The 230,686-nt window shown below is 49.1% G+C and carries 186 protein-coding genes, 1 pseudogene and 2 riboswitches (2 of these 189 cut by a window edge); of the genes and pseudogenes, 89 read left to right on the forward strand and 98 right to left on the reverse strand.

Annotation, left to right across the window (positions count from 1 at the left end):
• Window positions 1-195, reverse strand: the start of a protein-coding gene (locus CF168_RS03360) for a TonB-dependent receptor plug domain-containing protein (RefSeq protein WP_089066975.1). The gene continues 1,968 nt to the left of window position 1, outside the view; the window shows 195 of its 2,163 coding nt (coding positions 1-195); it begins with the start codon at window positions 193-195; the stop codon falls past the left edge of the window.
• Between the two features lie 144 nt (window positions 196-339).
• On the opposite strand from CF168_RS03360, the gene CF168_RS03365 reads away from it, so the two are divergent.
• On the forward strand, window positions 340-822 hold the full coding sequence (locus CF168_RS03365) for a cupin domain-containing protein (protein WP_089066976.1): 483 nt from the start codon (window positions 340-342) through the stop codon (window positions 820-822).
• Between the two features lie 82 nt (window positions 823-904).
• Here the strand turns inward: CF168_RS03365 and CF168_RS03370 are convergent, their stop codons facing one another.
• Window positions 905-1,819 carry an alpha/beta hydrolase gene (locus tag CF168_RS03370; RefSeq protein WP_089066977.1) on the reverse strand — a complete coding sequence of 305 codons (915 nt, stop codon included), beginning with the start codon at window positions 1,817-1,819 and terminating at the stop codon, window positions 905-907.
• A gap of 304 nt (window positions 1,820-2,123) precedes the next feature.
• Here CF168_RS03370 and CF168_RS03375 point away from each other — a divergent pair, with 304 nt between their 5' ends.
• Entirely contained in the window at window positions 2,124-3,494 is a 1,371-nt protein-coding gene (locus CF168_RS03375; RefSeq protein WP_089066978.1) for an MATE family efflux transporter, read from the forward strand.
• 41 nt (window positions 3,495-3,535) lie between these two features.
• On the opposite strand, the gene CF168_RS03380 is transcribed toward CF168_RS03375, so the two are convergent.
• Window positions 3,536-4,141 carry a DUF4274 domain-containing protein gene (locus CF168_RS03380; protein WP_089066979.1) on the reverse strand — a complete coding sequence of 202 codons (606 nt, stop codon included), beginning with the start codon at window positions 4,139-4,141 and terminating at the stop codon, window positions 3,536-3,538.
• Between the two features lie 83 nt (window positions 4,142-4,224).
• Window positions 4,225-4,650, reverse strand: a complete 426-nt coding sequence (locus CF168_RS03385; RefSeq protein WP_089066980.1) for a CBS domain-containing protein — start codon at window positions 4,648-4,650, stop codon at window positions 4,225-4,227.
• Between the two features lie 269 nt (window positions 4,651-4,919).
• Between CF168_RS03385 and CF168_RS03390 the strand changes: the two genes are divergently transcribed.
• Both CF168_RS03390 and CF168_RS03395 read left to right on the forward strand, forming a co-directional pair.
• Window positions 4,920-6,686, forward strand: coding sequence for an alkaline phosphatase D family protein (locus CF168_RS03390; RefSeq protein WP_089066981.1), 1,767 nt, complete (start codon window positions 4,920-4,922; stop codon window positions 6,684-6,686).
• A 333-nt stretch (window positions 6,687-7,019) separates the two neighbouring features.
• Window positions 7,020-7,586: a phosphoribosyltransferase gene (locus CF168_RS03395; RefSeq protein ID WP_011624046.1), complete on the forward strand. Its 567-nt coding sequence runs from the start codon at window positions 7,020-7,022 to the stop codon at window positions 7,584-7,586.
• An 85-nt stretch (window positions 7,587-7,671) separates the two neighbouring features.
• Here the strand turns inward: CF168_RS03395 and CF168_RS03400 are convergent, their stop codons facing one another.
• Window positions 7,672-8,940, reverse strand: a complete 1,269-nt coding sequence (locus tag CF168_RS03400; protein ID WP_089066982.1) for a glycerophosphodiester phosphodiesterase family protein — start codon at window positions 8,938-8,940, stop codon at window positions 7,672-7,674.
• A 352-nt stretch (window positions 8,941-9,292) separates the two neighbouring features.
• Here CF168_RS03400 and CF168_RS03405 point away from each other — a divergent pair, with 352 nt between their 5' ends.
• Window positions 9,293-9,598: a DUF3622 domain-containing protein gene (locus tag CF168_RS03405; protein WP_011625141.1), complete on the forward strand. Its 306-nt coding sequence runs from the start codon at window positions 9,293-9,295 to the stop codon at window positions 9,596-9,598.
• Window positions 9,599-9,746: 148 nt separating this feature from the next.
• Here the strand turns inward: CF168_RS03405 and azu are convergent, their stop codons facing one another.
• From azu to rihA, 3 genes are all read right to left on the reverse strand, one after another.
• Entirely contained in the window at window positions 9,747-10,223 is a 477-nt protein-coding gene (azu, locus tag CF168_RS03410; RefSeq protein ID WP_089066983.1) for an azurin, read from the reverse strand.
• Between the two features lie 171 nt (window positions 10,224-10,394).
• Complete coding sequence (gene rbsK, locus CF168_RS03415; RefSeq protein WP_089066984.1) at window positions 10,395-11,306, reverse strand: ribokinase; 912 nt, start codon at window positions 11,304-11,306, stop codon at window positions 10,395-10,397.
• 18 nt (window positions 11,307-11,324) lie between these two features.
• Window positions 11,325-12,281 (reverse strand): pyrimidine-specific ribonucleoside hydrolase RihA, encoded by a 957-nt coding sequence (gene rihA, locus CF168_RS03420; protein WP_089066985.1) that lies wholly within the window; start codon window positions 12,279-12,281, stop codon window positions 11,325-11,327.
• A 207-nt stretch (window positions 12,282-12,488) separates the two neighbouring features.
• Between rihA and CF168_RS03425 the strand changes: the two genes are divergently transcribed.
• The 5 genes from CF168_RS03425 (at window position 12,489) to CF168_RS03445 (ending at window position 19,651) form a co-directional block, all read left to right on the forward strand.
• Complete coding sequence (locus CF168_RS03425; protein WP_240520087.1) at window positions 12,489-13,850, forward strand: hypothetical protein; 1,362 nt, start codon at window positions 12,489-12,491, stop codon at window positions 13,848-13,850.
• Window positions 13,851-13,853: 3 nt separating this feature from the next.
• On the forward strand, window positions 13,854-15,290 hold the full coding sequence (locus CF168_RS03430) for a hypothetical protein (protein WP_089066987.1): 1,437 nt from the start codon (window positions 13,854-13,856) through the stop codon (window positions 15,288-15,290).
• A 246-nt stretch (window positions 15,291-15,536) separates the two neighbouring features.
• Window positions 15,537-16,205, forward strand: a complete 669-nt coding sequence (locus CF168_RS03435; RefSeq protein WP_089066988.1) for a hypothetical protein — start codon at window positions 15,537-15,539, stop codon at window positions 16,203-16,205.
• 123 nt (window positions 16,206-16,328) lie between these two features.
• Window positions 16,329-16,562: riboswitch (cobalamin riboswitch) on the forward strand.
• A gap of 109 nt (window positions 16,563-16,671) precedes the next feature.
• Window positions 16,672-18,642: a TonB-dependent receptor gene (locus tag CF168_RS03440; protein ID WP_089066989.1), complete on the forward strand. Its 1,971-nt coding sequence runs from the start codon at window positions 16,672-16,674 to the stop codon at window positions 18,640-18,642.
• Between the two features lie 280 nt (window positions 18,643-18,922).
• Window positions 18,923-19,651, forward strand: a complete 729-nt coding sequence (locus CF168_RS03445) for an HDOD domain-containing protein (RefSeq protein ID WP_011624036.1) — start codon at window positions 18,923-18,925, stop codon at window positions 19,649-19,651.
• A gap of 59 nt (window positions 19,652-19,710) precedes the next feature.
• On the opposite strand, the gene CF168_RS03450 is transcribed toward CF168_RS03445, so the two are convergent.
• Window positions 19,711-20,616, reverse strand: a complete 906-nt coding sequence (locus tag CF168_RS03450) for a LysR family transcriptional regulator (protein WP_011624035.1) — start codon at window positions 20,614-20,616, stop codon at window positions 19,711-19,713.
• Between the two features lie 200 nt (window positions 20,617-20,816).
• Here CF168_RS03450 and metE point away from each other — a divergent pair, with 200 nt between their 5' ends.
• Complete coding sequence (gene metE / locus CF168_RS03455) at window positions 20,817-23,099, forward strand: 5-methyltetrahydropteroyltriglutamate--homocysteine S-methyltransferase (protein ID WP_089066990.1); 2,283 nt, start codon at window positions 20,817-20,819, stop codon at window positions 23,097-23,099.
• A 137-nt stretch (window positions 23,100-23,236) separates the two neighbouring features.
• On the opposite strand, the gene CF168_RS03460 is transcribed toward metE, so the two are convergent.
• Together CF168_RS03460 and CF168_RS03465 are read right to left on the reverse strand one after the other, a co-directional pair.
• Complete coding sequence (locus CF168_RS03460; protein WP_089066991.1) at window positions 23,237-23,899, reverse strand: 3-oxoacid CoA-transferase subunit B; 663 nt, start codon at window positions 23,897-23,899, stop codon at window positions 23,237-23,239.
• Between the two features lie 9 nt (window positions 23,900-23,908).
• Complete coding sequence (locus CF168_RS03465; RefSeq protein ID WP_089066992.1) at window positions 23,909-24,616, reverse strand: CoA transferase subunit A; 708 nt, start codon at window positions 24,614-24,616, stop codon at window positions 23,909-23,911.
• A 140-nt stretch (window positions 24,617-24,756) separates the two neighbouring features.
• Here CF168_RS03465 and CF168_RS03470 point away from each other — a divergent pair, with 140 nt between their 5' ends.
• The 4 genes from CF168_RS03470 to CF168_RS03485 all read left to right on the forward strand — a co-directional run bounded on the left by CF168_RS03470 (window position 24,757) and on the right by CF168_RS03485 (window position 31,124).
• The gene (locus CF168_RS03470) at window positions 24,757-25,635 is read left to right on the forward strand and encodes a 3-hydroxybutyrate dehydrogenase (RefSeq protein WP_089066993.1); all 879 of its coding nucleotides are present in this window, start codon (window positions 24,757-24,759) and stop codon (window positions 25,633-25,635) included.
• A gap of 154 nt (window positions 25,636-25,789) precedes the next feature.
• Window positions 25,790-27,841, forward strand: a complete 2,052-nt coding sequence (locus CF168_RS03475) for an extracellular catalytic domain type 1 short-chain-length polyhydroxyalkanoate depolymerase (RefSeq protein WP_089066994.1) — start codon at window positions 25,790-25,792, stop codon at window positions 27,839-27,841.
• A gap of 386 nt (window positions 27,842-28,227) precedes the next feature.
• Window positions 28,228-29,340, forward strand: a complete 1,113-nt coding sequence (aguA, locus tag CF168_RS03480; protein ID WP_089066995.1) for an agmatine deiminase — start codon at window positions 28,228-28,230, stop codon at window positions 29,338-29,340.
• A gap of 77 nt (window positions 29,341-29,417) precedes the next feature.
• Window positions 29,418-31,124 carry an amidase gene (locus CF168_RS03485; RefSeq protein ID WP_086902839.1) on the forward strand — a complete coding sequence of 569 codons (1,707 nt, stop codon included), beginning with the start codon at window positions 29,418-29,420 and terminating at the stop codon, window positions 31,122-31,124.
• 177 nt (window positions 31,125-31,301) lie between these two features.
• Here the strand turns inward: CF168_RS03485 and CF168_RS03490 are convergent, their stop codons facing one another.
• A complete protein-coding gene (locus tag CF168_RS03490; RefSeq protein WP_089066996.1) occupies window positions 31,302-32,291 on the reverse strand; it encodes an alpha/beta hydrolase in 990 nt (329 codons plus the stop codon).
• A 2-nt stretch (window positions 32,292-32,293) separates the two neighbouring features.
• Window positions 32,294-33,469, reverse strand: a complete 1,176-nt coding sequence (locus CF168_RS03495; RefSeq protein WP_089066997.1) for a CynX/NimT family MFS transporter — start codon at window positions 33,467-33,469, stop codon at window positions 32,294-32,296.
• A gap of 157 nt (window positions 33,470-33,626) precedes the next feature.
• Here CF168_RS03495 and CF168_RS03500 point away from each other — a divergent pair, with 157 nt between their 5' ends.
• Entirely contained in the window at window positions 33,627-37,142 is a 3,516-nt protein-coding gene (locus tag CF168_RS03500) for a hybrid sensor histidine kinase/response regulator (protein WP_089066998.1), read from the forward strand.
• A gap of 101 nt (window positions 37,143-37,243) precedes the next feature.
• Here CF168_RS03500 and CF168_RS03505 read toward each other — a convergent pair whose 3' ends face one another.
• From CF168_RS03505 to CF168_RS03515, 3 genes are all read right to left on the reverse strand, one after another.
• Window positions 37,244-37,915: a response regulator transcription factor gene (locus tag CF168_RS03505; protein WP_011718251.1), complete on the reverse strand. Its 672-nt coding sequence runs from the start codon at window positions 37,913-37,915 to the stop codon at window positions 37,244-37,246.
• A 130-nt stretch (window positions 37,916-38,045) separates the two neighbouring features.
• Complete coding sequence (locus tag CF168_RS03510; protein WP_089066999.1) at window positions 38,046-40,322, reverse strand: TonB-dependent receptor; 2,277 nt, start codon at window positions 40,320-40,322, stop codon at window positions 38,046-38,048.
• A gap of 193 nt (window positions 40,323-40,515) precedes the next feature.
• Window positions 40,516-41,442, reverse strand: a complete 927-nt coding sequence (locus tag CF168_RS03515; RefSeq protein ID WP_089067000.1) for an extracellular catalytic domain type 1 short-chain-length polyhydroxyalkanoate depolymerase — start codon at window positions 41,440-41,442, stop codon at window positions 40,516-40,518.
• A 32-nt stretch (window positions 41,443-41,474) separates the two neighbouring features.
• Here CF168_RS03515 and CF168_RS22285 point away from each other — a divergent pair, with 32 nt between their 5' ends.
• The 4 genes from CF168_RS22285 to CF168_RS03530 are packed head-to-tail and all read left to right on the forward strand — an operon-like array spanning window position 41,475 to window position 46,416.
• Entirely contained in the window at window positions 41,475-41,816 is a 342-nt protein-coding gene (locus CF168_RS22285) for a hypothetical protein (protein ID WP_157705920.1), read from the forward strand.
• Complete coding sequence (locus tag CF168_RS03520; RefSeq protein ID WP_089068887.1) at window positions 41,794-43,005, forward strand: efflux RND transporter periplasmic adaptor subunit; 1,212 nt, start codon at window positions 41,794-41,796, stop codon at window positions 43,003-43,005. Before CF168_RS22285 ends, CF168_RS03520 begins: the two co-directional genes overlap by 23 nt.
• Before the next feature lie 2 nt (window positions 43,006-43,007).
• Window positions 43,008-44,978 carry a MacB family efflux pump subunit gene (locus CF168_RS03525; RefSeq protein WP_089067001.1) on the forward strand — a complete coding sequence of 657 codons (1,971 nt, stop codon included), beginning with the start codon at window positions 43,008-43,010 and terminating at the stop codon, window positions 44,976-44,978.
• Between the two features lie 4 nt (window positions 44,979-44,982).
• On the forward strand, window positions 44,983-46,416 hold the full coding sequence (locus CF168_RS03530; RefSeq protein ID WP_089067002.1) for an efflux transporter outer membrane subunit: 1,434 nt from the start codon (window positions 44,983-44,985) through the stop codon (window positions 46,414-46,416).
• Window positions 46,417-46,509: 93 nt separating this feature from the next.
• Here CF168_RS03530 and CF168_RS03535 read toward each other — a convergent pair whose 3' ends face one another.
• The 14 genes from CF168_RS03535 to CF168_RS03600 form a co-directional block, all read right to left on the reverse strand.
• Window positions 46,510-47,634, reverse strand: a complete 1,125-nt coding sequence (locus CF168_RS03535; RefSeq protein ID WP_086902809.1) for a site-2 protease family protein — start codon at window positions 47,632-47,634, stop codon at window positions 46,510-46,512.
• A gap of 189 nt (window positions 47,635-47,823) precedes the next feature.
• On the reverse strand, window positions 47,824-48,201 hold the full coding sequence (locus CF168_RS03540) for a DUF4144 domain-containing protein (protein WP_011718244.1): 378 nt from the start codon (window positions 48,199-48,201) through the stop codon (window positions 47,824-47,826).
• Between the two features lie 239 nt (window positions 48,202-48,440).
• Complete coding sequence (locus tag CF168_RS03545; protein WP_089067003.1) at window positions 48,441-50,132, reverse strand: DUF342 domain-containing protein; 1,692 nt, start codon at window positions 50,130-50,132, stop codon at window positions 48,441-48,443.
• A 587-nt stretch (window positions 50,133-50,719) separates the two neighbouring features.
• Complete coding sequence (locus tag CF168_RS03550; RefSeq protein ID WP_089067004.1) at window positions 50,720-51,175, reverse strand: hypothetical protein; 456 nt, start codon at window positions 51,173-51,175, stop codon at window positions 50,720-50,722.
• A 23-nt stretch (window positions 51,176-51,198) separates the two neighbouring features.
• Complete coding sequence (locus tag CF168_RS03555) at window positions 51,199-52,173, reverse strand: hypothetical protein (RefSeq protein ID WP_167373531.1); 975 nt, start codon at window positions 52,171-52,173, stop codon at window positions 51,199-51,201.
• A gap of 10 nt (window positions 52,174-52,183) precedes the next feature.
• Window positions 52,184-52,855 (reverse strand): TauD/TfdA family dioxygenase, encoded by a 672-nt coding sequence (locus CF168_RS03560; RefSeq protein ID WP_089067005.1) that lies wholly within the window; start codon window positions 52,853-52,855, stop codon window positions 52,184-52,186.
• A gap of 483 nt (window positions 52,856-53,338) precedes the next feature.
• Complete coding sequence (locus CF168_RS03565; protein ID WP_167373538.1) at window positions 53,339-55,006, reverse strand: sensor domain-containing diguanylate cyclase; 1,668 nt, start codon at window positions 55,004-55,006, stop codon at window positions 53,339-53,341.
• A gap of 194 nt (window positions 55,007-55,200) precedes the next feature.
• Window positions 55,201-56,229, reverse strand: coding sequence for a methyltransferase (locus CF168_RS03570; RefSeq protein ID WP_089068889.1), 1,029 nt, complete (start codon window positions 56,227-56,229; stop codon window positions 55,201-55,203).
• Between the two features lie 187 nt (window positions 56,230-56,416).
• On the reverse strand, window positions 56,417-57,823 hold the full coding sequence (locus tag CF168_RS03575; RefSeq protein WP_089067007.1) for an alkaline phosphatase: 1,407 nt from the start codon (window positions 57,821-57,823) through the stop codon (window positions 56,417-56,419).
• Window positions 57,824-57,896: 73 nt separating this feature from the next.
• Window positions 57,897-58,844 carry a glutathione synthase gene (gene gshB / locus CF168_RS03580; protein ID WP_089067008.1) on the reverse strand — a complete coding sequence of 316 codons (948 nt, stop codon included), beginning with the start codon at window positions 58,842-58,844 and terminating at the stop codon, window positions 57,897-57,899.
• A gap of 108 nt (window positions 58,845-58,952) precedes the next feature.
• Complete coding sequence (gene rsmE / locus CF168_RS03585; protein WP_011621487.1) at window positions 58,953-59,684, reverse strand: 16S rRNA (uracil(1498)-N(3))-methyltransferase; 732 nt, start codon at window positions 59,682-59,684, stop codon at window positions 58,953-58,955.
• Between the two features lie 8 nt (window positions 59,685-59,692).
• A complete protein-coding gene (gene endA / locus CF168_RS03590; RefSeq protein WP_089067009.1) occupies window positions 59,693-60,469 on the reverse strand; it encodes an endonuclease EndA in 777 nt (258 codons plus the stop codon).
• Window positions 60,470-60,595: 126 nt separating this feature from the next.
• On the reverse strand, window positions 60,596-61,201 hold the full coding sequence (locus tag CF168_RS03595; RefSeq protein WP_089067010.1) for a SprT family zinc-dependent metalloprotease: 606 nt from the start codon (window positions 61,199-61,201) through the stop codon (window positions 60,596-60,598).
• A gap of 169 nt (window positions 61,202-61,370) precedes the next feature.
• Complete coding sequence (locus tag CF168_RS03600) at window positions 61,371-62,528, reverse strand: hypothetical protein (RefSeq protein ID WP_089067011.1); 1,158 nt, start codon at window positions 62,526-62,528, stop codon at window positions 61,371-61,373.
• Between the two features lie 349 nt (window positions 62,529-62,877).
• Here CF168_RS03600 and CF168_RS03605 point away from each other — a divergent pair, with 349 nt between their 5' ends.
• Window positions 62,878-63,675, forward strand: a complete 798-nt coding sequence (locus CF168_RS03605) for an OXA-48 family class D beta-lactamase OXA-535 (protein ID WP_089067012.1) — start codon at window positions 62,878-62,880, stop codon at window positions 63,673-63,675.
• A 295-nt stretch (window positions 63,676-63,970) separates the two neighbouring features.
• On the opposite strand, the gene CF168_RS03610 is transcribed toward CF168_RS03605, so the two are convergent.
• Window positions 63,971-64,882 carry a LysR family transcriptional regulator gene (locus CF168_RS03610; RefSeq protein WP_011621492.1) on the reverse strand — a complete coding sequence of 304 codons (912 nt, stop codon included), beginning with the start codon at window positions 64,880-64,882 and terminating at the stop codon, window positions 63,971-63,973.
• A 122-nt stretch (window positions 64,883-65,004) separates the two neighbouring features.
• On the opposite strand from CF168_RS03610, the gene CF168_RS03615 reads away from it, so the two are divergent.
• The 3 genes from CF168_RS03615 (at window position 65,005) to fusA (ending at window position 74,052) form a co-directional block, all read left to right on the forward strand.
• Window positions 65,005-69,558 carry a biotin carboxylase N-terminal domain-containing protein gene (locus CF168_RS03615; RefSeq protein WP_089067013.1) on the forward strand — a complete coding sequence of 1,518 codons (4,554 nt, stop codon included), beginning with the start codon at window positions 65,005-65,007 and terminating at the stop codon, window positions 69,556-69,558.
• A gap of 458 nt (window positions 69,559-70,016) precedes the next feature.
• Complete coding sequence (locus CF168_RS03620) at window positions 70,017-71,468, forward strand: diguanylate cyclase (protein WP_089067014.1); 1,452 nt, start codon at window positions 70,017-70,019, stop codon at window positions 71,466-71,468.
• A gap of 490 nt (window positions 71,469-71,958) precedes the next feature.
• Window positions 71,959-74,052, forward strand: a complete 2,094-nt coding sequence (fusA, locus tag CF168_RS03625) for an elongation factor G (RefSeq protein WP_089067015.1) — start codon at window positions 71,959-71,961, stop codon at window positions 74,050-74,052.
• A 136-nt stretch (window positions 74,053-74,188) separates the two neighbouring features.
• Here the strand turns inward: fusA and CF168_RS03630 are convergent, their stop codons facing one another.
• Window positions 74,189-75,076, reverse strand: coding sequence for a LysR family transcriptional regulator (locus CF168_RS03630; RefSeq protein WP_089067016.1), 888 nt, complete (start codon window positions 75,074-75,076; stop codon window positions 74,189-74,191).
• Window positions 75,077-75,170: 94 nt separating this feature from the next.
• Here CF168_RS03630 and CF168_RS03635 point away from each other — a divergent pair, with 94 nt between their 5' ends.
• On the forward strand, window positions 75,171-75,323 hold the full coding sequence (locus CF168_RS03635) for a hypothetical protein (RefSeq protein WP_011627178.1): 153 nt from the start codon (window positions 75,171-75,173) through the stop codon (window positions 75,321-75,323).
• Window positions 75,324-75,567: 244 nt separating this feature from the next.
• On the opposite strand, the gene napB is transcribed toward CF168_RS03635, so the two are convergent.
• From napB to CF168_RS03700, 13 genes and pseudogenes are all read right to left on the reverse strand, one after another.
• Entirely contained in the window at window positions 75,568-75,999 is a 432-nt protein-coding gene (gene napB / locus CF168_RS03640) for a nitrate reductase cytochrome c-type subunit NapB (RefSeq protein WP_089067017.1), read from the reverse strand.
• A complete protein-coding gene (napH, locus tag CF168_RS03645; protein ID WP_089067018.1) occupies window positions 75,996-76,979 on the reverse strand; it encodes a quinol dehydrogenase ferredoxin subunit NapH in 984 nt (327 codons plus the stop codon). Before napH ends, napB begins: the two co-directional genes overlap by 4 nt.
• On the reverse strand, window positions 76,976-77,710 hold the full coding sequence (napG, locus tag CF168_RS03650) for a ferredoxin-type protein NapG (RefSeq protein ID WP_011718225.1): 735 nt from the start codon (window positions 77,708-77,710) through the stop codon (window positions 76,976-76,978). The genes napH and napG overlap by 4 nt, the downstream gene beginning before the upstream one ends.
• Window positions 77,711-77,762: 52 nt before the next feature.
• Window positions 77,763-80,243: a nitrate reductase catalytic subunit NapA gene (napA, locus tag CF168_RS03655; RefSeq protein WP_011718224.1), complete on the reverse strand. Its 2,481-nt coding sequence runs from the start codon at window positions 80,241-80,243 to the stop codon at window positions 77,763-77,765.
• Window positions 80,240-80,509 carry a chaperone NapD gene (locus CF168_RS03660; protein WP_011718223.1) on the reverse strand — a complete coding sequence of 90 codons (270 nt, stop codon included), beginning with the start codon at window positions 80,507-80,509 and terminating at the stop codon, window positions 80,240-80,242. The genes napA and CF168_RS03660 overlap by 4 nt, the downstream gene beginning before the upstream one ends.
• Window positions 80,510-80,750: 241 nt before the next feature.
• Window positions 80,751-82,376, reverse strand: coding sequence for a DUF7305 domain-containing protein (locus CF168_RS03665; RefSeq protein ID WP_089067019.1), 1,626 nt, complete (start codon window positions 82,374-82,376; stop codon window positions 80,751-80,753).
• 15 nt (window positions 82,377-82,391) lie between these two features.
• The gene (locus tag CF168_RS03670) at window positions 82,392-82,934 is read right to left on the reverse strand and encodes a PilW family protein (RefSeq protein ID WP_011718221.1); all 543 of its coding nucleotides are present in this window, start codon (window positions 82,932-82,934) and stop codon (window positions 82,392-82,394) included.
• Between the two features lie 2 nt (window positions 82,935-82,936).
• Window positions 82,937-83,335 carry a type IV pilus modification PilV family protein gene (locus CF168_RS03675; RefSeq protein ID WP_089068890.1) on the reverse strand — a complete coding sequence of 133 codons (399 nt, stop codon included), beginning with the start codon at window positions 83,333-83,335 and terminating at the stop codon, window positions 82,937-82,939.
• The gene (locus tag CF168_RS03680; RefSeq protein ID WP_011718219.1) at window positions 83,335-83,769 is read right to left on the reverse strand and encodes a GspH/FimT family pseudopilin; all 435 of its coding nucleotides are present in this window, start codon (window positions 83,767-83,769) and stop codon (window positions 83,335-83,337) included. The genes CF168_RS03675 and CF168_RS03680 overlap by 1 nt, the downstream gene beginning before the upstream one ends.
• A 1-nt stretch (window position 83,770) precedes the next feature.
• Window positions 83,771-84,142: a type IV pilin protein gene (locus tag CF168_RS03685; RefSeq protein ID WP_011718218.1), complete on the reverse strand. Its 372-nt coding sequence runs from the start codon at window positions 84,140-84,142 to the stop codon at window positions 83,771-83,773.
• Window positions 84,143-84,376: 234 nt separating this feature from the next.
• A complete protein-coding gene (locus CF168_RS03690; RefSeq protein ID WP_011718217.1) occupies window positions 84,377-85,627 on the reverse strand; it encodes a lipocalin-like domain-containing protein in 1,251 nt (416 codons plus the stop codon).
• On the reverse strand, window positions 85,624-88,287 hold the full coding sequence (locus tag CF168_RS03695; protein ID WP_011718216.1) for an ABC transporter permease: 2,664 nt from the start codon (window positions 88,285-88,287) through the stop codon (window positions 85,624-85,626). Before CF168_RS03695 ends, CF168_RS03690 begins: the two co-directional genes overlap by 4 nt.
• 154 nt (window positions 88,288-88,441) lie before the next feature.
• Window positions 88,442-88,963, reverse strand: a pseudogene (locus CF168_RS03700) (ABC transporter ATP-binding protein); the annotation flags it as partial.
• Between the two features lie 367 nt (window positions 88,964-89,330).
• Window positions 89,331-89,456: riboswitch (glycine riboswitch) on the forward strand.
• 151 nt (window positions 89,457-89,607) lie between these two features.
• Here CF168_RS03700 and CF168_RS03705 point away from each other — a divergent pair.
• The 3 genes from CF168_RS03705 to CF168_RS03715 all read left to right on the forward strand — a co-directional run bounded on the left by CF168_RS03705 (window position 89,608) and on the right by CF168_RS03715 (window position 97,500).
• Entirely contained in the window at window positions 89,608-90,966 is a 1,359-nt protein-coding gene (locus CF168_RS03705) for an alanine/glycine:cation symporter family protein (RefSeq protein WP_011718214.1), read from the forward strand.
• Window positions 90,967-91,117: 151 nt separating this feature from the next.
• The gene (locus CF168_RS03710; RefSeq protein ID WP_011718213.1) at window positions 91,118-96,421 is read left to right on the forward strand and encodes a PAS domain S-box protein; all 5,304 of its coding nucleotides are present in this window, start codon (window positions 91,118-91,120) and stop codon (window positions 96,419-96,421) included.
• A 62-nt stretch (window positions 96,422-96,483) separates the two neighbouring features.
• The gene (locus CF168_RS03715) at window positions 96,484-97,500 is read left to right on the forward strand and encodes a response regulator (protein WP_011718212.1); all 1,017 of its coding nucleotides are present in this window, start codon (window positions 96,484-96,486) and stop codon (window positions 97,498-97,500) included.
• 48 nt (window positions 97,501-97,548) lie between these two features.
• Here the strand turns inward: CF168_RS03715 and ygfZ are convergent, their stop codons facing one another.
• Together ygfZ and serA are read right to left on the reverse strand one after the other, a co-directional pair.
• The gene (gene ygfZ / locus CF168_RS03720) at window positions 97,549-98,505 is read right to left on the reverse strand and encodes a tRNA-modifying protein YgfZ (protein ID WP_011718211.1); all 957 of its coding nucleotides are present in this window, start codon (window positions 98,503-98,505) and stop codon (window positions 97,549-97,551) included.
• A 137-nt stretch (window positions 98,506-98,642) separates the two neighbouring features.
• Window positions 98,643-99,872: a phosphoglycerate dehydrogenase gene (serA, locus tag CF168_RS03725; RefSeq protein ID WP_011718210.1), complete on the reverse strand. Its 1,230-nt coding sequence runs from the start codon at window positions 99,870-99,872 to the stop codon at window positions 98,643-98,645.
• Between the two features lie 155 nt (window positions 99,873-100,027).
• Here serA and CF168_RS03730 point away from each other — a divergent pair, with 155 nt between their 5' ends.
• Window positions 100,028-100,636 (forward strand): DUF2238 domain-containing protein, encoded by a 609-nt coding sequence (locus tag CF168_RS03730; protein ID WP_011718209.1) that lies wholly within the window; start codon window positions 100,028-100,030, stop codon window positions 100,634-100,636.
• 365 nt (window positions 100,637-101,001) lie between these two features.
• Window positions 101,002-101,667 (forward strand): helix-turn-helix transcriptional regulator, encoded by a 666-nt coding sequence (locus CF168_RS03735; RefSeq protein ID WP_011718208.1) that lies wholly within the window; start codon window positions 101,002-101,004, stop codon window positions 101,665-101,667.
• Between the two features lie 195 nt (window positions 101,668-101,862).
• Here the strand turns inward: CF168_RS03735 and CF168_RS03740 are convergent, their stop codons facing one another.
• Entirely contained in the window at window positions 101,863-103,371 is a 1,509-nt protein-coding gene (locus CF168_RS03740; protein ID WP_089067020.1) for a curlin, read from the reverse strand.
• 14 nt (window positions 103,372-103,385) lie between these two features.
• A complete protein-coding gene (locus CF168_RS03745; RefSeq protein ID WP_011718206.1) occupies window positions 103,386-103,805 on the reverse strand; it encodes a curlin in 420 nt (139 codons plus the stop codon).
• Between the two features lie 401 nt (window positions 103,806-104,206).
• Between CF168_RS03745 and CF168_RS03750 the strand changes: the two genes are divergently transcribed.
• Window positions 104,207-106,714, forward strand: coding sequence for a S8 family serine peptidase (locus CF168_RS03750; RefSeq protein ID WP_011718205.1), 2,508 nt, complete (start codon window positions 104,207-104,209; stop codon window positions 106,712-106,714).
• Between the two features lie 61 nt (window positions 106,715-106,775).
• Here CF168_RS03750 and CF168_RS03755 read toward each other — a convergent pair whose 3' ends face one another.
• The 8 genes from CF168_RS03755 to sfsA all read right to left on the reverse strand — a co-directional run bounded on the left by CF168_RS03755 (window position 106,776) and on the right by sfsA (window position 113,786).
• Window positions 106,776-107,297: a DUF4124 domain-containing protein gene (locus CF168_RS03755; RefSeq protein ID WP_011718204.1), complete on the reverse strand. Its 522-nt coding sequence runs from the start codon at window positions 107,295-107,297 to the stop codon at window positions 106,776-106,778.
• A 292-nt stretch (window positions 107,298-107,589) separates the two neighbouring features.
• A complete protein-coding gene (panC, locus tag CF168_RS03760; RefSeq protein ID WP_089067021.1) occupies window positions 107,590-108,435 on the reverse strand; it encodes a pantoate--beta-alanine ligase in 846 nt (281 codons plus the stop codon).
• A 76-nt stretch (window positions 108,436-108,511) separates the two neighbouring features.
• Window positions 108,512-109,306 carry a 3-methyl-2-oxobutanoate hydroxymethyltransferase gene (panB, locus tag CF168_RS03765; RefSeq protein ID WP_011718202.1) on the reverse strand — a complete coding sequence of 265 codons (795 nt, stop codon included), beginning with the start codon at window positions 109,304-109,306 and terminating at the stop codon, window positions 108,512-108,514.
• A 56-nt stretch (window positions 109,307-109,362) separates the two neighbouring features.
• On the reverse strand, window positions 109,363-109,851 hold the full coding sequence (folK, locus tag CF168_RS03770) for a 2-amino-4-hydroxy-6-hydroxymethyldihydropteridine diphosphokinase (protein WP_089067022.1): 489 nt from the start codon (window positions 109,849-109,851) through the stop codon (window positions 109,363-109,365).
• Window positions 109,851-111,158 (reverse strand): polynucleotide adenylyltransferase PcnB, encoded by a 1,308-nt coding sequence (locus tag CF168_RS03775; protein ID WP_240520089.1) that lies wholly within the window; start codon window positions 111,156-111,158, stop codon window positions 109,851-109,853. Before CF168_RS03775 ends, folK begins: the two co-directional genes overlap by 1 nt.
• 281 nt (window positions 111,159-111,439) lie before the next feature.
• The gene (gluQRS, locus tag CF168_RS03780; RefSeq protein ID WP_089068891.1) at window positions 111,440-112,336 is read right to left on the reverse strand and encodes a tRNA glutamyl-Q(34) synthetase GluQRS; all 897 of its coding nucleotides are present in this window, start codon (window positions 112,334-112,336) and stop codon (window positions 111,440-111,442) included.
• A gap of 139 nt (window positions 112,337-112,475) precedes the next feature.
• Complete coding sequence (gene dksA, locus CF168_RS03785; RefSeq protein ID WP_011718198.1) at window positions 112,476-112,919, reverse strand: RNA polymerase-binding protein DksA; 444 nt, start codon at window positions 112,917-112,919, stop codon at window positions 112,476-112,478.
• Between the two features lie 162 nt (window positions 112,920-113,081).
• Window positions 113,082-113,786 carry a DNA/RNA nuclease SfsA gene (gene sfsA / locus CF168_RS03790; RefSeq protein ID WP_089067024.1) on the reverse strand — a complete coding sequence of 235 codons (705 nt, stop codon included), beginning with the start codon at window positions 113,784-113,786 and terminating at the stop codon, window positions 113,082-113,084.
• 231 nt (window positions 113,787-114,017) lie between these two features.
• Between sfsA and pepB the strand changes: the two genes are divergently transcribed.
• Window positions 114,018-115,310 (forward strand): aminopeptidase PepB, encoded by a 1,293-nt coding sequence (pepB, locus tag CF168_RS03795; protein ID WP_089067025.1) that lies wholly within the window; start codon window positions 114,018-114,020, stop codon window positions 115,308-115,310.
• Window positions 115,311-115,521: 211 nt separating this feature from the next.
• Window positions 115,522-116,034 carry a GNAT family N-acetyltransferase gene (locus tag CF168_RS03800; RefSeq protein WP_089068892.1) on the forward strand — a complete coding sequence of 171 codons (513 nt, stop codon included), beginning with the start codon at window positions 115,522-115,524 and terminating at the stop codon, window positions 116,032-116,034.
• A 664-nt stretch (window positions 116,035-116,698) separates the two neighbouring features.
• On the opposite strand, the gene CF168_RS03805 is transcribed toward CF168_RS03800, so the two are convergent.
• The 3 genes from CF168_RS03805 to CF168_RS03815 all read right to left on the reverse strand — a co-directional run bounded on the left by CF168_RS03805 (window position 116,699) and on the right by CF168_RS03815 (window position 118,913).
• On the reverse strand, window positions 116,699-117,586 hold the full coding sequence (locus CF168_RS03805) for a phosphoribulokinase (protein WP_011071167.1): 888 nt from the start codon (window positions 117,584-117,586) through the stop codon (window positions 116,699-116,701).
• A gap of 88 nt (window positions 117,587-117,674) precedes the next feature.
• On the reverse strand, window positions 117,675-117,920 hold the full coding sequence (locus tag CF168_RS03810; RefSeq protein WP_011621531.1) for a YheU family protein: 246 nt from the start codon (window positions 117,918-117,920) through the stop codon (window positions 117,675-117,677).
• Between the two features lie 9 nt (window positions 117,921-117,929).
• Window positions 117,930-118,913, reverse strand: a complete 984-nt coding sequence (locus CF168_RS03815; RefSeq protein WP_089067026.1) for a hydrolase — start codon at window positions 118,911-118,913, stop codon at window positions 117,930-117,932.
• A gap of 111 nt (window positions 118,914-119,024) precedes the next feature.
• Between CF168_RS03815 and CF168_RS03820 the strand changes: the two genes are divergently transcribed.
• The 3 genes from CF168_RS03820 to CF168_RS03830 are packed head-to-tail and all read left to right on the forward strand — an operon-like array spanning window position 119,025 to window position 121,602.
• Complete coding sequence (locus CF168_RS03820) at window positions 119,025-119,531, forward strand: TAT leader-containing periplasmic protein (RefSeq protein WP_089067027.1); 507 nt, start codon at window positions 119,025-119,027, stop codon at window positions 119,529-119,531.
• 46 nt (window positions 119,532-119,577) lie between these two features.
• Window positions 119,578-121,179 carry a GMC family oxidoreductase gene (locus tag CF168_RS03825; RefSeq protein WP_089067028.1) on the forward strand — a complete coding sequence of 534 codons (1,602 nt, stop codon included), beginning with the start codon at window positions 119,578-119,580 and terminating at the stop codon, window positions 121,177-121,179.
• A 12-nt stretch (window positions 121,180-121,191) separates the two neighbouring features.
• Window positions 121,192-121,602: a GFA family protein gene (locus CF168_RS03830; RefSeq protein WP_089067029.1), complete on the forward strand. Its 411-nt coding sequence runs from the start codon at window positions 121,192-121,194 to the stop codon at window positions 121,600-121,602.
• 16 nt (window positions 121,603-121,618) lie between these two features.
• Here CF168_RS03830 and CF168_RS03835 read toward each other — a convergent pair whose 3' ends face one another.
• Window positions 121,619-122,080 (reverse strand): TIGR02444 family protein, encoded by a 462-nt coding sequence (locus CF168_RS03835; RefSeq protein WP_089067030.1) that lies wholly within the window; start codon window positions 122,078-122,080, stop codon window positions 121,619-121,621.
• Window positions 122,081-122,115: 35 nt separating this feature from the next.
• A complete protein-coding gene (locus CF168_RS03840; protein ID WP_089067031.1) occupies window positions 122,116-124,029 on the reverse strand; it encodes an ABC transporter ATP-binding protein in 1,914 nt (637 codons plus the stop codon).
• 391 nt (window positions 124,030-124,420) lie between these two features.
• On the opposite strand from CF168_RS03840, the gene CF168_RS03845 reads away from it, so the two are divergent.
• The 5 genes from CF168_RS03845 (at window position 124,421) to dbpA (ending at window position 129,352) form a co-directional block, all read left to right on the forward strand.
• Window positions 124,421-124,621 (forward strand): YheV family putative zinc ribbon protein, encoded by a 201-nt coding sequence (locus CF168_RS03845; protein ID WP_011621538.1) that lies wholly within the window; start codon window positions 124,421-124,423, stop codon window positions 124,619-124,621.
• Window positions 124,622-125,238: 617 nt separating this feature from the next.
• Window positions 125,239-125,508: a hypothetical protein gene (locus CF168_RS03850; protein WP_089067032.1), complete on the forward strand. Its 270-nt coding sequence runs from the start codon at window positions 125,239-125,241 to the stop codon at window positions 125,506-125,508.
• Window positions 125,509-125,612: 104 nt separating this feature from the next.
• Window positions 125,613-126,023 (forward strand): hypothetical protein, encoded by a 411-nt coding sequence (locus CF168_RS03855; RefSeq protein WP_089067033.1) that lies wholly within the window; start codon window positions 125,613-125,615, stop codon window positions 126,021-126,023.
• Window positions 126,024-126,602: 579 nt separating this feature from the next.
• Entirely contained in the window at window positions 126,603-127,460 is an 858-nt protein-coding gene (locus tag CF168_RS03860) for a pirin family protein (RefSeq protein ID WP_089067034.1), read from the forward strand.
• Between the two features lie 515 nt (window positions 127,461-127,975).
• Window positions 127,976-129,352 carry an ATP-dependent RNA helicase DbpA gene (gene dbpA, locus CF168_RS03865; RefSeq protein ID WP_089067035.1) on the forward strand — a complete coding sequence of 459 codons (1,377 nt, stop codon included), beginning with the start codon at window positions 127,976-127,978 and terminating at the stop codon, window positions 129,350-129,352.
• Window positions 129,353-129,415: 63 nt separating this feature from the next.
• Here the strand turns inward: dbpA and CF168_RS03870 are convergent, their stop codons facing one another.
• The 5 genes from CF168_RS03870 to CF168_RS03890 all read right to left on the reverse strand — a co-directional run bounded on the left by CF168_RS03870 (window position 129,416) and on the right by CF168_RS03890 (window position 134,594).
• Window positions 129,416-131,692 carry a TonB-dependent receptor gene (locus tag CF168_RS03870; protein WP_089067036.1) on the reverse strand — a complete coding sequence of 759 codons (2,277 nt, stop codon included), beginning with the start codon at window positions 131,690-131,692 and terminating at the stop codon, window positions 129,416-129,418.
• Window positions 131,693-131,749: 57 nt separating this feature from the next.
• Window positions 131,750-131,998: a hypothetical protein gene (locus CF168_RS03875; protein ID WP_240520056.1), complete on the reverse strand. Its 249-nt coding sequence runs from the start codon at window positions 131,996-131,998 to the stop codon at window positions 131,750-131,752.
• Window positions 131,999-132,240: 242 nt separating this feature from the next.
• Window positions 132,241-132,768 (reverse strand): CbrC family protein, encoded by a 528-nt coding sequence (locus tag CF168_RS03880; protein ID WP_089067037.1) that lies wholly within the window; start codon window positions 132,766-132,768, stop codon window positions 132,241-132,243.
• Between the two features lie 174 nt (window positions 132,769-132,942).
• Window positions 132,943-133,365, reverse strand: a complete 423-nt coding sequence (locus CF168_RS03885) for a VOC family protein (RefSeq protein ID WP_089067038.1) — start codon at window positions 133,363-133,365, stop codon at window positions 132,943-132,945.
• A 188-nt stretch (window positions 133,366-133,553) separates the two neighbouring features.
• A complete protein-coding gene (locus tag CF168_RS03890; protein ID WP_089067039.1) occupies window positions 133,554-134,594 on the reverse strand; it encodes an NADP(H)-dependent aldo-keto reductase in 1,041 nt (346 codons plus the stop codon).
• 465 nt (window positions 134,595-135,059) lie between these two features.
• On the opposite strand from CF168_RS03890, the gene CF168_RS03895 reads away from it, so the two are divergent.
• Genes CF168_RS03895 through nqrF form a run of 6 tightly spaced genes read left to right on the forward strand, consistent with a single transcriptional unit; the run spans window position 135,060 to window position 140,950 of the window.
• Window positions 135,060-136,430, forward strand: a complete 1,371-nt coding sequence (locus CF168_RS03895) for a Na(+)-translocating NADH-quinone reductase subunit A (RefSeq protein ID WP_011621544.1) — start codon at window positions 135,060-135,062, stop codon at window positions 136,428-136,430.
• Window positions 136,430-137,662: an NADH:ubiquinone reductase (Na(+)-transporting) subunit B gene (locus CF168_RS03900; RefSeq protein WP_089067040.1), complete on the forward strand. Its 1,233-nt coding sequence runs from the start codon at window positions 136,430-136,432 to the stop codon at window positions 137,660-137,662. Before CF168_RS03895 ends, CF168_RS03900 begins: the two co-directional genes overlap by 1 nt.
• Entirely contained in the window at window positions 137,652-138,446 is a 795-nt protein-coding gene (locus CF168_RS03905) for a Na(+)-translocating NADH-quinone reductase subunit C (protein WP_011621546.1), read from the forward strand. Before CF168_RS03900 ends, CF168_RS03905 begins: the two co-directional genes overlap by 11 nt.
• Complete coding sequence (locus CF168_RS03910) at window positions 138,443-139,063, forward strand: NADH:ubiquinone reductase (Na(+)-transporting) subunit D (RefSeq protein ID WP_011071186.1); 621 nt, start codon at window positions 138,443-138,445, stop codon at window positions 139,061-139,063. The genes CF168_RS03905 and CF168_RS03910 overlap by 4 nt, the downstream gene beginning before the upstream one ends.
• Window positions 139,064-139,072: 9 nt before the next feature.
• The gene (nqrE, locus tag CF168_RS03915; RefSeq protein WP_011621548.1) at window positions 139,073-139,681 is read left to right on the forward strand and encodes an NADH:ubiquinone reductase (Na(+)-transporting) subunit E; all 609 of its coding nucleotides are present in this window, start codon (window positions 139,073-139,075) and stop codon (window positions 139,679-139,681) included.
• Window positions 139,682-139,732: 51 nt separating this feature from the next.
• Window positions 139,733-140,950 (forward strand): NADH:ubiquinone reductase (Na(+)-transporting) subunit F, encoded by a 1,218-nt coding sequence (nqrF, locus tag CF168_RS03920; protein WP_089067041.1) that lies wholly within the window; start codon window positions 139,733-139,735, stop codon window positions 140,948-140,950.
• Between the two features lie 97 nt (window positions 140,951-141,047).
• On the opposite strand, the gene CF168_RS03925 is transcribed toward nqrF, so the two are convergent.
• A complete protein-coding gene (locus CF168_RS03925) occupies window positions 141,048-141,188 on the reverse strand; it encodes a hypothetical protein (protein ID WP_240520057.1) in 141 nt (46 codons plus the stop codon).
• A 408-nt stretch (window positions 141,189-141,596) separates the two neighbouring features.
• Between CF168_RS03925 and CF168_RS03930 the strand changes: the two genes are divergently transcribed.
• The 4 genes from CF168_RS03930 (at window position 141,597) to CF168_RS03945 (ending at window position 146,155) form a co-directional block, all read left to right on the forward strand.
• Window positions 141,597-142,712: a DUF262 domain-containing protein gene (locus CF168_RS03930; RefSeq protein ID WP_089067042.1), complete on the forward strand. Its 1,116-nt coding sequence runs from the start codon at window positions 141,597-141,599 to the stop codon at window positions 142,710-142,712.
• Window positions 142,705-143,754 (forward strand): AAA family ATPase, encoded by a 1,050-nt coding sequence (locus tag CF168_RS03935; protein ID WP_089067043.1) that lies wholly within the window; start codon window positions 142,705-142,707, stop codon window positions 143,752-143,754. The genes CF168_RS03930 and CF168_RS03935 overlap by 8 nt, the downstream gene beginning before the upstream one ends.
• Window positions 143,755-143,757: 3 nt before the next feature.
• A complete protein-coding gene (locus tag CF168_RS03940; RefSeq protein WP_089067044.1) occupies window positions 143,758-144,513 on the forward strand; it encodes a hypothetical protein in 756 nt (251 codons plus the stop codon).
• Window positions 144,514-144,961: 448 nt separating this feature from the next.
• A complete protein-coding gene (locus CF168_RS03945) occupies window positions 144,962-146,155 on the forward strand; it encodes a serine hydrolase domain-containing protein (protein ID WP_089067045.1) in 1,194 nt (397 codons plus the stop codon).
• Window positions 146,156-146,373: 218 nt separating this feature from the next.
• Here CF168_RS03945 and CF168_RS03950 read toward each other — a convergent pair whose 3' ends face one another.
• Window positions 146,374-147,354, reverse strand: a complete 981-nt coding sequence (locus CF168_RS03950; RefSeq protein ID WP_240520058.1) for a bifunctional helix-turn-helix transcriptional regulator/GNAT family N-acetyltransferase — start codon at window positions 147,352-147,354, stop codon at window positions 146,374-146,376.
• Window positions 147,355-147,461: 107 nt separating this feature from the next.
• Entirely contained in the window at window positions 147,462-148,001 is a 540-nt protein-coding gene (yjjX, locus tag CF168_RS03955; protein ID WP_089067046.1) for an inosine/xanthosine triphosphatase, read from the reverse strand.
• Between the two features lie 255 nt (window positions 148,002-148,256).
• Between yjjX and CF168_RS03960 the strand changes: the two genes are divergently transcribed.
• Both CF168_RS03960 and CF168_RS03965 read left to right on the forward strand, forming a co-directional pair.
• Window positions 148,257-150,824 (forward strand): acylase, encoded by a 2,568-nt coding sequence (locus tag CF168_RS03960; protein WP_089067047.1) that lies wholly within the window; start codon window positions 148,257-148,259, stop codon window positions 150,822-150,824.
• Between the two features lie 443 nt (window positions 150,825-151,267).
• The gene (locus CF168_RS03965; RefSeq protein WP_086903754.1) at window positions 151,268-152,560 is read left to right on the forward strand and encodes a serine/threonine transporter; all 1,293 of its coding nucleotides are present in this window, start codon (window positions 151,268-151,270) and stop codon (window positions 152,558-152,560) included.
• Window positions 152,561-152,619: 59 nt separating this feature from the next.
• Here CF168_RS03965 and CF168_RS03970 read toward each other — a convergent pair whose 3' ends face one another.
• Window positions 152,620-153,063 (reverse strand): GNAT family N-acetyltransferase, encoded by a 444-nt coding sequence (locus CF168_RS03970; RefSeq protein ID WP_089067048.1) that lies wholly within the window; start codon window positions 153,061-153,063, stop codon window positions 152,620-152,622.
• Between the two features lie 220 nt (window positions 153,064-153,283).
• Here CF168_RS03970 and CF168_RS03975 point away from each other — a divergent pair, with 220 nt between their 5' ends.
• Together CF168_RS03975 and CF168_RS03980 are read left to right on the forward strand one after the other, a co-directional pair.
• On the forward strand, window positions 153,284-153,580 hold the full coding sequence (locus tag CF168_RS03975) for a DUF4234 domain-containing protein (protein WP_089067049.1): 297 nt from the start codon (window positions 153,284-153,286) through the stop codon (window positions 153,578-153,580).
• A gap of 161 nt (window positions 153,581-153,741) precedes the next feature.
• Complete coding sequence (locus CF168_RS03980) at window positions 153,742-155,064, forward strand: dicarboxylate/amino acid:cation symporter (RefSeq protein ID WP_089067050.1); 1,323 nt, start codon at window positions 153,742-153,744, stop codon at window positions 155,062-155,064.
• Between the two features lie 55 nt (window positions 155,065-155,119).
• Here CF168_RS03980 and CF168_RS03985 read toward each other — a convergent pair whose 3' ends face one another.
• Window positions 155,120-155,536, reverse strand: a complete 417-nt coding sequence (locus tag CF168_RS03985) for an META domain-containing protein (RefSeq protein WP_011621560.1) — start codon at window positions 155,534-155,536, stop codon at window positions 155,120-155,122.
• 70 nt (window positions 155,537-155,606) lie between these two features.
• Between CF168_RS03985 and CF168_RS03990 the strand changes: the two genes are divergently transcribed.
• Window positions 155,607-155,861 (forward strand): hypothetical protein, encoded by a 255-nt coding sequence (locus CF168_RS03990; RefSeq protein ID WP_089067051.1) that lies wholly within the window; start codon window positions 155,607-155,609, stop codon window positions 155,859-155,861.
• Window positions 155,862-155,876: 15 nt separating this feature from the next.
• Here the strand turns inward: CF168_RS03990 and CF168_RS03995 are convergent, their stop codons facing one another.
• Window positions 155,877-156,890: a GGDEF domain-containing protein gene (locus tag CF168_RS03995; RefSeq protein ID WP_089067052.1), complete on the reverse strand. Its 1,014-nt coding sequence runs from the start codon at window positions 156,888-156,890 to the stop codon at window positions 155,877-155,879.
• Window positions 156,891-157,063: 173 nt separating this feature from the next.
• Between CF168_RS03995 and CF168_RS04000 the strand changes: the two genes are divergently transcribed.
• From CF168_RS04000 to CF168_RS04010, 3 genes are all read left to right on the forward strand, one after another.
• Window positions 157,064-157,612, forward strand: coding sequence for a GNAT family N-acetyltransferase (locus CF168_RS04000; RefSeq protein WP_089067053.1), 549 nt, complete (start codon window positions 157,064-157,066; stop codon window positions 157,610-157,612).
• A gap of 117 nt (window positions 157,613-157,729) precedes the next feature.
• Window positions 157,730-159,745, forward strand: a complete 2,016-nt coding sequence (locus tag CF168_RS04005) for an EAL domain-containing protein (protein ID WP_089067054.1) — start codon at window positions 157,730-157,732, stop codon at window positions 159,743-159,745.
• Entirely contained in the window at window positions 159,738-160,079 is a 342-nt protein-coding gene (locus CF168_RS04010; RefSeq protein WP_089067055.1) for a hypothetical protein, read from the forward strand. Before CF168_RS04005 ends, CF168_RS04010 begins: the two co-directional genes overlap by 8 nt.
• Window positions 160,080-160,085: 6 nt before the next feature.
• Here CF168_RS04010 and CF168_RS04015 read toward each other — a convergent pair whose 3' ends face one another.
• Together CF168_RS04015 and metK are read right to left on the reverse strand one after the other, a co-directional pair.
• Window positions 160,086-160,535: a hypothetical protein gene (locus CF168_RS04015; protein ID WP_089067056.1), complete on the reverse strand. Its 450-nt coding sequence runs from the start codon at window positions 160,533-160,535 to the stop codon at window positions 160,086-160,088.
• Window positions 160,536-160,664: 129 nt separating this feature from the next.
• Window positions 160,665-161,816, reverse strand: a complete 1,152-nt coding sequence (gene metK / locus CF168_RS04020; protein ID WP_011621567.1) for a methionine adenosyltransferase — start codon at window positions 161,814-161,816, stop codon at window positions 160,665-160,667.
• 479 nt (window positions 161,817-162,295) lie between these two features.
• Between metK and tkt the strand changes: the two genes are divergently transcribed.
• The 8 genes from tkt (at window position 162,296) to CF168_RS04060 (ending at window position 172,054) form a co-directional block, all read left to right on the forward strand.
• A complete protein-coding gene (tkt, locus tag CF168_RS04025; RefSeq protein WP_089067057.1) occupies window positions 162,296-164,290 on the forward strand; it encodes a transketolase in 1,995 nt (664 codons plus the stop codon).
• Between the two features lie 128 nt (window positions 164,291-164,418).
• Window positions 164,419-165,435 carry an erythrose-4-phosphate dehydrogenase gene (epd, locus tag CF168_RS04030; RefSeq protein WP_089067058.1) on the forward strand — a complete coding sequence of 339 codons (1,017 nt, stop codon included), beginning with the start codon at window positions 164,419-164,421 and terminating at the stop codon, window positions 165,433-165,435.
• 132 nt (window positions 165,436-165,567) lie between these two features.
• Window positions 165,568-166,743 carry a phosphoglycerate kinase gene (locus CF168_RS04035; RefSeq protein ID WP_089067059.1) on the forward strand — a complete coding sequence of 392 codons (1,176 nt, stop codon included), beginning with the start codon at window positions 165,568-165,570 and terminating at the stop codon, window positions 166,741-166,743.
• 199 nt (window positions 166,744-166,942) lie between these two features.
• Window positions 166,943-168,010 (forward strand): class II fructose-bisphosphate aldolase, encoded by a 1,068-nt coding sequence (fba, locus tag CF168_RS04040; protein WP_011621571.1) that lies wholly within the window; start codon window positions 166,943-166,945, stop codon window positions 168,008-168,010.
• Between the two features lie 139 nt (window positions 168,011-168,149).
• Window positions 168,150-168,887 carry a DUF481 domain-containing protein gene (locus tag CF168_RS04045; RefSeq protein WP_086902641.1) on the forward strand — a complete coding sequence of 246 codons (738 nt, stop codon included), beginning with the start codon at window positions 168,150-168,152 and terminating at the stop codon, window positions 168,885-168,887.
• Between the two features lie 240 nt (window positions 168,888-169,127).
• On the forward strand, window positions 169,128-170,597 hold the full coding sequence (nhaD, locus tag CF168_RS04050; protein WP_089067060.1) for a sodium:proton antiporter NhaD: 1,470 nt from the start codon (window positions 169,128-169,130) through the stop codon (window positions 170,595-170,597).
• A 166-nt stretch (window positions 170,598-170,763) separates the two neighbouring features.
• Window positions 170,764-171,513, forward strand: coding sequence for a winged helix-turn-helix domain-containing protein (locus CF168_RS04055; protein WP_089067061.1), 750 nt, complete (start codon window positions 170,764-170,766; stop codon window positions 171,511-171,513).
• Window positions 171,506-172,054 carry a hypothetical protein gene (locus tag CF168_RS04060; RefSeq protein WP_089067062.1) on the forward strand — a complete coding sequence of 183 codons (549 nt, stop codon included), beginning with the start codon at window positions 171,506-171,508 and terminating at the stop codon, window positions 172,052-172,054. The genes CF168_RS04055 and CF168_RS04060 overlap by 8 nt, the downstream gene beginning before the upstream one ends.
• Window positions 172,055-172,114: 60 nt before the next feature.
• On the opposite strand, the gene CF168_RS04065 is transcribed toward CF168_RS04060, so the two are convergent.
• Together CF168_RS04065 and CF168_RS04070 are read right to left on the reverse strand one after the other, a co-directional pair.
• Window positions 172,115-172,639, reverse strand: a complete 525-nt coding sequence (locus CF168_RS04065) for a hypothetical protein (RefSeq protein ID WP_089067063.1) — start codon at window positions 172,637-172,639, stop codon at window positions 172,115-172,117.
• A 10-nt stretch (window positions 172,640-172,649) separates the two neighbouring features.
• Window positions 172,650-173,471: a cytochrome C gene (locus CF168_RS04070; protein ID WP_167373684.1), complete on the reverse strand. Its 822-nt coding sequence runs from the start codon at window positions 173,469-173,471 to the stop codon at window positions 172,650-172,652.
• A 444-nt stretch (window positions 173,472-173,915) separates the two neighbouring features.
• Between CF168_RS04070 and CF168_RS04075 the strand changes: the two genes are divergently transcribed.
• From CF168_RS04075 to CF168_RS04085, 3 genes are all read left to right on the forward strand, one after another.
• Entirely contained in the window at window positions 173,916-174,659 is a 744-nt protein-coding gene (locus tag CF168_RS04075) for a winged helix-turn-helix domain-containing protein (RefSeq protein WP_089067065.1), read from the forward strand.
• The gene (locus tag CF168_RS04080; protein WP_011627108.1) at window positions 174,652-175,182 is read left to right on the forward strand and encodes a hypothetical protein; all 531 of its coding nucleotides are present in this window, start codon (window positions 174,652-174,654) and stop codon (window positions 175,180-175,182) included. The genes CF168_RS04075 and CF168_RS04080 overlap by 8 nt, the downstream gene beginning before the upstream one ends.
• 84 nt (window positions 175,183-175,266) lie before the next feature.
• Window positions 175,267-176,664: a hypothetical protein gene (locus CF168_RS04085; RefSeq protein WP_055647408.1), complete on the forward strand. Its 1,398-nt coding sequence runs from the start codon at window positions 175,267-175,269 to the stop codon at window positions 176,662-176,664.
• On the opposite strand, the gene CF168_RS04090 is transcribed toward CF168_RS04085, so the two are convergent.
• From CF168_RS04090 to srmB, 5 genes are all read right to left on the reverse strand, one after another.
• Window positions 176,648-178,882, reverse strand: a complete 2,235-nt coding sequence (locus CF168_RS04090; RefSeq protein ID WP_089067066.1) for a PAS domain-containing protein — start codon at window positions 178,880-178,882, stop codon at window positions 176,648-176,650. The genes CF168_RS04085 and CF168_RS04090 overlap by 17 nt on opposite strands.
• A gap of 133 nt (window positions 178,883-179,015) precedes the next feature.
• Complete coding sequence (locus CF168_RS04095; RefSeq protein WP_089067067.1) at window positions 179,016-179,720, reverse strand: TatD family nuclease-associated radical SAM protein; 705 nt, start codon at window positions 179,718-179,720, stop codon at window positions 179,016-179,018.
• A gap of 187 nt (window positions 179,721-179,907) precedes the next feature.
• Window positions 179,908-183,111: an efflux RND transporter permease subunit gene (locus tag CF168_RS04100; RefSeq protein ID WP_089067068.1), complete on the reverse strand. Its 3,204-nt coding sequence runs from the start codon at window positions 183,109-183,111 to the stop codon at window positions 179,908-179,910.
• Window positions 183,111-184,328 (reverse strand): efflux RND transporter periplasmic adaptor subunit, encoded by a 1,218-nt coding sequence (locus CF168_RS04105; RefSeq protein WP_037430327.1) that lies wholly within the window; start codon window positions 184,326-184,328, stop codon window positions 183,111-183,113. Before CF168_RS04105 ends, CF168_RS04100 begins: the two co-directional genes overlap by 1 nt.
• Before the next feature lie 254 nt (window positions 184,329-184,582).
• A complete protein-coding gene (gene srmB, locus CF168_RS04110; protein WP_086902650.1) occupies window positions 184,583-185,845 on the reverse strand; it encodes an ATP-dependent RNA helicase SrmB in 1,263 nt (420 codons plus the stop codon).
• Window positions 185,846-186,245: 400 nt separating this feature from the next.
• On the opposite strand from srmB, the gene CF168_RS04115 reads away from it, so the two are divergent.
• Together CF168_RS04115 and CF168_RS04120 are read left to right on the forward strand one after the other, a co-directional pair.
• Window positions 186,246-189,608 carry an MHYT domain-containing protein gene (locus CF168_RS04115; RefSeq protein WP_089067069.1) on the forward strand — a complete coding sequence of 1,121 codons (3,363 nt, stop codon included), beginning with the start codon at window positions 186,246-186,248 and terminating at the stop codon, window positions 189,606-189,608.
• A gap of 2 nt (window positions 189,609-189,610) precedes the next feature.
• Window positions 189,611-190,606 carry a response regulator gene (locus tag CF168_RS04120; RefSeq protein ID WP_089067070.1) on the forward strand — a complete coding sequence of 332 codons (996 nt, stop codon included), beginning with the start codon at window positions 189,611-189,613 and terminating at the stop codon, window positions 190,604-190,606.
• A gap of 56 nt (window positions 190,607-190,662) precedes the next feature.
• Here the strand turns inward: CF168_RS04120 and CF168_RS04125 are convergent, their stop codons facing one another.
• Window positions 190,663-191,388 (reverse strand): tRNA1(Val) (adenine(37)-N6)-methyltransferase, encoded by a 726-nt coding sequence (locus CF168_RS04125; protein ID WP_089067071.1) that lies wholly within the window; start codon window positions 191,386-191,388, stop codon window positions 190,663-190,665.
• 526 nt (window positions 191,389-191,914) lie between these two features.
• Between CF168_RS04125 and brnQ the strand changes: the two genes are divergently transcribed.
• The 6 genes from brnQ (at window position 191,915) to CF168_RS04155 (ending at window position 197,807) form a co-directional block, all read left to right on the forward strand.
• A complete protein-coding gene (gene brnQ / locus CF168_RS04130) occupies window positions 191,915-193,330 on the forward strand; it encodes a branched-chain amino acid transport system II carrier protein (RefSeq protein ID WP_167373550.1) in 1,416 nt (471 codons plus the stop codon).
• Between the two features lie 81 nt (window positions 193,331-193,411).
• Window positions 193,412-194,314 carry a site-specific tyrosine recombinase XerD gene (xerD, locus tag CF168_RS04135; RefSeq protein WP_089067073.1) on the forward strand — a complete coding sequence of 301 codons (903 nt, stop codon included), beginning with the start codon at window positions 193,412-193,414 and terminating at the stop codon, window positions 194,312-194,314.
• 149 nt (window positions 194,315-194,463) lie between these two features.
• Window positions 194,464-195,189, forward strand: a complete 726-nt coding sequence (dsbC, locus tag CF168_RS04140) for a bifunctional protein-disulfide isomerase/oxidoreductase DsbC (protein ID WP_011621591.1) — start codon at window positions 194,464-194,466, stop codon at window positions 195,187-195,189.
• A gap of 92 nt (window positions 195,190-195,281) precedes the next feature.
• Window positions 195,282-197,006 (forward strand): single-stranded-DNA-specific exonuclease RecJ, encoded by a 1,725-nt coding sequence (recJ, locus tag CF168_RS04145; protein WP_089067074.1) that lies wholly within the window; start codon window positions 195,282-195,284, stop codon window positions 197,004-197,006.
• 38 nt (window positions 197,007-197,044) lie between these two features.
• On the forward strand, window positions 197,045-197,374 hold the full coding sequence (locus tag CF168_RS04150; protein WP_011718131.1) for a hypothetical protein: 330 nt from the start codon (window positions 197,045-197,047) through the stop codon (window positions 197,372-197,374).
• Between the two features lie 13 nt (window positions 197,375-197,387).
• Entirely contained in the window at window positions 197,388-197,807 is a 420-nt protein-coding gene (locus tag CF168_RS04155) for a GNAT family N-acetyltransferase (protein WP_089067075.1), read from the forward strand.
• Between the two features lie 73 nt (window positions 197,808-197,880).
• Here CF168_RS04155 and ahpF read toward each other — a convergent pair whose 3' ends face one another.
• From ahpF to CF168_RS04175, 4 genes are all read right to left on the reverse strand, one after another.
• Window positions 197,881-199,458: an alkyl hydroperoxide reductase subunit F gene (gene ahpF, locus CF168_RS04160; RefSeq protein ID WP_089067076.1), complete on the reverse strand. Its 1,578-nt coding sequence runs from the start codon at window positions 199,456-199,458 to the stop codon at window positions 197,881-197,883.
• 238 nt (window positions 199,459-199,696) lie between these two features.
• The gene (ahpC, locus tag CF168_RS04165) at window positions 199,697-200,266 is read right to left on the reverse strand and encodes an alkyl hydroperoxide reductase subunit C (protein ID WP_011621596.1); all 570 of its coding nucleotides are present in this window, start codon (window positions 200,264-200,266) and stop codon (window positions 199,697-199,699) included.
• A 341-nt stretch (window positions 200,267-200,607) separates the two neighbouring features.
• Window positions 200,608-202,143, reverse strand: coding sequence for a leucyl aminopeptidase (locus CF168_RS04170; protein ID WP_011621597.1), 1,536 nt, complete (start codon window positions 202,141-202,143; stop codon window positions 200,608-200,610).
• Window positions 202,144-202,232: 89 nt separating this feature from the next.
• Complete coding sequence (locus tag CF168_RS04175) at window positions 202,233-202,976, reverse strand: spermidine synthase (RefSeq protein ID WP_089067077.1); 744 nt, start codon at window positions 202,974-202,976, stop codon at window positions 202,233-202,235.
• Window positions 202,977-203,076: 100 nt separating this feature from the next.
• On the opposite strand from CF168_RS04175, the gene CF168_RS04180 reads away from it, so the two are divergent.
• Both CF168_RS04180 and CF168_RS04185 read left to right on the forward strand, forming a co-directional pair.
• Window positions 203,077-203,622, forward strand: a complete 546-nt coding sequence (locus CF168_RS04180) for a mechanosensitive ion channel family protein (RefSeq protein ID WP_011621599.1) — start codon at window positions 203,077-203,079, stop codon at window positions 203,620-203,622.
• Window positions 203,623-203,870: 248 nt separating this feature from the next.
• Complete coding sequence (locus CF168_RS04185; protein WP_089067078.1) at window positions 203,871-204,416, forward strand: DUF3332 domain-containing protein; 546 nt, start codon at window positions 203,871-203,873, stop codon at window positions 204,414-204,416.
• A 96-nt stretch (window positions 204,417-204,512) separates the two neighbouring features.
• On the opposite strand, the gene CF168_RS04190 is transcribed toward CF168_RS04185, so the two are convergent.
• The 3 genes from CF168_RS04190 to fccA all read right to left on the reverse strand — a co-directional run bounded on the left by CF168_RS04190 (window position 204,513) and on the right by fccA (window position 208,343).
• Complete coding sequence (locus tag CF168_RS04190) at window positions 204,513-205,250, reverse strand: dienelactone hydrolase family protein (RefSeq protein WP_011621601.1); 738 nt, start codon at window positions 205,248-205,250, stop codon at window positions 204,513-204,515.
• Window positions 205,251-205,317: 67 nt separating this feature from the next.
• Window positions 205,318-206,307: a lactate dehydrogenase LdhA gene (gene ldhA / locus CF168_RS04195; RefSeq protein WP_011621602.1), complete on the reverse strand. Its 990-nt coding sequence runs from the start codon at window positions 206,305-206,307 to the stop codon at window positions 205,318-205,320.
• Between the two features lie 245 nt (window positions 206,308-206,552).
• Window positions 206,553-208,343 carry a fumarate reductase flavoprotein subunit FccA gene (gene fccA, locus CF168_RS04200; RefSeq protein WP_089067079.1) on the reverse strand — a complete coding sequence of 597 codons (1,791 nt, stop codon included), beginning with the start codon at window positions 208,341-208,343 and terminating at the stop codon, window positions 206,553-206,555.
• 504 nt (window positions 208,344-208,847) lie between these two features.
• Here fccA and CF168_RS04205 point away from each other — a divergent pair.
• From CF168_RS04205 to CF168_RS04215, 3 genes are all read left to right on the forward strand, one after another.
• A complete protein-coding gene (locus tag CF168_RS04205) occupies window positions 208,848-209,258 on the forward strand; it encodes a hypothetical protein (RefSeq protein WP_089067080.1) in 411 nt (136 codons plus the stop codon).
• Complete coding sequence (locus CF168_RS04210; RefSeq protein ID WP_089067081.1) at window positions 209,255-209,779, forward strand: class I SAM-dependent methyltransferase; 525 nt, start codon at window positions 209,255-209,257, stop codon at window positions 209,777-209,779. Before CF168_RS04205 ends, CF168_RS04210 begins: the two co-directional genes overlap by 4 nt.
• Window positions 209,780-209,840: 61 nt before the next feature.
• Window positions 209,841-210,131, forward strand: coding sequence for a hypothetical protein (locus CF168_RS04215; protein WP_011621606.1), 291 nt, complete (start codon window positions 209,841-209,843; stop codon window positions 210,129-210,131).
• Window positions 210,132-210,250: 119 nt separating this feature from the next.
• Here CF168_RS04215 and CF168_RS04220 read toward each other — a convergent pair whose 3' ends face one another.
• The 3 genes from CF168_RS04220 to CF168_RS04230 form a co-directional block, all read right to left on the reverse strand.
• Entirely contained in the window at window positions 210,251-210,436 is a 186-nt protein-coding gene (locus CF168_RS04220; RefSeq protein WP_011071249.1) for a hypothetical protein, read from the reverse strand.
• Window positions 210,437-210,534: 98 nt separating this feature from the next.
• Entirely contained in the window at window positions 210,535-211,959 is a 1,425-nt protein-coding gene (locus CF168_RS04225) for a cytochrome C biosynthesis protein (protein ID WP_089067082.1), read from the reverse strand.
• Between the two features lie 226 nt (window positions 211,960-212,185).
• Window positions 212,186-212,611, reverse strand: coding sequence for an organic hydroperoxide resistance protein (locus CF168_RS04230; RefSeq protein ID WP_089067083.1), 426 nt, complete (start codon window positions 212,609-212,611; stop codon window positions 212,186-212,188).
• 128 nt (window positions 212,612-212,739) lie between these two features.
• Here CF168_RS04230 and ohrR point away from each other — a divergent pair, with 128 nt between their 5' ends.
• The 3 genes from ohrR to rlmC all read left to right on the forward strand — a co-directional run bounded on the left by ohrR (window position 212,740) and on the right by rlmC (window position 215,827).
• Window positions 212,740-213,237, forward strand: a complete 498-nt coding sequence (ohrR, locus tag CF168_RS04235) for a hydroperoxide resistance transcriptional regulator OhrR (protein WP_089067084.1) — start codon at window positions 212,740-212,742, stop codon at window positions 213,235-213,237.
• A gap of 80 nt (window positions 213,238-213,317) precedes the next feature.
• The gene (locus CF168_RS04240; protein ID WP_089068894.1) at window positions 213,318-214,493 is read left to right on the forward strand and encodes a glycerol-3-phosphate dehydrogenase/oxidase; all 1,176 of its coding nucleotides are present in this window, start codon (window positions 213,318-213,320) and stop codon (window positions 214,491-214,493) included.
• A gap of 179 nt (window positions 214,494-214,672) precedes the next feature.
• Window positions 214,673-215,827, forward strand: a complete 1,155-nt coding sequence (rlmC, locus tag CF168_RS04245; protein WP_089067085.1) for a 23S rRNA (uracil(747)-C(5))-methyltransferase RlmC — start codon at window positions 214,673-214,675, stop codon at window positions 215,825-215,827.
• 14 nt (window positions 215,828-215,841) lie between these two features.
• On the opposite strand, the gene CF168_RS04250 is transcribed toward rlmC, so the two are convergent.
• The 4 genes from CF168_RS04250 to CF168_RS04265 are packed head-to-tail and all read right to left on the reverse strand — an operon-like array spanning window position 215,842 to window position 219,047.
• Complete coding sequence (locus tag CF168_RS04250; RefSeq protein WP_089067086.1) at window positions 215,842-217,071, reverse strand: ATP-binding protein; 1,230 nt, start codon at window positions 217,069-217,071, stop codon at window positions 215,842-215,844.
• A gap of 11 nt (window positions 217,072-217,082) precedes the next feature.
• Entirely contained in the window at window positions 217,083-217,799 is a 717-nt protein-coding gene (locus tag CF168_RS04255; RefSeq protein WP_089067087.1) for a response regulator transcription factor, read from the reverse strand.
• Window positions 217,796-218,215 carry a DUF3019 domain-containing protein gene (locus CF168_RS04260; protein WP_089067088.1) on the reverse strand — a complete coding sequence of 140 codons (420 nt, stop codon included), beginning with the start codon at window positions 218,213-218,215 and terminating at the stop codon, window positions 217,796-217,798. Before CF168_RS04260 ends, CF168_RS04255 begins: the two co-directional genes overlap by 4 nt.
• Window positions 218,205-219,047 (reverse strand): MipA/OmpV family protein, encoded by an 843-nt coding sequence (locus CF168_RS04265; RefSeq protein WP_089067089.1) that lies wholly within the window; start codon window positions 219,045-219,047, stop codon window positions 218,205-218,207. The genes CF168_RS04260 and CF168_RS04265 overlap by 11 nt, the downstream gene beginning before the upstream one ends.
• Window positions 219,048-219,339: 292 nt before the next feature.
• On the opposite strand from CF168_RS04265, the gene CF168_RS04270 reads away from it, so the two are divergent.
• The 3 genes from CF168_RS04270 (at window position 219,340) to CF168_RS04280 (ending at window position 227,595) form a co-directional block, all read left to right on the forward strand.
• Complete coding sequence (locus CF168_RS04270; protein WP_089068895.1) at window positions 219,340-224,460, forward strand: S8 family serine peptidase; 5,121 nt, start codon at window positions 219,340-219,342, stop codon at window positions 224,458-224,460.
• A gap of 183 nt (window positions 224,461-224,643) precedes the next feature.
• On the forward strand, window positions 224,644-225,795 hold the full coding sequence (gene chrA / locus CF168_RS04275) for a chromate efflux transporter (RefSeq protein WP_089067090.1): 1,152 nt from the start codon (window positions 224,644-224,646) through the stop codon (window positions 225,793-225,795).
• Window positions 225,796-225,930: 135 nt separating this feature from the next.
• Window positions 225,931-227,595 (forward strand): methyl-accepting chemotaxis protein, encoded by a 1,665-nt coding sequence (locus CF168_RS04280; RefSeq protein ID WP_086902671.1) that lies wholly within the window; start codon window positions 225,931-225,933, stop codon window positions 227,593-227,595.
• A 119-nt stretch (window positions 227,596-227,714) separates the two neighbouring features.
• On the opposite strand, the gene fdhF is transcribed toward CF168_RS04280, so the two are convergent.
• Window positions 227,715-230,686: the 3' portion of a formate dehydrogenase subunit alpha gene (gene fdhF, locus CF168_RS04285; protein ID WP_089067091.1), read on the reverse strand. Its footprint extends 1,354 nt past the window's final position; only the last 2,972 of its 4,326 coding nucleotides appear in the window; its start codon lies beyond the right edge, outside the window; the stop codon is at window positions 227,715-227,717.

Below are 230,686 nucleotides of genomic sequence, written 5' to 3' on the forward strand. Positions count from 1 at the left end.
AATCACGCTGGCGTCGATGACTTCGGTTTTCATGATAGTGTTAGCCAAGGTTCCGGCTTGCTCTAATCGTTGTCTTACGCCGACAACACTCACGCGCTCGATTTTTTCCAGCTCAGGTTGGTTCACTTCGTCTGCGCTGGCCAAGGGGGGATGTAGTAGGGCTGCTAACAGGATGGCAAGGTAAGTAGGCTTCACTCTCATTTCTCCGTAAAATTACAAGTGGCAGCATTATATGTAAATGAGAATAATTATTATTTGATTTTAATCATGGTTCTAACATCTTCTTAAAAAAGGTATTAGCCAAGATACAGGTGCGAAAAAATGAATGGAGTAGTAAAGGTGCAGAATGCAGATGATTTTATTCAGTATTTAGAACTTGAGCAGCATGTCGAAGGTGGATATTACCGTTCTTCCTATCGCTCAGAATCGGCTTTTGATCCGAGTCGTCAGCTGTGGAGCAGCATTTATTTCTTACTGCGAACCGGCGAAGTGTCGCATTTTCATCGACTCACGGCCGATGAAATGTGGTATTTCCATGCGGGTCAGTCCCTGACGATTTATATGATTTCCCCCGAGGGCGAGCTGACCACGGCGCAATTGGGGCTGGATTTAGCCGCGGGCGAAAGGCCACAGTTTTTAGTGCCTAAGGGCTGTATTTTTGGCTCGGCCATGAATCAACCGGGGTTTTCGCTGGTGGGCTGTATGGTGTCACCGGGTTTTACCTTCGATGACTTTGAGTTGTTTAGCCAAGAAGCTTTGCTGGCCATGTATCCACAGCATCAAGACGTGATCCACAAACTGAGTCGGCCAGAGGCGAAATAGCGTCGTTTGATCATTGCGTTATCATGCAATGAGTTGTTCGTTGAGCCGCATGCCACGCATTAAGGCATGCGGCTTAAGCAGGTTAAGCGCGAATAATATGGGTTACCTGCACCATGGCATCCCGCGCCGATTGACTGACGCCAGCGAGTTGGAAGAAGCCGTGGATCACCCCTAAATAGCGGCGGCAATGGGCATTTACGCCCGCATCCAACAAGTTACGGAATAGCTGTTCGCCCTCATCTAACAGGGGATCGAACTCGGCGGTAATAATATGGGTTTCGGGTAAACCCGCTAGGTCGTGGCTGCGAAGTGGGCTGGCTTCGACATCGGTTCTGGGGTGCCAATCGAGGTACAAATCAAAGCCTGTGAGCAGGGTGTCGCGGGTGATGATGTACTTATCGCCATTATCGATATAGCTCTGACTTTTGGCGGTTGCATCCAACATAGGATAGATAAGCACTTGTTTTTTAGGTAACCATTGCCCTTGTGCTTTTAACCGCAGGCAAGTGACTAGGGCTAAATGGCCGCCGGCACTGTCGCCCATCAGAGTGATATTAGTATTGTCACCGCCCCATTGCTGGCAATATTGCTGCACGAGATTGGCTGCATTGAAGGCATCGTCATGGGCGGCGGGGTACACATGCTCAGGGGCGAGGCGATAGCTGACCGCCACCACTAACGCGCCGGAATCATTGGCGATTTTACGCAGTTGTTGATTGTGGGTGGCGATGCCGCCACTGACAAAACAGCCGCCGTGATAGTAAATGACCACGGGTAAGTTGTTGTCCGCCGAGGGCTTAAATAGGGTTAATTCTATGCCCTCAAGGGATAAGGTTTTGACCTCAAACACCGCTTCCGGCTCGCCAGCCAATACCGTGCTGGCGATGTACCCTTGACGACGTTCCTCAAGGCTTTGCTCGCGCACCGAAGGGCAACCTGCGGCGATAAACTCGCTCACCAATTGTTTAATTCCGTCTTCTAAATAGAGTTGGCTCATGTGCAGTTTCCCTGAATATATTCGGTGAGCGTTGATCGCCCCTTGTGGTCGGCAAAGTGTATCGGCTCAATATTGAAAAGGGTAGTGTGTAATGGCTGATTTGCTATTAATTCCATCTATTTCAGTTGATTAGCACTTGTTGGTAAAACTTGTTGATGGAGGCGTCACGAATGAATACGGTTGCAGCGGTCGGTTTGGTTGTAATGAAAGATTGAGCACAATCTAAAAATGTAAGAAAATTACCGTTCGCCAACCTTGGCGTGTTATTGCTATTTCACTTGTCTTCCAGCGGTAAGGATAGAACGTGGCCAAATCAGCTAAAACCCTGCAACAACGCATGGGCATTGTCGCCCTCACTTGGCCGATTTTTATCGAAACCTTGCTGCAATCCTTACTCGGGATCAGCGATATTTTTATGCTGAGCCATTATTCCGATAATGCCGTCGCCGCCGTGGGGCTCACTACTCAATTGATGTTTTTTATGATGGTGATGTCCATGATGGTCAGCACGGGCGCCAGCATTCTGATCAGCCAAAATAATGGTGCGGGGCAGACGCAGCAAGCAACCGATATTGGTGTCGCCAGTGTGGCCTTAAGCTTAGGCTTAGCCGTGATTATGGGCGCATCGATGTTTTTCGGTGCCCACGGCATTATCGGTTTGTTTGCGCTTGAGCCTGAGGTTGCAGGCTATGGTTATGACTATCTGCTGATCTGCGGCAGTTTAAGTATTGGGCTGGTGATGAACATCGCCTTTGCCGCCATCTTACGTAGCTACGGTTTTACCCGCTCGGCCATGTTAGTCACCTCCAGCACGGGATTGATGAATGTGCTGGGTAACTATATTGCCCTCTATTCTCCCTTTGGTTTGCCGGTTTATGGAGTGACTGGGGTGGCGATTTCGACTGTAACCAGCCAGATTATCGGTGCCTTGATTATGCTGGCGGTGATCCACCGTAAAGGTATCCCGCTGCCGATGCCAAGGTTGAAGTTATTGCCGCGCAGCACCTATTGGAGTGTGATGCGCATAGGTTTGCTCAATGCGGGCGAAATGCTGTCCTACAACGTGGCACAGATGACCATCATCTATTTTATCAGCCAGATGGGCACACTCTCGCTGACTGCCTATACCTATGGTTTGAATATCAGCCGCTTTATTTACTGTTTTGCGGTGGCGCTCGGGCAGGCATCGCAAATTCAAACCGGCTACTACGTCGGTAAACAATGGTTCGATGAGATTACTGTGCGGGTGCAAAAATATTGCCTGGTGGGATTTATTGCTTCCCTCTCCATAGTGTTAGCCTTTTATTGGCAGCGCTTTACCATAGTGGGCTGGCTGAGTGAAAACCCTGAGGTCATTCAACTTACCGCACTCCTGCTATTGGGTTCCATCGCGCTCGAAACCGGCCGAGTCTTTAATCTGGTAATTATTTCTGCATTAAAAGGCGCGGGGGATGTGGCGTTTCCGGTACGCGTTGGCCTGTTTAGCATGTGGGGAATTGGCGTGCTATTGGCTTGGTTCTTTGGGCTGCATTTAGGTTATGGCGTGCTGGCCGCTTGGCTTGCTGTTGCGGCCGATGAATGGGTGCGAGGCTTGATTATGGTGCACCGTTGGCGCTCGGGTCGCTGGCAGCGTTTTACCCGTATTCCGCCAGCAACGCCTGTTTCATCACGTTAATCGCTTGGTTTTAAGCGCTCTATTTAAAGACAGAACGGGGCTTATTGCTGGCCCCATTTACCCGATTTCAGCTGCTCATTTTTAAATTGTAGATACCTTGAATGTCCTGCATCGGTTTCGATTTCCATGGTGCTGTAGGGGGCAAAAATGGCCCCTGGAATTTGGCATCCATTCGTGAGGACGTCCTCTAATGAGGGCATAAAACATTCTTTAAACGGATCAAAATGGATTCTATAACTGGCATAGTCGCGCGTAACAAAGCGTTCGGTGATGGTTTTGAATAGCTGTCCAAAAGGCGTGTCGAGCCTCTGTGGCGTGGAGTAATAAAAGCCTTGTCCGTACCAGTAGAGCAATAAAGCGGTACCCGCATCGCAGAGCGGATGTTCGATAATCGCCCTCACCATATCGGGATCATGGTCATCCCAATTCAAGTTGCCCGCGACAAAATGCAATTCCTCCATACTTTGTAAGTCACTGATACAGACGATTTGTGTCGCCGCTTTGCCAAAGTAGGCGCTGTATTCATGTAAAGCGTCATAATCGGGATCGGCGAGCAATTGGGCGAGGCGATCATGGTTGGTGATACAGCCTAATTCGGCGCATTCATAGGCGCGGATAAATTGTTCTTGGGTTAATAACTTGGCCACGGGCGTCCTTGGAGTTTTTAGATAATGACTCTCGCCAGCCCTGATAACCGAGGGCCAGCGAGAAAGAGTGAGGATGTTAGGCGTTAAGCTTGCCGTTGCAGCAGGGTACGACAGAGCTTAATAAAGTCGGAAGAGGTGACAATCCCTAATACTTTCTTATCGTTATCTACTACGGGTAAGCAGCCGAGTTTGTTGTCGATAAAGTATTCCACTACCACGCTTAAGGGCTCATCGGCGGTTAAGTGCTGGCAGTCTTTGTCCATCACAGTCGCTATGGGAGTGTAGCGTTCCTTGCGATCCAATGCGCCTTGACCGTATTTGTTCAACATAGACAATACGCTGGCGATCATCTTCTTATGGGTGAGTACACCGACTAAGGTGCCGTCGGTTTCAGATATCACAGGTAAATGGCGCACGCCGCGGGTTTGCATTAAATGGTGGGCATCTTTCAGGCTAGCACCATCGCTGATGCAGATGACCTCAGTGCTCATAATATCGCTGACTTTCATCCTATAAATTCCTTTTTTACAAGGCTCAGGTTTGACGTTCGACGAGCCACAATCTGAGCGATTTGCCACTGATCCGATGTTAGCAGCTTACTCATAGCTTGTGCCAGTGCTGTACAAATAAAGTACGCTATCCAGTATAAGCTTATGAATTAAAAGAAATCATAAAAGGCTGACAAAGATGTCACAAATGTGTAACAGTGATGTCTCACAATCGGGGCCTCATTAGACCTCATACCAGTGAAACCTCATCTTATAAGGGAATAATAATAATGAAACGAACCGTGACTCGTCGTGATTTTTTAGCCATGTCGGCCAAAGGCATTGGTGCAGCAGTGATCTCCTACGGCCTAATGGGGTGTAGTGACAGTGATGATGATAAATCTGTTCCTGCGCAGTTTTTACATGGGGTAGCCAGTGGTGACCCTGCGCATGACGCGGTGATCCTCTGGACCCGTGTGACGCCAGATTCTGCTGGGGATGTTAAAGTCAGCTGGCAAGTGGCCAGTGATGCGGCATTCTCACAATTAGTGACCACAGGGGAGATGGTCACCAATGCTAACCGTGATTACACGGTTAAAATCGATGCCCGTGGTTTACGTGCGGGACAAACCTATTTTTACCGCTTTATGACGGGCGGAAAAACCTCTGAGGTGGGCAAGACCCGCACTCTACCCGAGGGTGATGTGAGTTCGGTAAAACTTGCCGTCATGTCATGCGCTAACTTTCCTGCCGGCTATTTTAACGTGTATGAATTGGCTGCGGCGCAGGATGACCTCGATGCCGTGGTGCATCTGGGTGACTATATCTACGAATATGCTCGCGGCGGCTATGCCAGCGAACATGCGGCAGAACTTGGCCGTGAAGTGTTACCCGCCAACGAACTGCTGACCCTCAGCGACTACCGTACCCGTTACGCCCAATATCATACCGATGCCAGCCTGCAAAAATTGCACGCGAAAGTGCCATTTATTACGGTATGGGACGACCACGAAGTAGCAAACGATACTTGGCGTGATGGCGCCGAGAACCACAACGAAGGCGAAGGGGATTTTGCGGTTCGTAAAGAAGCCGCGCTGCAGGCTTACTTCGAGTGGCTGCCAATCCGCCCATGGCGCGAGGGTAACCATGAGGAGATTTATCGCAGCTTCAGTTACGGCAACCTAGTTGACTTACATATGCTGGATACGCGCGTCTTGGCCCGCGATAAGCAGCTCGATTATGCCGATTATATGGATGCCAGTACGGGCGCCTTCGATGGCGAGCGTTTCCGCGCCGATGTGACATCGACCTCGCGCACTATGTTAGGTCTGACTCAGTTACTCTGGCTACAGGGCACCTTATTGCAAGCCACCGGCACTTGGCAGGTATTAGGACAACAGATCCTCATGGGCAAAATGTCTCTACCTGCGGCGATTGCTACCCAGCAAATGAGCATTCCACAGTATGCCATGCTTGGGGCGCTGGCGAAGTTAGCCGCCCGCGCTGCGGCAAATGATCCAACCCTAACGGCGGCAGAATTACAGTACTTGCAGGCTAATCAAGCCCTGTTAACGCCAGAGGTGATTGCCCTGCTGCAACTGCCATCTATTCCCTATAACTTGGATGCATGGGATGGTTATGCCTATGAAAGGGAAGTGATTTTAGGCACGGCTAAATCGAAAAATCACAACCTAGTGGTGATTGCCGGTGACACCCATAATGCCTGGGCGAATGAGCTTAAAGATGTCAACGGCGATACCGTTGGGGTCGAGTTTGCCACAAGCTCAGTGTCATCACCTGGTTTGGAATATTACTTAAATCTACCAGCGGAACAGATCCCCGCGACCGAGGCGGCGATCGTCGACTTGGTGCCAGATCTTAAATACACCAACCTTAAAGACCGTGGCTTTATGACATTAACCTTCACCAAGGAAGCGGTGCGTAGCGATTGGCATTATGTCAGCACGATTCTGGCGAAGGAGTTTGAAGAGTCGAGTAGCCGCAGCTACAGCGCCATGACTAAGGTCGGTGAACATATCATCAACCCTGTGAGCTAACTTAAGCGTCAAACTTAAGCGCCACACTTTGCTTTGAGCCTGTGCTCGTTCCTTGTTGGCCACCTTTGGGTGGCCTTTTTTGTACGCTTTTTGTTAGTTCCGTCCTAAAAATGCAAAATAAACGGCCGTTCACCTGCAACTTATGACTATAACTGCAGCACGGCGGTTTTTTTTGGTATAAAATTCGCTCCCAAAATTCGGCGGCTGCCTACACTTGCTAGGACTCTTATGAAGAGAATGCTGTTCTCGTGTTTTGGACGCCGAACAGACCTTACAGGGTAAAAGCTCGCGCTTTAACACCTAAAATCAATAATTAAGATGGGGATCGGTGTCATGTCTGAAAAATATTTCGTTACCGCACAACAACTGCTCGAAGATTCATTTCTATTAGCTTCACAGGTTTATGAGAGTGGATTCCGTCCGCAGTTTATCGTGGGTATTTGGCGTGGCGGTGCTCCAATCGGGATCGCGGTACAAGAGTTTTTCGACTTTAAGAAGGTTGAAACCGACCATATCGCTGTGCGTACCTCGTCTTACTACGGTATTGGTACCGATAAGCAAAGCAAAGAAATCAAAGTCCATGGTCTGCATTACATTGTTGAAAATGCGAATGCTAGCGACAGCTTACTGATTGTTGACGATGTGTTCGACTCTGGCCGCAGCATCCACGCGCTGAAGGAAAAGTTAAGCCAACTGATGCGCTTAAACATGCCGCAGGATATTCGTATCGCTTGCCCTTATTACAAGCCAAAGAATACCGCTGTGCCTTTAAAGCCTGATTACTATATCCATGCCTCTGAAGACTGGTTAGTGTTCCCACACGAAGTGACAGGCTTAACGCCGGAAGAAATTGCCGAAGGTAAGGGCGATTTAAAAAATATTCAGCATCTTTTTAAGTAAAAAGAATCTGTTAATAAAAAGCGTTAGCAGTTTTTGCTAACGCTTTTTTGTTTCTCGGTTTTGAAATAGAGCCTATTTGTTTGGCCTATAAATCCATGCAGTTGGCATAGTAAGTGACAGTCGCTGGCCAGTCCGAAAACACGCCAATCACGCCGACATCTTTGGCGAGCACATCGAGCAGCTCATAGGTATCGCCTTCATTATCAATGGCATCTGTGATGCTTTGATAATACCAACCGCCGCCATCTTTCAATAATCCTGAGCGTTCTAAGCTCCAAGTGATGATCTTAAGTCCCGCTGCTTTCGCGGCTTTGGCATATTCCGATGGAATGATTTTCTTATCCGCATCTAAGGTCACCAGCACCCAGAGTGGCGGCGCGATAATCTCTACGCCTTGGGCTTTAAGTTCTGCCATTGAGGGCGACCAGCTGGAGGAGTCCTGTGGGTCAAAGCCTGTGTGAATATCATATCTATCATCAAGATATACCGCTTGTTTGCCAAACTCGGGGGCGTTAGCAATCCAGTATTTTATATCTTCTAAATTAAAGGATTGGGGGAAGACCTGCGAGGCATCGACACCCGCTGCGGTATATTCATCGAGCATCTTCTGGGCGTACTCCTGCTGAGTAAAACCATCGAAGGGCATAGCGACACTGGCTGCTTTTAGCTCGGGCGTCATTTTAACGCCTGCCTTTTTAAACATCTCAATACTTTCTGCATGGGTCATCAGGGTACCGTTGCCCGCATAGAGATCGGTGCGCCACTTAGGCGTGGCATTGATAAATTCCTCGACATTGGTCGCCTTGGGATTCTCACCCTCCATCTTACCCTTTAACATTTTAAATTCGGCGAGGGTGATATCGCTGGTGCAGCAAGTTGCAGTGGCGACGACGCCATTGGCCGCATCGGCGGGGGTAAAGGGGACTGAGCATTTGTTGGCAAGTTCGGGTATGGCCAAAATATTGGTCGTGCTGGCGAGATCGCACTGGGAGTGGCGACAGACTAAGGCTTTATCGGCGGTAAAAGTCACATCACACTCGACAATACCCGCACCAGAGTCGATGGCGGCTTGGTAGGATTCTTTGGTGTGTTCAGGGAATTGCATCGCCGCGCCGCGGTGACCAATGGAAAAATCACTACGGTAGAAATGATCGGTTTCGCACTGGGCTAAGCGGGTCTTTAAGTTGCTGTCCTGCATTTGGCGCACTAAAAACAGTGGTCGCTCACCAACTTGGGCGGGCACCATTTTCGCTGGTGGTTGTGTAGTCTCGCTATCTTTGTTATCGCTGTTACAGCCTGCTAGCAGGGCCGTGCTTGCCAACAGTATGCAGAGTGTTACTGAGGAGGTATTCATCATCTTTCCTAAATTACGAATGACTTATTAATAGGGTCCCTCACACTCTAAAATTGCTATATGACTAAATTTACTTATTTTTATGACCAAAACAAGAAAAGATACCGTCCGCCAGCCGCTTTTGCGCTAGCTTGATACTGAGCTTAGGACTAAGATTAGGGCGAAAAATCATCTGGCAGGCGGGGTTATATTGGGATGCCTCGACTCACTGAGCCAGCTGAGCATGAAAATTTTCTCGTAAGCGATCTTTCTTTGCCGAAATCAAGTAAACTGCGCTCCTTTTGTTTTATGATGGCGTTTGTATCGCTTGATAAGACAAACGTGGCAAGCATCATTTAGGAAATAGAGCAGAATGAGCAAGGGTAAAAAATACGATTTTCGCGTCACTCAAGCTGAAAATGGTTGGAAGACGGAAATCACCCGTCGTATGACGTCGACTAAGACGGTAGTGTCGAAAAGCCATGACGGTTTTGCGACCGAGGCCGAGGCACAAGCTTGGGGTCAAGCCGAGCTGCAAGTGTTTTTAGGCACGCTGGCTGAGCGCAACAAGCGTCGTTCAGAGAAACAGGCTAAGGCCAAATTAGCGGCGGCTTTAGCGGCTGAAGCGGCAACCGATGCCGATGATTTTGATGATGAAGACGAGTTCGGCGAAGAATAACTCGCTCGAAGAAGACATCTCGAAACAAAATCCTCGAAGGCAAACTGGCTTGTGAGCCAATCAGCATTCAACAAAAAAGCGGACCCGAGGTCCGCTTTTTTGTTGTCTCACTTAAGGGAATACCTAAAGTGAGCATTAGGCAATGGAATTAGCCTTGGATCTTAAAGCTACCTTGCATAATCGCCCAGTGGCCTGGGAAGCTGCAGAAGAACTGGTAAGCTTCAGTCGCGCTCATGCCCGCAGTGCTAAATTTTACAGAAGTTGATTCACCGCCACCCACTAATGCAGTGTGAGCGATAACACGGGTATCACCGGCTTTAACGTAAGCAGCATCGGCGCCAGCGCCCATACCATCGGTCGCAACGGCAGACATATCAGCGGCTTTTGTTAACACCCAGTTGTGGCCCATCGCCGCTTTTGGCAGTGTGCCAGTGTGCGTTAGCGTCAGGGTCACTTCTTTACAAGTAGCGGGAACAGACAGCTCTTTAGTGTCAAATTGCATAGCGTCAGTCGCAGCAATTTTGAGTTCACATTCGTTAGCACTCGCTTGGCTGGCGACTAATAATCCTAGGCCAAGTAAGCTAGCGCTAGTCATATTACGGAAAGTGGTGCTTTTCGCTTTCATCTGGTACTTCCTTATTCTGAACAAGGTGGATCGAGCCGATGTGACTCGAGTATTCGCTTGCCAGCATAGGCTTAATTCATTAAATGGGAATGAATTCGATATGTAAATTATGTATATACAACTTTAGGGTGAAATAGGCTGAGTGCGACAATTTGCCGCACTCATGGGGAATTAACGCGGCAGTTCGTGGCGGTAGGGAATGGCACGCTGAGCGCCGTCGCGGGTCACTGTGATCGCGGATGCGGCATTGGCAAAGCCGACGGCAGCGGCAATCGACATGCCCTCACTTAAGCCCACGACTAGGGCGCCATTGAAGGTATCACCAGCGGCAACCGTATCTATGGCTTGTACTTCAAGTGCCGGAATTAACCCGGTAAAGCCTGCGCTACTGATAAACGCACCTTTACTGCCTAAGGTAATTACCACAGTCGTCACCCCTTGTTGATGCAGCAGTTGGGCGGCTAAGTTGGCATCTTCTTCACTATTGACCTCAATACCCGTTAACGCTTCGGCCTCGGTTTCATTCGGGGTAATAATGTCGACCCACTTAAGGTAATCTAGTTGTGAACTCACGGCGGGCGCGGGATTCAGCACTGTGGTAATGCCTAGGCGTTTGGCAGTTTGTAACGCATGGCTCACCGTATCCATGGGCGTTTCGAGCTGGATAAGCATAAATTGGGCATTGGCAAACAGGGCATAATGTTTGTCTAGCTCCAAAGGCGTGAGATGGGCATTGGCGCCAGCGGCAATGCCGATGGAGTTTTCGCCATTATCAGCGACAAAAATCATCGCCGTGCCCGTACTCATATTGGCGACTTGCGTAATGCCATCGGCTTTTATCCCATCCTTGAGCCAATTGGTGCGCATCTCGTTTCCAGCGCTGTCTTGACCTAAGTGACAAATAAAATCCACTCGCGAATCGGCCTGACATAAGCGGGCGCAGGCCACCGCCTGATTCGCTCCCTTACCACCATGCTCTAGTCGGTAGCTGCGACTCATTAAGGTCTGCCCCGGTGCGGGCAAATACTCAAAATTCATAACATGATCGGCGTTGGCACTGCCTATAACGAGTATGTGACTCATGGAAGCGTTACCTTAAGTTCATCTGCGATTGAGATAGGTTGGTGTGTAGACCGCTAAACTGTCAACTAACAAGTCAACAAAGCCCTGTCTATCAATACCAAATAGCACAGTGGCATTCGCAGCTTTACCCGTAAGTTGATAGCGATCGACGACTGTCATTCCCAGTGTGAGTGCGCTTTGGGTTTCAATGCCGACCCAGCAGTCTTGGGCATCAAACAATGCGGGGTTGAGCAACCAAGCGATAGTGCAAGGGTCGTGCAGCGGCGCGCCGACAAATCCCCACTTGGGATCTCTATGGTAAATCATAAAGAAATCTAGCAACTCGGCGACACACTTAGCTACAGGGTTGGGAATGGCGCGAATGCGCTCGATATCTTCATCCATAATTTGTGCCTGATGGGTAACATCGAGGCCGCACATGGTAATGGGAATGTCAGATTTAAAGACGATATCGGCCGCCTCGGGGTCGACAAAAATATTAAACTCGGCGGCGGGCGTCCAGTTACCCACACCCGCAGCGCCGCCCATCAACACAATGCGTTCAATCTTGGCGTGCAATTCGCCGTGGCTGGCGAGTAGCAGCGCGATATTGGTCAGCGGCCCCGTTGGCACCAAGGTTACTGGCTTATCGCTTTGGCGGATTTTCTCGGCCATCAACTCGACCGCATTTACGGCTTGAGGTTGAAAACTCGGTGCAGGCAGAGCTGGACCATCGAGTCCCGTTTCGCCGTGAACGTTATCGGCAATCATCAACTCACGGCTTAAAGGTTTAACCGCGCCGCCCGCGACTGGAATATCGCTGCGATTGAGCAGGGTTAAAATCCGCAAGGCATTATTGAGGGTTTTATCCGGGGTTTGGTTACCGGCGCTGGTGGTCACGGCTAGTGGGTTTAGCTCGGGATGGGCGAGGGCTAAAATGAGTGCGATGGCATCGTCATGGCCGGGATCGCAATCCAAAATAATTGGGCGACTCATACTGTTACTCCTTTAAACAGCGGGAATGGAGGCTAAGAATAGCACGCCCACGTTTGCAGGCTAGGATGTGGCCGAGTCTTTAAGGCAAACTGTGAGCTTTTTCTGATTTCTATCAATAAGCTGCTACAATAGCGCCCCGCTTTAGGCAGAATCAAGTTCTCTTATGCCTTACCGATCATGGAATGATAAGGAAGTTCTGGCGTGTTGATGAATCGCAGTCAATTAACCTCGAGTGCACCCGCGCGTTTTTGGGGTTGGTTAGAAATACTCTTGACCTGTGTCCCTCTCTTTTTGGCTGGTGTTGCCGCGCTGTTTCTCTGGGAAGGGGCGCAAAAGTGGTTTCTGGTCAATCAGTTGCTAGAGCGTGGCGATGTGGCCATGGGTCGAGTGGTTGAGACGGCCTATCGCAGTGAGCGCAGTTCGACGGGCGTATATAACCAAAGATTGATTTGTTTGGTTGAGTATCGCACCGCAGAGGGCAACCTCGTTCGCCAATGGGAACTCGATGGCGTGAATTGCCAAGCGACCTATCAATTACGGCCGCCGCAGGGCGACACTCCTGGCGCATTAGTGCCCAACTACGGGCAAAGTTTTGTGCATTATCTTCCCGAGGCGCCAACACGGGCGAGTGCCGATCTTGAGTTAACCCGCGATCGCGCCAAACTGGACTTCGGCTTTGGCATCGCAGGCATATTAGGCTGTATGCTTGTCGGTTATTTCTGTTTGACGCTATTAAGGATCCGCTGGGCCGAGTTCCGTTATGTGCCAATACTTAAGCGTTTAGGGCAGCAACAGGATTACACTGGGATTATCCGTTTGCTTGAAACCTATCGGCAGCATCCCGCCGCGAATATTTTGGTTTGGGAGGCGGCAGAGCATTTAGGTCGCAGCCCTGAGCACTATCCGCGTTTGGTCGATTTATTCGAGCAAATGCAAACTTCACCGAGCAAAAAAAAGCTGGAATCGGTAGATGAATCTATTGTGATGATAAGCTTTTATCGTTTGAGTTCATTAGGATTTCACGACTTAGCGTTGGCGATGCTCGCCCGTAGTAAACAGGCATTGTCGGCTAAAACCTTAGCCAGCTTTGTGTTGATGACGTGCACTAAGCAGTTGCCCTTTGCATTGGAATTAACCGCAGAAAAGTTAGCGGCATTGAAGGCACTGTGTGAGGCCAAAGTACTAAGGTTCGGCTTGGCGGATGAAAAGCAATGCCCCGTCGATTTTGCGGTGCAACTCGATTATTTACTCTGCTTGGTGACATTGGTACTCGATAATACCGCACTGAACCGCCAAGCGGGGCTGGTTATCGGCCCAGTTCAACGACTGATCTTAACAGCCTTAACGCAGGCGAAGGCGTTCGACACCCTAAGCCAAAACAGTGCGCAGGCGCTGGATAAACAAATTCAAGTTCTCCTAACCCGTATCGATTCGCGTCTGGGCTTTGAATACCAACTCAAGCCGCTACTCGAGTCGATATTAGCCAAATTAGCACAACCCAATCAGCAACCCACGTTGTCAGTAACCAAAGTTTCAGCAACCAAAGTTTCAGCAAATACAGGGAAATAAGTAATGCAGTCTTATCCTATCTCACGCCCCATGGCACTGGTGGCCGCCTTAGTGGCGTTACAATTAACCGCCTGTAGCCAACCTAAACCCGTAGCCGTAGTCGAAAATGAAAAGGAATCCTTGCTGCAATTTGATAACGGCAAGCTTATCCAGTTTCAGGAAAAGGCGAATCCGAACTATCGCCATATTCCCTGCGATTTACCCGCAGTTGAGACTGTGGTGACCAACAGCACAGCCTTCGCCGCATTAACTCAGTCGGGTGAGGTGATCACTTGGGGTGACAGTCTTGCTGGTGGCGATAGCCGTGAAGTGACAGAACAACTTAAGCAAGTGAAGCAAATTGTCCCGGTTAAAGACGGGTTTGCCGCGCTGCGACAAGATGGCACTGTGGTCTATTGGGGCAATGCGGGAAAATTAAGTCTGGACAAGGCATTGCAAGCGCGCATGACCAATATCACTAAGCTATTTGCCAACCGAGAGGCCCTAGCCGCGCTCGATGCCAATGGTAAGGTGCATACTTGGGGCTATGGGCCTTACGGCGGCAATAGTTTGCAGGTGCAGGATGAGTTAGTCGATGTGGTCGATATCTTTGCTAAAGGGCGTAGTTTTATTGCCCTGAAAAAAGACGCCAGTGCCGTAGTTTGGGGTGAGGTTGAAAGTTCGACCAATATGAAGAAGTTGCAGTCGCAGCTGACGGATATTAAACATATCGAATATTTTCAAAATACCTATGCCGCTTTGAAAAAAGATGGCTCAGTGGTGAGTTGGGGCTGGCGCAGTGATGCTTATCCGATCCGCAGCGCTCTTAAGGATGTGGCGAGTCTCACTGCAAACAGTTGCGCCTTTGCGGTGTTAAGTCCAACGGGGGATGCCCATTTCTGGGGCGATGGCATTAACTGTGGCGTCGATTGGATCAAGAAAACCGATATCACAGGCGTGAAGGAGATTATCAGCGTTGGCCCGGGATTCTTGCTACTGCGTGACAACGCTACGCCGCAAATTCTCGCCGACGATACGGATTACGCCTATCTGTTTGGCTTTCATCATGCTCAAGCGATCCTCGACAAATATTGGCAGCAAGGCAGCAAAATTACCCTAGGTAAGTCCTCCTTTGCCTTTACGCGCCCCGACGGCAAAGTGGTACCCGTCGGTTATCGGGCAGACCTTAAAAATGTCGAGCAACTGATTGAACGCATTCCCCGCCTCACTTGGCTAGCGCCGGCAAATGATGGTTTTGTGGGGTTCAGTGAAAAGGGAGAATGGGTCTCTTGGTCGATGAATCTCGGAATGTTTGATAAACCGCCGGTACAACCTGCCGATTCCTTGGTGGTGAAGCCGCTGGAATTTACCCCCGCTGCCCAATGTGAAACCCCAGAGCAACGGCAGGCGATTTTGAGTCAGGCAAGGCCGCAGCGGAAAATCAATTGGTCATTTGACTAACTCATTGTTGGGCGTGTAGGGCATTTCTCAGCTGGTGAAAGTTCATTCACCAGCTTTTTAAATCCATCATCGACCCTATCTTTGGCTGCTATTTGCTGTTTTACAGTTGTTGTGACTGTATAAGTATCATTTTGTTTAGCTTTTTAACTGTTATCTTATTTACATCTTCGCTAGAATGCTGGATGTTTTCTATGCAATTTCATATGTCGTATTAACCCATAACAATGCGATACAAGGATGATAATAATGAAATGTATACCCCATATGCAGGTGAGGTTATGGCAGGGCGCGAGCGTATTAATGCTGTGCAGCCTAATCGGCTCTGAATCCGTCGAGGCGAAATTGGATATGCCTCGCAGCGAAAGTGGTGCGTCGCATACCCATGTGTTGCCTGTCTTTAGTCAGCAATTAGGATTTAACCTGCCAGCGGGTTGGCGTCAAGCCTACCATGAGGAACGTGCGGGCATGTTTATGGCGGAATTTGTGCCGGAGCAGGAAGCGCTCAATCAATGGAGTGCACTGTTTTGTGTGCAAGGCTTTAAGGACATGGCCGAAAGCGTGAGCCCCGAGCAGTTTTTAGATGCGATGGCTGAAACTTACCAAGCCGCCTGTGACGGTGAAGTGGTGTATCAAAAGCTAGGGGATACCCAAGTAGACGGTCACGAAGGTTTTCAAGCTATTCTCGGTTGCACCACAATGCCGAATGTCCATAGCGCGACTCAGTTTAACCCCAGTGCTTTTACCTCTCATCCCCAGGGCGAAATTGGTTACTATACTGTGGTAAGTGGTAACAAAGACTTGTATTTACTGCATAAATCGATGCGTGGCGACGTGTTTTCTGCCGACAAACCTCCCTTACAGGCGGCCAACAGTGCCGACTTTATTTCAGGCTTAGCACCCTATTCATTAAAGTAGTTGTCAGTCGAGAGACGGATGAGCATGGACTTTCATCCGTATAGACGTCTATAATGCGCGCGCTCAGGCTTGATGCCACGAGCCTTATTGGGCGTTAACTGGTTTTTCGCCCTCTGAACCTATTTTTAGTCAACCTTCTGTGGTGCTTGCGATGCATTCGTCGCGAGATAATCGGGAAGCCAGTGAAATTCTGGCACTGCCCCCGCAACGGTAAAAGGTGAGAGACGACCGCATTCGCTAGGTAGCTCAAGGTGAGCCAGAGAATCGAGTGTGCAAAGGTCAGTTTCGCGTTAGTCCTTCTATTACTTGGATTAACATAGCCTAAGTCCGGAGACCGGCCCTAAAGGTGTTTTTGAGATTTCGGTGGGCAGATCTCAAAATGCGATAGTGACTGTCAGTATTTGTTACTGAATCAACGGTATCGTGGCGCCAATGCCCCGTTTTCCTTGTAGGAGTTAAAGGTAAAATGGGAACACATCCAACTAAAATCGCGCTGCTGATCGGCAGCCTTTGCAGCTTTTCTGTTATCGCACCCGCCGTGGCGGCCGATGATGCCAGCGTCGCCAAAGTCGCCAAAGTCGATGAGCATATCGTCGTGATTGGCCGTTCAGACAAGACCCCCTTAAATATTGCCGCCAATGTGAATGTGATTGATGCCGCAGCGATTGAGCAGAGTGGCGCAACCAGCTTGACCGAAGTGTTACGCGGTCAAAGTGGTATTCAGCTGTCCGACAATAACATTGGTACTAGCTTTGCGATGCGCGGCTTTAGCGCCAGCACCGCCGTTAACAACACGCTGATTTTGCTCGATGGTCGTCGCTTAAATAACATCGATATCGCCGCACCTAGCCTGAATGCAATTCCACTCAATTTAATTGAGCGTGTCGAAATTTTATCGGGCAGTGCGGGCGTGCTCTATGGTGACCAAGCGGTCGGCGGGGTGATCAACATTGTGACTAAGTCGCCTGAGAATACGGGTGGCAGCGTGCAATTATCCGGCGGCAGCTTTAATACCTACGAAGGTCGCGGCGATGTGTCGGGCGCCATCAATAAAGATTGGCATTATTTCCTGACCGGTAGCTACAACCAAGGCGATAACTATCGCAAGCACAATGCCAATGAAACGGGTTCTATCCTTGGGCGTATTCAATATAAAACCGCCACAGATTCTTTCTTTGTTGAAACCAGCTATTACGATGATGACCGCGAAAATCCTGGCTCGTTGACGGTAGAACAGTTCAAAGAAAATCCACGCCAGTCTTCTAATAGCAGCGAATATGTTCATGAGATGACCACAGCGGCACGCAGTGGTTATCAGCATCAGCTTAACCAAAACTGGGCCTTAGCGGCGGATCTGGATTACAGCGATACCTTAGTGACCTCATTAAACTGGGGCGCGGGTAGCCAAAATACTCGCTCGCTACTTATGTTTAGCCCTAAAGCGCTCGCCAATTACAGCACCCGTCAAGGTGAGCTAAACCTAGTGACTGGTTTGGATATCAGCCGCGGTAAGGCCGAGTTTGACTCTATGGCGCGCAGCAATGTGCAGGAAATGCAAAGTGCTTACCTGCAAGCCACTGTGCCATTAAGCCACACCTTAAGCTATGTGGTGGGCGGCCGTTATGCGCGGGTGACCGACGATCTGGTCGATGGCAATGTGTATCCAAATGGCATCGATTTAGATGAAGATGCGACCGCATTCGAGTTCGGTTTAAATTACCGTCCGAGCGCCGAGCACAGGTTCTATCTACGTGGCGATGAAAACTTCCGCTTTGCTAAGGTTGATGAGCAAGCTTACACCCCGAAAGATGTCTATGGCTTAAAGCCACAGACAGGCCGTTCCTATGAGGCGGGTTGGGATTGGACTGTGGCTAACCAAAGCCTACGCGTTAGCCTATATCGCCTCGATTTAGAAGATGAAATTGTCTTCGACCCGAGTGCTGAAAAACCTGTTGGCGGCAGCTTCCAAGGTGCCAACGTCAATGCTGATGCTTCACGCCGCTATGGCGCGAGTGCCGATTGGGATTGGCAGGTCACTCAAGCCCTCACCTTAGGCTTGGAATATAACTATATTGATGCCGAATTTACCGATGGGGTGAATGATGGTAAGCAATTGTCTTGGGTGGCTGAGCATACGGGACGCGGTTATGTCAGCATGGATTTTTCCGAGCATTTCCAAGTGTTTGCCGAGGCGCTTTACACGGGCGATCGTTTTATCGAAGGCGATAACGGCAACGAAGGCGATAAATTATCTAGCTATGTTTTAGGTAATCTAGCCCTTAACTATACCCGTGATGCTTGGTTAGCGAGCCTGCGTATCGATAACCTGTTTGATAAAGAGTATGTTAGCTCGGGTTACTACGGTGGCATTTGGGGTGATAGCTATTACTCAGGCCGAGGCCGTGATATTCGCTTGACTGTGGGTTACCGCTTCTAAGCTTGAAATAAATGCTTAACCGAATAAAGCCAGGCTCAGTCTGGCTTTATTATTTCTGTTGTTTGGCCATGTGCAGAGAAAAATCCATTTTCTCGGTGTATTCTTTATAAGTTCAGCCTATTTTGAGATAGCCTAAGTCGTTGCTTGTGCTATAGATCACTTCATCTAAAGCATAGTCACAATTATTCTGCGACTTAGGGCTGAAATTCTCAGTAGTTTGGGTATGATGTGAGCGGTATTCGAATCATCTTATAGCTAATTAACAGGTGTAAAGTGTCTTATGACAGATCTTGAGCAACAGGTTTTTACTCAAGTGAGAGCCATCATAGCGAATGAAGAGCAAGTGATCGGTCGCCGTGGGATCTTAATTCCACTCAAAAAAGCGATCCTTGCCGAAGGCGACATTCGTAATGTGATCGATATTATTTCGAGCGATCCCGCATTAGCTGCCCACATGTTGATGCGCAGTAATTCGGCGCAGGCTTCAGGTGTAGTAAATCCTAAATCTCGCTCCTTAAAAGACGCCCTAATCCGTTTAGGTCAGGTCAATATTTATCGTTATGCCTTCACCTTCTATTTGAAAGAACGCCTCGATGAATTACCCCAACCCTATAAGAAGTTGGTACAAGGTTATTGGAAACTCACGGAAAATATCGCTACCGATGCGGTCGACAGCCTAGTCGATATGCCGGATGTCGATGTCGACCCCGATGAAGTACAAACCTTGGCGCTGTTTAGCGTATTCGGGCAAATCATTGCCTTAACGGCCTTTGCTTACTTAAATGCCAGCTCTGAGCAATCTTTCCCGTTAAGCGTGATTAAGTCATTGATTGATAATCAGCAGCAGACCTTAACCATCGAAGCCTTTGAGGCCTTAGATCTCGATCAGGATCTGCGCCAAGAGTTTATGATCGCCCATAACCTGCGCCAGACCCGTAATCAAAATTCTCCAGGGTTGATTCTGCGCCGTGTGCTCTCGATGCGCGGCATGTTACTCAACCCGCTCTAAGCACTGCTCATAAAAACAAAGCCTGCAATTGCAGGCTTTTTTATGCTGTTTTTACGGCATTAATTGGATTTTTGCTGACGCGCTAAGCCTTCGCTTGCCACCAGTTGCAGCCAGTTTTGCACTAAGGCTGAGTTCGCGCTGTGGCGGCGATAGGCCCCAAATAGTGGGCGTTTTAAGCCTTCTTGGCCGAGTTTGACTGAAGCTAAACTCAAGCCATGTCCTTCATTGATTGACCAGTTGGGTAGGGCGGCGATACCGTCCTTACAGGCGATGCGTTGCAATAACATCATGGTCAAATCGCAGGTCTTTTGCTCGCCGGCTTCAACGCCTGCGGGTTCTAAAAAGTGGCGATAAATATCTAAACGCGCCAGTGGCACTGGGTAGCTGATAATGGGTAAGCGGGCCAATTGCTTAGGCGTAACATAGGCTTCTTTCGCTAAGGGATGATCCTTGGCAACCACTAACTTCACTTCAAAATCAAACAAATGCTGATAGGCGAGCGAGTGTCCCGGTACGGGATCTGAGGTCAGCACTATATCGAGTTCGCCCATCTCCAAGGCATTGAGCGAATCGAATAGATGACGGCTCGACAGATCTAACTCGGCCTGCGGATGATCTTGCCTAAATTGCTCCATCACTGGCATTAACCAGCGAAAACAGCTGTGGCATTCAATCCCCACTCTGAGTTGATTGGTTTCTGTCTCTAGGCCATTTTTCAGATCCGTTTCCGTTTCTAACACCTTAGGCAGGATCTCTTCGGCGAGGTGCAATAGCCGTGCGCCTTCCTGAGTAAAGGACAGGGGTTTGCTTTTACGCACAAAAATGGGCGAATTAATTCGTTGCTCTAACTCCTTAATTTGATGGGAGAGAGCCGATTGAGTGACAAAACGTTTTTTGGCTGCGCCCGCCAAGCTGCCACTTTCCTTCAGTGCCATTAAGGTTCGCAGATGTCTTAGTTCGATCATGATCACTCCAAGTGAATTTCGCTCATGTTGTGCTTGAAATCAATTCGGTTGCTGGCATAGAGACTATCACAATAAACTTCTAGACGTCCAGACGCCCATTGTGATTTATCAAGGCTTAAATGCGAAAAATTGCCAAGAAAACACCATCAGCTGGGTGCAAGTGCCGAATATGGCTTATCTCAAATAAAGGAAGATATGGTATGCAATTAAACAGTCTTGGTTTTCCCCGTATCGGGCGTCGTCGTGAACTGAAATTTGCCCTCGAAAAATACTGGCGTGGTGAGAGCACTCAAGCTGAGCTGCATGAGGTAGCCAAGGAGTTACGCCGCACCCATTGGCAATGGCAAGTAGCCGCTGGGATTGAGCAAGTGCCCGTGGGTGATTTTGCCTTTTACGATCAAGTGTTAACCCTGAGTGCGACCCTAAACGCTATCCCAGATCGTCACCGTGGTGAGGGCGCTATCGATCTTGATACCTTATTCCGTGTTGCCCGTGGCCGTGCGCCAACTGGCACCGATGCGCCAGCCTCGGAAATGACTAAGTATTTCAACACTAACTATCACTACTTAGTGCCAGAGCTTAAGCAAGACCAAGTGTTCTCTATCGCCTATGAACAGTTTTTTGATGAAGTCGCCGAGGCGCAGGCGCTGGGTTATCAAGCCAAGCCCGTGCTGTTAGGCCCTGTGAGTTACTTGTATCTGGCAAAAACCGTGGGTCAGGATTTCGATAAACTCAGCCTATTGCCCAATCTGTTAAAGGCCTATGCCGACATTCTGGCGCGTTTTGCCGCACAGGGCGTGACTTGGGTACAACTTGAGGAGCCGATTCTGGCACTCGAATTAGCCGCCGATTGGCAAGCAGCGATTAGCGAAGCTTATCAAGCGCTTAAAACGGCTCAAGTGAAGATTTTACTCACCAGCTACTATGGCAGCATCAGTCATCATCAGGCGCTGGTTTCTGCGCTGCCGGTGGCGGGTCTGCACCTCGATTTAGTAACAGCCCCTGAACAATTGGCCTTGTTTGCCAATGCCTTAAGACCAGATCAAATTCTGTCGGCTGGTGTAGTTAATGGCCGTAACGTGTGGGCAGCAGAGGTTGACCTGATTGTCGAGCGTATCGGCAGTGTCGCCCGAGACTTATGCTCACAAGACGGTGCGCGCCTATGGATTGGTACCTCCTGTTCACTGCTTCACAGCCCTGTAGATTTAGAGGTGGAGACGACGCTCACGCCGACGCTACGTCAGCAGCTCGCGTTTGCTAAGCAAAAGCTGTTAGAACTGGCGAATGTGCGCCAATTGCTACTGGCCCCCGAGTCCGTCGCGGCCAAAGAGATAGTTAACACTTGTTTGGCACGCCGTGAGGCTAAGGCACAGGCGGCGGATGCTAAAGTGATAGCCCGTGTCGCTGCGCTGACTCAAGCCAACTATGAACGTGTGAGCGAATTTACTGAGCGCCAAGCGGTGCAGCAGCGCAAGTATCGTTTGCCATTACTGCCAACGACCACGATTGGCTCATTCCCACAAACGCCAGCTATCCGTGGCTTACGTAGCCGCTGGCGCAAAGGGGAGCTAAGCGATGCTCAATATACCGAGCAGTTACAGCAAGTGACCCGCGATACCATAGACCGTCAGCTCAAACTCGGTATCGATGTGCTAGTTCATGGTGAGGCCGAGCGTAATGACATGGTGGAATACTTCGGCGAGCAGCTCGAAGGCGTGGGCTTTACCAAAAATGGTTGGGTGCAGAGTTATGGTTCTCGCTGTGTTAAGCCGCCGTTGATTTATGGTGATGTGAGTCGCCCTAAGGCCATGACGGTTGAGTGGGCCGAATTCGCCCAAAGCCTGACAGACAAACCCGTCAAAGGCATGCTAACGGGTCCTGTGACGATTCTACATTGGTCGTTTGCCCGTGAAGATATCAGCCGCGATACCATTGCCACCCAATTGGCGCTAGCGATTCGTGATGAAGTGGTGGATTTACAAAATGCAGGCATTGGCATTATTCAAATTGATGAGCCAGCCTTCCGCGAAGGTCTGCCATTAAAGCAAAGCGAGTGGCAAGCTTACTTAGATTGGGCGGTGAATGCTTTTAAACTGAGTGCGGCGGGTGTTGTGGATGAAACCCAAATTCACACCCATATGTGCTACAGCGAGTTTAACGATACGATTGCGGCCATTGCCGCCATGGATGCGGACGTCATCACCATTGAGACCTCGCGTTCACGCATGGAACTGCTCAACGCCTTTGAGGATTTTGAATATCCAAATGAAATTGGCCCAGGCGTTTACGATATCCACTCGCCAAATACGCCAAGTGTTGAGGCCATGGTGCACCTTATCGAAAAAGCGGCGCAAAAAGTGCCTGTGCGTCAACTGTGGGTTAACCCAGATTGCGGCCTTAAGACCCGCACTTGGGATGAGGTAGAACCCGCACTGAAGAACATGGTGGATGCGACCCGCGAACTGCGTCGCCGCTTCGGCTAAGCGCTGTACTATCTGCAATGAATGCCTCTTTGGCATAGCGTAAAAAAACAGGGATACCTTAGGTATCCCTGTTTTTATTGGCGATTTAAAAGGCATAGTTGAATGCGTGCTTGAACCTGTTATTCACTGAATTGGGCTTATTCGTTAAACATCATTTCGGGGACATGCTCTGGCACTACAAGTTCACCAGCAGTGAGCTTAATAATATCCTCGACACTCACACTGGGGGCGCGTTCGAGCAGATGAAACTTGCCTTCTTTTATTTCGATAAAAGCTAGATCTGTCAGTACCTTTTTGATGCAGCCCTTACCCGTTAGTGGCAGGGTACACTCGGTTAATAGCTTAGACTCACCGTGCTTTGAGGCGTGGGTCATGGTCACAATAATATTGTCGGCGCCGGCGACAAGATCCATGGCGCCGCCCATGCCCTTAATTAATTTGCCCGGGATCATATAGGAGGCGATATTACCCTGAGTATCGACCTCAAAGGCGCCTAATACGGTGAGATCCACATGGCCGCCGCGGATCATCGCAAAGGACTCGGCCGAGTCGAAGATGGCGGCGCCCCTTGCCATAGTTACTGTTTGCTTGCCGGCATTGATTAAGTCGGCATCGACCTCTTCCATCGTCGGAAAAGGCCCCATCCCTAACAGACCGTTTTCGGATTGCAGCATCACTTCAATGCCTTCGGGAATATAGTTGGCCACCAGTGTGGGGATACCAATGCCAAGATTCACGTAATAGCCATCTTTGAGTTCTTGGGCGACGCGCTGGGCGAGTTGTTCTCTTGAAAGTGCCATAACCAAATCCTATTTGCTGGAGGGGCGGGTAGTCAGTTGCTCGATACGTTTCTCGAAGCTGCCTTGGATAAGCCTATCGACATAGATGCCGGGCGTATGGATTTCATTGGGATCTAATTGACCCGGTTCGACAATTTCCTCCACCTCCACCACGGTTATCTTGCCCGCGGTGGCGGCAAGGGGATTGAAGTTACGGGCGGTTTTGCGAAAGACTAAATTGCCGAAGGTGTCGGCCTTCCAGGCTTTGACTATGGCAAAGTCGCCTGTAATAGATTCTTCAAGAATGTAATGGCGACCATTGAATTCTTTGACTTCTTTACCTATTGCCACGTCAGTGCCATAGCCAGTCGCGGTATAAAAAGCCGGAATGCCCGCGCCCGCCGCACGCATTTTTTCCGCCAGCGTACCCTGCGGCGTGAGTTCGACTTCCAGTTCGCCAGACATCATCTGCGCTTCAAAGTTGGCATTTTCGCCCACATAGGAGGCGATCATTTTTTTGATCTGTTTATCGAGCAATAAGATCCCAAGTCCGTATTCCGTAGTGCCGCAGTTATTGGAGACGACGGTCAGGTTTTTGGTGCCCTTGTGTTTGATTTCTTTGATTAGATTTTCAGGAATACCGCAAAGGCCAAAGCCGCCCGCAATCACCGTCATCCCATCTTCGAGTCCCGCTAACGCATCGCTGTAGCTGGTAACCACCTTATTCAATCCAGACATGGAGTGCTCTCTTACGCTTGCTGAAAGTGTGGCGCTTACTATTACCCAATTTTTCGAACGCTCCTATGGTACTAAGGTGCCAAATAAAACCGCGGCCAATTGCCATATTCTAATGGCATTGAGTCTGGGGCATTGGGAATGTGCGCCCCGCCATGCCTGTGTTCAAGGCATGGATAAAGGACTGTGACTGGATTTTAAAGTATCGGGAGACAAGCAATATGGCGGTTGAACACTCAAGCTTAAAGGGTAAGGTAGGGCTGATCACCGGTTCCACCAGTGGAATTGGTTTAGCAACGGCCCATGTGCTGGCGGAGCAAGGTTGCCATCTTATCCTGCACGGCTTAATGCCCGAAGCCGAGGGGCAGCGCCTGGCGGCGGAGTTTGCCGAGCAATATCACATTCGCACTTTCTTCAGTAACGCCGATCTGCGGGATCCCGAGAGCATTCATGCCTTTATGGACGCGGGTGTTAAGGCTCTGGGCAGTATTGATATTTTGGTGAATAACGCCGGTATTCAACATACTGAAAATGTTGTTCATTTCCCGATTGATAAATGGAACGACATTATCGCCATTAACCTGTCCTCGGCCTTTCATACCATTCAACAAGTTGTGCCTGCGATGGCCGAAAAGCGTTGGGGTCGCATTATCAATATCGCCTCGGTGCATGGTTTAGTAGCCTCGGTCAACAAGGTGGCCTACTGTGCGGCTAAACACGGGATTGTTGGCTTAACCAAAGTCGTGGCTATCGAGTGCGCCGAGCAGGGGATTACCGTCAATGCTATTTGCCCTGGCTGGGTGGATACGCCGCTGATCAACAAGCAGATTGAGGCCATCGCTAGCAATAAGGGCTTAAGTTACGACGAGGCTAAGTATCAACTCGTTACGGCAAAACAACCCCTACCAGAGATGCTCGACCCGCGTCAGATTGGTGAATTTGTATTGTTTTTATGTAGCAGTGCGGCGCGGGGTATTACCGGCGCATCGCTGGCCATGGACGGCGCCTGGACCGCGCAATAGGTTTGCATCAAAGGCTGGCACAATCGTTTTTAGCTCAACAGGTTAGTATTACTTTAGCATCTACTTCTAAAGACCCATATCCGTTTTAAGGCGATTCACCTAGGTTTAGTTTGATGTCTATTTTCAAACAAAAATAACCTTAAAGGTGATAACAATGAAATGGAATAAATCGTGTCTCGTCGCCCAATTTCTACTCCTTGTAATTGGGCTTTTTTCATCTCTGACGTACGCCGGAAGTTGGCAACAGAATGTGGCCATTGGTGGTTTTAACAAAGTACATATTTACACTCCGGATACTGACGCTAAGGTGGGCGACGGTAAGGCATTGATGTTAGTGCTGCATGGCTGCGTGCAACCCATCAACAACTATCTTACGGCCAACCTTGAACAGGCTGCAGAGGCTCACGGCATGGTCATTGCCGTACCCGATGCGATGAATAAGGCGGGCTACAGCTGTTGGTCCTATTGGCAGGGCAGCATTAATCGGACATCGGGGGATTATAAAAATCTGATTAATTTGGCCAATGCCCTGTCGGGTGATGTAAACCGTCATATCGACCCGACTCAGGTGTATATTGCAGGACTCTCCTCGGGCGCGGCGATGGCAATGCAAACTGCTTGCGTGGCACCCGATGTGTTTGCAGGGGTGGCCTCAAGCGCGGGGCCAAGCATAGGGACGAGTTCGAATGGGGCGATCTCTACCTGTGAAACCGTATCGACATCTACCTTTAAATCACGCTGCGAATCCTACGCGGGTAGCTATAAGAGTTATTTGGGGACTCAGTTAGCCGTGATTGGTCATGGTAAGGCCGACACTACGGTCAACACTTGCTATAACCAGCAGAATGCCGATGGTTTTGCTACGGTTTATGGCGTGACTAAGTTAAGCGGAACCAATGCGTTATCTGAGGGCGCTGGACATACGGCATCTGAAACCCTGTGGAGCAACAAACGGGTGGCAATGTTGTGGTTCGATGGCTTAGACCATTCATGGTCTGGTGGGGCGGGCGCATCGGGGGATTATGTGGCCGACGACAGCATTAACTTTGCCACCTATTTAGGAAAATTTTTTGCCGACAATAACCAAAGGGTAAACCGTAATGCCTTGCCTACCCTTGCCAATGTCACAGGTGCGGATAACGCGGGCGTGCTGACTGTTTCTGGCATGGCTAATGATAGCGATGGGTATGTCGCGCAGGTAACTATGGGCATTTATTTGCTCGACGGTGCGGGCCAAAGCCTGATCGGCAATGTGAGTACCACAAGCCTTGGTAGCGACGGCAGTTTTCAGCTATCTAGCCAGAGCTTAAGTGATGGTCTGTACAAGCTGGTGGTACAAGCAAGTGATGATGTGTCTGCGCTTAGCGCGCCAGTGGAGTTAACCGTACGTGTTGGGCCTGAGCCTGCGAATGCTGCGCCAGTACTGAGTAATATTCAGGTGAGTGTTTCAGGACAATGCGCATCGGTGACGGGCTCGGTTGTTGATGCAAACCAAAATTTAGCCTCGGTGACCGTTGGTTTTAGTTCTGGTCAGCAAGTCAGCGCGAGCATTAATGGCACTCAATATAGCGCTCAAGGCTGTAATTTACCGGGCGGTGCGAATCTTGCGACCGTGATTGCGATGGATAGCACGCAACTCTCTAGCCAAGACGGCATTAACTTTACTATCGATGCCGGCGTGACGGGGGATTACAACACCCATATTAATCTTGGTCATATCACTTGGGGTGTAGGTTATTCCGCCTGTTATCTTGCCTTCGGCACTGGGCAATTTACCATGCGCGAATACGCGGTGGGCAGCTCGCAATGTCAGTGGGTTGCCGATGGCAATACTAGCTGCGCGGGGCCTCAGCAGGCATGTACAGGTAGCACAGGTGGCACCACTGAGCCTACAGATAGCGACAACGATGGTATTAGTGACAGCATAGATAACTGCCCTAATGTCGCTAATGCGGATCAGGCGGATAACGATGGTGATGGAATCGGCAATGCCTGTGATACCACGCCCAATGGCGATACTTATCAATGTACTCAAGTCACGGCGAGCAACTATGCCCATGTTACGGCGGGGCGCGCGACCAGCAGTGGCGGTTATGCCTACGCTAAGGGTTCGGGTCAATTAATGGGGCTTTATAACACCTTCTATAGCAGTACTTTGGCCAATACTGCTACCAATTACTATGTGGTTGGTAGCTGTCCTAACTAAGTAAAAAGGTTGATTAGGGGAAGGCCCTGACTGGGTTATGTAGGCTTGATAACAAAGGCGAACTTTATGGTTCGCCTTTTTGCATTGGCTTGGGTGGATGGCGGGGGCGGCTACTGACAGCAAATAGCGCATTATCCTGTAAATTCTCACCAATGCCCTGCATAGCACTATTCAGCGAAAGCCGTCTTAAATGATAAGATAGGCGCCAGAATTTTTATGAGGTGAAAACTCACCTAGTGAAGACGTGGCAATTTTGACCTAACGCGCCGCGTGATGAATGCGGTTATTCGATTTATTTATTTGATTATGTTAGGTGTATTTCTATTCTGTCGTCCTTAATGGGGCGTACACCCTTATAGATTTGAGCATTACTGGAGACAAAACTCATGACAAACGCGAATGTGGATGCCACGCAGTTAACGACTAAGCCATCACAAGATGGTTTTTATATGCCCGCCGAATGGGCGGCGCAGCAAGCCGTATGGATGATTTGGCCATATCGTCCTGATAACTGGCGCTCTGCAGGTGCTTATGCTCAAGCAACCTTTGCTAAGGTGGCCGATGCCATTGGTGGTGCAACTCCCGTTTATATGGGTGTACCTCAGGCCTTTTTAGCCGAAGCGCAAAAAGTGATGCCTTCCCACGTGACTCTGGTCGAAATCGACAGCAACGACTGCTGGGCTCGCGACACTGGACCTACTGTGGTGGTTAATGCCAAGGGCGAATGCCGTGGCGTGGATTGGGGCTTTAATGCTTGGGGTGGTCACAACGGTGGTCTGTATTTCCCATGGGATAAGGACGAACAGGTTGCCGCACAAATGCTCAAGCAACATGGTTTTGCCCGTTATAGTGCACCGTTGATCCTCGAAGGTGGTTCTATCCATGTCGATGGTGAAGGCACCTGTATGACTACGGCCGAATGTTTACTGAACGCCAACCGTAACCCTGACCTGACGAAAGATCAGATCGAAGCCTTACTGCGTGACTATTTGAATGTTAAGCAGTTTATCTGGTTGGAAGAGGGCGTTTATATGGACGAAACCGACGGCCATATCGACAACATGTGCTGTTTTGCGCGTCCAGGTGAAGTGATCCTGCACTGGACTGACGATGAAACCGATCCACAATACCCACGGTCGAAAGCCGCGCTGGACGTGTTGCAAAACACCGTTGACGCCCAAGGTCGCAAGTTAAAAATTCACCTTCTGCCACAACCGGGTCCTCTGTATTGCACCGAAGAAGAATCAAAAGGCGTAACAGAAGGCACTGGCGTACCGCGCACTGCGGGCGAGCGCTTAGCAGGCTCTTATGTGAACTTTTTAATCACTAACGACCGCATCGTATTCCCACTGCTTGACCCAGCAACTGACGATATCGCTGCGCAAAAACTGCAGGACATTTTCCCTGAGCACAAGATTGTGGGTGTGCCTGCACGGGAGATTTTATTAGGTGGCGGCAATATCCACTGTATTACCCAGCAGATCCCTTCTGGCAAGTAAGTACACCAAGGAGAACAGTATGACGCTTGATGTCACTGTTATTGCACCACAATTGGTTTTCTGCGGGAGGGCGTAAGATGTTTGAAGTGACTGAAGTTTCCATTGCCGAGCTGCGTGAAGCACTCGAATCCGGCCGCACGACTGCGGTTGAGTTGGTGAAATCCTATTTGGCTAGAGTGGCGGCTTACGATGGCCCTGCCACTGAGACTAAGTTGAATGCGTTAGTGGTGCACAATCCCGATGCGCTCAAAGAAGCCGAGGCTTCCGATGCGCGCCGTGCCCGTGGCGAAACCTTAAGTCCACTCGATGGTATCCCTTACACTGCTAAGGACAGCTATTTAGTGAAGGGACTGACGGCGGCATCAGGCAGCCCAGCATTTAAAGATTTAGTGGCCCAGTACGATGCCTTCGCCGTCGAGCGCCTACGCGCTGCGGGTGCTATTTGCTTAGGCAAAACCAATATGCCACCCATGGCGAATGGCGGCATGCAGCGTGGTCACTATGGCCGCGCCGAAAGCCCCTACAATGCGAACTATCTGACGGCGCCATTTGCTTCGGGTTCTTCCAACGGTGCGGGCACTGGAACGGCGGCAAGCTACTCGGCGTTCGGTCTTGCCGAAGAGACATGGTCGAGTGGCCGTGGCCCTGCGTCCAACAACGGTTTGTGTGCCTATACGCCGTCTCGCGGGGTGATTTCGGTGCGCGGCAACTGGCCATTAACCCCAACCATGGATGTGGTCGTGCCTTATACCCGCACTATGGCAGATATGCTCGAAGTGCTGGATGTGATTGTGGCCGATGACCCCATCACCCGTGGCGACCTCTGGCGCCTACAACCTTGGGTTCAAATCCCTAAAGCTTCTAGCGTTCGCCCAGAATCCTATCTGGCGCTTGCCGCCAGCGCCGACACCCTTAAGGGTAAACGTTTTGGCGTACCACGCATGTACATCAACAAAGATGAACTTGCAGGAACCAGCGAAAACCCAGGTATCGGTGGACCAACGGGACAACGTATCCATACTCGCCAATCGGTTATCGATTTGTGGGAAGCGGCGCGTAAAGCCCTAGAAGCTGCAGGTGCGGAAGTGATTGAAGTCGATTTTCCGCTGGTGTCTAACTGTGAAGGCGACCGCCCTGGCGCGCCGACCGTGTTTAACCGTGGCATAGTCACGCCACAATTCCTCCATGATGAATTATGGGAATTGTCGGGTTGGGCGTTCGATGAGTTCCTGCGGGCGAACAACGACCCTAAACTCAACAAGCTTGAAGATGTGGTGGGACATTTGATATTCCCCCATGACCTCGGCACCTTGCCAAACCGTGAGGGTGATTTAGCGGCTGGCATGGAAGAGTATGTCAACATGGCCAAACGCGGCCTGAAATCCTATGACCAGATCGACAGTATTCCCGATGGTCTGCGTGGTTTAGAGAAGACCCGTAAGCTGGATCTCGAAGACTGGATGGACGGACTTAAGCTTGATGCCGTGCTGTTCCCTACCGTGGCCGATGTCGGCCCCGCCGATGCCCATGTGAATCCGGCCTCAGCCGATATCGCTTGGAGCAACGGGGTTTGGGTGGCAAACGGTAACCTCGCGATTCGCCATTTAGGCGTGCCGACTGTGACTGTGCCTATGGGCGTAATGGCCGATATTGGTATGCCAGTGGGATTAACCTTCGCGGGCCGTGCCTACGATGATAACAATCTGCTGAAGTTTGCCGGCGCGTTCGAGTCGACGGGTAATAAGCGTATGATTCCGCCGCGTACACCGCCGCTGAGTCAATAAGCTTAAGGCGTAAGACTGAGAAATATAAAACGGGATGGGTATTGTTACCCATCCCGTTTTTTATTGTGTGACTCCATTATTTTAAATCGCTTCTTTCGTCATTACCGACTTAAAAAATAAGCACCTACAAGCATATCTTGGGTGTAGGTGCTTTGAGGGAGAGTTTGAATAGGCCAACTAGCGAGTGGCTGAGGTTACGGGCTCTGCTAAAAACGCGGCAATCATGCGGTAGGTCGCAAGGCATTCTTGCGAAACCAAATCCTGCAGCAGCATATAGGCGTGGATCATGTCTTCAAATTGATGGTGCTGTACCTGCACGCCAGCCGCCGTTAAGGCGTTGGCATAGGCAATGCCTTCATCCCGCAGAGGGTCGCAGCCCGCGGTAAATATCAAGGTGCTAGGCAGTTTGACGTTGAATTCGCCATGTAAGGGGGAAGCTTGTTTGACCCGCTCGGCATCCTTAGCCATCTCTTGAAAATATTGCTCGAAGTACCATTGCACCCTCGGGGTTTCGAGCAAGAAACCCGCACCATTACTCTGATAGGAAGCGCTCGCCATAGTGTAATCCACGCTGGGATACACCAAGATCTGTTTGCTGATGTTAAGTGTGCTGTCGCTGAGGCTGCGTTGGCTAAGACTAGTGCATAGCGCGCCACCGGCACTGTCGCCCATAATGCTGACACCTTGTTGGTATGGCACCTCAGTCAGCACGCTTTGATAGTGGCGCAGGGCATATTCGCAGTCTTCAAGTCCCGCCGGATAGGGATATTCGGGCGCGAGGCGATACTCAACACTGATCACCACACATTGAGCGATACTGGCCAGGTGACGACAGATAGGGTCGTACAGCTCCACACTGCCGCACATATGGCCGCCGCCGTGAAAATGTAATACCACGGGCAGTGCTGTGCTGGGCTCGGGGCTGTAAACACGGCAACCAATTTCCCTGTCGCCATGCTGCGCATCCTTAACTTGCCATGCCTTATCGGCGATATAACTCACCTCAGGCTTAGCACTCATCAGGGCCGCGAGTTTGTTCAAGTTTTCCCGCAGCAGTTGTGGGCTGTATTGAATGTTTTGCTGTTTCGCGAGGGCGATATTCTGGTTCGCTAACTCAAGAAAATCCGTCAGCTTTGCTGAAGCGGTACCGCGTGGGGAAACTTGCATGCTTACTCCTTAGCTTGTCCGGTTTCGGGGAGAAAATAGCTGCCAACAAACACAGTGGCGCTTAACAGGGTGATCAGCACAAACGAGGCGAAGTAACTGCCTTGGTTGATATCCACAAGCTTGCCAAACAGCCACAGCACTAAGGTCGAAATCAGATAGCTGATGGACCAAAACAGGCTAAAAATCACGGTGATTTTTTGGCTGGTCATCTTAGGTAGCTCGTGGGGAATCGAGACTAAAGCGGTGACGGGTAAAAAGATGCAAAAGCCTAAGACGATGGCACACAGGGTTTGCAGCCAAGGCGCCGAGCCAAAGGAGAGCCCTAACACGGTCAAGAAAATAAGCAGGCCGCTGAGGCGAATAATTGGCAGGCGCAGGGGCTGTTTACGGCTGTAGAGTATCCCCGCTATGGTGCCGACAATCCCAAAACCAATCACCCACTTACTCTGGCTGATGCCCGCCTGCGGATAAAAGGTGAATAGGCAAATATAAAAGGATAATAATCCTGAGTAGGTGAGGGCATAGGCCCAGTTAAAGCCGTCTTTTAAGCCATCGAGATAGGAGTATGAGTGAGTGTCGTCTTGTTGTGCATGGGCTTGATGGCTAGGGGCTTGTTCGAACTTCACCAATAACCACAGTAGCGCCAGTACCAGACTGGCAATGGAAAACACCAACAGGCTGTGTTGCCAACCGCCGCTGATGGCGTTGATGCTCGGCATACCCCAAAGCACGATAGCCGTGCCCACATTAAAGGCCACCGCGTTTAATCCATTGATCACTGGGCGTTCTTCTGGGGCGAACCAGTGCATCACAATCGGGTTGAAATAGACAATCATAAAGGCGCCGCCCAGTCCCATTAAAAAGCGGCTCACCAGCAGTAACTCATAGTTTGGGGCGTAGGGTGTCATGATGCCCGTAACTATCAATAACGCCGCGACTAAAAACGCATACTTCACCCCAAATTTGAGGGTGAGATAGGCCGCAGCAAAGGTGCCGACAATTTTTGCTAAGGTGACTGCACCGCTCAGTAAACTGGCGGAGGCATAACTCTCGATATGCATCGAGGCCATGATGTTATTCATACTCGCGGTGCCACCAACCCATGCCATTGCAAATAAGACGTAACTGGTAAAAACCAAGCCTTCTACGAGATATTTATGGGTAATTTTTATCGGCATAGTTGTTTAAAACCTCGAGTCAATATTGGCCGTAGGTTAGCCGATGGGGGGGGATAAATAAGTACTACCTTAGTGCACCGTGCTGTTATCAAGTGTTTAACAATTTGTTTGTCTAGTGTAGTTTGGCTGGGTGTATACAGGTTGATTGGGGAATATCTTGCTGGCGTGGTTGTCTGTTGATACTTGGTGGATCAGCGTTATATCGATTGCCTATTTGGCTGTGCTGTTTATTGTCGCCCAATGGGGGCAAAATCAGGCAATAGATCAATGGCGTAAACGGCCTTGGGTGTACAGTTTGTCCTTGGGGGTGTGTTGTACTTCGTGGGCGTTTTACGGCACGGTTGGGCAAGCGGCGACCACGGGCGCTTGGTTAGCGCCCATCTACATAGGTTCGATAATCTGCCTAGTATTGGCGTGGCCTATGTTGATGCGCACATTGCAGATCATCAAAAGCCAAAACCTGACCTCGATTGCCGACTTTATCGCCTGCCGCTTCGACCGCTCGCCTAAAATTGCCGCCAGCGTTGCCATGGTGTCCCTCTTTGGCACTATTCCCTATATCGCGCTGCAACTGAGGGCGATAAGCACCAGCTTCGACCTCTTAACTGGTACTTTTCAATCTGGGATCAGCACGGCGTTTATCGTTACTATCGTGTTGATTATCTTTAGTATCTTATTCGGTACTCGGCAGCTTTCGGCCAGTAAACAAAATCAAGGCTTGGTACTGGCGATTGCCTTTAGCTCAATTGTAAAGCTGTTTGCGCTCACCACGGTTGGGTTGTTCGCGACTTTCTATGTGTTTGATGGTTTTAGTGATTTGCTCGCTCGGGGTCAGCATTTACCGCCGAGCTCTGAGGGGAATTCACTCTATTTTGTGCTGTCACAAATTCTGCTGGGCGCCATTACTATCTATGCGCTGCCACAGGAATTCCACATGATGATGATTGAAAATCATCATGCCAAAGAGTTAAAAGCCGCCCGTTGGATGGTGCCACTGTATCTGCTGCTGATTAATGCCTTTGTATTGCCTATCGCGCTTGCGGGACAGATTAGCTTTCCCGGTGGCAGTGTTGATGCCGACACCTACGTGCTGACCTTACCACTCTTCTATCAGCAGGCTTGGCTTGGGGTCTTGGTGTATATTGGCGGCCTTGCGGCGGCAACGGCCATGGTCATTGTGGCGGCGATTGTACTCAGCACCATGATTTCGACCGAGATCTTGACTCCGCTGCTGCTGAGATTGCCGAAATTTAGCTCGCAACAGACGCCGCAGCTCGCGGGGATATTGCTCAATTTACGGCGGATATCGATAGCGGCGATTCTGCTATCGGCCTTTGCCTTCGAACGTTATATCGATCAGCAGAATCACTTGGCTAGCATCGGTTTATTATCCTTTGTGCTGTTGTCGCAGTTTTTCCCCGCCGCAGTGGGCGCGCTCTATTGGCGCCGCGCCACCACCCAAGGTGCCTTTTGGGGCATGTTGATGGGCAGTTTAGTCTGGCTCTATACCTTGCTGCTGCCTGCGACCTTTCCCGATGCAGTTTGGGTCAGCCAAGGGCTTTTTAACATAGCGTGGTTAACTCCGACCGCGCTATTTGGCCTGACGGGGCTGGATAATATCAGCCACGGCCTACTGTATAGTTTGCTCGCGAACGTCGGTTGTTTTGTGCTGATTTCGTTGCTGAAAGAGCAGAGTGTGGGGGAGGTGCTCCAAGCCGATGTGTTTGTTAACCGCAAACAGGTGGCGCTGGAAAGGCACCTCTCGGTTGAGGATCTGGCGAGCCTACTACACCGCTTTATCAATAAGGAAGAAGCCGATGCCCTGCAGGCTAGGGCGAAAGTACTTGGTTCGGAATTGCAATTAGCCACACGGCGCGAGGAGCTGGTGGATTACACCCGCCTTAAGCTGTCGGGAGTGCTAGGGTCTGCCTCGACGCGGATGGTGATGAATGCCGCCTCACGCTCGCAGCAAGTGCCGCTGGAGGATGTGGTCAGCATAGTCGATGAGGCCAACCAGATCTTCGAGTTTAACCGCGAGCTGCTGCAATCAGGGGTCGAAAACATCGAGCAGGGGATCAGCGTAGTCGATGCCGATATGCGCCTAGTTGCATGGAACAAACGCTATATTGAATTGCTTGATTATCCTAAAGATTACGTCAAAGCAGGCATACCGATAGAGACGCTGCTGAGGTTTAATATCGAGCGCGGCATTATTGTGGGCGATGAGGCCCATGAGCTGGTTGAAAAACGCCTCGCCCATATGCGTAGCGGCAGCCCACACCATTTCCAGCGCACTATGCTCGATGGCAAGGTACTGGAGATCCGTGGTCAAGCCATGCCGGGTGGCGGCTTTGTCAGTACCTTTACCGACATTACCGCCCATATTCAGGCCGAAAAAGCCCTGCAACTGGCTAACGAAACCCTCGAAAAGCGGGTCGAAAGCCGCACAAGGGAACTCGCGAAAGCCAAGGCCGAAGCCGAGGCGGCCAATAGCAGTAAGACACGTTTTTTAGCGGCGGCGAGCCACGATTTAATGCAGCCCTTTAACGCGCTCACCCTGTTTACCGAGATGCTCAAACAGCGGGTGACGTCGACCGAACTCAAGGATCTTGCCACCCATATTGAAGCCTCCTTAAATGTGGTGGAGAGCCTGTTATCCGATCTGGTGGAAATCTCCCGCCTCGATAGCAGCAGCCTTAAAACCGAGCAGAGCCAGTTTGCGCTCAATGATTTACTCTCAACCTTAGTGAATGAGTTTAAAGTGCTTTCTGCCGAGCAGGGCATCGATTTTTCCTATCAGCTTTCCTCCTGTCTAGTGCAAAGCGACCAACGTTTGCTGCGACGGATTATTCAAAACTTCCTCTCCAATGCGTTCCATTATTCCCCGGCTGGCGCGGTGAATCGGCAAACGCCGCTGTCGCTCAATGCCAGCGCGGCTCTGCCTAAGCTATCACAAGCCGATTTTGTGCCTAAGGTGTTGCTGGGTGTGAGGCGACTCGAACACAGCCTGCTCATTCAAGTGTGGGACAATGGCCCGGGCATTCCTCAAGATAAACAGCAGGCGATTTTCGGCGAGTTTGAGCGCCTCGAACAAACGCGGGAGATCCCAGGGCTTGGGCTGGGACTGGCGATTTGCGATCGCATCGCTAAGTTACTCGGGCTTAAGATTGCGTTGCACTCAGAGGTGGGTAAGGGCACCTGTTTTAGCGTTGAAGTGCCGCGCGTATTCGCCCAGGCTAAACCCAGTAATCCCAGTAATGTGGTTAAGCTACGCAGCGAAGAGGAAGGCGCAAACGATAGCTTTAATATCAGCGTGTTAGTCATAGATAACGATGAGTTAATGCTAAAGGCCATCTCCTCATTACTGTTAGGCTGGGGCTGCCATGTACTCACTGCACGGGATAAAGCCAGTGCCGAGCAGCAACTGACGCAGCAGGTGTTGCCGAAGCTTATCATTGCCGATTACCACTTGGATGATGACCAAAACGGTGTCGATCTGGTGCAAAGCTTGCTCACCCATCCTGTGTTTAGCAGTCAGCGTCCGACCTGCATTATCTGCTCGGCAGATCCGTCTGAATCCGTGCGACAACATACCAGCAGTGCACAGTTCAGTTTTGTGCGTAAACCCGTTAAAGCCACCGCCTTAAAACGATTGATTAAGCAATTGTCTTAACTCGGCACTCTCGTGCTTTCGGATTGGTAAATGCTGATAAAAAAAACAGTGGCTTAGTTCCACTGTTTTTCTTTAGGTTTGAATTCTGGAGCCTAGGTTAGTTAGGCGCTGATCGGCGGTTTATCGTTGCTGGTTATCATCAATTGTTGAAAGACTAAGCCCGCTTGAGTGCGGTTGTAGACTTCGAGTTTAACCAGTATCGCCGATACGTGTTTTTTTACCGTGGTCTCTTTAATATCAAGATCATAGGCGATCTGCTTGTTTAAGCGTCCATTGGCAATGCTGGCCAGCACTGTGTACTGCTGCGGGGTTAATTGTGCCAGTTGCTTCGCTAAACGTTGATGCTCGGCAGCGGTTTGCTGATCGACATTGATATCCGTGTGTTCCGGTAGCCAGACTTCCCCTTCGAGCACTGTGGCAATCGCGGTGGAGATCTGGGTTAAGCTGGCGGATTTGGGGATAAACGCACTGGCGCCAAAGTTAATGGCCTTACGGATAATCTCGGGCTGATCATCGGAGGACACCATGATCACCGCGATATCGGGAAAATGATTCTGTAGTAGGGTTAAGCCGGTAAAGCCCTCATTGCCGGGCATATGTAAATCGAGAAAGATAAGTTCAATATCAGGATTATTCTCAACGAGCGTAATTAATTCTTGAAAGTTTTCCGCTTCCAATACTTCCGCCGTATTCACATTCTTGAGAACAGCTTGTGTTAAGGCTGTACGAAATAATGGATGATCATCAGCAATGGCGACTTTTATCTGAGACATAATCCGTTCCCTTTATTTTTTAACCCAGTTTAATCCTATTGGAAATTAATGCTAGATAATATTTAAAGCCGTTAAATTAATAACCGACTCATGGGAGTCGGTTATTATTATTTGTCAATAACATTATATTCTAGAAATTATAGCCAACGGTGAGAGAGATAGTCTCTGGATCGCCATAATAACCAATTAATGTATTGTCACCGCCTAAACCTGGAATATATCCGCCATTACCATCTGGGGTGACGAAGGCGTAGTTACCGACCAGATATTCTTCGTTAGTGACGTTTTTCCAATGCAGACCCGCTTGCCAGTGACCGTCGTTGCTATACCAGTTCAAGCCGAGGTTTAGCAGGCCATAACCGTCTTGGCTCAGCAGGTTATTTACTACGGCTAAGTCGTAGTCGCTGCGATAGTAGTAGTTACCGTTGGCCACAAAGCTGCCGATATCCGTGTCGATATTGTAGCTAAATCCAACGTTTGCCGTGGTATCTGGGGTGTTGGTGATAGTGTAAGTGTCGCTGATATCGATGCGGTTTCCATCGCTATCGTAGGAGATCACTTCCTCGAAGCTAGCATCGATTAAGCCCAGAGTCGCGAACAGATTCAATGACTCAGTCGCGGCGTATTCCACTTCGAGTTCTAGACCCGTGGCCGTCGATTTACCAATGTTGCCTAGACGTTGGTTAAGATCGGACGCGTTTTCACCGGGTAATACGGTCACGAACTGTCTGTCTTTATGGTCTAAGTAGAAGGCGGTTGCGTTAACTCGCAGCCTGTCAAACCATTCACTCTTCATACCCAGCTCATAGGAATCAACGACTTCTGGGTCTACTGCGGGTTCTGGACCTGTTGCCCTTGGGTTAAAGGTGCCCGACTTGAAGCCCTGTGAATAGCTGGTAAAGAGCATCATATCGTCGCTGAGTTGGTACTCTAAACCTAAGCGTGGATTGAGTTTCGACCAGGTTTCTTCATCATCTAACACCTTAGGAATACTGGCGTTGATGGCATCTTCATCGCGAACATATCCTGGGATCCAGCCTGTTTCGGGATAAAGCGTTGTAAACATGATGCCGTTATAGACAGTGGCATCCTTCGTTTCGCGGGTATAACGCAAACCTGCGGTCATCGACAATTTATCAGTGATGTCGTAAGAGCCCTGAGCGTAGGCGGCATAGCTTTCACTGTTGTTGCAACCACGAACTTCACGAGTGAGACCACCGTAAGCTTTGTAATATTCATACAGGATGGAATCGAACATCCCGCAGGAATCGCCTTTAAAGTAATAAAGGCCTGAGACGAGTTTCAAATTATCGCCGTCGTAGTTAGCTTGAAATTCCTGACTAAATTGCTCGTCATCGTAGATGGCTGGAACGTCCAAAATACGCAGGCTGGTGTTGTCAAAGTCGATGTTGGTGGGCGAATAGCTCTCACGGGATGAGGTCACGGATTTCAGTGTCCAATCATCGTTCAAGCCGTATTCAATGGTCAGCCCCCAACCTTCGGTTTCTACTTTGTTCCAGGTTGGCATACTGGTGTAGGAATCGTATTTGCTGTCTGGTACTGGGGCATCGGTCAGGACACTGGGGAGCATACGGTAGCCCCCCTTTGAATTCGACTCATCTGTGGTTTTGTCGTAGTTGAGGCGCATAAACAGATCGTCGGTTGGCGTGTATTCTAAGCTCACACGGCCCGCCATAACATCTTTGTTATAGTTTTCAGTATCTTGGTCTGGTAATGCTGAGGTAATGAAGTCACCATAACCATCGCGATTTAAGCTTGCGAAGGCGCCGCCAATATACAGCTTGTTATCAATTAAAGGTAATTGACCTGCTATCTTGTAGTCTTGCTGGTTGTAGCTGCCGATGGTGGCATTGAGGTTTAACTCAGCGTCACCGCTCATCTTCTTGGTCACGTATTTGACCGCGCCGCCGATGGTATTTTTACCATAGAGGGTGCCCTGTGGACCACGCAGTACTTCGATACGTTGCACATCGAGGATATCGAGTACCGCGCCCTGTGGGCGGGCGATATACACATCGTCGATATAGATACCGACGCCGGGCTCATAGCCCCAGAGCGGATCTTCCTGGCCGACACCGCGAATAAAGGCCGTGAGGGTAGAGTTAGTGCCGCGACTGGATTGCAGTGTGGTGTTGGGTGAAAATTGCTGGATTTCAGTCATCACGCTGATGCCATTTTCCGCCAAATCGTCAGCACTGACCGAGGTCACTGCAACTGGTACGTTTTGCAGGCTCTCAATGGACTTACGAGCGGTGACTTCAATGCGTTCTAAGGTGGCTTGCTTCTCCCCGGCGCTATTTTCATCCTCAGCGACAGCATATTGTGCTGCCAATGCAGATGAGATAGCTAAAGCAATGCAACTCATTTTGATAGTATTCTGTTTCATACAGATTTCCCGTTGTAGTATTTATTTTTTAAAGGTTGGTACTTACTACTATTTTTCTGATTCACATTGACTCTATAGTAATTATTTAAAATTTAAATCGGTACTATAGTAGTATGTGTTTTTAACTCATTGTTTTTATTTTTTATACCGATACGTCGAATATCGATACTCAGGGTTTATTTATTATTAAACCCTACATTCCCCAAAGATTGATTATTTCTAGCATGCTGCTGATAGGTGCTTTTAGTAAAAAGTCTCCCGTGTTGCCGCCGTTTTTAATATCTGGATTAACGGCAATGCCATGGCCCATATTATTTATTTCGACTAACGAAATAAGGTTATTGCCACTCGTATCGGACCAAGTGCTAACACTATAGTCGGCATATTGTTCGACTCTTGGTGTTTTATTCGCTTGGGTCAGTGCGACCCACTGGGCCGAGAGCTGTTTGGCATTTTCAGGATTCACCACCACATCATTTTGCCCTGTCCACACGGTTAAGGCGGGCCAGTGTTGTTGGTTCGGATGCACCTGTTTGGCAAAACTCACCAGTTCTTCAACAGACTCTGCTGGGCCCTTTTTCATGCAGGAAATGGCTTTGGTCAGGTTATCGGCGCAGGGGTAAGGCAGGCCTGCGATCACCGCGCCTGCGGTGAATAAATCGGGATAGTTAACCAGTGCGGCGCTGGCCATGGCGCCACCGGCGGACAGGCCAATCACATAAACTCGTTTTGCGCCGGATTGGGATTGGGCTTTGGCTATCATGTTTTTCAGCGATAGCATCTCGCCGCTATCCACCTGAGTATCCTGGGCTGAAAACCAGTTATAACAACGCTTTACATTGTTCTCAAAACTCTGCTGTGGCACCAGTAAGCTAAAATTTTTCTCTTGGGCGAGGGCGGTTAAACCGCTATTGTTGGCCAGTTCCACGCCATCCTGCACACAGCCGTGCAGTAGCACTACGAGCGCATCTTGGCCTGGGCCTTCGGGCGATAAATAGGAGGCGGTTAACTCACCGGGATTGGCGCCAAATTCGCTAAATGCCTGATACTCACTTTGGGCATAGGCGGGGGTGAATAACAGTGCGCTGAGGCAAGTGGCAATGAGTGTCAATTTGCGCATAGGAGTGCTTCCAAGTTCATGATAGTGAGAACTTGCTGAATTTTGCGGCGCCTGACAATGGCACTTTAGTTCCAGTACCGGATGATGCCCTTCGCTGGTTGGCGCGTTGTGGCGGATGCCAAGAAAGTTGGGAGCAATACCCATCGCAAACGAATCAGGACTCGTTTGTGGGAATTGTTACGGCCGTGATCTCTGTTTCAAACTTCTACACAGATATTTGCAAATCTTTACCCGATATCGACATTTCCTTCGTCTACTGCGCTGAGCTAACTCTATATACTGACTGCACTATTTTTCCTCCCGCAAGATACAAGCTTGCGCCCATTGGCATTGATGGACACCCAGATTCAGATGAAAAAATCCTCAAAGCGTAAACTGATATTGATCTTAAGCGGCTTAGTCCTCCTCGGGGGCGGTGCTTATTTTCTGCTGCATAAACCCGAGGCGGCCCCAAGCTATGTGACTGAACCCGTTAAGCGCGGCGACATTGAAAACTCGGTGCTCGCCAATGGCATGTTGCAGGCCTCTAAGTTGGTGAGTGTAGGCGCGCAAGTCTCGGGGCAAATCCAGAGTCTGCCAGTGGATCTTGGCCAAGAGGTGAAAAAGGGCGACCTTATCGCGCAAATCGACAGCCTTGCGCAGCAAAACAACCTACAAAATGCGCTGGCTTCCCTTAAAAGTATCAATGCCCAGTACCGCGCTAAACAGGCACAAATTCGTCAGGCAAAACTGGAATACACCCGTCAGCAGGAAATGCTCGCCGATAAGGCCAGCTCCCGGGCAGACTTTGAAGCCGCCGAAGCCACGCTGACGGTTTATCAAGCCGAGCTTGAGCAGTTACAGGCGCAAAAACAACAGGCTGAGATTAATGTCGACAGTGCCAGAATCGATTTAGGTTATACCAAGATCACCGCGCCCATGGATGGCACGGTCGTTTATTCTGCGGTTGAGGTGGGCCAAACCGTTAACGCCAATCAAACTACGCCAACGATAGTTGAGATGGCGCAGCTCGATACCATGACGGTCAAGGCGCAGATCTCCGAGGCGGATATCGTTAATGTGCATCCGGGGCAGGCGGTGTACTTTACGATTCTCGGTCGCCCCAACCATCCATATCTCGGCACCCTAAGGGCGATTGAACCCGGTCCCACCTCCATGGATGGTGACGATAGCAATATGAGTTCCAGCGATTCGGACGCCATCTACTACCACGGCTTATTCGATGTCGAAAACCCCGACCGTACCCTGCGCATTGGCATGACGGCGCAGATCTCGATTGTGCTCGCCAAAGCCGATGATGCGTTGTTAGTACCATCACAGGTGCTGCGAGCTAAACCGCGGGACAAAGCGGCATCGGCAAGCGATCGCAAATCCCGTGGGCCGAAATATCAAGTGCCTGTGCTGGTGAATAACCAAGTGCAATATGTGGATGTGACTGTTGGTATTAATAACAAAATCAATGCCGAAATCCTGTCTGGCCTGAACGAAGGCGACCAAGTGGTGCTCGGAATGCCCGCCGACGGTTCGACCATGAAGTTTCGTGGCCCACCAATGAGGTTTTAAGCGTGAGTAAGCCATTACTGGAAGTCTCAGCTTGCTACCGCAGTTTTCAGGCGGGTGAGCAACAACTGACTGTACTTAAAGATATTAATCTTTCCATCGCCCGTGGTGAGATGGTGGCGATTGTCGGTGCCTCGGGTTCGGGTAAGTCGACCCTGATGAATATCTTGGGCTGTTTAGATAAACCCTCAAAGGGCTCGTACTTTATCGATGGCCAAGATACCTCGCAGATGGATGTGGATGAACTGGCAAAGCTGAGGCGCGAGCATTTTGGCTTTATTTTCCAGCGATATCATTTGCTTGGCGATCTTAATGCCGTGGGTAACGTTGAAGTGCCCGCCGTGTATGCGGGGAAAGATCGTCTCGAGCGTCGGGAGCGGGCGGAAAGCTTGTTATCGCGTTTGGGTTTAGGTGAGCGCCTAGACCATAAGCCGAATCAGCTCAGCGGCGGCCAGCAGCAAAGGGTGAGTGTGGCGCGGGCGTTGATGAATGGCGGCGATGTGATCCTCGCCGACGAACCGACGGGCGCCTTAGATAGTCATAGCGGCGAAGAAATGATGCGGCTGTTGCAGGAGCTGCACCGCGAGGGTCAGACCATCATTATCGTGACCCACGATATGCATGTGGCCCAGCATGCCGACCGCATTATTGAGATTAAGGACGGGGTGATTATCAGCGATGAGCCTAATCCCGCCTCAAATATTGCTGCTGCGCCTAAGACCGAAGTGATCCCCGCCAAGACTAAGGCACGCGCCCGCGTGGCGGCATGGGACAGGTATGCCGAAGCCCTGAAAATGGCGCTGCTGGCGATGTCGACCCATAGATTGCGCACCTTTTTAACTATGCTCGGGATTATTATCGGTATCGCCTCCGTGGTGTCTGTGGTGGCGCTGGGTGAAGGCTCGCAGCGGGAAATTTTAAAGAGCATTAGTTCGATGGGCACCAATACCATAGACATTCGCCCTGGCTCAGGCTTTGGTGATAGGCGCTCGGCAAGAGTACGGACTTTGACCGCAAGCGATGCTAATGCACTGAAAAATTTACCCTATGTCGATAGTGTTACCCCGAGCATTGGCTCGAGTGCGACTGTGCGTTATGGCAATAAGGCGGTCACGGCGACTGTGAATGGCGTAGGGCCAGAGTTCTTCCGCGTTCGAGGCTATGAGCTTGCCCAAGGACAGTTTTGGGACGATGACAGTGTTAATGCGTTAGCCCAAGATGCGGTGATCGACGAGAACACCCGTAAACAGCTGTTCCCTAATAGTAGCGGTGCCATGGGCTCTGCCATCGGGGAAGTTATCTTCCTCGGAGATTTGCCGGTGCGGATTATTGGTGTGACTCAGCCTAAGGAAAGCGCCTTTGGCAATAGTGATGCCCTCAATGTGTGGGTGCCATACACGACGGTTTCTGGCCGTATGGTAGGCAAAAAATACTTAGATGGCATTACCGTGCGGCTCGATGAGTCGGTGCCGAGCAATGCGGCGGAGCAGGGCATTATTAGCCTGCTGAAGATGCGCCACGGCACCCAGGATTTCTTCACCATTAACACGGATACCATTCGCCAGAATATCGAGAAAACCACCGCGACCATGACGCTATTAATCTCGGCGATTGCGGTGATTTCCCTCGTCGTGGGCGGTATTGGGGTGATGAATATCATGCTAGTGTCTGTGACCGAGCGCACCCGCGAGATTGGTGTTCGCATGGCGGTCGGGGCGCGCCAGAGCGATATTCTGCGGCAGTTTTTAATTGAGGCCGTGTTGGTTTGTCTGTGCGGCGGCGCGCTTGGGGTGGCCTTGGCCTATTTGATTGGCGTGGTGTTTGCCCAAGCGGGAGGCAGTTTCCAGATGATTTATTCGACGACTTCTATTGTTGCCGCCTTTGCCTGCTCTACCTTAATCGGGGTGCTGTTTGGCTTCCTGCCTGCTCGCAACGCGGCGCGTTTAGACCCTGTTGATGCCCTAGCGAGAGAGTAACTGAATGAATAATCGAGTTTTAACGCATCAAAACGAATTAAGCCGCCGTGTCGGTTCAACGCTCAAGTTCAGCGTGATTGCCATCAGCATTGCGCTGCTGTCAGGTTGTGGCGCGCTGATGCGCTCCGACTTTGAGCCGCCTGCTTTACAGGTGCCAGAGCAGTGGCAGCACACCCAAGTGAATGGTCAAGTGAGCCTAGACCCTTGGTGGCAGAAGTTTAATCAACCCGAATTGGATCAGCTGATTAGCCAAGTGCTCAGCAGTAATAATGACCTGACGCTCGCCACCTTAACCTTGCAAAAGGCGCGTTTACAGGCGGGGTTAGCGCGGGATGATTTGTATCCACAGCTCAGCTCCAATAATACGGCCTCGGTGAATAAACCGCTGGATGGCGGCAGTTCGAGCAGGGCATTTCAGGCGAATCTGTCGGTAAGCTATGAGGTGGATTTGTGGGGCAAAGTGTCGGCCAATATCGACCAAGCCCAATGGACGGCGCTGGCAAGTATCGAAGATCGAGAGAGCACTGCGCAGAGTCTCGTCGCGACGACGGCGTCGATCTATTGGCAAATTGGCTATTTGCATCAACGGATTGAACTGAGCAATAAGAGTATTGAGCACAGTCGGCAAACGCTGGCGTTAACCCAGCGCCAATATGCTTCGGGCGCCGTGACAGAGCTTAATGTGCTCGAATCCCAACGCAGTTTAGCGGGGCAAGAGGCCTCCCACAGCCAACTGTTGCAACAGTTAGTTGAAGCCGAAAATGCTCTGGCAATCTTACTCAATCGCGCCCCGGGGCAAGTGGCGGTAGAGATCAAGCAATTGCCGGACAGTGCGGTACCTGAGGTTGGCGTCGGCATTCCCGCCGACTTGGTCGGCCGTCGTCCCGATGTGAAGGCGGCCCTGTATCAATTGCGCTCTGCGCTGGCCAGTAAAGATGCGACCTATGCCAGTTACTTCCCAAGCTTGAGTTTGACTGGCAGTGTAGGGGAGTCGACCTCAGAGCTAAAAGAGTTATTGCGTAATCCCGTGGGGAGTTTAGGCGCTGGCTTAGTGCTGCCTTTTTTACAATGGAATCAAATGCAAATCAACAATGATATTGCCGATATCGACTATCAATCGGCCATCGTCAGCTATCGTAAAACCCTTTACAGCGCCTTCGAGGATGTGGATAACGCCATCTCGGCCAAGCAGCAATATGCCTACCAAGGTGAGAAGCTTGAACTGCAATTTAGCGCCGCCGCCCAGGCCGAAGCCATTTATGAGAGCCAATACCGCCATGGTGCTATCGGCATTCAAAATTGGATCGATGCGCAGGAGAATCGCCGTAGCGCCGAAGCCGCATTGTTGGAGAATCGCTATAACCAATTAACGGCTCAAGCGACACTCTACCAAGCCTTAGGTGGAAGCGATATAGCGCCGCCATTAGTGGATAACTAATTGAGCTAATTGAATAGTTAATAAATAAAAACCGCGATACCTAAGGCTATCGCGGTTTTTCATTATCTCGCTTTTATCTTAATGCGAGTCTGATTAGCTGCGCAGAATATGCAGTGGCAGGCTTAACATATCATCGCCCGTGCCCGCTAAGTGCCAGATAATGCCGACTAGGGCGGCAACGGTGACCAGATACCAAATGGTTGAGAAAATCTGCCCATATCTGTCTAGCGGCAACAGGTGGCTTTGATGGCGAGTGCGCCACTCGAACACTATCTCTAAGCTGCCGATAAGCAATAGAAAACCGAGCAGGGCAAGGCCCAAGGTATAACTGATATAGACCCCAAAGGCGGCGCCAATCACACAGGCGATTAAGCCCATGATGCTGTTCATCGAGAAGCTAATGCTCTTTAAAATATGGCCGCCATCGAGGGGTAAAATCGGCAATAAATTAAACAGGTTAAGTAGCGCGTTAAAGGCTGCTAGCCCCGCAAAGAAGACATTGTCCGTCATGTGGTAAGCGATAAGTGAACCTACCGACATCAACAGGCCGAAGGTCGGCCCCATAATCGAGATGACCACATCCTGCCAGCGGGTGTTAATCTTTTCGTCGCTCAGCGCGAGTCCGCCCATAAAGGGGATGAGATAAATCCCTTTGGTTTTCATCCCAAAATACTTCATCGCGCGGATATGGCCGTATTCGTGGAAGACCAAACAGGCGATAAGCGCCAAGGCAAATTGGAAGGAAAACAGCCAAGAATAAGCCGCCACACTCGCGCCCGCGAGCACCACTTTAATTACTTTGGCACTCTTGAGCAGCTTAAAGCCGAGGGAGGCTAAGCCGACAAAACTGATTTTTTGTGGATTAGTCACGGGGACTTCTGGGGTTTGACGCTCGATATCTTTCTCGGTGCGAGTGCCTTGGGCAATCACTTCTTCATCGACCAACAGGCGGTAATCGAATCGAAACGGCTGCCAAACCACGTCGGTCTCGAGGCGTACTTGGATTTTGTGTTCTAAAACCTGTGTTTCGCCGGTATCGCTGGCCAATTGGCTCTGGTGCTGGGTGAGTTCAAATTCATGGACTTTGAGGCCGCCATTTTCGACCGATGCGGCTTTTTGTGAGACTAAGGTATTGTCCCAAAAGAGTTGTTGCCAACCTGCGAGTGAGCCTTCCAAACGCAGCGATTTGCCTAAGCAGTCAATCTTAAGTAGTTCCAATTTAGGGTCCGTTTGTATGTGTATCCGAATGATGCCCAGCGATAATTTGGCATATAAATATCAATCGCTTTGGGCAAAACGGCCTGCGCCGTGTATGACAAATTATGCCTGTGAAATGTGACTGAGGATATTAGCTTTTAGGATCATCTTAATTTTTATTGTGATCGCTCGCGATTTCTTTGAGCTGGGTTAGTCATCTAAGCTGCGAACGATTTCCATCCCTTGGGCCAAGGTGGTGAAGGCTAACTTAGCAACGCAGCACTGGCCTATGGCATTGGCGTGCTTTTGTACCCATTTGATAAAGTCGGTAAGCGGCAATTTTTGCTCTTGTTTGAGGAGCTTAGGTAGCTCGCCTATGGGATCTTCATGAATGGTGCTTGGAGTGGCGCGGATCAGATATTGATTACCGAGACTGTCGAGTAACAGATCCGTGTCGACAAATTGATGCTGATACAGGCAGGCAAGTTCTAACCAATCCCGTTGATGGGCGAGGTAGAGTAGTTCGTCATTTTGAGTGAGTTTGACTACCGCAGGCCATTCAATGTCTGCCATTTTCACTTGAGTCATGCGCAATCCCGTAGGCTTTTTATGTGCTTAGCCTTTTAGCCGACAGAGTCTGTGCTAAAGGGCTGTATTGAGGTCAGTATGCCACCGACCTAGGCGAAGATGAAAGGCGTTGGGGGATTTTCTCTGGCAAGTCGCCTAAATGGGGGAGCATGGCGGGCAGCAAAGCATTCAGGCTAAGCATTCGCGCTAAGAGTTCACTCAATGGAATGAACCCTTAGCGGGTGTTGATGATTGCCCTGTTAATGGCTTGCCGCTTGCGCCTTAGGTTTAGCGTTGTAATCGAAGTTAATCTCTTGATTCAGATTGGTGATTGAGCAGGTACCGTGTTCGCGGGTGGTTCTGTGATTGGCTTGACCAATATGGAACTTGGCATTGAGGAATACGTGCTTAATCACATCGATACGATACTTGTCGTAATAGGTTTCGACTTCTTGCTTGAGGCTATCGAACTCTAATTCTTCGCGGGAACGTTCGCCTAAGATGCGATTCTTCTCATCGAGCATCATCTTGATCTGTTCGATCATGATAGGGTCGCTCTGCCATTCGGATTTCGGCGGCAGTTTTTTCAGGCGAGCCTCGATATCCAGCGTCGCGACCACCATTGCATGCACGCTCTCCTCAAGCTGCTTGAGATTCTGTTTGAGTTCGCCCTGTTCCATGGCGCAATACACTTCGGTTTTGGTGCCCGCAGTTGCGCCTATCACGACGGCGGTGAGGCCCTTTTCGGCATGCACGACACCACCCACTAAGTCACCACGGCGGCCGCTCTGATCGCTTACTGTGAGCGTGCCTGCGGTTTTGGTATTACTGTGGAGTAATTGCTTAGTGATCAGAATATTCCCCTTGGCCGTTAACTGGGAATATTGCACGAACTGGGCGCTGATCTGCCCCTGAGCGCTGATATTGGTGGAGAACTCATTCACTCTGACTTGGCGACCAATCACGCCCTTGCTCACCGTAATATCGCCCTCGGCCTCGAGAGTTGCCGAATCGACAAAGCCCATCACGGTAATATCGCCTGAGCTTTTAACCATCATGCCTTCGTGCACATCGCCTGTGATTAAAATACTGCCTTTAAAGTTGATATGGCCGGTACTGATATCTACATCTTTAAGCTGCAACACATCGTCGACATTCATACCAGTACGGGTTTCAACGGGTTGGCCTGCCACTGTGGCGATGAGTTTATTGGGATCTTTCGGGTGGAAGTCGGTACCAGTACCGGGTTGTAATACCAGATCTTTCCCCGGTTTTTGCTTAAGGACTTCGCCTTTAATGTTGTAGCCGGGAGACCCTTCGGTCGCGGGATGCTTAATCATTAGTAGATCGTTGGGTTTGACCATGATCATCGCCCCGAGATTACGCATATCCACAGTGCCGTCTTCCCGCTCCTGCGGTTGCAATAGGCGTTCACGGGCGAGGGAAACCTTACGCTCCAGCACCGCATTTTGACCATTAATCGCGGCCTTACCTTGAGCGATTTCACTCTGGCAGCTTTCACCCGGTTTTAACTTGGTCATTTTTTGCAGCAAGGTTTGGATTTTAAGCTTACTCAAGCCCATACAAACATTGTCTTTTTTAAGCTGCGTGAGGATTTCGGGTAAATCGACGGCTTTACCTCCCCAAGGGGCGGTTAAGATCATGGTGGCTTGCATTTTATCTTGGCTGAGCTCGATTTTTACGCTGCCATCGCGGCGCTCTGCCAATACGGCAAATAGCTCGTATTTACCATCTTCTTGATGGCATAGGGAATTGGTTTGCGCGATAACTTTATCTATCGCAGGCTCGAGGGGGAATAGGGTGGCGAACTCTGGCACGGACAATAAACGCATAACATCATCACGGGTAATGGGACCGTGTTCATTCGGAATTAAGCGTAATTCCGCCTTGGTTTTATCGCTGCTTAGCTCAAGAAGTTCAGGGGCCAACATAGAGCACTTCCTATCCATTTGTTTTATTTTTGTTTTAGTAGCTAACCTGAGTATAACAGTAGAAACTTTGCTCAAAGAAGCCTTTTCGACACGAAAAGGTGTAAATGTTGGCGTTTTGTTGCTTATAGTCTATGCGTTGATTTTTAAATAGATTTTTATCAGAGCTATAGGCGGTAACTTAGTGTTATCTTTGGTTTTTTGCCTGTGCGCCAGCATGAGCCTAAAACTGCGCAATGTTTGCATGTAACAAAAAATTAAACTTTACAACGCTGCCCCGTATGTTAGGGACAACACCACTGGGGTAAAACCCTCGATAATTTAGCGCTTACTGCATTTGATAGCGTTCACAAAACCATAAAAATCTTATCTAGATAGCCGCAAGTGCTCGGCTTGGGAGCTCGACTTTATTGAGGTGTGCTTAAGGGGGGAAGGTTTCTATCCAGATGGGGGCGGCGCGTTAAAATCTTCGAGTAATCTAACTTAGGGGGAAAAGTGAGCTAGGTGCTTTGCTTCCATTCGTGGGGTTAGGATTAAATCGCAGGGTTAGGATTCAACATTCTATGGTTTAACATTTGATTACCTCTTTTCTATTCTTGTGTTACACCCCCATGAGTCAGTTCAAATAGGGGGACTTTATTGCTTGGCCATGTCGGTTTTTCTATGGGGGACTCAAAAGTCGTCAGCCAAACTTCAAGCTCACCGGAGCCTGCCAAACATCCCATATAGGAGAAACACATACCGCTATCTATCATGTTATTGGCAAATTGAATTGCCTCTTCAAGAGAGCCTGCTTCCTTGTTATGGGTGAAGGTTTCATCGTCCCACACCCAGTTAATAGCTGCCCCATTTTCATCACAAGCAAGGTAACTTACATTCTTATAACCATCGCTTGCTGCTGTTAAAGAATCCCAAAAGGTTTCTCTGATTTCTGAGAATTTCTTTTTAAATTCTTCAATCCCGATATTTTTACTAATAATGTGCTTCATACTCGCCTTAGAGGTTAACGCCGCAAACACCTGTGGCAAAAGCGAAGCTTTTGACATCCGAGTGCTTTCCTTGTTAGGGCTTAATATTCGTTAAAATCAGGCTCATATGTATAAGATGCTTCAACCTCATCTTTTGCTTGCTGCAACTCGTCCTCGGTATATAAGCCAAAGTATTCAGCAGGGGTATATATCGTCTTTGCTAAAAAAGTATCTCCAAGTCCGCATGCCGATAGCTTGGAATAACCAGAAATCTTAAGACCGCATGCAATGCATTCGAAACTAGATGGCAACATAGACTGTCTTTGTACTACTTCATCATCCCCATCATGAATTTCAGTTGATACAGCGCCTACAGGTGAGCCATGTATTAACGCAACAGAATTACATGACGGGCATTCAACTCTGTGACCAGATTGTCTTGTTGCCCAGGCTGTTGCCTGAAGTACCAAGGCTTGTTTCTCGTCATCTGATTTATTTGACCAAACCTTAGAGTAGGCTGATATATCTTGCTTAACACTTTTTGATGCGTCGTCAGTTAGTGACTTAATTAACGATTTTGCATTGTTAGCATCAGATACGAAATCCTCTAACGCTTTCCCCATTGACTTAAGCAATATATCGCAAGACTGGTAAAAGCGAGGAAGCCAACGCGACGTTCCATTTTGACCAAAGATAACCTCTCCTGAATGCAGTTCAGCATTCCGATCATCAGTATGTTTAGAACAAAAGCCAGCCATTTCTTCAGTAAACTCTGGCAGTAATTCTGTTAACCTAGCTAAAACTTCTTTAGTTGAGATCGATATTGGATTAAACATTTTTGCTGTTGGTGCATTACCTAAAGCAAAATTAATGTTTCGCCAGTTCTTCGAATCTGCAAGCAGTACTGGCGATATATTTGATAACGCTGCTCTCGCTAATAATTCAAGACTTAATGAGGACCACAAACCATATTGCCAATCGTCTGCGATGCTTGCTTCCATTTGTTGTAGATAAGTTAATGATTTGGCAAAAAGTGATTCAGAACTCCAAGGATTAACTATTGTTTTATTTGTCATGTGTATAACTCTAATTAAAATAAATCCGTTCTATTTTTCGTTCAGTGAAATTGGATGGAATATTCGATCGACCATGAAGAATTGCGTGATTATTAAGGATTAGAGTATCACCAAAATTCACCAAGTACACATCTATCGCTAGCTCCCAAACTTCTCTAGTCAACATCAATTTACGTATTACTCTAGCATTTTCATTAATTGGCTCTAAAAAATAAGAGTCCCAACGAATAAAACATTCCCCATTCACGTTGAACAGCAGCGGAAATAAACAACCATTTCTACCTCTCGACTTGACAACAGACCTACGTATTCCGTGTTGTTCCAACATATCCTTAATAATGTCAAGAGGAAGAATTTTAGTTGCCACTCTCTCATCTCCCTTAATACACCTTAACATTAGATAATTAGGAGGCTGACTCCAGTGAGCAAGGTCTGTGTGTAACGGAAAAGCATCTAAACCAAACTCACCACTATATTGATTCTTTAATGCATTATCCTTATCTTTTGGACTTATTAGTTGAGCGTCTGAAATCATCGAATGATTTAAGTAATCTGAAATCTTAACAATGCTACCAAGATTACCTGCCAGCTCATTAATTGTTTGATTTACATTCCATTTTGGAATAAATACAAATCCCTTTCTTGATAACTCTTTTTTAACGTCCATATACACCTGAGCCAATTGGGATCCCTAACATTTTATTCATGCGCATGCGCGTTTACTTCGTTAGACCAGTGAAAACGCGCGCAGCTAACTATCTGTATGAAAAGAACTTATCAGCTTTCTGCCGCTTTTCATATAAGTAATCCATCTGGAAAAACGCGCATGCGCGTTTTCCAAACCTATTAACTAAAAGTCAGCTACTATAGTCAATTGATTTTATAGCGTTTTATTTGTTACAAATGGAGTTGATGCGCACTGATATTGTCTTAAAATCATTCAAAAATACCTAAATTTAAATATGACTGTATCCCCATACATTGTTAGTCGATTTATCTCAGGGCCAAACATAGGCAAATAGATGAGAATTTGTATCGCAACAGGAGTGAGAATTTTCGATTGAGCTAACGAGCCGAAACACGAAATATGGCCGCGTTTTTATATCCATATATAAACGCGGCATTCTAATCAATAAGCTTTTACCTTCTGCTTTAGCAGCGTTGATTAAGTACAAACCTTATTTCTGCCAGTGGTTTTGGCTAGGTAAAGGGCGCTATCGGCGCGTCTGACGACGTCATAGGCGCTTTGGTCTGTTTGTTCGACGCAGGATACGCCAATACTGGCCGTGACATGTTTAACCATGGTCAGTTCGGTCATCTCGATTGTGGCTCTGATTTTTTCGGCCATCACTAGGGCGTCTGCACTTTCTGTGCCTGTCAGTATGATTAAAAACTCTTCGCCACCGTATCTGGCGACTAAATCGGCTTTGCGAACGGCTTGGCTTAATATTCTGGCGACCTCGACCAACACCATATCGCCCGTTTCGTGGCCGTAGGTGTCGTTCACTTTTTTGAAATGATCGATATCCACCATCATGATTGCATAGCTTAAACCAAAGTGTTTTAAGCGGGTAAACTCGTTGTCGATATGCTCTGCTACGGAGCGGCGATTATGGAGATCGGTTAATGGATCCCGTCGACTTAATCGTTCCAGTTCTTGATTGACGGACTCGAGCTCTTTGGTTCGTTCTTGCACCTTATGTTCTAGGGTTTGATTCATTTCCACTAGGCTCTTCTCGTGGCTTAAGAGTGAGAAGGTCATCTTTTGAATGGCATCAATCAAAAAGGAAATCTCAATCAATCCATTCGATTTGGGAAATTTAACCCGCTGGTCGCCCGCTTGAATCGCTCTGGTGACTGCAATGAGACGTTCCAGTGGCAAGCTCATTGAAATGGACATGCGGTAGACAAACCACAGACACAATAAGACTGCAATCACGCTGACCCATAGGAGCTGGCGCTGCAATTGCGCGATTTCTTGGAGTGCAATGTTCTTTGGGATGCGAACGACAATGCGCCAACCTAACGGATCCATTAAGGTAGATTTTAGGGGGGTGACGCCCGTCAGATACTCGTGACCATCTGGCCATAGGATCAATTGGCTGCTGTTATCTTTGGGGAGCAAATCCTGAGGAATGGACTGATTGGCCGATACTTGCGGATATAAAATCCCATTGTCACGACTTAGGATCTGCACATCTATTCCTGTTTGCTGCTCGCTCCTTGCTAGCGCCGATTCAATAACACTGTTAACCCATTTCCAGTTTGAATGGGTGGCAACAACGCCAAGCAAGTTGTTATCGGTATCAAACACTGGTGCGGCAAAATCAATTAAACGCAGCGGGTCATTTTTATCGATGTTTAATACCTTGGCGAGCAATACGGCGTCGTGAACATCGCCAATAAACACACCCGTCTTACCGCTAATAAACCATGGGCGTTTGGAAACGTCGTGGCCTTCGAGTGTGCCGTCGGCAGCGTATTGGACGATGCCGTTTATATCGGCAAAGCCGAGCCAAGAGTAGTATTCGTAGGATGCTTTGATGTGGTCTAAGTTTTGGCGGATCCGTGGGTAATCGGCACGCGTGCCTGAAAATAGCGTGCGTTTGCTTAAAAGTGAAATCTCACGGGCGCGCTCATCAATATTATTCGAGATACTTGTTTCGATTGAACTGCCAATCATGGTTAATTGATTGGCATAAGCATTGAGTAGTTTATCTGAGGTGATGGAGGATAAATAACTGGTAAAACCGAGGCAGAAAATAAGGCTGATCCCACCGAAAAAGAAGGTGAGTCGGTATCGTAGTGAGTTAAACCAGCTAAATCTGCTCAAACCTTTTAACCTCATATTCATACAGATATTCGCGCTTCATCATATAGATGCCGATCCAAAAATCCAAATAATATGATTGTGTTAGAGGCGTGCGCGCAAGGGCAAACCAAGAGGGTGTTAAAACCTAGCCGCAGAGGCAATGGGCACTGAATTTCGGCAAGGATGCCCCACTCACAATTGAGTGGGGCGAAAGATTAGGCCTGTTGGAAGGAATAGAGTTTGTACTTGTTGTTCTCTGCTGGCACGGTTAATTGGCCGAACTCGGCGGCGATGGTGTCCGAATAGGGTAGGTGGCGGTTAGCGACGATTTGCCAAATCCCTTTAGATTGTAATTGCTTGGCGCTATCGGCGACAAAACTTTGGGCAATGCTGGTCGTGCTGGCAAGGCCATCGTGGAACGGGGGATTGGAGATAATACCGTCGAATTTTCCACTGGTTTGCGCCAGTCCATCGGACGGATAGACCTTGGCCGTCATGCCGTTTGCCGCTAGCGTAAGTTCGCAGGAGGCCAGCGCCATGGCATTGATATCAATACATTCTAGCGACAGTGTCGGTTGTGCCTTTAACAGCGCAGCGGCAATCACACCGGCGCCGCAACCAAAATCCAGTACTCGGCCTGAAAGCGTTGGCAGATGCGACAGCAATAGCTCTGTGCCTTGGTCTAAATGCTTCTCGCTGAACACACCGACTAAGTTGCAGATGGTGATATTGCCCTGCGGGGTGGCGAGTTGATACTGGCTAGTCCAATCGCTGAGTTTAATCGCGGGCGCAGTATCGATTAGGCTGCTGCCAAAGAGCAGGCAATGGCGCGCGTTATCGAGTTTGATGCCAGTGGCAAAGTATTTCGGCAGCAGTTTGACTAAGGATTTTACCCCGCCTTTGTTCTCACCCACGACTAAGAGTTGACCACCTGCCACTAAATGCTGAGCGGCCAGATTAAACAAGTAGGGCGCTAACGGCTTAGCCTTAGGAAAGTAAACAATCACAGTGTCGTACTTATCCTGGTGGGGCAGTTGATGGCCAAAATAGCAGCGCAGTTTGGCATTAGCCTGCGGCGCTAAATGCAGGTAATGGTGATAATCCAAGGCGAGAGCATCGACGGACTGGGCGACATCGAGCAGTGCTTTGGGCAGAGAGTCTGCCTCATGGTTTAGCACTAAAACTTTATGTTGGCTCAGGGTTTCCTGATTGCGGATAATGACTTGCGATGGATTCGTTAACACTGCATGGCTACCGTAAAAAATAAGTGCGGGCATTATACCCCTTATTCGGCTACGAGCCAGCCTGCAAGCCGCAGACTTAAGGGATGCAGCAAAACAGCGCTCACTCGAACGGTGCGGAATGAAAGCCAATAAAAAAGGCAACTGTGTTAACACTGTTGCCTTTCATCTATTAGCTAATCGCAGCAAATTAGCCCTGAGACTGCACTGGTGCTAGTTCTGGTGCTGGTGCAGGCGCTGTAGCTGGAGTCGATACCTGTGCGGTGGCTTTTGGCTTTTTAGGCTTAGGTAACAGGCTAAAAATCTTATTGGCGATATCTGTGTTATCTTGATGACCGTTAAACAACTCAGAGGCTGGGCCTGCGGCAAAAACTTGCACATCAGTCCCCGTGTGGCCGCCGGTAGTCCAACCCGTATCGGTACGTTTATCAATCACATGGCGAATCGCAACGGCCATGGTTTCTAAGCCCTGCATTCTGGCAACATTTAACTTAGTCACTTCTTCTTCGGTCAATTCAAAGCCTAGCCCGCGGGATAGGTCTGCTTGCCAAGTGTCACCGCCAAGGGCGGCTTGGGCTAAGGTATCTGAGCTTGCCGAGATATTACGTAGGATCTCGGGATTCCAGTTGTAGTTACCATCGGCACCAATCGATAATCCGCCAGTATTATGGTCGGCGGTGATCACCATTAAGGTATCGGGGTTTTGGCGTACGAATTGCTCGACGACTTCAATCGCATTGGCAAACTCATCCATTTCGCCCATGGCGGCGGCGATATCATTGTTGTGTCCCGCCCAGTCGATAAGGCTACCTTCGACCAGTAGCACAAAGCCTTGCTCATTTTGCGACAGTAAACTGAGGGCTTTTTGAGTTAAGGTGCTGAGTTTTTTAGCATCTTTTTCATCAATCGCCCAAGGCAGTTGCACTTCGGCAAACAAACCTAAGACTTTAGGCTGGGTAATGCTGGCCAGATCGTCAAAGCGGGTAATGTGTTGATAACCCTTGGCGGTGAACTGGGCTAACAGCTCTGGAGGAAAGTACTTTTGCCCGCCACCTAAAAACACATCGGCGTTGGTTTCGAGATAACTTAATGCCAGTGCGTCGTAGTTTTTACGGCTCTCGTTATGGGATAAAAAGGCCGCTGGCGTGGCATGGTTGATTTGCGACGTGACCGCCACACCCGTGCTCAAGCCTAAGGTTTTGGCCTTTTCAAAAATGGTAGGCAGTGGCTGTTTTTGGGTATCGACCGAAATGGCGCCGTTATAGGATTTGACTCCTGTCGCGAGGGCAGTCGCGGCGGCGGCCGAGTCGGTGACATAACCACTGACGCTGGCGGGATAAGTGCTCGCCATGCCAACCAATAAACGGTCGAAGACGGTTTGTTCGACTTCTTCGGTATCTGGATTGTCCTTGTAATAACGATAGGCACTGGTATAGGAAGGCCCCATGCCGTCGCCAATCATGATCACAATATTTTTCGGGCGTGAGGGGGCTTTTACTGGGCCAGTCTCATTCGTTCCCGCTTCGACTGCCAGTGCGGAGGTGGAGAGCCATAAACTCATACCAAGCAATAACAGTGGCGCTTTGGTGAAACTCATATCAGATCCCTAGAAGTCGTAGGCGCTCTGTGGGCGCCTTCAATGAATAATATTATCTTGTAGGTGTACAAGCTTACTGGGCAAGACGGGCTTCGATGGCATCGAACAGCATGCCAGTAATGTCCACATCGAATGCCGCTTGGATTTCACGGATACAGGTGGGGCTGGTGACGTTAATCTCGGTCAGCTTGTCACCAATCACATCCAGACCCACAAAAATCAGGCCGCGTTTTTTCAGCTCAGGGCCAATGGCGCGGGCGATTTTCCAATCAGAGTCCGATAACGGCTGAGCAACACCGCTGCCGCCTGCGGCCAAGTTACCGCGGGTTTCGCCTTTTTTCGGAATACGCGCTAAAGCGTAGGGCACGGGCTCACCGTCCACCACCAGAATACGCTTGTCGCCCTTGGTTATTTCAGGAATAAAAGCCTGCGCCATGGCGTATTGGTTGCCGTATTGGGTCAAGGTTTCGATGATCACCCCAAGGTTAGGGTCGTCCTGCTTCACGCGGAAAATCGAGGTGCCACCCATGCCGTCTAATGGCTTGAGGATAATGTCGCCCTTGGCTTGGTGGAACGCGCGGATGCGATTGGCATCGCGGGTCACTATGGTTTCTGGCGTAAATTCGCTAAACCATGCGGTGAATAGCTTCTCGTTGGCATCGCGCAAGCTTTGCGGTTTATTCACAATCAGTACGCCTTGCTCTTCGGCGCGCTCTAGCATGTAAGTGGCGTAGATAAATTCGGTATCGAACGGCGGGTCTTTACGCATTAACACCACGTTCAGCTCGCTCAGCGGCGTGTCTTGAGCCTCGCCCAGTTCGAACCATTTATTGGCATCGTTGATAACCTTTAATGAACGCATGTTGCCCATGGCAACACCGTTGACCATGGCGAGGTCGGCCATTTCCATATAAAACAGTTGGTAACCCCTTTCCTGCGCCGCCATTAGCATGGCAAAACTGGAGTCTTTCTTAATGTTGATCTCACTGATGGGGTCCATCACTATGCCGAGTTTTATCATTAATCTGTTCCTTATTGATTGCCGTTGCAGGCAAAAAGCATTTATGGATTAGCCAGTAATCGATTCGCCAGCCAGTGTGTTACCCGCTGGCGTTTAACCATTTTAGATTTAACCTAAGTCACCGAATCTAAGTTGCAGCGCGGTAATCGCCGTGAGTGAGGCGGTTTCGGTGCGCAGCACTCGGGGGCCGAGTAACACATCGGTAAACTGGTAGGTTTCCGTCATGGCGATTTCTTCCGCCGATAATCCCCCTTCGGGGCCGATCAGCAGGCGTACACGGGTATGGGATAAGTCTAAGCCATTGATACCGTGGGCCGCCCTTGGGTGCAAGTTGAGTTTGAGTGCGCTGGTCGGTTCGCTGCACCATTCCTGTAATTCCATGGCGGGGCGAACGATGGGCACTTGGCTACGGCCAGATTGCTCACAGGCGCTGATCACAATCTTTTGCCATTGCTGGATTTTCTTTTCGAGACGCTCACCAGTGAGCTTGACGCCGCAGCGGTCAGAAAACAGTGGCGTAATGGTATTCACCCCTAGCTCAACGGATTTTTGAATGGTGAACTCCATCCGATCGCCACGGGAAATCACTTGGCCTAAATGCAGGTTGAGGGGCGATTCCGATGGATTGGCCTCACAGGAGAGCACTTTTACCGTGACCGATTTTTTACCCGCATCGACAATTTCGGCAAGATAATCATTACCATCGCCATTAAACAGGCTAATGTGTTCGCCACTGCCCATACGCAACACTTTGCCAATATGGGCTGCGCCATCCTCATCTAAATTCAGCTGTTGATTTACGGCTAATGGTTGAGGTTGATAAATTCTTGGAACTCTCATTGTCGACCTTATTCGGCTAATTGTTGGCGCAGTGGCGGCGCATTGCAGGCATTCTGCACAAAGGGATTATGATTACCTTGGATTTGCGCTATGGCGTTATCGCGTTTGCATTCAATAGTATCAACTGGATAGCTTTTATCCCATGCTTTGAACAATTTTAATTGCTGCGAGGCGATTTTAAGGCCGTAGGTTTGCTGCATATACAGGTAAGTACGAGCAATCTTGCCTCGGGCATTGACGGGCGGCTGTGCTTGGCGATTCTTAAAGTCGATGACCATAGCGCATTGACCATATTGGTCGGCCTTACCGTTCCATTGGCTAAAACGGAAGTTGCTGCGATCGCCGTTCACTTCACCAATCGCGGGCACCAGATTGTGCATGTCCGCTTCCATTTTATTGAATTCTTGGCTGCTATCGGCGCAGTTTTTACGGCCGCCCTTTTGCCAGCATTGTAATTGATGACCAAATTCCCATGCAGGGACTATATGTTCCCATTCGATGCGGTTGGCGCGGGTTTCTTGTTTACGCACTTGATAGCCGCAGCTGTTGAGATCTGGCTTCCAGGATTTGCCCTTTATTTGGATATCACAGCCACAATAAAAACTGACCGCGGGCAAGGTGCCCTGACGGCTGCCTTTGTATAAAGATTGGGACAAGACCTTGGCTTGACTAAAACTATTGGGGTGTGAAGGAGAGGCGTGGACTGAGGCCGAAACCGCCAGCCAACTGAATAGGCACAGCAAGGCTTGCCGAGACCTTAAGGCTATCTTGGTGTTGTTCAATATTTATCCCAAAAAGTAATCTGTACTACGCGAGCCTGTGGCTCGTCTCTTATGCCTGAATGGTAAGGGAAATACCGCGCCTTATGCAAATCGCTCGTACTTTTAGCGGAGGATTTGGTGTATTGCGGATTATTCGGCGGCTTCGATAAAGGTGAGGTGGGTATGGCAGCGTTTGCATAGATAACGGGTTTCACCACGTAACACTTTATTATGGCGACGGATGCTCAGCTTAACCGGACCGCAGGCACAGCGGTACTCAAAGTCTTTCCCTTTAACCGATTGAGTATCGAAACTGTGGGTGGTATTGGGGCTCACCTTAAACAGCTTGAGCATGATGGATTGCCACTCGCGGCCATGGGGCTTGGTTTTGCCAAAGAGTTGGAAACAGAGCAAATGGCTTATTTCGTGGGGCACTACTTCGGCTAAAAAGGCTTCGCTGTTTTCCCTGAGTAATACGGGATTAAAGCGCAGGCGATTCTGTTGCAAATGGGCTGTGCCCGCACTCCGGCCCCGCAGAGTAAATTGGGTCAGCGGCCGCGCAAATGGACGCTTGAAGTAGATTTCCGCCTGCTGATAACAGTCTTCGATGCGTACTAGGATTTGTTGCTGCAGAGGTGTCAGCGGCTTTGGCTGGCGTTGTGGCGTGGCCGAGTTAGCCGCCGTTGCTGTGGTGATACTCGCGGATGAGATGGCTTTACGGCGCAGGCTATTGAGTAGGGATCTCGGGTTAAACATAGACTTAGGCGTTAACTCTTATTTTGCAAAGCATCAATTAAACAACTCGCAAGACATCTATTACGATTCGCTGAGTTCAAAACTCACATGCTCAGAGCCCTCATTCAAGGCGACTTGCAAGCGTTCGCATCATAACGAACGCTTGCTGACAATGCCAGTATTGCGGCCGTTACAGGCTTGCCGCAGCTTGCATCACCATAGTGCGCACTTGCTCGACGATGGCTTGTTCGGTGGCATTGTCGTAGCCCTTCACCCTTGGAGTGTGGATATGGCCGACCTTGGCAGGGCTGTTGAACTTTTGCTGTAACACAATGGCGCGATAAGAAATCTCGTTTGAGAGATAGCCACCGCCAGAACCTTCGACCGAGGTTTCATTTTGCAGCTTGCTTAGGGAGCTGGCATTAAATTCGCCGCGAGCTAGTGTGGTCACTGTATGGTTGTCGTTGACTTTCCATTGGCCGTCTTTGACCTGCATGGCCGCGACGGGCAGTGAAAACTCAACAAACTCTGGGCCGATAAAGTCTTTACCATTGAGTTTGGGGGCGACAGGCGCGGTTTTGCTTCCGCCTGTGTATAGATTTTGGTTATCCGGCGCGGCGGCGCTACGGTTACGGCCGGGGAAGCGTTCAATATCAAAGTCACTGCGGCCCATGCTGACGGTAAAGACAAACTGGGTTTTAGGATCGCGGTAAATCGGGCTGAGTAAGGATTCGATAATGCCTTGGTCAAAATCCTCGAAGCGCACTGGGATCATTGCGGTTTCGATTTGGGCCTTTTTGCCGTTGATATCAAACCTAAAACCATCGAGGGCGAGGGCGACCAAGCCCGAGGGATTGCTCTGGCTGATGTCTTTATCGAGGAAGAAAGGGTCGAATCCCGTTAGGAAGATTTTTATCTGCACATCGTCGCCGTATTGGATATCGCTAAAACCGCGAGATGCCTTCTCGACGGCGCTGGCTAAAATATTCTGTTGCCAATCGGCCATTTTGAAATTGGCGCTATTGCTCTTGATGCTATTTAACATTGAGAGCCGAGCCCAGTAGAGGGATCTGTCGTCAAAGTGCCCTGACTGCACATCACGCACCGCTTGTTGCCACAGTCTGTGGCCTTGGCGAGCGGCAAGTTGAGTTGCATCGCGTTCATTCTTCTGTGCGGAAAGCTGAGTCGCCAAGCCTTCGTCCAAGGCTTGATAGCGGTTGACCACTTCTGCCATGGTTTTTTCTGCAGTGGGAATGCGGGAAACTTCCACATCTCCTAGGAGTTGTACGGCAGCTGCGGTTTGCGCCACTGTGCTGGCGAGGATAAAAACGAGGCTGGGCTTTAACATTGGCGTTTCCTTTTTATTTTAATCACTTATTTTGCTGGAAAAGGGCGATGTTCCTAAGGCGTTTGGGTTTGCTTCATCCTAGAGAGGATGTAACTTATGCCAAAAAGTCACAATGATTGTTTTGAGTATAAGAGTTTACCTAGAGTGATTCGAGGATCTTATTCCTGTTTTGCATATTGAGGTCGGAGCGCGGGCGCTAATCAGTGTTAAGTGGGTAGAAACGCGGGCATAGGTGCCTGCCTTATTTTTGCCACAATTGGTCAGCAGTTTGCTAGGGAAAGCCCGCCAAGACGGTGCTACTCTTAGCGCCTTATTTTTATGGATTTATTGCATTAGGCAAGGGGACATTATGCGTGCGTTAGCCTTATCGGCTGTGTTGATGGTGACAACGATGATTGGCATGCCTGCGGTAGCGAAGGAGTGGCAAGAGAACAAGAGCTGGAATGCTCACTTTAGCGAACATAAAACCCAAGGCGTGGTTGTGCTCTGGAACGAGAATACACAGCAGGGTTTTACTAACGATCTTAAACGGGCAAACCAAGCATTTTTACCAGCATCGACCTTTAAGATCCCAAACAGTTTAATTGCCTTGGACTTAGGCGTGGTTAAGGATGAACATCAAGTCTTTAAATGGGATGGACAGACGCGTGATATCGCCGCGTGGAATCGTGACCATGATTTAATCACCGCGATGAAGTATTCGGTTGTGCCTGTTTATCAAGGATTTGCCCGCCAAATTGGCGAGGCACGTATGAGTAAAATGCTGCATGCCTTCGATTATGGCAATGAGGATATCTCGGGCAATTTAGACAGCTTTTGGCTCGATGGTGGTATTCGCATTTCGGCTACCCAGCAAATCGCTTTTTTACGCAAGCTCTACCACAACAAGCTGCACGTTTCTGAGCGTAGTCAGCGCATTGTCAAACAAGCCATGCTGACCGAGGCAAATGCTGACTATATCATCCGGGCGAAAACTGGCTATTCGGTCAGAATTGAACCGAAAATTGGTTGGTGGGTTGGCTGGGTCGAACTCGATGACAATGTGTGGTTCTTCGCGACTAATATGGATATGCCCACCGCTGAGGGCTTAGGGTTGCGTCAAAGCATTACGAAAGCAGTGCTGAAACAGGAAAAAATTATTCCTTAGAAATGGTTAGCGGCGCATTTGTGTGAAATAGCAGTCATATAAGGTGTAAAGATATATGGACAAAATGCTGATGCGCTCATAGCTAATGGCTCATACTTAATTCGCTCAGACACAATAGACTTATACTCAGCGTGTTACCCGTTAGTCTGAGCATTTGCACCTCATTCCTAAACGCAAAAAGCCTAGTCAATTCGCTAGGCTTTTTTGTTATCTCAATGGCATGGTCACTCAACATAGGGATGTGAATCAAGGAGTGGCGATATAGGCAAAGGAGAAGACCTCTGCGATAAAGTGCTTAGCCCATCAAGGATTGCAGGCTTTCTTGGCTACTAAAGCGTTTGACGAAAAAGTCCAAGAAGGCACTGATATTAGTGGCTAATTGGCGACGGCTCGAATACACCCCATAGACCTTAAAGGGTTCGATTGGCCATTCTTGCAGTATGGGAACCAGTTGACCATTCGCTAATTCCGTCTTGCAGGCGGAGTTGGACAGCATGGCAATGCCAAAGTCATCGAGGGCTAATTGCTTGACCATAATAGGGCTATTAACCCTAACCTTACGTTGAAAATTCACCATGGTCTTACGCGCGCCTTTACCGAGGGGCCAAATGGGCGCTGAGCGTGATGTCCCGAGTAAGATGCCACTGTGTTCACTTAATTCCTTTGGCGTAGCAGGCGTGCCTCGGGCTTTTAGATAAGCCGGGCTTGCGACGAGAATGGGTTGGCGTTCGAACAGTAATCTTGCAACAAGATCAGAGGATTGCAGTGGCCCATATTTGATAGCTATGTCATATCCTTCACCCACTAAACCGATATCGTTGTCGGTAAACTGGACATCTAATTCCACATTGGGATATAAACGCATGAATCCGCTACAGAGGTTAGCGATTAATTCTTGGCTAAAAGAGACTGGAATAGCTATCCGTAATGATCCTGACACATCATCATGGGTACTCTCGATAACAGCCTTGGCCGCTTCCACCTCATTGCGAATGGAATCACAGTGTTGATAAAAGAGGGCCCCGACTTGAGTAAGGCTTAAGTTGCGGGTGTCGCGTTGTAATAATCGCACGCCAAGTTCTTCTTCGAGCTGCGCGATTTTGCGACTTATGGTGGATTTAGGGTGGCCGGTTTCACGTGCAGCTTGGGAGAATCCCTTCGCTCTAACTACGGCTGCAAATAGCATCATACCGTTTAAATCTGGCATGTTTTTCCCACTGTCTCATATTTGGAACATAGCGTCTTATGCAGTTTAATGGCATTTGGCGGGATAACAAAGTTATATTTATTGGCTAAAAATTTTCAGAGGCTAAAGCAGAGGATCTTTTGATGACCAGCAATAATCAGCCCACACACATGACTCAAGCCCAAACGCCCGATCCGCTTTTTTTACAAGCCGAGCATTTGGCAAAAGATTTTTCTCTGTTTCCTAAACACAGTAAACAGAGCTTATCAGATGAAATTAAAGGTCTTTTAAACGATGACGCCATTCAGGCAAATTTAAAAGACTTGGCATCTTTAGATGTCGATGGTTACGTCGCAAAAGTGATCCAGCCGACCCAAGATAAAGGTCGTCCTGGTGCAAAACGTATCATTGCTGACCTAAAAGGTCGCTTGATTACCGAAACTCACTTGGGTTCTTTCTACAGCGCTGAGGTCGAGCTGAATTTCGGTTCACGCACTCGTCGTATCGGTTTTATTGCCCAAGAGCGTACCACGGCTAACGGCGCGTGGATGCCTGAACATCACTATGCGGCCTGTAAAGCGATTCGTCATTTCGCCGAATTGTCTATGCCTATCGTTTACCTCATCGATACCCCTGGGGCCGATGCGGGCGAAGTGGCTAACAGCCAAAACCAAGCACATTCTATTTCTAAGGCGATTGCTGAGAGTGCCAACGTTGACGTGCCAACAGTCGGTATCGTTATCGGTGCGGGTTACTCGGGCGGCGCGATTCCATTAGCGGCGGCTAACATCCTGTTATCGCTGCGCGATGGTATTTTCAACACGATTCAGCCACAAGGTCTGCAGAGTATTGCACGTAAGTACAACCTGTCATGGCAGGAATGTGCTAAGTCTGTGGGCGTGTCTCCAGAAGAGCTATACACCGCGGGTTGTATCGATGGCATCATCGATTTCTCTCCAGGTGACCGTGACGAGCGTCAGCACAACTTACGCCGCGCTATTATCAGCAGTATCGAAGCTGTTGAACGTGCAGCCATCAACTTTGTGCGTGAATCTAAAGATTTACGTGAGCACTATGATCGCAGTTTAGCGCGTTTCCTTAACCCATCTAAAAACCTGATGGCGTTAGAATTAAACGCAGAGCTGGCCGTGGCAACTAGCCCAACTAACCATCACAATTTGTTTGGTAGTGCTTACCGTTACCTGCGTTATTTAACGCTGCGTAGCCGCATTCATTCAATCTCTCAGGAACAATACGGACGTCTGTCACGTGTTAGCGTGCCTGAAGGTGACTTGTTAGCACGTATCCAGCAAGAGCAAGACCGTGTATTCCAAGCTTGGTTATCAAGCCCTGATAAGCTGGTTTACGATGAAGATCTAAACAAGCTGTGGGCGAACTTTATTGCTAAGCGCGATGAAGTGTCTACCGAGCGTAACATGCTGACTCGTTTGATTTTGGGTGAACCAAAAGAGAACTACAAAAAAGCACGCAAGGCGCTGTTATTTAACATCGGTTGGTCTTTATATCATCGCTGGAAGAGCAACGCGGCAAACAACTTCAAGGGCTTAATCCAGCACCTTGAAAATCTGCCAAAGTCAGTGACTCAAGCCAAGTGGCCTGAACTGAATCAACTGACTGTGCTCGATGTGGTTGTGAACGACGAACTGCGTGAAGACTTCATTTGGCAATGTCATAACATCCTGATCTTTAACTCACTGTACGACAACGTTGTGGGCAGCTTAGCGTCTATCGCGAAAGAAGCCATGATGTCTAAGAGCCTGTCTCGCAACTCAGTGAACAACCTGCTGCACAAGTCAATTGACCATGCGCTGTCGACTCAGGATACCGCTAACGACAAGGCGAAATTCTACAAGTGGCTTAAGTACTTTATGGGCCAATCTAACCGTGCCGATCTCTTGGTGCGTGTAGAGCAGTGGAAGAGTGTGGGCTTCCCACAACTTAACGACAGTTTATTCGTTATCCTGACTTACTTCTTCGAGCGTTTACTGCCTGAATACTTCGACAGTGAAAGTGATAACAGCAAGTACACTGGCGCGATTAACCCTGTGCGTATCGGTCGTCGTAAGGACTTCTGGAACCGCTTGACCATGGGTTATCAGGACTTACTGATCCAAAAAGTATTACGTGACGAAAAACGTACCGGCAAGATGACATGGGAAAATGTGATTAAGCAATTTTTCACTCATTTTGAAGAGATCAATGGCGACAAGATGTCGGCCAACTTGCTTAACTTCCCTGGTTTCCGTCTCTCAATCGAAGATGCGTTAGACAAAGGCATTCGTCCTTGCGGTCTGATCACAGGTATTGCTGACTTTAAAGAAAAAGGTCAAAAAGTCCGTGTGGGTGTGGCTGTGTCTAACACCGCATTCCAAGCGGGTGCCTTCGACATGGCGAGTGCTGAGAAATTCTCTGCGCTGCTGATCGAGTGTGCTAAGCGTAAGCTACCTGTTGTTTGCTTTATCAGCTCAGGCGGTATGCAAACTAAAGAAGGTGCTGCAGCACTGTTCTCTATGGCTGTTGTGAACGACCGTATCACTCGTTTCATCCGTGATAACGAATTGCCAGTACTGATGTTCGGTTTTGGTGACTGTACCGGTGGTGCGCAGGCGAGTTTCGTGACTCACCCATTAGTGCAAACCTATTACCTGTCTGGTACTAACATGCCATTCGCGGGTCAAATGGTGGTTCCAGCTTACTTGCCTTCGACTTCGACACTGTCTAACTACTTGTCGAAAGTACCAGGTGCAATGGCGGGCTTAGTCCACAACCCATTCAGCGAAACCTTAGATAACCAATTGGCGAGCATTGATCCTCTGATGCCAATGCCAACGGCGAAGATCAATGACGTGATCATCAACGCCCTATCAACACTGGTTGTTGAAGCGCCTGTTGAAGAAGAAGTGATTGTTCAAAACGATCCACGTAAGTTAATGAAACCAATTAACAAAGTATTGGTTCATGCCCGTGGTTGTACCGCTGTTAAGTTGATCCGTAAGGCTCACGATAACGATATCAACGTGGTATTAGTGGCGTCAGATCCTGACATGACCGCAGTACCTGCGGATATGCTGAAAGACTCAGACAAGTTAGTCTGCTTAGGTGGTAACACCTCTGACGAAAGTTACCTGAACGCTTACTCTGTGCTCAAAGTTGCCGAATACGAACAAGTTGATGCACTGCACCCAGGTATCGGCTTCCTGTCTGAAAGCCCACAATTTGCGGCGTTGTGTGTGAACAATGGGGTTAACTTCGTTGGTCCTAGCGTACATTCAATGACGACTATGGGTAACAAGTCGAACGCGATTAAGACGTCACAAAGCCAAAACGTGCCAGTAGTACCAGGTTCGCACGGTATTCTGACGAACGCTGAGCAAGCGGTGAACGTGGCCAACGAAATTGGTTACCCAGTACTGCTCAAAGCGGTACAAGGTGGTGGCGGTAAAGGTATCCAGGTCGTTAAACGTCCTGAGGATATGATTGGTTTATTCCAAAAGACCTCTACCGAAGCGGCTGCGGCTTTTGGTAACGGCGACTTGTACTTAGAGAAATATGTAACCTCACTACGTCATATCGAAGTGCAGTTACTGCGTGACAAGTTTGGTAACGCTAAGGTTCTGGGTTTACGTGACTGTTCTGTACAACGTAACAACCAGAAAGTGGTCGAAGAGTCTGGCTCAACCATGCTGCCAGAAGAACTGAAGAAACAAGTGCTGGATTACACCCGTGCTTTAGGTGATGCGACCGATTACATGGGCGCAGGTACAGTTGAGTTCATCTATAACTTAGATGCCAACGAAGTGTACTTCATGGAAATGAACACCCGTCTGCAGGTAGAACATCCAGTTACTGAAGCGACTTCAGGTATCGATATCGTGAGCGCGCAGTTTGATATCGCTGCGGGTCGTTCAATCGAAAACCTCGAGCCAAAAGAAATCGGTTATGCAATGGAAGTGCGTGTGACTGCCGAAAAAGCAGCACTGGACAGCCATGGTGTACTGCAACTGATCCCAAATCCTGGCAAGATCACCGAATGTGTATTCCCTGATCATCCAGATGTGGAAATCATCTCGATTGCCGCAGCGGGTAAAGAAGTATCACCATACTACGACAGCTTAATCGCTCAGGTAATTATGCGCGGTGAAAACCGTGAAGACGTTATCGCGAAACTGCACGCTTACTTAGACAGCGTAGTGCTTAAAGGTATCGCGACTAACATTCCATTGCTGAAACTGATCCTAAGCGATGGCACCTTCAAAGAAGGCGTATACGACACTAACTACCTGCCACGTTTCATGGCTGAGCTCGACATTCCAGCACTGATCGCTGAAATGGAAGCCGCTGCCGAAACCGTGGGTGTAGACACTGAGTCACTGCGTGTGGGTGAAAGTAACGAACTGAAAGTATTAGCCCAAGGCGCAGGTATCTTCTATACCTCTCCAGCCCCAGGCGAACCTGACTTCGTGAAAGAAGGCGATGTTGTTACTGCAGATCAGACGCTTGCGTTAACTGAAGCGATGAAGATGTTCTCTCAGGTCAACTTAGCCGGCTTCAACCGTCAAGGCGCGGTGTTGTACCCTGAAGATAAGAAGTACCGCATCGAGCGTATTCTGAACAGCAATGGTCAGCAAGTATCGCAAGGTGACTTACTCTTCGTTGTGTCGCCAGTTGAAGATTAATCTTGCTTAAGCGATGACTGAATCGAAATACCCGCCAATCGGCGGGTATTTTTTTATCTGAGTAATACCAATCACATTAAATATCTAATCAATTCAGAGTCTCACCGGCATCTCAATTCAAGCCGCATTGATGCAGAAATGGTTATTCTCTTTTAAGTCAATGTAACGAGGGGATCGGATACCTGTGCGGCTCCCAAAGGGCGGGTTTCAACGCGCTTTATACTGCGTTTAAGGCTTTCGACAGAGCACCACTATGCCTTCAAGCCTTCGCCTTGTCTAAAGCGCGTTGAACTCCCGCTGAATGAACAGATATTTAATACAATTGGTATAACAGTCGCTGGATACATCCCAGCGTGTATTTCCATAATCAATTTAGGGTTTATTGGTATTATCTTAATATCGCGTATACACTTTTTTTACCTTGTAAGACGAATTGCTGAGTGTATTAGAGAAGCGACATGGGTTGCAGATTCTGGGTTTTACTCCTTTGTTTATGCTCACCTTTATGTGTCAATGCCGAGCGCTTGGCCTCATACCTTAATGCTGCAGACGATGAATTTGCCAATGCCACCCAGTTGGTGCGTTACTGCGTCGACCCTGATTGGTTACCCTATGAAGCGATTCGTGACGGTCAACATGTGGGGATTTCGTCGGATTATATTCGTTATATCGAAGCCCATTCGTCGTTAAAGTTTAGTCTTGTGCCCACCACCTCTTGGACACAAACCTTAGATTTTCTACAAACGGGGCGCTGTGATTTAACCCCACTCCTCAATAAGACGGCGACTCGGGAGCCGTTTTTACATTTCAGCCATGTGTATTTTCGTTCCCCCAATGTATTAGTGTCTCTCAAGGACGAACCCTTTTTGCAAGGGTTTGAAAACATCGGTCCGCGCACCTTGGCGGTGCCTGATGGCTATCGTCTCGCCGAATATATTCAGCATTACTATCCCAAGGTTCGCACCATTAAAGTGGCGAGCGAGCCTGCGGGGCTTGAAGCCGTGCTCGAGAAAAAGGTCGACCTCTTTGTGGGATCGATGTTTTCCGTTAATGCCTATATTCAGCAGACAGGATTCAATCACCTTAAAATTGCCGGTTGGGGTGGCCCGGAGGATGAACTGCGGGTGGGGGTGAGTTCTGGGCATGAGGCGCTGCTGCCATTAATCAATCAAGTGCTAGACAATGTGGATGAGCTGGAGCGGATCAGGATTTACCAGAAATGGAACAACATTACCATTATCGATGAAACCAACTACTTACTTATCTATCAAGTGATTGCGGCGACACTGTTAGTCGTGTGCCTACTGGTAACGCGCACTTATATGATCAGTCGTTACAATCGCCGGCTAACCGATAAAAACCAGCAGCTTGAGGAATTGCGCTTGCAATTAGAGCAAAGCAATACCGAGCTTGAGTTTTTATCCACCCACGATCCGCTCACTAAACTCTACAATCGGCATTACTTTAATCGACAATTTGTCCATGAACACCGCGCCGCCGCTTCCACGCAAGGGGCTATTTGCTTGGTGATGTTAGATATCGATTTCTTTAAAGAGATCAATGACACCTTAGGCCATTCCGTTGGGGATACTATTTTGAGGGAGTTGTCCTCGGTATTGCAGCACTGTGTGCGTGAAAGTGATGTGGTTGCACGCTGGGGCGGGGAAGAGTTTGTGATCCTTTGCCATAACACCTTACTCGAGGCCGTGAAGTCGCTGTGTCAGCGGATCACAACCGCCATCAGTGAGTACCATTTTAGTGGCGATGTTCAGCTCACTTGTAGTTTCGGGATTGCCAAACTCGCGGCCAATGAGCCGATGCAATCATGTTTTGAGCGGGCTGATAAGGCGCTATATCAGGCAAAAGCGCTGGGGCGGGATCAGATTTGTGTCGATGACACTCATCTGTAGCTGCCTTGCTTGGTAAGATTTAAGTCCATTCCTAAGCTCGTAGCGGTTTTTATCCAGAAATCCGCTATTTATCCTAGAAAACCTTCCCAGTTCGCACGATTTTTACTGAGTTGCGCACACAGTGAGTCAACTCAAGGTTGTTGATTGACTGGCTCAAGGCTATTTGTTGACAGGCTTAGAGCGGGTTTATGGCTGTTTGTTAACAGCTAAAGCATGGAAAAACATCAGTCTCGATGAAAATCGGCTTATTTTTAGGGTTTTTACTAATTGATTGAATATTGAGCTAAATTTTTTTATTTAATTGTTTTCACATATTTTTCTTATTTTTTTTTAATTTTTTCCGCGACTTTATCGTGAAAAATTGCAAGAGCCATTTGCGCATAGCGGGGTTCCAATTTACAATATGCGCCTAAAATAATCTGATGTGCGGTGTGTCGGTGGTTTGTCGCATACTCCGTCTACTTCTTAAACTAATCATTAAAGTTGAATCATGACCGAATTATCCAAATACAGAAACATTGGTATCTTCGCTCACGTTGACGCGGGTAAAACCACGACCACCGAGCGTATTCTTAAGCTAACTGGTAGAATTCACAAAGCTGGTGAAACCCACGACGGTGAATCTACAACAGACTTCATGGTTCAGGAAGCTGAGCGCGGTATTACTATTCAATCAGCAGCAGTAAGCTGTTTCTGGAAAGACCACCGTTTCAACGTTATTGACACCCCTGGACACGTTGACTTCACAGTTGAAGTTTACCGTTCTCTTAAGGTTCTTGACGGCGGTATCGCTGTATTCTGTGGTTCTGGTGGTGTTGAGCCTCAATCAGAAACTAACTGGCGCTATGCTAACGAATCTGAAGTTGCTCGTATCATCTTCGTAAACAAGTTAGACCGTATGGGTGCTGACTTCTTACGCGTTGTTAAGCAGACTAAAGACGTTCTAGCTGCTACACCATTGGTTATGGTTCTACCAATCGGTATTGAAGATGAATTCAAAGGTGTTGTTGACCTGTTAACTCGCCAAGCTTACGTGTGGGATGAAACTGGTTTACCAGAAAACTACTCTATCCAAGAGATCCCTGCTGACATGGTTGACTTAGTTGAAGAATACCGTGAACAGCTGATCGAAACGGCTGTTGAGCAAGATGACGACCTGTTAGAAGCTTACATGGAAGGCGAAGAGCCATCTATTGAAGACCTGAAGCGTTGTATCCGTAAGGGTACTCGTACTATGGCATTCTTCCCAACATTCTGTGGTTCTGCGTTCAAGAACAAAGGTATGCAACTGGTTCTAGACGCTGTTGTTGACTACCTGCCAGCACCAAACGAAGTTGATCCACAACCTTTAACTGACGAAGAAGGCAACGAAACTGGCGAATACGCAATCGTTTCTGCTGATGAGTCATTAAAAGCATTAGCATTCAAGATCATGGACGACCGTTTCGGCGCCCTGACCTTCGTACGTATTTACTCTGGACGCCTGAAGAAAGGTGATACCATTCTTAACAGTGCAACTGGTAAGACTGAGCGTATCGGCCGTATGTGCGAAATGCTTGCAAACGATCGTATCGAAATTGAATCAGCTGAAGCTGGTGACATTATCGCTATCGTGGGTATGAAGAACGTACAAACTGGTCACACTCTGTGTGATGTTAAGTACCCATGTACTCTGGAAGCGATGGTGTTCCCAGAGCCAGTTATCTCTATCGCAGTAGCGCCAAAAGACAAAGGCGGCAGCGAGAAGATGGCTATCGCTATCGGTAAGATGATCGCAGAAGATCCATCATTCCGCGTAGAAACTGATGAAGATTCAGGTGAAACCATCCTTAAAGGTATGGGTGAACTGCACTTAGACATTAAAGTGGACATCCTGAAGCGTACTTACGGTGTTGAGCTGATCGTGGGTGAACCACAAGTAGCATACCGTGAAACCATTACTCAAATGGTTGAAGACCAATACACCCACAAGAAACAATCTGGTGGTTCTGGTCAATTCGGTAAGATCGAATACATCATCCGCCCAGGTGAGCCAAACTCTGGCTTCGTGTTCAAGTCTTCAGTTGTTGGTGGTAACGTTCCTAAGGAATACTGGCCAGCAGTTGAGAAAGGCTTCGCGAGCATGATGAACACTGGTACTATCGCTGGCTTCCCAGTGTTAGACGTTGAGTTCGAACTGACTGACGGTGCTTACCACGCAGTTGACTCTTCAGCAATCGCGTTCGAAATCGCTGCTAAAGCGGCATTCCGTCAGTCTATTGCTAAAGCTAAACCACAACTGCTTGAGCCAATCATGAAAGTTGACGTGTTCAGCCCAGAAGACAACGTAGGTGACGTAATCGGTGACTTAAACCGTCGTCGCGGCATGATCAAAGACCAAGTTGCTGGTGTAACTGGTGTTCGCGTTAAGGCTGACGTTCCGTTATCAGAAATGTTCGGTTACATCGGTACTCTGCGTACAATGACTTCAGGCCGTGGTCAGTTCTCTATGGAGTTCTCACACTACAGCCCATGTCCAAACAGCGTTGCGGACAAAGTTGTTGAGCAAGTTAAAGAGCGTAAAGCTGCTGAAGCTAAGAAGTAATTCTTAACTTCCTCTAAATAGAAACCGCTGCTAAGCCAAGGCTTGCAGCGGTTTTTTTATGGGTGAAATTTAAGGTAAAACAGCATGAGTGGTGAAGCTTAAGGCTTAGTCCAATCCTAAGCCTTGAAGGAGCTGTTTAACGCAGTGCTTTCTGTTTACTCAGTTCCAGTAGCGCATTGGCCGCAGGGGTTAAAGGTAGATTTTGCCGCCAAATGAGCGCTAAATCCCAGGTCATAGCCGGTTGCATAGGTCTAAACACTAGCTTGCTGGTGCTGAGTTTTTGGCAAATAGGTTCGGGTAAAATCGCTAGGCCCATATCGGCCTCGACCATGGCGGCGAGAAAATCCCATTGGCCGCTTCGAAACGCGATATTGAGTTGCACTCCCGCCTTACGACTTAGCCGATTGATTAACTTAGCGAGGGAGAAATCCTCGTTATAGAGAATAAAGGGATAGGGCTCAAAATCCTGCCAGCTGAGGTGGGATTGACTGGCGAGCGGATGCCCATCGGGCAAACAAGCGAGCAGGGGATACTTAGTGAGCGGTTGATTCACCAGCTCTGTCTCATGGGTGGTTGGCAGTGCAGTAAAGGCGATGTCTAAGCTGTTATTCAGCAGCGCTTGCTCACAACCAAACCCGCCGTATTCATACATTTGTAGTTCAACGCCGGGATAGCGTTTCCGGTAACTGGTAAGCAGCCCGATAATTAAACTGCTCATCATAGGGCAGACGCCTAATCTTAATCGTCCCGACTTAAGTCCGCTTAAGTTGCTCATGTCCTCCTGCAATCTATGCCATTGCCCGAGAATTTCCCGTGCGCTGTGCTCAAACAGTTGTCCCGCTTGGGTCAGCTCGACCTTTTGATTGTTACGTATTAGCAGCGTCTCTCCTAAGCTCTCTTCGAGCCTTTGGATGATCTTGCTGAGCGTCGGCTGGGTGATAAAGCATTTTTCCGCGGCTCGAGTGAAGTTTTCTGTTTCGACTAAGGTCAGAAAACATTGCAAGGTCTTGATTGGGATATTCATGCTTAAATGGAATCCATGGTATGGCGTTAATTCATTTTACTGATGATGGCCTAAGTATTACTTTGAGCTCGTTAACAGAACAGGGGAATAACCAATGAAATCCACATCAAGTTTATGGGTCGGTGCTTTGTGGCAGGCAGCTATGCCTGAAGCAAAGAATGTGCAAACAGCTAAAGCGGTGCAAACCAGATTAACGGCTCCAGCGGGTGATTTGCATAAAGCAAAACAACAAGTAAACCCAGCCTAGGCTGGGTTTTTACTTTTTAATCGTTTCGTGTTCGCGTTCTGTTCCCACCCGTTTTCTTTCCCTGCTCTCCTATCTCATTGCATGCTTGTTTAACGCTCTGTATTTCATTCTCTGCGTTTTAATCTTCAGTCTTAGCTGCGCTCCTAACACAGTACTTTGAACACAATGCGGGCAAAGCTTAGCGCTGCGGAAAATAAAAAGCCACTGGGTTAGCAGTGGCTTTTGTGGGCAGGGAAGTGCTGTGTTATTGATTTGAGAACTTGTTCTCGACTAAAGGCGCCTTGTTTTCTGCCTGTGCAACGTGGCACTGGGTGCAGAAATAGTTATGGCCATTGAGCGTGCCTTTATCGTCGATTACGTGGGACTTCGCCACTGGTGTGGCCTTCATCCGCGGGGCTTTATCCCAGCTGTGACAAGTTAAACAGCCATTCTTATCCAAGGTGATTTTGTAATCATCCTTATGGGGAATGAGTGGCGGTTGGTCGGTAAAGCTGCGCTCTAGCGCCTTGCCACGGCTTGGATAGACGGGCATGGCATCGGCTGGGCGAATATCCGTTACCGCGCTATCGCCGGCGAGGGATTTGATGTTTACGGGTGTGGCTTGAGAGTCTGCCTGTTGGCCTGAGCAGCCGCCGATGGCTAATACAATCGCAGCTAAGGTGAGTATTTTTTTCATTGGTCATTCTCCGCCTTGGGGGCAATGTGTTGACGAATTGGTGAAGTGGTTGATGGCGACTGACAATCGGTCGAGTCGCCTTTACTAAGTTGAGCCTGAGTGGCCGTAAAGCGTGTTTGATAGCGAAATACGCGTTGTGCGCAGACGTCGATACAGCGGCCGCATTGGGTGCAGTCTGGGCTAGTGATCACCGGGTTTTGCCCTTTTAACGCTGGCTTTAATACTTGGCGTTCAGGGCAAACGGCAAAGCAATCCATGCAGTTATCACAGGCACTGGCTTTGCTGGCGACGATTTTGATGGGGCTCCATTTGCCGATTAAGCCAAATAGGGCGCCTGTTGGACACAGGTGGCCACACCAAGCGCGTTCGGCGATAAACAGATCCAGCAGAAATATCGCCGCTAAGATCCATAAACCACTGAGACTGCCAAATAGCACGGCGCGATAGACTAAGGGAACTGGGTTAACCCATTCCCAAATCAAGTTGCCTGTGAGCAGTGGCAATAACAGCACGAGTGCCAGCAGGTAATAACGTAAATTGCGTGGTAACTCGCTGGTGCGAGGAAGGTTCAATTTACGTCTGAGCCAGCTTGCGGCATCGGTAACCAGATTGACTGGACACACCCAACTGCAAAACACCCGGCCACCGGCGAGGGCATAAAATAGTATGATCAAAGCTGCGCCTACCAGTAGACTAAGCTCGGGAATATGCCCGCTAATGAGCATTTGTAAGCTCACGAGTGGATCGGCCAAGGGAATGGTATCGAGCAGTAAACTGGCCGATAAATTACCCTTAAATAGCCAAATTCCCAGTAATGGCCCAAGTGCAAATAAGCCTAATAAGCCGAATTGCACCGCGCGGCGTAGTAGCAAATATTTGTGTGCGCCAAACCAACCGAGTTCTGCAATGGCTGCGGCATGCTCGCCTTGCATGCGGGCTTTTGAGTTCATGGTCTGGTTATTCATGGACTTGTTACTCATAGCGTTAGCCCCTTATTCAACATCTCTAAGGTGGTTTCCTCGGTGTTGATATAAGTGTCATGCGCCGCCGCTTTACCGAGCGCCAGAGTGGTCGGTAACACCTTAATCGCGGCCGTGTCGAGCACGCAGGCATGCTCGCATTTACCGCAACCCGTGCAGGTATCGCTGTTGACTGTGGGTAAAAACATGGCGTGGTGATCGCTATGTTGATTGCGTTGGCGTTCTAAGGTGATGGCATTGTCGATTAACGGACAAACCCGATAACAGACGTCACAACGTAATCCCTTAAAGTTTAGGCAGTTTTTCTCATCTATCAGTACCGCAACACCCATCTTAGCATCGCTAATTTGCTCAAGTTGAGGATCAAGCGCGCCCGAAGGGCAGGCTTTGATGCAGGGAATATCCTCACACATTTCGCAGGGAATGCGTCTTGCGGTAAAGAATGGCGTGCCAGTGGCGGCGCCATCAAACCAGCGTGCCAGCGATAGGGTATCGTAGGGACAAGCCTCGACACACAAACCGCAACGCACACAGGCGGAGAGAAAATCGCTTTCTTCAAGGGCGCCCGGCGGTCTGCAAGCTTGGGGGGCGAGCTGGCCTTGGCTTTTTGCCGTGGCCGTCAAGCCTAATCCCACGAGCCCCATCACGCAGCCAGCCTTAGCCGTCGTTGCCAAAAACTGGCGACGGTTGACTTGCTTGACTGTGAATGGACTCTTCACTTGCTGACTCACCTTAGCACTCCTTAATCGCTTTCAAATACGCTTATCGCTATCAAATGAGGGCTTAGGCCTTCATCACTTTTACGGGACACTTCTTAAAGTCAGTTTCTTTTGACAGTGGATCGGTCGCATCCAGAATCAACTTGTTAACTAACTGACGCGCATCGAAGAAGGGCATAAACACCACGCCGCGTGGCGGTTTGTTACGGCCTTTGGTTTCGACACGGGTTTTGACCTCACCACGGGGAGATGCGACTAGCACTTCATCACCACGTTGCAGACCACGGGCTTTAGCGTCTTCAGGATGCATAAAGATTTGTGCATCGGGGTAAGCGCGGTACAGCTCAGGTACACGGGCGGTCATCGAACCTGTATGCCAGTGTTCGAGTACACGGCCGGTAGACATCCACAGATCGTATTCTTCATTTGGCTCTTCTGCTGCAGGTTCGTAGGGCAGGGCGAAAATCACCGCTTTGCCATCGGGTTTACCGTAGAACTTGTAGCCTTCTCCTGCCTTCACATAAGGATCGCTACCTTCAACGAAGCGGCGCAGGGTTTCTTTGCCCTCAACCACAGGCCAGCGTAGGCCACGGGTTTCGTGGTAACGGTCAAAGTCGGCTAAGTCATGGCCATGGCCGCGACCAAAGGCGGCATATTCTTCGAAAATGCCTTTTTGCAGATAGAAGCCAAAGTGCGCACTTTCATCGTTTAAGTCGCCCTTACAATCTGTGGTTGGGAACTTGTTGATGACGCCGTTGGCAAACAGCACTTCATAAAGCGTTTTGTCAGCATATTCTGGCTGTTTAGCGATAAGCTCAGCCGGCCACACTTCAGACACTTTAAAGCGTTTTGAGAACTCGACTAATTGCCACAGATCCGACTTGGCCCCTTCTGGCGCTTTGACCTGTTGATGCCACATATGGGTGCGGCGCTCGGCGTTACCGTAGGCACCTTCTTTCTCAACCCACATGGCGGTGGGCAGAATTAAGTCAGCGGCCATGGCGGTGACGGTTGGGTATGGATCGGATACCACGATAAAGTTTTCTGGGTTACGGAAACCGGGGTAGATTTCATCGTTGATATTCGGACCCGCCTGCATATTGTTGGTACACATGGTCCAATAGCAGTTGAGCTTACCGTCTTTGAGCATGCGGCTTTGCAGCACGGCATGGAAGCCGGGTTTTGGCGGAATGGTGCCTTCTGGTAGCTGCCACACTTTTTCTGTGATGGCGCGGTGTTTATCGTTGGCCACTTCCATATCCGCAGGTAAGCGGTGGGCGAAGGTGCCGACTTCACGGGCAGTACCACAGGCCGAAGGTTGACCCGTTAATGAGAATGGGCTGTTACCTGGGGTAGCGATTTTACCTGTGAGTAAGTGGATGTTGTAGAGCATGTTGTTTGCCCACACACCACGTACGTGCTGGTTGATCCCCATGGTCCACAGACTCATGACTTTGACCTTAGGATCGGCGTAGGCCTTAGCTAAGGTTTCTAATTTTTCAGGCTCTACACCACTCATTTTCGCCGCATATTCCAGCGTATAAGTGCTGACGAACTTAGCGTATTCTTCGAAGCTGATAGGGCTAGACTTACCATTGCCTGGGTTTTTGGCTTTCTTCTCTAACGGATGATCTGGACGTAGACCATAACCGATATCATCCACACCGAGAGCAAACTTAGTATGTTTAGTCACAAAGTCGGTATTCACGGCTTTGTGTTGGATGATGTAGTTAGCGATAAAGTTGAGGATCACTAAGTCTGACTGTGGACGGAACACCATAGGATTGTCCGCTAAGTCGAAACTGCGGTTCTCGAAGGTGGATAGCACATGTACGCGGCAGTCTTTGTGGCTTAAACGACGGTCGGATAAGCGTGCCCACAGGATCGGGTGCATCTCTGCCATGTTAGCGCCCCAGAGCACAAATTGGTCGGCGGCTTCTAAGTCATCGTAACACCCCATAGGCTCGTCGATACCGAAGGTACGCATAAAGCCACCTACGGCCGATGCCATGCAGTGGCGGGCGTTAGGGTCGATATTGTTGGTTAAGAATCCGGCCTTATGTAATTTAGAGGCGGCATAACCTTCCCAAATGGTCCACTGGCCCGAGCCGAACATACCGACTGAGGTAGGGCCCTTAGTGGCGATGCTGTTTTTCCACTTAGCGGCCATAGTATCGAAGGCAACATCCCAGCTTACTGGGGTAAACTCGCCTTCTTTGTGGTATTTGCCGTCTTTCATCCGCAGCAGCGGCGTGGTTAATCTGTCCTTGCCGTACATGATTTTCGACAGGAAGTAACCCTTAATACAGTTCAAACCACGGTTAACTGGGCTTTCGGGATCGCCCTTAGTCGCGACGACTTTACCGGCTTTGGTACCGACTAATACGCTACAACCCACACCGCAAAAACGGCAGGGGGCTTTATCCCACTTAATGTTATCTGACTCGGCGGCTTCGACCATTTTCACGGGAAGCGTGACGCCAACGGCCGTGGCAGCGGCAACCGCTGCGTTAGCCTTGAGAAACTCGCGGCGGCTAATGCTCATAGTGTTTCCTCACTCTCTTGTTCTAAGGGTTCTACTTGGTGGTAAATCAAACTGGCGGATAACACGCCGGACAGGGCATTGATGGCTTCAACATTGTCGAGAATGGCTTTTTGGCTATTGCCTTCGAGGGTAATAACGAACTTGCCCTCGGGGGAAATGGCGTGGATATCGCAGCCCTTTAATGCAGCAATATCGGCCTCAACCTGTTGTAAGGCATAAGGGGCGGCATGTACCACAAGACTGGTGACATGGTATTCCTGACTCATAGCGGTACCTTTATCTTGAGATTCATTCAGTTGTTTTCGATAAACATCGCGACAACTCAATGTGGATAACTGTGAGTCTAGACCTGATAAAAAATGTGGGTATACCTCGCAAGAGGTATTGGCGGGGATAGTCGATCGGGATCAAAGTTTTGCGCGTGATCTAACTCTCAGTTTGAAATTTACACAATCCCTATCCCTTTGGAGAGGGAGCCAGCGAGTGAGTTAAACGTGGGCATTAGCTCTACAAATATTGCCATTGCTTGAGCAGGATGACCGCGGGATTAGCATTACCTTCGCCTAAGTCGGCAGCGCCTAAGGCATTGTCATAATGGATTTTTCCATTTCCGGTGGCTGTGATGGATTTGCCCCTCACCGAGCCGAAAATCTCTGGGCCGCCGGGAAGATTAACCTTAGATTTGGGGGCGTAGAGCGCGGCATAAATCGGCACATTACCGCTGACGGTGACATCCTTATCCGAGCCAGAAAAAATAGACAGTGGCGGCTTGTTGCTGTCGGTTAGGGTTTGTCCCTTAATGTTGTTACCGTTGTTTGTTCCCGCCGTAAAGGCGACTTCACCGCCCACAAACAGCGTAAGGCTCGAGCCCGGGGCAATATTTAGCTGATTCGAGCCACTCATCTTAAAGTCACCATTGACTATCAGGGTGACATCGCCGCCACTGATATTGAGCACGCCATCGGCGCTCATGACTAAGCTGTCGAGGTTAAATACTGGGGTGTCACTACCGAAGATGTTTTCTGACGTGGGGGTAAGGCTCGGGAAATAATCACCTTTCCAGCCGAGTTCGGTCTTACTCGACCCCGATGGCGTGATAGTGACATTGGCGTTTGAATCAATCCTGCGCGCGCCGTTATTTGGCATCTTAAAGCCGCCCATCACAGCGCCAATATCTAATGGGTCACAGGATTTTGTCGGCACGGGCGGCACATTAGGGCGTGCGTTGACTAAGTTGCCAATCTGGCTGTCCTGATGAAAGTTACCGTCGCCGCCATATTGCAGTGTGCCATTCACTTGGGCTTTGGGCGCCGTGGCGGCATTATTATTGGCTTTGACCGAACCTGCCACCGTGCCGCTATTGGCCAAGTTAAAGTTATTGCCCGCCGCGACATTCCCGCCTATGGTCCCTGTGCCTAGGGTGACATCATTATTGGCTTGAATGCTGCCGTGGATATCCGACGAGCCGGTGAGGGTGACGCTGCCCGTGGCGCTAACATCGCCGTAAATTGGTGCGTTGCCCGTGAGCGTAATATTGGCATTGGGCTCAATGGTCGTGACATTGCCTTTGCCGTGTTGATTAAGCTCACTGCCACCTTGGCCATTACTGATGCTATCGCCATAGGCCCCTTTACGGGAATCGTAGCCATCGATGCTACTGCTGCCGGTAAGGTTTAAGCTTTCGCAGGACACTATCGCATCATTGAAAATCGTATTTCCGTGACTGCCCTGCAGTGTGAACTGGGCGTTGAGTTTGGCCTCGCCCTCTAGATGATTACCACGACTGTCGAGGCTAAGATCGGCCCCAGCGATTTGGCCGTTTTCGAGGGCATAACTGCTGCCTTCGAGGCTGCCATCGGCTTCGGCGGGGAGTTGCTCATAAAGGGTTTGCAGGCCTTGATTGGGCGCGCGCTGCAGCTGAGTCTTGAGTTGGTTGTAACTCTCATGCATCCCCTGTTCGGCGAGTAGCTGCGCATTGACTTGCTTTTGAAAGTTACCGCTCAGTCGCTCTTGCACTAGGTTATCCCTGAGGGACGTGACCACCAGCAAACTCGCTAATAGACTGAATACTAAGACGATAAGCAGTACCGCGCCGTGTTCCTTATTGCCTAGAGCTGGTCTTAGATTGTCCATTATGGCTTCCTTGCTTTATGGGTTCTGTTGGCTGTTGAGGGCTTGTTGCCATAGGGGTTTACGCAGGGCGATATCGAGCTGGATCCCTTGGCCATATTGCGCGGGGAGTTTTTCGGGCTTGAGTACTACAGTCACCAGTTCGCCATTCAGTGCAAAACGGGTCGATTCTAGCCCTGTGAGTAACACCTGAGCGCCATCGCCGTCGTCGCAGCTCAGATTGGGGGCGTCAAAACGGTAGGTTTCGTTGTAATCGCTGGTTTTGCTGGTTCCTAGGCAAGTTAAACTCGGTTGGGCAGGGGATGCTGCAACTGCGAGCACTAACTCATTCGCGCTGAGGGATACAATATTTGATGCACGTTTGACGCTCTTGCTGAGGCTGAGGGTGGCGTATCTCAGCGCATCGGCAGCGTTTTCGAGGCGTTTACTTTCTTCAACAGTGGCCTTGAGCGGGGCGAAAAAGTTGACCACGGCCAGCATAATAATCAGCCCAAGCACCATAGCGATCATCAGTTCTGATAAGCTAAATCCCGCTTGCTGTTTTTTCGCGCTTAAGGACATAGCTACACCTGACATAAGTGCGGAAAGCTGGCGTTGAGGCTCACACTGTTATTGTCCTCAATGCGGCCGTCCTGCCAAGTCACAGTGATGGGCATAGTGTCTTGATAAGTGTTCGGTAGCACTAAGGTGTAACCGCTGGGCATATCTTGGCTGAGGCTGGCCCTAAAATTGATATCTTCAAAGCGTGCGGGTTGGCGCTGAATATCGCAGATCCTCGGCCAGATCCTTTCAATGGCATTCTGTGCTTGAATGGTGGCGACCGTATACTGGAAGCTATTGGTCGCATGCTGCAATGAAGATAGCTGAGCTTTGCCGAGCGCCAGTAGCGAAGTGACCGAAACCACTAACGAAATCAGCACTTCGGTCATGGTAAAGCCTTGTTGTTTCTCACCCAGCACCATTATGCGCATGCCGCCTCCTGTAAATAACTTTGCCCGCTTGGCAATATGCACAGATTGAGCGTTTCGCCTTGGGTGTTTTCGAGGCTCATCTGGGTTTTAGTGGTGTTGCCTGTCGCATTGATATTGAGGGTGTTAAAGCCATCGATGCTGACGCCGCGGTTAGATGGGCTAAAGACCTTGAGTTGTTCCTGATTGCTGATGACCAGCCAGCGCCCATCTTCTGTCGCTTCCAGTGTCACCGCCTGATTGCGCTTGATGGCTTCGCCACGGGCGAATTTATAACTGGAGATCAGTTCATTCGCCGTGCTGGTGAGGCTTTCTCTGGCGATCAAATCCCGATAGGAAGGCAGGGCGATGCTCGCCAAGATACCTATGATGGCGATAGCGACCAGTAATTCGACTAAGGTGAACCCCGCTTTAGTGCGCTTTGCCATCTTAGTGGGTCCAGCAATGGGTTGCAGGGGCGCGTACACCTTTATGGTCGAGGCTTAAGGTGCCGCAGGAATCCGACTGACGACTGGTGGGGACGGCCTTGAGGCTAAAACCTAATTTATCCGTGGTGGGGGTGTAGCTAAAACTGTAGTAGGCATTGTTGGTTAAACTCTGCGAAGCGGGATACAGGCCGTTGCGGGAATAATGGCGCTCTAGCGCTTGGGCGCTACTGACGAGATATTGCTGCGCATCGAAGCGTCGACCCTGTTTTAAGTACTCATTAAACGAAGGAATCGCAATGGCGGCAAGAATGCCAATAATGGCGACGGCGATCATCAGTTCAATCAGGGTAAACCCTTTACGTAAAGCGCTCATTCACCCCTCCCTGTGTTATTGAACTGAATAGAATCGTCCGTGATTACGATGGCTATCTTGTTGTTTTGATTGTTTTGACAACGTTGTCATAATAATTTATTGGGATTTTCATCGAAATGCAATCACTGATTGAAAATCCAACAGTATTTGCAATCGATAGTATGAGAGTAATGCGTGTTAAGTCGCTGTTTTTGATATGGAGATCACATTAGAGCTAAGTCAGACGTATGGAGATTAATAGCCCGTCAGCTCCATATAACCTGTGCCGCTATGGCTGCCTTTAAGCTCAATCGGGCCTTCCCAATAGGAGGTGGATAACGCCATGGCGCTATTGGGATTTAAGGGGGAAATGCGGATGTCGATTTGCTCACTTGGGATTTGCACTTGCCAGCGGATCGGGTATTTACCCGTGCTGGTGGTTTGCCACTCGAGTGGGGTCATTTTAATCTCATCGGGGTTATCGCGGGAATTAATGTTGCGTCCGGTACCATCTGCAAACATTCGTCTGGCGCTGTAAAAGGCCGATTGTGCTTTATCGGAGGATTGTTCCCTGAGCTGAAATAGCATCAACGCCGAACCATCATCTAACCTAAGGGCAAACCAATCCCAGCCCTGCTGGCTCTTATTTAAAAACTGCGAGCTCCATTCTCTATCTAACCAGCCTTGGCCTGTGACTTTCTCGACGCGGTTTTCCACTTGGCCATCGATCTTGATATGGCGGGTGATTTCACCGTGAATCGTGATAAAGGGTTGGCTGTAGTAGTAAGAGGCGACTTTGCCGTCGCGACTCTTAATGCTGTAACCCTTATCCCCTTGATATTGCAGTGGCGCTTGGCTGTTAAGCTCGAGTTGATAACTAAAGTCATCGGTTGCAACGCTCAAGGTTGCAGGGAATAACTCATTTGACTGACTGCGCCATTGCCAGTTATCGAGGCGAATTTGGTAGGGATCTGCGCTTACCCCTGCAAGTGATGGATGCGCCCGCGACCATTTTTCATGGGCGAGGTGAGAAGTGCTGGAGGTGAGTGCGCTATGGGCAAAATAAAGCTGCTCCGTCGCCCAAGTTGTCTTAGGCGTCGCTCCCTCGTTTTGCGGTTCTGTGTGCTTAGGTTTGAGCGCTACCCTAAATTGCGTCCATTGGGCACCAAGTTGCTCACCATTCTCAGTGGTTAAATTAGCGGTGAGATACCACCATTCCTGACGAAAATCCTGATGGGCGAGGTGATCTTGAGGAAATTGAAAGTGGTTTCCTGGCGTGACCTTGGCAAAGCTTTGGCTATCTGCGCTTGCTTGCCCCAGTATAGTCCCCATGGATTGAGGCTCGGTCGTTGAAGGCGCGTTATCGCAGCCGCTTATTGTCGCAAGCAGTAAGCCTCCTATGGCACTCTTCAAAATAAAGCCTGCGCTTGTGCCGATCTTAAATCGCGTTGCACACGCTAATGGATTAAGGTGCCAAGCCTTGGTTTGAGGTACGCGTGCGCTCATAGGGTTTCCTGCTGCAAACTGGCGATTAAGGGCCTGCGGGTTTGCCAGTAAAGCGGTAAGAGTACGGCTAAGGTGCAGGTCACTAAGGCAATGAGGATGGCTTTTCCATAAGCAAACCAATCCCATATCATCTTGATTGTCCAGCCGAAAGCCTGCAGGGTGATTTTATCAATCAATAAATAGCCGAGCAGTGCACCTGTGGGCATGGCCATCAGGCAAGTGATGACCACGACTAGCAGCATTTGGCTGAACACCATAGTCCGCAATTTGTTACGACTCACCCCGAGGGAATACAGCCTCGCCAATGGCGCTTGCCTGGATTGAGTTAACATCAAGCAGGCGCTAAATAGCCCAATGGCCGCCACCAATAAAGTTAAGCTATTGAGCACTAAGGTGATTGAGAAGGTGCGCTTAAACATGGCAATGGCCTGAGCCTTGATCTTGGCTTGGCTGTAAATTTGTGCCTGTGCTAAGCCCAATGTAACGGCCAATTGCCCTTGTAGTTCATCTAGCTCAGCCTCACTGAGTTTGCGCTGAGTCGCAGTGGTTTGCTCTTCTGGCTCGACAGAGTGGAAACTGGCCGCAAGGCTAATGGGTAACACGGGTAGCTGCGCCCGTTGCCATAGCTCATGGCTGATGATGAGCTCATTACGGGTATTACCATGGTCGTAATAAATCCCGGCGATCACCACGGGATTATTGGCGGTTTTGTCTAGCACATTTAACGCCAAACTATCGCCGAGTTGCAGCTGATACTTAATGGCCATGGGTTCGCTGACTAACACGTAACGCCCTTCAAAGTAAGTTTGCCAGAGATCCGGCAAGCTTTGTTTGAGTGTGCTGGTGTGTTGAATCGATGCATCATCGCGGCTAATTAGGTTGACGGGAATCGTTTGCGCCGCCCCTTGGGGTGATACTTCGGCCTCCACTTGCCATTGCTGATACAGGCCACTCAGGCGAGGATCTTGGCTCAATTTATCGCGCACTTCGGCCATATGGTTGGCGCTGGGGCGCAGGTATAAATCGGCATGCAAGCGGGTTTCTAACCAGCTTCTTAAGGTTTGCTCGAAGCTACCGACCAAGGTATTCATCGACACATTGGCGCTCAGTGCCAGCAGTATCGCCATCATGGCGAGGGACAATGGCGCGATAAGCTCGCGGGTTTCGGCGAGGAGATAGTGCTTAAGTCCGGGGCGAGTCAATGGCAGCAGCAAGCTAACGCCCCAATGCAATACTTGTGGTAATAACAATGGAATCGCAACGGCAACCATGCCCAACAATACCAAACTGGTGTTATAGCTTTGGCTGAAGGGCATGAGTATTGCGGCGAGCGTGAGCAGGCAGCAGGCTAAGATAAACTGCCTGCCATGGGTTTTGTTGTGGGCCTGCGTTTGTTGATAACGATTAGCGCCTTGGGCGAGGGATTGGCGGGTTAAGTCAAAATACAAGGGTAAACAGGCGGCTAGGGCGGCGACTAAGGTGAGGGTTATCGCTTCGGCCAACCAACGCCATTGCCAAATCCCCGGCAACAAGTGGGCGCCGTAGAGCTGCTCTAAGGTCATAGCGACCATAGGTTGCAACCAGTGACTCAGCTGTAATCCTAGGATAAATCCCATTAGCGAGCCCAACACCACCAACAGCAGCAACTCGCCAAGCAGGGCTAGCATGACTTCACGCCGTGCTAAGCCCTGTTGCAGCAATTGGATTAATAGACGTTGGCGTTTCATCAGGCTGTAACGCACACCGTTATAGGCAATAAACAGTCCGACCACAAAGGCTAACATGCTCATCGCATTGAGGTTTAAATGAAAGCTGCGGGTAAGCGCCATCAAGGCTTGGCCTTGATCTTGTTGACTGTAACTGGCGCGAAGCGGCGTAATACCTAAGGTTTCGAGCCGCTGCTTTAAGGTGGGGAGCTTATCCCTGTCACTGAATAGGGCGATATAGCTGAGTTTGCCTTGCATCCCGAGCAACGTTTGGGCGAGGGAAATATCGGTCAGAATCGCACTGCCCAGCCCCCAGCTATCATCGATACTGATGACCTTAAGCTTGTCTGGTGCAAAAGACGCGGGCGCGAGGTCGAGTTGGCCATTGGGTGCGATTTTATTGGCAAGGCTCTGACTGATAACCACTATCGGCTCACCACTCATTAACTCGGCGAGCGGCAGCGCTCCCATCGACATTTTAGGATTGGCTGCTTGCTTTGTGCTGGCGTTGTGCTTTTGTTCCTCTTTTGAGCTTAGGCTCGCCGTCAGTGCTGCGACGATATCGCTGCCTTCAATTTGCCAGAACTGGCCGTTCAGGCCCGCCACTCTACCGCTGACAACCGCAAGGCTTTGGCTTATGCCCGCTTGGCGCAGGCTGAAATACACTGATTCGTCGAGGGTTTCTTGGCCAATGGGCGCGCTTAAGAACACATCGGCTCGCTGGCTCAAGAGTTCTGTGGCCTCACTGTAGCTGCGAATAGCATTATCATTGGTGGCTTTAACCCCGATAAGCAAAGTCACGGCGAGGGCAAGGCCAAGCAAAATCGCGCCCGCTTGCAGCGGCGCGTGGCGATAGTGGGCGAGAAAGACCTTTAATACCCAGTAGATCCGCAGCCATGGGCGGTTTCTGGTTTGGCTGTGATTGGCCTTAGGGGTTAATGCAGGACTCATCATCTAGTTAACCGGAGATAGACACAGCGGCGTGGGAAAGATGCCAGCGCTTGTGCATAAAAGCGGCGCATTCTTCACTGTGGGTGACCATGAGTATGCTGGTTTGGCTTTCTTTGGCCAGTTCGCATAGCAGCGACATCACCTGTTTTCCCGATTCATCATCGAGGTTGCCCGTGGGTTCGTCGGCCAGCAGTAAACTCGGGTTGTGGGCTAAGGCTCTGGCGATAGCGACCCTTTGCTGTTGCCCGCCTGAAAGCGCTTCGACCTGCCGATTGAGCAGCGAAGCCAGCCCCAATTTGTCGACGAGATAATCGCACCAAGGATTCCAACTGGCGCCGTTGAGATTGAGTGAAAAACCTATGTTGTTTCTCACATTGAGCGGAGTCAGCAGATTAAATTGTTGAAACACCACGCCCAAATGGTTGTGCCTGAACTCGCTCCAGTGTTTGTCTTGCCAATCTTGGGTGGATTGATTATTCAACACTATCTGGCCGCTGTCTGGCGTTTCAAAGCCTGCGATCAAATTTAGCAGTGTGCTTTTACCGCTGCCGCTGGGGCCCGTGAGTGCGATGGTTTCGCCGCGATGCAAGGTTAAATCGACGGCTTGCAGTACTGTATGGCGCTGCTCGCCGTCGCGAAAACTTTTACTCACTTGGATAAGTTTGGCTACTTCTGACATTTATCCTTCCACTCTGGCAACATTTAGCCCGACTAAAGATAAAACATTTTATCTTCTGATAGATACTGCTATTTGGTCCTTAAGGTTCACTTTGTTTGGATTCAGACTTAGGTTTTATGCTGTTTAAATTATCATCAATTGTGGTTTTGGAACCCCATTCTGTGAGCAAATGGGCTTGAGCTATTTTTGTGTTTGTTGCATGCTGTGCGCCCTGTTAAATCGATAGCGGACTATCGATTTAACAATCCGTTCGGATGAAGGTAGCAGGAGAGTGGGGAATTAACCCCACACCGACGAGGCAACTTTGTTTGGGATCTTTCCCGAACCAAAGCACTCTTTCAGGTGCCGCAAGGCGTGGACTGTTACTGGACGAGCCTCTGGAGAGACTACCGATTGCGTTGAGTCGCGATAATAGGTGGCGCCGAAGGCGAAAGTAGGTGCGTCGATGGATGCATTCTGCGAAACGCTCAGGCAAAAGGACAGAGGAGAGGATGACTGCACGGTCCCTGTCGTTTGTCTTTTGGACTCTTTCCTTGCCTTTATTGGCTGGGTGATAGTCTTTCTTTAGGCTGGCAGCGGTGTGTCACAGCCATTTCTTTTCCTCCTCCTTTATTAATTAAGTTGTTTAATAATTGAGGAATATCATGAGTTTTCAAGCTTTACTCAGCAGCCTGAACGGTATCGTTTGGGGACCCGTTACCCTGTGTTTACTCGTAGGTACGGGCATCTATCTCACCTTGCGTTTGCGGCTTATCCAAGTATTTCGTCTGCCAATGGCCCTCGGTTTATTGTTTAAACCCGCCAAAGGGCATGGGGATCTTTCTTCCTTCGCCGCCCTGTGCACGGCACTCTCCGCCACCATTGGTACGGGCAATATTGTCGGGGTGGCAACCGCGATTAAGATGGGCGGCCCAGGGGCATTATTTTGGATGTGGCTGGCGGCCTTCTTCGGCATGGCGACCAAGTATGCCGAATGTATGTTGGCGGTAAAATATCGCACCACCGATGCGCGCGGGCAAATTGCAGGCGGCCCCATGTACTACATCGAGCGGGGGCTGGGCCTACATTGGATGGCGAAGTTGTTTGCCCTGTTTGGCGTGGGGGTGGCGTTCTTCGGGATTGGTACTTTTGCCCAAGTGAATGCGATTAGCGATGCCCTGACCATTGCCTTTGAGGTGCCCACTTGGGCGACGGCACTGGTGCTCACCCTGTTAGTCGCGGCGGTAACCTTAGGTGGGGTGAAGCGGATTTCCAACGTGGCGCAAAAGTTAGTACCAGCGATGTCGATTGGTTATGTACTGGCTTGTGTATGGATTTTAGTGAGTTTTGCCGAATCGATTTTACCCGCATTGCAGTTAGTGGTGGAGTCGGCCTTTACGCCTGTTTCGGCGGCGGGCGGATTCTTAGGCGCGACCGTGGCGCAGGCGATTCAAATGGGGATTGCCCGCGGGGTGTTTTCGAACGAGTCTGGCCTCGGTAGCGCCCCAATTGCCGCCGCGGCGGCGAAAACCAATGAGCCGGTCGAGCAGGGTTTAGTCAGTATGACGGGCACCTTTTTCGATACCATTATCATCTGTACTATCACGGGACTGGTACTGATTATTACGGGTGTCTGGAGCGGCGATACCGCCGGCGCAGCCATGACCAGCGCGGCCTTTAGCTTAGGCGGTTCGGCGGCTATCGGTCAGTATTTAGTGACCATCGCCTTAGTCTGTTTTGCATTCACCACCATTTTAGGTTGGCACTACTATGGCGAGCGCTGCTGGTATTACTTAGTGGGCGAACGTGGGCTGCGTGCCTATCAAATGCTGTTTTTAGGCCTGATTGCGGTCGGCGCCTTTATCAAGCTGGATGTGATCTGGTTATTGGCCGATACGGTAAATGGTTTAATGGCGATCCCTAACTTGATTGCCATTATTGGATTAAGGCACGTCATTATTGCCGAAACCCAAAGCTATTTTGTTCGGACACTCTCAAACCGTACATTAGACCCAATTTATTAATGTTGTGAAAACAATATATTAGTTCACATTATTTTAACTTTAAGATTGTCGCCACAAGGTTCTTCGTTTACTTTATAAGGGGTTCTTCGTTTACTTTATAAGGGTTACCCAAAAATGGGTGGATTAAAAACGGGGGCTTTGAGGCGACGCCATGGATAAAAGTAAACTTCGTACCTTCCGCAGCAAAATTCTATCCCATATTGCGCTGCCTTTAATTCTTATCATGACGGCCGTTTACGGCATTAATGCTTGGTTTAATTATCTTTCTGCCGAGCGAAAGCTATACGATTCCTTAGCCCAGGAGTCGAATCATTCCGCCTATCGCCTACAGTTGCTAATCGAACATGCGCAGGCCAATACGCAAGGTGTTGCCGATTTTATTGGGTTTATCTCCAATAAGGAGGGCATTAATGATAGTGAGAAAATCAAACGGGTACTCACTAATCGCATCGAACGCAATCCCGATTTTTATGGCTCAGCCGTTGCGTTTAAACCTTATACCTTCCCCGATAAAAAACTCTTTTCCCCCTATGTTTACCGCGATGGCAACAACTTCCATTATCTAGATATTGGCGCCGAGGGTTATGACTATACCGATGGCTCCTGGGATTGGTGGTCAAAGGCCATTAATCAACCCGGAGGCTATTGGTCTAAGGCTTATTTTGATGAGGGCGCGGGAAACACTTTGATGGTGACTTATTCGGTGCCTTTTGGCCCTGAAAATGATTACTTTGGGGTGGCGACCGTCGATTTGGCGCTCGATAAATTGCCTGAACAACTTGGTGTGCAGCCAAGCCAATTAGTGGTACTCGATGATCAAGGGCGGCTGATCTTCCACAGCGATAAAGAGAAAGTGCTCGCCGTGACCTCCGCCGAATGGCTCGATAGAAATACCCGTCGAAACAGTGACTTTTGGACATTATTAGATAAGGGGTTAAACGGACAGGCGCGCTTTATCGATGATAAGAGCACTGTGTATCTCGCCAGTGTTGCCTCAGTCGCTAAGCTCAAATGGCGCGTCATTGTCATGGTGCCCGAACATCAGCTGTTTGCAACGCTGCTGGATGATGTGGCGTCCGTGGTGCTTAACCTTAGTTTATTAACTCTATTGTTATTACTCACTTGCTACATCGCCGCTAAACGTTTGACTCGGCCGCTTGAGGCGCTGGAGTCGGGCATTTTGGCCTTCGGTCAGGGTAAAGCCCAGCAATTAGCGATCCCCAAAGGTGCGGTGAGTGAGATAGTCACCTTAAGCAGCACCTTTAACCAGATGGCGGAACTCCTCGGCGAGCGTGAACAGGCGATTTTAGACTCCCGCGGTAACCGTTTCGCGCGGCTGATCGATGGCATGAGTGATAAGTCCTTCTATTGCTCGCTCGACCCTTCAGGGCAGCTGGCGCAGGTGAGTGAGGGCGTCACTAAGGTCTTGGGCATGTCACCTGAGCTACTCAAACGTAAGTATCAAAGACTGTTTACCGCCAATCCATTAAATGAAAAAAACTGGGAATACACGGATTTAGCCCTGAAGGGGGAGAACGTTCCTTCCCATCAAGTCGAGCTGCTCGACGCGAGTGGCCACCCACGTATGCTCGACCTCTTTATGCTGCCCTTGGTTTCGGATACGGGCGAGCTGATGTCGGTGGAGATGTTATTCACCGATGTGACCGAACAGTTCTCCGCTGCCACTTGGTCTAATGCCGTACTCGAAGCGGCGCCAGAGGCGATGCTGATCGTCGAGCAGATGGGCTCAATTGTATTCACTAATACCCGCTGCCAAATTCTCTTTGGTTACGATGCCAACAGCATGTTAGGGCTACAGGTGGAGTCACTCTTGCCTGAAGCCATGCGCAGCAACCATGCCCGCGACCGCCTGCAATTTTTGCGTGAAGGCCGCGATCGCCCCATGGCCAATGCGCGCCATGTGCGGGCGCTTAAAGCCGATGGCGGGGAGTTTGTCGCCGAAATCGCCTTGAGTATTTTACCTGCCGATCATGAAGGTCGCAGACAAGTGGCGGCATCGATTCGGGATATGACCCAGAAATTAGCCGTAGAGCAAAAAATCCGTGACAGTGAACTAAGGTTCCGCGGCCTAGTGACCAATATTCCTGGCGCCGTCTATCGTACGCGCATCGGCGATGTCTGGGTGATGGAATATGTCAGTGACAACATTGCCGATATTACGGGGTTTGCGGCGAGCCAGTTTATTGAAAACCGTCAACGCACCTTTGCCTCGCTGATCTTGGAAGAAGATCGTGAGCTATGCCATCAACATATCGATAGGGCGCTGGCGCAGCAGGAAACCTTTGAGGTGGAATACCGTATTCGCCACCGTGACGGCAGCATTCGCTGGGTGCATGAAAAGGGCAAGGCGAGTTATACCGAAGAAGGATTCCCACTGTGGTTTGACGGCAGTATTGACGATATCACCGAGAGCAAACTGGCCATGGTTGAGCTTGAGGCGTCGCGCCTGCAACTCACCAATATTACCGAATCTATCCCTTGTACTGTGTATCAGTTGCGCTGGGTTTCTCCTGCGGATCATACCTTTACTTTCCTCTCCGGCGCGGCATTCCATATGCTGGGCTTACACCGCGAAGATTTACTGAAAGACTTTAATATCATTGCCGAGCGGATTTTTGATGAGGAACGCCCCGAGGTGGTGCGTGCCTTAGCGGGTAAGAGTGAGGACAAGTTGCAATGGGTGCGTGAGTTCCGTTATCGCCATCCTAACGGCAGTATTCGCTGGATGGAGGCGGGAGCGAGCGGTCACTACAACGATGATGGCGCCATTATTTGGAATGGCTACGTGATGGATATTACCGAGCGTAAAGCCATTGAAGAAGAGTTGGCAGTTAGCGAGGCGCACTTTAAGGCGCTATTTGATGGCTCGACCATTGGCATTGTGAACGTCGATGCCAAAGGCGTGATCCTCGACTGTAACGACCAATATTGCGAAGACATGGGCCAGACCCGTGAGTCACTCTGCGGTGTGCCAATTTTCGATGTCTTGAGCCTGCAGGATAAAGAAACCGCTAAGGCTCAGTTTAGAGAATTGGCCGAAGGTAAAGTCGACCACTATCGCGGTGAACGTAGCTTTATTCGCCCCAATGGTGAGCCACTGTGGATGACGGTCAATGTGTCGGCACTGTTTGATAGCCAGAAGCAGTTCGAATCGGCCGTGGTCAGTATGGTCGATATGACAGAGCTGAAACTCTTATCTGACGAACTGTTAGTGGCGAAAGAGGAGGCGGATGCGGCGAGTAAGGCTAAGGGCGATTTCCTCGCGAATATGTCCCATGAAATCCGCACGCCGATGAATGCCATTATCGGTATGTCGCAACTTTGTTTGCAGACAGCGCTGGATAAGAAGCAGAAGAACTATGTGGAGAAAATTGAGCGCGCCTCAAAATCCTTACTCTCCATCATTAACGACATCCTCGACTTCTCTAAAATTGAAGCCGGCAAGTTAGATATCGAATCTGTGCCCTTCCAGCTCGATACTATGCTCGAAGATCTCAGCGATATGTTCTCCGAGAAGGCGGCCCATAAACAGCTTGAACTGCTGTTTGCGGTGGCGCCCAATGTGCCTAGGCACTTATTTGGTGACTCGCTGCGTTTAGGGCAAGTGCTGATCAACTTGATGAACAACGCGATTAAGTTTACCGAGCGCGGTGAAGTCTTGTTATCGCTCAACTTGGTTGAGCAGCAAAATGACGATGTGGTGCTGCGCTTTAGTGTGCGCGACAGCGGTATTGGTTTAACCGCAGATCAGCAGGCCAAACTGTTTAAATCCTTCAGTCAGGCCGATACCTCTACAACACGCAAGTACGGCGGTACGGGCTTAGGGTTGGCGATTTGTAAACAGCTCGTCGAACTGATGGGCGGCACCATTGGGGTTGAAAGTCAGTTCGGCCACGGCAGTACCTTCTATTTTACCGTTAAGTTGCAGATTTCCAGCGGTCAAAAGCTAACGGTCGCCCAAGAGCTTGAAGGCATGCCGATTCTGGTTGCCGATGACAATGCCACCGCCCGCGACATTATGCGCACCACCTTAGAAAGCATGGGCTTTAGGGTGGATACTGTGCGCTCCGGCGAAGAGGCTGTGACCCGCTGTATTCAGCAGGAATATGCCGTTGCCTTAATCGACTGGAAGATGCCGAACCTCGATGGCATAGAAACGGCTAAACAAATCAAGCAACAGGCGAAGAAGGCACCGCGGATCTTGATGGTGTCGGCCCATGCAAACCAAGACTTCTTAAGCCAAATTGAAGAACTTGGCTTGGCCGGATATATCAGTAAACCCATTAGTGCATCTAGGTTGCTCGACGGCATTATAAATTCCCTCGGTCGGGCGGGAGTTCTCCCCGTGAGACGCCAGAGCGAGAGCATCGATCCTAAACTGTTATTGCCGCTTAAGGGTAAGCGCATCCTCTTGGTTGAAGACAATGAGATGAACCTTGAGGTGGCCACCGAGTTTTTAGAGCAGGTGGGGATTATCTTATCCATTGCCACTAACGGCCAGATAGCGCTCGATAAGCTGGAGCAGCAGAGCTTCGATCTGGTGTTGATGGACTGCCAAATGCCAGTGATGGACGGTTATCAGGCCACGCAGGCTCTTAGAAAGCGGCCCGAACTCACCGAGCTGCCCGTGGTCGCGATGACAGCAAATGCGATGGCTGGCGATAAGGAAATGTGTTTAAGAGCGGGGATGAACGACCATATCGCTAAGCCGATTGAGGTCAACCTACTGTATCAAACCCTGTTGAAATACTTAGGTGGCAGCGCGTCGCTGGTCGATAACACAGAACCGAGTCAACTGGTTGATATTCCAGTTAAACCGATCAACTTAGATTCTGAATCTGTGGTGAAATGGCCCGAGCATCCTGAGCTGGATATCGATAGGGGCTTACAATTAGTTCAAAACTCTACCCGTTTGTATCAAAGGAGCTTCGATCGTTTCGTTACCAGTCAGCGTAATGTGGTGGATCTCATCAATAAAGCGCTCGCCAATGACAAACGTGACGATGCCGTGCGGATGGCGCATACCTTGAAGGGGCTCGCGGGTAACTTAAGCTCTAGCAAGCTGGTGGAATTAGCCCGCCAACTAGAGTTGCACTTAAGTGAGAAGAGCGAATACCAAACTGAGTTAGACCAAATCCAAGCGCTAGTGGCGTCGATTTGTGATGCCATTGAGCGGGTCAAGCCGCAGTTTGAGGAGTCGACTACATCGACGAGCGAACAACTCTCGCCAGAGGCGCTAGTCACCGCCTTAAAACAGCTGCGACAAAGCCTAGAGGATGCTGACTCAGATGCGGTGGCGCAAATCGATGCGTTAAAACCTCAGGTGAGTAGCAAGTTATGGCTGCAGCTCAGCCCAGCCCTGACTATGATTAATCAGTATCAGTTTGATGAAGCAGTGGATTTGATTGATGAAGTGCTTGCGGAATTAACCTAAAAACCGGTCAAGAGAGTGCGGTATTGGCCATTGATAAGCCACAGGATAAGGTGAAAGTGTTGATGGATAAGGCAACAATATTGGTCGTCGATGATACACCGGAAAATATCGATATTTTAGTGGGCATACTCGGTGAGGATTATAAGGTCAAGGTGGCGATTGATGGACCAAGAGCGCTCGCCCTTGTCGCCAAAACCCTGCCGGATTTGATTTTACTCGACGTAATGATGCCTGGCATGAACGGCTATGAAGTCTGTAAGCTGCTTAAGCAGGAGCCTTTAACTTGCCATATTCCGGTGATTTTTGTGACCGCCTTGTCTGAGGTGGCCGACGAGACTCAAGGGTTTGAACTCGGCGCCGTCGATTACATCACTAAGCCTGTGAGTGCTCCCGTGGTAAAAGCACGGGTGCGAACCCATCTGGCGCTATACGATCAAAAACGCCTGCTAGAACAACAAGTCAAAGAACGCACCCAAGAGCTAGAAGAAACTCGCTTCGAAATTATCCGCCGCTTAGGTCGCGCCGCCGAATACAAAGACAACGAAACGGGCCTGCACGTTGTGCGTATGAGCCACTATGCACGGATGCTGGCCGTTAAACTGGGCTTGCCTAGCACCTTCTGCGAGCTGTTGTATAACGCGGCGCCCATGCATGACATAGGGAAAATCGGCACGCCCGATGCGGTGCTGAAAAAGCCCGGTAAGCTTGATGCCGATGAGTGGGAAATCATGCAACAACATGCTGCCATTGGTGCAGAGATCATTGGCGAACATGGCGATCCACTGCTGCAAATGGCGCGGCGCATCGCCTTGACCCACCATGAGAAATGGGACGGTTCTGGTTATCCTAATGGTTTGTCAGGGGAAAATATTCCGATTGAAGGCCGGATTGTGGCGATTGCGGATGTCTTCGACGCCCTGACTTCGCGCCGTCCTTATAAGGAGCCTTGGACAATCGAAGCCACGGTCGAGTTACTCGAAAGCCAAGCGGGCAAACACTTTGACCCTAAGCTGGTGGAGGAATTTAAGCAAATTCTGCCCGAGGTGGTGGCGATTCGAGATACTTATATCGAGCATTAAAAGCAAAAGGCGCCTAGGGCGCCTTTTTCAATACGACTCGTTTAGAAGCTAGGCTTCTTCGAGCGAGTAGGGTAATGCTTTAATGTGTAAGCTGGATTGCTCATCGTCGGCAAAGCGCAGCTTGGCATCGTTCGCGGTATCGTTTGCCAGCACAGCGGTGAGCAGTACTTGATTACCACGCTGTACGAACTCAATAATTTGCCCGCCCTTGCGATAGCCATCTTCCAATTCGATCTCGAGAGCACTTTCCAAATTGATGTCTGAGGAAGTCGTGCCGTGGAGAATATAGAGCGCGCGCTTGTTACCGCCACGGTATTTCATCCGAGCCACAGTTTCTTGGCCCATGTAGCAGCCTTTGTTAAAACTGATGCCGTTGATAGCCTGTAGGTTACACATCTGCGGCACATATTGATTAGCATGGCTTGGCGCTAGGTTAGGGTAGCCTGCTGTAATTTCTAAGGCTTGCCAAGCGCTGGCATCAAACACTGTGTGCTCGCCCACTAAGGTAGTTGCCGCCTCTGGCTGCAGAACCAGAATAAAACGATCCGCATCCTTTAAAATGGCGCCATGTTCGACCAGCGTCAGTTCTTCAGTGATTTCCCCAAAGTGTTGGGTCACAAATTGTGTTGCTTGTTCGCCTGCTACGCCGAGTAAAGTCCACTCTGCCGTCGCATTGGTCAGGGTTGCCTTGCTAAACACCGCATATTTTTGCAGTTGCGGCAGATCGACCTCGATAGTCTCCCTTGGCAGCAGCATCAACAGCGCCTCTTGGATAGCAAAGGTGCGGAAGCTGGCGATCATCTTACCCTTAGGATCGCAATGTGCGCCCCAGCGCCATTGGTTGGCTTCGAGTGAGCTAATGTCCGTAGTCACTTGGCCATGGATAAAACTGCGCCCCTGTTCACCGACTACTTTGATGAGGCCGAGGTGGGATAGGTTGGCGAGCACAAGTGGATGCATGGAGGCGTCCAGATCCCAAGTGGGTGTCGAAACTGCAATAGTCATAGCGGAGATCCTGAAAATGAAGACGATGCAAGAGGCTAGATTGTAGCGGAATTAAGCGGCGCTCAAAAGCATAAGGCGCACATATCTTGAATGAAATGTGCGCCTTATAAATTCACTCAAGCTGAGTGCTTAAAGCATTAGAACAATACGCGGGTGCGCAGTGTGCCTTCAATGGCCTTAAGTTCAACCAGTGCCTCTTCGGCTTGGTGAGTATCGACTTCCATCACCACATAACCGATTTCTGCAGTGGTTTGCAGGTACTGAGCGGCAATGTTGATGCCTTTTTCAGAGAAGGCTTTGTTGATTTTGATTAGCACGCCAGGACGGTTTTGGTGAATGTGCAGTAAGCGCGAAATGCCTTTGTGCATTGGCAGCGACACTTCAGGGAAGTTAACCGCAGATACGGTCGAACCGTTGTCAGAGTATTTAGCTAACTTACCGGCAACTTCGATACCGATGTTTTCTTGGGCTTCGGCAGTACTGCCACCCACGTGCGGAGTCAGCAGTACGTTATCTAAACCACGTAATGGGCTGATAAATTCATCATCATTCGATTGTGGCTCGACGGGGAATACGTCGATGGCCGCGCCCGCAAGGTGACGCTCTTTAAGGGCAACCGTTAGGGCATCGATATCGACCACAGTGCCGCGTGAGGCGTTGATAAAGATGCTGCCTTTACGCATGGCGGCAAATTCGGCGGTGCTGATCATATCTTTGGTTTGCGCCGTCTCAGGGACGTGCAAACTGATCACATCGGACTGTGCCAGTAATTGTTCCATCGAATGGATTTGCTGGGCATTGCCTAATGGCAGTTTGTCTTCGATATCGAAAAACACCACGCGCATGCCTAAGGTTTCAGCTAGGATCCCGAGCTGTGTACCGATATGACCATAACCTATCACACCTAAGGTTTTGCCACGGACTTCGTAACTGCCGGCGGCCGTCTTCATCCAGCCACCACGGTGGGCGATAGCATTACGTTCAGGAATGCCGCGCATCAGCATGATGATTTCGCCTAATACCAGTTCAGCCACGCTGCGGGTATTAGAGAATGGTGCGTTAAATACTGGGATACCGAGTAATTCGGCGGTCGCCAGATCCACTTGGTTAGTACCGATACAGAAACAACCAATCGCAATCAGTTTTTCGGCACGCTTCAATACCTCAGCCGTTAATTGGGTACGGGAACGAATACCAACAAAGTGAGCATCTTTGATGGACTCGAGCAGGGCTTCATCACCTAAGGAGGCTTTGTGATACTCGATATTGGTGTATCCAGCACGTTCAAATACATCGACCGCAGATTGGTGGACGCCTTCCAACAACAGGATCTTGATCTTATCCTTGTCCAGCGAATGTTTCGCCATGATATGGGTACCCTCTAATTAATTGAAATAGTTCTGTGTGATATGCTGACAACCTTGGCCTTCCAAAGTAGCACTTTTTTTGCTCACTGTGGAGGGCTAGATGGCTAAAGTTAATATTCTAGAATTAGAACAATATCGCATAAGAGGAAGGAACATTGAATAACAAAATCATTTGGTGCGGTATTTACCTCTCAGTTTTAATATGGTCGGCGATAAAACCCGCAGATCCATTCACTTGGTGGCTCGAAGCCCTGCCAGCATTAGTGGCCGTGCCCTTGCTCTTTTTTACCCGCAAGCGTTTTCCGCTGACGCCCTTAGTGTATTTTTTGGTGCTAGTGCATTGCTGTGTGTTGTTTGTTGGCGCGCACTATACCTATGCCGAAGTGCCACTGTTCGACACGATTGCCCAGTGGATGGGGACCGAGCGTAACAACTACGACAAGGTCGGGCATTTTGCCCAAGGTTTTATTCCGGCCATGTTAGCCCGTGAGATTATGTTACGTAATCAAGCCGTTAAACCTGGAGCCTGGTGTGCCTTTCTCGTCACTTGCTTTGTGTTGGCCTTCAGCGCCTTCTACGAACTGATTGAATGGTGGGTGGCCGCCGCGACGGGCGAAGGTGCTGAGGCCTTCTTAGGCACTCAAGGTTATGTGTGGGATACCCAATCGGATATGTTTTTGGCCTTGATTGGGGCCATTGTCGCACTAATCAGTTTGTCCCGTGTGCAGGATAAGCAAATCGCAAAACTTATCGGTCAGGCTTAGGCTCAAACACTTACCAAAAATCCCCTCTAAGGCTTCCTTAGAGGGGATTTTTATTCCTCAAATTGTCATCTTTTTCTGTTAATTTTTTGTTTAAACTTTCGATTGAGAGCTTTATAGACTAAGGTGTAACCTGATTGTTCCGTCGTTAAGCCTCAGGATTAATCACTGTTTAGTGATAAAGCCTTGGTCTGTTAGTCGAACTTACTATAAAAAAAGAGTGATTATTTAGTACATTCGGGTGATGGCATTCATGCGGTAACTAGTCAAAATGGGCTATGTTAATTAATTGTATTTTTGTGCATTTGCACGCTTAAGTTCAATATTAGACTAATAAAGACGAAATACTTTTCAGGGAGAAGAGTAAATTGAGTACTATCAATGAGTTAGTTTTTCTGCATCAAGTGGCAGCGCCTTGCCATTTGGCGATACTGGCAGAATCTATCGGGTTAAAAACACGGATTGTTAAACAGGCTTCTGAGTTAAATTTAGATAAAGGACAGCGCAGTTTCTGTTTAATCGCCCAAAAGGGCGCGGCCTTAGACAATAAAGGGATCCCACTCTTAGCGTCACGTCTTGTGCCACATGTTCCCGTCGCTTTGTATCAAGTCGAGCGTAATTCCTTAGACCAAGAGTCAGCCATGCTGCTGGGGATCCGCGGTCTGTTATTTGCAGATCAGCGGATGGATTTGATGCTAACGGGGCTGCGTAAGATGGTGGCCGACGAGCTTTGGTACGATAGAACCTTGCTCAGTAAGATGTTTCGCCGTGTGGTGCAAAAGTTGGATGGGCAAAATGAGATGCCCGCCGATACCGTCGCCATGTTGCAAGCGCTTACCTCCAGAGAGAGGACCATTATTCAGTTCGTCTCAAGTGGGGCGCGCAATAAGGAGATTGCCCATAGACTCTGCATCAGTGAGCATACGGTGAAGGCGCATATTTCCTCTATTTTCCGTAAGACCCAGTCTCGCAATCGCGTTGAACTATTACGTTGGGCGCAAACTTATCAAACCCATTTTGAGTTTTGCAGTTAAGCCTTAAGCTTACTAAGGTGAGGTGAGGTGAGGTGAGGTGAGGTGAGGTGTGAGTGAGCGGGGATGGTGATTTACATCGGCAAGATTCGACAAGCGCTAACTCACTTTTGCACTTTATACGCAAATAAAAACGGGAACATGATTCATGTTCCCGTTTTTATTGAGCCGTCTACAGCAGACGGCTATCGATAAAGATCAGTACTGAACAACAGTTGCAACGTTCATATCACCGCTTTGATTAACGCTGATGCTGTTGCTATTGCCAGCTTGTGAACCGACAACTAAGTTGTCATTGCCTGTTTGGGTAATCATTAGGCTGTTGTTGTCACCACGCACGCCAAATGAGCTTGAAGCGAATGAAGTGCCGCTATCGCCACCTACCCAGTTACCGTTACCCGCTTGAGTGATTTGAGCTGAGTTTTCATCACCTTCGATGATTAAATCGATAAGGTTCAAATCACCACGGTGTTGCAGTGCAGTCACATCGGCGTTGTTGTTACCCGTTACACTGATGATAGTCTCGTTTTGATCACCATCTTGCTCAACATCTACTTCGTTGTCGTTACCCACGGCATCCACATAAGCGAAGTTTGTATCACCTTCTTGGCTGATTTCGATGCTGTTGTCTTCACCTGTTGCGAAGGCAACCAGTTCGTTGTTATCACCCTTAGAAGATAAGTCGAAATCGTTGTCAGTACCGTAAGCACCAAAGGTTGCGAAGTTAGCATCACCACGTTGTTTTAAGTCAACGTCGTTGCTATCGCCCCATACTTGGAACTCTGCACCGTTGCTGTCGCCACGTTGTTTGATAGTGATATCGTTGTCGTTACCTTGGATGTCGGCAACTAAAGTATCGCCTACAGTGTTACGGTTGCCGTCTTGAGCGATATCGATGCTGTTGTCATCACCCGTGGTCATTGACAGGTAAGCTGTGTTGCTGCTGCCTTCTTGTTTCATGGTGATGTCGTTCTCGCTACCCGCTAAGGCGTAAACGAAGCCAGTATGGCTTTCACCCTTTTGATAGATATCGACGCTGTTGTCGTTACCCGCGATGCCTTTAGCCGCACCAAAGTTGTTGTTACCAATCTGTTCAACCGATACATCGTTGTTATTGCCCACGTTAGCGGTCAGGTCGAGTGCGATTAAACCCGCTTGGTTGTTGCTACCGTATTGCTTGATGTCGCCATCGTTGTTATCGCCTTGAACGCGGAATACTGCGAGGTTAGCATCACCTTCTTGTTCTACGAAGGCGCTGTTTTCGTTGCCAGTGATTTCAACGTAGCTTTCGTTCACTTCACCTAATTGGTTCACAGAAACCAGGTTGTCGTTACCAGTGATGTCGTTGCTGCTTTGGTTGAAGAAACCATCCTGCGCTACTTCAGCTTCGTTGTTATTGCCAGTGACGTTAACTGATGCAACATGCCAATCCGTTTGTTGAGTCACAGTGACATGGTTGGCATCACCCGTTGAGTTAACTTGCGCTTCATGCCACACACCGTCTTGTAATACGGTGGCAACTTGGTCGTTACCCGTTTGAGTAACTGCTGCAGCGTTAATTAACCCAGTTTGCGCCACTAAGGTGTCTTGACCTTGGCCAGTTTGTTCAACGCTGATGTCGTTAATGAGACTGGCTGCAAATGCCTGGCCACTTAAGCCAGTCGCAATAGCTAGCGCAATGAGTGATTTTTTCGCTTGTGATTTCATGTGACTCTCCCTGTTTAATACTGAGTTATTGAGATTGCAGCACCATCTGCAATCTGCTGGATCGAAAAATTGCCGCTTCCTAGTTGGTTCAATTGCACCAAATTGTCATTGCCAATCTGGGTGATTGAAGCCGTGTTTTGAGTGCCGACTTGCAGTAGTTGGACTTCATTGTTGGAACCAATCTGTGTCACAAGCGAAACGTTGTCGTTACCTGCTTGCGTCGCATAGGCGCTGTTATCGCTGCCCGACTGGATCACTATCGCTTGGTTTGCCGTACCTTGCTGCACTAGGTCGATAAGGTTATCGCGCCCAGAACGCTCAATGAGCGCCTGCAGGGTAATGGGCAGTTCACTGACATCTGCCGCTTGGCTGGGTGTCAGACAACTACATAACAAGATGAGCAGTACCAAAAAGCGTGTTAATAGACTTGGCACAAGTGACTCCTTGTATGTATAGGTGTTTTGGCGGGCTGAAAAACACACCGACCAATTCAGGCATCAAGGTACGAGTCATAGGGCCGAGAGACAATTGGCCGAAAGGGTATTTATTTGTTGGGGAACAATAGCCTGCTAGGTTGGATTAACTTTTGTTAATCCTATGATAAATCAGTCTATTGTCTATTTATGAACCGTACGTCTTCCCTTTTAACCTACCAAGTCGGTCTAGTAGTTAAGTTGTATTTCATTGTGGGCGGCTTTTTTAAGTTGAAACATTATGGCAACAATTTACCGGCAAACATGCTGGATGTTCGTCGCTATTATCCAATCAATTTTGAGCGGAGGCTGCGTAATTGCGGTTCCAGAATTTCAACGTAAAGGACTATAGGAAGCTCAATATGTCGATAAAACTCTCACCACTGGCGTTAGCAATTGCAGGAGCGATGACACTGTCAGCCGTGCCCGCTATGGCAAAAGATGCCCCTGTCTATGAAAAAGATGCCATTCTCGTGGTGTATAAAGACAATGCGACGAAGGCGGAGCGCTCGGCGGCTCAGCGTTTAATTCGTGGCACCTTAACCGATGCCAATGCGGATGGTGTCGATGATAAGTTCCAGCATTTACTCAATGGCAAACTGGCACGTTTAGCCCTGCGTAAGGGCACCAATATTGAAGATGCGATTAAGGTGATTAGCCGTCATCCGGCGGTAAAATATGCCGAACCTAACTATATTCTCAAGGCTATTGGTACACCTGATGATCCAAGCTTTGCTAGCCTGTGGGGCATGAATAACACGGGACAAAACGGTGGCACCGTCGATGCGGATATCGATGCTCCAGAAGCGTGGGAAATCACTACCGGCAGTTCGGATGTGGTGATTGGGGTGATTGACACAGGGGTGGATTACAATCATCCCGATCTACAGGCCAACATGTGGGTGAATGGTGGCGAGATCCCAGGTAACGGCATCGACGATGACGGCAACGGCGTGATCGACGATGTTCACGGTTACAGCGCGGTCAACAATAACGGTAACCCAATGGACGGCAACGGCCATGGTACCCATGTGTCTGGCACTATTGGCGCTAAAGGTAATAACGGCGTGGGTGTTGTTGGGGTGAACTGGGACGTTAAAATCGCCGCCTGTCAGTTCCTCGATGCCGATGGTTATGGTTCTACCGCAGGCGCGATTGCCTGTCTGGACTACTTTACCGATCTTAAGGTTAATCATGGGGTTGATATCAAAGCTACCAACAACTCTTGGGGCGGCGGCAGCTTTAGCCAAGCCTTAAAAGATGCGATTGAAGCGGGTGGTGAAGCAGGCATTTTATTCGTTGCAGCAGCGGGTAATGACGCGGTGGACAATGATGCCAGCCCACATTATCCCTCAAGCTATGACTCGGATGTGGTGTTGTCTATTGCCAGTACCGACCGTAATGACCGTATGTCAGATTTCTCACAGTGGGGCTTAACCAGTGTTGATATGGGCGCGCCTGGCACGGCGATTCTGTCAACCATCCCAGGCGGTGGCTATGCCACTTACTCTGGTACCTCAATGGCGACGCCCCATGTAACAGGTGCGGCAGCACTAGTGTGGTCGTTAAATCCCGATCTCTCACCAGTAGAAATGAAAACCTTACTGATGGCATCGGGTGATGCGAATGCGGACCTCACCGGTAAAACCGTAGCAGGGACTCGCCTCAATGTGGCAAATGCCTTAGAGCAGGCAAACCCATCCCCTAGCTATAAGTTTACCGTATCGCCAGCATCGCAATCGGTCGAAGCGGGTAACACGGCTAGTTATAACTTTACTGTCGGTAGTGTGGCAGGGTGGGAAGGTGATGTGGCGCTTAGCGTAGCCGTGTCTCCAGCGCTTGAAGGCGTATCCTTATCAGCCTCAACAGTTACAGCTGGTGGTTCATTTACCTTAGATGTAGCGACAACGGCGCAAACAGCTTGGGGTGATTACAGCATTACAGTAACAGGTACCGATGGCACCATTGAAAAGTCTAAAGTCGTTGCACTGAATGTGTTCCCACAGGGATTAAATGACTTTAGCTATGGCAATGAAAACGCTGTTGCTATCCCTGATAACAACACTAATGGCGTGGTAAGCACTATCGACGTTGCCGACGATGTGCAGATTTTTGGTGTGACCGCCGATGTGAATATCAGCCACACTTGGATTGGTGATTTACGTGTTGTGTTAACCTCTCCAGCGGGCACCGAAGTGGTTCTGCATAACCGTGAGGGCGGCAGCGCCGACAACATCGTTAAGAGCTGGGACTTAAGCGCGTTTGACGGTGAAAATGCCCGTGGTACTTGGTCATTATCTGTTGACGACAATGCGGGCGCGGATACGGGCACCCTGAATAACTGGGGCTTAGTGATCAGCGGCTTAGGTGAAGCCTCTCCCGCGGCACCTGTAGCAGGTTTCGAGTATGCGGTTGAAGGCTTAAGCGTTGCCTTTACTAACACCAGTACCGATGCAAACGATGATATCGTGAGCTATAGCTGGGACTTTGGTGATGACACTAACTCTAGCGAAATGAACCCAAGCCATGTGTTTGCTGCCGCTGGCACCTACAGAGTGTCGCTTACCGTGACTGACGCCATGGAGCATAGCAACACTGTGACTATGGAAGTGCAAGTGTATGAACATAGTATCAGTGCCACTGTCACTCGTGCGCTAGTCTCACGCCGTGGCAGTGCTATGGTTGATCTCACATGGGATAGCGCCTTAGGTGAAAGCGTGGCCCTGTACCGTGATGGCGAGTTAGTGGCTACGACTGAAAACGATGGTAACTACCGCGATCGCTTTACAACGACGGCATCGAGTGTGACGTACCAAGTGTGTGAAACCTCGGGCTCACTCTGTTCTGCGGCGGTTGTCGCGCAGTTCTAATGAAGTCATAAAATAACAAGGCGACCCTAGGGTCGCCTTTTTTGTTATCTAAACTCGAAAGCTAAGGTTTTTCTTTCACTTCCTCAGGCTCGGTTTCGGCGGAAATTTGTGTTTTCCGGTCGGATAACTGCTGTATCGCCTGAGTGTTATTCGAGGTTAAGTCATTAAAATGATCGTTAATTTTATTGAGCTGACTGATGTATTCAGGGTCATCTTTTTCTTTATGTTGCCAGTAACGTTGGCGTTCTAATTTTTGCAACTCGCTGGTTCTAAGGATTTCGAAATAGCTGTTTTCCTGCTTTAGGCGGTACAGCTCGGCATCGAGCAATTGCAGCAGTTTTTCCTTAGAAATCGTTTGGCTATTGAGCAAGGCTTGCAGCGGGTCGACAGGCGTCTCTCGTTTGTCTGAATCGGTTTCTGTGGTGATGCCAAGCTGATACTCAATCTTATGTTGGCTATAATCCTGCGGGCAGGCGGTTTGGCTAAAGACGACCTTATCGTCCTTGCGACATTTATAGACGGTATTTGCAAGTGCTGTTGTAGGAAGTAGCACGCAAATAAGAGTCACTATGAGTCTTGCCATTCGACGACAGATCCTTTGTGTACGCAATAATGAATAACGTTACTGTATTGGTGCAATGCCAGATTGTGATTGGCGCTTGCGTCCTTGTTAAACTCTAGCAGTTATCAGATTAAGAGGCTGGAATACTTGTTACTCATAGTTAACAACCGTGAATACTATGGCGTAACTTGAAGAATAAAACCAGTTTTTTGACGATGGAATTTTTTTGACGCTCAATGGATTGAGGCGAGTCTGTACAGAGCTGCGCAAACAAAAAAGGAGCCTAAGCTCCTTTTTCTTGCGTTAAAAACGCTTAGCGGTCGAAGCGCAGGTTATCGATAAGACGCGCCTTACCTAAGTAAGCGGCGGCCAAAATCACCAGTGCTTGGTCCGTAGTTTCCGCATTGGCCAGCGTAGTGGCATGGCGAACTTCTAAATAATCTGGGGTAAAGCCTGCGGCGATAAGGCTCGTTTTAGCTTCAGCGGTGACTTGTTCGATGCTCAGGCCTTGCTTGATGCCTTGTGCCATGGCATCGATAGCCTTTTTCAGCGCCGGCGCCGCGGCTTTTTCTTCCGCCGTCAGGTAGCCATTGCGAGAGCTCATGGCTAAGCCTGAGGCTTCACGAATGGTATCCACACCGATAATTTCAATCGGCAGTGACAAGTCTTCAACCATAGTGCGGATCACTAACAGTTGCTGATAATCCTTGTTGCCAAAGAATGCGACATCGGGCTGCACTATGTTGAACAGTTTGCAGACTACAGTCGCAACGCCACGGAAATGACCGGGACGACTGGCACCGCAGAGTACATCGGAAATTCCTGGTACTTCAACATAGGTTTGCTGCGCCAAGCCTTTAGGATAAATAATCGCAGGTGTTGGGGTAAACAGCAGCTCGGCGCCCGCGGCCGTCAGCGCTTGGCTGTCGGCCTCTAAGGTGCGCGGGTAGGCGTCGAGATCTTCGTTCTGCCCGAACTGCATGGGATTAACGAAGATTGATACGACCACATGGTCGGATTTCTTCGCAGCTTCTTTCACTAAGGTGATGTGTCCCTGATGGAGATTGCCCATGGTAGGCACAAAGGCGACAGTCTCGCCCTTGGCACGCCATGCTCGCACTTGAGTACGAATATCATCGATATGGGCGCTAGTGATCATTAACTCTTACCTTGCTAAAACTTGAAATAGTCGTCTGTGTGCTTAGCACTATTTAGCTCAATGAGTGCTAGCACGCTTAGTTGAACGTGTGATCAGCACTTGGGAAGCTGCCATTGGCCACTTCTTCAATATAAGCGCGTACCGCCGAGCGGATTTCACCCGTTTGCTTAAGGTAGTTCTTTGAAAAACGTGGGATATAACCACTCGAAATACCGAGCACGTCGTGCATTACTAGGATCTGGCCATCTGTCGTGGCGCCAGCGCCAATGCCGATCACTGGGATAGTTAATGCTTGAGTGATAGCGGTGGCGAGTGATGCCGGAATACATTCGACCACTAACAGCTGCGCACCAGCGGCTTCTAAGGCCTTGGCTTCATCGAGAATGCGCTGGGCATTTTCAGCATCGCGGCCTTGTACTTTAAAACCACCAAAAACGTGTACCGATTGCGGAGTGAGGCCCAAGTGGGCGCAGACAGGAATACCGCGCTCGGTCAGTTTAGTCACGGTTTCGAGTAACCAGTGACCGCCTTCCAGCTTGACCATATTGGCACCCGCCTGCATCAGTGCAGTGGCGTTTTCCATGGCTTGTTCTGGTGTGGCGTAACTCATAAATGGCATGTCGGCGATCAGCAGTGAGCGCTCGATACCGCGACGCACACAACGAGTGTGATAGGCGATTTCGGCTGTCGTGACGGGCAGCGTATCATCGTGGCCTTGCAGAACCATTCCCAAAGAATCGCCGACCAGTAGCACATCGATGCCTTCGCCGTCGAACGCACTGGCAAAGCTGGCATCATAGGCTGTCAGAGCGGTGAATTTTCTACCTTCCTGTTTGTATTTCAACAGGGTTGAGCTAGTAACTTTAGACATATGGGTGATCTTCAAACCAAATAGAAGTGGTGTTATAAGCTAACTGGGGGCTGACTTCAATGATCATTGCCCAGTAGTTGTAACTCGGCCAAGAATTTTTCACTGATAAGGCTGCGTAGCGGCGTTTTACAAGGTAACACCAGATCCGGTGCTATGGCCGCCAAGGGCACTAGCACAAAACTACGCTCCTTCATGCCATAGTGCGGCACTTTGAGTCTGGGCTCATCGATAATGGCATCGCCATATAAGAGTAAGTCGAGATCTAAGGTTCTGGGGCCCCAACGTTCTTTACGGACGCGGCCCTGAGTGTTTTCAATCTCTTGCAGTGCATCTAACAGGGCGATGGGCGCCAGAGAGGTCTCAAAGCTGGCAACGGCATTGATATAGTCGGGTTGCACTACGTCCCCCATGGGGGCGGAGCCGTAATAGGGCGATACCTTGAGGCTTTGATTTTCAGCTAAGGCGGACAAGGCCGCAACGGCATTGTCCAGCTGAGCTTTAGGATCTTCAAGATTAGCCCCGAGGGCGACAAAAACCTGAGTCATTATTCGGCGGCTTTGGCTTTCGTGGCACTCGGGCGACGGCGACGGCGCTGTGGTGAATTGCGGTTACGGTTACCCGCCGCTTTGTTACCACTGCGGGCGATATTCAAACGCTCGGCTTCGTCCGCTTCAACAAACTGTTGCCACCATGCTGCACTCTTGGCGACATTGCCACCTTCGACTTCACCGCGCAGTAACAGCAAGTCGTAGGCCGCTCTAAATTTAGGGTGCTCTAGCAGTTTAAAGGCGCGAGTGCCTTGGCTGCGATCGAAGCGTAATTGCAATTGCCAAATGTCTTTGGCAGGCGTGCTAAACCGACGCGGAATGCTGATGGTTTGGCATTGCTGCTCAATCACATCACCCATGGCGGCAAAAAACGCATCGTATAAGGTCAGGCCGCTTTCAACGGCGATATCTTCGGCGCGTTGGCGCAGTGGATACCAGAGGATCGCCGCATAGAAGAAGGACGGAGTGACAGGTTTATCTTCGTTCACGCGTGCATCCGTGCTCTTCATGATGGCTTGCACCATCTTCATCGCAGGGCCCTTAGGCGCATCTTTTAATTGGGCATCGACTTGCGGGAAGAGCGGCGCGAACAGCTTATATTCCTGCATCATCTCAAAGTTGGCCATGGCTTTGCCGGCGAAGAAGAGTTTGAGCACTTCTTCATACATGCGGGCGGCCGGAATGTCCTTGAGCAGTGGCGCTAACTGTTTGATAGGTTTAGCGGTCACTTCTTCAATCGCCATGCTGAGCTTAGTGGCAAAACGCACAGCCCTGAGCATACGCACTGGATCTTCACGGTAACGGGTTTCGGGATCGCCAATCAGCCTTAAGGTGCCTGCCTTAAGATCTTCCATACCGCCGCCATAGCTACGGATAGAGTAGTCGCTGATATCGTAGTAAAGGGCGTTGACGGTAAAATCGCGGCGCTCTGCGTCTTCATCGATTTCGCCATACACGTTATCCCTGAGCAAACGCCCTTCGGCATTGGCTTTAGAAATCTTTTCATTGCTGTCGCCGTGGTGGCCACGGAAGGTGGCAACTTCAATCACATCGCGGCCAAACACAATATGGGCGAGGCGGAAGCGGCGTCCGACTACGCGGCAATTGCGAAACAGCTTTTTAATTTCTTCTGGCGTCGCATTGGTCACAACGTCGAAGTCTTTCGGTTCGAGTCCGAGGAGTAAATCCCGTACGCCCCCACCGACTAAATAGGCCTGAAAACCTGATTTATTCAATCGGTATAATACTTTAAGTGCGTTTTCGCTGATCTGCTTGCGGGAAATCGAATGCGCATCCCGAGGCACGAGCGACAAGCTTAAGCCGCCTGAAGTGAGTTCTGGCGTTTGGGGTTCAATCTGAGCTGGAGTCGGAGCGGTCGTTTTAGGCGCGTCTTCAAATAGCTGCTTGCAGAATTGGCTGATACGGCGAAAAATGGGACACCTCGGAATGTATCTGTTATGTGATTAAAAATCTGGCGGCTATGATATACCAATTGCGCACCGATGGGTATATCGCGATTTTTGAGCTATGCCACGACTTAGCACAGCTAACATGATGCTTTTTGGCCGCAACTCGACCCACGGGGTTAAGGTGCTATCAAGATTTCCCGCTGCTTCGGAATGGCCGACAGTTGAAACTGCGCCACCGCTTGGGCCAGCATTTGCGGCGCCGTTGTCGGCTCCACTGGCGCTTGGCCTAAAAAGGCGAGGGCTGCATTAAGGCTCGCCTGTGGATGCTGTTTATCGATAGCCTGCGCATGGTTTTGTTTCGACAGTTTAAATCCCGGCGTCAAACAGGCTAAGGGTAAATGCAACCACTGCGGCGCGCTTAGGCCAAAGGTTTGATACAGGCTTAATTGGCGACAACTGGCTTCGATTAAATCATAGCCCCGTACCACTTCGGTAATGCCTTGATAGGCATCATCCAGCACCACAGCCAGTTGATAGGCGTACAGGCCATCGCTGCGTTTGATAATAAAATCTTCCGCGGCAAAGGCATGGTCCACGACGACTTTTCCCATCAGGTTATCGCTAAATTCGGCGACTTGTTGTCGATTGACAATGCGGATCGCACCCGATTGATGCGGCGTGGTTAACTGATGGCAGCGACCATCGTAAATCCCGCCCATGGCTTGGATCTGTTTACGACTACACTGGCAAAAGTAGGCATTATCTTCGGCGAGTAACTCATCGAGTTTGGCTTGATAGGCCTCGGTGCGCGCACTCTGGTACAGCACAGTGTCATCCCATTCGAAACCGTATGCCTCTAAGGTACGTAAAATATCATCGGCTGCGCCCGCAACTTCCCGAGGTGGATCAATATCTTCAACCCGAATTAACCACTTTCCCCCTAATGAGCGTGCCCGCAGATAACTGCCAAGGGCGGCGATCAGTGAGCCAAAATGCAGTGCGCCCGAGGGCGAAGGGGCAAAACGGCCAACATAGGGTTGCAAAGTAGAAGTGTTGGAAGAGTGAGTCGCCATCATAGAAATTTGCAGGAATAACCAGTCAAAGTGGCTGTATTTTAGGGGGATACGAACAAAAAAGCGAAGTGAAACGAGAGGATGTTAATGCAAGACGCACAAACAAGTAGGCGGGGAAATCCCCGCCCGAGATGGCCGATTAACCCGCCATTTGCTTCTCTTTGATCTCTGCAAGCGTTTTACAGTCGATACATTGATCGGCCGTTGGACGCGCTTCGAGACGGCGAATACCGATTTCGATACCGCAGGTTTCACAGAAGCCAAAATCGTCTTCTTCGATTTTTTGCAGGGTTTTCTCGATCTTCTTGATCAGTTTACGTTCTCTGTCACGGGCACGCAGTTCGAGACTGAACTCTTCTTCTTGCGCTGCACGGTCTACAGGATCAGGAAAGTTTGCTGCTTCGTCCTGCATGTGACTCAGAGTACGGTCGACTTCCTCACGCAACTGATTGCGCCAAGCTTCAAGAATGATCTTGAAGTGACCCAGTTGCTTAGCGTTCATATACTCCTCACCCGGCTTTTCCTGGTAGGGACTTACACCTGCGATAGCGAGTACGCCAAGTTTTTTGGTGCCTTCAGGCATAACGCATCTCCTGTCATCATTTGCGTTGTAGGGCGTCCTTAAGAACGGCCGCTATCTATATCAGAATCTTCACATTGAGGCAAATTTTTCATTTCACCTTGGCAGAATTTTTTGATTGCCTTCGCTAATTGAAATGAAAATGCATTTTACTGAATCTTAACATCATACTCGGACTGGACAAGCGTGGGCTAGATGTATCTCACTCGCAGAAATCTCACAGCGATAAGCTAAGACTTCTACTCCCGATAAAACAGCCTTTTTCAACAGGTTAGCATATTCTGGGTCGATATGTGCCGCGGGGGCCACGCTGTGGATGTCTGTGTGCTGCACCACAAATAGCAAGACGGCTCTATGCCCAAGGCTGGCCATGTGCATTAATTCCCGCAGATGTTTTTGGCCGCGAAGACTCACCGCATCGGGGAAATAGCCTTGGCCATCCTCGAGCAAAGTACAACTTTTGACTTCAATATAACAGGCGGGTTTTTGAGCAGCCTGAAGCAAGATATCGATGCGGCTGTTTTCATCGCCGTACTTCACTTCGCGGCTTAAGCTGTCGTAGCCTGTAAGTTCGGTGATGACACCTTTATTAAGCGCTTCCTCGACTAGGGCGTTGGCATTGCCCGAATGGATGCCGATAAGGCCACCCGTTGGCGTGGTCATTAACTCCCATGTATGGGCATATTTACGTTTAGGATTATTAGAAGTCGAAAACCACACGGTTTCACCGGGGAACAGGCAATTACGCATTGAACCAGTATTGGGGCAATGCAGGGTGATTTCAGTGCCGTCTTCGAGTTGAACATCGGCGAGAAAACGTTTGTAGCGCTGGAGCAACTTTCCCGATTTCAGTGCTGGACTAAAGTGCATGCTATAACCTGTAGCGAGGTGATTTGGGCGCCCAAGACTAACAAATTTCGCAAATGTTTACAGATTTTACCTCGGTAACTTAGGCCGATGGCTTTCAGTCCTTGCCTGCTAGCAGTAAACTGCCGCCAACCCCGTTGTACTTTGTATACCCCAAAAGCCTGAGGATGCAGGAGCTCTCACCTCAAGTAGCATGGGTATAAGCGCAAGAACAAATTAAAATAAGGACCCCTCATGAGTGAACTTAAAGTGACTGAAGTGATGAGAGTTGAGTTAACCAAAGATACCCCTGCCGCCCATTGGGGCAAAGCCGATGTGACCTTCAATGCCGAAGGCGCATTAGTCCACTTAGGTGGTGGCGATGAGCTGCGTCAAATTCAAATGGCGGCGCGTAAGTTACGCAATCAAGGGATCAGCACTGTTGCCTTAGCGGGCGCTCTTTGGGATCTGAATAGCCAATGGGTCTTCGCCCAAGGTTTTGCCACAGCCAAGCCCGGTTACAAGATCCAATGGTGCGGCGATGAAGCTGTGCAAGCCGAGTTACAACGTCGCTTAGAAGTGGCGACATTTGCCCGTCAACTGATCAACGATACTCCTGAAAATCTGTCTCCGGTGAAACTGGCGCAGCAAGCAGCCAAATGGTTAGCCGATATCGGTGGCGCTAAGGTGAGCTACCGTATTATTGAAGGCGAAGCATTATTAGAAGAGCAGTGGATTGGGATCCATGCCGTAGGCCGTGGCAGTGAGCGTCCACCAGCGATGTTAGAGCTAGACTTTAACCCGTTGTCAGCCGATGCCCCAGTATCTGTTGCCTTAGTGGGTAAAGGGATTACCTTCGACTCTGGCGGTTACAGCATTAAAGCCTCTGAAGGCATGCTGGGGATGAAGTGCGATATGGGCGGCGCCGCCACTGTGACGGCCGCTTTAGGTTTAGCGATTAAATCGGGTCTGAACAAACGCGTTAAGTTATTCCTCTGCTGTGCTGAAAACCTGATTAGCGGCCGTGCCTATAAGCTGGGTGATATCCTCACCTACAAAAATGGCGTGACAGTTGAAGTGGTTAACACCGATGCTGAAGGGCGCTTAGTGCTGGCCGATGGTCTGCAAGCGGCTTCTGCGACGGGTGCTCCTTTTATTATCGACGCGGCAACCTTAACTGGCGCAGCTGTGATGGCGGTTGGCTCTAACTACAACGCGATTTTCTCGCCACAGACCGAAGTGTTACAACTGGCGCAGCAAAAAGCCTCGACAGTGGCCGAGCGTGTATGGCCATTGCCACTGGACCCTTGGCACAAAGACATGTGTCCATCGGCCTATGCTGACACCGCAAACAGTCGCCCTGTGAAAGGTGGTGGTGCTGGCGGCGCTTCTAATGCGGCGGGCTTCCTGTGGCGTTTCGTTTCGCCAGAAGCCAAGTGGTTACACGTGGATTTAGCGGCTGCCTTCGAAGATTCGGCTTCTGCACTCTGGGGCGCTGGCGCGACCACCCACGGCGTGCTGACCATCAGCGAGCTGATTAAAGGCTAAGTTTGCCTTTGCGACTGCAGCTTGCCTTTGCGGCTTAGCTTACGAGTAGCGCTTCTTATTGTATTAAAACCGCCTTCGGGCGGTTTTTTATTGCATAAAATTAAAGGGTGGGCAGTATGAGTCTTTATATGTTTATTTTATGATTCAGCGTATTAGCGGTTGGCTATGGTTATGGCCATAGCTAGGGCTAGGGCAATTTATCGGGATGACTATGCTAAGGATACGTAAGGCGACGCAATTAGATGCCAAGGCCTGCTGGGATATCCGCAATGCGGCGATTAATAAAGGCTGCGCCGGATTTTATTCTCAAGATGACTTACAGATTTGGACTCAGGGTGAATTGACTGAATCTTTTCGTCGTATGGTGGGCGCACATTTTTATGTGGCTGAAATCCTTAATGAAACAACCCAAGAACCGGCTGTGGTGGGCACCATCATGTTGGATGAACCCTATGCTCAAGTTGAGGCGCTGTTTGTCTCTCCCGAGGCGATGGGCTTAGGTGTTGGTAAGTCGTTACTGCAATTTATTGAAACAAAAGCGTTTAATCTCGGCCTTGCCCAATTGCGATTAGAGTCGACCTTAAATGCGGTCGAATTTTATCGCCGCTGTGGTTTTGGTGGTGAAGGCCTAGAGGAAGACGCCGTCTATTGCTCACCCCGCGGTATCGCCTTGGATTGTCGAGTGATGTACAAAAACTTAGGGCGCTTAACAGCTCGCAGTTAACTGGGCACAGATTGAAAATCTGGGGTGATAAAGCTTCGAAGGATTATTGAAGTTGAATGAACTGCTTAGACTTAATGCAAGATGGGTTGCTGGCACACCCAAGGGAATCAATAGATCAAGCATGGATGTGGAATTAACTACTACGACTAAAAGCTTTGATGGGGTTGCTGACATACTTGAGGGAATCAACAGATCAAGCATTTAGGTGGAATTAACTGCTAAGACTTAACGCAATATGGGGTTGCTGACATACTCAAGGGAATCAACAGATCAAGCGTGGATGTGGAATTAACAGCTAAGACTTAACGCAAGATGGGGTTGTTGGCACACCCAAGGGAATCAACAGATCAAGATAGATCAAGCGTGGATGTGGAATTAACTTCTAATACTTGTTTTGAAGGGTTGTTGGCACACCCAAGGGAATCAACAGATCAAGCATGGATGTGGAATTCACTTCTAATACTTGTTTTGAAGGGTTGTTGGCACACCCAAGGGAATCAACAGATCAAGATGGGGGAATTAACTCCCAAGAGTATGCCAACTATCGTTCTTTCGCCTGAAATCCCGATGCCAACAAGATTAACTTCAATGGCTTAAATCAAGCTTAATCTATTGCTCAAAAAGGCTTTATTTCATTAGCCTTTAGTCAAACGTTAACTCTATCTCAGTTCGCCTGCGGGCTATTAAGCTGCTGGCGTTTTTCCATTAAATCTTTAATCAAGGGTGTGAGGATCAGCTCCATTGCGAGGGACATTTTGCCGCCCGGCACCACTAAAGTGTTGACCCGTGACATAAAGGAGCCTTGGATCATGCTCAAATAATAGGGGAAGTCGACGTTGTTGATGCCGCGAAAACGGATCACCACAAAGCTTTCATCTAGGCTTGGAATATCTTTGGCGCTAAAAGGGTTAGAGGTATCTACCGTCGGCACCCGTTGGAAGTTGATATGGGTACGGGAAAACTGTGGCGTCATATGCTTAATATAATCGTCCATGCTGCGCACGATTGAGCCCATGACTTTTTCGCGGCTATGACCTCGCTCCGAGGTGTCACGAATGATCTTTTGGATCCACTCTAAGTTAACGATAGGCACCATGCCGATCAGTAAATCCACATGCTGGGCCACGTTGGCATCGCCCGTGACTACGCCACCATGTAAGCCTTCGTAATACAACATATCGGTGTTTTCAGGCAGTGGACGCCATTGAGTGAAGGTGCCCGGCATTTGGTTAAAAGGCACAGCCTCATCGAAGGTATGTAAATAGCTGCGGGTTTCGCCTTGGCCCGTGGCGCCGTAATCGCGAAAGCATTGCTCTAGGCGGGCAAAGTTATTGGCCTCGGGGCCAAAGTAACTCAGATTGCGATTCTCAGCCTGGGATTTACGGATCATCACTTCCATCTCTGCGCGGGTATAGTGATGAAAACTATCGCCTTCAACAAAGGCGGCATTAATCCCTAGCTGGCGAAAGATATGGCTAAAGGCGGTTGTAGTTGTGGTGGTTCCTGCGCCGGATGAGCCTGTAACTGCAATAATCGGATGTTTTGCTGACATTTTTTCTACCTAGCTAGGAACCTAAAGAGCCGCTCATTGGGAGCGATAAACCGTATAAGCTATTTATACGGCACAGGGATACTGGTGGTCAATCTTGCCGTTTTGCCACTTGGTCGGCGTGGCGAATGGCAAAGGATTCATCGTCCTCGCTGTATTCCAAGACGAGTTTGCCTTGTTTAAGTGCTTGTTGGCATTGCACTATTGCGGCTGATAGTTCTTGCTCATCTAGGCTAGTAAAACTACCATCCTCCACTTGGCCTAACAGATATTCGCGGATCAAATTGGCTAACGTCTCTTTGGGAAGCTGGAGTAAAGCATCGTAGGGGATAAGCATTAGGGTTCCTTAAGGTGCCGATGAAGCATCATTGGCGAGTAAAAAGTCTAAAATGCGCCGCTCTAGATAATAGAGCGGCTTCCAAGGTGTACCGCCCTCAATAAAACCGACATGGCCGCCATGGGCGTGTAACTCATATTCCACATGCTCGGAAAGCTGGTTGGGATGTGGGATAACAGCATCCGTCATAAAGGGATCGTCCTTGGCGTGTAATATCAGCGTTGGCTTAGTGATGCACTTGATAAAGGGGAGACCACTGGCGCGGGCGTAGTAATCTTCAACGCCCAAAAATCCATGGAGTGGTGCGGTGACTTTATCGTCAAAGTCATAAAAAGTATTGAGATTAGCAACTTGCATAGGGCTCAATGCCATCACGCCTGCAAGATCGGGGTCAGCAAGCTTTTGATTGACCTTATGTTGTAACTGTTTGATTAAATGGCTTTGATAAACCTTGGAAAAACCATTTTCTAAGCGTTTGGCACAGGCCGATAATTGCAGCGGCGCCGACACAACCACGGCGCGACTCAACAGGCTATGCTCTTGATATTCGCCTTGATATTTGGTCAGCACATTGCCGCCTAAGCTGTAACCCACTGCTAATAAAGGTGATTGCGGGTACGTTTGTTGTAGCTGGCTTAGGCTAAACTGCAGGTCGTCGGTATCGCCACTGTGGTAGCTACGGGCGAGGCGATTGGTTTCCCCTGAGCAGCTTCTGTGGTGGTGAACCACAGCCGCTAATCCTTGCTCTTTACAGGCTTGCAGAATGCGTCTGGCATAATGGGACTGGGCACTGCCCTCTAACCCATGAATGATGACCACAATGGGTTTGCCGACTTGGGGCTTTGCTTGCCAATCTAAATCGATAAAATCGCCGTCGGGAAGCTCGAGTCGTTGTCGCTCAAGCACAGGTTTGGCCACTTTAGTGAAAACGGGCAGAATAGTTTGTACATGGGGACTTTTGGCCCACCAAGGCGGATTAAAAACGTTTGGCATGGGATCTTATCTTGATATCAACTATTGCTGAAAATTAAAACGTGTGTTTAATTTAGATTCGCGGTCATTGTAGCACAATAATTTAACACTTAGCGTCTTGGGGAGACATAGATGAATAGACGTACCTTTTTACTGGGCGCGTTTGCCGGTACGGCGGCGATTGCCTTGGGGGTAAATCTCTACTCTCCCGAATTCAGCCTCCCCGATGAAGGCGAAGGAAAAGACTATCGTTTGTTATTCGGAGTGTTGCTACCTGTGATGCTCGATGGGGCCTTGCCCGATGTGGCAACCCATAAGTTGGCGGCGCAGAATCGTACCTTAGATGCCATTAAGCATTCGATTGATGTCTTGCCCGACGAGCAGCAGGCAGAGCTGTTCGAACTGCTGGATATGCTGGAAAATCGTCTCGGTTTACTGCTTCTTACCTCAAGTATGACGCCACTCTTGATGCGTTCACCCAGCGACTTAACGCAAATGTTGGAAACTTGGCGCCACAGCTACTTTGCGTTATTGCAAACGGCTTATTTAGGCCTGCGGGAATTAGTGATGGCCAGTTATTACGCCTGTCCCGAGCATTGGAGCCGACTTCACTACGCCAAGCCTGAATTGTTCAAATAGGCTGAATTTATAATAATAACAATAATGTAAGAATGGAGTATTCCAAGTGGCAATCATAGATCCCATAGTGACAGGCTTAAATTCCGGATGGTTACATACCGACGCCAGTCAACTGCAAGAGAACCAGCAATTTGAAGCCGATGTGGTGATTGTGGGCACGGGCGCAGGCGGCGGTGTGGCGGCGGAGATCCTCAGCCAAGCTGGACTCAGTGTGATCATGATTGAAGCGGGGCCGCTTAAATCCTCCAGCGACTTTAATATGGAGGAGCGGGTCGCTTACCCTAATTTGTATCAACAGGCGGCCGCGATGAAAACCGCCGATAAGGCGATTGGTATTTTTCAAGGTCGTGCCGTGGGCGGCTCGACCACCATCAATTGGACCACCTCGATTCGTACCCCGAAGGAAGCCTTAGCCTTTTGGGCGCAGCATAAATCCGTTGCGGGTCTCGACCCCGACGCTCTGGCCCCTTGGTTCGAGCAGATGGAGCAGCGGCTCAATATTCACGAATGGAATTATGAACCTAACCGCAATAATGGCGCGCTTAAGCAAGGCTGCATCAACTTAGGTTGGGATTACACCGTCATTAAGCGTAACGTGGCGGGCTGCTGGAATACTGGTTATTGCGGCATGGGTTGCCCAGTTAATGCCAAGCAGTCGATGTTAGTGACTACGATTCCGACTGCATTAGAGAAGGGCGCGCAGCTTTTTAGCCGTGCCAAAGTCGTTAAGATTGAACATCATAATGGCCAAGTGTTTGCCCTCAAGGCGCAGGCGCTCGATGTTAATTTACGGCCGACGTCGGTCGAGCTGTTATTCAAAGCCAAACACTATATTTTAAGCGCAGGCGCTATCCACACGCCGACCTTAATGATGCGCTCCGAGGTGCCCGATCCCTATCAGCTGTTGGGCAAGCGTACCTTTTTACATCCTACAGTGCTCTCGGGGGGCATCTTTGCCGATGCGATTAATGCCCACAGCGGTGCACCACAATCTATCTATTCCGATGAATTTGTTTGGAAAAACGGTGCCGATGGCGAGTTAGGCTACAAGCTTGAGGTGCCGCCTGTGCATCCGATTTTGATCGCCTCTAAAACCTTAGGTTACGGCGCCAGCCACGCCGAATTGATGGCGCAATTTAATCAGCTACAGGTCACTATCGCCTTGATCCGCGATGGCTATCATCCCGATAGCCAAGGTGGGCAAGTGCATCTCACCTCGATGGGCTTTGCCTTGGATTATCCGCTCACCGAGGCCTTTTGGCGTGCGGCGCGGCGGGCGTATGCCAGCATGGCCGAATTGCAATTCTCGGCGGGAGCATTAAAAGTACTGCCCATCAGTGATGGCATGCCGTATCTGTCATCATGGAAGGAGGCTAAAGAGAGCATTGCGCAAATGGATTTAGCGCCGCTGCGGACAATCGTCGCCTCGGCGCACGTGATGGGCGGTTGCCCCTTTGGTGAGGATGAAAAGCTCTCTATGGTGAATAGCTATGGTCAGTCACATTATCTGGATAATCTGTCGGTGATGGACGGTTCTATCTTCCCGACCAGCCTCGGGGCCAATCCGCAGCTGTCGATTTATGGCATTACCGCGCGCAATGCCACCGCATTGGCGCAAAAGCTGACCGATGGCCGAGAGCCGCAATAGCGTGGAGCCTGTATGCAATCTATAGCATCCTTGGAGGGCGGCTGTTTATGTGGGGCGATTCGTTATCGGATTGAGGGCAAGCCCTTCGATGCCGATTATTGCCATTGTCGCATGTGCCAAAAAAGCATTGGTGCCGTGTTTGGCGCCTGGATGGATTTTAAGCTGCATCAGGTGACTTGGGTTAAGGGGCGAGTGACAGAGTTTGCTTCATCAGAATACGTGAGACGCGGTTTTTGTGCCCATTGCGGCTGCTCGCTGACCTACAGGCACACTGAGTATCCCGACTATCTCACCCTGACAATTGCAAGCTTAGATGATCCTGAACTGGTGCAGCCTAATTACCATATTTATACCGATGAGCAACCAAGTTGGCTCAATATTGAGGATTACTGCCAGCGTTATCCTCAGGCTCGGACTAAGTAAGATAAGGTTTGGTCTATTAAGGCGCGATAAAATTCAGCGAATTTACATCGGCTGCGGATAGGCCAAACAGGGTCAGGTAACTCACCAGATTGGTTTGTGCGCCAGTTGGCGATAACCCATTGACGGCATTTAGAATCGTGCGCTGCGCCTTACGTTCCATCATCAGCTCAACATCGAGCATCTGCTGATACTCTTCCTCATTCAGGCTTGCCTTGGCGAGGCGGCGCAGACGGCGATAGGGCGTGAGAAACTTTTCATCCCAATCCCAAACCGCATTCACTAGCTGCTGCCACTGCTCGGCCGAATATTCCCGTGGGCCCGCCACATCACTGGTGAGATCTAAATACTGCGCCAGCAGTAAGAGATTCACATTCACTTGGCAGTTATCCTGTAGCTCGAGGCAAAGCTGCTTATTTTGCCCGTAGCTCATATCACACCAATGCCAAATTTGACTGTCTAACGGGGTTGCATCCGACATACTGTTTCCTTGTACGTTAGGCGATTAAGAGCCAATTACTGGCCCATCAGCTCAAGTTCCATTGAATCAATTTCTTCTTGCAGCTCAAGCCATTGCATTTCACTTTCTTCCAGCGTTTGTGTCAAGCTGGTGCGCTCACTGAGTACCGACGTGAGTTTGGCTTTATTGTCCTGATCGTAAAGCTCGCTATCGGCCAGTAGATGCTCCAACTCGGCGAGGCGTTCACTGAGCTTTTGCTGATCGGTTTCAAGCTTCGCCTGCTTACGTTTAAGTGGCGACACCTTTTGGCGTAGCTCTGCCTCTAACCGCTTTTGCTGTTTCTTATCGACGGCGGGTTTTGCATCGTCACCGTTAACGGTGGAATTCGCACTGGCGGCCTTAGCGGCATCGAGTAACCATTGGTGGTAATCCTCTAAATCACCATCGAAGGCCTGCACTTGGCCTTGGTCAACCAGATAGTAATCGCTACAGGTTAAGCGCAGTAAGTGACGGTCGTGCGATACGATAACCATTGCGCCTTCAAAGGTTTGCAATGCCATAGTAAGCGCATGGCGCATCTCTAGATCTAAGTGGTTGGTTGGTTCGTCGAGCAGTAATAGGTTAGGGCGCTGCCACACTAATAAGGCCAATACTAAACGCGCTTTCTCGCCACCCGAGAACGGGCGCACCGGCGAGAGCGCCATATCGCCATGGAAGCCAAAACCACCGAGGAAGTTACGTAATTCCTGCTCACGGGCATTTGGCGCGAGGCGCACCAGATGTTGCAGCGGCGTATCGTCTAAGCGTAAAAATTCGATTTGATGCTGGGCAAAGTAACCGATATTCAGGCCGGGATTGGGCTCATACAATCCGGTCATCGGTGACAGTTGTCCCGATAACAGTTTGATTAATGTCGATTTACCCGCGCCGTTGCGGCCTAAGAGGCCAATACGGGCGCCGGGGACTAAGTTCAAATGCACTTTGCTGAGGATTTGCTTATCGCCATAACCTACCGCCACTTGCTCCATTTTAATCAATGGATTGGGTAGGGCTTCTGGCGAGCGAAACTCCATATAAAACGGGCTATCGGCCTGGGATGGCAACAGCTCAGTCATCCGCTCCAGCGCCTTTAAGCGGCTCTGCGCTTGCTTGGCTTTACTGGCCTTGTAGCGGAAGCGGTCAACGAAGGACTGCATGTGCGCCCGTTCTTTTTGCTGGCGCTCATAGGCGACCTGTTGCTGCGCCATACGTTCGGCACGGATGCGCTCAAAGGCACTGTAGTTGCCTTTGTAATAATTGAGTTTTTGATTCTCGACATGGACGATTTCATCGACAATCTCGTCGATAAAATCCCTATCGTGGCTGATTAAAATCAGCGTGCCTTGATAGGACTTAATCCACCCTTCGAGCCAGTACATGGTATCTAAGTCTAAGTGGTTGGTCGGTTCGTCGAGCAGCAGTAAGTCGGAGCGGCACAGCAGTGCTTGGGCAAGGTTGAGGCGCATCCGCCAACCACCCGAAAAGCTTTTCACAGGGTTATTTTGCTCGGCTTCGCTAAAGCCTAAACCTGCCAGCAAGGCTCCTGCGCGGGCGCGAATGGCGTAGCCGCCAATGGCGTCGATTTTACCGTGCAAGGTGGCAATGGCGTGGCCATCATTGTGTTCTTGCGCGATATGCAAGTCGGCCTCAAGCTGGCGATATTCTTTATCACCATCAAGCACATACTCAAGTGCAGAGACTTCCAGCGCGGGCGTTTCTTGAGCTACGGTGGCGATTTGCCAACCCGAAGGCATACTAAACTCGCCTTTGTCTAAGCTCAGGTGACCCATAATTAATGCCAGCAGTGAGGACTTACCCGTGCCATTGGCGCCGACTAGGCCGACCTTATGGCCGGGATAGATGGTCAAAGAGGCTTCGTCGAGCAGGGTTTTGCTGCCACGGATTAATTGCGCTTGGTTGATGCTGATCATTAACTACAACTTGGTCATATCATGAATGAGTAAGGGCTGTGATGATAACGTACAAGCTGATGGCAAACCACAACTTAGGCCGAGTTGCTGAGGATTTCTTACACTTTTTACAGCATCTTTTTGGCGAATGTTGCGGCGGCTTTTAGGGCGTTCTTAGGATGAGAGGCAAAGCGAGTGCACGGCCGATTTGGCAAATCCTTCTTGAGTGAATCCCGCAAGATGCTAACGCCTGCTCATATCTTATGGCATCACAACTTGGTTTAAAGGCTGGCAATAGCTGGGCACTGTGGCAAAATAGCGGCCAATTTCAGGCTCACGCTTTGGGTTTCTCAAGCGAAGCGGAGTCATCTTCTGATCCAACTGAGCTGGTCTGTGCATTAAAGGTATTAGCATGACAACCAAAATCAAAAAGCGCTTCGTAGCTGGCGCAAAATGCCCAAAATGTGGCGCCAAGGACAGCATTCTACTGTTTAAAGAAAACGGTATCGAAACCGTAGAATGCACCGACTGTGATTACCGCGAACAACAAACCGATGTCAAAGTCACCGAAAAAGCCACAGGTGCCGTGATTGGGGTGTTTAAGCCTGACTAGGCTTGGTTTTGCTTTGCTTGTTAGTTTTAAAGCTAGAGTCTAAAAAATTCATCAGTGTGCAGTGTCGATTGGCAATATTACTCCAGTGACACGCCATAAACTCATCCTTGAGGGCTCGACGGTGGCATCCATGTCACCGACGGTCACTTCCGTAAAAATTGCCAATGCTAACTAGCCTTCTCGCTGCTCGTTCTACTAAAAGCTATTTGCCCAAAACTTGCTATCACTAGTTTATTCATTTGGGATTTTACGAACGAGTTGACCTACAAAATCTCATCTATTAGCCCCCATTTTTCTCGCTTCGCATCAACAGCCCAAATCTGGATAGGTATAAAGTCATATCCTAAAACGTTTGTTATTAAGTGTGTTTAAAACAATATCCGTGCGCGCCATAACAATATACATAATTTAAAGTTATTAAAAAATCAGATAGATATATGACGCAACACTTATGTCATAGATTTGGGAAACACGCAGGTGCGTTTTTCTAGATGGTGAATTCGGCAGAAAGCTGATAACTTCTTTGCATACAGATAGTTAACTGTGCGCGTTTTTACTGGTCCAACGAGGAAAACACGCATGCGCACGAATAAAATGTTGTGCCTTAAGGAGATCCCATGGAATTCAGTTATGAAGTAACAGGCCATATTGACAAAGAATTAATCGTAGAGCTTGAAGAAGTGCTCGTGAGCCATATAGGCACTGATAACTTTCAAGAGGTAAGCCCCTGTCACTCTGGATCCGTCTTAGTTAATTTGAATGTCGATGGCCCTTTCCTGAACCAGCTAGCTGGAAATGCGAAATGTTCATGTGGAAGGCCGTTGGTTTCCATTACTGGTACTTCTGATATGAAATCGCTAAATATCCACATTGTGGAAAAGGCATAACAAACAAATTTTATCGCCAGCAAAATACGCTGGCTGTGACGTCAACCCGCTGCGCGGCTTTCCGCGCTAAATTTGGGCGTTAGGTGCTTATGGGATAAATGAGAATGAAGAAAGAAATCTTGCCTTTATTTGAGTTTGGCGTATGGAATCGGTTGGAGACCGTTCGGGAGCAAGAGCTCATTCTTCTTAAAGGGCATTTGATTCTAGATGTAGCCTTAACTGAATTATATGGTGATAAGTTAAGCTTCTATGGAAAAGCCAACAAGTTATCTCAGAACGAAGAGTGTCAAATTTGCTCACAGATGTTGCTCGAAATAAACTCGATTCGAAACAAATTGGCGCATGAGTTCTTTTTTGATGCTATCGAGTCTGGTTTATTAGAATGGGCTGAAGGTGTGCTTGCAAAGATAGAGTTCACTAAATATTCAAAAATGAACAATAGAACCAAAATAATTCATGCTTTTTCTGCATTAGCTAGGGAAACTTTATCATTTAAGTTCAATATGCCCAATTAGAACGCACCTAACAAACGCCTCAAGAGGGACTGTCAACGCGTGGCGTTTCCAGTCCCATTGAGCCGCGGTGGTTTCGGTTGTTGTGTTTGAGTTTAGTTGTATGCGTTGCCAGCACCTTAGGCAGCGTTAAATTTACAAGTTACGCTAATGTCAAAGGTGAGCCATGGTAATTAGCGAGACGACCGTCCGCCCCATGGCCACTTTTTTGCATCCATGCCATCGCGGCATTCGTGAATCCATTCACATCAGACTGGGCGGCCCTGCATTCACGGTCTGACTTGAACAACCTCCTTGCTTAAAGGCCAGTTCGCCATCCATAGCTCTCGTTCATAGGTTCAGCAACCCTAGGTTTCCATTCACCGTGTCGGTGAGTGAACATCATGGCAAGCCTGCATGAGTGGTTATCAGCAAGCTACCGTTCCATTTTTTCGAATGTTTAGACCGTGATTTCGCGTTATTCTTTTGCAAATTTCCTTGTTATTCTGCCTCCATCAGCATTGCCACTGTTTCACGCAGTCACTTCTAACATCAAGTGATCGTGAGTGCACGGGCTAATGCCTTACGAGTTAGGAGCATAAAATGAAAGTCTTAGGTCAGTTTTCTGCTAAACCTGCGATGGATGGCGACGGGGTGAATATTCGTCGTGTGGCGGACTTTATCACGACCCATTTTGATCCGTTTTTGATGATGGATGAGATTAAATCCGATGATAAACAGGATTTTATTGGTGGCTTTCCGCCGCATCCGCACCGTGGAATGGAGACCTTTACCTACATCCGTAAGGGTGGCTTTGAGCATCGCGATCAGATGGGTAACGTCAAAGCGATTCGTGCTGGCGATGTGCAGTGGATGAGCACGGGTTACGGTGTGGTGCATTCCGAAATGCCGCTGGCCGATGCGCTTAATGGTCTGCATGGCTTCCAAATTTGGGTCAATATGCCTGCTAAGGACAAACTGCGCCCCGCGACGTATCAGGATACGGCTTCAACCCCTAGCGTTGAAACCAAGAACGACACGGGCGCCACCCTTAAAGCCTTGGCGGGGGATTGGGCTTTTGCGGGTAAGAGCGCGATCAGTGCCACCATTCAAGGATTAGCGGGCGAGGCGGCGATTGCCGACTTGATGATTAACGCCAATGGTGAGGCGCAGCTCGATTTATCTAAGCATGAGTTTGCCGCCCTCTATCTTTACCAAGGTGGCTTGAGTAAGGGCGAAGGCTCACAGTGGTCATTCAATGAAGGCCAGTTTTTAGTGCTCGATAGCCAAACGCCATTGCAGCTCAAGGCCGATGAACGCGGTGCGGGCATGCTAGTGTTTGTGGGTAAACCGATCCGCGAAAAAATCGTCCAAATGGGGCCGTTTGTGATGAACACCCAAGCGGAAATTCAGCAGGCGATTCGCGATTATCAAGAGGGCCGCTTTGGCAGTATCGCCTAAGTCTCGATTGGGTTAAATCTTGACTCCTGACTTGAAAACACCGCTATTACAAAGCTTGTTTTTCCGTAAGTCACATCCACTAAGCCCTGCCAACGCAGGGCTTTTTGTTAGCGCGCTTCTTATCTATCAGAGACTTCAACGCAGGCAATTAAGCTTACTTGGGTAGTTAAGCGAAAGACATCAGGAAAAGAGCGCGCTTTATTGCTACAATAGCCGAGCTTTGGATGGTGCGGATAAAACTGAGCACGGCAAGTTGCCGACTTAGCCTTATAGCGTGACTGGCATGGCCTATTTAAAGGGCTAGTTTAAAGGGCTAGTTTAAAGGGCTAAGTTAAAGACTTTAGCTAAGGTTAACCGCCAGAAATAAAGGCCTAGCAAATGGCTAAACGCCCCAAAGCGATAAGCGTATTTAATCAGTAACACAATGCAATTTCAGTGACTTGCCTGAGTTTAAGCCAGCGCGGGTTACCCACCACAGGATATTCGCCTTGAGCAATTCAGACACTCAGCCTTCAATGGCTTTCTCGACTCTTAAGCTAAAACCCGAACTGCTTGAGAACCTTACCACTATGGGCTATCACGAAATGACGCCAATTCAGGCGCAGAGTCTGCCAGCCATTTTAGCGGGCGAGGATGTGATTGGTCAGGGTAAGACGGGGTCGGGTAAAACGGCGGCCTTCGGGCTAGGTCTGCTGAACAAGTTAGATGTGAAGCGTTTTCGCATTCAAACCTTAGTGCTGTGTCCGACCCGTGAACTGGCCGACCAAGTGGCGCAGGAGATCCGCACACTGGCGCGTGGTATCCACAACGTAAAAGTGCTCACCCTCTGCGGCGGCGTGCCTATGGGGCCGCAAATCGGTTCGCTCGAGCATGGCGCCCACATTATCGTCGGTACGCCGGGGCGGATTGTTGACCACTTAGAGCGGAACCGTTTAGACCTAAGTAACCTCAATATGCTCGTACTGGACGAAGCCGACCGTATGTTAGAAATGGGCTTCCAACCCCAGCTCGATGCGATTATCGAGCAGTCGCCACGCGAGCGCCAAACCCTGCTGTTTAGTGCAACCTTCCCCGAGCAGATTCAGTCGATTGCCAAGCAAATTATGTACGACCCTGTGATGGTGAAAGTGGCCGTAACCCACGAAAAGAGCACCATTGAGCAGCATTTCTACCACTTGGATGACGACAAGGCGCGCATGCAGGCGCTGCAATTATTGCTGCTGGATCGTAAGCCAGAGAGTGCGGTGGTGTTTTGTAATACCAAGCGCGAAACCCAAAAAGTGGCCGATGAACTGAGCGATGCAGGCTTTAGCGTTATCGCCCTGCACGGCGATTTAGAGCAGCGTGACCGGGATGAAACCCTGCTGCAATTTGCTAACAAGAGTGCCTGTGTGTTGGTCGCAACCGATGTGGCTGCCCGTGGCCTCGATATCGACGCACTGGACGCGGTATTTAACTACCATGTGGCCTATGATACCGAAGTGCATATTCACCGTATTGGCCGTACCGGCCGTGCGGGCAGTAAGGGCGCGGCTTTTACCTTCTTTAACGATCAAGATGGCTACAAAATTGCGTTATTAGAAGAGTACTTAGAGCGAGATATTCAGAGCGAAGCCTTACCATCATTAAGTTTGCTGGGTACTGCGCCCAATGCGCCAACCATGATCACCCTGCAAATCGATGGCGGTAAAAAAGAGAAGCTTCGCCCCGGCGATATCCTCGGCGCCCTCACTGGGGAGAATGGTATCGAAGGCTCGCAGGTCGGCAAAATCCTTGTGACCGATTATCGCGCCTATGTGGCGGTGAATCGTAAAGTCGCTAAAAAGGCGCTGAGTAAAATCACCAGCGGCCGCATTAAAGGCAAGTCCTACCGCGCGTGGTTAATGAAATAACCCGCAGTTAAGTGATTAAAAAGCGAAGCCAAATGGCTTCGCTTGTTGCTTTATGGCCTAGGGCTAGAAGTTATAGGTGACGCCCAGCATCAGGTTGCGCCCCATTAACGGCGCATAATCCTTGAGTAGGGAAGTATGAGGGCGGGCCTCCTGATTGAGCAGGTTGGTGCCTTTGAGATAAACCAAAATATCGCCGCTTGAGGTATACCAGCGATAAGTTGCGGCGGCGTTCACTAGGGCATAGCCTGCGGTTTCGGTCTCATTGTCGGCGGTGTCGGTTTGGCGGGCATAGCCAATGGCGCCTAACTCTGCGTGCCACTGCTGCAGATCGAAGTTTACTGTCGAGCCGACACGCATTGGCGATATTTGCGGTAAGTTACCGCCATCAACGAGTTTGCCGCGGGTGTAATCGCTAAAGAGCCCGAGTGACCAGAGATCATTAAATGGAATCGTTGCCTGCGCCTCGATGGAGTAAAGATCCGCATCGTCTTGAGTATATTGATAAACCGGCATGTCGCCCTCTTCATCGCTGTTGACCAGATCCGAGGCAATCAGTCCAGTGTTGCGCTCATAGTAGAAGTTATTGACTCGGTTATAGGCGAAGCTGAGTGAACCTGTCCATGCGCCGTCCAGCTTACGCAGCGTGAGGTCGATATTGTTGGCGACTTCCTTATCGTTACTGCCGCTGTTGGCGACAATTTGGCCATTCTCTAGGCTAAATTGCGACCCTAACTCAAAGCTTTGAGTGGCATCGTGTGGCCCGTAGCTGTAAAGCTCTTCGGCAGTGGCCGAGCGTTCGGCGCGGGTGAGTGATAGGCCAAGATTATAGGAAGGGGCGAAGTCCCACACTACGCCCGCCGACAACGTCACATTATTATCAGTTAAATCATTAGGTTGATACTCTTGTTCACCATTAAGCGTGTCGAGCTGCATACTATCGGGCGCGAGGCGGTAATGCTCGAGGCGACCGCCGAGTTCAAAGCGAAAATCCCCCAGCTTACGTTCTTGCACGATAAAGGCGGCGAGAGTGTCCGTTTTACTGTCGGGAGTCAGTGCTTCGTCGCCTTCTACCGCAAAGTCGCGGTGCACCGCATGCAGCCCCAGAGTGCCTTGCCATTCGCCCCAAGGATGATTGTTTAGGCTTAAACGTGCTTCGCTCTGCTTGTTGAAAAAGGTGGTGCCAGCAACGCCATCTTCTTCCTCTGCGTGTTGATAATCGCTATAGGCTGCGTCGAATTTTAACTTACTAAAACCAGCAAAGGGGTCGAGTAGCCCGCTATGTAATTGCCAAGCGGTTTTCTGTAAGTCGATGGTGATATTGGGAGCATCGGCCTCACCACGGCTGGGGATGCCGTAGTTGGATTCGGTGCGCGCGCCGGAGACGCTAACAAAACCCGAATCTCCCGTATAACCAACGCCTGCGGCGTAATCATCGAGTTTGAGTTGGCTATTGGCTAAGGTGCCGTGGGTGCTCGGCATATCGGCAATGGCATTACCGGGAATATCGACATCTTCGGTTTTTCTGTGGGTGCCATCCAGATGCCAGTTAAACTGCCCATTACCGCCGTTGAGTTCGCCATTATAGGTTTGGCCATTATTGGCGCTGTCATAGCGAGCGCCAAAGTGCCCAGTCACTTCATCGACTGGGGTTTCGCTATAGCGGGTATCGACCACATTGACGACACCGCCGATGGCGCCATTGCCATAGAGTAGGGTGCCCGGACCGCGAAGAATTTCAATCTGCTGCGCCGAGGTGGCCTCGGAGGTCACGGCATGGTCCGCCGATACGGTAGAGGCATCGCCAACTGACAGGCCATTTTCAAGCACTTGTACTCTGGGGCCACCCATGCCGCGGATAATCGGCCGACTGGCGCCCGCACCAAAGTGAGAGGCCTGTACGCCGGGGAGTTTTTCTAAGGTGTCGCCCAAGGTGGGTTCGGTGTTGAGCTTGAGTTGATCCTCGGTCAACACGCTGATGGGCGTGGTGCTTTCGAGGGCCGAACGGGCGAGGGGCGATGCGGTTACCACGATATTTTCCATCGGGGTTTGGCTCAGCGCCACATCTTGAATAAGTACCGCCGTCGTTGAGCTAATCTCTTGATCGCTATGTTTAAAATTCGCATGGCTCACATGTAGATGCAGGTGACTATTATCGGCAATCTTGAGTTGATACTGGCCTTGGGCATCCGTGGTCGTGCTGTTACCGCCGTCAACACTGACGCGGGCATTGGCGAGCGCGTTACCTTGTTGATCAGTGACTTGGCCTTGAAGCTCTGCGGCCATAGCCGATGAACACACGCTCGCGACCGCAAGCGCTATTGAAGATAGTGCAAGTTTCATTGTGCCTTTCCTTGTAGATAAGCAAAAAATTAATTTTTAAGTTTTTGAATTTGCTTTCTAAAAGGGAGGGGCGCGCGCATCAACATGGCGAATGTGGGCTAAGCTGGGGGCTTGATAGGTGGCAGTGGCGCGATGATCGGCGTGTTGCAAATCCAGCGGTAGCACGGGCATAGATGCCGGACTTGCACTGGTATCATGGCCAAAATCGCAGACAATACAATGGGTGTGTTCATGTTCCAGACTGTGTTCGGTGTAATGGGTCAGCGCAAAGCACTGGGTAACCAGTAGCCATACACTGAGCAGCAACCAAGGCCACTTTTTATGAGTCCGAAATTGATGATAAGCCATTATTGTTATTGGTTAAGGTTCAGCCGTTAGTCTTATCGGGAAGCGCATATCCCTGTTGAAATAAGCTAAAGCTTGCGCCTGCGTCAGGCAACCTGAGTCGCTGATGTAAGCCAATTCGCTTTAGCCTTATCTAATCCACAGACTGACCTTAATTGATTTACATTGACCGAGTCTAGTTAACTTTTAGTTATAAAACTGGTTCAGTGGCAATCTAAGGTAAAAATCGCTTGCTGGCAGTGGCGGCACTTAAACTTGTAGATGGCCGGATTGCCACCTTTTCGATAACCACTCAAGATTTTTTGCCAAAAGCCCGAGTCGAGCATGTGCTCTGATAAAAATCCTTCCAATGCTTCGCCCTGCAAGGCTTGTAAATCAGTGAGTTCGGCATCGCCATGAAACTCGCAGGCATCATTACAGTGGGATTGCCAGACTTCCTGTTGCCATGAGACATACCCCGGCGTTCTTTCCGCCACTTCCTTCACGATGGCGAGATCCAGCCCCGCGTCGAGTAGCGGATAATCGTCGACAAAATGGCCATTAAATTTGTCTGCGGCGCTGCCATCGGCAACGCACCAAGGGCAAATCGCTTCAACATTGTCCCTGCAATACATTCCTGAGCTGCTGATAAATCCCCGTGCTTGGCCGCAGCATTCGCAGGTCGCATCGCTTGCGATCACTGCGCCAGTATCGAGGGGATGAGGGTGATAAGTAAACTGAGGGAAATCCATTTCAACTCCTAAGTGAAGAATAACGCGATTAAATAGCCAAGCTGATTATCATTGAGCTGCGTGGTTGATTCAATAGTTTATTCAATGAGATAAGCACTTTGCTGGTACTCGCAGCATCACTTAGTTAACGCTTATTGTGTTTTTTACTTGGCTATCGGCTTGGTCTTTACACTGTTATTGGCATCTTTTGGCCATGGGATGATTAGGGTTTAATTGCAATAAATCCCAACGGTTGCCATAGAGGTCCTCGAACACGGCAACGGTGCCGTAATCCTGCTCCTGCGGCTTACGAATAAAGCGGATCCCAATGGACTGCATATAGTGATAATCGCGCCAAAAATCATCGGTATTTAAGAACAGGAACACCCGGCCGCCAGCCTGATTACCTATAAAAGGTGCTTGCTCCGGCTTAGAGGCCTTGGCTAACAATAAGGCGGTGCCACTGGAATTGGGTGGGGCTACCACGACCCAACGCTTATCTTGCTCGGGTTGATAGCTGTCTTCAATCAATTCGAATTTGAGTTTATTGACATAAAAATCAATCGCCTCATCGTAATCTCTTACGACGAGCGCGATATGGACAATGGCCTGTTTCATTTTGGGTGCTCGACTTTTGCTGCCTTATAAACCGCTATTGTATGGCTATCGCTGCGGTTAGGGTACCGCTCTGATAGACAATCAATTTGTGACTCAAGTGAGTGGCACTTTGGCCACTCACTTTAGAGGCTTATTTAAAAACGCAATGTAACAGCTCATTGTTAGCGCTCTCTTTTTAGAGCAAAGAGCTAAGGGCAGGGCAATCTAAATTGATCTGAGAGGGTATTTAGACGGCTGAGTAACTCGGGGGAGAGGCTGACCTTTAAGCTGTCGATATTCTCTTTCAGCTGGTATAAATCGGTGGCGCCAATGATGTTTGAGCCAACAAATTTACGCGAGTTAACAAAGGCTAACGCCATTTGCGCGGGCGAGAGATTAAACTCGCGGGCTAAGTCTACGTAGGCAGCGGTGGCATCGAGTGCCATTTGCGAGCCTGTGTAACGGGCGAAGCGTTTAAACAGGGTTAAGCGCGCGCCTTCTGGCCATTGGTTATTGCAATATTTGCCGCTCAAGGCACCAAAGGCCAAGGGCGAGTAGGCCAGCAGTGGTAACTCTTCGCGGTGGCTGATTTCACTCATGCCGACCTCAAAGCTGCGGTTGAGCAGGTTATAGGGGTTTTGCACTGTCACAATGCGCGGCAGACCATGTTTTTCCGCCAGTTGCAGGTACTTCATCAGTCCCCAAGGGGTTTCGTTCGACACACCGATATAGCGCACTTTACCTTGGCGAATGACTTCAGCGAGGGCTTCAAGGGTTTCGAGGATTGGCGTTTGCTGCTCAATCTCTTGCTCGTCGTAAAATAATTCCCCGAAGAAGTTGGTATTGCGATCCGGCCAATGTACTTGGTAGAGATCGATAGTATCGATTTGTAGGCGTTCGAGTGAGGCATCGACCGCTTGATGGATGTTGTTCCAGTCCAGCGCCATGTTTTTGCGAATATAGTCACTCTTGCCACCCGGTGCGGCAATCTTAGTGGCGATCACTAGGTCATCACGGTTGCCACGGGCTTTAATGTATTGGCCCAAAATGCGCTCGGTTTCCCCTTGGGTTTCCGGCTTGGGCGGCACAGGGTACATTTCCGCAGTGTCAATAAAGTTGATGCCACTGCCGATGGCGTAGTCTAGCTGTGCGAAGGCCTCGGCTTGGGTATTTTGTTCACCCCAAGTCATAGTGCCTAAACAGATTTTGCTCACCTCGAGATTAGAATGCGGTATGCGTCTGTATTCCATCTATTTCTCCTACGGAAACTATCTTAGTCCGAGGCTATCAAGCTTTTGCTGTAAAGCAAAGGTTAATAGGGCGTCAAACATTTTACTGCAGTAAAAATAACCAATGCTCAAAAGTCGGGAACCGCAGTAAGGTTGCGGGGCTGGCACAGTGGATTGCACACGAACTCGCCACCGACTCAGTGTTTTACGCCTTTATCAAAAATTTGGGCTGAAAGGGGAGATTTTTGTCAGTTTTTATCTAGTTAAGTCGTAACTAAATCAGAAATACAGGAATTATGAATTATTTGTTATAAAACTACATTTGCAACTTTAGGCTGTAATCGATGTGAATCGATGTCACAAAATGGCGCGAATTTACGTATATTACTTACGAAATTGCGGCGGAATGTGACGCCAATATCGGATTATCTGTTAACAAACATCTACCCTAAATTTATCTAAAAATTTTCATGGTTGATATTTGTGATGGCAGATTTTTCAAACCAAGTTATAACGATCAAAAAAGGCCTCGACTTGCCGATTTCGGGTGAGCCTAGGCAGATCATCGAACCCGGTAACAGGCCATCCCAAGTGGCCTTGTTGGGTGAGGAGTATGTTGGCTTAAAACCGACTATGTTGGTGGAAGTCGGCGATAAGGTCAAAAAAGGCCAACCTTTGTTTGAAGATAAAAAAACAAAGGGCGTGCTGTTTACCGCTCCCGCCAGTGGTGAGATTGTTGCAATCCACCGTGGTGAACGTCGGGTGTTGCAATCCGTGGTGATCCGCTGCAATGGCTTAGACGCCGATGAGCAGATCCGTTTCGACATTCACACCGATTTACAGGCCTTATCTGCGGATGTGGTTAAAGCGCAACTGGTTAAGAGCGGTCTGTGGACTGCGCTGCGTACTCGTCCTTTCTCCCGCGTTCCCGCACTCGATGCCAAACCCGCAGGCATTTTCGTGACGGCGATGGATACCAATCCACTCGCCGCCGATCCTAGATTGATTATTGCCGAGCAGAGCGACGCCTTTAAGGCGGGCTTAGCGGTACTGAGTCATTTAACCGAAGGCAAGGTTTACCTCTGCCAAGATAAGGGCGAGACCTTAGTCGGCGCCGACTTACCTAAAGTGCAAGTGCGCCGTTTTACTGGGGTGCATCCTGCCGGATTAGCCGGGACTCACATTCACTTTACCTTACCCGTCAGTATCGAACGTCAGGTGTGGCATATCGGTTATCAAGACGTTATCGCCTACGGCAAGCTGTTCCAAACCGGTGAGCTTTATACCGACCGCGTTGTGGCGCTGGGTGGCCCGAGTGTGCTTAACCCGCGTTTACTGCGCACTCAGTTAGGAGCTGAGCTGAGCGCCTTAGTGGCCGACGAAGTGAAACCCGGTAACAACCGTGTGGTATCAGGCTCAGTGTTATCTGGCCATACCGCGAGGGGCGTACATGACTTTTTAGGTCGTTTCCACAACCAAGTATCGGTTCTCGCCGAAGATGCACAGCACCAAGTGTTGCCTTGGGTGCGTGGCGGTTCGGACAAGTTCTCTATCACCCGTGCGGTGACTTCCCGTTTATTTGGCCTGACCAAGTCCTTCGAATTTACCACGCATCAGGGCGGTTCTCACCGCGCCATGATGGCCTTTGGTCAGCTCGATCGCGTAATGCCTTTAGATATTTTACCCACTCTGCTAGTGCGTGACTTAGTGGTGCGAGATACCGACGAGGCTCAAGCGTTAGGCGCATTGGAGTTAGATGAAGAAGATTTAGCCCTGTGTACCTTTGTGTGCCCCGGCAAGTATGACTTCGGTAAAGAGTTACGTGCCTGTCTAGATGTTATTGAGAGGGAAGGTTAATGACGACACAACCTAAAAAACCTGATTTACAGGACGCCCCTGATTTGCAGCAAGAGTATTACGCCACGGGTAAATCGATGAAGGGCTTTGTGCGCTCATTGGTGATCGCCAGTGGTCGCAGCACTAAGGGACAAGTACACGTACGTGACGCCATTGACGTAAAACGTACCATGACCTTAGTGGGTCTTTGTTTATTACCCGCCATTTTATTTGGCTTATATAACGTAGGCTTACAGGCTCAGCTCGCACTAGCAAGTGGCCTAACGACGCCAGAAACCTGGAAACTCGCACTGTTTAATGCCCTAAGCGGTGGCTTAAGTGCCGAGACGGGCGTGATTGGCCTGTTCCTCTATGGCTTAAGTTTTTATTTGCCGATTTACTTAACGGCCTTGCTGACCAGCCTGTTCTGGGAAGTGGTGTTTGCCAAGGTGCGTCGCCAAGAATTGCACGAAGGCTTCTTCGTCACTGCCTTGTTATTTACGCTGATTTTACCCGTTTCGATTCCACTCTGGTTGGTGGTGATGGGGATTAGCTTTGGGGTAGTGATTGCCAAAGAGCTGTTTGGTGGCATGGGATACAACTTCCTTAACCCCGCATTAGCAGGTTTGGCGTTTATCTATTTTGCTTACCCTTCTGAAGTGTCAACCGTTAAGCAACTGGTTGCTGTGGATGGCTTTTCAGGCGCGACAGCCTTAGCGCAAGCCGCAGCCGGCAAGCTGCAATTTGCCGATTACGCTTGGTACAGCGCCTTTAGCGATCCTAACTGGTGGAATAATTTCTTCGGCTTTACCGTGGGCGCGATTGGTGAAACCAGCACACTTGCTGTGCTGCTCGGTGGGTTATTACTGCTTATCACCCGTTTAGCCGACTGGCGCATCGTGGTGGGCGTGATGTTGGGCATGATTACCACTGCAACCTTGTTCAATGTTATTGGTTCAAGCACTAACCAGATGATGGCAATGCCTTGGACATGGCACTTAGTCACGGGCGGCTTTGCTATCGCGATGATGTTTATGGCGACCGATCCAGTGACTACCTCTTATACCCGCCAAGGCAAGTTTGCCTACGGCGCCTTGATTGGTTTTATGACAATCCTTATCCGTGTGGCTAACCCCAAAATGCCAGAAGGCGTGATGTTAGCCATCCTGTTCGCCAACCTGTGGGCGCCGCTGTTCGATTATCTGGTGGCCCGTGCCAACATCAAACGGAGAGTAAAACGTCATGGTATTTAAGAAAGATACTGTGGTGGGGACCATGATCTTCACCATCACGCTCTGCCTTTTGTGCTCCTTTATGATTACTGGCACCGCAGGCGTGTTGAAAGAGCGTAAGCTCGCGAAAAAACGCGATGAGTTACAACGTTATGTGTTGATGGCTGCCGATGTAAATATTGGCCAAGGCAATGAGTTTAGAGAGATTTTTGCTAAATCCGTTAAGCCATTATTGATTAATCTCGACACAGGCAAAGTGGACTCTGATGCCAATGTACTCGACTTTGACGAGCGCATGGCGGCGATTAACCCAGAAACCTCAAGCGCCCCTAAAAAGGATATCGCCAAAATCAAGACCCGCGCCAACGATGCCCGCGTGTTTAAGGTGTTCGATGACAGCGGCAAGTTATCCAGCGTGGTCGTGCCTTTCTACGGTAAAGGGCTGTGGTCGATGATCTACGGTTACGTGGCCGTCGAACCTGACTTTAACACTATTAAAGGCATGGTGGTTTACGAGCACGGTGAAACCCCTGGTATCGGTGACTTTGTGACTGACCCACATTGGTTATCCCTGTGGAAGGGTAAACAACTCTTTGATGAAAAAGGCAAGTTTGCGATGCGCCTCGTCAAAGGCGGCGCCAAAGAGGGTGATATCCACGGTGTTGATGCTGTGAGTGGCGCGACCATGACCGGCCGTGGCGTGCAGCGTGCAATGGAGTTTTGGTTTGGCGTCGAGGGTTTCCAAACCTTCTTCAACCAATTAAAAGCATCGGCTGAACAAGGTGAGTTGGGAGGTGCAAAATGAGCAACAGTTTATCCATGCGGGACATGTTAGCAGGCCCTGTATTTGCCAATAACCCAGTGGCGATGCAAGTGCTGGGCGTATGTTCGGCGCTGGCGGTGAGTAACTCCATGCAGACGGCCGTGGTGATGACACTGGCGGTGACCTTCGTACTGGTGTTCTCTAACCTTATCATCTCCGCCATTCGCAACTTTATCCCTAACAGTGTGCGGATTATTGCCCAGATGACGGTCATTGCCTCCTTGGTGATTATCGTCGACATGGTGTTGCAGGATGTGGCTTACGAGCTATCTAAGCAACTCTCTGTATTCGTTGGGTTAATCATCACTAACTGTATCATCATGGGCCGCGCAGAAGCCTTTGCAATGAAGTATCCACCTCACTTAGCCGTAGTCGATGCCGTGGGTAACGCGGCGGGTTATGGCTTGGTGCTGATCAGTGTGGCCTTTGTGCGTGAGCTGTTAGGCACGGGCAATCTGTTTGGGCATAGCGTGTTGACTACGGTTGAAAACGGCGGCTGGTACTTACCCAATGAGATGTTTAAGTTGCCCCCAAGCGCCTTCTTCCTGATTGGCCTGCTGATCTGGAGCATTAACGTGATCCAGCGTAAACGCGGTTAAGGAGCGGATATGGAACACTATATTAATCTGTTTTTACAGGCCACATTCTTAGACAACATGGCGCTGTCGTTTTTCCTCGGTATGTGTACCTTCTTAGCCGTGTCTAAAAAGGTGTCGACCGCCTTCGGCTTAGGCGTTGCGGTTATCGTGGTGATGACCTTAGCCGTGCCTTTAAACCAACTGATCTATGTGAAGGTGTTAGCACCGGGCGCATTGGCTTGGGCGGGCATGCCTGGTATCGACTTAAGTTACCTGCAACTGATCACCTTTATCGGTGTGATTGCGGCCTTAGTGCAAATCCTTGAAATGTTTTTAGATAAATACATTCCAAGCCTGTATGACTCCCTCGGGATCTTCCTGCCACTGCTCACCGTAAACTGCGCGATTTTTGCCGGGGTGATCTTTATGGCTAACCGTGATTACAACTTTGCTGAATCGGCGGTGTTTGCCATGGGTTCGGGCACGGGTTGGGCGCTGGCGATTGTGATGCTGGCCGGGCTGCGTGAACGGATGAAGTTTCATGCGATTCCCGAAGGCTTACAGGGGATTGGTATCACCTTTATTACCACAGGGTTGATGGCACTTGGCTTTATGTCTTTCTCTGGGATCTCGCTGTAACGCGTGGCTGAGAAAGTGAAACCGCATTCTGTTTAGAAAAAGGGTTATCGAATGGAAATGGCAATAGGCATAGGCATGTTCACCTTAGTGGTGTGCCTACTGGTGATAGTAATCCTTATCGCCAAAAAGAAATTAGTGACTACCGGTGAGATCACTATCGGGATTAACGACGATGCCGAGAAAAGCATTAAAGTTGCCGCGGGCGACAAGCTGCTTGGCGCCTTAGCGAGTAAGAATATTTTTATTCCCTCGGCCTGTGGCGGCGGCGGTACCTGCGGCCAGTGCCGAGTGAAGGTCAAATCGGGCGGTGGTGATATTCTGCCGACAGAACAAGGGCATATCACTAAAAAAGAAGCCAAAGAAGGTTGTCGTCTCGCCTGCCAAGTGGCGGTGAAAACCGATATGGAACTCGAGCTAGAGGAAGAAATCTTCGGCGTGAAGAAGTGGCAATGTGAGGTGATCTCAAACGATAACAAGGCCACCTTTATCAAAGAGTTATTGCTAAAACTGCCCGAAGGTGAAGACGTGCACTTTAAGGCGGGTGGCTATATCCAAATTGAAGCGCCAGCCCATGTGGTGAAGTACGCCGATTTTGATATTCCGGTTAAGTACCGCGACGATTGGGAAAAATACGGCCTATTCGACTTAGTATCCACCGTGAATGAAGACGTGCTGCGCGCCTATTCGATGGCGAACTATCCTGATGAAAAGGGCCGCATCATGCTTAACGTGCGGATTGCCACGCCACCATCGGCCAATGTGCCACCAGGTAAGATGTCTTCTTACATCTTTAACCTCAAGGCGGGGGATAAGGTGACCATCTCTGGCCCATTCGGCGAGTTCTTTGTGAAAGAGACCGATGCGGAAATGGTATTTATCGGCGGTGGTGCGGGTATGGCACCGATGCGCTCACATATTTTCGATCAGCTAAAGAGTAAAAAGACCCAGCGTAAGATGAGCTTCTGGTACGGCGCACGCTCAAGCCGCGAAGTGTTTTACCAGCAGGACTTCGACACCTTGGCTGCCGAGAATGAAAACTTTGTTTGGCATGTGGCGTTGTCTGAGCCGCTACCAGAGGATAATTGGACGGGCTACACAGGCTTTATCCATAACGTGCTCTATGAGAATTATCTTAAAAATCATAAGGCACCAGAGGATTGTGAGTTCTATATGTGTGGTCCTCCAATCATGAACTCCTCGGTGATCCGTATGCTCGAAAGCCTAGGGGTTGAGCCTGAAAATATCCTGCTCGATGACTTTGGTGATTAAGCGGTAAGTGGAATAGAAAATCGCGTTAGGCACAGCTAGTACAGCTGAGCCTAACGCGATTTTTGTTTATAGGGCTTTTAGTTTTAGGCTTTGATATCTAGCTAAAGGATTTACCGCCATGGCGGCTTAAATAGCTCACCATACGCTGACTTTCAGTGGTATAGCATCCCATGCGAAACTCTCCTTGCCAGTAAGCAATATCGAGCGGACGATACCCCAGCGCATTTGGATGATTCACATCGGCCCCCACATCCACTAATTTTGTTTTTTCATAGCCAAATTTATCAACGGTGTATCAATAAATTTATCAACTCAATGATTAAGCACTGCTATTTCAGTGACACGCAGCAAGTACATCCTTGTATGCTCGACCGTGACATCCATGTCACGGACGGTCACTTCCATGTCACGGACGGTCACTTCCATGTCAGTGCTTAATCCTGCTGACCACTGCGTATCCTGTTAGCTTTAATATGCTTTAAATTTGTCTTTCCGTTATAAAATTTAACAATAAGTGTTCAATAAACTGCATTCGATGAGCTTAGTATTACTTTGATTCACCGGGAGCATCAAAATATCTCTCAATAAAGTTCTTATAGCAATTACCGCCAAATGATATGCTATAGGAAAAGCCAAGGCACAGACTATGATTGAAGCAGATGATGCAATCGAAATTGAAGATCAAGATGAACTTGAGTTAACCGCGCACCCGCATCAAATGGGTACTGATACTCAAATACGGATTGCTAAAGAGCAATCTAGCGTCTTTGAGCTGCTTCGTAAGGAAAGTCGAGGTGATCTAGTTCTTGCTCCTGATTTTCAGCGAAAAAATGTTTGGGATAGAAAGCACCAATCCGAGTTGATCGAGTCAATTTTGATGGGTATTCCTATTCCGTTGATCTACCTATTTGAAGACGAAGAAGGCGTTAGGCAGATCATTGATGGTAAGCAAAGAATTACGGCCTTAAAACAGTTTAAAAATAACAATTTTACACTCACAAATCTTTCGATGTTACCAGATCTAAAAGGCAAGAAGTTCGATGACATTCCTCCGATACTTCAAGCCAAGCTGGAAGATTATCAATTACATTCATATGTGATACAGCCACCAACACCCGAGTATGTAAAGTTCAATATTTTTGAACGAGTGAATAGGGGGGGTATTAACTTAAACAAACAAGAAATGCGTCATGCTTTGTATCAAGGTAAAGCTACCACTTTGATTCAAGAGCTAGCTGAAAGCCAAGAGTTTAAGTTAGCTACAGGAAACGGCGTCAAACCGAATCGGATGCGTGATAGATATTTAGTGTTAAGATTTGTGGCTTTCTATCTGTTAATGACAAACCAACTTCAAGGGTCAGCGATTCAGTATAAATCTGATGTCGATGCATTTTTAGCGTCAGTAATGAAATATCTAAATACTAAAGCGCCTAAAGAGTTGCTTGATCACGCTAAAGCTGTCTGCTTATACGGAATGGATAGTGTGTATAAAGTGTTAGGTGATGAAGCCTTTCGCTTCAAATCTAAAGATGGCGGAAATAGACGACCTGTAAATATGGGGTTATTTGAAATGTTAGTATTTGCATTTTGTTATATAACCCCCGCAGAACTAGATTGCTTAAAGGCCAAACAACTTGTCGACAGTTATAAGAAAAACGTAGATGCCGAAGGGCTTTTTTCTGGTTCAATTGACACAACAGACAATGTAAGAGCTAGGTTTGATACTGCTCAAAAAATAACACAAGGACTTAAGGATGCTTAAGCAACTTGAAATCAATAACTTAAAAAGTATTGACAAAGAAACACTGAGATTAGAACCGTTAACCCTTTTGACAGGGTCAAATTCATCAGGGAAGTCAACCGTAATTCAAGCACTGATGCTACTCATCAGAAACAGCCAGGTCAGCAATCGCTACAGTATGGAGGAACTAATTCGATACTTAAGCGACTTTTCAACAATACGGAATAAAAAGAATAATGCTAAGTCAATTGACATAATGGCTATCGATGATGAGAGAAATTGCCATTCCTTACAAATAACTTCGGATGGTATGCAAAAGTCTGGTCAGTTACCTTACTTTTATGAACTCGAGCCAGATGAAGAAGGGCTAGAACTATTATACCTAAATGCAAACAGGATTGGGGCTCAAGAATTACTACAAGTATCGGAGCGCAAAGTAGGCAGCTTGGGTGAATATCTATTTTCAACATTTGAAAGAATAAAGGGAAAAGCATTACCTGACTCATTATTAAGATTTGAGGGCTCTAAAACAATCTCATATCAGGTTGGTAAATGGTTAAGTTTTATTACAGGTTCTGAAACTGAACTAATTACCGAAAAGCTCAGCGATCAGGTATACGTTTCGTTTAGTGTTAAAGACATTGATGCCAATGTGTCCCCGTTTAACCTTGGGGCTGGCATGAGCTATATTGCCAAAGTCATCATAATTTGTTTGATGGCAAAAAAAGGTGATCTGATTTTGTTGGAGAACCCAGAAATCCAGTTGCATCCAAAAGCTCAAGCTCAACTGGGCGTGTTTTTATCCTATATAGCCAACAGTGGCATTCAATTGATTGTTGAAACTCACTGTGAACATTTGATAAATAAAATAGCGTATGAAGTATATGAGGAACATATACAAAGTGATGCAGTCGTCATTCACTACAAAAGTAATGTTAATAGCAATTTTGAAACCATACTGATAGATGAAAATGGAGAGTTTAACAATACTGCTGGTGAAGTCATAGGTTTTCCAACTGGTTTTTTTGATGCAACTCTTTCAGATTTGATGAAAATGAGGTAATCGATGGCTGAAAAAATGGTTCTCAGTACCTCACTGTTGTTAGCTTATGAAAACGTTGCTTTTGAACCTAGTAAGTATCAAAAAAAATACAAAAGGCTAATGAAACTAATTTCACTTCCATACAAAACTAATAAAAAGCAACTCATCGAAGCTCGAGATCAAGGGCTGAACCAGTCGGTTTTTGGGCGGTTAATGCCCCAGCTTCAGCATCAAGTCGATCGTGATGACTCATTAGAGCTGTTAGCATCAAAAACAAGCTTGAAAATTATTCTGACGGATGACGAAAATGCAATGTTGCCCTATGTGTATTTTCGTTCCTCATTCATTGAAAACCAAATAACAATAACGTTGACACCTACAGAAAGCCGAGTCAACTTCATTAAGTATCTTCAAATGTTATGTTCTTCGGCTACAAAAATCACTATTTGCGACAACTATTTAGCTCAAGGGTGGGATCACAACAAGGCATTGTTTCTAACTATTTTACCTAGGCACACGCTAATAATTGAATTTGTTGAAACGCCAGATGCATTAGGTGTTGTCAAAAATAGTACCAAAATAACTGACGCCTTCGTCAAGTCTATTTTTCGACAATGGACAACCTCAGAGAGTACCCTTTATAGCGGTTCTCACGATAGATACCTATTGGTCGAGTCCCCTCAAGGTAATATAGAAGTAATGATTTCTAGTGGTTTTGACCACATTTGGAAAACTAACCCTAAAGAAATAACCTGTGTGATCAGAGAAAAAGGAATTTAACGAGCGAATTTAACGAGCCACCAATTGTTAAATTTTCTAAAAATTATGGTAAGCGTTACTCGGTTTGCTTTGCATGACGAGCAGACAGCACTAAAGCTACTGGAGTTCGCTATTCCCTAGGAGTTGTCGCAGGGCAGTCGAATCAGGGCGGGGAGCGTCTGATGCGATAACATAAGGGACGCTAAATGCCCAAGGGGTTTTCAACTCCGTTAGGGGCGTCTTTGCTGATGTGAAAACGATGAGCACTGAGGATAGGACGAGCAGTCCTCCTTGGTCGACTCTTTATTAAAAATCAAGGGGGGGGAAGCCCCACGACTTTGACTTTGCTTTTAAAAACTCAATCCATACTTTGATTGCTCATCTCAAACGCCGCAACACTATGAAAACTTATGATAAGCTGGCCGCTTTCTAATCAGGCAGTATTTGCTCATTAAGTTAAGGATAACTCATGCGTTTGAGTGTTATCGGCTCCCTGCTATCGGGGCTGTTATTACTCCCAAGTGCCAATAGTGTTGGCGAGTCGCTTGAAGCTGCGATTGTGTCGGAAAGCGCGCAAGGCGGTCAGTTAGTTAAGCTTGAAAGCCAAACTGCATCTTCAGCATCTAAGCTTGGGGAGATTAAGAGCTTAATCCAAACGGCGATAATGGATTCGCCGCAGCCATTTAGTGGTAGCGTTATTCTGCTTGAAGAGGGGAAACCACTGCTTGAATTACAAAAGGGCGAAGGTATCAATCAAGATTCGCGTTTTGTAATGGCATCGCTCTCGAAACAAATTACCGCAACGCTAGTATTGCAGGCACTTGATGCGGGAAAACTCGATTTAAATCAAACGCTAAATCATTACCTTTTTGGCGATCTTGAGGCGGAATCTAAGGCGCTAAAAGCCATTGATGCGGGCGCCAATGCGGGGGATTTGAATCCCAACCGTTATGATGAGCGCATTACTTTGCACCAACTGCTGAACCATACATCGGGTGTTGCCAGCATTGGACAGGCCAATCGCTTCGAGCCGGGTAGCCAATTTGAATACTCTAATTTGGGTTATTCATTGCTTGGGCAAGTGCTTGAGAAGGTGAATCATCAATCCTTTACCGAGCAGGTGGCGCAATTTGCTGCGCGGTACCAACTCAATGGCCTAAGTGCTGAGCTTGGCAGCCTTGAGGCGATTCATGCCAAAGTGCCTAGCTTAGCGGTGGGATTGCAGGAAAGCGAATTGATTGCGCCTTCTGAGCTGGTGATTGATGAAGCGTTATTGCCCGCAGGGGGATTAATTGCCTCAACGGCTGCTTATGCCGCCTTTCAGCAGCAATTACATGCTGGCAAGTTGTTAAGCCCTGAGAGTTATCTGCGGATGACTACTGCGTATATCGAGTTGCCATTTTTGTGGCCGAATATGCGCTATGGTTATGGGATAAGGATCAATAATGACAATGACTTAGTCGAATATAGCCATACGGGTTATGTTTCGGGTTATATGTCGATGACGCTGCATTATCCCGAATTTAATTTGGACTTGGTTATGCTGGAAAATCTCTCCTTAAACCTTAACGACCGTAACCGGGTATTTGAACTGCATAACCAGATACGTCAAATCATTCGTAGTCAGTTGCTGCTGACTACATTATCTCTGCATAAGGTTTAAGTTTGTCACTGTGTCGACTTCATAGCCGTTAAGTTGGCGGGAGTAACGCCAACGCTTTGCAGGCTCTGATGTAACCGCCAACGACCTCGAAAGAATATGGCTCCACGATTTGTTGTTAAGTGGAGCTTTATTCTGGATGCTTTCGTTGGATGGGTCGCTTTGTATTACCCAAAAAGGGGGCTTAGCGCGCCTTAACTGCTGCAAAGATTGGCATAACGCTATTCATTTAGCTCAGAGTGCAGTGGTAATAGCATTGGGATTTCACAGGCATCGTGGCCAGTATTACCAAGTGGGGCACTTAAGTAGTTAAACCCTAAGTGTTCGTAGAGCTTTAGGGCTTCTTTGAGTAATGCGGTGGTTTCGAGATAGCAGCTCTGATAACCCGCTTCACGGGCGAAATCTAGGGCCTGCAGCGCTAAACGCTTAGCTAAGCCTTTACCGCGGATCTCGGGCATAAAGTACATTTTTTGCAGCTCACAAATTCCTTCATTGTTAGCCAGTGGCGCTATGCCTGCGCCGCCAACCACTTGGCCTTCATGTTCTATCACCCAGTATTGGGCGCCCGGCTGCGAATAGATTTGGCTTAAACAATCTAAGGTTGGGTCGGCCACGCTATAGCCTTTATCCGCTGTTAAGCCGTATTCGGCGGAAACCACGCGGATCACTTGGGCAATGGCAGCATCATCGGCGGCGGTCGCTTCACGGATAAGATAACCCGATTGTTGTTTGGCTTTATGTATGGCTTGGTTGTATTGCATAAGAGCTTGCTCGATTTGTTGAATTTGCTCAGGGGTCAGCTGAGCCAAGATTTCTTGAAAGAGTTGATTTTGCTGGCTATCTAATTTTGCGAGCAGCTTTTTACCCGCTGGAGTCAGTTGAACGACGAGGCAGCGATTATCCCGCGGATGCATTTGGCTCTGGGCGAGGTTTTTATCGACTAAGTGTTTGATTGCACGGCTAGCATTGGATTTATCTATGCTCAGTTTGCAGGCGAGTTCCTTAATGGTTTGCGGTTGATTGCCTATCTCAAACAAGGCGTGGGCCTGTACTGGGGACAGAGGTAAATCGCCAAAGGCCGCATTGAGCATGCCTAAGTGTCTGACCATATAGCGGGAAAGGTGTCTCAGTTGGCTAGATGAGCCGGGATCATTTGCCATAGTCGGATTGAATGCCATCAGGGTTAACCAAAGTTGAGCCATGCAAGCACTAGTGTGGGCTGGCAGTGGCTCAGTTCGAATCATTTAGTTGCAAGTTACAACGAAATTAGCGGGCTTTGCTCGGCTTTGCAATATTTCATTAACAAAATTTAAGGGTACAACTCAGGATTTAAAAACGGCGCCATGGCGAGGATGATCGCTTGGGTGTAATTGCTCTCACGGGTGGCGTGACCGTGGGTGAGTTGGCCTATCGCGCCGCCTTTTTGTTTGATGTTAACCGTATTAAACAGTCTATCCATCACATGACCCAATTCTTCACCCGCCTCGAGTGCCTGATAAACCTGCATAGGTAGCGGCAACAAGGCGCCACGGCCAATGCTTAAACGGACTTGGTGGGCAATCGCAATATAGGCGAAGGTCGCAGGACCAAACTCGAAACAATCGACGCCGCCTTCCATCGCAAAGTAATAATCCGCTTCCACTTGTTGCTGGCAATAGTGGACACGGTTGATAGCCCCTTGGCGGGTGTCGCTATCTGTCATGGGCTGCGCGGGGACGCCCGAGGGCGCATCCATACCTTGAGTTTGGATCTCATATTCAGGGAAGAGCAGCGCCATGGCATTGGCCGCTGCGTTTATTTTGACGGGGTTTTTCGAACCGACGATTACTTTGATAATGTTTTGTTGCATATAAGTTATTTATTTTGATTTTTAATGTGGACGCTCGTTTGAATCATTGCTTAAATGGTCGGAGGTGTCTCGCCTCTGGGTTTTCTATTTTGCCATATTCATCGCCTTGGCTCAGTAAAAAGCGAATGTATGGGGAGCAAATAGCCAGAGTCGTGCATCAGGAAGCGACATACGACTATTGCTCCTTCAGTCAATTAGCTGATTTAAGCAGTAAAGCTATGTCATTGAAGGAACTAAAATTAAGAGATAATAATAATGAAATTCAACAAACTCATGATCGCGATGGGGATGGCCTGCGGCGTTATGCTCACAGGCTGTAACGACAGCGAAGATAGCACTCCACCTACCGAACCTGAAACTCAGCTACAAACCTTTGCCCCCAACGGCTTACTCAAAGCCAATATTCGTCGAACTACCTACGGTGTGCCCCATATCAAAGCCGATAACTTAGAAAGCTTAGGTTTTGGTAGCGGTTACGCGCAGGCTCAGGACAACCTCTGCGTGCTCGCCGATGGTTTTATTAAGGCCAACTCCCAACGCTCTATGTACTTTGGCCCCCATGCGTCGATTGATTTCACCACAGGGCAGCCCACCTCAGAAGACAATGGCAACTTAATCTCCGACTTTGCCTATAAAGCCTTAAAAATTCGTGAGCAAGCCGAGGCCAAATGGCCGCAGTTTAGCGAGCGCTCCCGTGCATTAATCCAAGGTTTTACCGCGGGTTATAACCAATACCTTGCCGATGTTGAGGCGGGCAAACAAACCGCCGAACCTTTCTGTGGCGGTCAGCCGTGGGTAAAGCCCATAGTGCCAGAGGATGTGGTCACTTATCTGTTTTCCATCGCACTATTACCCGGCGCGGCTAACTTCCTCGATTTGATTTTCTACGCCAACCCAGGGGATGGGCAGGAGTACATGCCACGCATCGTCGGACCTGCACCAAGCCAAGAACAAACAGCGTTTGTCAGCGATATGCAGTCTAAGTTGCTTGCCCGTGCGGCGCGCATTACCACACCCGAGACCAATCCACGGGATTTAGGCTCTAACGGTTGGGGTTTAGGTAAAGATAAGACCGAAAATGGTCGCGGCATGGTGCTTGGCAATCCGCATTTCCCACACACGGGCAACCTGCGCTTCTGGCAATCGCACATTACCATCCCTGGCCAATTGGATATGATGGGCGGCTCGCTGGTGGGCATGCCTGGCCCTATCAACATCGGGTTTAACAAAGACTTAGCTTGGACTCATACCTTCTCAACCGCCGAACATTTTGTGATGTACAACCTCGAGTTGGTCTCGGGCGACAGATTGCAATACCTGTTTGATGGGCAGCCGATGCCGATCAATAAAGAGACTGTGTCTATCCTAGTGAACGCAGGCCCCGCTGGCATGTTAGTGGCTGAAAAGGATATTTACACCACCGCAAAAGGCCCTATGGTCGAGGCGCCACCTTCGCTCGCACCTTTTGGTTGGGACGATGGCAGTGCCTTTATGATCCAAGATGCCAACATGGCAACTATGGATCCGGTCGATCACTGGCTTGCCATGAACTTAGCGACCAATAAAGACGAATTCCAACAAGCCTTTAAAGACTACGATGGGGTGATTTTCAACAACACTATGTATGCCGATAAAGAGGGTAACGCCTTCTACATTGACGACTCGACCGTGCCCGGTCTATCCGAGGCGGCCGTGGTGGTGCTCAAGACTTCGCCCGATATTAAGGCGGCCAAGCAGCAGGCGGGCTTTACTATTCTGCCGGGGAATACCTCATTATTTAGCTTTAATGGCCCAACCCCTTATGAGCGTGCGCCTAAGCTTGAGCGCAGCGACTTTGTGCAAAACTCCAATGACTCCTTCTGGTCAACCAACTTAAACGAGCCACTGACGTACTTCTCGCCTATGTATGGTCCAGAAGCAGGGCAATTATCGCTGCGTACTCGTATGGGCTTAACCCTAATGCAGGATGCGGCGGGCAGCGATGGTAAGTTTAATCTGGAAGAGTTAGAAGCCGCGGTATTGTCGAATCGCAGTTATTTAGCTGAGTTGGTATTGCCGGATTTGATTGCCCAATGTGAGGCGCAGGGCAGTACGCCTGTGGTGGTATCTGCGAGTTTATCTAAGGATCTCACCTCGGCTTGTGCAGCGCTCAAAGCCTGGAACGGTAAGCAAGATAACGACAGTAAAGGCGGCGCTTTATTGCGTGAGTTTGCCCATCAGTTCAGCCAAAAAACCATGCTGACCAAGGGATTCGACCCCGCGAATGCGGCGACCACGCCTAACACGCTTACCACCGACGGTAGCGCATTAGTGGCGCTTGCCCATGCGGCCTTGAATCTTGAAGCCGCAGGTTTTGCCTTAGATGCACCGTTAGGTGATGTGCAGTTTGTCGAGAAGTCACTCCCCGATGGCACTGCCAGCGGCGCGCGTTTACCTTGGCCGGGCAGCCATAACGCGGAAGGTGGATTCAACGTATTTTCGACGAGCTTATCGGGAGATGACACTCTGATCCCGCAGCATAAGTACGCGCCTTTGATGGACGTTGTCACGGGTAAGGCGATGGCCTCAGGCATGACGGCCAAGGGTTACCAAGTGCGTTACGGCTCAAGCTGGATGATGGCGGTAAGCTTTACCGATGAAGGCCCTGTCGCGCGTGGCATACTCACCTATTCGGAGTCGAGCAATATACTGTCACCTTCCTTTACCGACCAAAGCAATCTGTATTCCAGCAGTAAGAGTTTCCGTCCTTTACTGTTTAAGGAAGCCGATATTGCCCCTGCGGTGATTTCGACTACAGAGCTGACACTGCAAAAAGCCCAGTAATGGCTGAGTTGTCGTTAATCGATAGGCCCACTTAGGTGGGCCTTTTTTATGGGCTTTCTCTGGCGCAGCGCTCGTTGTTTCAAAATGTAAAAATTTAACAATATGGAGGGTGATCTACTTCAAACTTTATTAGTACTTGATTGAGTTCGATCCCAATTGGGCGGTTTTTGCGACTTAACGCCACTTTGGTTTTTTTATCGACGACATGCCGATGTCGCAACTTAGGTGCTTGGGTAAATTTACTGTGTTTTCTTGGTGATTTATTGTGATCGTTTTGATGCGTTATTGGAAATTTATTACGCCAAATCATGGATCTAGGTCGCAATATCCGTTTTATTTGAAATTTCATTACTTAAAATGGCGTTAGATCAACTTTTGCTAAAGCTTTTTCGCTATCCTTACGCCGAATTTTTTATGCGGTATCACCGTAAGGTAATTTTAATATGCAAAAAGATGCGATCAGTGTTCTCGAAACACCTCAAAGCACGCAAGAAAGCACAACAAGACACTTACCATGGACGCGCCAAGACACGACTTGGATGCTAAGTTTATTCGGCACCGCTGTGGGGGCGGGCATTCTATTTCTTCCTATCAATGCGGGTATGGGCGGATTTTGGCCCTTAGTTTTGATGGCCATTATCATTGGGCCTATGACCTATCTCGCCCACCGCGGTCTGTCACGCTTCGTATGTTCGTCGAGTATTCCCGGCAGTGACATTACCCAAGTGGTTGAAGAACACTTTGGGATTGGCGCGGGCAAGGCGATTACGCTGCTGTATTTCTTAGCGATTTATCCCATTGTGTTGATCTACGGTGTGGGGATCACGAATACCGTCGACAGCTTTATCGTCAACCAGTTGGGCATGGCCTCTCCGCCACGTTTCCTGCTGTCTGGCGTGTTGATTTTCGGCATGATGGCTGTGATGGTTGCCGGTGAGCAATTTATGCTAAAAGTGACTCAACTGCTAGTTTATCCGCTGGTGGGCATTTTGGCCTTTATGTCCATCTATTTGATCCCTGAGTGGAAAATGGATGCGCTGCAAGTCGTGCCAGACACCGGCGCCTTTTTAGGTACGGTATGGTTAACCATTCCTGTATTGGTGTTTGCCTTTAACCATTCTCCGGCGATTTCGCAATTTTCGGTTTCCCTTAAGCGTGACCATGGGGCGAATGCGGCCCGTAAGGCCGATGTGATCCTGCGTAACACCTCGATGATGTTAGTCGGCTTTGTGATGTTATTCGTGTTCTCCTGCGTGTTGTCACTGTCGCCAGAACAGTTGGCCGAAGCGAAGGCGAAGAACCTGCCGATTTTATCTTACCTTGCGAACGTGCATGACAGTGGTTTTGTCAGCTACTTCGGGCCTTTCATTGCGTTTGTGGCGATTGTGTCTTCTTTCTTTGGTCACTACATGGGCGCAACTGAGGGCATGAAGGGCATTATCGTTAAGCAGCTGCGCTCAAGTAACAAACAAATCAGTGAGAACAAGCTGAACAAGTTTATCTTAGTGTTTATGTTTGCCACGATTTGGGCCGTTGCGATTAAAAACCCAAGTATTTTGGGGATGATTGAGGCGCTGGGCGGCCCAATTATTGCGGCGATTTTGTACTTAATGCCAATGTATGCCGTGTACAAAGTGCCGGCGCTGAAGGCTTACCGTAACCGCATCAGCAACGTGTTTGTGATTATTGCGGGCCTACTGGCGATGACCGCTATTCTGTTTGGCTTGTTAAGCTAAGCTTGGAATTAAAAGCGGTTTGAAACGAAAGGATCGGGTGATGCCCGATCCTTTTTTTATTACTTCTCTTCGTACATCAGATAGTAACTCTGCTTCATCCCTAGCGCTTGGTAAGTTTGCTGAGCGGCGGTATTTTCCTGCTCCACATAGAGACGGAAACTCGCGGCGCCACCATTGGCTTCGGCCAGTTGTTTTACCTCAGCATAGAGCTTGCCATAAATCCCCTGACGGCGATTTTGCGGACGAATATAAACGCTTTGGATCCAGTAATAATCTTTGGCGCGCCAGTCGCTCCATTCGAAGGTCACCATCAGCGAACCGACAATTTCGCCATCAATCTCGGCTACCAGATAAAAGCCTTTTTCTGGGTGATTCAGTAGGGTATTAACGCCTTTAATCAGGGTCGTTACGTCTAAGGCGAGACCTTCGGTTTCCTGCGCCATTGCCTGATTAAATTGAACTAAGGCGGTGAGATCTTGCACTTTAGCTTTACGGATCAACATATAACAACTCCTCGGCGGTTAGTACCTCTACCGCTCTTGTGTATGGGAATGACGCTTATGCATCGGCTTTTATTCGGCGGCTCACTTTAGCACGGAACTGTTTAGAAGAACGAGTGAACAGCGTTTGAAATCCTGCTTTAATCGCGGCTAATTTTTGTACGACTAAAGTCTAATCTGCTAGGCTTGAATAAGGTTTTCACCCTAAGGGAGTGGTGCGATTATGGCATTCGTAAAATCAACTCGTCGCTTTAAGCCAAAATTTTTACAACCCTATGATGTGCAAAAAGATCTTCAGATTAATCACGCCATGCACTTTATGCTCACCTTAATCACCTTCGGGCTATGGGGGCTGGTTTGGTGGTATTTGATCCTCAAATCACAGGGGGATAATCAGTCACTCTTCAGTGGTTTTGACGATGACTATTGGAGCTATCTTATCGAGTGCGAACAGCCGCCCGCATCCCTTTATCGCCAACGTTTTTCCGCCTCAGTCAATTCGGTGCAATTTGAGGCCTAGGCTTTGCCTTAGCTGGATTTTGCAGCGGTTGGCATCAACGTGATATAGATCATCCTTAGAATTTTATCCCTTATGTTAGACTCGGCGGCTGGCTAATTTAAGTTAGTCCCGCCAAGGATAAGGCTCAGCCCTATCATCATTTCAAACTCAAGGTTATAAACATGTCAAAACATAGGTCATCAGCCCTAGGCCGGATCTGGTCTTCCTGGATGTCAGTGCCCCTGTGGCTGCAAATTTTCGTTGGTATGGTGTTGGGGATTGCGGTGGGCGTCAGCTTAGGTGAGCAGGCTTCTTACCTGAAACCTATTGGCACCCTGTTTGTGAATACCATCAAGATGCTGATTGTGCCTCTAGTGTTTTGTTCATTGATTGTCGGTGTGACCTCAATGGAAGACACCGCCAAAATGGGCCGAATTGGTTTTAAATCCTTTGCGTTTTACCTTTGTACCACCGCAATTGCGATCAGTTTAGGTTTAGCCGTGGGCTATGTGGTGCAACCCGGTGCGGGCGTGCCTTTACTGCAACACGAAGCGGTACAAACGGCGAAAGAAGTGCCTTCGGTGATGCAAACCCTGATTGACATAGTCCCCACCAACCCCGTTGCTGCCTTGGCGAGTGGCCAAATCCTGCAAGTCATTGTGTTTGCTGTTGCGCTTGGGATTGCCTTGGTCTTGATTGGCGACCATGGAAAGCCTGCTATCAAGGTGTTTGAAAGCCTTGCAGAGGCCATGTACAAACTCACCGACATGGTGATGAAGCTTGCTCCTTATGGGGTATTTGGTCTGATGGCATGGGTCGCGGGCGAGTATGGCATCGATATGCTGTGGCCGCTGATTAAAGTGATTATTGCCGTATATATTGGCTGTATTATCCACGTGTTAGGCTTCTACAGCATAGTGCTGCGCCTATTTGCCAAGCTGAATCCACTGCATTTTTTCAAGGGGATCAGCAATGCGATGGCGGTGGCATTTACCACTTCAAGTTCGGCGGGTACCTTACCGGCCAGCATGAAATGTGCGAGCGAATATCTCGGGGTCAATAAGAAGATCTCTAGCTTTGTGCTGCCCTTAGGGACCACCATCAATATGGATGGTACGGCCTTGTATCAAGGCGTGACCGCGCTGTTTGTGGCGCAGGCCTTTGGTATCGATTTAACTTGGGTCGACTATCTAACGATTATTTTAACCGCGACCTTAGCCTCAATCGGCACCGCGGGTGTGCCGGGCGCAGGCTTAGTGATGTTGACCTTAGTGCTTTCGACCGTGGGCTTACCCTTAGAAGGTGTGGCCTTGATTGCGGGGATTGACCGTATTCTCGATATGGCACGTACTGTCGTAAACGTTTCTGGTGACTTAGTGGCGACGACTGTGATTGCTAAGTCGGAAGATGAGCTTGATGTTGAACATTACAATGCCGATATGGTGCAGAGCGCTATGATTGCCGAGCAAAATGCCGCGAGTGAAAACGCCGCGACGAAAAGTTAATTCATTGAATAATAAAAAACCGCCAACTAGGCGGTTTTTTATTATCGAAGCGAGCTTATTTAAGCTGGCTTAGGACGAGGACGGGCTTATCATCGCTGCTAAGCAGAGTTAAACGCCCTTGCACTAACTTGGCCTTAGCAACTAACGGCAGGGCTTGCATCACTTTATGCTCCTGCTGCATCAGCGCATCGACACAGGCCTTCATCGTGCTGCCGCCAGGAATGATTTTTAGCTCCTGTCCCTGCTGGCTATATTGGCCAAAGAAGTTGTTGCAGCTGTTATTGCCAGAGAGTTTACCTTCATCGGCGAAGGTGATTTGCGCAGGGCTGTAATCCACTGTGGGTTGCCCTTGAACGGCTTCAATATGCCAGCTTCCCTGTAATGGCACTGTGTCCTGATTGGCAACGTCTGTGCTCTGGCATGCGGTTAAACCAAAAAGTAATGCGCTTAATAGAAATGTTTGTTTTAACATTGTCTCAGTTCCTTTTTCCGTATTCATGACCATAGTGTACAAGTTTAGCGGGAGATAAAAAGAGGTTTATATGACAGATACCATTAAAAGCACTATGAATTTATTGAAGTTTTTACATTGGTTAGGTGTTTTGATGTTAGTTTGTGGACTTGGGATCTATATGTTGACCCAATGGAGTCTAGAAATCAGCGGTATGTTATTGATCTCAAGCCTCATAGGTTTAGGGTTGGTGCTGATGTCTCCCTATCCCGTGGTGTTGTTTATCCAATGGGCGAAGCGTCAGGATGAGCTGACTAAAAACGAATTGCCTAAGCATAAAGACTAATTGTCTGCATAAAAACTAGAGCTCGGCCGAGTCGGCAGCGGGATTATCGTACAGCTTGGCATCGAACTTGGGCGCTTGATTCGCAGGTGTTGGCTCAGGTTCGGGCTGCATGGATTTGAGTTTGCTGCGCGCGTCCTCCATCATGGGCGCTAACTTGGCTGTCGATTCGGGGGTAAAAAAGCTGTAACTGGCATCGAGCTTGAGATGGTGATTTTGTTGCTCTAATTGTTTTTCGACCCGCTTCATAATGTGCAATATATCGCGCTCACTATCGACAAAGGCTAACACCACAAACTGGGTTGCGCTGAAATGGGCGGCCACATCGGCGGTGCGAATGGTATCTTGGACTAAATTGCCCAGCAGCCTGTGGTGTTTCTCTTCTAAGCTGTTTTCTGAGGTGTCTGCCTCAATTAACTCGAAAAAAAGAATCCCGGCGTGGGCGCCAAAACGGCGGCCGAGATTGAGCTGCCTTGGTGCCATCATCATAAAGCCATAATGGTTGAGCATGCCGGTTTCTTGATCGCGCATCGACAGCGATTCGATTCGATGGTTTTGGCATAGCAGGGACAATTCCTGCTGCAGCAGAATTTGAAAAGGCTCCAGCATGGCGCTGTTGTTTAAGGGATCGACCATATGGGGATTTAACACGCACAGCGAACCAAATTGACTGCCGTCGGGCCAAGCGATAGGGCGGGAGAGAATATGTTGAATACCATCAAAATCCCGTGGCAATTCATCGAGCATAAAACGGCCGAGATTAAGATAATCCCCCTCCGCAGGGCTATGTTTAAGTTGTTCAAACAGGGGGAAGTCGCTCGCAAACAAAGTGCCTGAGGTAAACAGCGGTGTTTCACTCACCGAACTGACAATCACTTCAAACCCGGACTGAGTCATTTGCAGCACAAACACGCTGGTGGCGCTGTAGTAGCTTTTAATCAACTCACATTGGTGCATCCAGCGACCGAGATTGACTTGCTGGTGATCGCTATCGAGTAGGCTGACATTGGGGTTGATGGTTTCGGGCAACATGGTGGCGCCTAATGGGCAAAAAATATGCCTTAAGTTTGGAAAACAACAGGATAATTTGCAAATCAATGGGCTAAAAAAACACCATTTTTTGTGCATCTATTATTGGGATGATTGGTGACTCCTGTATACTGGCGCGCCGCCAACCAGATTGCTCACCAAATTGAGTGAAGATAATGACAGTGAATATACGTCCAGCTACGACGCAAGATATTGATTCCTTAGTTGTATTAGAAAGGACTTTCCTCAACGATGAACTGGCGTCTTCGGCGATGGGCTTGGAGGGGCAAGCATTCGGCCGTAATGAGCTGACCGAATTAGTCACTCGGCATTGGGTGGTAGTGGCCGAAGATAAAGGGCGAATTATCGGTTATGTGATTGCCGGGCGCTGGGCGTTTTTCACCACTTGGCCTATGTACCGCACACTCCTCAACCGCTTGGCTAAGGCCGAGTGGGATGGCCCTAGATTAACGCAGCAGAACAGTTGCCAATATGGCCCGATTTGGATTGATCAACATTACCGAGGTCAGGGGATTTTTGCGGCCTTAGTGAAGGGGATTTATCAGCAAATTGCCCCTCATTTTGCCTATGCGGTGACCTTCATCGCGGAGGAAAACGAGCGTTCCTTTGCCGCCCACACCCAAAAGGCTGCAATGCAGGTGGCTGACTTTTTTACGGTTTCAGCAAGAGATTATTATTTGATGGTGGCGCGGACTCAAGCTTAATCGGCATGCAATATGAGGCTTGTTCTTGCCTGGAAACTCAGTATTTAACCCATATCGTTATGAGGAATACTGAGTATCGACTATGGTTAGTGCATACCAATCTATAAAAATAGCGCTATGAAGTTTGAGCTACGCCAATTTCTCGATAGAAGCTTTCTTATCTCGATACGTGAATCCTTTATCGCGTTACTGCCTTTTATTTTAATTAATTCATTTCTCTCGCTGATTATTGCGTTACTCGACATCGGCATGCCGACTTGGCAGGGCTCTGCATTTCATCAGGGGATCAGTTTTTTTTCGGCACAACTTTTAAAGATTTTTCCGCTGCTGGCATTAATTTCCCTGTCCTTCCATTTTGCTAAATATTTGCAGCTGTCGGCGATTGTGGTGTGTTCGTTGTCGCTGAGTCTCTTGCTCGCTATTAATGCCCAAGATACGGGGAATGTATTTAATCTCGATTATGTGCGCGCCATTTTGGCAGACCCACGCATTGCCGTTTTACCGATTATTTCGGCCTATTTATTACGATTTTTGACGGCGTGGGAAGGGCTAAAGTTTATTAAGGCTAAGGCGCTTAGCCGTTACTTAAAGCAACACTTAAACTTATTCTTCCCATTAGTGATTGGTTTTATTGGCCTGTTCGCCATTGTTGCTGAAGCCTCTATCTTTTTAGAATGGTTGTTTGCCCCATTCATCGATGCACTGCAGCAGGCGAGTCTTGGGGTGCAATTGTTTATGCGGATCCTAATCACTCATGTGCTTTGGTGTTTTGGGGTGCATGGCGATAATGCCTATCTGTTGTTGATCGGTGTCGATAATGGCTTAGTGGAATTGGTGCCGCACTTGACTGCTAGCCAGTTTATGGACTTGTTTATTCTCTATGGTGGCAGTGGTGCGACGCTATCCTTGATCATTGCAATCTTTATTGGTGCTAAAGACAGCGCCACTCGGCATATTGCTAAAATTGCCACGCCCTTTGCGATTTTTAACATCAATGAGATCCTGATTTACGGCCTCCCCATTATCTTTAACCCACGTTTATTAGTGCCGTTTATCCTGTCGCCGCTGATTAATTTTATCTTAGCTTACAGTGCCATAAATGTTGGGATCTTAAGCTTTGAGGGGCACAGCTTTCCTTGGATCACGCCGCCACTGCTCAACGCTTACATTGCCAGCGGCCATATCAGCGCGGTGTTGTTCCAAGTGTTATTAATCGGACTTGGAGTATTGGTTTATCTTCCCTTTGTAAGGCGTTTCTCCTTGATGTCTGAGCACTATGAGTTTGATAGCGAGTTAATCAAACGCGTGCAGTTTCAAGCGGATATCGATCGAATGAGTGAGCAGCATTACTCACAGCAGCAGTCCGAATCACTGAAAGCTGAATTAAACCTCGAGAAGACCATTAAGGAAGTCTTGGCAGGGGAGTTACAGCTGCATTATCAGCCTAAAATTGCCCTCAGCAGTGACCATGTGGTGGGATTTGAGGCGCTTATTCGGTTGAAGGATGAACATGGCAACTTGAAGGGACCTTACTTTATTGATGCCTTTCAGCGTGCAGGTTATTCCCATATCATCGACCGCTTTGTGATTAATACGGTTGCAGAGGATCTGGCCCGCTGGGAATTAGAAGGCTTTTTCCCTAAAGTGAGCATCAATATCGACCCAAACAATATTACCGATCCCCAGTTGTTGGCGACGCTGCACGAAAGATTAGGCAGTGTTGCCAACCGAGTCGAAATTGAGATGTTAGAATCGGCCTTTATGTTGGATTTGAATCGCATCGATAGCAGCATGCGTCAGCTTAAGCAGCATGGCTTTACTTTCTTCTTAGATGACTTCGGTACGGGGTTTTCTAGCTTAAGTCTGCTGAGTCGGATCAATGTGGATGGTATTAAGCTCGACCGCAGTATTCTGGCCAATACCAGTGAGCCAAAAGGGCGGACCTTGTATCTGCAAATTTGTAAGCTTTGTAATAGCTTAGGTTTTAGTTTGATTGCCGAAGGGGTTGAAACCACCACAGAGGCCGAGTTTGTTAAAGCGGCGGGTGTGGGTTATGTGCAGGGCTGGTTATACGCCAAGGCGATGCCAGGCCCCGAGGCCAAAGCCTTCTGGTTGGAGAGAAATAGTGACTGATAACTTAGTCAGTACCCTGCTGACGACATACGCCAATGCGAACTTATCGGCTTGGGATAATTTGCGAGTCTTGCTATCCGAGTGTGCGTTGCAGCAATGTGAAGCCCGTGGATTGGAAGTCGATTGCGACAACAGTCGCCCCCATTATTGGCTGCAGATTGAAGATTGTTGGCTCGATTGTGGCAGAACCAATGCCTACAGCGCGGCTATCGTCCGTTTAACGCCTGAGGCCGTTAAGGGCGCAAGGATAATCAACGTGCAAGACTGTGCACTGTTATCCGCCGCGCAGATCAACCTATTGTGTATGCAAAACGCCCACTTTGACCACTGTTAATCCGGATCACAGGATTAACCATTTCCCCGTTGGGTAATTACCTTGATAGCCAAAAGGAAGCCGTCCCTGCAAGTACCAAGCTAAACGTTCTTGTGTGAAGTCACATAGCGTGACTTCGGCTAACAATAAGGTGGCTAAGGTATCGGCATCATCTGCGACTAGCGCGCAAATCTCGGCAACGGGCATTATTTTCCACGTTTCCAGATAGGCGGTTTTCGCGATTTGAGCGACGATTTCGCTAGAGACTTGGGGTTTTAATCTGTCGGCTTGTTGATGGTCGCTAACACATAAGCTTTCATAGGATTCAGTGTAGGGTGGTTCGAAAAAACGGTCAGGATCCCTTTTAAGGCAAGTGGTTATGTCTTCTAAGCTGCCTAAGGTGTTGGCCATGGGCTCGTGATGGCCCACATTGGTCACCCAAGAACAGGATTGGAGTTGTGCGATTAACGGCTTCATTGAGTCTCTGTCTTTTGCCTAGAATGAAAGCTATCTTGCTGAGAGGAATGGGGTTAGGCAATACATCCTAAGCACAAAAAAACCGCCCTTAGGCGGTTTTTTTGTGCGAAAGCGTGAGCTTAATGCAGATTATAGACCTGCATCGGCGCGCAGTGCGTCAGCTTTATCCGTCGCTTCCCATGGGAACTCGTTACGGCCAAAGTGACCATAAGCGGCGGTAGCTTGATAGATTGGGCGAGCCAGGTTCAACATTTCAGTCAGGCCGTATGGGCGCAGGTCGAAGTGTTGACGGACTAACTTGATTAAGACTTCTTCAGACACTTTACCAGTACCGAAGGTCTCAACGCTGATAGAAGTAGGTTCAGCCACACCGATAGCGTAAGACACTTGGATTTCACAACGGTCAGCCAGACCCGCTGCTACGATGTTTTTCGCTACATAACGGGCAGCGTAGGCCGCACTACGGTCAACTTTTGATGGGTCTTTACCAGAGAAAGCACCACCACCGTGACGCGCCATACCACCGTAGGTATCTACGATGATCTTACGACCGGTTAAACCACAGTCACCCATTGGACCACCGATAACGAAACGGCCAGTTGGGTTGATGAAGTATTTAGTGTCCTTGTTCAGCCATTGTGCTGGCAGAACTGGCTTGATGATGGTTTCCATCACGCCTTCGATCAGATCCGCTTGGGCGATGTCTGGGCTGTGCTGAGTAGACAGTACGATCGCATCGATACCAACAATCTTGTTGTCTTCGTAAGCGAAGGTGACTTGGCTTTTCGCATCTGGGCGTAACCATGGCAGAGTGCCATCTTTACGTACTTCAGATTGACGCTTCACTAATGCGTGGGCATAAGTGATAGGCGCTGGCATCAGAATGTCGGTTTCGTTGCTGGCATAACCAAACATTAAACCTTGGTCGCCGGCACCTTGTTCTTTTGGATCGGCACGGTCGACACCTTGGTTGATGTCTGGAGACTGTTTACCAATCGCATTTAATACTGCGCAAGAATCGGCATCGAAGCCCATATCTGAATGGACATAACCAATTTCACGAACCGTTTTACGGGTCAGCTCTTCAATATCAACCCAGGCAGAGGTGGTCACTTCGCCACCTACTAATACCATGCCAGTTTTGACATATGTTTCGCACGCAACACGTGCTTTAGGATCTTGGGCTAGAATCGCATCTAGCACAGCATCAGAAATCTGATCTGCAATCTTATCGGGATGACCTTCTGAGACCGACTCAGAAGTAAACAAGTGCTTTGCCATAGTAGGAAAATCTCGTCGTTAGCAATCAAACGTGTAGAAGCATCTACATCTAGACGGCTATTTTAGTGGAATTTCCCTTGGTTGACACCCCCTAAACTAAATATTTGTGTGTAAAGTGAGGTAAGCCCCAAATCGGATAGAGTTTGTGGCGCTGGAGTTTCTGCTCTAACTCAATGAATTGATAGTGGTATGTGGTTTTTGCCTTGGATGAGTTGGGCAAGTTATCGCTGAGCTAAGCTCAAACCAAGGTTGTAGCCTGATTGCTATGGGACTCAATGTGACAAAGGATATAACATATTTGAATTATTGTATTACAAATATGTTTAATGTGTTTTAAGATGAATTAGCCTAAACCTTCAAAGGTGTAATCCACCAGACTGGACAGTGGAATGCAATTTTCGTTTGCGTCGCTTCGCTATGTAGGGGAAAATATGCGTCCAAATTGCCCGCTAGACCCCACAAATTAAGCAGGAGAGAGCATGTCTTCCCGTAAAGTACTCGCCAACGCAATCCGTGCGTTAAGTATGGATGCAGTTCAAAAAGCAAACTCAGGCCACCCTGGCGCCCCAATGGGCATGGCAGATATTGCTGAAGTGCTGTGGAATGATTTCCTTAAGCACAATCCGAACAATCCGAAATGGGTAGATAGAGATCGTTTTATCCTCTCTAACGGTCACGGATCTATGCTGATCTACTCTTTATTACACCTGACTGGCTACGACCTGCCTATCGATGAACTGAAGCAATTCCGTCAGTTACATTCAAAAACTCCGGGTCACCCAGAATACGGTTACACCCCAGGTGTTGAAACCACCACTGGCCCATTAGGGGCGGGGATCAGCAACGCTGTGGGTATGGCGATTGCAGAAAAAACCTTAGCGGCACAGTTTAACCGTGAAGGTCACGAGATTGTTGACCACTACACATACTGCTTCCTCGGCGATGGCTGCTTGATGGAAGGTATTTCCCACGAAGCTTGTTCTCTGGCTGGTACCTTAGGCCTAGGCAAACTGATCGCATTTTGGGATGACAACGGCATCTCTATCGACGGTCATGTTGAAGGCTGGTTTACCGATGACACGCCAAAACGTTTCGAATCATACGGCTGGCACGTGATTGCTAACGTTGATGGTCACGATAGCGATGCGATTCGCGCGGCTATCGAAGCGGCAAAAGCGGTGACCGACAAGCCAACCATGATCTGCTGCAAAACCATTATCGGTTTTGGTTCACCAAACAAATCTGGTAGCCACGATTGCCACGGCGCACCATTAGGTGATGCGGAAATCGCAGCGGCCCGTGAATTCTTAGGCTGGCCACATGCGCCATTCGAAATCCCTGCCGACGTATACGCAGGTTGGGATGCTAAAGAAACCGGTAACGCCCGTGAAGCAGCATGGAACGACAAGTTTGCCGCTTACGCGAAAGCTTACCCAGAACTGGCTGCCGAATACGAGCGCCGCGTTCTGAAAGGTGAATTACCTGCAGATTTCGAAGCCAAAGCACAAGCCTTTATCCAAGAATGCCAAGCGAAAGGCGAAGGCATTGCGAGCCGTAAAGCGTCACAGAACGCGATTGCAGCCTTCGGTGCGGTTCTGCCTGAACTGTTAGGCGGCAGTGCTGACTTAGCGGGTTCTAACCTGACCCTGTGGGCAGGTTCTAAAGGTATTCAAGAAGATCCAGCGGGTAACTACGTGTACTACGGTGTGCGTGAGTTCGGTATGAGCGGCATCATGAACGGTGTGTCACTCCACGGTGGTTTCATCAACTACGGCGCGACTTTCATGATGTTCATGGAATACGCACGTAACGCAGTACGTATGTCTGCGCTGATGGGCATTCAAAATATCTTCGTTTACACCCATGACTCTATCGGTCAAGGTGAAGATGGTCCAACTCACCAACCTGTTGAGCAATTAGCTAACCTGCGTATGACGCCAAATATGGCGGTATGGCGCCCATGTGACGCGGCTGAAACCGCAGTGGCTTGGAAAGCGGCTATAGAACGTCGTCATGCACCAACATCGCTAGTATTCAGCCGTCAAAACCTGAAGGCTCAAGCTCGTACTGCTGAGCAGTTAGCGAATGTGGCAAAAGGCGCTTACGTACTGCAAGACTGTGCAGGTACGCCTGAGTACATCCTGATTGCGACCGGTAGTGAAGTCCAATTAGCGGTAGAAGCGGCTGCAGCGCTGACCGAACAAGGCAAACAAGTTCGCGTTGTTTCTATGCCATCAAACACTGAGTTTGATAAGCAAGATGCTGCTTACAAAGAATCTGTACTGCCAAAAGCGGTGACTAAGCGTATCGCTATCGAAGCGGCCCATACTGACTTCTGGTACAAGTATGTTGGTTTCGAAGGCACTGTTGTAGGCATGACCACTTTCGGTGAGTCTGCGCCAGGCAACGTGCTGCTGAAGCACTTCGGTTTCACCGTTGAAAATGTGCTGAATGCTGCAAAATCACTAGGCTAATCGCTTAGGTGATGAGATTACCGACAAAAGGTTAAACTTTTGAAAGGTTAATCTGTATAATGCGGCCTGCAATCGTTTGCAGGCCGTTTTTGTATATGCAGTATTGTTAAGAGGAAATAAAGACCTCAATGATCCGAGTCGCAATCAATGGTTATGGTCGTATTGGCCGCTCAATTCTTCGCGCTTTATATGAGTCCGGAAAACGTCAGCAAATACAAATTGTCGCAATCAACGAGTTGGCTAAGCCCGAAGCCATCATTCATCTGACCCAGTACGACACTACCCACGGTCGGTTTCAGCCCAGAGTCAAATTAGTCGATGATCAGATGCTGATCGGCGATGACGTCATCAAAATTCTCCATGAACCGGATCCTGCTAAGCTGCCTTGGCACGAAATGGACATCGATATCGTCTATGAAGCGACTGGCGCCATCTTAGATCGCAACAGCTGCGAGGCCCATATCCACGCAGGCGCCAAACAGGTCCTAATCAGTCACCCTTCTTCTGCCGATGTTGATGGCACTATCGTTTACGGTGTCAACCAAGACTTACTGCGTGCCGAGCATACCGTGGTCTCCAATGCCTCTTGTACGACCAATTGTATCGTGCCCGTCATCGATGTACTGGATAAACACTTTGGCGTGAAAAGTGGCGCGATTACGACTATCCATTCGGCGATGAACGATCAGCAAGTGATTGATGCTTATCATGATGACTTACGCCGCACCCGAGCTGCGGGCCAGTCTATCATCCCAGTCGACACTAAACTTGCCCGCGGTATCGAGCGAATTTTGCCGCACATGAAAGACAAGTTTGAGGCGATTTCGGTGCGCGTTCCCACGATCAACGTTACCGCTATCGATCTTTCGGTAACATTAGATAAAACAGTGGATATTGCGACCGTCAATCAAGTGTTAGAATTGGCCGCCAATGGACGATTTAACGGTATCTTAGGCTATACTGATGAGCCGCTCGTATCCTGTGATTTTAACCATGATCCGCGCTCAAGTATTGTCGATGGCACCCAAACTCGGGTGAGCGCAGGGCAGTTGGTTAAACTGTTGCTGTGGTGCGATAACGAGTGGGGCTTTGCAAATCGTATGCTAGATACCAGTTTGGCGATGATTGCAGCTAAACAAAGCTGAAGATAAGAATTTATACCAATGGGTTAAGCCTAGTGGCCAATTCGACGGGATGTCGAGTGCCGAGTAGCTATCTAAGCTAACCGATTGATGCAAAAACCAGTTTGTTTTTTGATTATAAAAGGAAGCGTTACCATGGCAATTATCAATATGTCAGATTTAGATCTCCAAGGTAAGCGAGTGCTTATTCGTGAAGATCTCAATGTGCCAGTCAGCAACGGCGTCGTCACCAGTGATGCACGTCTGCGCGCCTCTCTTCCCACTATCGAATTAGCCCTTGCCAAAGGCGCAGCGGTAATGGTGATGTCTCACTTAGGTCGTCCAACCGAAGGTGAATACAACAGCGAATTCTCCATGCAACCTGTGGTCGATTACTTGGCAAAAGCCCTGTCTTGCACCGTCCGTTTAGCGACCGACTATTTAGACGGCGTTGAAGTCGCGGTAGGCGAAGTGGTTGTGTTTGAAAACGTTCGCTTTAACAAAGGCGAGAAGAAAAACGACGAAGCCCTGTCAAAGAAAATGGCGGCCTTATGTGATGTGTATGTGATGGATGCCTTCGGCACCGCTCACCGCGCAGAAGCGTCAACCAATGGCGTTGGCTTACACGCTCCTATCGCCTGTGCTGGCCCATTATTAGCACAAGAATTAGAAGCGTTAGGCAAAGCCTTAGACAACCCAGCGCGCCCATTAGTGGCCATCGTTGGCGGTTCTAAAGTGTCGACTAAGCTGACCGTATTAGAAAGCTTATCTGGTATTGTGGACCAGTTAGTCGTTGGCGGTGGTATCGCCAACACCTTTATCGCTGCGGCGGGCCACAATGTAGGTAAATCCTTATACGAAGCGGATTTAATTGATGAAGCTAAGCGCTTAGTGGCGAACGCCCAAAGCCGCGGTGGCGACATTCCTGTGCCTACCGATGTAGTTGTTGCGGGTGAGTTTAGCCCTACAGCTACTGCGACCTTAAAAGCGGTCAACGAAGTAGGCGATAGCGACATGATTTTCGACATCGGTCCCGACAGCGCCGAAGCCTTAGCGAAAATCATCGAGTCTGCTGGCACTATCGTATGGAACGGCCCTGTGGGCGTGTTCGAATTCGACCAATTCGGTGAAGGCACTAAGCGTATCGCACAAGCTATCGCTGATTCTAAAGCCTTCTCTATCGCAGGCGGTGGTGACACCTTAGCGGCGGTCGACAAGTATGATATCGCCGATAAAGTCTCTTACATTTCTACTGGCGGTGGCGCTTTCCTTGAGTTTTTAGAAGGTAAAGAGTTACCGGCTGTAGCTATGCTAAAACAACGCGGAGCCTAATATTGAGTTAGGTATTGCGCCATCGCGGCAGGGCGCTGCGATGGCACTAAAACTTGATAAAAAAATTATAAAAAACCGCTCATTCTCTTAAGAGCATAAACCTGTTCTTGAGTGATTGAGCATAAAAATCCATCCAAACGATAGCGACCTCGGTGACCTAACGTTGATGTGACAGTCACCCTATTATTGGAGTTAAAAAATGGCGTTAATTTCCCTACGACAACTACTCGATCACGCGGCAGAGCATGGATACGGTGTGCCAGCGTTCAACGTAAACAACCTTGAGCAAATGCGTGCCATCATGCAGGCCGCAGAAGCCACAGACAGCCCAGTTATCGTGCAAGCCTCTGCGGGTGCACGTAAATATGCGCGTCCACAATTCTTAAAATACCTGATGACGGCTGCACTTGAGCAGTATCCAGATATCCCCGTCTGTATTCACCAAGACCATGGTACCGATCCTGATATCTGTCAGCGTTCTATCCAATTAGGCATGTCATCAGTCATGATGGACGGTTCATTAATGGCCGACGGTAAAACCCCAGCTTCTTACGAGTACAACGTTGATGTGACTCGCAGAACTGTTGCATTCGCCCACGCGTGTGGTGTGTCTGTAGAGGGTGAAATCGGTTGTTTAGGTAGCTTAGAAACCGGTACTGCTGGTGAAGAAGATGGTGTAGGCGCAGAAGGCGTATTAAGCCACGACCAACTGCTGACCAGTCCAGAAGAAGCGGCACGCTTCGTTGCCGATACCCATGTTGACGCGCTGGCGATTGCGATTGGTACTAGCCACGGTGCATACAAGTTCAGCCGTAAACCAACGGGTGATGTACTGCGAATCGACCGCATCAAAGAAATCCATGCCCGCATTCCTAACACTCACTTAGTGATGCACGGTTCATCTTCAGTGCCTCAAGAATGGTTACAGATCATCAACCAATACGGTGGTCAAATTCCTGAAACTTACGGCGTGCCATTAGAAGAAATCGTTGAAGGTATCAAACACGGCGTGCGTAAAGTGAACATCGATACCGATTTACGCTTAGCGTCTACCGGTGCGGTACGTAAATACTTGGCCGAACACCCAAGCGAGTTCGACCCACGTAAGTTCCTGAAAGCCTCTATGGAAGCGATGGCAGACATCTGTACTGTTCGCTACGAAGCCTTCGGTTGTGCGGGCCAAGCTTCTAAGATTAAGCCATTGTCTTTACAAGCAATGTACAAAGCTTATCAGTCAGGTGCTTTAGATCCTAAGATCAACCTCTAAGCCTTAAAAACTGCTCTAAAAAGCCCGCCAAAGTGCGGGCTTTTTCTATGCAAAAAATCGTTGAATTTTCATTTTCTAATCGTAAATGTTAGTATTGCCCAGATTTTCAGGGGATTAAACGGAACAGGAACGGATAAACATGAAGAAAGTACTGACCGCAGCGCTATTAATGTCTGCACCATTTATGGCAAACGCGGGAGCCGATTTTGTTAAGGGCGACAAGACATTCGCAGGTGAAGCCGAGCTAGGTGCAACCTTAACCACAGGTAACACCGACACCTCATCCTATAAGGGCCGCTTAAGCCTTAAGCACGAATTAGGTGATTGGGAAAACCAATACCTATTAGAAGGTTTGTATAAAGAAGATACGGGTGAAGTCACGGCAAAACGTTATTTAGCGGGCGCTCAAGGCAACTATAAGATGACAGACCGCAGCTATCTGTTTGCCAACGCTAACTACGAAGTCGACCCTTTCACCGGTTATGACTACACAGTATCAGGCGCGGCGGGTTATGGTCACAGACTCTATGACACCAGCAAGACTTTCCTAGATGTAGAGATCGGTCCCGGTTACATCTATCAACGCCTCGATTCAGAGCAAGCCCTGTTAGAAGGCACAGATTCGAATGACAGCGTGGTTGCCCACGGCGTGATCAACTTCGAAACTGAAATCACTGAAACCTCAAAATTCCAGCAACGTTTTGTGGCCGACTACGGCGATAAATTAGATGCGCGTTCAGAAACCTCGCTGACAGCCAATATCATTGGCGCCTTAGCGATGAAGTTTGCGATTATTGTGCGCTACAACAGTGAGCCACTGGACGATAAAAAGAGCACTGATACCGAAACGAATATGACCTTGCTCTATTCGTTCTAATCAATGTGATTGATATCAACATAAAAGCACCGAGAGGTGCTTTTTTATTGGCTGTTTTTGGACTAACTTGAAACAAAGTTAGTTAATTCTTTATTAGTTGTATCTGTAGTTATACAAAAATTAATGTTGTAAGCCCCTTTAGTTACCGAGAAATACGTAGAAAGTTGCGTTTTGTCAAAATTTACAGAGCCCGAGCTATGGTAATTTTCGAACTAATTTCCCTTGCAGAGATCAACTTTGATGAAATTACAGCAGTGGTTTAAAAACAGTGGAGTGGCGCTATCTAGCCTATTCTGCGTTGCAATATTGAGCGGATTCTCACCAGCAGTTTGGGCAATGACCGAAGGAACAGAACGGCTCGATTTAACCGCTGCATCAGTGGGGTATATTGCCGTATGCATCTTCGTTCTCGCCTATATTTTGGTGATGGCCGAAGAGGCGCTGCACCTGCGTAAATCCAAACCCGTATTGGTCGCAGCCGGCATTATTTGGGGCATGATAGGTTTTGTGTATGTGCAAAATGGCATGTCGGAGGTTTCCGAGGCAGCCTTTAAGCACAATCTACTGGAATACGCTGAGTTATTACTCTTCCTATTAGTGGCGATGACTTATATCAACGCCATGGAGGAACGTAACTTATTCGATGCGATCCGCGGTTGGTTAGTCGGACGGGGATTTAGCCTGCGAACCGTGTTTTGGTTGACCGGGTTTATGGCGTTCTTTATCTCGCCAGTGGCCGATAACTTAACCACGGCGTTATTGATGTGTGCCGTGGTGATGAAGGTGGGCGCAGGGCAGCGCAAATTTATTACGCTGGCGTGTATTAACATTGTGGTCGCGGCGAATGCGGGCGGTGCGTTTAGTCCCTTTGGCGATATCACCACCCTGATGGTGTGGCAAAAGGGCTTAGTGCACTTTGCGGACTTCTTCCATCTGTTTATTCCAGCCTTGGTTAACTTTGCTTTACCCGCGGCCATCATGAGCGTGTTTATCCCAAGTTATGTGCCCGAGCCTGAAAAAGAGCAGGTGTACACTAAACCTGGCGCGAAACGTATCGTGGCGTTATTCCTGCTGACCATTGCGACGGCGGTATGCGCGCATTCCTTCTTCGGCATGCCACCAGTTCTTGGGATGATGACGGGTCTAGGCTTTCTGCAGTTCTTCGGTTACTACCTGCGTAAGACCTTCGACAAGTCCGTTGCCCGTGAGCGGGCGAAGGCGGAATTACGCCGCGATGAACAACGCCTGCAACAGCTTGGCAGCGTGGTGCCCTTCGATGTGTTTAGCCGGATCTCCCGTGCCGAATGGGATACCTTACTGTTCTTCTACGGTGTGGTGTTGTGTGTGGGTGGCCTTGGCTTTATGGGGTATTTGAGCTTAGTGTCTGAGGCATTGTATTCCCACTGGGATGCGACCTATGCCAACGTCGCTATCGGCCTGTTGTCTTCGGTTGTCGATAATATTCCGGTGATGTTCGCCGTATTGACCATGAACCCTGAGATGGCCCTTGGCCAATGGTTACTGGTGACCTTAACCGCGGGTGTTGGGGGCAGTTTGTTGTCCATCGGCAGTGCGGCCGGGGTCGCCTTGATGGGACAGGCAAGGGGGATTTACACCTTTGGCGCCCATTTACGTTGGACACCTGTGATCGCACTAGGGTATATCGCTAGCATTTTGGTACATATGTGGCTCAATGCTGCAATGTTCTAAAAACAAATGAAACATAGTGTATCTGCATTTGTTTTCAGCATTAAATGTTTTATTGATGTGATTCACAGATTATTCATCTAACCCTGTTAGGTGGCGATAAGATCACTGCGTTGTTTTCGTTCAAATTGTATACTCGGCCCCACATCAAATAGTGAAAGGGGCCGAGATGCAAATAGGCACTTGTTGGTTTAATGCACAGGAACAAGTGCTGGTCGATGCAGCATCAGGACGTAGCTGGTTATTGAGTACGGACGAATTCCAAGCGCTTTCACTCTTGAGTGCGCAGCGTGGCAAAGTGGTCTCACGCATGGAGTTGCTGCAAGTGATTTCGCCGCACCTCAAGTTGTCTATGCGCAGCGATGAATTGCTCAATAGTACTATTCGCCGCTTACGGTTATTTCTCGGTGATGACGCCGCTCATCTGTTGGTGAGTATCGCCAATCAAGGTTATATCCTCTACGCCACGCCCCGCAAGCATTCTCGTACCGCGCTGAACTCGCCCCTGTTCAAGCTGAGTATGCCGCAGTTTATGGTGCTCACGCTCCTGACCTTAGCTGCGCTGCTGTGGGTGGGATCGCATATCACTCACCCTACAAGTATCGCGCCGAATTATGCGAAGCAGTTGCTGACGCACGACGGGCATTATTCGGAAATTCAATTCTATACCGGTCAGCCGTCGGATCATTCGATGCGACCCTTAGTCAATCACTTTTTAGAGCAAGTGTCTGCCTGTGCGGTGTTTCCGTGGCAATCCATTGCGGCGACTATTTCGACGGATCAAAGGTTTGTTAGTCTGGTACTGAAAAATAACGATGCCAATGGACTCGAGTTTGAAACCATCAAAATGATGTCGGAAAACTTCAATGTCGATGTGATTGATGAGCTATGGCTAAAAATGGTGGGGATCTGTGCTTAAACTGACAGGGATAAAAAACCACAACCGCCGGCTTCGCCTCTGGCATGTGATTGCCATAGTGCTGATGTTAGTCGGCATAGGGTTGGGCGCCTATGCGATGACGTTTAACAGCAAACAGTTAAATTTGAGTTGCCGCGCCAAGTTGTATGAGGCGCCTTTTAAGGCGAAGTCTTTACCCTCGTACAGCCAAAGTTTGGCGCTGGATGTGAAGATTGCGGCCAATCAGGCCAAGTTAAGTTCTCGCTATGGGCAGAATGGTCAGGATCTCGCCGCCTTGATTTACGAGGGAAAAGTCAGCGCCTTAGCGCCAGGGACAATGACCTATAAGCTCAACTTAGATCAGGCCAATTTAAAAATGGATCTGTTGCAAACCGAGGTGCCGGACTTAATGCGTGCGGAAGTGCAAAAATCCCGTAAGGCCTTATTTGAGCAGGGTGGAATGAGTTTTGATATGCAGATTGTGGATATGGATACCTTAAACAATTACGTACTGATCAAGTTTTATCCCAGCGGCCATTTGTGGGCTTGCCAGAGCAAATAGCATTATTAATACGTAGAAAAGGCATCCAATTGGATGCCTTTTTTGGGCGCGATGATGGGATTACTGCGGTGTGACTTGGACTAATGTCAGTTCATTATTGGCTTTAGCACCATAAATCTGAATGGCGACCTTGATTTGGGACACGGCGCCGCTTGGGTCCTGTTGTTGCCAATCGAGACCCGCGATTTCAAACTGATATTGGCCATTCTTTACTTCGGTCAGCTGCCCCGTACATTCCCCTTGGCTCTGACAGCGATAGCTTTGGGTGACATGCCAGCGCTTCCATGCCTTAGGATTCGCCGAGGCTTTATCCTTATTAGGGAAACCAAAGTAATAAATGTCATAGCTCTTGGCGGCGGTAATGGCCGACTGGTTAGCATCGGTTAATGAGAAGACTAAGCTGCCGGTATTGGGGTCAAACTGTCCTACCGCCAGATTAATTTGGCTGGCCTCATCGATACTCACCGTGGTTTCTACTGGCGGCGGTGGCGGCGGAGGTGTGACTTCCTCGGATTTATCATCGTCACTACCACAGCCAACAAGGGCGAGTGTACCTAGGGTTAATGCGAGTAATGGGTATTTCATCACTGCCTCCTTAATTGAAGTGGCCAGTGTGGCACGTGGTGCATTCCATATCGGTTTTAACACTTGCCGCCGAACCTAAGGTGCTAGTGCTGCCGTGGCAGACTTGGCAATCCTGCGCTTCGAGTGAGGGTTTGCTGCCGGGCAGGGCACCAATATTCTCGCCCTGATAGGCACGGTTTAGCAGTTCCACCAAGTAATAGGCCATAGAGGCCGATAGGCGGTAGCAGCGCTCACCTTTTTTGGCGAATGGCAGGCCTGAGGCCCGTGACCAGTTACTGATAGAAGAGTGGCACAATACGCTCATTGCCTTCGATGAGCTGCCTACGAGGGCGGTTTTTTCCGCTGTCGAGCCGATACCCGCAACGAACTCAGGGGTTGATAGTGGCAAGGTGGTGTTTTCATAATAGCGGAAGGCATTGGCAATCACCGCGCTATTCTGGCCGTTAATATCATCTAAGATGTTGACTAACATGCCGATGGCGTTGAGGTTGCCGCAAAGTGTGCCTTGGCCTGTGACCCCGGCAAATCCATAACCCGCCAGAGCTGTGGGGATGGTTTTAAACTTGTCGGCATCGGCACTATTAGATTGCGCTAGCATTGTGATAACCGAATGAAACACTTGGTGCATACAGCCGCCACCCGTCTCGTAGGCGAGTTTTGCGGTCGCCATGGCATCGAGTGGCACATATTTGAGCTTTTCCCCGAGGGCTAATAGATATTGACCGTCGGCATTGGTCGCCGCAAATGCTGACGTCCCTATTAAAGTTGCGCCCGCAGCCGCCGTGCTGATACCGATAATGCGAGTTAATGCTTGGCGTCGATTAATGCTCATCATGAATATCCTCTTTTATTAATTGCTTTTATTTATCAATCAGTAACCATTGGTTGATGGCATCATTCTAGAAACTGCAGCAATAAATAGTGTGATTTGCGGCCGGGGATATTTGGTCTCCCAAAATCGCTGGCGGTGGGAGAAGAACAATCGTTTTAGCCGATGTTTGCTAAGTGGTTTTGTGGATATGTTCGATTTCAATGTGCATCAACGCACATTATTTGTGGCATTTATGTAAATTTATGCGAATTTATCACCAAGCTAAGCCGCTGCAAATGGCATTTATCGCTGTGAGCTAACGCAGATTTTTGTTTTATGGCGATCCGCTTGCGGGCTGGTTCACGAAATTTAACTATTTGCCGCCTTGGGTTAACGGGATCACAGTAATCATTAGCAGGCTTGCATAGACTTAATTCGATGATTTTACAGGTTGGAGTTTGAGTTATGCAGGTGGGGGGCTGTTGGTTTGACCGTGAGCGTGGCTTACTTGTCGAACAGGCTCGTGATGAATCTTGGCACCTTCCCCGTGCCGAGTTGCAAGTGTTGAGCCTGTTGGTTGAACATCAAGGCAAACTGGTCTCCAAGCATGAGCTGAAGACTGGCGATGGGGCGCATCCTCCTCTTACTGACACTTCGTTAGCGCGGGCGGTCTTTATGATCCGCTCCTTCCTCGGGCCCCAATATGAGGGGCTGATTGAAACCGTCAAAGGTCAGGGCTATCTGCTGCACAGCACCCAAGGACAAAGGTTTAAAAGTTTGCGTTACCCTAGGCTGCAATCCTTACCTTGGTGGAGTGTGTTGCTGGTTTTTGGATTTATGCTCGCGATTTCAGGCTTTTATCTTAGCCGAATCGACCACAGCGTACCGACTCAACCTTTGCTCTCTACCGATTTGCCCTTAGCCTCGGGGCAACATATTCGGCTGCATTTGTATGCCAATTCGAAAACCAACAACACCCTGTTGTTTGAGTTAGGCGACCGCTTGGGCCAAGGGCTGAGTCGCTGCGGCCACAGTGATTGGTCCGAAGTGTACTCCTCGCTCTCCCACGATAAGCAGGTGCTCAACATTACTATGCGAGGTTATAAACTCGGGCAATCGGTGATTCGCAACTTGAAGATCAGCGACTTTAGACGGCCGAAGGAATTTATTGATGCAAACTGGCTGCAGGAGGTCGGGATCTGTGGCTAAGTGGCTCAAGTGGACGATAAATCTCACCATACTCTCGGCGCTAATCGTCGCCTGCGGGGTGATTTACCTGCAATCTGTTTCCAATAAGGCGGTGATCTTAAATTGCAGCTCCGAGCTGTTTGACCGCCATAGCCAACAAGTGGATGAGGGGAAATTTTACCTCTTGGTCGATGTGTTGATCTCGGCGGGCAATGCACAGATCAATTACCGCTACTTTAACCTCGACGGCTCAAGCGCGGGGGCGATTTTGATGCAGGGCGAGGTCAAGAGCATGGAGCTAAATCGCATGACCTACAATGTGTCGGTCAAAACCAAGACTGAGTCCGAGGACGTCGATAAAAAGTATTGGCCCGAACACATGAAGTACCTTTCTTACATCAGCAGTCTGCACTTTAGTGAGTCCGGTCGACACAATCTCAGTATTGAAGTGTTAGACAGCGATGCCAACCAAGACTATGCGGTTGTCTTGTTTCAGCCGAGTAACACCGTTTGTGGCTGCAGAATCGTCAATAGCCGAATTTAATCAGTGAATTTGCCGCACTTTCGGTTTAGATTATATTTTCCATGGTGTTAATGCCGACTCTTCCATCTCAATCATAAGGTTGTTGTGTTTAAGATACGTGTCAAACAAGAAGAATCCCTGTCGATTAAGTTCAGCCATCAGATGGAAAAGGGCGATAATCGTCAGCTCGATCTCTATTTCTTTTTACCAAAGGAAATGGGCATAGGCGCGCACACTTTAAACGAAGAAGAGTATTACCACAGCGCGATTGTTGGACGACGCTCCTACTACTCCGAAGGGTTGCACTTGCCACTGGTGCAAGGGCGTTTCGCCAGTATGAATCGTCGCACGGTGGAAGAATTCCGGCTGTACTTAAACCTGTTTGCCTACCAGTTTGCCGTCGCGGTTGAAAACGATGTCAAAGAACTCAATCGCATCGCCGATGTGGCGCACTTCTATCTGGCGCTCGATGAGCTGTGCGAGCAAGTGACGCAGCTACTGAAAAAGTTTCGCCGTAATGAGCCGGGCGATCCGAAATGGAAATCCTATTTCGAGAATGCCGATAACTATCTCTCTTGGTTCTGCGAGCAGCAACTGCTAAAAGTGCTCGCCCACGCCACGCGCACCAGTGATTTTGCCGACATCCAAGAACGAGTGTTGACCCTGTGCCGCAACGAATGCGCTTACCGCGACGCCAACAACTATAACTCGGCGCAGACCAAACAAGACCCAAACCGAATTTCGAATAAGATGCTGTTATTGCGGCGCTTAATTCAGCAAGGCGTGGTACTCAAAGAAGAGTTAAAACCCTTAGGCATCGGCCTTAAAAAGTTTACGACTGGACTTGCGACCGCATTGGTGATGTTGGTGGTATCGGCGCTGATCATCGAGGCGCAGGGCGTCTTTAGTGGCTTTACCATAGCGTTGGTGCTGACGCTGGCGGTCATTTACGGATTTCGTGAAATCTTTAAGGACGATGTGCGTAATGCCCTCTGGCGCTTTATTCAGCGTGGTCGGCCGCGTTGGAGCCGTATCTTAAGGGATACCACCAGTCAGTCGGTGATCGCTAAGCAATTAGTTTGGCTCGAATTTATGCGGCAACAGGATTTGCCGGAGAAAGTTAATGAAATCCTAAAACAACGGCATAGCCAGAATAAGGTCGATGCCGAAGTCCTGCATTATAAGATTGCCACTCGGGTAAACCATGGCGAGTTTCAGGCGGGATATTCGACGATACAAGAGCAAGTGAACTTTAGTTTTGTGCCCTTTGCCCGCTACTTAGAGCGGGGTAAGGCAAAAATTTATAAGGAAATTGAGGGCAAGATCAGCCACGAGTCGGTCGAGCGTCGCTACCAAGTGAATCTGATTTTAGTGCTGCGGGATGGCCGCGAAGAACCGCAATACGCGCGCTACAAAATCACTATGAATCGCTCGGCCATTATCGAGATCACCCAAAGTCAGTTACCCGATTCCTTTAATCCGCCCGCTAAGGCTGACGAGTAAAGGCTTGGCCGATATTCTGATCGTTATTCTGCTTTGCCCGTTTGAGCGCCACCTCGGCATTGCTGAGGTATTGCTCTAGGCTTTGTCCTTCCTGATAGCTGGCAATCCCAATGCTAATCCCTTCACCTAAGCCATTGCTGTTGAGCTTTTCTATGGTATTGAGGGCGAAGTGATGTGCCGCCGTGGCGTTGGTATCAGGCAATAACAACAACAGTTTACCGAGTTGCCAGTGAAGGATTTGGTAATGGGCGGGGATTTCGAGCAAGAGCTGTACTTCCACTTCCTGCTGGCGCGTCTCAAGTTGGTCGATATCACTCATATGGCTGAGTAAGCCCTCAGGGTTGATATCCATCACCAGCAGACTTGAGTGGTTGCGGCTTTGGGGCGATAGCGAAGCAAAATAGCGTTCCAAATCGGAGAGATGCTGCAAAATGGTGCTGCGGTGCGGCACAAAGCTGCGCGGCTCGGTTCCCCTTAGGCTATCGGCGGCTTGCTCTAAGGTACAGATGATGTAGTCAATCTCACCGTCAGAAGCCACATGGCCCTTCAAGGTGGCCTGTAAACAATTGGAATGGCGCAGATTGGGCGAGCAGAGGATCTGCCCTTGCCATTGACCCTGCATGCTGATTTGGGCGGTGATCCGCTGCCATTGGTTACCCAGATCGTTGGCGAGCAGTGAGGCTAAATCATGGTTCAAATCACCATTAAGTTGCATCAGTTGATCGAATACTGGATTGATTTTTATCAGCTTACCATTGGCATCCGTCAACGCCGTGGCCACAGTCGTATCGCAGAGTAAGTCGCTTAAGAAGGCTTGATTCTGGCAATCGATCATGGCGCTAATATCTTCAAGGGAGACTAACAGATGCGGTAAGCCGCGCCCCAATCTTGGCGCTTGGCGTACGCATACGCTAAGTCTTGAGCCCTTATCATTGTCTAGCGACAGCTTGCCTTGCCATTCACCTTGTCGATGCACTTGGTCGAGCATTTGCGCTAGGGTCAAGTCATCGAGATTAAGGGCGCGTTGCAGGCTTCGGTCTGTGAGTTCATCCTGCGGCACTTGAGTCGCCTCGGCCGCCTTAGGGTTAGCACTGATAATTCGTGCCTGCTCATTGGCGAGGATAAAGCCGATATCATTGTTAAATAATGCATTAGCCACATCGATACTGTATTGGCGAGAGCGATACTGCAGGCGGTACATATGGCTGAGCAAGATCACCCAAGCGGCCAGTAAGGTCAGAATTAGCGCGGCGACGATGACGATGTTCTGCCATTGGGAAAACTTAGAGGCGATATCATCGTTACGAATATAAGAGAGTAAAAAGTACTCGCGGCGCAGCTCGGGCTGATTCGTTAACTCGACTTTGAGGTACACGAAGGTGGCATCTTCACCATGGAATTGGCCAAAGTTACTCATCGACATTTCCCGCCACAGCGCCGGATAACTCTGGCGCAGACTGGCGCCTAAGGTATCGGGAATATGGGTTAAGGGCGCGAGTTCACTCACGCCGGCATAGAGCAACCCTTGGGTATCTAACACTAGCATCGGTGATTTATTGCTTGAAAATGCAGGCTTAATTGCTTCTAGCATCTGCACAATCGAGTTGTAGGTAATCAAATAACCCATGGAGCTTTGATCGGGTTTCTCAAGCCAAGTCATTTGATACATATAGGGTTCGAGCATGCCATTAAGGGGCACAAACTCTAAGGGTGAGGTAAAGACTTCTTTGCCACCTAAGTTACGACTCGAGCCTAACAGGGCGGCGGGTAGCGCGTCCTGACTAAAGTTTGAAGGTGTCGCAAACTTATAATTACCTTGGGGATCGAACAGGGCAATCCCGAGGAGTTCGGGGATATGCTGCACTAGCTCCTGCCAACTTGCCTGTAATTTTTGTTGAGACGAGGCCGTTGGATTTTTGAGGTACTGCTTGAGTAACTCGTCTTTGGCAAATAGCTGAGTGCGAAATTGCTGGAAGGCGACCTTATCTGTGATCAGCGTGCCTATGGTTTGTAATTCGCTATATCTTTGGGTTGCCCATTCTTCCTGTAACCGACGTTCACCTAAGGTAATGATTAAGTTGGTTAAAATAATCATACCTATCACCAGCATCGATAACTGGCTCGCGACAGCCAACAGGCGTTGGTGAGACCAATGCAGCCCTTGGGTCAATGAAAGTAATGGCGCGAGTGGGTGTAGGTTAGGGTTCTTTTTCAGCATGGGCCGATTTAGGGTTGATTAACTGTTAATTAGGCTATGTTAACACGAATGAAATGTTACGACAGTGGCAAGTTGCTCGGCGACTCTGTTATCCCGAGCAATGCATCAACCCCAATGCGGCTGCGCGGAACGGTTAACCGAGTGCGCCTAACACTCTGTGCTTAAACTCGCAGCCCGAGGCGAGCACTTGTTCGCGGCAAAGATCGATGTCGACTCCTTCTAATCCCTCAATCGCCGAGACTTGTACCCGCTCGATATAATGGGGGGCGAGGGCGATAAAGGCATTCACGGCGGCGTAGGAACCTGCCAGTTTTGGGCGGCAATGTTGGTTATAGGCGGCCTCATTGTCGGCGTTGAGGGAAATGGATAATCCATCCACGCACTCCGCTAACTCGGGCAGAATGTTGCGTCTGTGAACTAGGTTGCCTAAGCCATCGGTATTGACCCGCACGCGGCCGCCACGGCGTTTGATTTCCTTGGCTACGGCCAGCAATGTCGGCAGATTCATCGTCGGTTCACCATACCCGCAGAACACATATTCCTCAAAGTCTTCCACCTCGCCTAACAGCGGGATAATTTCCTCCGGCTTGGGCTGGTGGGTCAATGCCAATTGATACTCGTGAATTTGTTTACTGCCATTATGTTTAGGACAGAAGGCGCAACGCAGGGTGCAGCGACCCGTGATATTCAGATAACGACTCCTGCGAATATCATAGACTAAGGTTTCGGTGGCGCAGGTTTCATTAGTGCACACTTCCGCCGTGGTGTTGCCATTGGCTAAGGTTTCAGTGGCTTTAATGGGGGCGGGGTGGATTGGGGCAGAATGTGAGTTTGGCATCCGATCTGTTTTCATACTATCGACTTTATTGGCATCTTGGCGGTCACTTAGGTTGAGTGTAACGAATGCGATCCTTGATAACTGCCACCTAGATCGCACAACGCGCTTTACTCGTTAGGGGAAACCAGAGATAAAAAAGAGAGCCTAGGCTCTCTTTTTATGGGGGACAATGGTGACTTGACGACCACTAATCCTGTTTATAGTCAGGTTCATTAAAGGCGTCTAAGGACACCTTGTGACTCTCATTGGTATGTAAATGTCTCTCCTGCGATGTTTTTGGACGCCACCACCAATGGTAGAAGCGGCTTCCAACGCGTTTAGCATCATCGAGAATGATGTACAGCAAAGGCACCAAAATTAAGGTCACCACAGTCGAGAATAGGATACCGAAGGCAAGGGAAGTCGCCATAGGGATCACAATCTGCGCCTGTAGGCTGCGCTCAAGAATAATAGGCACAAGACCGACGAAGGTGGTCAATGAGGTCAAGATAATCGCCCTAAAACGATAACATCCTGAATCTACCGCCGCTTGTCTGACCGATTGCCCTTGCTCCCGCGCACGGTTAACAAAGTCCACCAAGATCAAGGAGTCGTTTACCACTACCCCGGCGAGCGCGACGATACCACAGAGACTCAAGACGCTCATGGCAAGACCTTGGATCAAATGCCCAAATAGCGCGCCGATAATCCCGAAGGGGATCACTGACATGATGATCAGTGGCTGGCTGTAAGACTTCAGCGGCACCGCCATTAAGGCATAAATGGTAAACAGCGCAAAGAAGAAGCCCTGCATTAGACCGACCATAGCATTCTGTTCATCCAAACTGCCGCCATCGAGGGTGGTTTGGATTTTAGGATACTTGGCCTGTAACTGCGGCAGGAAATCCTTTTGGATCTCAGTAACAACCTTAGAAGGTTCCACCTTGTGTTTGTTAGCATTCGCAATAATGGTAATTGCCCGCTTGCCATCGACACGTGTGATAGAGGCGTAGGATTCGCCTTTTTCAACCTCGGCAACGGTAGAGAAAGGCACCGACTTGCCCTGCGGCGTGCGGATCAACATATTCTCGAGGTAACCAACGGTACGGCGCTGCTCTAAGGGGTAGCGCACCATGACTTTGATTTCTTCTTTATTACGCAAAATACGTTGTGCTTCATAACCATAGAAGCCATAACGGACTTGGCGAGCTAAATCAGACAAAGTTAAACCTAGCGCTTCGGCCTCGGGGCGGATCTTTAAGCGGATCTCATGGCTACCCGAAGAGAAGTTATCGGCAATATCATACACACCTTCGTAGGTGGCGAGCTTTTGCTTGAGCTCGCGGGCGGCTGCGGATAATTCTTCGAGATCGCTCGAGGTCAATCTAAAGGATATGTCACCACCGCCACCGCCGTTCCCGCTGGCGTTAAAGTCGAGCTTCTTCACCGACAGTAACTCGGGCAATTGTTCTCGCCATGCGGCGGCAATGGCCTCGCCATCCACTTCTCGGTCTTCGCCCTTGGTCAGTTCGGCAAAGATAAAGGCGGAGGTGCGCGAGCTCATGTTGATAAAGCTATGCTTCACCACTTCGCTACCGTTGTCCTTCTCCATTTTAGCGTTCATCTTGTACAGGGCTTCTTCAATATCCTGTACCACCTTGAGGGTGTTCTGCTCTGAGCTGCCTTCATCCATTTCTAGCTGTACTTGGATAAAGTCCGATGGAATGTCGGGGAAGAACACCCAGCGCACTTTGCCGCTGGCGACTAAGGCTATGGATAAAATCAACACACCGATAAAGGCCGCGACGACGTTGTAGCGATGTTGGATACAGCGCTCGAGGAAGTTGCGGTAACTGTGGTGAATAAAGTGCTGAACGCGATTGTTAAATCTGTCCTTGAAGCGTCCAAAGAAACCCGTGGGTTCACCTGGTTTTCTGAACTTCATGTGGGCTAAGTGCGCTGGCAGGATAAATTTAGATTCCACCAGTGAAAACGCCAGACACATGATGACCACCATGCCGATGGATTTCCAAATAATCCCCATGGGGCCAGAGACCATCAACATAGGAATAAAGGCGGCGATAGTGGTTAACACCCCGAAAGTGGCTGGCATGGCCACTTTTTGTGCCCCGCGGATCACGTTATCAATAGAGTGTCCGTGCCGCTCGACCTCACTGTAGGCGCTTTCGCCTATCACAATCGCATCGTCGACCACTATCCCCAAGACGAGAATAAAGGCGAACAATGTCAGCATGTTGATGGTCATGGAGAAAGGTTCCAGCGGCATGATGAGCATAGTGCCGAGGAAACACACGGGTAACCCCATCATCACCCAGAAGGCGAGTTTGAGATCGAGGAACAGGGCTAAGATTACAAACACTAACAGGGCGCCATAAAACATGTTCGACATCATCATGTTCAACCGGCCCTTGAGGTAGTGGGTTAAATCTCCCCAAGTGTCTAATTTTGCATTGGCAGGCAGAGTGGCACGACGTTTCTCAACGTAGTCTTTGACCTGTTGAGCGATGTCGAGGGCGTTTTGATCGTTAACGCTGGTCACTTCAATAATGGCCGCTGGCTTGCCGTTGAAGCGGGTGTACTCTAAACGTTCTTCAAAATCGTCCTTAATGGTTGCCACCTGAGGCAACATCACTCGGCTACCATCGGCGCGGGTAGTGACGACGATATTGGCAAAATCATCGCCAGTATAGGCTTGGCCTTTCGTTCGTAGCAGAATGTCGCCATCTTCGGCGCGGATCGAACCGCCCGGCAAGTCGATAGAAGAGTTTTGCACCGCCAAGGCGACTTGCGAGAAGGTTAAGCCGTATTCCCGCAGCTTATCTTCTGAGACTTCGATACCGATTTCATAGTCGCGCACACCCGTGACTTTCGCGCGGGTCACGGCGGGAAGTTGGGTCAAATCATCACGTACCGATTTAGCCAACTCCTTCATATCGTGCAGCGACATATCACCGTAGACCGACACCCAAATCACGTTGTTTTCGGGTTCGATTTTATAGATTTGCGGTTTTTCGATGTTCACCGGAAAGGTGGAGATCGCGTCCAATCGTAACTTGGCTTCGTCGAGCACGGTTTGCACGTCGTAGTCATCTTCGACTTCGACCGTGATGGCGCCAACCCCTTCACTGGCAACCGAAGTGACTTTTTTAATCCCGTTGATATCTTGGATGGCTTCTTCAATCTTGATGTTGATGCCTTCTTCGATTTCCTGCGGCGCAGCGCCGGGATAAGCAACGGTAATGCTCAATAAGTTAAGGTTAAAAGAGGGGAATACCTCTTTATTAATCAACACTGTGCTAAATAGACCGCCAATCAGCAGCGCCCACATTAACAGGTTGGCTGCCACGCTGTTGCGGGCAAACCAGGCTAAGATCCCTTTTTGAGTATCCATTAGTTCACTCCAGCGGCCGCAAGACTCGACTCAGGAGCATCTTCCTTAGGTGTGGGGGTCTGCACCGGCTTGGCATCTTCACCTATGATTTTGACCAACTGGCCATTCGCCATATTGCTAAAGTGAGTGATGGCAACGCGCTCACCGGTTTTTAAGCTGTCCTTGATGAACACATTTTCAAGATCGCTACGCACGACATTCACATGGCGCATCTCGACAATATTTTGCTCGTTAATTAAGGCCACATGCTCGTTACGCACCACGTGGCGAGGCAGTTTAACTATGCCATCGACGGTGCGGCCCTTAATCACGGCATTCACAAAGCTGCCGTATTTCAGCGGTAAACTGCCTTGGGTTTTATGCTCACGTAGGTAAGGGTCTTTAATCTCGGCGACGAGGTAAACCATGCGGTTATCGGCATCAATCACGCCTTCGCTACGAATAATATTACCCATCCAAGTGTTTTCCTTACCCGCCAAAGAGGCGCTTAAGGTGACTTGGGTATCGGGGTGATCGACGGATTCCAAATAGGCTAAATCATCGTTAGAGATAGGCAGACGAATTTCGGCAATGCTAGTGTCGTACAGTTCACCCAAATTAGTGCCTAATGTCACGTACTGACCTAAATCGACATTTCTGGCCTTGATAATGCCATCAAAGGGCGCGCGGATAACCGTGCGCTCTAAGTTACGCTGGGCGCGTGCCAGTGCGGCCTGGGCATATTTAACGTTGGCTTGCTCTTTTTTCAGCTGTGGGATACGTAATCCCAGCTCTGGCGGTAAGCCTTTGTCGTAGCCCTTAAATTCGATTTTAGCGACTTCGCCACGGGCGATTTCTTCATTGAGCGCCGCGGTTGCCTGAGCCAAGGTGGCTTCGGCTTGCATTAAATCGGCTTCGTAATCCGAAGGTTCGATTTGGGCTAATTGGTCGCCTTTCTTCACTATGCCACCAGCCACAAATTGCGGCGAAATGCTCAGCATCCGCCCTTGGACTTCGGTCACCAGTTGCGTCTTATATTTAGGGGTAACCACGCCGTAGGAAGGAAGATTAAGCGATACCGTTTGCTGCTCAACCTGAGTGACATCGACGATAGGTACTGGCATTTCTTCAGGTTTTTGTTCGGGGGCTTCCTTAGTTGACATCAGTGCTATCGCACCAACAACAAATAACAGCAGTATAAACAGAGGAGATAATCTCCTGAGTAAAGTTTTCATCATATGATTGTTACATCCGTGCTAAATCGCTTAATGCGCCTAAAGTATCAGAGTCGAGCGGCGCAATAAATTTATTTTTGTAAATAAAATGTGTCTAAAGGTGATGGCGCGTTTTTACGGTACGCCACCTCTTTTTTGGCCGCCGATAAGCATATGGAAGATAAGAGTGTTTGGGTCACTCCGTTTGCATTTGTTATAGCGATTTTTTGCGGCGGGCGAGCATAAAAAAAGCCGCATTATGCGGCTTTGGGGAGGGGTTAAGCTTGCTTCTTGCGGGCAATTTTAGTGGCCTTTTTCGCTGCCTCTTTCTTGCTGGTTCGCTTGGCCGCTTCTTTGGCTTTCACCTTCGCTTTTTTCTTGGTCGGTACACGCGCTTCTTTGTGCTTAGGACGCAGTTCCTCAATAATACGGCGCTTAAGCGGCTGCTCGATATAACGCTCAATCTTACCGACAATGCGCATATCGTGAGCTTCGGCTAATGAAATCGCCGTTCCTTTCGCGCCCGCGCGGCCAGTACGGCCAATGCGGTGGATGTAACTATCGGCAGAACGTGGCATGTCAAAGTTAATCACATGGGTGATATCGTCGATATCGATACCACGAGCGGCTACATCGGTTGCCAGTAACACATTCACTTCGCCTTTGGTAAAGCGGCTTAAGGCTTGGAAGCGTTTCTTCTGTTCCATATCGCCACGCATAAAGGCGCAGGGAATACCGGCTTTCAGCAACTGACCTTCGAGGCTAGAAACCACATCGCGAGTCTTTACGAATACGATGGCGCGTTTAACCTCTTCCTGCTTGAGCAGATGGCACAGCAGAGCAATCTTATGTTCTTTATCATCGGCAAGGTGGATCCATTGGTGGATCTTAGCCTTTTCTTTGCGCGGTGCGTCGACATCGATTTCGATAGGATCGTTAAGCACTTCGCGGGCAAAACGGATAACGCCGCTGCCTTCGAGGGTGGCCGAAAACAGCATATTTTGCTTACGACCTTGGGCTTCCAGGGCAATGGCCTTCACCACGGCGGAGAAACCCATATCGAGCATGCGGTCGGCTTCGTCGATGATCAATATGTCGACCGATTCTGCGCTGAATTTGCCTCTATCTAAATATTCCATCAGACGACCAGGAGTCGCGACCAGAATATCGATATTGTCTTTTAAGGCTTCTTCCTGTGGACCATAGGGCACACCACCAGTGATGATGGCGATATTCAGCCCTTGGCCTGTGGCTAAGTGGCAGGCATAACGGTGAATTTGGCTGGCTAACTCACGGGTTGGCGTCAGGATCAAAATTCGCGCATGGCCAGAATAGCGACGGGGAAAGTCGATTAAGTGTTGCAACGCAGGCAATAAGAAACTGGCGGTTTTACCTGTACCCGTCGGGGCGCGCGCCAAAATATCCCGCTGCTCGAGGGCATGTGGCAGGGTTTCTTGCTGGATGGTGGTGGGCGACAGGTGCCCCATGGCTTTAAGTGACTCTAATAAGCTAGGGTCAAGCTGAAAATCTTCAAATTGCATGCGCGGCGTCTCGACGAATAATAGCCAAGCATTATAAAGGTTATAACCGTTAACTTAAATAATTTAATCGGGAGAGGGTTTACTTTTACGTGCTTTGGCCGATGCAGTGCGGGTCTACTCACTTCAAGGCTTGTTGGTGGCGGCTGTTGGGAGTGGATTTTACCGTACTCTATTGCATTTGAAGGCAGACATTTTGCAAAAGATGTATAAGATAAAGAGAACATTGTAAAAAATTGGCTGTTGTTGAGAGAGTTCGAAGGATTGATGGGATGTTAGCTGGAGTCTTAACAATAAATTGTGCCTATGGTTGATGAGCGCATCCCATAGTACCCAAGCGTTAGCCCTGCTTGGATTGGCGTATTCGAATGTTGGTTACGATTAGGTTTTACGTTTCTAAAACATGGGCTTGGAACATATGGCTTTTGATTGGTTATCGCAGTTTTTTATTTCTTCCCAAGACAGCCTATTGCTGAATGTCTATTACAATCCTCTGCTGGTCACTATTTCCATTCTGATTGCGATTTTTGCCGCTTTTATGGCCTTTCAGGTCACCTCTCAAGCGGTGCTGAGTCAATCGAGAGCGCGGCAACAGATCATGTTACTGACGGGGAGCGTAGTCTTCGGCGGTGGGGTCTGGTCGATGCATTTTATCGGAATGTTAGCCTTCGATTTATGCTCGCCCGTGACCTATAACTTTGGGCTCACGGCGCTATCCCTTTTGCCTAGTATTGGTGCCTCATGGGTGGCGCTGAATTTGCTTTCTAAGCCGAGTTTTCAACTTTCCCAAGTGCTGATTAGCGGCACCTTAGTGGGTGCAGGGATTGGCACTATGCACTATGTGGGGATGGCGGCCATGGAGATGGCACCATTACTGCGTTATGACCCATGGATTTTTGCGCTGTCTATCGTAGTCGCTGTACTACTCGCCATTATTGCGCTGTGGGTGCGCACTGGGCTGAATCAGCTTATTTCCTCCAATATGAATAGCATTAGCTGTAATTTTATCGCCAGTATCGTCATGGGACTGGCGATTTCAGGCATGCATTACACAGGCATGGCGGCGGCGCGATTCGTTAAACCCGAAGGTCTTGAGCTGAGCCAGCAGACCTCAGAAATCTCGTTTTATCTGGCGCTCGGCGTCTCGGTGATCACTGTTATCATCATCTGCTTAGTGCTGATTGTGAACGTGATTTTTAAGTATAAAGACTTGTCTTTGCTCGCAAAATCAAACGAAGACCGTATGCGCGCCATGATGAATACTGCAGTCGATGGGATTATTACGATCGATGGGCAAGGCATCATAGTGAATGTGAACAAAGCGGTGACCACTATTTTAGGTTGGTCATCCGCCGAGTTACTGGGCGCGAATGTGAAGAAAATTGTGCCCGAGTCGATTCGGCCGAACCACGATGGTTATTTAGCCCAATACGTGAAAACCCGTGAGGCGCAGATTATCGGCACGGGGCGTGAGGTCGAGGCGCAGCATAAGGCGGGCCATTTAGTGCCAGTGCGCCTGAGTATTGGCCATGTGATGCAGGGCAAAGCCCATTACTTTGTTGGCTTTATTTCCGATCTCAGCCAACGTAATGAGATGGAACAAGAGCTTAAAAACAATGAGGCCAAGTTTCGCTCGCTGATCACTAATATTCCAGGCATTGCCTATCGCTGTAAAAGCACAGAGGGCTGGCCCATGGTGTTTATCAGCGACGCGGTGCAAAACATCACTGGCTATCCCGCCGAGGATTTCGAGCTTCCCCATCCGAAACGTTTCTTCTCGGATCTCTATCATCCGGACGATATTGAAACCATTTACGCCCAAGCGCAGCCGCCGACCTTTTCGATGGAATACCGTATTATCCGCGCAGATGGCGGGGTGCGTTGGTTGTTTGAACACGGCAATTATATCCTCGATGAAACCAGCAAAGAGGTGTGGATTGACGGCTTCCTGATGGATATCACCGAGCGTAAGGAGATGGAACAGGACTTAGTGATGGCGAAGAATAATGCCGAGCAGGCGGCTGCCGCCCGCGCAGCTTTCTTGGCCAACATGAGCCATGAGATCCGCACGCCAATGAATGCCATCATCGGCTTTAGCGATATTCTGTTGGAGTCGGTATTAGATGTTGAGCAGCAAAAACAGCTCTCCACCATCAATCGCTCCGCCAAATCCTTGCTGCATCTACTCAACGATGTGCTCGACAGCGCCAAGCTCGACAAGGGTAAACTCGAGTTAGAAAATCGAGTGTTTTGCTTAACCGATGAAATCGATACTGTGATTTCAACCCTGTGGTTGCAGGCGAAAAAGCAGCGCTTATCCCTCGAGGTTAATATCGCGCCGACGATGGCGGCGAACTTTATTGGTTCGCCGGAGCGCATCCGCCAAGTGCTGATCAACTTAATTGGTAATGCGGTTAAATTTACCTGTGAAGGCAAAGTCACGGTCAACGTCTTCCCGCAGGATGACTCTCTGGTTAGCTTCGAGATTGTCGATACCGGTATTGGCATGTCCCCCGAGCAGCTAAATCGGGTCTTTGAGGCATTTGCCCAGGCCGATGTGTCCATGAGCCGAAAATACGGCGGCACAGGGCTTGGCACGACCATCAGTAAACAGTTAGTTGAGTTGATGGGCGGTAAGATTGAGGCGAAAAGTGCCCTCGGCCAAGGCAGTACATTCCGCTTTACTATTCCCTTGCAACCTAGCTTTGAGCCGCTATCGAGCCAGCACGACGATAACTGGTCATTACCGCCACTGACGATGTTAGTGGTCGATGATATTCAGCAGAATATCGATCTCCTATCCGTATGGTTAACCCGTCAAGGGCATAAAGTGATCACCGCCCGCGATGGTGAACAGGCGCTGCTGCGGATGCAAAAAGCCGACATCGATATCACGCTGATGGATCTGCAAATGCCAGTCATGGATGGTTTGACGGCGGCGAAGATGCGCCGCGAGCAAGAAGTCGCATCTCAATTACCCCGTATGCCAATCATTGCGTTAACCGCGAGCGTGTTAGAGCAAGATAAGAGCGCCGCCGAGCAAGCCGGTATGGATGGCTTTGCCAATAAGCCCATCGATTTTGTGCTGCTGACGCGGGAAATTGCCAGAGTGTTGCAGCTTAATCCGCCTCAGGCCGAGTTTGTCTCTTCGCAGCCTGCTAGCACGCAATTAGTCGATGAAGCCAAGGGCGTGAAATTGTGGGGCTCTAAACCGCAATTTATCAAAGAGTTGATGAAGTTTATTGCCCAATGGCCAGAGAAAAATCAAGCGTTACAACAGGCGATAAATGACCAAGATACTGTGACCATTAAGCTCTTAAGCCATAGTTTGAAAGGCGTTAGTGGGAATTTGGGTCTATTGCAGTGGATGGCGCACTTTGGACAGTTAGAGCAGTTAGCGCAAGCTGAGTCGCCCTCGCCCTCGCGTGAAGCCATGGAGGCCATAGTTGCTAAGGTAAGCGACTCCCTCGTCGAGATTGGGGATTATATCGAGGGCACCACAATGCCAACGGCCAGCGCCTCCGCCGCCGTCCATGTGGGGACAAGCGATCCCGCAGAATTATTAGCACATATTGATGCCTTGCTGGCATCGATTGCGCACCATAGTTTTGAAGAGTCTGATCTTGAGGCGCTTACCGCTCGTATTGATGAACATCTGCGCCTTCATGTGGCCATGATTACCGAAGCCTTAGACAACTTTGATTTTGATATTGCCCATAACGAATTGACCGAGTTACGGCGTACTATCACCGCGAATAAGGAGTAGCAATGCAGTCTACATCTGAACATAAGAAAACCTTATTGTTGGTGGATGATGAGCCCGTTAACTTACGGGTGCTCAAGCAAGTTTTGCATCAGGATTACCATCTTATCTTTGCCAAAAGTGGCGAAGAGGCCCTGCGCCTCGCGCAAACTGAGCTGCCATCGCTGATCCTACTGGATATTATGATGCCCAATATGACGGGGCTAGAAGTCTGTCAGTTGCTGAAAAATATCCCAGAGACCCAATCGATCCCTGTGATTTTTGTTACCGCTTTGAATGATGAGCACGATGAAGCGGCGGGCTTTGCCGTGGGCGGGGTGGATTATATTGTGAAGCCGATTTCGGCCACCGTAGTCAAAGCCCGGGTGAAAACCCATTTATCCTTAGTGCAGGCCGATGAATTGCGCCGCACTCGCTTGCAAGTGATCCAACGTTTAGGTCGCGCCGCCGAATATAAAGATAATGAAACCGGTACCCATGTGCTGCGCATGAGCCATTATTCTAAAATTTTGGCCTTGGCCTACGGCTTGAGTGAGGCACAGGCGGATGATTTATTACACGCTGCGCCCATGCACGACATTGGTAAAATCGGTATTCCCGATAGCATTATGCTCAAACCGGGTAAGTTGACCGATGAAGAGTTTGCCATTATGAAAACCCATCCCCATATTGGCGCCGAGATTATCGGTGAGGCGGATTCTGAGCTGCTGCGGTTAGCGAAATCTGTGTCTTTAACTCACCACGAGAAATGGAACGGCACTGGTTATCCTAATGGATTGAAAGGCGAAGCCATTCCCTTAGAAGGACGGATAGTTGCCCTCGCCGATGTGTTTGACGCCCTGACCAGTAAACGCCCCTATAAAGAGGCTTGGTCAGTCGAGAAGACCATGGACTATATCCAGGAGCAGAGCGGGGTGCATTTCGATCCTGAGTTGGTGCGGTTATTTAGCGATAACTTAGATAAAGTGCTAGAGATTAAAAATAAATGGGTAGATAGCTGATATTAGATTAGCGATAAAAGATAAGGCTCTTGCTGGAGCCTTATCACTCGTTTGAATTACAGTTTTAGATAAAAATCTTTGGTCAGGGCAATCATTTGCTCGGTATAGCGGCCATCTTCCCCGCGTAGAATGAGCTCTGTGTGCTGACAAGGTTCATCGTGACTTTTAGTCTGCGCAGTCTTAGCCAACAGCAACAACACGCGATTGGCGGCCTTATTCTCCACACTGCTAACCCTCACTTCCTCCGCAAGATAAAGTTCAGTCTGATCTAGGCAAGCCTTAAAGCGCGTCAGGCTTTGGATGGGCAAAATAAGGCTGGCGTAACCCTCAAGCGATAGGCACTGATTTATCGCCTCGAGTAAGGGCGTAAAGCCTAAGGTGTCAGTGTGGCGCGCCATCGCCCTATGTTGCTCGTTCGCCTTGGGGCCATGCTCAAAGTAGGGCGGGTTACAGATGATATGGTCGAAATGCCCTTGATACTCAGGTTGTTGGCAAACGTGCTGAATATCGCCATGTATAAGCTGGCAGCGCTGCGCCCACGGACTTTGCGTCATATTGTATCTACAGGCCGCTGCGGCTTTTTCTTCTAATTCGACAGCGATGATTTGCCCTTGGCTACGCTGCGCCGCCATTAAACTTAACAATCCACTTCCCGCACCAATATCGAGAATATGCTTAGCCTGCGATAGGGGGGCCCATGCGCCTAATATCACGCCGTCGGTGCTGACGGGCATGCCGCAATTAAGGTCGTCAATGTGGAATTGTTTAAAGGTAAATGCCATGGGAATTACATCATTAAGTGAATAATAAAGATTTCGCCCATAAGGGCTGGCGTTATTTTAAAGGGCATAACGCATATTCGCTAAGATTTTTGTGCCTGATACAAATAAGTTCATTCTTCCATTTAGATCTAGTTTTTGTGTTTTTTATGCTGTTTTGAGTCGAAGTTCACTTAATTAAGGGTTTAATTTATTACCCCGGTAACGCATTGTTAGCAGTTAATTAGCATTGCAGGGCTTTTTTAGGTGAAAACAATCTTGTCTGTTGTATTGGTTTTTAAATTCTGATATTAGTTTCGCCCCCATTTTTAATCAATTTTATGATTAACGGATAGGTGAACGGGTTTTTAGGTGAATAAATCGGCAGTGAAGCCAATTTTTAGTTCATTTTTGTTTATAAACTCAGCAGATATCGCACATATTTACCACGGAATTGTGTAAACATAGATTTGCACTCCGGATGGGCTTTGTTTTAGCTATGGCTAATCGACACATAATCACTTAAGTTTATTAAAAACAATAAGACAAGATGGGGCTTTCCGTGCAAGACAATCAGATGAGTATCGGGGATACATTAGGCTTAGGTTTTATGACCTTCGCGTTTTTTTTGGGGGCGGGTAACTTAATTTTTCCACCCTTTGCGGGCATGTTGGCCGGGGAGAATATGCCCCTTGCTATGTTAGGTTTTCTCATCACTGCCGTAGGTTTACCTTTAGTCGGGCTCATTGCTGTTGCTAAGGCTCAAGGTAAGGTTATGGCAATGCTACCAGTGTTTGCGGCAACCGCATTGGCCATCGCGATTTATATTATTATTGGGCCTGCGTTTGCGGCGCCACGTACGGGTCTGGTGGCCTATGAAATCGGTGCTAAGCCCTTTATCGACAATACGAGTGCGACCGTTATGCTCGGCAGTTTGTCGCTTAATTTGTCGCAACTTATCTATACCCTGTGCTTCTTTACTGTGACTATGCTGCTGGCATTATTCCCCGGTAAATTACTCGACAGCGTCGGTAAAGTATTAACGCCTATCCTGTTGTTATTGCTGGTGGGTTTAGCCCTGTCTGTGGTGTTTTTGCCCGCTGCAGAAGTTGGAGTGGCCGTGGGTGACTACCAAAACCATCCGCTAACCAAAGGTATCCTCGAAGGCTACAACACCATGGATACCCTAGCGTCGTTAATGTTTGGTATGTTGATTATCGATCTGCTGCGTAAAAAGGGGATTGACCAACCTAGCGCGCAAACTAAATATTTGATCCGCGCAGCCTTTATTGCGGCGGCAGGTCTAGCATTTGTTTATGTTTCTTTGTTCTTTTTAGGTGCGACGGCGGGTGATATTGCCGTAGGTGCTAAAAACGGTGGCGAGATTTTAACTAACTATGTGACTCGTGAGTTTGGCAGTTTAGGCACAGTATTATTGTCTACCGTTGTGACCTTAGCCTGCTTAACCACGGCGGTCGGTTTAGTGAGTGCCTGCTCTGAGTTTTTCAATGAGCTGATGCCAAAGCTGTCTTACCGTTTCTTAGTGGTTCTGCTGAGCGCCATCTGCGCCTTGATCGCAAACGTGGGCCTGTCTCAGTTAATTGCTATCAGTATTCCAGTGTTAATGGCGGTTTACCCTGTGGCGATTGCCTTAGTGGCGGTGACCTTCTTGACCGAACACTTCCCGCGTCCACAGTTTGCCCACCGTGCAGCACTGTCTGTAGCCCTGCTATTTGGTATTTTCGATGGGATGAAAGTCGCAGCGAAAGGCCTCACTGGTGAAGACGGTAAAGGCATCACCGAAGCGGCGCAGAGCTTTATCGATCTCGTCAGCGGTATGTCTCCGACACTGTCTATCCTGCCACTGTACGAAGAAGGCATGGCGTGGTTACTGCCCACCTTAGTCGTGATCGTGCTGTGTTTATTGTTTGGCCGCGGCGGTGCGAAAGCGGTCAGCGCGGCATAAACAAGACGCTGCCACAAGCAGAACAATTGAGTTAATATCAACGGCGTATCCTTAGAATACGCCGTTTTTTATGGAGTTTTTGTGGCTAAAACCTATCAGTGCGATCCGCTTATCGATGCCTTTCTCGATGATCTTTGGTCCAGTAAGGGCTTAAGTGATAACACCTTGAGTGCCTATCGCACCGATTTACGCCATTTTGACCGCTATCAACAGAGCCAAGGCCTGCGGTTAATCGAGGTGGGGCAAGCCGATGTGCGTGCCTATTTAGCCTACCGAGTCGAACAACAATTTGCCCGCACCAGTAGCGCACGTTTACTCAGTAGTTTACGGCGCTTTTACACTTATTTATTGCAGACCAAACAGATTGCTGGCGATCCTATGGCGCTGATTGAATCGCCCAAATTGAGTCGGCAATTGCCAGATTCTTTAAGTGAGTCACAGGTCGATAGATTGCTGGCCGAGCCCAATGTGGACGACCCCGTCGAGTGCCGTGATAAAGCCATGCTTGAACTCTTATACGCCACTGGATTGCGGGTGAGTGAGCTGGTGGGGCTCACCCTGGAGCAGATGAGTTTGCGCCAAGGTTTAGTGCGGATTGTGGGTAAGGGCGGTAAAGAGCGGTTAGTGCCCATGGGCGAGCTGGCCATTACCGAGGTTGAGCGTTACTTAAGTTTTGCGCGCCACGAACTCTTGGGCAATATTCAGTCCGATGTGGTATTTCCTTCGAAGCGGGCACAGATGATGACAAGGCAAACCTTTTGGCATCGGATCAAGCTCTATGCGAGCCGCGCCGGCATCGAAACTGAACTTTCACCCCATACCCTGCGTCATGCCTTTGCCACCCACTTACTTAACCATGGCGCCGACCTTAGGGTGGTACAATTACTCTTAGGTCACAGTGACTTATCGACGACTCAAATTTATACCCATGTGGCGCGAGCGAGATTACAAGAGTTGCACCAACAGCATCATCCTCGCGGTTAAGTTTATCCTTCACAAAACCTCGAATGGTTGAATTTAGTTACAGTATAAATTTGCATTCTATCTAGCTTGTCTGTAACTTTTTGCCCCCATACAGGGTCTAATAAGATGACCCATATGTCGCAGTAGCGATTTACTTAATAGGAAGTCCCATGAAGTTGACCCGAGCATTATCTTTAGTTTTCGCGCTTGTTGTTGCGCCTCTGGCCAGCGCCGCTACGGCGACCACTCCCGACACAGCTGCGATTAAGCAAAAACTCAGCGAGATGTTAGACGTTGAAGTGATTTCAATGCAGGATTCACCTATCGAAGGTTTATATCAAGCCATGACCAACCGTGGCGTGCTTTATATCAGCCGCGATGGCTCAAAACTGTTCCACGGTAATTTATACGATATTGATAAGGGCATGAAAAACCTGACGGAAGCGGCGCTTGCAGGCCCTCGTCTGGCGATGATGAAGCCGCTTGAAGATCATATGCTGGTATATAAAGCCAAGGATGAAAAACACGTTGTGACTGTGTTTACCGATGTGAGCTGTGGCTACTGCCGTAAGTTACATAGCCAAATGGCCGACTACAACAAGCTTGGCATTACCGTGCGTTACTTAGCCTTCCCACGTGCTGGTGTACCATCTGCCAATGCCGATGAGATGCAGGCTATTTGGTGTGCTAAGGATCCATTAAAGGCCATGACAGAAGCTAAGGCTGGCAAAAAAGTATCCGCCGCGACCTGTGATGCCAAGATTGCCGAGCAATATGAGCTAGGTACCAGCTTTGGCGTTAACGGCACGCCTGCAATCGTATTGGAAGACGGTAATATGATCCCAGGATATCAACCACCTGCCGATCTACTGCGTACTTTAGAAGCTCGCAAATAATCCGGTTTCGGATAAATTTATCCCATTAAAGGTGAGCTTAAGGCTCACCTTTTTGTTATCTTAGCCCCATGATTGCTTAAGAGTTTGCTCCCTTGATCCATAAGATAGTCCGTCGCCCAACCGTTGATGATAGCCATTTACCCGCTCACCTTCCGCCGTTATTAAGACAGCTTTACGCCCGCCGTGGTGTTATGCCCAACGAATGCGAACTGGTGCTCAAAGGCCTGCTAAGACCCGATACAATGAAGGGCTTGGAGCCGGCCGCTAAGTTGATTGCCGATGCGATGCAGCAGGATAAGTCGATACTGATCGTCGGCGATTTCGATGCCGATGGCGCTACCTCGACTAGCGTGTGTTTGTTAGCGTTACGGATGATGGGCGCGAGCAAGGTCGATTATCTGATCCCCAATCGTTTCGACTACGGTTATGGTCTGAGTCCTGAGATTGTCGCCGTGGCGGCATCCAAACAGGCAGAATTACTTATCACTGTTGATAACGGCATTTCCTCGATTGAGGGTGTAGCTGCCGCCAAAACCTTTGGCATGCAGGTGGTGATCACCGACCATCACTTACCCGGCCATGAGTTACCGGCGGCCGATGCCATAGTGAATCCCAATCAGCCGGGTTGTCAGTTTGCTAGTAAATCCATTGCTGGCGTCGGGGTCGCCTTTTATCTGATGACGGCGCTTAGGGCAGAGCTGCGCACTCGTCATTGGTATCAAGCCCGAGGCATTGCCGAGCCCAACCTAGGTACTCTGCTGGATATTGTTGCCCTTGGCACTGTGGCCGACGTGGTGTCGCTCGATGCCAACAATCGTATTTTGGTCGAGGCGGGATTGCAGCGGGTACGCAGTGGTCGATGCCGCGTAGGCATTACCGCCTTACTCGAAGTGGCCAAACGTAATCCTGCTCGCATTGTTGCCTCGGACTTTGGCTTTGCCGTAGGGCCAAGGCTCAATGCCGCCGGCCGGCTGGATGAAATGGCGCTTGGGGTCGAAACCCTGCTGTGCGAAGACATCATGTATGCAAGGCGGATGGCGGCAGAGCTCGATAGTCTCAACCAAGAGCGTCGTGAGCTTGAGGTCGGGATGCAGCAAGAGGCGCTGAAAAGTCTTGAATATCTAAAGCTTAATGAAGAGCAACTTCCGTGGGGTATTGCCCTCTTTCAAGAGGATTGGCACCAAGGGGTTATCGGAATTCTTGCCTCACGGATTAAAGATAAATACCACAGACCCGTTATCGCCTTTGCCGACGCGGGGAATGGTGAAATTAAAGGCTCGGCGCGTTCTATCAAAGGCTTGCATATGCGCGATCTGCTGGAGTTGGTTAACTCGCGTCATCCTGGGCTTATCAGCAAATTTGGCGGCCATGCAATGGCGGCGGGCTTAACTTTAAAGTCTGGTGGCTTCGCAACCTTTGCTAAAGCCTATGATGATGCGGTGCGTGAACTGTTAAAGCCTGAGCAGCTCACGGGTGAGCTTTGGTCCGATGGCGAATTAACTCCGACGGAACTTACCCTCGAAATCGCCCAGTTACTGCGTAATGCCGGACCTTGGGGTCAGTCCTTCGAGGAGCCATTATTCGATGGTTATTTTAAGATTATCCAGCAGCGGATTGTGGGGGAGCGCCACCTTAAATTAGTGCTTGAAACCCCATGCAGTACCGTGATGTTAGATGCGATTGCCTTTAATGTGGATTTACACACTTGGCCCGATGCGACGATTCAACATGCGCGCATCGTTTATAAGCTGGATGTAAATGAATATCGCGGTAATTTCACCCTGCAGTTGATGGTCGAGCAAATCGAGCCAATGTAGTCAGTGATTGCGTGGAAGTAAGATGAAAAGGAGTTCAGTTGAAGCCGTTATCGGATAAAAAAATTCGTCAGTTACTTAAGCGTTTTGCCTGGATATACGCGGCATGTTTGAGTATTCCCTTTCTGTCAGCACTTTTGACGACCAAGGAACAGGGCCAAATGCTGATTATTGGCATTTGGCCTGCCGCTTCACTGCTTTACTTTTTGGCTTATCGTCATCTCGCCCATTTATTTAAATATGAAATCAATCGCCACTTGGCATTTACTAACCATGGCGGTGGCACTCTGGCGGGGGCCTTGTATTCATTAGCTAAATTAGTGTTATTTGCCATGGCTTTCATGTTATTGGTAAGCGTCAACAACAGCTAAATCGAGGCGAGTGATGGAATATCGAGTCAGCACAGCGCAAACGGAAATGGATTTTGAGCTTATCCATGGTTTTATTGCCAACAGTTATTGGGCGCAGGGGATGCCGCCAGAACTCTTGCGAAAGGCGCTTGGCAACAGTTTATGTTTTGGGGTGTTTGATCAGGATAATCAGCAGCTTGCCTTTGCGCGACTGATTACCGATAAAGCCACCTTTGCCTACCTTGCCGATGTGTTTGTCCTCGAATCCCACCGCGGCTTAGGTTTAAGTAAGATGATGATGGCAGCAATTATGGAACATCCTGATCTGCAAGGATTAAGACGCATAATGCTCGCCACCCGCGATGCCCATGGACTCTATGCGCAATTTGGTTTCAAAGCGGTCGATACACCAGAAACCTTAATGCAAATTCGACTTGAGAATGCTTACCTGTAGAACCGGATTGTTAGCACTAAAACAAAAAGCCAGCATAAGCTGGCTTTTTAGTTAAGGGATTAATCGTTAACGATTAAGCCGCTTTAGTCGCTGTGGTTTCGGTACTGTCATCGCTATGGCGAATTAAGTAATCAAATGCACCCAGTGAGGCATTGGCACCGCTACCCATGGCGATGATGATTTGCTTGTAAGGTGAGTTCGTCACGTCACCTGCGGCAAATACGCCTGGTACTGAGGTCTGGCCGCGCTCATCGACGATGATTTCGCCGCGAGGAGTCAAATCCACAGTGCCTTTTAACCATTCGGCATTGGGCACTAAACCGATTTGGACGAAGATACCTGCCAACGCGATATGATGGCTTTCACCCGTTGCACGGTCGGTGTAGTTCAGGCCGTTTACACGGGTACCATCACCAGTCACTTCAGTGGTCATCGCCTGAGTAATAATATGAATATTACCCATAGAGGCCGCTTTACGTTGCAGCACATCATCGGCGCGCAGTTTGCTGTCGAACTCGAGTACTGTGACATGCTCAACGATGTTGGCTAAGTCGATGGCTGCTTCGATACCTGAGTTACCGCCACCGATCACTGCAACACGTTTGCCTTTAAATAATGGGCCGTCACAGTGTGGGCAGTAGGCTACGCCTTTACCGCGGTATTCTTTCTCGCCGGGGACATTCATTTCGCGCCAGCGGGCACCGGTTGCCAGTAGTATGGTACGGCTGCGCAGTTTAGCGCCGCTTGCCAGTTCGAGTTCGAATAAACCATCGCTCGCCAGTTTAACGGCTTTTTGGTTATCCATGATATCGACTTCATAGTCACGCACATGGGCTTCAAGGTTAGCCACCAGTTTTGGACCTTCAGTCGCTTTAACCGAAATAAAGTTTTCGATCCCGACGGTTTCGGCGACTTGGCCACCGAATTTATCGGCCACCACTCCAGTACGCAGACCTTTACGGGCAGCGTAAATCGCTGCCGCAGCACCAGCGGGGCCACCACCGACGACTAAGACTTCGTATGGGGCTTTTTGGCTGAGTTCTTCCGCTTTGCGGCTGGCCGCGCCAGTATCGAGTTTATTTAAGATCTCACCAATGCTGATGCGACCGGCGGCAAAGACTTCACCGTTCAAGTACACAGACGGTACGGCCATGATATTGCGGCTGGCAACTTCATCTTGGAACAGGGCGCCGTCGATCATCACGTTGGTGATGTTTGGGTTAATCGCCGCCATCATATTCAGCGCCTGAATCACATCAGGGCAGTTTTGGCAGGTGAGTGACACATAGGTTTCAAACTCATATTTGCCAGGCAGATTACGGATCTGCTCAATGATTTCGTCGCTGAGTTTGATGGGGTGTCCACCCGTGTGCAGCAGGGCTAACACGAGTGAGGTAAATTCGTGACCCATAGGCAGACCAGCAAAGCTAATCTGAGTATTGAGTTCTGGGTTAACCACTGTCATCGCTGGCGTGCGGGGGCCTTGAGCTTCTTTGAGGCTCACTAATGTTGAAAGGCTAACGATGTCATTGGCTAAGCTGTTTAATTCTTGAGACTTTCTACTTTCATCTGCTGACACGACAAGTTCAACTGGTCTCTTGAGGTTTTGCAGATAGGTTTGCAGTTGATTTTTTAAATTCGCATCTAACATGATGACTCCAAAATCAGTATAAAAAATTGAAAAGAGAGAAAAACGCGAGGGTGCCAACCTAGAACCTTGCAGGGGGCGGTTATCTCTTCCTATTTGGCACCGCAGTGGCGTTGGCTGCATTTACTCACCCCAATCACTTAGCGACTAAGCTTATGGGGATTCGTGCAATTACCACCTTACTGCGGTACCAACTAGCTTGAGATGCTAGGTTGGCGGGGTTGACTCTTGTTAGGCTAGATTAGATTTTGCCTACTAGGTCTAAAGATGGTGCTAAGGTTTCGTCACCTGGTTGCCATTTAGCTGGGCAAACTTCGCCATCGTGAGTGGCAACGTATTGAGCCGCTTGGATCTTACGAACCAGCTCTTGAGCGCTACGGCCGATACCTAAGTCATGGATTTCAGCAACTTTCACTTGGCCTTCTGGGTTGATAACGAAAGTACCACGGAGTGCTAAACCTTCTTCTTCGATCATCACGCCGAAGTTACGGCTGATCACGCCAGTTGGGTCAGCCAGCATTGGGAAGTTGATCTTCTTGATGGTGTCAGAAGTATCATGCCATGCCTTGTGAGTGAAGTGAGTGTCAGTCGATACTGAGTAAACTTCAACGCCCATAGATTGTAACTTAGCGTAGTGATCCGCCATGTCGCCTAATTCAGTTGGGCAAACGAAAGTGAAGTCTGCTGGATAGAAGAATACAACTGACCATTTACCTAACAGATCTTGTTCAGTTACAGGAACGAACTCACCATTGTGGTAAGCAGTGGCTTTGAATGGTTTGATTGTGCTGTTGATAATTGACTGAGTCATTTTATGCTTCCATTTAGTTGATTATGGTGAATTAAGTACGAGGCACTTAACTTGTGTCCCGTTGATGTGAAGCATATTACCCAGCCCAGAATCATAAATATAACGCATAAAAACTATCATCCTAATCGGTTTTATCGAATTTAGCAGGTTTGAGATGGGGGATTAATCGATTTTTCAGGACTGGCGCGCCCTAGCGGCTAATTGATTGTTTACTTTAATGAAGTGGCACAAGTGCAGGGCAATAAAAAAGGGATATCGACGATATCCCTTAATCTAGCTTCTCAAACCAACCACAGACTCGGCTTTAGTGGGTTTGGATGAAGTTAACTCACAATATAGCGTTAGTTTTGCGCCTTAGGCTGAGTTAACCAAGTGCTGAGCAGACGCACGCCATAGCCCGTGGCGCCGGCTGGCACGACGGCGGTATCGGTGGCGGTTAAAGCGTTACCAGCGATATCGAGGTGAGCCCAAGGTTGCTCACCCGCAAAGCGTTTGAGGAACATGGCGGCAGACGATGCCCCCGCGCTGCCTTCTTTACCGGTATTCTTTAAATCGGCGATGGTGGATTTCAGCTCATCGTCGTAGGCTTGATCTAATGGCAAGCGCCAGACCTTTTCACCCACCTGTTGACCCGCAAAGGTGAGCTGCTGCACCAGCGGCTCAGAATCGGTAAACAATCCCGCATAAACGCTACCTAGCGCGCCCACTTTCGAGCCTGTGAGAGTGGCCACATCGACGATAATCGAAGGGCGATAATTCTCACGGGCATACCAGAGGCCATCGGCTAATACTAAACGGCCTTCGGCATCGGTGTTGAGCACTTCAACCGTGAGACCTTGGGCGGTTTTAATCACATCGCCTGGGATCATCGCATGTCCCGACACCATGTTTTCCGCCATCGGCATAATCGCGACTAGGTTTACCGGCGCCTTTTGAATGGCCATGGCTTTGACTGTGCCGAGCACGGTCGCCGCGCCCGCCATATCGGACTTCATCCGCGCGATAGAGGTACCTGTGGCCTTGATATTGTAGCCGCCAGAGTCGAAGGTAATGCCTTTACCCACCAGAGCAATCGGCGCTTCTTTGCTGCCGGGCCAGTGGGCGACAACCAACTTAGGTGGACGCTCGCTGCCTTTACCCACAGCGGCTAAGGCGCCGAGGTTTAAGCGTTCAATGTCTTTGGCTTCAAGTACTGTGACTTTTACGCCGAGGGACTTAAGTTTACGTGCCTCGTTGGCAAAGCTTTCGGGATACATGATCCCAGCCGGGGCATTGGTGAGATCCCGCGCTAAAAACACACCCGCTTCGATAGCTTGTAGATTCTTATGGTGTTTTTGGTTTTGGCTTAAGTCATCAACCCCGATTTGATAGTTCTTCTCGGCGCGATTGCTGGCTTTAAATTGAGTGTAGCGGTAGCTGCGCAGTTCGATGCCGTGGGCCAGTTCTGAGCCAAACAACGGCGCGTTACTTAAGCCTTGGGTCAGCACACGCACTGTCGCTTGAGGCACGGTTTCAAGCTTGGCGGCAATATTGCCACCTAAGGTATTGATTTCACCGGGTGTTAAGGTTTTTGCATCGCCAATCCCAACCAGTAAAACTCGCTTAGCGTCGATTTCGCTCGGGACTAGGATTTCGAGGATTTCACCGCGTTTACCCGCAAAACTGTTGTCGGCGACCGCAAGGTTAAGTTGGTCTTGAGTCGATTGGGGTAAAAAATCGAGACTATAGGTTGTCGAATCAGCGCTTTGGAACAGCACTAATGTGTCGGAATTGAGTGAGTTACGAGTGTCAAAACTAAAGGTTTCGGCGTTAGCATTGAGAGAGTTAAGGCACGCCAGCGCCATAACGCTTAACAAAAATTTATTCTTATTTTTCATGGTGACAGCTCATATCAATAGAGAGTGTGAAGCATAGCAAAGCTGAGTCTTAGGGTTAACTAATTTAAGCCATTTGACTGAGATTAATCTTAAATCCAAGGGCCAAAACGAGTCAGTGAACGTTCAAGGGCAAAATCCAGCTGTTGTGACAGAGTTTGCGCCTGACTCTTCAGTGCCGACGCGCCCAAAGGTTGTGGTGTTTGGCTGGCAAAAATCACCCAGTTGCCCCCGCTGGTGAGGCAGGCATGCACGTGGGTAAAATGGTGCTGCAGATCGGCGAGTAACTCGCGATTTTGGCTGTGCTCCTTCCAGCAATTCAACACTAAATAACCATTGGGTTTAATTAGCTGTGTGCACTGCTGAAGAAAAGTGGGCGAGAGCTGCCCTGTGTCGACCCCTTTGGCGCTGTAGATATCGGCGAAAATCACATCGACCTTTTTATGCTCGGCCGATGCCATAAAGGCGACGGCATCTTCGTTGATGAGATTAAGCTTTTTGCCAATCGGTAATTGAAAATAACGCTTGGCAAGTTCAATCACCGCCGGGCGAAGTTCAACCGCAGTAAGTTTGATTGCGGCATCGAAGCGGCGCAGGGCATGAATGAGGGCACCGCCACCAAGGCCGAGTACGATGGCGCTTTTGGGTTGGCAAAACAACAACACCAGTAGCATGCCTTGCACATAGGTATGCTGCGGAATATGCGGTGCGGTTTTAAGTATTTTGCTCTGCTCATCGTTGTCGCCAAAGGACAGCACGCGGGTATCACCATAGTCGAGCACGCGGATCGGCCCTAGGGCATCTTGGGTTTCATGTAGTAAAGTTGCGTCGGCCATAGTACTTATTACTCTATTTGCGTTGGGCTGATTTGGGACTCTATAACTGCTGGTGCAAAAAAGTTAGAATTCAGCTGGTTTCGTTTTTTAAGTGGCTATTATGACAAATCAAATCCTGCTTGCCTGTATTTATCTTGCGGTGTTTCTCTTTTTGCAGCGTGCCTTAACTCAATGGGTGAAAAAACTCTCATTGATGAAGCAGGTGAGTGCCGCCCGTACCAGTCTTGTCACTCGGTTTATTTCCTATGTGATGTTTTTTATCACTTTGTCTTTGATGGCGGTATCCCTCGGCTTGGGTTATCAGGACGTGTCGCTGTTCGTTTCCTCCGCGTTTGCGGTGATGGGCGTCGCCTTAGTCGCTCAGTGGTCGATACTGAGCAATTTAACCGCTGGTGTGCTGATTTTCTTTGTGTTCCCGTATCGAATTGGTGAACGTATTCGGGTGGTGGATAAGGATGAAGATATCAGCGGAGTGATTATTGAAATCGCGCTGTTTCATGTACTTATCCTCAGGGATAATGGCGATACCATCACTTATCCCAACAACTTGATGCTGCAAAAGGCGGTGTTAAAGCTGGCGGATCAGGCGCCGCTCGCCGAGCGTCAAGCGCTGCAGGAGGGTAAAAAGCGCTTTGATCTGGAGTAGGTCTTCTTGCATTCGTGCGCCGCAGCAGTACATTTATTAGCAAACTGTTGTCGGCGCGGGGTGAGATACTCAGTTTTATTATCTTTCTGTGAGCTTTACTTTCTTGATGCATTTTTCATAACAAAATCAGCGTTCTTGCTTACATCCACTCCCTTTTGTTTACCTTGGTTTGTGTCCCGTCGCACGGTTTAGCCCTATCTAATCCTTAGAATTCATGTTTTTGTTTTTAGCGAATTGGAGCAAACCTGATGAAATCTAAACTCTTAGCTGTGACGATGGGCGCGCTGTTAACCACTCAGTTAACTGGCTGTATGGGACAAATGGGCCTGAGCCAAATGGTGACTAAGGGTAACTTAAGTGCGGTGGACAACCGTTATGGCCGCGCGGGCTTATTTATTCTGTTAAGTCCTGTGTATGGTCTGGCGGCAACGGGCGATTTGTTTATTGTTAACACTATTGAGTTTTGGACGGGTAAGAATCCGATCACCGATAAATCGCCTGCGGTAGTTGATATGCCGGTGGACGCGATTTTTAAGGTGAATCCCCATGTGAGTGATGAGCTGAAATCGGCGCCCGTTAAACTGACTCAGGCGCAAATTGCCTATCCCGATGAGCACACAGTCACTATGACGTTAGCCTACGAAGATGGCAGCTCTCAGTTATTGTCGGGCCGTAAATCTGGGGATGATGTGGACTTCTTCCTCGATGATACGTTTATTGCCCGCGTGAGCAACCAAGAGCTGGTGGCCTATAGCCAAAGCCGTTTACAGGGGCAGGTAAGTCCAGAGGTGTAAAGATCTAGAGGCTTAGGCTCTTAAAGTTAAGCATTTAGCTAAGCCAACCCATTAATCATATTGGTTAAGGGGTTGGCTTGATGCTTTCGGTTTTGACTATCTCAATACTCGGTGAAAAAACGCCACGGATTGTTGATACATTTGCAGCGCCAGTGCGGGATCGTAGCGCTCACCCTCATCACGCATAAAAGCATGCTGAGCATTAACCTCTAACCAACTGAAATTGCGGTTTTTAGCCATCAACTGTTGGTGGATCAAAACTCGACCTTCGGGCGATACATGGGGATCTTGCTTGCCAAACACTAACACTAATTCCCCTTGAATATCGCCGCTGCGACTCAGTGAGTCATTGCCGTAGGCGCAGGGCAGGGTATTGGAGTGAATGTCGGTCGGATAGAGGCAAAACGCCCCCAATATCTCGGGATTGAGTGCGGCGCGGTAGGCTAAGTGGCCGCCAATACACACGCCCATACTGCCGACTTTTCCGGTGCAATAACTTTGCTGGCGGGCAAAATCGATAAGGGCTTGGGTGTCGCTGTCGTGCTGCTCTAAGGGCTTGGCAAATTTATCGGCATTGCCTTTATCTTTACCCACATCATCGTAGGCCAGTACTGTGCCTATCGGATTAAGCTCATGGAAGACTTCTGGCACTAACACCACAAAACCATGGCCAGCGAGGATAGTCGCGGTGCGGGCGATGGGCGCGGTTTGCTGAAAAATCTCAGAATAGAAGAGGATACAGGGGAATTGCCCAGGGGCATCTGGGCGATAGACATAAGTACGCATCGGCCCTGTGGGCGTGTTGATATCCTGAGTTTGCTGAGTCACTAACATATTTAGTTTCCTCTGTGAGGCTTCAATGTTGAAGCCTCACTTTAGCAGTCAGGTATGGTTCTGTCAGTTAAAACAGTTCGTTACCAGAGCGCTCGCCCGCGAGTAGCGCTTTGACATTGCTTAGGGTTGTGTGTGCAATCGCGCCCAGCGCTTCTTCGGTGAGGAAGGCTTGGTGACCGGTAAAAATCACGTTGTGGCAGGCGGATAAGCGACGGAACACATCGTCTTGAATGATTTGGTTCGACTTGTCCTCGAAAAACAATTCTTTTTCGTTTTCATACACATCGAGCCCTAAGGAGCCAATCTGGCCGAGCTTTAAGGCTTCCATCGCATCGAAGGCGTTGAGCAGACCGCCGCGGCTGGTGTTGATCACCATGACGCCGGGTTTCATCTTGGCAAAGCTTTCTTTATTCAGCAGATGGTGGTTATCGGCGGTTAATGGACAGTGCAGGCTGATAATATCGCTGTTGGCGTAAATGGTATCCAGATCCTGATATTCCACATTGAGCGCTTCGACCGCAGGATTTGGGTAAGGGTCAAAGGCTATGACTTTACAGCCAAAACCGAGCAATACCTTAATTGTGGCGACCCCAATCTTACCTGTGCCTATTACGCCAACGGTTTTGCCAAACATGTTAAAACCGACCAAACCTTCGAGGGAGAAGTTTGCATCACGGGTGCGTTGGTAGGCCTTATGGATTTTACGGTTTAGGGTCAGCATTAAGGCGACAGTATGCTCGGCCACAGATTCGGGGGAGTAAGCGGGTACGTTGACCACTTGCATGCCTAGGCGTTTGGCGGCGACTAAGTCGACATTGTTAAAACCCGCGCAGCGCATGGCAATGATTTTCGTGCCACCTTTGGCAAGCTCGACCAACACTTCTTCACAGAGGGAATCGTTAACAAAGGCGCACACCACCTCAAAACCTTCGGCAAGCTTAACGGTTTGCATGCAGAGGCGATAATCGAAATACTCAATTTGCGCACCAAATGCGGCATTTGTACGGTTAAAATGCTGCATGTCGTAGTGTTTTGCGCTAAAAAATCCAATTCTCATTTCAATCACCTAAAGGTTACATTGTTACTGGCACTGAGTGTATGTGACTCGGCGACGTTTGTCCTCTGGTGATGAATTTACCCCGTAAAAAGAGTGAGCTTTGTCATCAATTGCACAAAAAATCATAAAAAAAGCGAGCCCCTGACGGCTCGCTTGTACTGATAAGCTTGAAGATTCAAGCTGGGCTCAAATGGGTCGTGCTATGTGAGCCTTAGGTTAGTCCCTTAACCTAGAAACGTTTGATACTAGTGGTCTTTCGCGTATTTAGCGGCAGATGCACCCGCGATACGGCCGTAGGTCACGATATCAGAGATGGCGTTACCACCTAAACGGTTAGCACCGTGAACACCACCAGTCACTTCACCAGCTGCGTATAAACCGCTGATAGGTTTGCCGGTTTTATCGCTCTTCACTTCAGCTTGAGTATCGATAACGATACCACCCATAGTGTGGTGAACCGCTGGTGCGATTTCTAAGGCATAGAAAGGCGCAGTGGCGATTTCACGTGGCAGGTTTGGACGCTCGAATTGCGTGTCTTTACCTGATTTCACAAAACCGTTGTAAGAAGTGACGGTTTTCGCCAGTTCAGCGGCAGGCACATCGAGTTGTTTCGCTAAATCTTCGATGGTTTTGCCTTCTTTAACGATGTTCAAGTGAACATAGCCTTCGATGGCTTTTAAGCTCTTACGGATAGAGTCATCGAATACGAGGTAAGCGCTTTCGCCTTTCTGTTGCAGAATCGCTGCAGACGCTTTATCACGGGTCGTGATTTCGTTCATGAAGCGGTTACCGTCACGGTTAACCACGATAGCACCGTTACCACGTACCGCTTCGGTGATCATCACACCACCGGCTGGTGAGTAAGTTGGGTGAGCTTGGATGTATTCTAAGTCACGAGTTGCTGCGCCCGCTTGCAGCGCAACATCTAAGCCGTCACCAGTTGCACCTGGGTGGTTAGTCGCTTTAAAGCCTTTTAACTTAGGATCGTACTTAGCAACGCGGTCGTTGTTTTTCGCAAAACCACCAGCAGCAATCACGACGGCATCGGCCTTGATCACATAGTAGCCAGTGTATTCACCTTTCACTAAAACGCCGGTCACTTTGCCGCTTGCATCTTCAAGGATGCGGACAACACGGCTGTTTAAACGAATGTCAGTACCACGTTTAACGGCGTTGTCCCACAACACTTGTGCAACGTGTGCACCCACACCAGCACCACCAGTTGGACGGTGACTACGGTTAACGCTTGCGCCACCCATACGGCCCACGTCAGTCATGTCGGCACCCATAGAGGTTAACCAATCGATAGAGTCTGAAGAGTTGTTGGCCAGGACTTTCACTAATTCAGGATCGTTGATGTTACGACCACCTTTCATGGTGTCGTCGATCATGATTTGTTTCTTATCTTCGATACCTAACTTAGCCTGTGGCTTAGTTTCTGCAGCGTTCATACCACCGGCAGCCAGTTTAGTGTTACCACCTGGGATAGGTTCTTTTTCTAACAGAATCACATTCGCGCCAGCATCACGGGCTGAAACGGCGGCAGCAAGACCTGCACCACCCGAACCGATAACCACGACGTCTGTGGTTTCTTTCACGCCAGCGGCAATGGCTTTATCTTGAGCCGCTTTGTCTGCATCAACAGGCACAAACTTACGTTCCCACTTGCCGCCAAATGGCATATCGAAGCCGAAGCTGTGGCAAGCATCACAATAAGTTACTGATTTTTCGTGGCCTTTATGGCAGCTAGTACAAGCGATTTCACCAATTAAGTGAGATTTGTGCGGAGAAACTTTATCTTTTGGCGTTGCAGCAGCCAGTTCTTTTAAATCGCCGTGGCAGCTAACGCATTGGGCATTTTCATGGGTCAGGTTGTCGTTAGTCACGCCACCTTTGTCTGATACGTGGCAGCTATCGCAGCCGCCCATTTCACCGTGAAAATCGGCTAGTACTTCTGGCGCGGCATAGGCTGTGCCTGCCATTGCACCAGAGATCAGCATGGCTAGTGCTGTTTTTTGAATCTTTCTTGTGAACATAATCGTTCCTCCGCCGTACATTTCATCTACTTAATAAGGGTTATTCATCATGGCGTGATATTTATATTTTACGTGGCTCACGCGCTTTTAGAGTATTCTCCATGAACAAAGTTACCACTATCTAAAGAGGTATATGCGTACTTAGGTCACATAACGATTGTTGCAAAAGGAATTACATATTTGAAATGTGCAACATGGCTGAAAATATTAACGAAATTGAAGTTAATCACTCAGTGAATACGGTATAACTTGCGTGAGTTAACATATTTTGATGGGCTAAATTATCATTGCTGAATTGATGTGAAAAAATAAAGTCTTGTATGGTGGATTTATTTTAACTTTATAATTTTTATGATTTATTTTTGATTTGATTATTTAGTGTAAATATTCGAATATTTATCCTGTGAGTATTCAGTAAATAATTAAATCTCACCAGTGTTTTTTGAGAAAATAACATGTATTTTTTCAAAAATGTTACTTGAGTGGTGCTAAGGGGTTAAATCTATGGCAAGGCAGCAGATGTCTGAAAGACGTTTTTGGGTACAGCGGCTGAGTAAAACAACCCTAAGAGCCTTACATATATTGGGGATTGCCGGAGCGGGCGGCGGAATATTATTGAGCGTTGATAAATCCCTCTGGTTGAATTATTGGTATCTGGCGATGAGTACCGGCAGCATATTGATGTTGTGGGAGATTATTCGAGATTGGCGTTGGTTAATTCAACTGAAAGGCGTGTTAACTCTTGGGAAATTAGGACTACTTTGCCTGTTTGTGCCGCTTGCCAACTACAAGCCTGAACTGTTTATCTTAGTGTTATTTTTATCTGTGATAGTATCCCATGGCCCATCGGGGCTGAGACACTATTCGATAGTGCATCGCAAACAGATAGACACTAAAAAAGAGATAAAGGGATGACACACGCCACATTCAGCAATGCCTCGAGCTTAATTACCCAGTTTTCATGGCCTGAGCTTACAGGGCTTAAGGTATTGGATTTAGCCTGCGGTTCGGGCCGAAATGGTCTGTGGTTTCTCTCCCAAGGTTGTGAAGTGACCTTTATCGACCAGGATTTGAGTGCCTTGGCTGAGCAGACACACGACAAAGCACATCAATGGCAGTGGAATTTAGAAGACGGCAGCGCGCCTCAGTTACCCCAAGAGTCCTTTGATATTGTATTAGTCTTTAATTACTTACATCGACCACTGTTCCCGCAAATTGCTGCGAGCCTAAAGTCCGGCGGACTGATTGTGTATGAGACCTTTACTTGGCAACAGGCGCAAATTGGTCGACCTCGCAACCCCGATTTTTTACTCACAGAGAACGAACTGCAATCCGTATTTGCTAACTGGCAACCTTTGCATTACTTTGAAGGTCGGTTAAGCGATGCTGCTGGTACTGAAAGTGCCAAGGCGCAGCTGATCGCACGAAAACCCTAGACGTCACCCCAACGCGGGGCGACTGACCGTATCAGTATTGCAGAAGTGTAAGAGGCCAAGGATGTTCCCGTATCCAGAGCAGTATCGTGTTGCCACGCCACCTTTAACCACGGCGCTGATGGTGGCTTGGGCGCTGTTGAGTCACAGCCTATTAGCCGATGCCAGCCCTTTTGCCTTGTATCCGTTATTTATGTTGTTCCCTGTGGTGATTGGCCTGCATCTGTATTTGATTTGGCTGGCCAAGGGAATGAGTCGGTTGGATCAATGCTTTTACGCTTTAGTGCATATCCCACTCGCGTTTGTGGTGTGGACATTCACCATTATGCATGTCAATGGTAATGCCTTTTCTTAGGGCAGAACCGGGCAGAGCCTCAGGTTAGCCCGTTCAAATGGCTTAATTTCATTCGAATACCTTAAATAAAAAAGCGCCCCGATGTTCGGGGCGCTTTTTATCAATTTCTTGCGGGTGGGTTAGGCCGTAGTGTTGATATTGTGGCCGCTATTTCCCACGGGTTGAGGTGTGGCTGCGTTAATTAAATCAACGGCAATTTGACCTTCCGCCTTTTGCTGCTCTTTGGCTAACTGCGCCACTTTAACGCCAACGGCACCATTTTCTAAGTTAGGCGTGATAGCTTGGGTGTTCAGTGAAATAGACATAACTAACCTCAATTGTAAGCTGAGTCTTTGTATCGGCAAGCTCAGGTTTTACTTTAGTCCTTTATCCTAAGTTTGCCAATCCAAAACCCTGCTATTGCTTATACCGCTTTATTCGCTTTTGCCGTGAGTAACTTACGACTGAGTACTATGATGGCGGTTAAGCCCAGTGAGCCTAGGATTAATCCCAGTGCCAGCCCAACACTCTGCAGTGCAGTGGGATCTAACACTAGCGCGACACCCATACCAAACATCATCACGCCGGACATCAGCTTGAGTGCTTGACCCTCTTTTTCGGTCAGTTTGCGTTTCCCTAAGGTAGCGCTAAACACAATCACAATAATCGCGAGAGGGATTACATAGACAATATTGTATAAAACCAAATACATATAGCGCTCAATGTCCGGCAGATTATGCATGGATAGCACGCTGGTATAAATCATCGGGAAGCCCGCAGTACAGAGTAGCTCGTAGGCATTAGCTAAAATGGCCAGCACGGTTGAGCCGACAATCAGCGCGCCTAGGCTGCTGGAGTTCGACAGTTTGCCCATGCGTTTGATAAGGCTAGTGCGGTTTTCCGCCGACATCGACAGGGTGACATCGCCCTTTGTGAAGAAGTAATCCTTCACGTTTATCGTGCCTGCGATCAAGGCTAGGATCCCCGCGGCTAGAATGATCATCCCGCCATCACTGCCAGCACCTAACAGCTGGAAGATGTTTAGCCAGGCCGTCATAAACAGGAAGTAAATAAAGCCTGAGAAGAACACGAAGATGCCGCCGACCAACAGCATACGGCTGCGACTCTTAGCGTTAACCATAATCGACAGTAAAAACAGCAGCACGAAGAAGGCGCAGGGGTTAAAGGCATCGACGCCCGCCAGCACTAAGGTCAGCAGGGGAAGTGACATGCTCTCGGGTGTGACTACACCCACAAGTGGTAACTCAACGGGTTGCACTTCGGCTTGGTCAGTACTTGCAAGGCTGGTGGCATCACAGGTGCCTTCGCCAGAGTCGGTTCCACAGGTACCAAACAGCGGCTCACTATTGGTCGGTGCAACAGCAGGCGTTCCTGTAGTAGGCATATCCGCTTCACTTAGCTGACCGCCAAGGGATAAGTAACAGTTCTTCAGGCGGTTCACTAAAAACTCACCTGTCACCGCCTCGCTGGAATAACCGACAATGGCTTTCTCGCAGCTTGCCATATAAGGCACAGAACGGGCTTCGGTAGTGGTTTTAGCCGCGATACCTTGCCAAATGTCCTGCACGCCAGGAGCCGAAACCATATGGGATTCGAGTTCTATCCAAGGGTATTTTTGCGGCAGCGAGTCGATAAAGGGATGGGCCTCGGCGCAGTGTGGGCAGGTTTTCGACCAAAAGAAATAGAGTTTGATCTTCAGCTCGCCTTGGGCATTCACATAATGCCAAGTTTGGTCCGCATTATTGGCTTCTTCGGCCCAGCTCGGTGCGCTTAGCATGGCCAATGCAAGGGTGCATAGTAGAGCGAATTTGGTTAAGTATTTAGTCATAGCGCCTCCACAATAGTGGGGTTATAGGTATTAAAACGGTTCTCTGACTACTACTCTACTGAATTCAATCCCCTTGATTAAATTGAGCATTAAGAAATGTTAGTTAACTCGCGATTAGCTGTTTTTTGGGAAGTTAGGCAGGTTTATGGGAAGGGCGATTCGCGGCAGATAACTAAAAAGCACCCTGAGGTGCTTTTTAGACGATAGTGACTGTTGTCTTATGGGCTTAGTTTATCGCCGCGCCATTAACACTCAGTTTTACATCGATATTATTACGTGTGGCGTTGGAATAAGGACACACTTGATGGGCATGACGCACTAGGGCTTCGGCCTCAGCTTGGGGAAGGTCAAGATTAACCTCTAGGGCGACGGTTAAGGCGAAGCCACCCGCATCATTGGCGCCAATGCCAACTACTGCGCTGACTGGTGCTTCAGTAATGGCCACTTTGCCGATTTTGGCGACATGTAAAACCGCATTAGAGAAACAGGCCGCATAACCCGCTGCAAACAGTTGCTCTGGGTTGGTTGCTAATCCACTTCCGCCCATCGCCTTTGGATAGGCCAGCGCAACATCGAGTAAACCATCATCGGTACTGACTTGGCCTTGGCGACCGGCTCTGGCGGTAGCTCGAGTTTCATATAATGTTTTCATGTTTCGTTCCTCATAGTGTCAAAGATAATTTAAGTTGTGCGCAATTTAATTGTGATAAACTATAATTCGATTTTTACCCTGAATGCAAGTATATTGTGCGCAATATATTTAAGTTTTTTGGATCGACTATGCCTAACTCAGAGTTATCATCCTTAGATAAAACGTCGGATACGGCGGAAAATACTCAAGCAGACAATGCCTTATGTTTAGAGAATCAGGTTTGCTTCTCTCTTTACAGCGCCGCCAATGCCATGGTGCGCGCCTATCGTCCTATGCTCGATAAGTTGGATTTAACCTATCCCCAGTATTTAGTCATGCTGGTGTTGTGGCAGGAGCAGGGGATCAGCGTGAAGACCCTAGGGGATAAATTGTTCCTCGATTCGGGGACGTTGACGCCCTTGTTAAAACGTTTAGAGTCGAAAGGACTGGTGAGTCGTGGACGCAGTGACCAAGATGAAAGGGTGCGGGTATTGTCTCTGACAACTGCTGGACAGGCGCTAAAACTCGAGGCGAGTGAGATCCCGCATCTGATGCGCTGTAAAATCGGTGCTGAGATAGAAGATCTTAAGGCGTTAAAAGCCATGTGTGACAAAGCCTTAAAGCAATTGCACGCCAGTATCGAATAGTGTGAAAGCCAATCTGTGATAGCAAGGGAGTGGAACATGGATAAACACACCATCAAGGCGCTGGGATGGATAAAGTCGGTATGAGCTCATACGATATTGCGATTATCGGTGGTGGGATCAGCGGTGTCGGTATCGCCCAATACGCAGCGGCGGCGGGATACTCGACCCTGCTTATCGAAAAAGGCGAGATAGGCGGCCAAACCTCGGCCAATTCCAGCAAGTTGATCCACGGTGGTTTGCGATATCTTGAAAGCGGACAAGTGAACCTAGTGCGCAAATCCTTGCAGGAGCGGCGCCATCTGCTCGACTTCGCGCCCAGCTTAGTCAAGCCCGTGCCTTTTTATATTCCCGTCTATCAAGACAGTCAGCGTAACCCTTGGACGATTCGGGCGGGCTTGAGTTTGTATGCGCTACTCAGTGAATTTGATCCGCTCGGCCGCTTTGTGTCTATTCCCGCCGTACATTGGCATCGCTTTAAAGGGCTTAAGCTCTCGGGGTTAAAGGCGGTATTCCAGTATTGGGATGCGCAAACCGATGATAAATTGCTGACCCAAGCGGTGGCGCGAAGTGCCGAGGCATTGGGTGCCCATGTGTATGCCGAGGCGGAGTTTTTACAGCTTAATCATCTGAGTGAGCAAATTGACTTAAGCTTTCGCCATCGCGGCGAAGTGCAACAGACTGAGGCTAAGTTGGTGATTAATGCCGCCGGTCCTTGGGTGAATGAGGTGCTGGCAAAGGTGTCACCACCACTGGCTGGTGTTGAGCTGGATTGGGTGCAGGGCGCGCATTTGCTACTGGATTTACCCGCCCCCGACGGCATCTTATATTTAGAATCTTGCTTCGATAAGCGGGTGATTTTTGTGATGCCTTGGTATGGTCAACTGCTAATTGGCACCACAGAAACCGAGCTGACATCTCTAGATACACCGCCTCATGTGACGGAGTCTGAAATAAATTACCTTTTAGGTATTTATCGGCACTACTTTCCTATGTCACCTTCGATTGATGAACTCAAAACTAAGATAGTGCAGACGTTTTGTGGCGTGAGGGTATTACCTAAACAGGCAAGCTCCGCCTTTGAGCGCCCAAGGGATACCCTAATGCAAACCTCGATTTCTCACCCGAGATTACTGAGTCTCTACGGCGGAAAACTCACGACCTTTAGGAGCACCTCGGCCGAAGTGCTTGAGTGGGTTGAACAAAAACTCGGAAAACGTACTCCCATCGCCGATGTGGATAGCCTGAGATTAAGTTAATCTGGGCCGGATAATCGGCCAAGGCTGCACTTCGAGGTGATTTTTCGGCATAAAAACGCTAAAGTGTGGCGCTTTTTGACTGGAGTCTCAATCCTGTTTGTTATGCTTCAGTTGTCATCCAAATTTCACTCGCCATCTCAATAGATAAGATAGACGGGCACTGCTGTGGGTACGATGCTGTGAGTACATTAGTACAATGTGGGTATTTTGAACGAGGCCAATGCCAATCCTGTCGCCATATTAAGCTCCCTATGGCGCAGCAACTGGCGGCCAAAACCCAAGAATTGCAGCAATTGTTAGCGCCTTTTGTCGATAACGCCGAAGCGCAGTTTTTACCTCCGGTTGTGGGTGACAGCAGCGGTTTTCGTAACAAGGCGAAAATGGTCGTCTTGGGCGCAGCCCATGCGCCTGTACTGGGGATTGTCAGCCCCAGCGGCGAGGCGGTGAGCCTGTGTGACTGTCTGTTGTATCCTGCTGATATGCAAGCCTTACTCCACCGTTTAGAGCGCTTTGTTCAGCAGGCAGGTATTCCGCCTTACCGTGTCGATAAGGCCAAGGGCGAGCTTAAATTTATCCTACTGACGCGCAGCCAAGTGCGTGGCGAGTATATGCTGCGGTTTGTGCTGCGCTCGCGGGATGCCATCGCCCGTATCGAGCGTGAATTGCCAGCGCTGATGGCCGAATATCCGCAGATCAAAGTTGTCTCAGTCAATTTGCAGCCTATTCATATGGCCATCTTGGAAGGTGAGGAGGAGATTTTCCTGACCGAAAACACTCGCCTCGAAGAGCGCTTTAACGATGTGCCTTTGTTTATTCGTCCCAAGAGCTTTTTTCAAACCAACCCGCAGGTCGCGGCAAAGCTGTATCAAACCGCCCGTGAGTGGGTGGCTGACTTTGCGCCAGCTTCCCTTTGGGACTTATTTTGTGGTGTGGGCGGTTTTGGTTTGCACTGTGCAGCTAAGGATATCCCATTGACAGGGATTGAAATTGAGGCCGAAGCCATTGCTTGCGCTAAGATGTCGGCGCAGTTGATGGGGCTGGATAAAGTACAGTTTATGGCGCTCGATTCCACTGACTTTGCCAAGGGCGATGCGGCGCAAACTAAGCCCGAGTTGATTATTGTCAACCCGCCGCGCCGTGGGATCGGTGAGTCTCTGTGCCATTCCTTAAGTGAGTTTGCCCCTAAGGCGATTTTGTATTCCAGTTGCAATCCTAAAACCTTAGCCAAAGATCTTGGTCATATTCGTGGCTATCGGTTAAATAAGGTGCAGTTGTTCGATCTCTTTCCCCACTCGGATCATTTCGAAGTATTAGCCTTATTAGTGAAAGACTAAACCTCAACACGCCATTACTCGGCGTCAGTTTCGGCTTTAGGCGTTAAGGCATCGTCCCAGCTAATGCTGATTTCGGCGCCGCCTAAGGCCTGTGAGCGGCTTAACTCCAGCGTGCCATAATGCCAAGTGGCAATTTTCTTAACGATATATAGCCCTAAACCATAGCCACTGGTATCGCTTTGCTGGCTATCCCGCTCGAAGGCCGCCACCAGTTTTTTGCCTTTGCCTTCAAACCCCGGACCATCATCCTCAACACTAATCCGATTTATGCCATCTTGCTGATGGAAGTGGACATGGATGTCATGCTGAGCGAAACGCATGGCATTTTGGACAAGATTTTGAATCGCAATCGTCATCGCAATCGGGTCGAAGTGGGCCTGCTGCGAGTCATGGTGAAACACTATGTTGAACTTAGGCTGGTAGATGGCGTATTTGTGGGCCAGCTTTTCCATAAACAAGCTGATAGATTGCGACTCTTGGCTGAGGGTTTCTTCCTTATGCTCTAGACGGGCAAAAGACAGATAATTTGCAGCAAGCTGTTCAATATCATCGATATCTTCATTTAAGCGATTGGCGTAATTGCTGTCTATCTGTGGTCGAATAATTTCCAGCGCAAAGCGCATCCGCGCAAGAGGCGTACGTACCTCATGGGAGATGGTGCGGGACAGCTCCTTATGCATCTGGATAAAGTCGACGATTTGGTGACTGACGCTGTTAAAAGCCTTAGCAAGCGGGAAAATTGCCGAGTGTTTATGGACTTCGTTGGGGCGTTTGCGCGGGGCTTGGCCAAATTCGATAGCAGCCTCCTGCAAATGGTTAAGATCCCGAAATACCGGCCAGATCCACCAGAGGGCAACTAAGCAGAGTGATGAATACAACCCTAATAAAATCAAACTAGTATTACGCTCTTTTGGCGCAGAGGTTTGCAATGGGCCCAGCATCAAGATGTGCTGTTTGTCTTTATCTAAGTGGTAATAATAGAGTTCATTGCTGCTATGGCGCAGAGCGATGGTCGCCCCCTGTTGCAGCGAGTCCTCTAAGTTTTCCGGCAGTGAGAGGGCGCCGATGGGGAGGCGTTGTATCTTCGGAAGCTGCTCATCGTAGTTTTGCAGCAGGTCGTCAACGTCGATTTGGTAGTTGTACTCATCGTGGGCAAAATGCTCGGCGAGTTCACCAAAGCTCCAGATCACTAATCCGCAGGACAACAATAAAAATATAAACAAGCGGTAGAACTGAAATTTCATTTCGGTTAAACCTAGCCTTTTTTGGGTAAATAATTGAATAAATAGCCTTTGCCGTGAATAGTCGTAATGGCTAATCCCGGCACATTGAGCTCATCTAAGCGTTTACGCAGGCGGCTGATTTTTAAATCTATGGCCCTGTCTAAACCGTCATATTCGCGGCCGACCAGCTGTTCGAATAAAAACTCCCGCGATAACACTTTGCCGGCGTGCAGGGCGAAGATCCACAGCAGTGAAAACTCTTTAGTGGTAAAGGAGAGGGCTTCATCCCCCAGATTCACTTGCTGGAGGTTTGGGTCTAAAAATAAGTCGTGTAGCTTAAGTTTACTGCGGCTGCTGCTGGATTGTTGTTTGCGCAGGTTGGCCTTAATCCGCGCCAGCAGTAAAGGCGGCACCACGGGTTTGAGCAAGTAATCGCAGGCGCCTAGATTTAATCCCCGAATTTGATCGGCATGATTATCGAGCGCCGTTAGGAAGATAATCGGGCAGGGATAACTCGCGGCCAGCTGCGGATAGCTGCTAAAGCCATCTTGTCCTGGCAGCATGACATCGCAAATGATGAGGTCAAAATCATCGGTGTCCTGACGAATGAGTGCATCTTCGGCATTATCTAAGTGGATAAGCTTATAACCCTCTTGGGTTAAATAGGTACAGACCAAGTCTGCAAGGGGTTGGTCGTCTTCAATCAACAGGATTTGCAATTGGGGTTCGGACATTGGCGCGCTTGTCATAATAAGTTCCAGTTCAGTCCGCGACGTCTTCTGGGATTGGCGGGTTCAAACTTAGCGACTTTGACTAACGCTGTGGTCACTATGTGGTTGCTTTGCGGATCCCTGAGTTCAAATAAGGCATCTTTTTCGAGGGTCAATTGCACTTGGTATTTAAAATCGAGACTGTCCTCAAAGCAGGTGAGTGCGACCGCTTCCGTAGTGAGCCACACACAGAGTGACTGAGGGATATCCGATTGATACTCAATGAGTAAGTCTAAATGGCAGTCGGGCTTTTCGAGGGTGACCGCACAGGTGTTCGGCGTGATTTTCAGCTCGTCGGCCAGGGACGTCAGGCTGACGAAGCAGGCCAAGATTAAGCTGCAATAGGTACAATAGGTGAGCCAGAGTGAGCTTGAATGGTAGGGTTTAGAAATCATAGCTAAACCCTACAAAGCCAGACAAATAGCCGGACTTATCGATCAGCACACTGTCGGTAATTTCTTGCCCTAACCAGGTATATTCGAGGATCCCAACAAAATTCACATTATCGAAAATGGGCACATTGACCACGGTACGGGCATGGTAATTGATGGTGGCCGAGGGTTGATATTTGCTACGCAGTGGACCTTGTTCTTCCTTGGTCAGTTTGTAGTAGTAACTGACGAGGTTTTCACTTTTTCGAATCGCACCCACTTCCAAGCCGAGCGCGCCCCAAGAAAATGCCTGACTGCGTTTGAGCCTGAGCTGAATTTCATTACCTTGGTGCACCCCAGTAATATCGTGGAAGTACCCGAGACTCACATCGAGATAGGGCGTCACCCAAGTGGTATTGACTCCACCTAGGTAGGAAAGATTGCGTTCAATTTCCTCAAATTTAACGACTTTTGGATTAATGGGCTGCTTCACTGGGGTATAACCTACAATATCACTCAGTAATAGTTTATTCAGTCCATCGAATTCGTAGAAAAAACCGTCCTCATTAAAGCGTGTCTGCAGGTCAACAATAAAGTTATCCGACTCATACAGGCTATAACCTAAGGTGAAGTTCTCGACATAAAAGTTCTCACCGTAGTAATACCAAGTGGGCAATATCCAAGTGTTGACGTTATCCACCTTCGCCCTTGGGTTTTCGAGCGCGCCATAACCTGCGGCAAGGGAAATCTGCCAGTCTCCGGCGGAAACTGTTTCAATTTCTTTAGCTTGCAGCGCGGCACTCTGACTTAGTAGTAGTGCGAGCAGTAAGAATCGTTTTTTAACCTTAACTGTCACTTCTTAGATAATCCCCAATGTTGTTCAAATACTTTGCTAAACCGCATTAAGACGAGCCTCAGCCTATCATTTTGTTCACAGAATTTAAGCATAATTATTCATAGTGCTACAAAATGCTACATCTTTGTCTGCAAAGGAATGTGTGAGTTTTGTGTTTTTCTTGTGTTATCAGATTGTACAAAATGCTACGTGAAAGTGTTGAGGTTTTCTCCAGCTTGAGTGCTTAGATGGTATGCCGCTAGGCAGCTGGCCCGTAAAAACGGCTCGCAATAACAATAATGGAGAAAGCAAAGTGAAGCTTAAAATACTAACTTGTACTATTGCTGCCGCCCTTTATGGTGCTGGTGCTATGCAGGCTGCTGCTAGCATAGGCGATGTACATCAACTTAAAGGTTTGCAGTTAACACCAGAGCAAATTGCAAAATTAAATGCCCCAGAAGCCAAGATCGATGATTCAGATATTGGGGTGGGTCTAAACCTACAAATTACTCCTCAAGCTAACAAATTCGAATTTGAGGAAGGGTTAACGGGTGAGCAGATTTACATCGTTCGTCTCAATCAAAAACCACTGGCGCAAGTTAGTACGGAACTGCTCGCCAGTTCAGCTACCAGCAAAACCTTTGGCAAATCGTCAAACTCAAAATTATTCGTTGCCGGTCAACCCGCCAGTAGCGCTGTAAAGAATTATCGCAGCCGCTTACTCGACAGCCAAAGACAAGTGATTGCTGACATTCAATCGACCGTGGGTTCACGTCAAGTACGTCAACAATTTACCAATGCGGTCAACGGTTTCTCTATCGCAATGACACAGGAAGAGGCGCAGCGCGTATCTCAATTAGCCAATGTGTCTTCGGTTCGTCGCTCAAAAACCTATGAACTATTATCGGATGCGGGCCCTGAGCTAATCCAAGCCGACAAGATTTGGTCGGGCGAAGCCACCCCAGATGCGGGTGCCTACAAGGGTGAAGGCATTATCGTTGGTATCGTCGATACCGGGATTAACTCTGATCACCGCTCCTTTGCGGCCGTTGGTGACGATGGCTATAAGCACAGCAACCCATGGGGTGCGGGTAACTACATAGGTGACTGTACTAAGAGCGGTTTTGAGACCATGTGTAACGACAAGTTAATTGGCGTTCGCTCTTATCCTGTGATTACCGACAATTTCACCAGCGGTGTTTATGGTGCGACTCGCCCAGCTGTGGGTGAAGACTATCAAGGTCACGGTTCACACGTAGCCTCTACCGCAGCGGGTAACGTGCTGCTGGATGTGGATTATGTCAGCCCTGAAGGCGGCAAAGCCGTTTCCGATGGTGCTGTGATTAAACCGAATCTGTTCCCACGCATGAGTGGTGTTGCCCCCCATGCCAACATCGTCGCTTACCAAGTGTGTCATCCTGACAACCAGCTCAATGCGGGCTGTCCAGGTGAGGCGCTGATTGCGGGTATTGAAGATGCAATTAACGATGGCGTTGACGTCATCAACTTCTCCATCGGCGGTCAAGATTCAAACCCTTGGGTTGACGATGTGGAATTGGCCTTCTTATCGGCTCGTGAAGCGGGGATTTCCGTTGCGGTTGCGGCGGGTAACTCTGGCCAACCAGCGGGTTATAAAGAATATTTTGGTCTGATTGACCACGCGTCACCATGGTTAATGAACGTAGCGGCCAGCACCCATGCTCGCGAAGTGGAAATCACGACTAAGCTGATTGACCCTATGGGCGGTAGCGAGGTGCCAAAATGGAGCGAAATTGTTGGTGGTGCGATTAACGCGGCACCAGTCACGGGTATGGTGGTTAACGCTAAAACCTTTGGTGATGAATACTGTGCTAAACCTTTCCCTGCGGGCACCTTCGATCTGAAAGATGGCGACGGTAACCCAACCGATGTGATCGTCGTGTGTAAGCGTAACAGCTTATCAGACACTGCCGGTGTTGCGCGTTCCGCGAAGGCGGATAACGTCAAAGCGGGCGGTGCCGATGGCATGATCATGTATAACTACGCGAACGGTGATGCGCTGGTGCCTACGGCTTCTTACTCTATTCCAAGTATTCATATTACTAAGGAAGAGTGGGATGGTCGTTACGATAACGGCATGGCGGGTTATGGTCTAAGTGATTGGCTGGCAAAGGGTAACTACCACATGCTGACCATTTCTGGCACGACCATCGAACGCACTATCGACCCAGAGCGTGCCGATTGGTTAGCGGCATTCTCTTCTCGTGGCCCAAGCCCATCGACGCCTGAAGCGCTGATCCCAGCTGTTGCAGCGCCTGGTGTGAATATTTACGCGGCCTTTGCCGATGAACATCCATTTAGCGGTTCACCTGCATCGGGTGACTTTGCCTTCTTAAGCGGAACTTCAATGGCATCGCCACACGTGGCGGGTTCGATGGCCTTGTTACGTCAAGCTCAGCCAAGTTGGAGTGCAACTGAAATCCAATCGGCACTGGCGATGACGGCTGAAAACAAAGTGCATTACTATCGCTTGGATGACAAGAATGGTGATGTGGCTTTAGCCTCAACTTACCGTGCGGGTACTGGCCGTATCAACGTGGCCAATGCTGTGAATGCGGGCTTTGTGATGGATGAAACCGTTGAGCGCTTTAAAGCGGCGGATCCTCACAACGGTGGCGCGGTGCACAAACTGAACATTCCACAGTTAGTGAACTTCGAATGTAAGCCTAAGTGCCAATGGATCCGTACCATTAAGGCGACTAAAGACGGTACTTGGAGTGTGACCAACGGTGATGTGATTAACTGGAGTGTCGATTCACGTTCACAGTTAGTGCAAAACGGTGTGTCTATTAAAGTATCGCCAAGCGAGTTTACGCTAGCTGCGGGTCAAACCATGGATATCGTGGTCGAAGCATCGATCATGGATACTCAAGATTGGTTCAGTAACGCGGAAGTGGAACTGCATTCAAACCTGATCTTCACCGAAGCCAACGGCAAAGCCTCTGAGGCGCATTGGCCTGTGGTCTTCAAATACGACAAAAACGGTATGCCAGGACGCTTAAGCGCAGTGGCTCACCGTAATGATGCAAACGCTGTAATCAAAGGTATCGATTTACCTGAAGGTGACAACATTCATGGTCGTATCTTTAGCCCAGTGAAAGCGGATGTGAAAACCGTTGTGCTGCCAAAAGATAACGATGGTAACTTCCCATGGAGCAGCAATGCGGATATGACCATCAGTATGGATGAGCGTATCGACGAAGCTACCCATGTGGAAATGATTGATGTGCCAGCAAATGCTCGCCGTTTAATCGTCGAATCTTTCGGTACGGCTAAGTCTGATCTCAGCGCGACGTTAGATAAAGGCAACCTGATCGTTTATGTCGGTAAGGACTATAACGGTAACGGTAAGGCCGATCCTTTCGAAGAACTGCTCTGTGTGTCTAACCACATCCAATACAACAACTTCTGTAATATTAACCAACCAGAAGAAGGTCAGTATTGGGCGTTATTCTACAACCCAAGAAAAGGCACTGCGGCGAACAACTATTACAATGCGCTGGAAGAAACCTTCCAATATGCGACGACCGTTGTAATGGACCAAGTTGCCAGCGATATGAGTGTTGAAGTACCTGCGAGCAATGGTCGCGATCCTGTCGATATCAAAGTTAACTGGGATATGCCAGAGATGAAAGAAGGTGACGTGTACTACTCGTTACTGGACTTTGGTACCTCAGAGGTTAACGCCGGTAACATTGGTAAAGTCGCCTTTAAACTCGAGCGTGGCGTAAATGATGTTCACTTAGACGCAACGCAAACTGCGGCTGTGGCTGGCGATCAAATTCCATTCACCTTCGAAGTGCAACCTAACGATACGGGTGCAGACCGTGCATTTAGTATTGTCGCGACCATTCCGTCTGGACTCAGCCTACGCCCTGAGGACGTATTGAGCTCTTCAAGCGCGATTGTGCAAGATGTGAAACTGGAAAATGGCAAGCTGACGATCAGTGGTGTTCAACCCGATACCAGCGATCTGGCGCCACGTTACAACGTCACCACTAACATTGATGACGCTATGTGCCGTACGCCAAACTTTGGTAACAAGAAGCCAGGCGGTTACGTGAACTTAGAAGAGTTCTCTATCTACCCAATCTTCAGTGGTTTTGCGCCAGTTGAGTATGGTTCTAACGGGAAGGCACTCAGCGGTAAGGATAATAACATCCTGTATCGCAACGGTATTACCTTACCAATCAGCACTGTGTTTGGTGGTGCGTTCGACAGTTTCCACCTGTATAACAACCAAGACAAGATCAACGTTTGGAAGCAGAACGCCTTGGAAATTCGTGGTCACGGTATCGTGTCCTTATTCCAAGGGCAGCCATTCTTCTACCCATACCATGACATCTTCCCATATAACAGCTTCCCATATGCCTCTATCGGTATGTTGTGGCGTGGATTTGGCCTAGGTGCGGGTGCGACTCAAGATATTCTGAGTGCGCCATTGATCAATACATCAGCTGAGCGTTCGGGTATCTCTATTGCGAGTACTCAAACCGGTTGGGGTATCTTGGAATACGATAATGCACGTTCTTATAAGTCATTAGGATACGATGCAAACCGTGTTTACCAATGGGAAGAGAAGGACGATAGATTCGACTTCGAGCTTATCTTCAACGTGAACACCCGCTTCGGCGACGGTGAATACGAAATGATGATGGCCTACGACAATATCAACTTTGGTTCTCAAGATGGTCGTGGTTCTATCGGTCTGCAAGGTTTCCAAGGTGGTTTATATAGCTATGGTCCATTGCAGCAGTACCTCGGTGAGCAATACGCCTTCGATAACCTGAAGGACAAAATCAGTAATGGTTTAGTCGTGTGTTATGACTACGTTGGCCCAGAGTCGTCACAGTTTGAAGTGACTGCATGGACTACCGTGAAAAATAATGCTGCAGGCCAAGCACTGACGGTTGATGCGGTTAGCCAAGTTGAAGGTATGGCTGACATCAGCATGAGCCACACTGTGACTGTGCCATCCAATATCAGCATTGGTGCTATTGCCGACCAAACGATTGCGGAAAACACGAGCTTAGAAGGTCTGAAGGTTGTATTTGCCGATGAGCAAAACAGCGTGAACAAGATCACCGTAGCCGGTGAGCACATCAGCGCTGTAGTGAATGGCAATACTTCAGGTTCAACCATCACAATTACACCAGAAGCTAACTTCCACGGCGACGTAGAAGTCACAGTGACGGTAAGTGATGTGGAAAACCCAGCCGATGCAGCGAGCACCAGCTTTATGCTGACCGTTGAATCCGATGGTGTTGAACCGACCACTCCAGTGACACCGACTACACCAGAAACACCAGCTAAAGATAGCAGCGGTGGTGCATTAGGTGGTTTATCTATGCTACTGGCTCTCGGTGCATTGATCAGAAGAAGAAAAACTCACTAATCATGGGTTTGACTTCCTAGTCAATTGATATTTATCCTGAATTTAGGATGCCGGCAAATGGATTTTGCCGGCTTTTTTGTTTATGGAATCCGCGATACTTCGAAGATTTCACATTTCACTTTCATTAAATTGTCTTTTTAGTGGCATAATCTTGCTCACTTTATGCATCGAAAGGCAAAGCTTATGCTGCAGATATTCTTACGTTTTTTTTCCCTTGGGTTGATGAGTTTTGGTGGACCTGCGGCGCATATCGGCTATTTTCGACAAACCTTTGTTAACGAACTCGGCTGGCTCGATGATAAACGCTATGCCAGCTTGGTCGCCTTAAGCCAATTTATGCCGGGACCGGGATCGAGTCAGGTGGGGTTTGCCATTGGTTATCATCGCGGTGGACTGCTCGGCGCCATCTCGGCCTTTGCCGGATTTACCTTGCCTTCCTTTATATTGATGTATCTGCTGGCGGTGACGACTGCCGCTTGGCTCGATAACCTTTATATGCAGGGCATAGTCCATGGCTTAAAACTGTTAGCGGTCGTGGTGGTGGCAGACGCTGTACTGGCGATGTTTAGCCAGTTTTGCCAGCGTAACACCGCGCGTTTACTCATGCTTGGCAGCGCCGCGGCCATGTTGATTTTCCCGTTCTTGTGGACCCAAATTGCGCTGTTAATCCTTGCTGCGCTTTTAGGCTTGTCACTCCTCAGTGCGAGCGAGAGTGAAGTGCAAAAGTCTGAACCCATTCGCTTGAATTACCTGAGCCTCGCTATATTTATCGCCTTGTTTGCGGGGAGTTTTTTTGCCATTAACTTCGGCGCCGAGGCGGGGATCTTTGGCGAATTCTACCGTGTCGGCAGCTTAGTCTTTGGTGGTGGTCATGTGGTGCTGCCACTGCTTGAGACCACAGTTGGCGATGCGATGAGCGGCGATCGTTTTCTCACAGGTTATGCCTTTGCCCAAGCTGTGCCTGGGCCTATGTTCACCTTTGCGACCTTCCTTGGCGCCGAGATGATGCTAGACAATCCCTTTGTCGGTGCGGCTATTGCCACCATCGCTATTTTCTTACCGGGATTTTTATTGATGCTGGTGGGCTTAAAGAGTTGGCACGCGATTGCCGCCAGACCCAAGATTGCTGGCATGCTCTCGGGCGTGAATGCCTGTGTGGTGGGATTATTGGCGGCGGCGTTGTATCAACCCGTGTTTACCCAAGGCGTGTTATCCGCCGTGGATATGGCGGTGGTGTTGCTCGGTTTTGGTGCGCTAAAACTCTTTAAACCGCAGATGGTACTGCTGGTTCTTGGCTTTAGCGTATGCGGTATCGGATTGATATTGCTTGGTTAAACTAAATTATCGACATGCTAGCTGGTGCAAATTAATACAATATTTGTTAAGTCAAACCCAAAGGTGTTGCACCGTTTTGGCTATACTTCAGAAATATAAAAAAATATAAGCTCGATCACCCTGGAGTAAGCAAGCATGTCGAATTTAAGTCTGCGTAATAAATTACTGCTGTTGTCTTTGTTTCCCCTCATTTTGACCCTGTTAGTGCTCATGACCGTTTCCTACTATGTCGAACAAGAATCCCTCGCGGAAGAAGTGGTGACCTTTAGGACGAAACTGGTTGGCGAACGTAAACAACAAATCAAAGAAGCGACCGAAATTGCCGCCGGAATTGTGCAGTATCAATTGTCCCTCAAGGACCAAGGCAATGTGAACCAAGCGCTGCGTGATATTCGTTTTGGCAGCGCCGGTTATTTCTTTATTTATGATTCCCAAGGTAAAAACATTTTCCACGCCTTAATGCCGAATCTCGAAGGTCAGAACAAAATCGATATGACAGACCCTCGCGGTACTAAGATCATCGTCGGTTTGTTGGATGCGGCCAAACGTGGCGACGGTAACTTTTCCTATTACTATCAAAAGCCCAATACCAACGAGCAAATCGAGAAGATTAGCTACGTGATGATGGTTCCGGGTACCGACTGGATGCTAGGTACTGGGGCCTATATCGACGATATCGAAGCCGTGGTCGAGGATTACCGCCAAACCGTGACCGAACAAATGGCCGATAAATCCTTCATGATCCTGTTAATTGCCCTCGTGCTGACGGGGATCACGGCCTTTATCATTATGGTTGCAGCCCATCGTATGGTGGTGCCGATTAAAAATATGGCGGACAGCCTGAATGATATCGCCAAGGGGGAAGGGGATTTAACTAAACGCTTAAGCGTGAAGGGCGAGGATGAAATTGCTCAGTTAGGTCAAGCCTTTAACTTATTCGTCGATAAGCTACAAACCATTATTGGCGATGTGGCAAACGCCACGGCTAAGGTGAAATCCGCCGCCAATGCGATTCATGACCAAACCAAAGTGATGTCGAGCCAACTGCTGAGCCACAACAACGAGACAGACCAAGTGGTGACGGCCATTACCGAGATGTCGTCTACCGCCAGTGAAGTGGCGCAAAATACCACCCAAGTTGCCGAGGCGACCCAAGCGGCGACTGGGGATGTGGCCAATGCGCAGCGCTGCGTCGATGCCTCACTCGAAGAGATTGCAGGACTGATGGCGCAAATCAATAATGCCGCGGGCAGCATTAAGTCCCTAAGTGAGCAATCGCAAAAGATTAACAGTGTCTTGTCTGTGATTGGCGGCATCGCCGAGCAAACCAACCTGCTGGCCCTTAACGCGGCGATTGAAGCCGCCCGCGCCGGTGAGCAGGGGCGTGGCTTTGCCGTGGTGGCCGATGAAGTGCGTAATCTTGCTAGCCGTACTCAGGCAAGTACCTTAGAAATCAATGAAATGCTTTCAGAACTCCATAAGCTGGTGGCCTTGGCAGTCAAAACCATGGACGAGAGCCAGCAGAGCTGCGTGCGCTCGGTGGATTCTTCCCGCGCTATTTCGGAAAGCTTAGGCTCTGTGACATCGGCGGTGACTGCGATTAACGATATGAGTACCCAAATTGCGACGGCGGCGACCGAGCAAAGCTCTGTGACCGAAGAAATAAACCGTAACGTTTATGCCATCCAAGAGATCGTTAACGAGCTGCTGCACTCCAGTGAAGATGCGGCCAAGGTGAGTCAAACCGTGTCTCAGGAAGGGATTAACCTAGGTAAATTGGTGGGGCAGTTTAAGATTTAACTCGGCTAATTAAGCAAGTTAATTAAGCAGTTAATTAAGTTAGCGAATAAAAACGGGAGACAGTGTCTCCCGTTTTTTATGTTCATCTTTGGGCTTAATTTTATGCTTGCTATGCAGCCCTAGGCTGGTTCACTCACCTTTACAGTTATCTTCTCAGTCACCTTTTCAGCCCTAACCGCACAGACCTTATATTCGGGAATATAAGCCACAGGGTCGAGCGCATTGATGGTGAGCTTATTGGCCGCTGCTTCCACAAAATGGAACGGCAGGAACAGCACGCCCGCTTGGGCGCGTTTAGTCACAAAGGCATCGATTTCAATCTCTCCGCGGCGGGTCGTGAGGCGAAGTTTATCGCCATTGTTTATCCCCAGTTGCTCCGCATCATAGACAGAAATCATCACCTTAGGCGCGCCGAGTAGATCCAGCCCAGGTGTTTTACGGGTGAGTGTGCCTGTGTGGAATTGCTCCAACAGCCGCCCCGTCGACAGCGTCAGCGGGTACTCGTTGCAGGGCATTTCAGCAGGCAGGCGATAACTAACGGGGGTAAATAAGCCTAAGCCTCGAGTGAATTGGTTTTGGTGCATAATCGGCGTCCCGGGATGGTTTTCATCCGGACAGGGCCATTGAATCCCTTGAGAGATTTGACCTTCTGCATTGGCACTTAATCTGTCCCAGCGAATGCCGCGATACTGCGGAGTAAGTTCGTTGATCTCGCACCAGATAGCTTCTTCGTTGGCATAATCCCAGTTAGCGCCCATGGCATTAGCGACCGCTTGTACTATCTGCCAATCGGGCAAGGCTTCACCCGGTGAGGCGAGTGCTTGCTCGAGTCGCTGTACCCGACGCTCGGTATTGGTAAAGTGGCCGCGTTTTTCTACGAATGCGGCGGCGGGCAAGACCACATGGGCAAGCTCGGCCGTCTCGGTTAAAAAGATATCCTGCACCACTAAGAACTCGATTTTGCTCAATGCATTAAGTACATGGGCTTGGTCGGGGTCGCTGAGCACGGGATTCTCGCCCATCACATACAAGGCTTTAATGTTGCCCTTGGCAATATCATGCATCATATGGGTTGCGGTGACGCCAATCTCTCCCGATAACGGCGTTTGCCAGTGGTCTTCAAAGCGCATTCTGGCATGAATATCCGTGACCTTTTGGTAACCGGTAAAATAGTTGGGTAGTGCGCCCATATCGCAGGCACCTTGGACATTGCTCTGGCCGCGAAGTGGATTAATCCCCGCGCCTGACACACCAATATTGCCGCAAAGTAGCTGCAAATTAGAGATGGCCGTGACGTTATCGTGCCCCGTCGTATGCTGAGTGATACCCATGGCGTAATAAACCGCGGTCTTTTGCGCAGTGCCTATGGTGCGCGCGAGGCGGGCAATGTCTTCGGCTTTTACGCCCGTGATTAGCGCTGCGTTTTCGAGGGAGTAATCCTCCTTGGCTAACTCCGCATAGAGGGCCTCAATGCCTTCGGTACGCTCGGCGATATAGGCTTTATCCTGCCAATCGTTACGAATAATTTCCGCCATAATGGCGTTGAGTAGCATTACATCCGTACCCGGTCTGTGGGCGACATACAGCTCGGCCTTTTCGGCAATGCCAACGCGTTTCGGATCGGCAACCAGCAAACGTGCGCCGTGTTGCATCACTGCCTGCTGAATTTTCGAGGCGATAATCGGATGGGCGCAGGTGGTATCCGATCCTAAGATAAAGATGACGTCCGAGTCCTTAATACTCGGAATATCATTGGTCATGGCGCCGCTACCAATACTCTGCTGCAAGCCTGTTACCGTCGATGAATGGCATAGGCGGGCGCAGTGATCGATATTGTTGGTGCCAAGAACACTGCGGACAAACTTTTGCAGCACAAAGTTATCTTCGTTGGTGGCCTTAGCTGAGGCGAGACTGGCGAGGGCATTGCTGCCATCTTTTTGTTTTATCTCGGTTAAGCGTTTTGCCACATAGGCGATGGCTTCGGGCCAGCTACTCGGTTGCAGCTCGCCGTTTTTACGGATCAGTGGCGTAGTGAGACGTTTGTCGCTGTGAATAAAATCGAAGCCAAAACGTCCCTTAACACACAGCATGCCTTGGTTAACGACCGAGTCCTTATTGCCTTCGATATGACGAATGCGATTGGCGTTGGGGTCGATTTTAAGGTCGAGGCGACAGCCCACGCCGCAGTAAGTACAAATCGTCGAGGCAGTTTTTAACTCTGTGCTATCGCCTTGGCGTTTATCCCGGGCATCGACCAGTGCGCCCGTCGGACAAACCTGTACACAGTTACCACATTGCACACACTGGCTATCGGCCATGCTCGCACTAAAGCCGACTCTCGGCGCGCGGCGCTCCATGTGTTGAGTCATTTCCTGCGGCAGTGCCTGATAGGAATCTTGACTAAATTGGATGGCGCAGTGACCGCTCTGTTGCTGACACACATCGACGCACTTACCGCAGCTAATACAGCGATTAGCATCGAATTGAATAAAGGGTGCGCTCTTATCAACACTGAAACGTCGCGCATTTTCAGTGGCTAAGCGTTTGGCCTCGACACCATAATCCGTGGCGTAATCCCTCAGCTTACAGTCAGTATTGGCCTGACAGGCGCACTCGAGGCAACGCGCCGCCTCTTGCATGGCGGCATCGGCGGGAAAACCTAACTCGACTTCACTGTAATTCAGTAGCCGTTGCAGCGCTGTGAGTTCGGGCATCTTCAAGCGGGGCTGACGCGGCGTATGGGGATAAAGCGTTGACCCTGCTTTTGACCTTGTTTCGGTTTGCTTAAGGGCGTTTGGAATGAGGGTGTTTGGAATGAGGGCGCTTGGAATGGTTTTGACCGAGTTAAACTCATGGGCATGTAAATCGCAGCTAAGGCCAATTTTTAGCATCTTATCAATAGCGATTGCCGCTTTACGGCCATCGCCAATCGCGGCTACGGCAGTCGCGGGGCCGCGGCGGGCATCACCCATCACAAACAGTTTTTCGACTCCCGATGACATGGTTTGCTCGCAGCCTATCAGGGTGTTCCAGCGGCTCAGCGCCAGTTCGCCATGGCTGAGTTGCCCTAAAGGATCCTGCATAAAACTCA

This window comes from Shewanella bicestrii, from assembly GCF_002216875.1.
Taxonomy (GTDB): Bacteria; Pseudomonadota; Gammaproteobacteria; order Enterobacterales; family Shewanellaceae; genus Shewanella; species Shewanella seohaensis.

What these genes read in the sequence shown, in the direction of transcription:
- CF168_RS03965 (WP_086903754.1), top strand. Translation starts at nt 151,268, where the DNA reads ATGCAAAAAGATGCGATCAGTGTTCTCGAAACACCTCAAAGCACGCAA.
- tkt (WP_089067057.1), top strand. Translation starts at nt 162,296, where the DNA reads ATGTCTTCCCGTAAAGTACTCGCCAACGCAATCCGTGCGTTAAGTATG.
- CF168_RS03710 (WP_011718213.1), top strand. Translation starts at nt 91,118, where the DNA reads ATGGATAAAAGTAAACTTCGTACCTTCCGCAGCAAAATTCTATCCCAT.
- napA (WP_011718224.1), bottom strand. Translation starts at nt 80,243, where the DNA reads ATGAGCATTAGCCGCCGCGAGTTTCTCAAGGCTAACGCAGCGGTTGCC.
- CF168_RS03445 (WP_011624036.1), top strand. Translation starts at nt 18,923, where the DNA reads ATGACAGATCTTGAGCAACAGGTTTTTACTCAAGTGAGAGCCATCATA.
- CF168_RS04055 (WP_089067061.1), top strand. Translation starts at nt 170,764, where the DNA reads ATGCAAATAGGCACTTGTTGGTTTAATGCACAGGAACAAGTGCTGGTC.
- CF168_RS03890 (WP_089067039.1), bottom strand. Translation starts at nt 134,594, where the DNA reads ATGGAATACAGACGCATACCGCATTCTAATCTCGAGGTGAGCAAAATC.
- CF168_RS04000 (WP_089067053.1), top strand. Translation starts at nt 157,064, where the DNA reads ATGACAGTGAATATACGTCCAGCTACGACGCAAGATATTGATTCCTTA.
- CF168_RS03835 (WP_089067030.1), bottom strand. Translation starts at nt 122,080, where the DNA reads ATGTCGGATGCAACCCCGTTAGACAGTCAAATTTGGCATTGGTGTGAT.
- ohrR (WP_089067084.1), top strand. Translation starts at nt 212,740, where the DNA reads ATGCCTAACTCAGAGTTATCATCCTTAGATAAAACGTCGGATACGGCG.
- nhaD (WP_089067060.1), top strand. Translation starts at nt 169,128, where the DNA reads ATGAAATTACAGCAGTGGTTTAAAAACAGTGGAGTGGCGCTATCTAGC.
- epd (WP_089067058.1), top strand. Translation starts at nt 164,419, where the DNA reads ATGATCCGAGTCGCAATCAATGGTTATGGTCGTATTGGCCGCTCAATT.
- metE (WP_089066990.1), top strand. Translation starts at nt 20,817, where the DNA reads ATGCAATTAAACAGTCTTGGTTTTCCCCGTATCGGGCGTCGTCGTGAA.
- CF168_RS03675 (WP_089068890.1), bottom strand. Translation starts at nt 83,335, where the DNA reads ATGGTGCTGGGTGAGAAACAACAAGGCTTTACCATGACCGAAGTGCTG.
- CF168_RS04220 (WP_011071249.1), bottom strand. Translation starts at nt 210,436, where the DNA reads ATGTCTATTTCACTGAACACCCAAGCTATCACGCCTAACTTAGAAAAT.
- CF168_RS04005 (WP_089067054.1), top strand. Translation starts at nt 157,730, where the DNA reads ATGAAGTTTGAGCTACGCCAATTTCTCGATAGAAGCTTTCTTATCTCG.
- CF168_RS03630 (WP_089067016.1), bottom strand. Translation starts at nt 75,076, where the DNA reads ATGAATATCCCAATCAAGACCTTGCAATGTTTTCTGACCTTAGTCGAA.
- CF168_RS04230 (WP_089067083.1), bottom strand. Translation starts at nt 212,611, where the DNA reads ATGAAAACATTATATGAAACTCGAGCTACCGCCAGAGCCGGTCGCCAA.
- CF168_RS04155 (WP_089067075.1), top strand. Translation starts at nt 197,388, where the DNA reads ATGGAATATCGAGTCAGCACAGCGCAAACGGAAATGGATTTTGAGCTT.
- CF168_RS03605 (WP_089067012.1), top strand. Translation starts at nt 62,878, where the DNA reads ATGCGTGCGTTAGCCTTATCGGCTGTGTTGATGGTGACAACGATGATT.
- CF168_RS04035 (WP_089067059.1), top strand. Translation starts at nt 165,568, where the DNA reads ATGGCAATTATCAATATGTCAGATTTAGATCTCCAAGGTAAGCGAGTG.
- CF168_RS03980 (WP_089067050.1), top strand. Translation starts at nt 153,742, where the DNA reads ATGTCAAAACATAGGTCATCAGCCCTAGGCCGGATCTGGTCTTCCTGG.
- CF168_RS03475 (WP_089066994.1), top strand. Translation starts at nt 25,790, where the DNA reads ATGAAATGGAATAAATCGTGTCTCGTCGCCCAATTTCTACTCCTTGTA.
- rbsK (WP_089066984.1), bottom strand. Translation starts at nt 11,306, where the DNA reads ATGAGTCACATACTCGTTATAGGCAGTGCCAACGCCGATCATGTTATG.
- CF168_RS03485 (WP_086902839.1), top strand. Translation starts at nt 29,418, where the DNA reads ATGTTTGAAGTGACTGAAGTTTCCATTGCCGAGCTGCGTGAAGCACTC.
- CF168_RS03830 (WP_089067029.1), top strand. Translation starts at nt 121,192, where the DNA reads ATGCAATCTATAGCATCCTTGGAGGGCGGCTGTTTATGTGGGGCGATT.
- srmB (WP_086902650.1), bottom strand. Translation starts at nt 185,845, where the DNA reads ATGCAATTTGAAGATTTTCAGCTTGACCCTAGCTTATTAGAGTCACTT.
- CF168_RS04210 (WP_089067081.1), top strand. Translation starts at nt 209,255, where the DNA reads ATGACACACGCCACATTCAGCAATGCCTCGAGCTTAATTACCCAGTTT.
- CF168_RS03880 (WP_089067037.1), bottom strand. Translation starts at nt 132,768, where the DNA reads ATGGATTTCCCTCAGTTTACTTATCACCCTCATCCCCTCGATACTGGC.
- CF168_RS03845 (WP_011621538.1), top strand. Translation starts at nt 124,421, where the DNA reads ATGACAACCAAAATCAAAAAGCGCTTCGTAGCTGGCGCAAAATGCCCA.
- dsbC (WP_011621591.1), top strand. Translation starts at nt 194,464, where the DNA reads ATGAAGTTGACCCGAGCATTATCTTTAGTTTTCGCGCTTGTTGTTGCG.
- CF168_RS03930 (WP_089067042.1), top strand. Translation starts at nt 141,597, where the DNA reads ATGATTGAAGCAGATGATGCAATCGAAATTGAAGATCAAGATGAACTT.
- CF168_RS03615 (WP_089067013.1), top strand. Translation starts at nt 65,005, where the DNA reads ATGACCAGCAATAATCAGCCCACACACATGACTCAAGCCCAAACGCCC.
- CF168_RS03870 (WP_089067036.1), bottom strand. Translation starts at nt 131,692, where the DNA reads ATGAAACTTGCACTATCTTCAATAGCGCTTGCGGTCGCGAGCGTGTGT.
- panB (WP_011718202.1), bottom strand. Translation starts at nt 109,306, where the DNA reads ATGTCTAAAGTTACTAGCTCAACCCTGTTGAAATACAAACAGGAAGGT.
- CF168_RS03910 (WP_011071186.1), top strand. Translation starts at nt 138,443, where the DNA reads ATGAGCAACAGTTTATCCATGCGGGACATGTTAGCAGGCCCTGTATTT.
- napB (WP_089067017.1), bottom strand. Translation starts at nt 75,999, where the DNA reads ATGAAAAAAATACTCACCTTAGCTGCGATTGTATTAGCCATCGGCGGC.
- sfsA (WP_089067024.1), bottom strand. Translation starts at nt 113,786, where the DNA reads ATGCACTTTAGTCCAGCACTGAAATCGGGAAAGTTGCTCCAGCGCTAC.
- dbpA (WP_089067035.1), top strand. Translation starts at nt 127,976, where the DNA reads ATGGCTTTCTCGACTCTTAAGCTAAAACCCGAACTGCTTGAGAACCTT.
- gluQRS (WP_089068891.1), bottom strand. Translation starts at nt 112,336, where the DNA reads ATGGCGACTCACTCTTCCAACACTTCTACTTTGCAACCCTATGTTGGC.
- brnQ (WP_167373550.1), top strand. Translation starts at nt 191,915, where the DNA reads ATGGGGCTTTCCGTGCAAGACAATCAGATGAGTATCGGGGATACATTA.
- CF168_RS03695 (WP_011718216.1), bottom strand. Translation starts at nt 88,287, where the DNA reads ATGATGAGTCCTGCATTAACCCCTAAGGCCAATCACAGCCAAACCAGA.
- CF168_RS03520 (WP_089068887.1), top strand. Translation starts at nt 41,794, where the DNA reads ATGAAAAAATCCTCAAAGCGTAAACTGATATTGATCTTAAGCGGCTTA.
- CF168_RS03545 (WP_089067003.1), bottom strand. Translation starts at nt 50,132, where the DNA reads ATGTTGGCCCCTGAACTTCTTGAGCTAAGCAGCGATAAAACCAAGGCG.
- CF168_RS03495 (WP_089066997.1), bottom strand. Translation starts at nt 33,469, where the DNA reads ATGCCGATAAAAATTACCCATAAATATCTCGTAGAAGGCTTGGTTTTT.
- rihA (WP_089066985.1), bottom strand. Translation starts at nt 12,281, where the DNA reads ATGAGTCGCCCAATTATTTTGGATTGCGATCCCGGCCATGACGATGCC.
- metK (WP_011621567.1), bottom strand. Translation starts at nt 161,816, where the DNA reads ATGGCAAAGCACTTGTTTACTTCTGAGTCGGTCTCAGAAGGTCATCCC.
- fusA (WP_089067015.1), top strand. Translation starts at nt 71,959, where the DNA reads ATGACCGAATTATCCAAATACAGAAACATTGGTATCTTCGCTCACGTT.
- CF168_RS03690 (WP_011718217.1), bottom strand. Translation starts at nt 85,627, where the DNA reads ATGAGCGCACGCGTACCTCAAACCAAGGCTTGGCACCTTAATCCATTA.
- CF168_RS03405 (WP_011625141.1), top strand. Translation starts at nt 9,293, where the DNA reads ATGAGCAAGGGTAAAAAATACGATTTTCGCGTCACTCAAGCTGAAAAT.
- pepB (WP_089067025.1), top strand. Translation starts at nt 114,018, where the DNA reads ATGAGTGAACTTAAAGTGACTGAAGTGATGAGAGTTGAGTTAACCAAA.
- CF168_RS04120 (WP_089067070.1), top strand. Translation starts at nt 189,611, where the DNA reads ATGCAGTCTACATCTGAACATAAGAAAACCTTATTGTTGGTGGATGAT.
- azu (WP_089066983.1), bottom strand. Translation starts at nt 10,223, where the DNA reads ATGAAAGCGAAAAGCACCACTTTCCGTAATATGACTAGCGCTAGCTTA.
- CF168_RS03555 (WP_167373531.1), bottom strand. Translation starts at nt 52,173, where the DNA reads ATGACAAATAAAACAATAGTTAATCCTTGGAGTTCTGAATCACTTTTT.
- CF168_RS04125 (WP_089067071.1), bottom strand. Translation starts at nt 191,388, where the DNA reads ATGGCATTTACCTTTAAACAATTCCACATTGACGACCTTAATTGCGGC.
- CF168_RS03450 (WP_011624035.1), bottom strand. Translation starts at nt 20,616, where the DNA reads ATGATCGAACTAAGACATCTGCGAACCTTAATGGCACTGAAGGAAAGT.
- CF168_RS03400 (WP_089066982.1), bottom strand. Translation starts at nt 8,940, where the DNA reads ATGAATACCTCCTCAGTAACACTCTGCATACTGTTGGCAAGCACGGCC.
- CF168_RS03490 (WP_089066996.1), bottom strand. Translation starts at nt 32,291, where the DNA reads ATGCAAGTTTCCCCACGCGGTACCGCTTCAGCAAAGCTGACGGATTTT.
- CF168_RS04105 (WP_037430327.1), bottom strand. Translation starts at nt 184,328, where the DNA reads ATGATGAAAACTTTACTCAGGAGATTATCTCCTCTGTTTATACTGCTG.
- CF168_RS03595 (WP_089067010.1), bottom strand. Translation starts at nt 61,201, where the DNA reads ATGTTTAACCCGAGATCCCTACTCAATAGCCTGCGCCGTAAAGCCATC.
- CF168_RS03740 (WP_089067020.1), bottom strand. Translation starts at nt 103,371, where the DNA reads ATGAAATCACAAGCGAAAAAATCACTCATTGCGCTAGCTATTGCGACT.
- CF168_RS03660 (WP_011718223.1), bottom strand. Translation starts at nt 80,509, where the DNA reads ATGAGTCAGGAATACCATGTCACCAGTCTTGTGGTACATGCCGCCCCT.
- ahpF (WP_089067076.1), bottom strand. Translation starts at nt 199,458, where the DNA reads ATGTTAGATGCGAATTTAAAAAATCAACTGCAAACCTATCTGCAAAAC.
- CF168_RS04175 (WP_089067077.1), bottom strand. Translation starts at nt 202,976, where the DNA reads ATGGCCGACGCAACTTTACTACATGAAACCCAAGATGCCCTAGGGCCG.
- CF168_RS03895 (WP_011621544.1), top strand. Translation starts at nt 135,060, where the DNA reads ATGGCAGATTTTTCAAACCAAGTTATAACGATCAAAAAAGGCCTCGAC.
- CF168_RS03635 (WP_011627178.1), top strand. Translation starts at nt 75,171, where the DNA reads ATGAAATCCACATCAAGTTTATGGGTCGGTGCTTTGTGGCAGGCAGCT.
- dksA (WP_011718198.1), bottom strand. Translation starts at nt 112,919, where the DNA reads ATGCCTGAAGGCACCAAAAAACTTGGCGTACTCGCTATCGCAGGTGTA.
- CF168_RS03670 (WP_011718221.1), bottom strand. Translation starts at nt 82,934, where the DNA reads ATGTCCTTAAGCGCGAAAAAACAGCAAGCGGGATTTAGCTTATCAGAA.
- CF168_RS03385 (WP_089066980.1), bottom strand. Translation starts at nt 4,650, where the DNA reads ATGAAAGTCAGCGATATTATGAGCACTGAGGTCATCTGCATCAGCGAT.
- CF168_RS04180 (WP_011621599.1), top strand. Translation starts at nt 203,077, where the DNA reads ATGACAAATCAAATCCTGCTTGCCTGTATTTATCTTGCGGTGTTTCTC.
- CF168_RS03575 (WP_089067007.1), bottom strand. Translation starts at nt 57,823, where the DNA reads ATGAGTTTCACCAAAGCGCCACTGTTATTGCTTGGTATGAGTTTATGG.
- rsmE (WP_011621487.1), bottom strand. Translation starts at nt 59,684, where the DNA reads ATGAGAGTTCCAAGAATTTATCAACCTCAACCATTAGCCGTAAATCAA.
- CF168_RS03810 (WP_011621531.1), bottom strand. Translation starts at nt 117,920, where the DNA reads ATGCTTATCCCCTACGATGCTTTACTCCAGCTTCCCAAAGAGACGTTA.
- CF168_RS03860 (WP_089067034.1), top strand. Translation starts at nt 126,603, where the DNA reads ATGAAAGTCTTAGGTCAGTTTTCTGCTAAACCTGCGATGGATGGCGAC.
- CF168_RS03680 (WP_011718219.1), bottom strand. Translation starts at nt 83,769, where the DNA reads ATGGCAAAGCGCACTAAAGCGGGGTTCACCTTAGTCGAATTACTGGTC.
- CF168_RS03840 (WP_089067031.1), bottom strand. Translation starts at nt 124,029, where the DNA reads ATGATCAGCATCAACCAAGCGCAATTAATCCGTGGCAGCAAAACCCTG.
- CF168_RS04225 (WP_089067082.1), bottom strand. Translation starts at nt 211,959, where the DNA reads ATGACTAAATACTTAACCAAATTCGCTCTACTATGCACCCTTGCATTG.
- CF168_RS03975 (WP_089067049.1), top strand. Translation starts at nt 153,284, where the DNA reads ATGGCATTCGTAAAATCAACTCGTCGCTTTAAGCCAAAATTTTTACAA.
- CF168_RS04280 (WP_086902671.1), top strand. Translation starts at nt 225,931, where the DNA reads ATGTCGAATTTAAGTCTGCGTAATAAATTACTGCTGTTGTCTTTGTTT.
- CF168_RS03985 (WP_011621560.1), bottom strand. Translation starts at nt 155,536, where the DNA reads ATGTTAAAACAAACATTTCTATTAAGCGCATTACTTTTTGGTTTAACC.
- CF168_RS04100 (WP_089067068.1), bottom strand. Translation starts at nt 183,111, where the DNA reads ATGGATACTCAAAAAGGGATCTTAGCCTGGTTTGCCCGCAACAGCGTG.
- CF168_RS04205 (WP_089067080.1), top strand. Translation starts at nt 208,848, where the DNA reads ATGGCAAGGCAGCAGATGTCTGAAAGACGTTTTTGGGTACAGCGGCTG.
- CF168_RS03855 (WP_089067033.1), top strand. Translation starts at nt 125,613, where the DNA reads ATGAAGAAAGAAATCTTGCCTTTATTTGAGTTTGGCGTATGGAATCGG.
- CF168_RS04095 (WP_089067067.1), bottom strand. Translation starts at nt 179,720, where the DNA reads ATGCCAAACTCACATTCTGCCCCAATCCACCCCGCCCCCATTAAAGCC.
- CF168_RS03550 (WP_089067004.1), bottom strand. Translation starts at nt 51,175, where the DNA reads ATGTCAAAAGCTTCGCTTTTGCCACAGGTGTTTGCGGCGTTAACCTCT.
- ygfZ (WP_011718211.1), bottom strand. Translation starts at nt 98,505, where the DNA reads ATGACTATTGCAGTTTCGACACCCACTTGGGATCTGGACGCCTCCATG.
- CF168_RS03960 (WP_089067047.1), top strand. Translation starts at nt 148,257, where the DNA reads ATGAAATTCAACAAACTCATGATCGCGATGGGGATGGCCTGCGGCGTT.
- CF168_RS04260 (WP_089067088.1), bottom strand. Translation starts at nt 218,215, where the DNA reads ATGATTTCTAAACCCTACCATTCAAGCTCACTCTGGCTCACCTATTGT.
- fccA (WP_089067079.1), bottom strand. Translation starts at nt 208,343, where the DNA reads ATGTTCACAAGAAAGATTCAAAAAACAGCACTAGCCATGCTGATCTCT.
- CF168_RS03665 (WP_089067019.1), bottom strand. Translation starts at nt 82,376, where the DNA reads ATGGACAATCTAAGACCAGCTCTAGGCAATAAGGAACACGGCGCGGTA.
- gshB (WP_089067008.1), bottom strand. Translation starts at nt 58,844, where the DNA reads ATGATAAAACTCGGCATAGTGATGGACCCCATCAGTGAGATCAACATT.
- CF168_RS03950 (WP_240520058.1), bottom strand. Translation starts at nt 147,354, where the DNA reads ATGGCTCAACTTTGGTTAACCCTGATGGCATTCAATCCGACTATGGCA.
- CF168_RS04255 (WP_089067087.1), bottom strand. Translation starts at nt 217,799, where the DNA reads ATGACAAGCGCGCCAATGTCCGAACCCCAATTGCAAATCCTGTTGATT.
- CF168_RS03620 (WP_089067014.1), top strand. Translation starts at nt 70,017, where the DNA reads ATGGGTTGCAGATTCTGGGTTTTACTCCTTTGTTTATGCTCACCTTTA.
- CF168_RS03990 (WP_089067051.1), top strand. Translation starts at nt 155,607, where the DNA reads ATGACAGATACCATTAAAAGCACTATGAATTTATTGAAGTTTTTACAT.
- ahpC (WP_011621596.1), bottom strand. Translation starts at nt 200,266, where the DNA reads ATGACTCAGTCAATTATCAACAGCACAATCAAACCATTCAAAGCCACT.
- CF168_RS04045 (WP_086902641.1), top strand. Translation starts at nt 168,150, where the DNA reads ATGAAGAAAGTACTGACCGCAGCGCTATTAATGTCTGCACCATTTATG.
- CF168_RS03465 (WP_089066992.1), bottom strand. Translation starts at nt 24,616, where the DNA reads ATGTCTGGATTGAATAAGGTGGTTACCAGCTACAGCGATGCGTTAGCG.
- serA (WP_011718210.1), bottom strand. Translation starts at nt 99,872, where the DNA reads ATGGCGAAACATTCGCTGGACAAGGATAAGATCAAGATCCTGTTGTTG.
- CF168_RS03505 (WP_011718251.1), bottom strand. Translation starts at nt 37,915, where the DNA reads ATGTCTCAGATAAAAGTCGCCATTGCTGATGATCATCCATTATTTCGT.
- ldhA (WP_011621602.1), bottom strand. Translation starts at nt 206,307, where the DNA reads ATGAGAATTGGATTTTTTAGCGCAAAACACTACGACATGCAGCATTTT.
- CF168_RS04075 (WP_089067065.1), top strand. Translation starts at nt 173,916, where the DNA reads ATGCAGGTGGGGGGCTGTTGGTTTGACCGTGAGCGTGGCTTACTTGTC.
- CF168_RS03970 (WP_089067048.1), bottom strand. Translation starts at nt 153,063, where the DNA reads ATGTTGATCCGTAAAGCTAAAGTGCAAGATCTCACCGCCTTAGTTCAA.
- CF168_RS04170 (WP_011621597.1), bottom strand. Translation starts at nt 202,143, where the DNA reads ATGAAAAATAAGAATAAATTTTTGTTAAGCGTTATGGCGCTGGCGTGC.
- CF168_RS03850 (WP_089067032.1), top strand. Translation starts at nt 125,239, where the DNA reads ATGGAATTCAGTTATGAAGTAACAGGCCATATTGACAAAGAATTAATC.
- CF168_RS04215 (WP_011621606.1), top strand. Translation starts at nt 209,841, where the DNA reads ATGTTCCCGTATCCAGAGCAGTATCGTGTTGCCACGCCACCTTTAACC.
- CF168_RS04115 (WP_089067069.1), top strand. Translation starts at nt 186,246, where the DNA reads ATGGGCTTGGAACATATGGCTTTTGATTGGTTATCGCAGTTTTTTATT.
- CF168_RS03610 (WP_011621492.1), bottom strand. Translation starts at nt 64,882, where the DNA reads ATGCCAGATTTAAACGGTATGATGCTATTTGCAGCCGTAGTTAGAGCG.
- CF168_RS03820 (WP_089067027.1), top strand. Translation starts at nt 119,025, where the DNA reads ATGAATAGACGTACCTTTTTACTGGGCGCGTTTGCCGGTACGGCGGCG.
- CF168_RS03425 (WP_240520087.1), top strand. Translation starts at nt 12,489, where the DNA reads ATGAATCGCAGTCAATTAACCTCGAGTGCACCCGCGCGTTTTTGGGGT.
- CF168_RS03430 (WP_089066987.1), top strand. Translation starts at nt 13,854, where the DNA reads ATGCAGTCTTATCCTATCTCACGCCCCATGGCACTGGTGGCCGCCTTA.
- aguA (WP_089066995.1), top strand. Translation starts at nt 28,228, where the DNA reads ATGACAAACGCGAATGTGGATGCCACGCAGTTAACGACTAAGCCATCA.
- nqrE (WP_011621548.1), top strand. Translation starts at nt 139,073, where the DNA reads ATGGAACACTATATTAATCTGTTTTTACAGGCCACATTCTTAGACAAC.
- CF168_RS04065 (WP_089067063.1), bottom strand. Translation starts at nt 172,639, where the DNA reads ATGAAATACCCATTACTCGCATTAACCCTAGGTACACTCGCCCTTGTT.
- CF168_RS03805 (WP_011071167.1), bottom strand. Translation starts at nt 117,586, where the DNA reads ATGTCAGCAAAACATCCGATTATTGCAGTTACAGGCTCATCCGGCGCA.
- CF168_RS03900 (WP_089067040.1), top strand. Translation starts at nt 136,430, where the DNA reads ATGACGACACAACCTAAAAAACCTGATTTACAGGACGCCCCTGATTTG.
- CF168_RS04015 (WP_089067056.1), bottom strand. Translation starts at nt 160,535, where the DNA reads ATGAAGCCGTTAATCGCACAACTCCAATCCTGTTCTTGGGTGACCAAT.
- CF168_RS03395 (WP_011624046.1), top strand. Translation starts at nt 7,020, where the DNA reads ATGTCTGAAAAATATTTCGTTACCGCACAACAACTGCTCGAAGATTCA.
- panC (WP_089067021.1), bottom strand. Translation starts at nt 108,435, where the DNA reads ATGATCACTAGCGCCCATATCGATGATATTCGTACTCAAGTGCGAGCA.
- CF168_RS03750 (WP_011718205.1), top strand. Translation starts at nt 104,207, where the DNA reads ATGTCGATAAAACTCTCACCACTGGCGTTAGCAATTGCAGGAGCGATG.
- CF168_RS03800 (WP_089068892.1), top strand. Translation starts at nt 115,522, where the DNA reads ATGCTAAGGATACGTAAGGCGACGCAATTAGATGCCAAGGCCTGCTGG.
- CF168_RS03705 (WP_011718214.1), top strand. Translation starts at nt 89,608, where the DNA reads ATGAGTTTTCAAGCTTTACTCAGCAGCCTGAACGGTATCGTTTGGGGA.
- CF168_RS04185 (WP_089067078.1), top strand. Translation starts at nt 203,871, where the DNA reads ATGAAATCTAAACTCTTAGCTGTGACGATGGGCGCGCTGTTAACCACT.
- CF168_RS04090 (WP_089067066.1), bottom strand. Translation starts at nt 178,882, where the DNA reads ATGCTGAAAAAGAACCCTAACCTACACCCACTCGCGCCATTACTTTCA.
- CF168_RS03530 (WP_089067002.1), top strand. Translation starts at nt 44,983, where the DNA reads ATGAATAATCGAGTTTTAACGCATCAAAACGAATTAAGCCGCCGTGTC.
- CF168_RS03685 (WP_011718218.1), bottom strand. Translation starts at nt 84,142, where the DNA reads ATGAGCGCTTTACGTAAAGGGTTTACCCTGATTGAACTGATGATCGCC.
- CF168_RS03715 (WP_011718212.1), top strand. Translation starts at nt 96,484, where the DNA reads ATGGATAAGGCAACAATATTGGTCGTCGATGATACACCGGAAAATATC.
- CF168_RS03435 (WP_089066988.1), top strand. Translation starts at nt 15,537, where the DNA reads ATGAAATGTATACCCCATATGCAGGTGAGGTTATGGCAGGGCGCGAGC.
- CF168_RS04240 (WP_089068894.1), top strand. Translation starts at nt 213,318, where the DNA reads ATGAGCTCATACGATATTGCGATTATCGGTGGTGGGATCAGCGGTGTC.
- CF168_RS03510 (WP_089066999.1), bottom strand. Translation starts at nt 40,322, where the DNA reads ATGAAACAGAATACTATCAAAATGAGTTGCATTGCTTTAGCTATCTCA.
- CF168_RS03885 (WP_089067038.1), bottom strand. Translation starts at nt 133,365, where the DNA reads ATGAAACAGGCCATTGTCCATATCGCGCTCGTCGTAAGAGATTACGAT.
- CF168_RS03515 (WP_089067000.1), bottom strand. Translation starts at nt 41,442, where the DNA reads ATGCGCAAATTGACACTCATTGCCACTTGCCTCAGCGCACTGTTATTC.
- CF168_RS03815 (WP_089067026.1), bottom strand. Translation starts at nt 118,913, where the DNA reads ATGCCAAACGTTTTTAATCCGCCTTGGTGGGCCAAAAGTCCCCATGTA.
- CF168_RS03440 (WP_089066989.1), top strand. Translation starts at nt 16,672, where the DNA reads ATGGGAACACATCCAACTAAAATCGCGCTGCTGATCGGCAGCCTTTGC.
- fba (WP_011621571.1), top strand. Translation starts at nt 166,943, where the DNA reads ATGGCGTTAATTTCCCTACGACAACTACTCGATCACGCGGCAGAGCAT.
- CF168_RS03370 (WP_089066977.1), bottom strand. Translation starts at nt 1,819, where the DNA reads ATGAGCCAACTCTATTTAGAAGACGGAATTAAACAATTGGTGAGCGAG.
- folK (WP_089067022.1), bottom strand. Translation starts at nt 109,851, where the DNA reads ATGACTCAGGTTTTTGTCGCCCTCGGGGCTAATCTTGAAGATCCTAAA.
- CF168_RS03995 (WP_089067052.1), bottom strand. Translation starts at nt 156,890, where the DNA reads ATGTTGCCCGAAACCATCAACCCCAATGTCAGCCTACTCGATAGCGAT.
- CF168_RS03540 (WP_011718244.1), bottom strand. Translation starts at nt 48,201, where the DNA reads ATGACTCAAGTGAAAATGGCAGACATTGAATGGCCTGCGGTAGTCAAA.
- CF168_RS04250 (WP_089067086.1), bottom strand. Translation starts at nt 217,071, where the DNA reads ATGAAATTTCAGTTCTACCGCTTGTTTATATTTTTATTGTTGTCCTGC.
- CF168_RS03935 (WP_089067043.1), top strand. Translation starts at nt 142,705, where the DNA reads ATGCTTAAGCAACTTGAAATCAATAACTTAAAAAGTATTGACAAAGAA.
- yjjX (WP_089067046.1), bottom strand. Translation starts at nt 148,001, where the DNA reads ATGCAACAAAACATTATCAAAGTAATCGTCGGTTCGAAAAACCCCGTC.
- CF168_RS04190 (WP_011621601.1), bottom strand. Translation starts at nt 205,250, where the DNA reads ATGTTAGTGACTCAGCAAACTCAGGATATCAACACGCCCACAGGGCCG.
- CF168_RS03755 (WP_011718204.1), bottom strand. Translation starts at nt 107,297, where the DNA reads ATGGCAAGACTCATAGTGACTCTTATTTGCGTGCTACTTCCTACAACA.
- CF168_RS03600 (WP_089067011.1), bottom strand. Translation starts at nt 62,528, where the DNA reads ATGTTAAAGCCCAGCCTCGTTTTTATCCTCGCCAGCACAGTGGCGCAA.
- napH (WP_089067018.1), bottom strand. Translation starts at nt 76,979, where the DNA reads ATGAGTAACAAGTCCATGAATAACCAGACCATGAACTCAAAAGCCCGC.
- CF168_RS03460 (WP_089066991.1), bottom strand. Translation starts at nt 23,899, where the DNA reads ATGGCACTTTCAAGAGAACAACTCGCCCAGCGCGTCGCCCAAGAACTC.
- CF168_RS04070 (WP_167373684.1), bottom strand. Translation starts at nt 173,471, where the DNA reads ATGAGCATTAATCGACGCCAAGCATTAACTCGCATTATCGGTATCAGC.
- nqrF (WP_089067041.1), top strand. Translation starts at nt 139,733, where the DNA reads ATGGAAATGGCAATAGGCATAGGCATGTTCACCTTAGTGGTGTGCCTA.
- chrA (WP_089067090.1), top strand. Translation starts at nt 224,644, where the DNA reads ATGCTGCAGATATTCTTACGTTTTTTTTCCCTTGGGTTGATGAGTTTT.
- CF168_RS03390 (WP_089066981.1), top strand. Translation starts at nt 4,920, where the DNA reads ATGAAACGAACCGTGACTCGTCGTGATTTTTTAGCCATGTCGGCCAAA.
- CF168_RS03905 (WP_011621546.1), top strand. Translation starts at nt 137,652, where the DNA reads ATGGTATTTAAGAAAGATACTGTGGTGGGGACCATGATCTTCACCATC.
- CF168_RS03940 (WP_089067044.1), top strand. Translation starts at nt 143,758, where the DNA reads ATGGCTGAAAAAATGGTTCTCAGTACCTCACTGTTGTTAGCTTATGAA.
- CF168_RS03945 (WP_089067045.1), top strand. Translation starts at nt 144,962, where the DNA reads ATGCGTTTGAGTGTTATCGGCTCCCTGCTATCGGGGCTGTTATTACTC.